The 230686-nt window shown below is 76.1% G+C and carries 192 protein-coding genes and 1 pseudogene (2 of these 193 only partly in view); 118 read left to right on the top strand and 75 right to left on the bottom strand.

What is annotated here, in order from left to right; genetic code table 11:
- Positions 1-103 carry the 3' portion of a cation:proton antiporter gene (locus tag KPL60_RS10995; protein WP_226365732.1) on the top strand. 1208 nt of this gene lie to the left of the window's left edge, so the window shows 103 of its 1311 coding nt (coding positions 1209-1311); its start codon lies beyond the left edge, outside the window; the stop codon is at positions 101-103.
- On the opposite strand, the gene KPL60_RS10990 is transcribed toward KPL60_RS10995, so the two are convergent.
- The gene (locus tag KPL60_RS10990; RefSeq protein ID WP_226365731.1) at positions 95-1324 is read right to left on the bottom strand and encodes a DUF418 domain-containing protein; all 1230 of its coding nucleotides are present in this window, start codon (positions 1322-1324) and stop codon (positions 95-97) included. The two genes, KPL60_RS10995 and KPL60_RS10990, sit on opposite strands and share 9 nt — an antisense overlap.
- On the opposite strand from KPL60_RS10990, the gene KPL60_RS35085 reads away from it, so the two are divergent.
- Together KPL60_RS35085 and KPL60_RS10980 are read left to right on the top strand one after the other, a co-directional pair.
- On the top strand, positions 1323-1718 hold the full coding sequence (locus tag KPL60_RS35085; protein ID WP_226365730.1) for a helix-turn-helix domain-containing protein: 396 nt from the start codon (positions 1323-1325) through the stop codon (positions 1716-1718). The two genes, KPL60_RS10990 and KPL60_RS35085, sit on opposite strands and share 2 nt — an antisense overlap.
- A 247-nt stretch (positions 1719-1965) precedes the next feature.
- Positions 1966-2334 (top strand): hypothetical protein, encoded by a 369-nt coding sequence (locus KPL60_RS10980; RefSeq protein WP_226365729.1) that lies wholly within the window; start codon positions 1966-1968, stop codon positions 2332-2334.
- A gap of 299 nt (positions 2335-2633) precedes the next feature.
- On the opposite strand, the gene KPL60_RS10975 is transcribed toward KPL60_RS10980, so the two are convergent.
- Both KPL60_RS10975 and KPL60_RS10970 read right to left on the bottom strand, forming a co-directional pair.
- Positions 2634-3926 (bottom strand): SLC13 family permease, encoded by a 1293-nt coding sequence (locus KPL60_RS10975; RefSeq protein ID WP_062401750.1) that lies wholly within the window; start codon positions 3924-3926, stop codon positions 2634-2636.
- A gap of 73 nt (positions 3927-3999) precedes the next feature.
- A complete protein-coding gene (locus tag KPL60_RS10970; RefSeq protein ID WP_226365728.1) occupies positions 4000-5100 on the bottom strand; it encodes a PrpF domain-containing protein in 1101 nt (366 codons plus the stop codon).
- Positions 5101-5373: 273 nt separating this feature from the next.
- On the opposite strand from KPL60_RS10970, the gene KPL60_RS10965 reads away from it, so the two are divergent.
- The 6 genes from KPL60_RS10965 to KPL60_RS10940 all read left to right on the top strand — a co-directional run bounded on the left by KPL60_RS10965 (position 5374) and on the right by KPL60_RS10940 (position 13013).
- The gene (locus tag KPL60_RS10965; RefSeq protein WP_062401753.1) at positions 5374-6285 is read left to right on the top strand and encodes a LysR family transcriptional regulator; all 912 of its coding nucleotides are present in this window, start codon (positions 5374-5376) and stop codon (positions 6283-6285) included.
- An 87-nt stretch (positions 6286-6372) separates the two neighbouring features.
- On the top strand, positions 6373-7200 hold the full coding sequence (locus KPL60_RS34625) for a phosphatase PAP2 family protein (protein WP_226364480.1): 828 nt from the start codon (positions 6373-6375) through the stop codon (positions 7198-7200).
- 653 nt (positions 7201-7853) lie between these two features.
- A complete protein-coding gene (locus KPL60_RS10955; protein WP_178375381.1) occupies positions 7854-8273 on the top strand; it encodes a PEP-utilizing enzyme in 420 nt (139 codons plus the stop codon).
- A 61-nt stretch (positions 8274-8334) separates the two neighbouring features.
- Positions 8335-9765: a hypothetical protein gene (locus KPL60_RS10950; protein WP_208825840.1), complete on the top strand. Its 1431-nt coding sequence runs from the start codon at positions 8335-8337 to the stop codon at positions 9763-9765.
- Between the two features lie 105 nt (positions 9766-9870).
- On the top strand, positions 9871-10491 hold the full coding sequence (locus KPL60_RS10945) for a hypothetical protein (protein ID WP_178375379.1): 621 nt from the start codon (positions 9871-9873) through the stop codon (positions 10489-10491).
- A 2-nt stretch (positions 10492-10493) separates the two neighbouring features.
- The gene (locus KPL60_RS10940; protein ID WP_226364481.1) at positions 10494-13013 is read left to right on the top strand and encodes a pyruvate, phosphate dikinase; all 2520 of its coding nucleotides are present in this window, start codon (positions 10494-10496) and stop codon (positions 13011-13013) included.
- An 85-nt stretch (positions 13014-13098) separates the two neighbouring features.
- Here KPL60_RS10940 and KPL60_RS10935 read toward each other — a convergent pair whose 3' ends face one another.
- The 3 genes from KPL60_RS10935 to KPL60_RS10925 are packed head-to-tail and all read right to left on the bottom strand — an operon-like array spanning position 13099 to position 15924.
- On the bottom strand, positions 13099-13836 hold the full coding sequence (locus tag KPL60_RS10935; protein ID WP_208825835.1) for a tyrosine-protein phosphatase: 738 nt from the start codon (positions 13834-13836) through the stop codon (positions 13099-13101).
- On the bottom strand, positions 13833-14915 hold the full coding sequence (locus KPL60_RS10930) for an HAD family hydrolase (RefSeq protein WP_226364482.1): 1083 nt from the start codon (positions 14913-14915) through the stop codon (positions 13833-13835). The genes KPL60_RS10935 and KPL60_RS10930 overlap by 4 nt, the downstream gene beginning before the upstream one ends.
- Before the next feature lie 10 nt (positions 14916-14925).
- The gene (locus KPL60_RS10925; protein ID WP_226364483.1) at positions 14926-15924 is read right to left on the bottom strand and encodes a hypothetical protein; all 999 of its coding nucleotides are present in this window, start codon (positions 15922-15924) and stop codon (positions 14926-14928) included.
- A gap of 229 nt (positions 15925-16153) precedes the next feature.
- Between KPL60_RS10925 and KPL60_RS10920 the strand changes: the two genes are divergently transcribed.
- From KPL60_RS10920 to KPL60_RS10885, 8 genes are all read left to right on the top strand, one after another.
- Positions 16154-16447 (top strand): EutN/CcmL family microcompartment protein, encoded by a 294-nt coding sequence (locus KPL60_RS10920; protein ID WP_226356115.1) that lies wholly within the window; start codon positions 16154-16156, stop codon positions 16445-16447.
- A 53-nt stretch (positions 16448-16500) separates the two neighbouring features.
- Entirely contained in the window at positions 16501-16824 is a 324-nt protein-coding gene (locus tag KPL60_RS10915; RefSeq protein ID WP_208825827.1) for a BMC domain-containing protein, read from the top strand.
- 103 nt (positions 16825-16927) lie between these two features.
- The gene (locus KPL60_RS10910) at positions 16928-18337 is read left to right on the top strand and encodes an aldehyde dehydrogenase family protein (protein ID WP_226356116.1); all 1410 of its coding nucleotides are present in this window, start codon (positions 16928-16930) and stop codon (positions 18335-18337) included.
- 2 nt (positions 18338-18339) lie between these two features.
- Positions 18340-19269, top strand: coding sequence for an ethanolamine utilization protein EutJ (gene eutJ / locus KPL60_RS10905; protein WP_226356117.1), 930 nt, complete (start codon positions 18340-18342; stop codon positions 19267-19269).
- Positions 19266-19901 (top strand): BMC domain-containing protein, encoded by a 636-nt coding sequence (locus KPL60_RS10900; protein ID WP_226356118.1) that lies wholly within the window; start codon positions 19266-19268, stop codon positions 19899-19901. Before eutJ ends, KPL60_RS10900 begins: the two co-directional genes overlap by 4 nt.
- On the top strand, positions 19898-21286 hold the full coding sequence (locus KPL60_RS10895) for a malate dehydrogenase (protein ID WP_226364484.1): 1389 nt from the start codon (positions 19898-19900) through the stop codon (positions 21284-21286). Before KPL60_RS10900 ends, KPL60_RS10895 begins: the two co-directional genes overlap by 4 nt.
- Positions 21287-21299: 13 nt before the next feature.
- The gene (locus KPL60_RS34620; RefSeq protein WP_226356120.1) at positions 21300-22322 is read left to right on the top strand and encodes an alcohol dehydrogenase catalytic domain-containing protein; all 1023 of its coding nucleotides are present in this window, start codon (positions 21300-21302) and stop codon (positions 22320-22322) included.
- A gap of 14 nt (positions 22323-22336) precedes the next feature.
- On the top strand, positions 22337-24505 hold the full coding sequence (locus KPL60_RS10885) for a helix-turn-helix domain-containing protein (protein WP_226364485.1): 2169 nt from the start codon (positions 22337-22339) through the stop codon (positions 24503-24505).
- A 24-nt stretch (positions 24506-24529) separates the two neighbouring features.
- Here KPL60_RS10885 and KPL60_RS10880 read toward each other — a convergent pair whose 3' ends face one another.
- The 3 genes from KPL60_RS10880 to KPL60_RS10870 all read right to left on the bottom strand — a co-directional run bounded on the left by KPL60_RS10880 (position 24530) and on the right by KPL60_RS10870 (position 25477).
- On the bottom strand, positions 24530-24841 hold the full coding sequence (locus KPL60_RS10880; RefSeq protein ID WP_226356122.1) for a BMC domain-containing protein: 312 nt from the start codon (positions 24839-24841) through the stop codon (positions 24530-24532).
- Positions 24842-25003: 162 nt separating this feature from the next.
- The gene (locus tag KPL60_RS10875) at positions 25004-25195 is read right to left on the bottom strand and encodes a CBS domain-containing protein (protein ID WP_226364486.1); all 192 of its coding nucleotides are present in this window, start codon (positions 25193-25195) and stop codon (positions 25004-25006) included.
- Between the two features lie 39 nt (positions 25196-25234).
- Entirely contained in the window at positions 25235-25477 is a 243-nt protein-coding gene (locus tag KPL60_RS10870) for a CBS domain-containing protein (RefSeq protein ID WP_226364487.1), read from the bottom strand.
- Between the two features lie 196 nt (positions 25478-25673).
- Between KPL60_RS10870 and KPL60_RS10865 the strand changes: the two genes are divergently transcribed.
- Genes KPL60_RS10865 through KPL60_RS10855 form a run of 3 tightly spaced genes read left to right on the top strand, consistent with a single transcriptional unit; the run spans position 25674 to position 28532 of the window.
- Positions 25674-26558, top strand: a complete 885-nt coding sequence (locus KPL60_RS10865) for a universal stress protein (protein ID WP_226364488.1) — start codon at positions 25674-25676, stop codon at positions 26556-26558.
- Positions 26559-26580: 22 nt separating this feature from the next.
- Entirely contained in the window at positions 26581-27597 is a 1017-nt protein-coding gene (locus KPL60_RS10860) for an LLM class flavin-dependent oxidoreductase (protein WP_226356125.1), read from the top strand.
- Complete coding sequence (locus KPL60_RS10855) at positions 27594-28532, top strand: NAD(P)/FAD-dependent oxidoreductase (protein WP_226356126.1); 939 nt, start codon at positions 27594-27596, stop codon at positions 28530-28532. The genes KPL60_RS10860 and KPL60_RS10855 overlap by 4 nt, the downstream gene beginning before the upstream one ends.
- Positions 28533-28573: 41 nt before the next feature.
- Here KPL60_RS10855 and KPL60_RS10850 read toward each other — a convergent pair whose 3' ends face one another.
- Complete coding sequence (locus KPL60_RS10850) at positions 28574-29602, bottom strand: saccharopine dehydrogenase NADP-binding domain-containing protein (protein WP_226364489.1); 1029 nt, start codon at positions 29600-29602, stop codon at positions 28574-28576.
- On the bottom strand, positions 29602-31554 hold the full coding sequence (locus KPL60_RS10845; protein WP_226364490.1) for a phosphopantetheine-binding protein: 1953 nt from the start codon (positions 31552-31554) through the stop codon (positions 29602-29604). Before KPL60_RS10845 ends, KPL60_RS10850 begins: the two co-directional genes overlap by 1 nt.
- 131 nt (positions 31555-31685) lie before the next feature.
- On the opposite strand from KPL60_RS10845, the gene KPL60_RS10840 reads away from it, so the two are divergent.
- The 7 genes from KPL60_RS10840 (at position 31686) to KPL60_RS10810 (ending at position 49909) form a co-directional block, all read left to right on the top strand.
- Positions 31686-35708 (top strand): non-ribosomal peptide synthetase, encoded by a 4023-nt coding sequence (locus KPL60_RS10840; protein ID WP_226365727.1) that lies wholly within the window; start codon positions 31686-31688, stop codon positions 35706-35708.
- Complete coding sequence (locus KPL60_RS10835; RefSeq protein WP_226365726.1) at positions 35705-42055, top strand: type I polyketide synthase; 6351 nt, start codon at positions 35705-35707, stop codon at positions 42053-42055. Before KPL60_RS10840 ends, KPL60_RS10835 begins: the two co-directional genes overlap by 4 nt.
- Entirely contained in the window at positions 42052-43554 is a 1503-nt protein-coding gene (locus KPL60_RS10830) for an ABC transporter substrate-binding protein (RefSeq protein ID WP_226365725.1), read from the top strand. The genes KPL60_RS10835 and KPL60_RS10830 overlap by 4 nt, the downstream gene beginning before the upstream one ends.
- Complete coding sequence (locus tag KPL60_RS10825) at positions 43551-44495, top strand: ABC transporter permease subunit (RefSeq protein ID WP_226356131.1); 945 nt, start codon at positions 43551-43553, stop codon at positions 44493-44495. The genes KPL60_RS10830 and KPL60_RS10825 overlap by 4 nt, the downstream gene beginning before the upstream one ends.
- An 8-nt stretch (positions 44496-44503) precedes the next feature.
- A complete protein-coding gene (locus KPL60_RS10820; RefSeq protein ID WP_226365724.1) occupies positions 44504-46717 on the top strand; it encodes an ATP-binding cassette domain-containing protein in 2214 nt (737 codons plus the stop codon).
- Entirely contained in the window at positions 46648-48894 is a 2247-nt protein-coding gene (locus KPL60_RS10815) for a class I SAM-dependent methyltransferase (protein ID WP_226365723.1), read from the top strand. The genes KPL60_RS10820 and KPL60_RS10815 overlap by 70 nt, the downstream gene beginning before the upstream one ends.
- Before the next feature lie 148 nt (positions 48895-49042).
- Positions 49043-49909 (top strand): sugar phosphate isomerase/epimerase, encoded by an 867-nt coding sequence (locus tag KPL60_RS10810; RefSeq protein ID WP_226365722.1) that lies wholly within the window; start codon positions 49043-49045, stop codon positions 49907-49909.
- 218 nt (positions 49910-50127) lie between these two features.
- On the opposite strand, the gene KPL60_RS10805 is transcribed toward KPL60_RS10810, so the two are convergent.
- The 3 genes from KPL60_RS10805 to KPL60_RS10795 all read right to left on the bottom strand — a co-directional run bounded on the left by KPL60_RS10805 (position 50128) and on the right by KPL60_RS10795 (position 52200).
- Positions 50128-50292: an RGCVC family protein gene (locus KPL60_RS10805; RefSeq protein ID WP_226356134.1), complete on the bottom strand. Its 165-nt coding sequence runs from the start codon at positions 50290-50292 to the stop codon at positions 50128-50130.
- A 48-nt stretch (positions 50293-50340) separates the two neighbouring features.
- Positions 50341-51399, bottom strand: coding sequence for an acyl-CoA desaturase (locus KPL60_RS10800; RefSeq protein WP_226365721.1), 1059 nt, complete (start codon positions 51397-51399; stop codon positions 50341-50343).
- Positions 51400-51621: 222 nt separating this feature from the next.
- Complete coding sequence (locus KPL60_RS10795; protein WP_226365720.1) at positions 51622-52200, bottom strand: TetR family transcriptional regulator; 579 nt, start codon at positions 52198-52200, stop codon at positions 51622-51624.
- A 92-nt stretch (positions 52201-52292) separates the two neighbouring features.
- Here KPL60_RS10795 and KPL60_RS10790 point away from each other — a divergent pair, with 92 nt between their 5' ends.
- Positions 52293-53333: an NAD(P)-dependent alcohol dehydrogenase gene (locus tag KPL60_RS10790; protein WP_226365719.1), complete on the top strand. Its 1041-nt coding sequence runs from the start codon at positions 52293-52295 to the stop codon at positions 53331-53333.
- Positions 53334-53345: 12 nt separating this feature from the next.
- Here the strand turns inward: KPL60_RS10790 and KPL60_RS10785 are convergent, their stop codons facing one another.
- A complete protein-coding gene (locus KPL60_RS10785) occupies positions 53346-54071 on the bottom strand; it encodes an SDR family oxidoreductase (RefSeq protein ID WP_226365718.1) in 726 nt (241 codons plus the stop codon).
- Between the two features lie 102 nt (positions 54072-54173).
- On the opposite strand from KPL60_RS10785, the gene KPL60_RS10780 reads away from it, so the two are divergent.
- Positions 54174-54992, top strand: coding sequence for a helix-turn-helix domain-containing protein (locus KPL60_RS10780; protein ID WP_226365717.1), 819 nt, complete (start codon positions 54174-54176; stop codon positions 54990-54992).
- A gap of 21 nt (positions 54993-55013) precedes the next feature.
- Here KPL60_RS10780 and cydB read toward each other — a convergent pair whose 3' ends face one another.
- From cydB to KPL60_RS10765, 3 genes are all read right to left on the bottom strand, one after another.
- Positions 55014-56012, bottom strand: a complete 999-nt coding sequence (gene cydB, locus KPL60_RS10775; RefSeq protein WP_226365716.1) for a cytochrome d ubiquinol oxidase subunit II — start codon at positions 56010-56012, stop codon at positions 55014-55016.
- A 13-nt stretch (positions 56013-56025) separates the two neighbouring features.
- Positions 56026-57426, bottom strand: coding sequence for a cytochrome ubiquinol oxidase subunit I (locus tag KPL60_RS10770; RefSeq protein ID WP_255655365.1), 1401 nt, complete (start codon positions 57424-57426; stop codon positions 56026-56028).
- A 148-nt stretch (positions 57427-57574) separates the two neighbouring features.
- The gene (locus KPL60_RS10765) at positions 57575-58579 is read right to left on the bottom strand and encodes a nitroreductase (protein ID WP_226365714.1); all 1005 of its coding nucleotides are present in this window, start codon (positions 58577-58579) and stop codon (positions 57575-57577) included.
- A gap of 128 nt (positions 58580-58707) precedes the next feature.
- Here KPL60_RS10765 and KPL60_RS10760 point away from each other — a divergent pair, with 128 nt between their 5' ends.
- The gene (locus tag KPL60_RS10760) at positions 58708-60423 is read left to right on the top strand and encodes a GAF domain-containing protein (protein ID WP_226365713.1); all 1716 of its coding nucleotides are present in this window, start codon (positions 58708-58710) and stop codon (positions 60421-60423) included.
- Between the two features lie 5 nt (positions 60424-60428).
- On the opposite strand, the gene KPL60_RS10755 is transcribed toward KPL60_RS10760, so the two are convergent.
- The 3 genes from KPL60_RS10755 to KPL60_RS10745 form a co-directional block, all read right to left on the bottom strand.
- On the bottom strand, positions 60429-61079 hold the full coding sequence (locus KPL60_RS10755; protein ID WP_226365712.1) for a response regulator transcription factor: 651 nt from the start codon (positions 61077-61079) through the stop codon (positions 60429-60431).
- Between the two features lie 132 nt (positions 61080-61211).
- On the bottom strand, positions 61212-62198 hold the full coding sequence (locus KPL60_RS34615; RefSeq protein WP_226356144.1) for a nitroreductase family protein: 987 nt from the start codon (positions 62196-62198) through the stop codon (positions 61212-61214).
- A complete protein-coding gene (locus KPL60_RS10745; RefSeq protein ID WP_226365711.1) occupies positions 62195-62608 on the bottom strand; it encodes a hypothetical protein in 414 nt (137 codons plus the stop codon). The genes KPL60_RS34615 and KPL60_RS10745 overlap by 4 nt, the downstream gene beginning before the upstream one ends.
- Positions 62609-62802: 194 nt before the next feature.
- Between KPL60_RS10745 and KPL60_RS10740 the strand changes: the two genes are divergently transcribed.
- Positions 62803-64293, top strand: a complete 1491-nt coding sequence (locus KPL60_RS10740; RefSeq protein WP_226365710.1) for an alpha/beta hydrolase — start codon at positions 62803-62805, stop codon at positions 64291-64293.
- Between the two features lie 15 nt (positions 64294-64308).
- On the opposite strand, the gene KPL60_RS10735 is transcribed toward KPL60_RS10740, so the two are convergent.
- Positions 64309-65049 (bottom strand): CbtA family protein, encoded by a 741-nt coding sequence (locus KPL60_RS10735; RefSeq protein ID WP_226365709.1) that lies wholly within the window; start codon positions 65047-65049, stop codon positions 64309-64311.
- 13 nt (positions 65050-65062) lie between these two features.
- A complete protein-coding gene (locus KPL60_RS10730; protein ID WP_226356148.1) occupies positions 65063-65278 on the bottom strand; it encodes a CbtB-domain containing protein in 216 nt (71 codons plus the stop codon).
- Between the two features lie 108 nt (positions 65279-65386).
- Between KPL60_RS10730 and KPL60_RS34260 the strand changes: the two genes are divergently transcribed.
- The 6 genes from KPL60_RS34260 to KPL60_RS10700 all read left to right on the top strand — a co-directional run bounded on the left by KPL60_RS34260 (position 65387) and on the right by KPL60_RS10700 (position 71617).
- A complete protein-coding gene (locus KPL60_RS34260) occupies positions 65387-65929 on the top strand; it encodes a histidine phosphatase family protein (protein ID WP_308016727.1) in 543 nt (180 codons plus the stop codon).
- A 146-nt stretch (positions 65930-66075) separates the two neighbouring features.
- Positions 66076-67626: an ABC transporter substrate-binding protein gene (locus KPL60_RS10720; protein WP_226365707.1), complete on the top strand. Its 1551-nt coding sequence runs from the start codon at positions 66076-66078 to the stop codon at positions 67624-67626.
- A 4-nt stretch (positions 67627-67630) separates the two neighbouring features.
- A complete protein-coding gene (locus KPL60_RS10715) occupies positions 67631-68563 on the top strand; it encodes an ABC transporter permease (RefSeq protein ID WP_226356151.1) in 933 nt (310 codons plus the stop codon).
- Positions 68560-69441, top strand: coding sequence for an ABC transporter permease (locus KPL60_RS10710; RefSeq protein ID WP_226365706.1), 882 nt, complete (start codon positions 68560-68562; stop codon positions 69439-69441). The genes KPL60_RS10715 and KPL60_RS10710 overlap by 4 nt, the downstream gene beginning before the upstream one ends.
- Positions 69438-70964: an ABC transporter ATP-binding protein gene (locus KPL60_RS10705; RefSeq protein ID WP_226365705.1), complete on the top strand. Its 1527-nt coding sequence runs from the start codon at positions 69438-69440 to the stop codon at positions 70962-70964. Before KPL60_RS10710 ends, KPL60_RS10705 begins: the two co-directional genes overlap by 4 nt.
- On the top strand, positions 70961-71617 hold the full coding sequence (locus KPL60_RS10700) for a (2Fe-2S) ferredoxin domain-containing protein (protein ID WP_226365704.1): 657 nt from the start codon (positions 70961-70963) through the stop codon (positions 71615-71617). Before KPL60_RS10705 ends, KPL60_RS10700 begins: the two co-directional genes overlap by 4 nt.
- On the opposite strand, the gene KPL60_RS10695 is transcribed toward KPL60_RS10700, so the two are convergent.
- Positions 71601-76622: a SpoIIE family protein phosphatase gene (locus tag KPL60_RS10695; protein WP_226365703.1), complete on the bottom strand. Its 5022-nt coding sequence runs from the start codon at positions 76620-76622 to the stop codon at positions 71601-71603. The genes KPL60_RS10700 and KPL60_RS10695 overlap by 17 nt on opposite strands.
- A 125-nt stretch (positions 76623-76747) precedes the next feature.
- Between KPL60_RS10695 and KPL60_RS10690 the strand changes: the two genes are divergently transcribed.
- The 4 genes from KPL60_RS10690 (at position 76748) to KPL60_RS10670 (ending at position 81545) form a co-directional block, all read left to right on the top strand.
- Positions 76748-77689, top strand: coding sequence for a helix-turn-helix domain-containing protein (locus KPL60_RS10690; RefSeq protein ID WP_226365702.1), 942 nt, complete (start codon positions 76748-76750; stop codon positions 77687-77689).
- 121 nt (positions 77690-77810) lie between these two features.
- A complete protein-coding gene (locus KPL60_RS10685; protein ID WP_264198742.1) occupies positions 77811-78818 on the top strand; it encodes a carbon-nitrogen hydrolase family protein in 1008 nt (335 codons plus the stop codon).
- Position 78819: 1 nt separating this feature from the next.
- Positions 78820-79851 (top strand): phenylacetaldoxime dehydratase family protein, encoded by a 1032-nt coding sequence (locus KPL60_RS10675; RefSeq protein WP_308016726.1) that lies wholly within the window; start codon positions 78820-78822, stop codon positions 79849-79851.
- Between the two features lie 38 nt (positions 79852-79889).
- Positions 79890-81545, top strand: a complete 1656-nt coding sequence (locus tag KPL60_RS10670) for a hypothetical protein (RefSeq protein WP_226366086.1) — start codon at positions 79890-79892, stop codon at positions 81543-81545.
- Positions 81546-81576: 31 nt separating this feature from the next.
- On the opposite strand, the gene KPL60_RS10665 is transcribed toward KPL60_RS10670, so the two are convergent.
- The gene (locus tag KPL60_RS10665) at positions 81577-82524 is read right to left on the bottom strand and encodes a helix-turn-helix transcriptional regulator (RefSeq protein ID WP_226365701.1); all 948 of its coding nucleotides are present in this window, start codon (positions 82522-82524) and stop codon (positions 81577-81579) included.
- 98 nt (positions 82525-82622) lie between these two features.
- On the opposite strand from KPL60_RS10665, the gene KPL60_RS10660 reads away from it, so the two are divergent.
- Positions 82623-84056 (top strand): amidase, encoded by a 1434-nt coding sequence (locus tag KPL60_RS10660; protein ID WP_226365700.1) that lies wholly within the window; start codon positions 82623-82625, stop codon positions 84054-84056.
- Positions 84057-84066: 10 nt separating this feature from the next.
- On the opposite strand, the gene KPL60_RS10655 is transcribed toward KPL60_RS10660, so the two are convergent.
- Positions 84067-84348: a chorismate mutase gene (locus KPL60_RS10655; RefSeq protein WP_226356159.1), complete on the bottom strand. Its 282-nt coding sequence runs from the start codon at positions 84346-84348 to the stop codon at positions 84067-84069.
- Between the two features lie 131 nt (positions 84349-84479).
- Here KPL60_RS10655 and KPL60_RS10650 point away from each other — a divergent pair, with 131 nt between their 5' ends.
- Together KPL60_RS10650 and KPL60_RS10645 are read left to right on the top strand one after the other, a co-directional pair.
- Positions 84480-85928 carry an aromatic amino acid ammonia-lyase gene (locus tag KPL60_RS10650; RefSeq protein WP_226356160.1) on the top strand — a complete coding sequence of 483 codons (1449 nt, stop codon included), beginning with the start codon at positions 84480-84482 and terminating at the stop codon, positions 85926-85928.
- A gap of 72 nt (positions 85929-86000) precedes the next feature.
- Positions 86001-86204: a hypothetical protein gene (locus tag KPL60_RS10645; protein WP_178375331.1), complete on the top strand. Its 204-nt coding sequence runs from the start codon at positions 86001-86003 to the stop codon at positions 86202-86204.
- 8 nt (positions 86205-86212) lie between these two features.
- Here KPL60_RS10645 and KPL60_RS10640 read toward each other — a convergent pair whose 3' ends face one another.
- A complete protein-coding gene (locus KPL60_RS10640; protein WP_226365699.1) occupies positions 86213-90274 on the bottom strand; it encodes a Pls/PosA family non-ribosomal peptide synthetase in 4062 nt (1353 codons plus the stop codon).
- Positions 90275-90634: 360 nt separating this feature from the next.
- The gene (locus KPL60_RS10635; RefSeq protein ID WP_226365698.1) at positions 90635-92665 is read right to left on the bottom strand and encodes a fatty acid desaturase; all 2031 of its coding nucleotides are present in this window, start codon (positions 92663-92665) and stop codon (positions 90635-90637) included.
- Between the two features lie 117 nt (positions 92666-92782).
- Between KPL60_RS10635 and KPL60_RS10630 the strand changes: the two genes are divergently transcribed.
- Entirely contained in the window at positions 92783-93415 is a 633-nt protein-coding gene (locus KPL60_RS10630; RefSeq protein WP_226365697.1) for a TetR family transcriptional regulator, read from the top strand.
- Here KPL60_RS10630 and KPL60_RS10625 read toward each other — a convergent pair.
- The 8 genes from KPL60_RS10625 to KPL60_RS10590 all read right to left on the bottom strand — a co-directional run bounded on the left by KPL60_RS10625 (position 93402) and on the right by KPL60_RS10590 (position 100448).
- On the bottom strand, positions 93402-93836 hold the full coding sequence (locus KPL60_RS10625; protein ID WP_226365696.1) for a hypothetical protein: 435 nt from the start codon (positions 93834-93836) through the stop codon (positions 93402-93404). The two genes, KPL60_RS10630 and KPL60_RS10625, sit on opposite strands and share 14 nt — an antisense overlap.
- A gap of 101 nt (positions 93837-93937) precedes the next feature.
- A complete protein-coding gene (locus KPL60_RS10620) occupies positions 93938-94837 on the bottom strand; it encodes an alpha/beta hydrolase (RefSeq protein ID WP_226365695.1) in 900 nt (299 codons plus the stop codon).
- Positions 94824-95879, bottom strand: a complete 1056-nt coding sequence (locus tag KPL60_RS10615) for a helix-turn-helix domain-containing protein (protein ID WP_226365694.1) — start codon at positions 95877-95879, stop codon at positions 94824-94826. The genes KPL60_RS10620 and KPL60_RS10615 overlap by 14 nt, the downstream gene beginning before the upstream one ends.
- 96 nt (positions 95880-95975) lie before the next feature.
- On the bottom strand, positions 95976-96260 hold the full coding sequence (locus tag KPL60_RS10610; protein ID WP_178375327.1) for a muconolactone Delta-isomerase family protein: 285 nt from the start codon (positions 96258-96260) through the stop codon (positions 95976-95978).
- Complete coding sequence (gene catA / locus KPL60_RS10605) at positions 96260-97099, bottom strand: catechol 1,2-dioxygenase (RefSeq protein ID WP_226365693.1); 840 nt, start codon at positions 97097-97099, stop codon at positions 96260-96262. The genes KPL60_RS10610 and catA overlap by 1 nt, the downstream gene beginning before the upstream one ends.
- A gap of 27 nt (positions 97100-97126) precedes the next feature.
- On the bottom strand, positions 97127-98230 hold the full coding sequence (locus KPL60_RS10600; RefSeq protein ID WP_226356169.1) for a mandelate racemase/muconate lactonizing enzyme family protein: 1104 nt from the start codon (positions 98228-98230) through the stop codon (positions 97127-97129).
- Positions 98227-99147 carry a LysR family transcriptional regulator gene (locus KPL60_RS10595; RefSeq protein ID WP_226365692.1) on the bottom strand — a complete coding sequence of 307 codons (921 nt, stop codon included), beginning with the start codon at positions 99145-99147 and terminating at the stop codon, positions 98227-98229. Before KPL60_RS10595 ends, KPL60_RS10600 begins: the two co-directional genes overlap by 4 nt.
- A gap of 110 nt (positions 99148-99257) precedes the next feature.
- Entirely contained in the window at positions 99258-100448 is a 1191-nt protein-coding gene (locus KPL60_RS10590) for an FAD-dependent monooxygenase (protein ID WP_226365691.1), read from the bottom strand.
- A gap of 166 nt (positions 100449-100614) precedes the next feature.
- Here KPL60_RS10590 and KPL60_RS10585 point away from each other — a divergent pair, with 166 nt between their 5' ends.
- Positions 100615-101331, top strand: a complete 717-nt coding sequence (locus KPL60_RS10585) for an alpha/beta fold hydrolase (protein ID WP_226356172.1) — start codon at positions 100615-100617, stop codon at positions 101329-101331.
- 86 nt (positions 101332-101417) lie between these two features.
- Here KPL60_RS10585 and KPL60_RS10580 read toward each other — a convergent pair whose 3' ends face one another.
- Positions 101418-103934 (bottom strand): hypothetical protein, encoded by a 2517-nt coding sequence (locus KPL60_RS10580; protein WP_226365690.1) that lies wholly within the window; start codon positions 103932-103934, stop codon positions 101418-101420.
- A gap of 214 nt (positions 103935-104148) precedes the next feature.
- Here KPL60_RS10580 and KPL60_RS34610 point away from each other — a divergent pair, with 214 nt between their 5' ends.
- The 4 genes from KPL60_RS34610 to KPL60_RS10560 all read left to right on the top strand — a co-directional run bounded on the left by KPL60_RS34610 (position 104149) and on the right by KPL60_RS10560 (position 109595).
- Positions 104149-105540 (top strand): TetR family transcriptional regulator, encoded by a 1392-nt coding sequence (locus KPL60_RS34610; RefSeq protein ID WP_226365689.1) that lies wholly within the window; start codon positions 104149-104151, stop codon positions 105538-105540.
- A gap of 171 nt (positions 105541-105711) precedes the next feature.
- Positions 105712-106671, top strand: a complete 960-nt coding sequence (locus KPL60_RS10570; RefSeq protein ID WP_226356175.1) for an MBL fold metallo-hydrolase — start codon at positions 105712-105714, stop codon at positions 106669-106671.
- A gap of 25 nt (positions 106672-106696) precedes the next feature.
- Positions 106697-108421, top strand: coding sequence for an FAD-dependent monooxygenase (locus KPL60_RS10565; RefSeq protein ID WP_226365688.1), 1725 nt, complete (start codon positions 106697-106699; stop codon positions 108419-108421).
- Positions 108396-109595, top strand: a complete 1200-nt coding sequence (locus tag KPL60_RS10560) for a homogentisate 1,2-dioxygenase (protein WP_226365687.1) — start codon at positions 108396-108398, stop codon at positions 109593-109595. Before KPL60_RS10565 ends, KPL60_RS10560 begins: the two co-directional genes overlap by 26 nt.
- A gap of 13 nt (positions 109596-109608) precedes the next feature.
- On the opposite strand, the gene KPL60_RS10555 is transcribed toward KPL60_RS10560, so the two are convergent.
- Both KPL60_RS10555 and KPL60_RS10550 read right to left on the bottom strand, forming a co-directional pair.
- Complete coding sequence (locus KPL60_RS10555) at positions 109609-110505, bottom strand: arsenic resistance protein (protein WP_308016746.1); 897 nt, start codon at positions 110503-110505, stop codon at positions 109609-109611.
- Positions 110506-110573: 68 nt separating this feature from the next.
- Positions 110574-111521, bottom strand: coding sequence for a serine protease (locus tag KPL60_RS10550; RefSeq protein WP_226365686.1), 948 nt, complete (start codon positions 111519-111521; stop codon positions 110574-110576).
- Between the two features lie 396 nt (positions 111522-111917).
- Between KPL60_RS10550 and KPL60_RS10545 the strand changes: the two genes are divergently transcribed.
- The 5 genes from KPL60_RS10545 (at position 111918) to KPL60_RS10525 (ending at position 118202) form a co-directional block, all read left to right on the top strand.
- Positions 111918-113333 carry a CARDB domain-containing protein gene (locus KPL60_RS10545; protein ID WP_226365685.1) on the top strand — a complete coding sequence of 472 codons (1416 nt, stop codon included), beginning with the start codon at positions 111918-111920 and terminating at the stop codon, positions 113331-113333.
- Positions 113334-113475: 142 nt separating this feature from the next.
- Entirely contained in the window at positions 113476-115146 is a 1671-nt protein-coding gene (locus tag KPL60_RS10540; RefSeq protein ID WP_226365684.1) for an FAD-binding dehydrogenase, read from the top strand.
- A gap of 54 nt (positions 115147-115200) precedes the next feature.
- Positions 115201-116181: a 2Fe-2S iron-sulfur cluster-binding protein gene (locus KPL60_RS10535; protein WP_374203871.1), complete on the top strand. Its 981-nt coding sequence runs from the start codon at positions 115201-115203 to the stop codon at positions 116179-116181.
- 26 nt (positions 116182-116207) lie between these two features.
- A complete protein-coding gene (locus tag KPL60_RS10530) occupies positions 116208-117413 on the top strand; it encodes a cytochrome P450 (RefSeq protein ID WP_226365683.1) in 1206 nt (401 codons plus the stop codon).
- The gene (locus KPL60_RS10525; protein ID WP_226365682.1) at positions 117414-118202 is read left to right on the top strand and encodes an IclR family transcriptional regulator; all 789 of its coding nucleotides are present in this window, start codon (positions 117414-117416) and stop codon (positions 118200-118202) included.
- 9 nt (positions 118203-118211) lie between these two features.
- Here the strand turns inward: KPL60_RS10525 and KPL60_RS10520 are convergent, their stop codons facing one another.
- Complete coding sequence (locus KPL60_RS10520; RefSeq protein WP_226356187.1) at positions 118212-118844, bottom strand: TetR/AcrR family transcriptional regulator; 633 nt, start codon at positions 118842-118844, stop codon at positions 118212-118214.
- A 154-nt stretch (positions 118845-118998) separates the two neighbouring features.
- Between KPL60_RS10520 and KPL60_RS10515 the strand changes: the two genes are divergently transcribed.
- On the top strand, positions 118999-119793 hold the full coding sequence (locus KPL60_RS10515) for an SDR family NAD(P)-dependent oxidoreductase (RefSeq protein ID WP_062402044.1): 795 nt from the start codon (positions 118999-119001) through the stop codon (positions 119791-119793).
- A gap of 25 nt (positions 119794-119818) precedes the next feature.
- Here the strand turns inward: KPL60_RS10515 and KPL60_RS10510 are convergent, their stop codons facing one another.
- Positions 119819-120631: a YhjD/YihY/BrkB family envelope integrity protein gene (locus tag KPL60_RS10510; protein ID WP_226365681.1), complete on the bottom strand. Its 813-nt coding sequence runs from the start codon at positions 120629-120631 to the stop codon at positions 119819-119821.
- Between the two features lie 36 nt (positions 120632-120667).
- Between KPL60_RS10510 and KPL60_RS10505 the strand changes: the two genes are divergently transcribed.
- Positions 120668-121348: a CDP-alcohol phosphatidyltransferase family protein gene (locus KPL60_RS10505; protein WP_226365680.1), complete on the top strand. Its 681-nt coding sequence runs from the start codon at positions 120668-120670 to the stop codon at positions 121346-121348.
- On the opposite strand, the gene KPL60_RS10500 is transcribed toward KPL60_RS10505, so the two are convergent.
- Complete coding sequence (locus KPL60_RS10500; RefSeq protein WP_226365679.1) at positions 121248-122801, bottom strand: NAD(P)/FAD-dependent oxidoreductase; 1554 nt, start codon at positions 122799-122801, stop codon at positions 121248-121250. The two genes, KPL60_RS10505 and KPL60_RS10500, sit on opposite strands and share 101 nt — an antisense overlap.
- A complete protein-coding gene (locus tag KPL60_RS10495) occupies positions 122798-123937 on the bottom strand; it encodes a glycosyltransferase family 2 protein (protein WP_226356191.1) in 1140 nt (379 codons plus the stop codon). The genes KPL60_RS10500 and KPL60_RS10495 overlap by 4 nt, the downstream gene beginning before the upstream one ends.
- A gap of 127 nt (positions 123938-124064) precedes the next feature.
- Here KPL60_RS10495 and KPL60_RS10490 point away from each other — a divergent pair, with 127 nt between their 5' ends.
- From KPL60_RS10490 to KPL60_RS10480, 3 genes are read left to right on the top strand one after another with little or no spacing between them, the layout of a single operon-like run.
- Positions 124065-124862, top strand: a complete 798-nt coding sequence (locus KPL60_RS10490) for a carotenoid biosynthesis protein (RefSeq protein ID WP_226365678.1) — start codon at positions 124065-124067, stop codon at positions 124860-124862.
- Complete coding sequence (locus KPL60_RS10485; RefSeq protein WP_308016724.1) at positions 124859-126424, top strand: FAD-dependent oxidoreductase; 1566 nt, start codon at positions 124859-124861, stop codon at positions 126422-126424. The genes KPL60_RS10490 and KPL60_RS10485 overlap by 4 nt, the downstream gene beginning before the upstream one ends.
- 8 nt (positions 126425-126432) lie before the next feature.
- Positions 126433-127224 (top strand): endonuclease/exonuclease/phosphatase family protein, encoded by a 792-nt coding sequence (locus KPL60_RS10480; protein ID WP_226365677.1) that lies wholly within the window; start codon positions 126433-126435, stop codon positions 127222-127224.
- A 4-nt stretch (positions 127225-127228) separates the two neighbouring features.
- On the opposite strand, the gene KPL60_RS10475 is transcribed toward KPL60_RS10480, so the two are convergent.
- A complete protein-coding gene (locus tag KPL60_RS10475; RefSeq protein ID WP_226365676.1) occupies positions 127229-127918 on the bottom strand; it encodes a TVP38/TMEM64 family protein in 690 nt (229 codons plus the stop codon).
- A 318-nt stretch (positions 127919-128236) separates the two neighbouring features.
- On the opposite strand from KPL60_RS10475, the gene KPL60_RS10470 reads away from it, so the two are divergent.
- The gene (locus tag KPL60_RS10470; RefSeq protein WP_226356195.1) at positions 128237-128641 is read left to right on the top strand and encodes an STAS domain-containing protein; all 405 of its coding nucleotides are present in this window, start codon (positions 128237-128239) and stop codon (positions 128639-128641) included.
- Positions 128642-128660: 19 nt separating this feature from the next.
- Here KPL60_RS10470 and KPL60_RS34605 read toward each other — a convergent pair whose 3' ends face one another.
- The 13 genes from KPL60_RS34605 to KPL60_RS10405 form a co-directional block, all read right to left on the bottom strand.
- Positions 128661-129218, bottom strand: a complete 558-nt coding sequence (locus tag KPL60_RS34605; RefSeq protein ID WP_308016722.1) for a C40 family peptidase — start codon at positions 129216-129218, stop codon at positions 128661-128663.
- A 167-nt stretch (positions 129219-129385) separates the two neighbouring features.
- On the bottom strand, positions 129386-130261 hold the full coding sequence (locus tag KPL60_RS10460; RefSeq protein ID WP_226365675.1) for an NAD(P)-dependent oxidoreductase: 876 nt from the start codon (positions 130259-130261) through the stop codon (positions 129386-129388).
- A 66-nt stretch (positions 130262-130327) separates the two neighbouring features.
- Positions 130328-131059 (bottom strand): hypothetical protein, encoded by a 732-nt coding sequence (locus KPL60_RS10455; protein ID WP_226365674.1) that lies wholly within the window; start codon positions 131057-131059, stop codon positions 130328-130330.
- Between the two features lie 112 nt (positions 131060-131171).
- Entirely contained in the window at positions 131172-131540 is a 369-nt protein-coding gene (locus KPL60_RS10450; protein ID WP_226356197.1) for a hypothetical protein, read from the bottom strand.
- Positions 131541-131624: 84 nt separating this feature from the next.
- Positions 131625-132920, bottom strand: a complete 1296-nt coding sequence (locus KPL60_RS10445) for a HAMP domain-containing sensor histidine kinase (RefSeq protein WP_226365673.1) — start codon at positions 132918-132920, stop codon at positions 131625-131627.
- Positions 132917-133615, bottom strand: coding sequence for a response regulator transcription factor (locus KPL60_RS10440; RefSeq protein ID WP_374203842.1), 699 nt, complete (start codon positions 133613-133615; stop codon positions 132917-132919). Before KPL60_RS10440 ends, KPL60_RS10445 begins: the two co-directional genes overlap by 4 nt.
- A 47-nt stretch (positions 133616-133662) precedes the next feature.
- Positions 133663-135165, bottom strand: coding sequence for an APC family permease (locus KPL60_RS10435; protein WP_226356200.1), 1503 nt, complete (start codon positions 135163-135165; stop codon positions 133663-133665).
- A 180-nt stretch (positions 135166-135345) separates the two neighbouring features.
- The gene (locus KPL60_RS10430) at positions 135346-135744 is read right to left on the bottom strand and encodes a hypothetical protein (RefSeq protein ID WP_226365672.1); all 399 of its coding nucleotides are present in this window, start codon (positions 135742-135744) and stop codon (positions 135346-135348) included.
- Between the two features lie 193 nt (positions 135745-135937).
- The gene (locus KPL60_RS10425) at positions 135938-136819 is read right to left on the bottom strand and encodes a hypothetical protein (RefSeq protein ID WP_226365671.1); all 882 of its coding nucleotides are present in this window, start codon (positions 136817-136819) and stop codon (positions 135938-135940) included.
- Between the two features lie 132 nt (positions 136820-136951).
- The gene (locus tag KPL60_RS10420; RefSeq protein WP_226365670.1) at positions 136952-139819 is read right to left on the bottom strand and encodes an FAD-binding and (Fe-S)-binding domain-containing protein; all 2868 of its coding nucleotides are present in this window, start codon (positions 139817-139819) and stop codon (positions 136952-136954) included.
- Between the two features lie 53 nt (positions 139820-139872).
- A complete protein-coding gene (locus tag KPL60_RS10415; protein ID WP_226365669.1) occupies positions 139873-140679 on the bottom strand; it encodes an enoyl-CoA hydratase/isomerase family protein in 807 nt (268 codons plus the stop codon).
- A 23-nt stretch (positions 140680-140702) separates the two neighbouring features.
- Entirely contained in the window at positions 140703-141440 is a 738-nt protein-coding gene (locus KPL60_RS10410) for an SDR family NAD(P)-dependent oxidoreductase (RefSeq protein ID WP_062404524.1), read from the bottom strand.
- A 118-nt stretch (positions 141441-141558) separates the two neighbouring features.
- Complete coding sequence (locus tag KPL60_RS10405) at positions 141559-142515, bottom strand: tetratricopeptide repeat protein (protein ID WP_226365668.1); 957 nt, start codon at positions 142513-142515, stop codon at positions 141559-141561.
- A gap of 1341 nt (positions 142516-143856) precedes the next feature.
- On the opposite strand from KPL60_RS10405, the gene KPL60_RS34255 reads away from it, so the two are divergent.
- From KPL60_RS34255 to KPL60_RS10385, 4 genes are all read left to right on the top strand, one after another.
- Positions 143857-144981, top strand: coding sequence for a hypothetical protein (locus KPL60_RS34255; RefSeq protein WP_305080662.1), 1125 nt, complete (start codon positions 143857-143859; stop codon positions 144979-144981).
- Positions 144982-145207: 226 nt separating this feature from the next.
- The gene (locus KPL60_RS10395; RefSeq protein ID WP_226366067.1) at positions 145208-146635 is read left to right on the top strand and encodes a heparan-alpha-glucosaminide N-acetyltransferase domain-containing protein; all 1428 of its coding nucleotides are present in this window, start codon (positions 145208-145210) and stop codon (positions 146633-146635) included.
- A complete protein-coding gene (locus KPL60_RS10390) occupies positions 146632-147936 on the top strand; it encodes a sensor histidine kinase (protein WP_226365667.1) in 1305 nt (434 codons plus the stop codon). The genes KPL60_RS10395 and KPL60_RS10390 overlap by 4 nt, the downstream gene beginning before the upstream one ends.
- A complete protein-coding gene (locus KPL60_RS10385) occupies positions 147933-148610 on the top strand; it encodes a response regulator transcription factor (RefSeq protein WP_226365666.1) in 678 nt (225 codons plus the stop codon). The genes KPL60_RS10390 and KPL60_RS10385 overlap by 4 nt, the downstream gene beginning before the upstream one ends.
- Here the strand turns inward: KPL60_RS10385 and KPL60_RS10380 are convergent.
- Positions 148603-149646 carry an NAD(P)-dependent alcohol dehydrogenase gene (locus KPL60_RS10380; protein WP_226365665.1) on the bottom strand — a complete coding sequence of 348 codons (1044 nt, stop codon included), beginning with the start codon at positions 149644-149646 and terminating at the stop codon, positions 148603-148605. The genes KPL60_RS10385 and KPL60_RS10380 overlap by 8 nt on opposite strands.
- A 74-nt stretch (positions 149647-149720) precedes the next feature.
- On the opposite strand from KPL60_RS10380, the gene KPL60_RS10375 reads away from it, so the two are divergent.
- Positions 149721-150374: a TetR/AcrR family transcriptional regulator C-terminal domain-containing protein gene (locus tag KPL60_RS10375; protein ID WP_226365664.1), complete on the top strand. Its 654-nt coding sequence runs from the start codon at positions 149721-149723 to the stop codon at positions 150372-150374.
- Here KPL60_RS10375 and KPL60_RS10370 read toward each other — a convergent pair.
- Positions 150346-150540 (bottom strand): hypothetical protein, encoded by a 195-nt coding sequence (locus tag KPL60_RS10370; protein ID WP_226366085.1) that lies wholly within the window; start codon positions 150538-150540, stop codon positions 150346-150348. The two genes, KPL60_RS10375 and KPL60_RS10370, sit on opposite strands and share 29 nt — an antisense overlap.
- Before the next feature lie 37 nt (positions 150541-150577).
- Positions 150578-150775, bottom strand: a pseudogene (locus KPL60_RS35080) (hypothetical protein); the annotation flags it as partial.
- A gap of 214 nt (positions 150776-150989) precedes the next feature.
- On the opposite strand from KPL60_RS35080, the gene KPL60_RS10360 reads away from it, so the two are divergent.
- From KPL60_RS10360 to KPL60_RS10350, 3 genes are all read left to right on the top strand, one after another.
- The gene (locus KPL60_RS10360) at positions 150990-151328 is read left to right on the top strand and encodes a hypothetical protein (RefSeq protein ID WP_226365663.1); all 339 of its coding nucleotides are present in this window, start codon (positions 150990-150992) and stop codon (positions 151326-151328) included.
- 82 nt (positions 151329-151410) lie between these two features.
- Positions 151411-152058, top strand: a complete 648-nt coding sequence (locus KPL60_RS10355) for a thioredoxin domain-containing protein (protein WP_062402120.1) — start codon at positions 151411-151413, stop codon at positions 152056-152058.
- Positions 152055-152699, top strand: a complete 645-nt coding sequence (locus KPL60_RS10350; protein ID WP_374228636.1) for a vitamin K epoxide reductase family protein — start codon at positions 152055-152057, stop codon at positions 152697-152699. Before KPL60_RS10355 ends, KPL60_RS10350 begins: the two co-directional genes overlap by 4 nt.
- Before the next feature lie 45 nt (positions 152700-152744).
- Here the strand turns inward: KPL60_RS10350 and tatA are convergent, their stop codons facing one another.
- Complete coding sequence (gene tatA / locus KPL60_RS34250; RefSeq protein WP_226365662.1) at positions 152745-152993, bottom strand: Sec-independent protein translocase subunit TatA; 249 nt, start codon at positions 152991-152993, stop codon at positions 152745-152747.
- A complete protein-coding gene (gene mgtA / locus KPL60_RS10340) occupies positions 152990-155725 on the bottom strand; it encodes a magnesium-translocating P-type ATPase (RefSeq protein ID WP_226365661.1) in 2736 nt (911 codons plus the stop codon). Before mgtA ends, tatA begins: the two co-directional genes overlap by 4 nt.
- 86 nt (positions 155726-155811) lie before the next feature.
- On the opposite strand from mgtA, the gene KPL60_RS10335 reads away from it, so the two are divergent.
- The 4 genes from KPL60_RS10335 to KPL60_RS10320 all read left to right on the top strand — a co-directional run bounded on the left by KPL60_RS10335 (position 155812) and on the right by KPL60_RS10320 (position 159433).
- Positions 155812-156162 carry a helix-turn-helix transcriptional regulator gene (locus tag KPL60_RS10335; RefSeq protein ID WP_226356213.1) on the top strand — a complete coding sequence of 117 codons (351 nt, stop codon included), beginning with the start codon at positions 155812-155814 and terminating at the stop codon, positions 156160-156162.
- 287 nt (positions 156163-156449) lie between these two features.
- On the top strand, positions 156450-157688 hold the full coding sequence (locus tag KPL60_RS10330) for an LCP family protein (protein WP_226365660.1): 1239 nt from the start codon (positions 156450-156452) through the stop codon (positions 157686-157688).
- Positions 157689-157766: 78 nt separating this feature from the next.
- Positions 157767-158387, top strand: coding sequence for a DedA family protein (locus KPL60_RS10325; protein ID WP_226356215.1), 621 nt, complete (start codon positions 157767-157769; stop codon positions 158385-158387).
- Between the two features lie 47 nt (positions 158388-158434).
- Positions 158435-159433 carry an NADPH:quinone reductase gene (locus KPL60_RS10320; RefSeq protein ID WP_226365659.1) on the top strand — a complete coding sequence of 333 codons (999 nt, stop codon included), beginning with the start codon at positions 158435-158437 and terminating at the stop codon, positions 159431-159433.
- A gap of 39 nt (positions 159434-159472) precedes the next feature.
- Here the strand turns inward: KPL60_RS10320 and KPL60_RS10315 are convergent, their stop codons facing one another.
- Both KPL60_RS10315 and KPL60_RS10310 read right to left on the bottom strand, forming a co-directional pair.
- A complete protein-coding gene (locus tag KPL60_RS10315) occupies positions 159473-160153 on the bottom strand; it encodes a DUF3153 domain-containing protein (RefSeq protein ID WP_226356217.1) in 681 nt (226 codons plus the stop codon).
- 37 nt (positions 160154-160190) lie between these two features.
- A complete protein-coding gene (locus KPL60_RS10310) occupies positions 160191-160802 on the bottom strand; it encodes a GNAT family N-acetyltransferase (RefSeq protein ID WP_073574082.1) in 612 nt (203 codons plus the stop codon).
- 326 nt (positions 160803-161128) lie between these two features.
- On the opposite strand from KPL60_RS10310, the gene KPL60_RS10305 reads away from it, so the two are divergent.
- Both KPL60_RS10305 and KPL60_RS10300 read left to right on the top strand, forming a co-directional pair.
- On the top strand, positions 161129-161449 hold the full coding sequence (locus tag KPL60_RS10305) for a hypothetical protein (RefSeq protein ID WP_051050348.1): 321 nt from the start codon (positions 161129-161131) through the stop codon (positions 161447-161449).
- Between the two features lie 42 nt (positions 161450-161491).
- Entirely contained in the window at positions 161492-162325 is an 834-nt protein-coding gene (locus KPL60_RS10300; RefSeq protein WP_226356218.1) for an SAV_6107 family HEPN domain-containing protein, read from the top strand.
- Between the two features lie 96 nt (positions 162326-162421).
- Here KPL60_RS10300 and KPL60_RS10295 read toward each other — a convergent pair whose 3' ends face one another.
- The gene (locus tag KPL60_RS10295) at positions 162422-163252 is read right to left on the bottom strand and encodes a ParA family protein (protein WP_226365658.1); all 831 of its coding nucleotides are present in this window, start codon (positions 163250-163252) and stop codon (positions 162422-162424) included.
- A 128-nt stretch (positions 163253-163380) separates the two neighbouring features.
- Here KPL60_RS10295 and KPL60_RS10290 point away from each other — a divergent pair, with 128 nt between their 5' ends.
- The gene (locus tag KPL60_RS10290) at positions 163381-164139 is read left to right on the top strand and encodes a bifunctional 2-polyprenyl-6-hydroxyphenol methylase/3-demethylubiquinol 3-O-methyltransferase UbiG (RefSeq protein ID WP_224402908.1); all 759 of its coding nucleotides are present in this window, start codon (positions 163381-163383) and stop codon (positions 164137-164139) included.
- A 314-nt stretch (positions 164140-164453) separates the two neighbouring features.
- On the top strand, positions 164454-164864 hold the full coding sequence (locus tag KPL60_RS10285; protein WP_226365657.1) for a DUF3040 domain-containing protein: 411 nt from the start codon (positions 164454-164456) through the stop codon (positions 164862-164864).
- A gap of 345 nt (positions 164865-165209) precedes the next feature.
- On the opposite strand, the gene KPL60_RS10280 is transcribed toward KPL60_RS10285, so the two are convergent.
- From KPL60_RS10280 to KPL60_RS10270, 3 genes are read right to left on the bottom strand one after another with little or no spacing between them, the layout of a single operon-like run.
- Complete coding sequence (locus KPL60_RS10280) at positions 165210-167561, bottom strand: DUF3488 and transglutaminase-like domain-containing protein (protein WP_226365656.1); 2352 nt, start codon at positions 167559-167561, stop codon at positions 165210-165212.
- On the bottom strand, positions 167558-168910 hold the full coding sequence (locus tag KPL60_RS10275) for a DUF58 domain-containing protein (RefSeq protein WP_226356222.1): 1353 nt from the start codon (positions 168908-168910) through the stop codon (positions 167558-167560). Before KPL60_RS10275 ends, KPL60_RS10280 begins: the two co-directional genes overlap by 4 nt.
- A 1-nt stretch (position 168911) precedes the next feature.
- The gene (locus tag KPL60_RS10270) at positions 168912-169865 is read right to left on the bottom strand and encodes a MoxR family ATPase (protein ID WP_226365655.1); all 954 of its coding nucleotides are present in this window, start codon (positions 169863-169865) and stop codon (positions 168912-168914) included.
- A 674-nt stretch (positions 169866-170539) separates the two neighbouring features.
- Here KPL60_RS10270 and mraZ point away from each other — a divergent pair.
- The 20 genes from mraZ (at position 170540) to ileS (ending at position 198581) form a co-directional block, all read left to right on the top strand.
- Positions 170540-170971 carry a division/cell wall cluster transcriptional repressor MraZ gene (mraZ, locus tag KPL60_RS10265; RefSeq protein ID WP_043276508.1) on the top strand — a complete coding sequence of 144 codons (432 nt, stop codon included), beginning with the start codon at positions 170540-170542 and terminating at the stop codon, positions 170969-170971.
- A 392-nt stretch (positions 170972-171363) separates the two neighbouring features.
- Entirely contained in the window at positions 171364-172362 is a 999-nt protein-coding gene (rsmH, locus tag KPL60_RS10260) for a 16S rRNA (cytosine(1402)-N(4))-methyltransferase RsmH (RefSeq protein ID WP_062404542.1), read from the top strand.
- A 64-nt stretch (positions 172363-172426) separates the two neighbouring features.
- On the top strand, positions 172427-173113 hold the full coding sequence (locus tag KPL60_RS10255; protein WP_226365654.1) for a septum formation initiator: 687 nt from the start codon (positions 172427-172429) through the stop codon (positions 173111-173113).
- Positions 173113-174939: a penicillin-binding protein 2 gene (locus tag KPL60_RS10250; protein WP_226365653.1), complete on the top strand. Its 1827-nt coding sequence runs from the start codon at positions 173113-173115 to the stop codon at positions 174937-174939. The genes KPL60_RS10255 and KPL60_RS10250 overlap by 1 nt, the downstream gene beginning before the upstream one ends.
- A gap of 368 nt (positions 174940-175307) precedes the next feature.
- Entirely contained in the window at positions 175308-176918 is a 1611-nt protein-coding gene (locus tag KPL60_RS10245) for a UDP-N-acetylmuramoyl-L-alanyl-D-glutamate--2,6-diaminopimelate ligase (RefSeq protein ID WP_374228664.1), read from the top strand.
- A 94-nt stretch (positions 176919-177012) separates the two neighbouring features.
- Positions 177013-178458, top strand: a complete 1446-nt coding sequence (murF, locus tag KPL60_RS10240) for a UDP-N-acetylmuramoyl-tripeptide--D-alanyl-D-alanine ligase (RefSeq protein ID WP_226365652.1) — start codon at positions 177013-177015, stop codon at positions 178456-178458.
- Positions 178455-179525 carry a phospho-N-acetylmuramoyl-pentapeptide-transferase gene (gene mraY, locus KPL60_RS10235; RefSeq protein WP_062404548.1) on the top strand — a complete coding sequence of 357 codons (1071 nt, stop codon included), beginning with the start codon at positions 178455-178457 and terminating at the stop codon, positions 179523-179525. Before murF ends, mraY begins: the two co-directional genes overlap by 4 nt.
- On the top strand, positions 179522-180940 hold the full coding sequence (gene murD / locus KPL60_RS10230) for a UDP-N-acetylmuramoyl-L-alanine--D-glutamate ligase (protein WP_226365651.1): 1419 nt from the start codon (positions 179522-179524) through the stop codon (positions 180938-180940). Before mraY ends, murD begins: the two co-directional genes overlap by 4 nt.
- Complete coding sequence (gene ftsW, locus KPL60_RS10225; RefSeq protein WP_226356227.1) at positions 180937-182217, top strand: putative lipid II flippase FtsW; 1281 nt, start codon at positions 180937-180939, stop codon at positions 182215-182217. The genes murD and ftsW overlap by 4 nt, the downstream gene beginning before the upstream one ends.
- Positions 182218-184508: 2291 nt before the next feature.
- A complete protein-coding gene (locus KPL60_RS10215) occupies positions 184509-185669 on the top strand; it encodes a glycosyltransferase (protein WP_374228663.1) in 1161 nt (386 codons plus the stop codon).
- A gap of 47 nt (positions 185670-185716) precedes the next feature.
- Positions 185717-187081: a UDP-N-acetylmuramate--L-alanine ligase gene (gene murC / locus KPL60_RS10210; RefSeq protein WP_374228662.1), complete on the top strand. Its 1365-nt coding sequence runs from the start codon at positions 185717-185719 to the stop codon at positions 187079-187081.
- A 34-nt stretch (positions 187082-187115) separates the two neighbouring features.
- Positions 187116-188138 (top strand): cell division protein FtsQ/DivIB, encoded by a 1023-nt coding sequence (locus tag KPL60_RS10205; protein ID WP_226365649.1) that lies wholly within the window; start codon positions 187116-187118, stop codon positions 188136-188138.
- A gap of 224 nt (positions 188139-188362) precedes the next feature.
- Positions 188363-189754 carry a cell division protein FtsZ gene (ftsZ, locus tag KPL60_RS10200; RefSeq protein WP_226365648.1) on the top strand — a complete coding sequence of 464 codons (1392 nt, stop codon included), beginning with the start codon at positions 188363-188365 and terminating at the stop codon, positions 189752-189754.
- A 5-nt stretch (positions 189755-189759) separates the two neighbouring features.
- On the top strand, positions 189760-190542 hold the full coding sequence (pgeF, locus tag KPL60_RS10195) for a peptidoglycan editing factor PgeF (protein ID WP_226365647.1): 783 nt from the start codon (positions 189760-189762) through the stop codon (positions 190540-190542).
- Positions 190543-190606: 64 nt separating this feature from the next.
- On the top strand, positions 190607-191365 hold the full coding sequence (locus KPL60_RS10190; protein WP_374228635.1) for a YggS family pyridoxal phosphate-dependent enzyme: 759 nt from the start codon (positions 190607-190609) through the stop codon (positions 191363-191365).
- A gap of 128 nt (positions 191366-191493) precedes the next feature.
- A complete protein-coding gene (locus tag KPL60_RS10185; RefSeq protein ID WP_226356233.1) occupies positions 191494-192243 on the top strand; it encodes a cell division protein SepF in 750 nt (249 codons plus the stop codon).
- 3 nt (positions 192244-192246) lie between these two features.
- Positions 192247-192543 carry a YggT family protein gene (locus KPL60_RS10180; RefSeq protein ID WP_374228632.1) on the top strand — a complete coding sequence of 99 codons (297 nt, stop codon included), beginning with the start codon at positions 192247-192249 and terminating at the stop codon, positions 192541-192543.
- Between the two features lie 47 nt (positions 192544-192590).
- Positions 192591-193445, top strand: a complete 855-nt coding sequence (locus tag KPL60_RS10175) for a DivIVA domain-containing protein (protein WP_073573917.1) — start codon at positions 192591-192593, stop codon at positions 193443-193445.
- 88 nt (positions 193446-193533) lie between these two features.
- The gene (locus KPL60_RS10170; RefSeq protein ID WP_226365645.1) at positions 193534-195129 is read left to right on the top strand and encodes a hypothetical protein; all 1596 of its coding nucleotides are present in this window, start codon (positions 193534-193536) and stop codon (positions 195127-195129) included.
- Positions 195130-195395: 266 nt separating this feature from the next.
- Positions 195396-198581 carry an isoleucine--tRNA ligase gene (gene ileS / locus KPL60_RS10165; protein WP_226365644.1) on the top strand — a complete coding sequence of 1062 codons (3186 nt, stop codon included), beginning with the start codon at positions 195396-195398 and terminating at the stop codon, positions 198579-198581.
- Positions 198582-198604: 23 nt separating this feature from the next.
- Here the strand turns inward: ileS and KPL60_RS10160 are convergent, their stop codons facing one another.
- Entirely contained in the window at positions 198605-199219 is a 615-nt protein-coding gene (locus KPL60_RS10160) for a hypothetical protein (protein ID WP_226365643.1), read from the bottom strand.
- A gap of 66 nt (positions 199220-199285) precedes the next feature.
- On the opposite strand from KPL60_RS10160, the gene KPL60_RS10155 reads away from it, so the two are divergent.
- From KPL60_RS10155 to KPL60_RS10135, 5 genes are read left to right on the top strand one after another with little or no spacing between them, the layout of a single operon-like run.
- Entirely contained in the window at positions 199286-200095 is an 810-nt protein-coding gene (locus KPL60_RS10155; protein WP_226365642.1) for a bifunctional 2-polyprenyl-6-hydroxyphenol methylase/3-demethylubiquinol 3-O-methyltransferase UbiG, read from the top strand.
- A 13-nt stretch (positions 200096-200108) separates the two neighbouring features.
- Entirely contained in the window at positions 200109-201602 is a 1494-nt protein-coding gene (locus KPL60_RS10150; protein WP_226356238.1) for a potassium/proton antiporter, read from the top strand.
- A gap of 43 nt (positions 201603-201645) precedes the next feature.
- A complete protein-coding gene (gene lspA, locus KPL60_RS10145) occupies positions 201646-202194 on the top strand; it encodes a signal peptidase II (protein WP_226356239.1) in 549 nt (182 codons plus the stop codon).
- Between the two features lie 10 nt (positions 202195-202204).
- Positions 202205-203116, top strand: coding sequence for an RluA family pseudouridine synthase (locus KPL60_RS10140; RefSeq protein ID WP_062404557.1), 912 nt, complete (start codon positions 202205-202207; stop codon positions 203114-203116).
- Positions 203117-203119: 3 nt separating this feature from the next.
- Positions 203120-203842, top strand: a complete 723-nt coding sequence (locus KPL60_RS10135) for a hypothetical protein (RefSeq protein WP_226365641.1) — start codon at positions 203120-203122, stop codon at positions 203840-203842.
- A gap of 696 nt (positions 203843-204538) precedes the next feature.
- On the opposite strand, the gene KPL60_RS10130 is transcribed toward KPL60_RS10135, so the two are convergent.
- Positions 204539-205165 (bottom strand): HAD-IA family hydrolase, encoded by a 627-nt coding sequence (locus tag KPL60_RS10130; protein WP_226356242.1) that lies wholly within the window; start codon positions 205163-205165, stop codon positions 204539-204541.
- A 345-nt stretch (positions 205166-205510) separates the two neighbouring features.
- Here KPL60_RS10130 and dnaE point away from each other — a divergent pair, with 345 nt between their 5' ends.
- The gene (gene dnaE, locus KPL60_RS10125) at positions 205511-209059 is read left to right on the top strand and encodes a DNA polymerase III subunit alpha (RefSeq protein WP_226356243.1); all 3549 of its coding nucleotides are present in this window, start codon (positions 205511-205513) and stop codon (positions 209057-209059) included.
- Positions 209060-209156: 97 nt separating this feature from the next.
- On the opposite strand, the gene KPL60_RS10120 is transcribed toward dnaE, so the two are convergent.
- Positions 209157-210050, bottom strand: coding sequence for a PaaX family transcriptional regulator C-terminal domain-containing protein (locus KPL60_RS10120; protein ID WP_226365640.1), 894 nt, complete (start codon positions 210048-210050; stop codon positions 209157-209159).
- A 41-nt stretch (positions 210051-210091) separates the two neighbouring features.
- On the opposite strand from KPL60_RS10120, the gene KPL60_RS10115 reads away from it, so the two are divergent.
- The 7 genes from KPL60_RS10115 (at position 210092) to KPL60_RS10085 (ending at position 217640) form a co-directional block, all read left to right on the top strand.
- Positions 210092-211441, top strand: a complete 1350-nt coding sequence (locus KPL60_RS10115; protein ID WP_226365639.1) for an adenosylmethionine--8-amino-7-oxononanoate transaminase — start codon at positions 210092-210094, stop codon at positions 211439-211441.
- A 279-nt stretch (positions 211442-211720) separates the two neighbouring features.
- Positions 211721-214021 (top strand): bifunctional SulP family inorganic anion transporter/carbonic anhydrase, encoded by a 2301-nt coding sequence (locus tag KPL60_RS34600; protein ID WP_226365638.1) that lies wholly within the window; start codon positions 211721-211723, stop codon positions 214019-214021.
- 49 nt (positions 214022-214070) lie between these two features.
- On the top strand, positions 214071-214460 hold the full coding sequence (locus KPL60_RS10105; protein ID WP_020623876.1) for a co-chaperone YbbN: 390 nt from the start codon (positions 214071-214073) through the stop codon (positions 214458-214460).
- Between the two features lie 75 nt (positions 214461-214535).
- Positions 214536-215717 carry an 8-amino-7-oxononanoate synthase gene (locus KPL60_RS10100; RefSeq protein WP_226365637.1) on the top strand — a complete coding sequence of 394 codons (1182 nt, stop codon included), beginning with the start codon at positions 214536-214538 and terminating at the stop codon, positions 215715-215717.
- Complete coding sequence (gene bioD / locus KPL60_RS10095) at positions 215714-216418, top strand: dethiobiotin synthase (protein WP_226365636.1); 705 nt, start codon at positions 215714-215716, stop codon at positions 216416-216418. Before KPL60_RS10100 ends, bioD begins: the two co-directional genes overlap by 4 nt.
- Positions 216415-217422 (top strand): biotin synthase BioB, encoded by a 1008-nt coding sequence (gene bioB / locus KPL60_RS10090; protein WP_226365635.1) that lies wholly within the window; start codon positions 216415-216417, stop codon positions 217420-217422. The genes bioD and bioB overlap by 4 nt, the downstream gene beginning before the upstream one ends.
- Positions 217419-217640, top strand: coding sequence for a hypothetical protein (locus KPL60_RS10085; RefSeq protein WP_226365634.1), 222 nt, complete (start codon positions 217419-217421; stop codon positions 217638-217640). Before bioB ends, KPL60_RS10085 begins: the two co-directional genes overlap by 4 nt.
- A gap of 9 nt (positions 217641-217649) precedes the next feature.
- On the opposite strand, the gene KPL60_RS10080 is transcribed toward KPL60_RS10085, so the two are convergent.
- Positions 217650-218687 (bottom strand): zinc-dependent alcohol dehydrogenase family protein, encoded by a 1038-nt coding sequence (locus tag KPL60_RS10080; protein ID WP_226365633.1) that lies wholly within the window; start codon positions 218685-218687, stop codon positions 217650-217652.
- Positions 218688-218768: 81 nt separating this feature from the next.
- Between KPL60_RS10080 and KPL60_RS10075 the strand changes: the two genes are divergently transcribed.
- Complete coding sequence (locus KPL60_RS10075; RefSeq protein WP_226365632.1) at positions 218769-219329, top strand: type II toxin-antitoxin system PemK/MazF family toxin; 561 nt, start codon at positions 218769-218771, stop codon at positions 219327-219329.
- 128 nt (positions 219330-219457) lie between these two features.
- The gene (locus tag KPL60_RS10070; RefSeq protein ID WP_226365631.1) at positions 219458-221086 is read left to right on the top strand and encodes an ABC-F family ATP-binding cassette domain-containing protein; all 1629 of its coding nucleotides are present in this window, start codon (positions 219458-219460) and stop codon (positions 221084-221086) included.
- A 2-nt stretch (positions 221087-221088) separates the two neighbouring features.
- On the opposite strand, the gene KPL60_RS10065 is transcribed toward KPL60_RS10070, so the two are convergent.
- Positions 221089-221760 (bottom strand): LON peptidase substrate-binding domain-containing protein, encoded by a 672-nt coding sequence (locus KPL60_RS10065; protein WP_226356707.1) that lies wholly within the window; start codon positions 221758-221760, stop codon positions 221089-221091.
- Positions 221761-221773: 13 nt separating this feature from the next.
- The gene (locus KPL60_RS10060; RefSeq protein ID WP_374203846.1) at positions 221774-222484 is read right to left on the bottom strand and encodes an NUDIX domain-containing protein; all 711 of its coding nucleotides are present in this window, start codon (positions 222482-222484) and stop codon (positions 221774-221776) included.
- 166 nt (positions 222485-222650) lie between these two features.
- Between KPL60_RS10060 and nadA the strand changes: the two genes are divergently transcribed.
- From nadA to nadC, 3 genes are read left to right on the top strand one after another with little or no spacing between them, the layout of a single operon-like run.
- Entirely contained in the window at positions 222651-223649 is a 999-nt protein-coding gene (nadA, locus tag KPL60_RS10055; RefSeq protein WP_226356254.1) for a quinolinate synthase NadA, read from the top strand.
- 11 nt (positions 223650-223660) lie between these two features.
- On the top strand, positions 223661-225247 hold the full coding sequence (locus KPL60_RS10050) for an L-aspartate oxidase (protein WP_226365630.1): 1587 nt from the start codon (positions 223661-223663) through the stop codon (positions 225245-225247).
- Positions 225244-226131, top strand: coding sequence for a carboxylating nicotinate-nucleotide diphosphorylase (gene nadC, locus KPL60_RS10045; protein ID WP_226365629.1), 888 nt, complete (start codon positions 225244-225246; stop codon positions 226129-226131). The genes KPL60_RS10050 and nadC overlap by 4 nt, the downstream gene beginning before the upstream one ends.
- Positions 226132-226164: 33 nt before the next feature.
- Here nadC and KPL60_RS10040 read toward each other — a convergent pair whose 3' ends face one another.
- Positions 226165-227355 (bottom strand): DNA glycosylase AlkZ-like family protein, encoded by a 1191-nt coding sequence (locus KPL60_RS10040; protein WP_226365628.1) that lies wholly within the window; start codon positions 227353-227355, stop codon positions 226165-226167.
- A gap of 171 nt (positions 227356-227526) precedes the next feature.
- Between KPL60_RS10040 and KPL60_RS10035 the strand changes: the two genes are divergently transcribed.
- The 3 genes in view from KPL60_RS10035 to KPL60_RS10025 are tightly spaced (at most 34 nt apart) and all read left to right on the top strand, a layout consistent with a single transcriptional unit that may run on beyond the window.
- Complete coding sequence (locus tag KPL60_RS10035) at positions 227527-229005, top strand: hypothetical protein (protein WP_226365627.1); 1479 nt, start codon at positions 227527-227529, stop codon at positions 229003-229005.
- Positions 229006-229039: 34 nt separating this feature from the next.
- On the top strand, positions 229040-230368 hold the full coding sequence (gene hisD / locus KPL60_RS10030; protein WP_226365626.1) for a histidinol dehydrogenase: 1329 nt from the start codon (positions 229040-229042) through the stop codon (positions 230366-230368).
- Positions 230365-230686, top strand: partial view of a histidinol-phosphate transaminase gene (locus KPL60_RS10025; RefSeq protein ID WP_226356260.1) — the 5' end (the start) only. It continues 800 nt past the right edge of the window; 322 of the gene's 1122 nt are visible here — the first part of the coding sequence; its start codon is at positions 230365-230367; the stop codon falls past the right edge of the window. The genes hisD and KPL60_RS10025 overlap by 4 nt, the downstream gene beginning before the upstream one ends.

The following is a 230686-nucleotide window of genomic DNA, read 5'->3' as shown; positions in this document are numbered from 1 at the left end:
GCACGGGTTCGGGTCCGGCCCGGCGATCGACCGGCTCACCGCGTCCGGGTCCGCGCGCCGCCGGGCTCGGGCCCGACCGGCGGCCGCGGCCCCGTCACCGTGACCGTCGGCCGGGTTCCTTCTCGTCCCGACGGCCGAGCCTCGCGGCGGGCGCCGTCGCGACGTGCAGCAACTGCTCCAGCGGGCCCCGCCGGAAGAACCTGCTCCAGACCAGCGCGAACGCGATCGCCCCGCCGACGAACATCGGGAGGACGTGCGCGGGCTCGCCCGGACCGGCGCTCAGACCCAGCGCTCCGATCGCGACCACGTGCAGGGTGTACACGGTCAACCCCATCGTGCCGACCGCCGCGACCGGACGCCAGACCCGGGGCCACCGCTCGGTGGCGGCCAGCAGCAACACGACGAGGGTGATGGCGACACCCGTCGAACCGAGGACCTCGAAGGTGGTCCCGGTGTGCTCGGTGGAGCCGAGCAGGCGCAGCGGAGTGTCGGTCTCGACCACTCCGGAGGCACGCCACTGCCCCGACATACCCGGTCCCGAGGGGACAGCGGGCTCGGGTCCGTCCATCGCGGCGTCCGCCGGGCCCCCGGCCGTCAGCTCGGTGATGCCGAGCCACCGGGTCAGGAACCAGGAGCCGCCGTATCCGGCGACGGCTGCCACCGCACCGATCACACCGGTACGGAGACGAGTGCGGGTCCCGGTCAGGTCGACGCGTCCGAGCGCCATCCCCGCGAGAAGGAACGGCATCCAGGTCAGGACGGGGTAACCACCGGTCAGGAAGAGCCGGACCAGCCCCTCCCCGCCGATCACCTCGACCGGGTCGTGGGTGGTCAGGACGTCGAGCCGGTCACCGACCGCACGCCGCACGACGAAGGAGAGGACCGGACCGGCCACGGCGGCCACGGCGGCCGCCGCGGCGAGCGCCGGGGCCCGCAGCCGGGTGAACGGCAGTGCGAGGAGGAAGAACACCCCGTAGTAGGCGAGGATCACGGTGACCGAGGTGCCCGTCATCGTCATCGCGGTCCCGAACACGAACAGCACCGCGCCACGGATCGCGATCCGGCCCGCGGCCCGACTCCACGCCCCACCGGTCAGCGGCCGGGTACGTCCCGACATGATCGCCAGCGACAGCCCGGCCAGCACCGCGAAGAGAGCGGACGCCCGGCCGGAGGCGAGCTCGGTCACCAGTCCGCCGACACCGCTCGAGGAGTCCGGGCCCACATGTGCGGCGAACATCCCGAAGACGGCCAGCCCTCGGGCGACGTCGATACCGACGAGGCGGGCGGTGCCGGGTTCGTTCCGGGTGGAGCATACGACGGTCATGATCCACACGGTCGTCGTCGACATCCGACGCCCGCATCGGAGGACAAGCGGGTCCGACCCCGCCGATCGGGCGGTGCGCGTGTTCGGAGGACGCCATCCGGTGGCCCCTCACCCTTCACATCCGGGCCCCGGCCGCCGCGCCACGGCGGTGCCCCGCCACCTCCGTCGAGGTGGCGGGGCATCGCTCACAGCCGCGGGTCCCGGCTCAGGGCCGCGATGGAGGATGCGGCTCGAGGCCTGTGCCCGGGAGGTGGTCGGCAGCGCCGGGACCCTGACCGCCATCGCGGCGAACTGGGGTTTCAGCGATCTCTCCCACCTGAACCGGGTCTTCCGATCCGAGTTCGGGTGTCGACCGTCGGAGTACCGGGCGGTGCACGGTCGATCCACCTCGTGAACGAACCGACGCCCACGCTCGACACGGCTCCGAGCAGCGTCCCGGTGAGTGCGAGGACGCGTGCACCGGGCATGTGTGGGGAGCCGTCGTCCGGGTAGGCACACGACCACGGGTTGAGGAGACAGCTCGCCGTCCGCCTGCGCGCACCGTGCGCCCGGACCCGCGCTGGGGGCCGATCATGCACACTCGTGGTCCTTCGACCGCCGACGGTCACCACCCACCCCCGCCGCCCGCCGGGCGTCCGTCGGTGGACCGGCCGGTCGACGGCACGACCGTGATCCGTGCCTCGGGTCGTCTCGACGCGGCAGGTGGTGCCCGGTTGCTGCGCCTCCTCGACGCGCAGATCGAGATGGCCCGCGGCGGCCACCGACGGCTCGACGCCGTCGTCGTCGACATCTCGGCGGTGGACACGATCGGCCGAGGTGGGCCCGAGGCGCTCGCGCACGCCCAGTACGCCTGTTCCCGCCGTCGGATCGACTTCGTGATGGGCGGGGCCGTCGATCTGTGGTCCCTGTCTCCCGCCGCGCGACGGCGGCTGGGTGCACTCACCTGGTATCCGACCGTCGATCTGGCCGTCGCCTCCATCGGGGGAGGGTCCGCTGACCACCACGGCTGATGGCGGTGCCGGGACGAGTGCCTCTCCCGAATCGGAGGGTCCGTCCGGATCCGGACCGGCCGACCCGATCGCCCCCGCCGTCCGCGAGGTGATGGCAGAGATCGACATCGACCGGTACCACGCCTTCCCCGAGCCCCTCACCGCCGACCTCGGCGGACCGACCCGGGCCCCCGACCCGGGACGGCCGTGTGCCGGCACCCGCGGGGTGCGGGCACCGGCACACGGAGGTCGGTCGGGGACGCCCCGGTCGCGTGGGTGGGGTCCCGTCCCGACGTCGTCGGGGCTCCTGACCGGCGGGGTCAGAACGCCCCGGGCAGGACCAGGACCGCCCACGCGGCGAGCGGGCCGAGGGCCACGATCCCGCAGGTGTAGGTGATGACCTGGCGGTAGAAGCGGGTGCGGTCGACACCCCGGGCGTTGGCCAGCACCAGGGCACCGTTGGTGGAGAACGGCGACACGTCGACGATCGTGGTCGAGATGGCCATCGCCGCGATCACGCCCGCCGCGGGCAGCGAACCGGTCAGCAGCAGCGGGATCGCCATCGGGATCACCGCGGTCAGGATCGCCGTCGAGGACGCGAAAGCGGAGGTGATGCCGACGACCAGGCACAGGACCAGGGCCACCAGCAGCGGGGCGCCCAGGTGCACGGCGCCCTCGGACACCCACTCGATGGTGCCCGCGTGCTCCAGGACGCCGACGTAGGTGACCATGCCCGCAACCAGCAGGATCGTCGGCCAGCTGATGCCGTCGATCGCCTTGCCGAGGTTGTCGCGGTCCATCAGGGCCAGGACGGCACCGGCGGCCAGGGCCAGGAAGCCGATCTGCAGGTGGAAGGCCAGGGCGCCGACGACGAGGCCGACCAGCGCGACGAGCGTGGCGCGCTGCTGCCAGGTCACGACGCGGGGCTGCGTGCGGACCATCGTCGCCACACCGCCGCCCCCGGTCGGCAGCTCGTCGTCGTCGGCGGTTTCGGGCCGCTCGACGAAGCTCTCCTCGCCACGACGGCGCAGCAGCAGGTAGGTGATGCCGCCGAGCAGGGCGTTGAACGCGAGGCTGGCGAAGAACAGCACGGCCTGGGACACGGCGAGGCCGGAGTCCGCGACGATCCCGAAGACCAGCGCCCCGGAGACGGCCATCGGGGAGAACGCCCCGGCGTGCGCGCCGCAGATGACCATCATGCCGATCATCAGCGGGCTGATGCGGTACCTGAACGCGAAGTTCATGCCGACCGGGACGAGCAGCGCGACGGCGGCCGGGGTGAAGGTGCCGAGCGCGGTGAGCACCGCGGCGACGGCGAACAGCACCCAGGGCACCAGGATCGCGCGGCCCCGCACCAGGCGGATCCCGGCGTCGACGAGCAGATCGATGGTGCCGTTCAGCTTCGCCACGGAGAACAGGTACGTGACGCCGACGACGGTGATGAACAGCGAGACCGGGAAGCCCTCGAAGATCTCCTTCTCGTCGAGGCCGAGGGCGAACGTCCCGACCACGAACGAGGCGACGAAGGCGAGGATCCCGATGTTGATCGGCAGCATCGTCGCGACGACGAACATGCCGGCCAGAACCAGGACGGAGAGGAGTTGGGGTGACATCGTTGTCCTTCGTGACTCGGAGCGGTCCGGGGGTGGGCGGGATCCGGCCGGTGGTGCCGGTCCCGGGGCGGTGTCAGGCGGCGTGCACCGCGGCCGTCGGGACGGTGGCGGCGGTCGTGGGCTCCGGCAGGGCCAGGAGTGCGTCCGCGATCCGGCGCGCGGTGCGGCGGACCGCGACCGCGGGCAGGCCGTCACGGCTGCCGTGCACGGTGGCGATCACACCGGCCGGGGTGTCGATCAGCAGGTCCTCCCGCTCCGTCGCGACGAGGTCGTGCAGGACGGTACCGGCGGTGCGGGCCGCAAGGGTGAGCGCGATGCTGCCGGTCACGGCGAGTGCCGGGTGGGTGCGCCCCATCGACAGCATGCGGACGGCCACGTCGGAGCGGCCCGGCGCGCCCTCCGCGACCAGCGCCAGCTTGGGGACGGCGCGGGCGGCGTCGCGCGGGGTGTCGGCCAGGCCCATGCGGACGGCCGAGGCCCGGCGGAGCACGTCCAGCCGGTCGAGCAGGCCCGGCACGGCGTCGATCTCGGCGGGCGACTCGTGCCCGGTGATCCCGACGGCCGCCGCCGGGACGACGACGACCGGGGCGCCGGCGTCGACGAGGGTGACCGGCACGCCGTGCACGACGTCGGCCGGGTTCCCGCTGGGCAGCAGCGACCCGGTCGTGCGACCGGCCGGGTCGACGAACCACATGCGGATGCCGACGCCGGGGGTCGGGACCCCGGGGATGTGCTCGTGGCCCTCCTCGACGACGCGCCCGCCGGGGGTCGGCACCTCCAGCACGATCAGCTGGCCGGTGTTGGTGTTGTGCACGCGGACCTCGGTGACGTCCCCGGTGGGGACGACCCACCCGCGGCGCAGCGCCCACGGCCCGACGACCGCGGAGCAGTTCCCGCAGTTGCTGGTCCGGTCGACCCGGCCCTCGGCGATGCCGACCTGGGCGAAGGTGTAGTCGACGTCCGCGCCGGGGCGGGGGCTGCGGGAGAGGACGACGGCCTTGCTGGTGGTGGACGTCGCGCCGCCGACGCCGTCGATCTGGCGCGGGTCCGGGCTGCCGTAGAGCCGGAGCAGCACCTCGTCGGCGGTGCGGCCGTCGACCCGGAGGTCGTCGGCGTCGAAGACCCAGCACTTGCTGGTCCCACCGCGCATCCACGTGGCGGAGATGTCTCGCATGGCTGCTCCCGGGGTTGCGGCGCGGCCGCCGGGGGTCGGCGACGTCGTCGACGGTGACGCCGACCGACGTGCAGCACAATCACGAGTTGTGGCACCCTCGTGAAGTCCTGCTTCAGGATCACGAATGCCGAAACGGAGCGAAGGACCGGCACGACCTCGTGATTATGCAGTTCATCAGCGTGAAGCAGAACTGCACGACCCCCAGCAGAACGCTGATTCACAGACTCCTCGTCATCGGTCGCTTCGCGCGGCCGACCGGCCCCCGGAGGCCCCGTGCTCGACGTCCGACGGCTCGCACTGCTCGCCGCGGTGCTCGACTCCGGCTCCATGACCGCGGCCGCCGATCAGCTCGGCTACTCACCGTCGGCGGTGTCCCAGCAGCTGCGCCGGCTGGAGAAGGAGGCCGGCCAGCCGCTGCTGCAGCGCCAGGCCCGCGGGGTGCTTCCCACCGAGGCCGGCGCGGTGCTCGCCGGGCACGCCCGGCACGTGCTGCGCCGCCTCGAGGCCGCCGAGGCGGACCTCGCCGAGCTGGCCGGGCTGCGCCGCGGGACGCTCGCGATCGGTACGTTCCCGACGATCGCGAGCGCGCTGATGCCGCGGGTCGTCAGCCGCTTCCGCCGCCAGTACCCCGACATCCGGCTCGACGTCCGCAGCGCCCGCCACGACGAGCTGATCGCGATGCTGGAGAGCGGCCGGGTCGGGATCTCGCTGCTCTGGGACTACGCCTGGGACCGGGTCGACCCGGCGCAGTTCTCGCTCACCCCGCTGCTCGACGACCCGACCGTCCTCGTCGTCGCCGACGACCACCGCCTCGCCCGCCGCCGCAGCGTCACCATGGCCGAGCTGGCCGACGAGGACTGGATCGTCCGCGCCCACGACCACCCGGTGGCCGAGGTGCTGGAACGCAGCTGCCGGGCCGCCGGGTTCTCCCCGCGCATCGCCTTCGAGGCGAACGACTACCAGGAGGCGCAGGCGATGGTCAGCGTCGGCGTCGGGGTGGCGCTGGCCCCGCGGACGGCGGTCAGCGCACCCCGTCCCGACGTGCGGGTGCTCGGCCTCGGACGGGAGGCGCCGTCGCGGCGGGTGCTGCTGGCGCACCGGCCGGACCGGCTGCGGGCGCCGGCGGAGCTGGCGATGCACCAGATGCTGGTCGACGTCGCGCGGGAGTACCAGACGCAGCCGTGAGCCCGGGACGGTCGCACCGGTGTCCCCGTACCTCCCCGCGCCGGCGCTCTCAGCGCCGCCACAGCACCGGCGCGGGACAGTTGCGCGGTGAACACCGCCGATGCACAGCAGGCCGCGGGACTCGTCCTGACACTCGGATGGCTGCTCGTCGCGGTCGTCCTGTTCGCCCACCGGGCGGGCCTGGTGACGTCGGGCCCGCTGATCGGTCGCGATGTCCGGGTCCCCGGCCCGTTGCTGTGGGGATCGGGTGCGGCGGTGGCGTTCTACACCGGGCAGGCCGTCGTCGTCGACGCGGTGGAGGACGCCCCGAACCGCATCGTCGCCGGTGCCGACCGGCCGGTACTGGACTGGATGATCGCCCACCGCACCCCGGACCTGACGGCGCTGATGGAGGCGGTCAGCCGCTACGGGGGTACGAACGGGACGCTGCTGCTCGCGGCGGCGGCCGTCGCCGTCCTGCTGGTGACGCGTCGCTGGTGGGACGCACTGGCCGTCGCCGTCGCGACCGGCGGTGTGGCGGTGCTGGTGCCGACCTTCAAGGACCTCTACGGCCGCACCCGCCCGCCGGTGGCGACCCAGCTGGTCGTCGAGCCCGACCTGTCGCTGCCCTCCGGCCACGCCCTCGGCGCGATCGTGGTCATCGGGATCATCGCGGTGGTCCTGGGGCGCGCGGTGCGGTCCACCGGGTGGCGGGTCGTGGTCGGCGCCGTCGCCGCCGCCGCGGTCCTCACGATCAGCCTCAGCCGGCTCTACCTGGGGGTGCACTGGGTCACCGACGTCGCGACCAGCTGGACGCTCGGCGGGGCCTGGCTCGCGGTCGTCGTCACGGGTCTGATGTGGGTGACCGGACGAGGCTCGGGTTCCGGCGTACGCGGTCGTCCGGTCCGGCGTCCCGGACCGCTCGTCGGGGGCTGACCAGCTCGGCGCGCAGCACGCGGCCCGGCGCGGGCGACGACCTCGTCCCGCATCGCCGGTCACGGACTCGGAGTGGTCGGGGCGGTACGCGAGGTCGACCGGTCCGGTACCGGCTCGGCCGGGATCCTCGTCTCGAGCACACCGGCCTCGACGGCCTTCGTGGACCTCGCGCACCAGGGCCGATGCCTCGCAGGGGTCCGAGTTCGCACGGATCCGCTCCGCCACCCCGGCCGGGCCCACCGCCCGGACGGCGGTCCCTCGGGCAACCGCCCTATGGATTCGCCTCGGCTCGGCCCGCCCCGAGGCTGCCCACGCGTGCCGCCGTCCCGTCGACGATCTCGGGATCCCGCGGCCCGTCGTCGCGGGTTCCCGTCGCGGGGCCGTCCGGCCGGACGCCGGCAGAGCCCGGCGCGTGGGCGGACCGGTGCGCGGGCCGCACCGGCACGCCACTCGGGCGGAGGTACCGCGCGACGTCCCGTCGCTGCTGATCTGGATCTGTCCCCGCAGGACAAGCTCCCCGTCCAGTTTTGTCCGTCGGTTCCATCGGAGCACGTGGTGATTGGCGGCACTGTGACCCACACGACGCCGAGGTGCCGTGACCGGCCGGCCCCGCGGGACGTCGCCGGTCCACCCGAGTTCAAGGAGGAACTTCCATGGCCGAGGTACTGGCCGAGGGCTACAACGTCTTCGACACCGGCAAGTCCCCCAGCGGAACCATCAAGTACCTGTCGTCCCCGGCCGACGTCATCTCGCTGATCCAGTCGGGGAAGCTGCAGGAACACATCCTCCTGGTGCAGGGCGGCACGACCACCTTCCTGGCTCCCGCGCTCAGCATGGGCGCCATCGGTGTGATCACGATGTCCGGTGCTCCGGAGTCCCACCTGGGGATCCTGTCCCGCGAGTTCCAGACGCCCTGTGTGATGACCGCCCACCTCACCAGCAGCGACTCGCGCTACGTCGTCGGCAGCACCGACCCGTCGCACTTCGACGAGATCGCGACGGCCCTCGACGGCCGCAAGGTCCGCCTGGACTGCACCGACGGGGAGGTCGGCCGCGTCGTCGCCGACGACTGACCCGGTCCCGACAACGACCCCCTTCCACGACGCCGACGAACCGGGACAGGAGCACAGCGCAGTGACCGCAACCGAGGGCAAGAAGGCGACCTACAAGCAGCGATACGAGGAGGGCGACGACGGCCTCCGGTTCCAGGACCTGACCTACACCGGCAACTTCGTCGGCCTCGAGCCCGTCACCGACGGCATCAAGGGCGACAAGATGCTGAAGGAGCGCGCGAAGTCCGGCGTGCTGGAGAAGGTGTCCAAGGAGGACGTCCTCAAGGACCGGTTCAGCATCGACGAGCTGAACGACCTCAACAACTACCTGGCCTGGAACATCTGGGACGTGCTGGTCATGCGCGCCACCGAGGGCGTCAGCGGCATGATCCCCCGCCAGGAGTACGAGATCCTGGCCTTCATGCACGAGTTCTACCGCTGGCCGGAGATCCTGCGCATGACCACCAACGAGGTGGGTGCGCAGGGTGTCATGGACATCGGGGCCAGTGCGCGGCGCGAGATCGGCACCAAGGTCAACTCCGTGCACGACTGGTGCATCGGCGCCGTCGGGTTCGGCATGGGCCGGTGCGGCCTGCTCGCCCTGGAGGCCATCGGCCCGGACGACTACGTCGCCGAGTCCAACGAGATCCTCAAGTTCATGCAGCGCGTGCTGTGGGGCAAGCGCCAGGACGGCTACATCCTCAACTCGCAGGACCGCTACCGCTGCCGGATCCACGAGGAGGACTTCCTGCAGCAGCTCACCTCGCAGATCGAGCCCCTCGACCACGGCAGCCCGAAGCACGCGGCGTTCACCCAGTTCAACGCCGCCACCGAGCTGCTGGCCTTCCTGCACCACTACGACAACCGGCTCGGCCTGGGCGACACCGGGCCCTACGAGCTCCCCGACGGCACCCTGCTGATCCTGCGCGACCTGTTCGTGAACGAGGAGATCTACCACTGGTCGGACGTGAGCGAGGACGCGAAGCTCCCGCACGCGTACACCCTGGCCATGATCATCGACCCGGAGAAGATGGGCCTGGAGGAGATCCGGGTCAACGACATCTCCACGACCTTCACCCGCCCGAAGAACTACATCGAGGCCATCATCGGCGGCGCGGTCTTCGCCCGCGAGAAGTGGGACACCCCGATGGGCGAGGTGTACCCGATCGCCGTCGACGACCTGTCCGACCACCTGGGCCGGGTCCAGCAGGCGACCCTGAAGCTGTACACCAAGACGTCGAAGATGTGCCGCCGCGACCTCATCTGGAACGGGCAGTACGTCTACTACATCGACATGATCCTCCCGCACCTGCGCAAGGCGGGGACCTACGAGAAGGCCTGCCGCGACTACGACCTGTGGGAGATCGACCAGCGGGTCTCGAACTACTACTACGAGATCACCAAGCGCGGCTTCGCCCAGGAGACCGTGCCCAGCAAGATCTTCTCCGGCGCCGGCTACCTGCCGTTCTCCGACAAGGCCGACCTGCGCAGCTCGAAGGGACGCTGGCTCTAGACCCGCCGCACCGGCCCGCCCCGCGGGCCGGCCCGCCGACGAGCCGACCGGACCGGGCGGCGTGGCGCTCCCCGCCACGCCGCCCTGCCACGTGAAGGGACACCCATGTCCGCAGCCGTGCTGGACAAGACGGACTACGACGTCCTCGACGTCGTCGCCCTGAAGAAGATGGCGACCGCCCAGGTCGTCGCGGCGGCCTCCGGCGTCGCCGCCGACCGTGTCGACGCGGTGCTGGAGGATCTGGCCGGGCGGGGCCTCGTCGTGGTCGCCGGGGGTGCGGCGCTGCCGACCGACGAGGCGGAACCGGCGCTGCGGGCCGCCGCCGCGGAGCACTACGCGCGGGTGCGCACCGACGACGACGTCCTCGCGCTCGTCGACCGGTTCGAGACGACGAACACCCAGTTCCTCACCACGATGTCGTCCTGGCAGCAGATCGACGTCGGGGGACGGAAGGTCACCAACGACCACACCGACCCCGACTACGACGACAAGGTCATCGCCCGGCTCGAGAAGCTGGTCGCCCGCCTCACCCCGCTCCTGGAGGCGCTGGCCGCCTTCGACGCCCGCTTCGCGCTGTACGGCCGGCGGTTCGAGGCCGCGATCGGGTCCGTCGACGAGGGACGGCACGAGTTCGTCTCCTCGCCCACGATCGACTCGGTGCACAACATCTGGTTCGAGTTCCACGAGGACCTGCTGCGCACCCTCGGCCGGGAGCGGACGGAGTGACCGTGGCCGAACCGCAGAGCGCCGGGCGCCCGGGCGTACCGGCCACACCGGGCTTCACCCGCACGTTCGCCGAGGCCGATCCCGCCGATGTCGACCGGCTCGGCGGCAAGGGGAGCGGTCTGGCCCGGATGAGCCAGCAGGGGCTCCGCGTCCCGCCGGGGTACGTCATCGGCACCGACGCGTGCCGTCGCTACCTCGCCGAGGGGACGCTCCCGGCCGGGCTGGCCGACGAGGTAGCGGCCCGGCTCGCCGAGCTCGAGCGGGACTCGGGGAAGACCTTCGGCGCCGGTCCGACCCCTCTGCTGCTGTCCGTGCGGTCCGGGGCCCCGGTCTCGATGCCCGGGATGATGGACACCGTCCTGAACCTCGGCATCGGGCGGGAGGCCGCCGTCGCGCTGGGCGCCGTCACCGGGGACGCCCGCTTCGTCGCCGACCTGACCGCCCGGTTCCACGCGATGTACGCCGAGACCGTGCTCGGCGCGCTCGACCCGGGCGAGGGGTGCGACGCGCTCGTCGCCGCCGTCGACCCGGCCGAGGAGGTGGGCGCGGTGTACGACCGCATCTGGTCGGCCTGCGAGGCCGCGCTGGAGGAGTCCGACGGCGAGTCCGTCCCGGCCGACCCCACGGCCCAGCTGTTCGGCGCCGTCGAGGCGGTCTTCCGGTCCTGGAACACCCGCAGGGCCCGGACCTACCGGGAGTTCCACGCCATCCCGCACGACCTGGGCACCGCCGTCGTCGTGCAGTCGATGGTCTTCGGCAACCTCTCCGACGACTCCGGCTCCGGCGTCGTCTTCACCCGGAACCCCGCCTCCGGCGAGCCCGGCCTGTTCGGCGAGTACCTCGCGCACGCCCAGGGCGAGGACGTCGTCGCCGGGACGAGGACCCCGGACCCGGTCGACCGGGCACTCGCCCCCGCCCTGCTCGACGAGCTGCGGCGCACCTGCGCCGACCTGGAGCGGGACCGGGGCGACGTGCTCGACATCGAGTTCACCGTCGAGCGGTCCACGCTCTACTTCCTGCAGGTCCGCAGCGCCAAGCGCACCCCGGAGGCGGCGGTGCGGATCGCCGCGGACTTCCTCGCCGAGGCACGCGTCGCCCCCGCCGTGGCCCTGCGCAACCTCAGCCCCGAACAGGTCCGCCAGGTCCAGCGCCCCGGCTTCGACGACGACGAGGTCGCCCGTGCCCGCGCCGGGGACCGGCTGCTGACCACCGGTATCGGGGCCTGCCCCGGCCAGGTCAGCGGGGTCCTCGTGCTGGACCCGGACCGGGCGAAGGAGCGTGCCGACGCGGGCGAGGACGTCATCCTGGCCCGCGCCGTGACCAGCCCGGCCGACCTGCACGGGATGATCGCGGCGAACGGCATCGTGACCGCCACCGGCGGCTCCACCAGCCACGCGGCGGTCGTCGCGCGGGCGCTCGGCACGTCCTGCGTGGTGGGCGCGTCGGCGATCACCGTCGACGAGGCGGCCCGCACCCTGGTCGTCGGCGGCCGGACCGTCGCCGAGGGCGACGAGGTCTCCCTCGACGGCGCCGGCGGAGAGCTGTTCCTCGGCCGGATCAGCACCGCGACGCCCGCGGCCGCGACCGGGGCGCTGGGCTCGGTGCTCGCCGCCGCGGCCGGGGCCTCGGGCTGCGAGGTGCTGGTGCGGGTGACGCTGCCCGCCGACGTCGCCCGCGCCCGCGAGGCCGGCGCGAGCGGGCTGGTCACCGCCGTCGACGACGTCCTGGCCGCCACCGGCCACCTGGACGGTCTCGTCGAGGAGCTGCTGTCCGACGCCGGGGTGCAGGAGCGCTTCGACCGCGTCGCGGACCTGGTGGAGCAGGAGCTCACGCCGCTGCTGGACGCGGCGGGGGACCTGCCCGTGGGGGTCCGCGCCGTGGACCTCGTCGCCGACGAGGCGCGGGAGCTGCTCCAGCAGACGGCGGTCACCACCCGGCACCCGGAGCTCGCCCTGCCCCTCGGCCGCCCCGCGCTGGTCGAGGCCCAGCTGCGCGGCCTGACCCGGGCGGCCGCCGCCGCGGGCCGCACGGGTGGGGTCCACCTCGCGGTGCGGCACCTGTCCGACCCGGCCGAGGCGGCGGCGCTGCGTGCGCTGGCGACGGAGGTGCCGGGCGCGGTCGCCGTCGGCGCGTACCTGACCAGCCCGCGGGCGGCCGCCGGTGCGCCGGACATCGCGGCGTGCGTCGACGTCCTCTGGGTCGAGGTCCGGGCGCTGCAGTCCGCGGTGTTCGGGATCCCGGCGCGCCAGCTGCTGACCTCCGACCCGTTGGACGACTACCTGCGGCGGGGGCTGCTGTCGGTGGACCCGCGCACCGCGCTCGACCCGGTCGTGCGGTCGCTGCTCGGCACCGTCGCGGCGGCGCAGCGGGCGGACCTGCCGGTCGGCATGCGGCTGTCGGGGGAGGTCCCGGAGGAGGCGGCCGCCCAGCTGTACGGGCTCGGGTTCCGCCGGTTCGCCGTCGACGTCGACGGGGCCCGGCCGCTGGTGCTGGCACTGGGGAAGGCGGCCCTGGGCGACTGAGGCCCGGCGGCCCCTCGCCCGGGGCCGGAGCAGCGCGGCGGCCCTCCCCGGACCGGGGAGGGCCGCCGCGGTGTCCGTGGCACGGTCAGCGGCCGGCGGGCACCAGGAGTCCGTCGCGGAGCTGCCGCGGCACGGACGCGGCGATCCCGCGCCGCCGCGCCCAGCCGTGGGCGCCGCCGTGGTCACGGTCGAGCGCGGCCAGGAACCCGCGGATCGTGTACTCGCGTGCCTCGTAGACCGCGGGCGGGACGACGTCGATGTGGTCGCGGTAGCGCGGCCAGGTGCGGAAGCGCTCGACGATCCGGACCATGTTGGGCCCCGAGCGCAGGTAGTCGGCGACGATCTCGTCGTCGTCGACGCCCAGCAGCCGCAGCAGGAGCGCGGTGACCAGCCCCGTCCGGTCCTTGCCCGCCGCGCAGTGCAGCAGCGTCGGGCGCCCGGCCAGCGCGGCGACCACCCGCACCACCGTCGCCAGCGGCGACGCCGGTGACGACAGGTGCTCCAGGGAGAACGACAGCGACTGCTCGTGGGCGGGCAGGTCCGAGACCGGGAGGTCGAGCAGGGGCGCGTTGAGGTAGCCGACCGGCCGCAGGGCGAGCGGCCCGCGGCCCTCCTCGACGGCCTCGGTCCCGCTCCGCAGGTCGACGACCAGCTCCAGCCCGAGGCCGGACACCAGGTGGTCGACGTCGGCAGGGGAGAGCGCCTGCAGGGTGTCGCTGCGGAACAGGGCACCGGGCCGGACCCGCAGGTCCGGACCGGCACGCAGCCCACCGAGGTCGCGGAAGTTGTAGACGCCGTCCATCCCGCGGGGCGGGGTCGTCATCCGCGCACCACCCGCCGCACGGCGTCGAGCAGCTCCTGCCCGGCGGCCGGGCCCGGCGGCCCGGGAGGCGCCTCAGCCAGGGGAACGGAACCCGAGCCGGGGGCGGTCCCCGCGACACCGGCCGCGGGAGTGAGGCCGGCCGCGGCGGTCCGGCGCCGGTCCCGGCGCACCCGGGCCGCGCTGCTCAGCGGCGCCCGGAGCGGGTCGCCGCCGCAGCCGCACCCGCAGTCCCCGCCCCCGGCCGAGGCGTCCCGCACCGGCGCGCCGGCGTCGTCGGACGGCTCCCGGGCGGAGCCGGTGCGCGGAGGGGTCGCGCAGGCGGGGGCCGTACCGCCGGCCGGGACCGCGCAGGCCCCGCCCGGGGGCAGCGCGGCGGCGTCGCCGAGCAGGTGCGCGGTGATCTCCTGCGGCCACAGCGCGACGAACTCCGCCCCGGCGGCGAGCAGCTCGTCGGGGGAGTGCATCCCCCACGCCACCCCGACCGCGCGGATGCCGACCTCGACGGCGTCGCGGACGTCGCCCGCGGTGTCGGTGACCAGCACCGTGCTGGTGAGGTCGGGGGTCTGCAGGCGGCCGCCCTCGTCGTAGTCGGCGGAGCAGCGGCGCCCGTAGGAGTTCGCGGCGTCGGCGAGGAAGGTGCGCATGGCGGTGCGCTTGTCGGGGGCGACGTCGCCGCCGAACACGTGCGCGAAGCAGTACGCCAGGTCGTTGCCGGTGAGCACCCGTCGCATGACCTGCATCGCGTTGGACGACATCACCGCGAGCGTGCAGTGCCCGGCGAGCCGCCGGACGACGTCGGCGACCCCCGGGACCAGCGGCGGGTCGTACTCCTCGCGCAGCAGGGTGAGGAAGGCGTTCTTCACCTCCGCCGCGTGGGCCTCGTCCCGGCAGAGCTTCGCGATCGAGTCGTAGACGTTGCCGCGGAAGAGGTCGAAGTACTGCTCGGGTCCGTCCACCCCCAGCCCGAACCGGTCGTTGATCGTCGAGAACACCGTCCAGGAGGCGATGCGGGTCTGCACCAGCGTCCCGTCGAGGTCGAACAGCACGGCCTCGACGGGCGGCGGGGGAGTGGGGGTCACGTCCGTGGCCTCATCTCCGGCCGTGGGCCCTGTCGTAGACCGCGCCGAGCTCGCCCATGCCGACGAAGTCCATGCACTCGCCGTAGGCGGTGCGGCCGTCGAGGTCCCAGCGCAGCAGCGCGTTGTGCCCGACGACGCCGGGCTGGGACTGCCACGGGAAGGTGGTCAGGGCCTGGCCCTCGGCGTTCCAGACCCGGTCGGCGGAGTCGGTGACGCTGATCGAGATCCGTTCCGGGTAGAGGTGCGAGCGCTTCGTGACGCCGCCGCCGGCCTTGAGCCCGCGCAGCTCGCCGTTCTCGACGACGTAGCCGTGGGTCAGGCGCAGCGGCGACTCGCCGTCCGGGCCGTTGTCGGTGGAGAAGTCGAACAGGCCGTGCAGCACGAGGTCGGTCCCGGCGTGGGCGTGCATCCAGCTCAGCCGCGAGGTCTGCCGCTCGGCGCGCACCCCCCAGCTGTGGTCCATCGTGGACACGCAGTCGATCGGGGTCGTGACCCCGCGGAGCCGGATCTCGCCCTCGTAGTGCCCGGACTGGTCGAAGTGGCCGGCGTAGGCGTGGCCCCAGGTCTTGGCCATGTCCTTGCCCGCGGCCAGCGGGTCCATGTCCGGGTCGTTGATGTCGTAGGGCTCGTGCAGGGCGGTGTAGCGGAACCGGATCTCCAGGTCCGCGGCCGGGTCGGAGTAGGAGACGTCCCAGATCCGGTGCGGGTCGGTCGCGACGACCTTCAGGCCGTTGGCCAGCTCGTAGTCCAGCAGGTTCGACGGCTGCGGCACGACCAGGTGCTCCCAGGCGTCCCAGTAGTCGGCCTCCCAGGGGGCCCGCACGCGGCGGCTGTTCACCGAGACGGTGGAGCCCACCACGCCCAGCGGCTCGCGGAACAGCCCGTAGAGGCCGATGTTCATCGGCCGGTCGGTGTCCTGGCCCGCGTAGAGGCCGAAGTAGTTGGTCTCGGCCCAGAGCGGGTCGTCGCTGGTCGGCGGGTGGAACTGTGCGTCCTCGGGGCGGATCACCGATGAACCTCCTGGCGCGCGGGGGCCCGGTGCGGCCGGGCCGTGGTCTACGTCCTGCACGCTCCCGCGGTGCTCCCGGTCCGGCCACGGCGCCGAAGGACAACGGCCGCCGGTCACGTTGTCCGGAACGGATAAGGCTGCGGGGATCGTGCCGGTCCTACTGTCCCGGCAACGGTGGTCCGGCTCGCGCCGAGGCCACCCGGCTTCTACCGACGGAGGTGGTCCGGGCATGCAGCTGGCCAAGGTGCTCGGCCAGGTCGTCTCGACGATCAAGGGCCCCGGACTCGAGCGGTTCACCCTCCTGCTGGTGCAGGAGGCCGACTCCGACGACCCGGAGCGCGACGGCGGAGCCGTGTTCGTCGCGGTGGACACCGTCGGTGCCGGGGTCGGCGAGATCGTGCTGGTCTGCGCGGGCGGAGCCGCCCGGGTGGCGGCCGGCCCCGACGTCCCCACCGACCGCGCGGTCGTCGGCATCGCCGACACCGTCGTGCGGGTCGGCAGCGTGACCTACCAGAAGACATGACGACGGTCGCCGATCCGGCACCGTCGGCACCACACCGGCATCAGGAGGAAGACATGGCTCCGACGACTGGAACCCCGGCCGTCCCGGCCCTGCGCGGCGCGCTGGGACTCATCGAGACCAAGGGGCTGGTCGGTGCGATCGAGGCGGCCGACGCGATGGTGAAGGCCGCCAACGTGCAGGTGCTCGGCCACCGCGAGATCGGCGGCGGCCTCGTGACGATCATGGTCCGGGGCGACGTCGGCGCGGTGAAGGCCGCCACCGACGCGGGCGCCGTGGCCGCGGGCAAGGCGGGCGAGGTCGTCTCGGTGCACGTGATCCCGCGGCCGCACGACGAGACCGAGAGCATCCTCGCCGTCCTCACCCGGCCCAAGGGCTGACCGGCCCCACCCCACCCCGGCCGGGCCCGACCCGCACCGGTGCACGCCCGACGTGCAGCGGTGACCGGGCGTGCCCGCCCACGACAGAGACGGAGGTGTGGGGATGACCGCGACAGCGCCCGCCGACCCGCGCGGGCTCGACGCCGACCTGGCCGGACTCGCCGACGTCCGCGCCAAGGCCCGCGCGGCGAGGGCGGCCTTCGACGCGATGGAGGGGACCGACCAGGAGACCCTCGACCGCTACGTCCGGGCGATGGCACGGGCGGGCACGCAGGCCGCCGAGGAGCTGGCCCGGCTCGCCGTCGACGAGACCGGCTACGGCGTCTACGAGCACAAGATCTACAAGAACCGCTACAACACCGGCTTCGTCGCCCGGTGGATGCTGGAGCGCCGCGCCGTCGGCGTGCTCTGGGTCGACGACGAGGCCCGGGTGACCGCGGTCGGCTCCCCGATGGGCGTCATCGCCGGGATCATCCCGGTCACCAATCCCACCTCGACCGCCCTGTTCAAGTGCCTGGCCGCGGTGAAGTCGGGCAACGCGATCGTGCACGCCCCGCACCCCCGTGCCGCCCGCTGCACCCTGCGCGCGGTCGAGATCATGGCCGAGGCCGCCGTCGCGGCCGGCGCCCCGGAGGGCCTGGTCTCCTGCCTGGAGCACCCCACCCTGGCGGCCACCGCGGAGCTCATGCGGCGCGAGGAGATCGCGCTCGTCATGGCCACCGGCGGGCCGGGCATGGTGCGCGCGGCCTACTCCAGCGGCAAGCCGACGATCGCCGTCGGGGCGGGCAACGTCCCCGCCTACGTCGGGGCGAGCGTCGCCGACCCGGCCGAGGCCGCCGAGATGATCATCACCTCGAAGTCGTTCGACAACGGCACGGCGTGCGTCGCCGAGCAGTCCGTCGTCGTTGTCGAGGCGGTGGCGCCGGCCTTCCTGGCCGCGTTCGAGCAGCGTGGCGCCTACTGGATGAACGCCCCCCAGCAGGCCGCGCTGGCCCGGGTGCTGTTCGACGAGCGCGGCGCGATGCGCCCGGCCTCGGTCGGGCAGACCGCGATCCGCCTCGCCGAGACGGCGGGGTTCGCCGTGCCGTCGTCGACCCGGGTGCTCGCCTGCGAGCTCGACACGGTCGGCGTGGACACCCCGCTCTCGCGGGAGATCCTCGGCCCGGTCCTGTCGGTCTACCGCGCCGCCGACCGCGACGCCGGGTGGCGCCGCTGCCGGGAGATCCTGGCGCTCGACGGCGAGGGGCACACGGCCGCCGTGCACGCCTCGGACCCGGAGGAGATCGCCCCGTTCGGTGCGCTGCCCGCGGGCCGGATCGTGATCAACACACCGGCGCTGTTCGGCGGGATGGGCTACTCCACCGACGTCGACCCCTCCTTCCAGCTCGGCACCGGCAGCTGGAGCGGGTCGATCTGCTCGGACAACGTGACCCCCCTGCACCTGATCAACATCAAGCGGATCGCGCACGAGGTGCGTCCGTGGCGCACCGTCTACGACCCGGTGGAGCTGTAGCCGTGGCGACCGCGACCGCGGGTCGCCGCCCGGGACGCCGGCGTCCGGCGCGCGCCGCCGAGACGCGCCGGACGCCGGACCAGCTGCTCACCGCGGCGGCCGCCACCGCCGGGTCGGTGGCCCGCGACGGCGCCCCCGACGGGCCCGCGGCCGCCGCGCTGGCCGCCGCGGCCTCGCTGCGGGCCGGGGTCGACCTCGGGACGGCCAGCTGCGTGCTCGTCGTCCTCGCGGTCGCCCCGGACGGCACCGAGCACCCCGTGTGGATCGACGCGTCCCCGTCGGGTGCGCTGGCCGACGGCGTCGTCGTCGACTTCGCCCGCGCAACCGCGACCGTCCGCCGCCTGCGGGAACGGGCCGAGGCCGGGCTCGGCGTCGGGCTGGGCGCCGGCGTACCGGTCGCGACGGCCCACCCGCCGTGCATCCCGGCCGCCGACGCGAAGGCCTGCAGCTACGTCTGCGAGACCGCCGGGTTCGACCGGGTCGCGCTCGTCGACGAGGTCGCGGCGGCGCAGCGCACGCTCGGGATCCGCGACGGCGTCGTCGTCGACGTCGGGGGCGGCTCGACCGGGGTCGGGGTCTACCGCGACGGCGCACTGGTCGCGCTCGACGACCGCGCCGGCGGCGGCCACCACCTCGACCTGATGCTGGCCGGGGGCCTGGGCATCGCCGTCGAGGAGGCCGAGCCGTACAAGCGGGCCCACCCGGACGAGGCGTTCCCCCTCCTGGTCCCCGGGGTGCAGCGCATCGCGGAGAACGTGCGCGCGCTGACCGTGGGCGCCGAGGACCTGCCGCTGCACATCGCGGGCGGCGCCCTGATGATCGCCGGTGCGCAGCGCGTACTGGCCACGTACCTGGAGCGAACCGTCGTGACCCATCCGCACGCCCTGCTCATCACCCCGATCGGTATCGCCCGTGCGGAGGTGCCCGCATGAGCAACGGGACCCCGACCCTGCGCACCTATGCCTTCGTCGACCGGATGCAGCCCCAGTGCGCGGCGCACATCGCCGCGACCAGCCCCGGCGACGTCCCGCTCGCGGGGATGGCCGAGCTCTACATCGAGATGGCCCCCGGCAACGAGGTGTTCCGGGCCGCCGACATCGCGCTCAAGGCGGCCGGTGTGCGCCCGGCCCTGCAGATCATCGAGCGCGAGTTCGGGCTGCTGGAGATCCACTCCGAGCAGCAGGCCGAGGTGCTCGCCTCCGGCCAGGCGATCCTGGACGAGCTCGGGATGACCGAGGCCGACCGGATCCGGCCGACGATCGCCTCCACCCAGTTCATCACCAACGTGCACCCCTACCAGGCGCAGCTGCTCAACAAGTGGCGCAAGGGCTCCATGCTGATGCCGGGCCAGAGCCTGTTCGTCATGGAGGTCGCGCCCGCCGCCTACATCGCGGTCGCCGCCAACGAGGCGGAGAAGGCCGCGAACATCACCGTCATCGAGCTGCGCGCGGTGGGCCGGTTCGGCCGGATGTTCCTGTCCGGGACCGAGAGCGAGGTGCAGTCGGCCCGCGACGCGGCGGTCGCCGCGCTGGAGGGCGTCCACGGCCGGGAGCTCGCGCGATGAGCGTCATCGGAGCGGCGCAGGTCGACGACGCCGCCGCGGCGAAGGTCCTGCGGGTCACCGCCCGCGACGTCGTCACCCCGCTCGCCCGCGAACGGGCCCGTGAGCTGGGCGTGGAGATCGTGACCGGCCCGGCCTCCGCCGGGACGGCGGGCACGTCCGCCACGCAACCGGCACGACCCCCGGTCGCCGCGGCGGGCCGGCCGGCCGCACCACCGGGGGGCGCGCCCCCGCCGCCCCGCCCGGTCGCCTCGGTACCGCAGCCGGCCGGCCGCCCGGTCACGCCGCCGCCGTCGCCGGTCGGGCCGGTCCCGTCCGCCGCGGCCGTCGCGCACCTCACGGGGGCGGCGCCGCCCCCGGTGCGTCCTCCCTCGGGTGCGCTGTACCGGCGTGGTGCGCCGCTGCCGGACGTCGTACGGCCGGGCGGTGCCGGGTCGCGTCCGGGCGCGGGCCGCTCCGGCCGGGTGGTCGTCGTCGGCGCGGGCAACGTCGGCATGATCGCCGCGATGCGGCTCGCCGACGCCGACGTCTTCGCCGAGGTCGTGCTCGTCGACATCGACGCCGGCCGGGCCGCGGGCGTCGCGCTGGACCTCACCCACACCGCCGCGCTGTCCGGGTTCGACACCCGGGTCCGCGGGGTCGGCACGGTCGAGGAGGCCGGCCCGGCCGACTACGTGGTCATCACCGCGGGCCGGCCGCGCAACCCCGGGATGAGCCGGTCGGACCTGATCAGCACGAACGCCGCCATCGTCGGTGACGTCGCGGCGCGGGTGGCGGTGACCTCGCCGGGAGCGGTGATCGTCGTCGTCACCAACCCGCTCGACGAGATGACCCAGCACGCCTGGAAGGCCTCGGGATTCCCCTCGGAGCGGGTCCTCGGCATGGCCGGGGTGCTCGACACCGCCCGGTTCCAGGCGCTCACCGCGCTGACCGGCGTCGCCCGCGCCGACCGGATCGACGCTTGGGCGCTGGGCAGCCACGGCGAGGAGATGGTCATCCCGCTGTCGCGGGCCACCGCGGACGGGCGGCCCCTGAGCACAGCGATCCCCGCGGCCGACCTCGACGCGATCGTGATGCGGGCCCGGGGTTCGGGCGGCGAGGTGGTCGGGCTGCTGAAGAAGGGCAGTGCCTTCATGGCACCCGGCCTGTCGGCGGCCCGCATGGTGCTGGCGATGGCCGCCGACTCCGGCGAGGTCATGCCCGCCGCGGTGCTCGCCGACGGCAGCTACGGCATCCGTGGGGTCTACGTCGGGCTCCCGGCCCGGCTGGGCCGCGGCGGCCTGACCGGGATCGTGACGATCGACCTGCGGCCCGCCGAGCTGGAGGCGCTGGCCGAGGCCGCGGCCCGGATCCGCGAGCGGCTCGCCGACCTGGCCGAGGCGGCCTGACGCCGTGCGCGCGGTGACCTACGCGGGGGACGGCGCGGTGCGCGTCGCCCCGGTGCCCGACCCCCGGATCGAGCAGCCGACCGACGCGGTCGTCGAGGTCCGCAGATCGGCGGTCTGCGGAACGGACCTGCACCTCCTCGCGCACGACGAGGGGCTGCCCGCCGGCACGGTGCTCGGCCACGAGTTCGTCGGGCAGGTCGTGGAGACCGGCACCGCGGTGCGCGGGCACCGCGTCGGCGACCTCGTCGTCGGCGCCGACTTCGTCGCCTGCGGCACCTGCTGGTGGTGCCGGCGGGGTGACCACTGGGAGTGCGCGGAGCGGCGGTTCTTCGGCACCGGCACCGCGTTCGGCCCGCCGCTGGCCGGCACGCAGGCGGAGCTGGTCCGGGTGCCGCACGCCGACACCGTGCTCCGGACCGTCCCCGACGGGGTGTCCCTCGACGCGGCCGTCTTCCTCGGCGACACCCTCGCGACCGGCTACGCGGCGGTGCGCCGCGCCGACCTGCAGCCCGGCGACACCGTCGCGGTGGTCGGCGGTGGCCCGGTCGGCCAGCTGACGGCGCTGGCCGCGCAGGCCTGCGGCGCCGGAGCGGTGCTGCTCGTCGAGCCGGTCGGGTCCCGCCGCGCGGTCGCGGGCCGGGAGGGCTCGGTCGCCGTCGCCCCGGAGGAAGCGGTCGCGGCGGCACACGGGCTGACCGACGGGCGGGGCGCCGACGTCGTCGTCGACGCGATCGGTGGCCCGCGCGGGCTCGGCACGGCGTTCGAGCTGGTGCGCCGCCGCGGCACCGTCGTGTCGGTCGGCGTGCACGACGGCACCTGGGACCTGCCCGCCGGACGGGCCTTCGCCGACGAGCTCACGCTCCGGTTCGCGATCGGCGACCTGATGCGCGACGGCGACCGGCTCCTCGCCCTCGTCCGTTGCGGCGCAGTCGATCCGACGGTCCTCGTGGAGGACCGGGTGTCCCTGACCGACGCACCGGACGCCTATCAGCGGATGTCACAGCGACGTACGCTGAAGTCGCTGATCGTGTTCTGACGGCTGGGGGTGGGATGACGACACTCGACCGGGTCGGAGCGACGACGGGCGTCGACGCCCTCGGCAGGCTCCTGGGCACCGTCCCGCCGTCCCCGGCCGCCGCCGCCGAGCTGCTCGTCGGCGCGGCGACCCTGCTGGCGGGCACCTCGATGACCGTCGCGGCCTGGCGGGACGGCCGGTGGCAGGTGCTCGCCGGCTCCGGGGTCGGGATGGCGGGTCTCCCGCCGGGCGGCCCGTCGGCGGCCGAGGCCCGGTCCGGCCGGATCGTCGGGCCGGACGGCGCCGCCGCGCTGTGCTGGGACCCCGAGGTCCGGCTCGCCCCGGAGCCCGTCGGGCTCCTCCGGCAGGCCCGGGTGTGGATGTCGTTGCAGCTGGCCGGGGCCCGCGCCGACGACGAGGAGTACGCGGCGACGGTCGAGGCCGACGCCGTCCGCGAGGTGTCGCGGCGGCTGCTGTCGGTCCGCGACCTCGACCAGGTCCTGCTCACGGTCTCCGAGCAGACACTGCGCCTGCTCGAGTCCGACATCTGCGGGGTGATGCTCCGCGAGGGCGACGTCGTGCGCATGCGCGCCTGCGTCGGCAACCGGGCGACGCAGACCGCGCGGCTGACGATGCGCCGCGGTCAGGGCGTCGCCGGGCTGGTGTTCCTCACCGGGGAACCCGCCAGGATCGACTCCTACCTCGACGACGAGACGATCAGCGACGACTTCAACTCCCTGGCAGAACGGGAGGAGACCCGGTCGGCGCTCGCGGTCCCGCTGCAGCTGCAGGGGGAGTTCCTCGGTGTCCTGGAGGTGTGGCGGCGGCGCCGGTCGGTGTTCACCGACCGCGACATGCGCCGGATGGTCACCCTCGCCGACTTCGCGACGATCGCCATCGACAACGCCCGCCTGCACGACGAGCAGGTGGCTGCCGCGGCCGAGCTGAGCCGGGCCCACGAGGCGCTGCAGAACCAGCACACGCTGCTGGACCGGGCGTCGCGGCTGCAGCAGGAGCTGCTGCGCATCGTCGTCGGCGGTGGCGGTCTGCCCGCGGTCACCCGGACCGTCGCGACCGAGCTGGGCTGCGAGGTCGCGGTCTACGGTCCCGACGGTGCGCGGGTGGCGGGCCACCGGGCCCGGGACTTGGTCTCCCGGCTGCCCGCGTCGGTGCCGACCCGCGGCGGGGAGATCGTGCCGACGCCGGAGGACCGGGCCTCGCTGGCGCACCCCGTCTACGCCGACGGCGACCAGGTCGGCCAGGTGCTGTTCGCCCGGTGCGGACCGTCGCAGGACCTCCTGGCGGCCGTCGCCGGGCAGGTGGCGATGGCCTGCTCGCTGGCGCTGATGCGCGAACGGGCGGTGGGCCGGGCCCGGGCCGAGGCCGCCGAGCAGGTGCTCTGGGACCTGCTGCAGGGCTCGGTCGAGCACCGGCTCGCCGCGCGCACCCGCGCCCAGCACCTCGGCATCGCCCTGACCGGGGGCCTGCGGGTGCTGCACGGCCGGATCGAGAACGTCGAGGTCCTCACCGCCCAGCACGGCTGGGACACCTCGCAGGTCGACCGGGTCCGGCGCCGGGTGCTGCGGATCGTCCGCACCCTGCACGGCCGCGGCCTGTCCCTGGCCAGCCTGCGGGGCGACCTGCTCGTGGCCGTCGCCGCCGACCTGGACCGCATCGGCGCGAAGAACCTGGTGAACGCGTTCTCCGGGGCCGTGCACTCCGAGCTCCCGGAGCTGCGCCTGCGGTGGGGGATCAGCCGTGAGTACCACGAGGCCGTCGACCTGCCGAGCGCGTTGAACGAGGCCCGCACCGCGCTGTCGGCCGCCAAGCGCTTCGGCGGGCAGGACGTGTTCCTCTACGAGGAGCTGGGCATCGTGCGGCTGCTGCTCGGCTCGGGCGACGACCCCGACCTGCAGACCTTCGTCGACGAGGTGACGGGCCCGCTGCTGGACTACGACCGCGACAACGACGGCTCGCTGATCCGCACGCTGCGCGCGTTCTTCGACGCCGACTGCTCCCAGAAGCTGGCCGCGGACCGGCTGTTCGTCCACCACAAGACCCTGCGCTACCGGCTGGAGCGGATCCGGAAGCTGACCGGCCTGGACCTGGGTCGCCATGAGGACCGGATGCGCGCGGACTTCGCCTTGCGGCTGCTGCAGGTCACCCGGCACGACGACCCGGAGGACACCGACCCGGGCCGCTGACCCGGGCCGCCGGGGCCCGCCCGCTCAGGTGGTGCGGGTGGGCTGCACGGCCTCGCCGATGACGCCCTCGGTCTCCTCGTGCGGACGCGGGATGACGTGGCTGCTGTACAGCTCGCCGACCCGGGCCGCCGCGGCCGTCCCGGCCGCGACCGCGGCGTTCACGGCGCCGACGTCGCCCCGGACCAGCACCGAGACCTGGCCGTTGCGCAGGGTGCGGTACCCCTCGACCTCCACGTTGGCGGCCTTCACCATCGCGTCCGCCGCCTCGATCGCCCCGACCAGGCCCCTGGTCTCGACCATCCCGAGGGCGCCACCGGCCCGTCGTGCGTCCGACATGGAGCCGTCTCCTCTCGAGCGGGACACCGACGCCTGCGTCGGCCCGACCCACGGTAGGTCCGTGCGGCGGGGGGCACGCTGTCCCGCCCGGACAACGGGACCGGCGGGGGTTGTCCCCGGCGGAGCGGCCGCGCGGCCGCTCCGGGGAGGGACCCAGGTGGGTCAGCCGGCCGGCCGGGGCGTCGTCGGGCCCGCCCGGCGCGCGATCACCCCGACGACGTCGGAGGCGGTGACGATGCCGTCGATCCGGTCCCCGTCGGCGACGAGGACGGCGTCCCGCCCGTCCGCCGCCATCGCCGCGGCGGCCGCCGACAGCGGCGCCGACGACGGCAGCACCGTGACCGGGCCGTGCACCTCGGCGACGGTGAGGACGGACCGGCCCAGCGGCCCCCACTACGCGGCGACGCCGCGGAGCAGGTCGGACTCGGTCACCAGGCCGGTGCACCGCGGGCCCGCGAAGACCGGGAGGTGGTGGACGTCGTGGGCGAGCATCAGGTCGAGCGCGGTCCGGACCGGTGTCTGCGGGGTGACCGCGACCAGGCGCGGCGACACGACCGTCCGCAGCGGCGGGTCGTCGTCGAGGGTCTCGGGCGGGGCGTCGGGCCGGAACCCCGCGCGGCTGTCCTGCTGGCTCATGGTCATCCCTCCGTCGACCGGCGCCGTCAGCCTGCGCCGCGAGGGACCCGGCGGGGACGGGCCGGAGGTCCCGCCGCGACCACCGGCCCGGACCCGGATCCCGGTGACCTCCGGCCCCGGCGCGGCGGGACCTCCGCCCCACGCCACCGGCACCGGCGCCGGGCAGCGTGGGGACTCCGGAGGAGAGGGGCACACCATGACCACATCGAGGGACCTGCCGGACGTCGTGGGCGTCGACGGCTCGGAGGCCGCGCTGGACGCGGTCCGCTGGGCGGTCCGCGACGTCGCGGGCCGGGGACGGCCGCTGCGCCTGGTCGCGGCGGTGCCCGGCACCCCCGTGACGACCGGCGCCCGGGCGCGGGCCTGGGACGACCGGCGCAAGGCCGCCGTGGCCGCCGCGGAGGAGAACCTGCGGGTCGCCGCGGCCGTCGCGACCGACACGCTGCCCCTGGGGGCGGTCGGGACCGCGCTGCGCGAGGGGACCCCCGCGCAGGTGCTGGCCGAGGAGTCGCAGCGGGCGGCGACCGTCGTCGTCGGGCACCGCGGGCGGGGCGGGTTCCGGGGCCTGCTGCTGGGGTCGACCGGGGTCTCGCTGGCCGCGACCGCCGGCTGCCCGCTGGTCGTGGTGCGGGGGAGCGCACCGGCGACCGGTCCGGTCGTGGTGGGCGTCGACGGCTCGGGGGACGCGGCCGCGGCCCTGGACTTCGCGGCCGACGTCGCGGCGCGCCGCGAGGTGCCGCTGGTCGCGGTGCGTGCCTGGTGCGACCCGGCGACGGACCCCGCGGTGGCGCTGCTGCTGGACCCGGAGGCGGTGGAACGGGAGGAGGCCGAGGAACTGGAGCGTGCCGTCGCCCCGCTGTCCGAGGAGTTCCCCACCGTGGAGGTCCGGACCCGGGTCGTGCACGGGTCGCCCTCGGCGGTGCTGACCGGTGCGTCCGACGGCGCCGGGCTGGTCGTCGTGGGGACGCGCGGGCGGGGGCCGCTGTCGGGCCTGGTCCTCGGCTCGGTCGCGCAGGCGGTGCTGCACCACGCCGGGGCGCCCGTGGCCGTCGTGCGGGACGGTGCACCGCCTAATCGATAATGACATCCGGTACTGTCAGGGCGTGGCCCCTCCCTCGTTCGGCGTCATGCTGTTCACCCACCGCTTCCCCGGGCAGAGCGCGACCGAGGTGTTCGCGCTGGCCGCGGACGTCGCGCAGGCGGCCGAGGCGCACGGGTTCGCGTCGGTGTGGACCACCGAGCACCACTTCCTGACCGGCTACGGGATCAACCCCTCCGCGACGACGCTGGCCGCGTTCCTGCTCGGCCGCACCCGGCGGGTGCGGGTCGGCACGGCCGTGACGATCCTGCCGACGCACCCGCCGGTGCACGTCGCGGAGCAGGCGGCGCTGCTCGACCAGCTCTCCGGCGGCCGGTTCGACCTCGGCGTCGGCCGGGCCGGGCCGGTGGTGGACCACGAGGTCCTCGGCACCGGCATCGAGCGGTGGCGCACCGGGCTGCCCGAGGCGCTCGGCCTCGTCCTCGACTCCTTCACCGGGCGGGTGTCCGCCGACTCCGAGCACTACCGGTTCCGCGAGGTCGCACCCGGCCCGGAGCCGTACACGCGTCCGCACCCGCCGGTGCACGTGGCCGCGACCTCGGCCACCGGGGTGGAGCTCGCCGCCCGGCACGGCCTGCCGATGCTTTTCTTCTTCTCCCAGACCGCCGACGAGCAGGCCCGGCTGGTCGCCGACTACGAGCAGCTCACCGCGGCGCGGCCGGTGCACGGCACCGCGGCCCTGGCCCATGTCACCGACTCGGTCGCCGAGGCCGAACGGGTCGTCCACGAGCGGCTGGCGCCGGTGTTCGCCTCCGGCTACGCCGAGTACGTGATGGTCGAGGAGTACGGCGGCCCGCGGCCCACCCCCGACGAGCTGGCCGCGGGCATCCTCGCCCGCCAGCCGATCGGTCCGCCCGAGCTGTGTGTCCGCCGGCTCGTCGACCTGGTCCGGGGGAGCGGGGCCGGACGGGTGCTGCTGCACGTCGAGTCCTCCGGTGAGCGCGACGCGGTGCTCGCCAACGTGGAACGCCTCGCGACCGAGGTGCTGCCCGCCGTCCGGAAGGAACTGGAGAACCCGTGAACGACACCTACGACGTGGTGGTCGTCGGCGGTGGGCCCGCGGGCCTGTCGGCGACCCTCGTGCTCGGCCGCCAGCGGCGTCGCGTCCTGCTCGTCGACGCCGGCGAGCCGCGCAACGCCCCGGCCGCCGAGATGCACATGTACCTCGGCCGCGACGGCGCGGACCCGGCGCAGCTGCTCGCCGACGGCCGCGCCGAGGTCGACGCCTACCCGACGGTGACCCGCCGGGCGGGCCGGGTCACCGGCGTCCGCGGCGCCCTCGACGACTTCACCCTCGACCTCGACGACGGCACCGTCGTACGGGCGCGGCGGCTGCTGCTGGCCGGCGGCCAGGTCGACGAGCCGCTCGACGTGCCCGGGCTGGCGCAGCGGTGGGGCGGCTCGGTGTTCCACTGCCCGTTCTGCCACGGCTACGAGACCACCGGCATGGCGCTCGTGGTGATCGGCAACGGCCTGGCCGGGATGCTCGCCGCCTACGTGCGGGACCGGTTCAGCGACGACGTCGTCCTCGCCACCCACGGCCCCGCCGAGCTGCCCGGCTGGGTCGCGGCGAACCTGGAGGCGCGCGGGGTGCGGGTCGTGGAGTCCCCGATCACGGCGATCGAGGGAGACCTGGGCGCGCTCGAGCTGCGCTTCGCCGACGGCACCACCCTCGCCCGCGACGGCATCTACCACCGCGCCCCGACCCGTCCCGGCACCGTGCTGGCCGGGAGCCTCGGCGCGACCGTGCTCGACGACGGCGCGATCGCCGTCGACGAGTGCGGCCGGACCTCGGTCCCGGGGGTCTCCGCCGCCGGCGACGCGGCCCGGCAGCCCGGGCTGCCCGACGGCGTGACGCTGGTGAGCGTGGGCGCCGGGAACGGCGTCGCCGCGGCGGTGTGGCTGGAGCAGGAGCTGTTCCGGACCGGTCTGCCGGTCGCCCCCGGCCAGGGGTGAGCCCCGCCGGGTGCCCCGGGCGCCGGCCCGGGGCACCCGGGTCAGTACCGCAGCTCGTCCACCGAGGGGTCGGCGGACAGCCGGGCGGCCGTCGTCACCGGGTCGAGCACCTCGGCGGCCCGGCCGACCCCGGGCGGGACCCGGCCCGCCAGCACGTCGGTGACGGCGAGCGCGGTGAACGCGCCGGTCAGGGCGAGCGAGTCGGTGGACCGCAGCAGCACGCGGCGGGCGCCGTCGGCGTAGCGCGCCGAGGCGAGCAGCGTGATGGCGACGCCGTGCGCGGCCACGTCGGCGTCGGCGGCGGCGATGACGGCGTCGACGTGCGCCAGCGGGTCGCCCGACGCCCAGGCCGACGCGAGGGTGTCCGGCAGCCCCGGCCCCGGGAACACCGAGTAGGCCCGCAGCTGCGCCGCACCGGTGTCCGCGGCCAGGCGCTGCGCCTCGGCGGTGAGCAGCGGCACGGCGTGCACCGGACCGTCGAAGCCCGGCAGCGACACCGCGGGCTGCACCGCCAGCGCGGCCTCGACGGGTCCGCCGTCGCGCCACAGCGCCCGGGGCAGCCCGTAACGGGGCGGGACCGACAGCAGCACGTCCGCCGCCGCGGCCGGGGTCAGCCGGTCGGCGCCACCGGCGTAGAGGGCCAGCCGCCGGGCCCCCGGCGGGAGCAGACGCGGCAGGAGCCCCGACAGTCCGGGCACCACCCCCGTACCCAGCACGACCGAGCGGTCGCCGGTCGGGAACGGGTCCAGGTCGCCGGCCGGGTCGACGAGGTGGGCCCCCGCGGCGAGCGCCGCCGCCAGCACGGCCGGGGTGAGCCGCAGCGACGGTCCCGCGCACTGCACGACGACGGCCGCGCCGGCGCAGAACCCGGCCAGGGCGTCGGCGTCGCCCGCGTCGACGCGCACGGCCTCGGCCCCGAGCTCGGCCGCCGGTGCGGCGAGCGCGGCCGCGTCGCGGGCCCCGAGCCGCAGCCGCACCCGGCCCGTCGCGGCCAGCCGTCGCGCCGCGGCCCGCCCGGTCGCCCCCGAGGCGCCCAGCACGGCGACCAGCGGACGGGGGGCCCCGGCCATCAGGACGCCCGTCCGGCCGCCGCGACCCCGGCGACCGTCGGGTCGGCGAGGAAGGCCCGTACCGGCACCGGGTGGTCCAGCTCGGCGGCGAGGCGGGCCAGCACCCGGATCGCGAGCAGCGAGTCGCCGCCCGCGGTGAAGAAGTGCACGGTGCGGTCCAGCACCGGGATCTCCAGGAAGTCCTCGAACACCTCGGCCACCGCCTGCTCCGCGCCGTCCGCGGGCGGGCCGGGAGCGTGCGTGCGACCGGTCCCGGGCAGCGCGCCGATGCGCAGCCCCTCCCCGGGGACGGGGTCGAGGGCCTCGGGCAGCTCCGGCACGGCGTCCCAGCCGGGTCCGTCGGCCAGCGCCGTCGCGAGCTCGACCAGCTCGGCGAACGCGGCCGTCACCTCGTCGTCGACGAACAGCTCCGCGACCAGGGAGAACACCAGGACGAGCTGCTCGTCGATCTCGAAGCAGCGGGTCTCCAGCGCCACCTGCGGGGTGCGCAGGTGGTGGGTGTAGTCCCCGGCGCGCACCCGGCCCAGCGGCCCGGCCTCGCTCGGCAGCGGGCTGCCCATCGCGGCGTCCATCCCGATCGTGGACTGGAACACCACCGGTGCCACCGGGCGGTGGGTGCCGCGCCGGCGCCCGACCTCCCGGGCCACCTCGACGCCCGGGACGAGCGTGTGCGCGGCGTGCTCGGCGAAGGTCCGCTGCACGGACCGGGCCAGCTCGGCGAACGACGCCCCGGTCTCCGGGACGACCGGCAGCAGCATGGTGGTGGCGAAGCCGCCGATCATGCGGTGCACGTCGGGGTGCAGCGGCAGGCGTCCGGTCTGCAGCGAGTTGAGCAGCATCCGCCGGTGTCCCGACCAGCGGGCCAGCACGACGGAGAACGCCGTGAGCAGCGCCGTCGCCGGGGTGACCCGCTGGTCGCGGCAGGCCGCGCGCAGCGCCGCCCAGCGGGCCGGGTCGAGCCGGAACTCGCGGTGCTGCATGACGGTCGGGGTGACCTCCTGCGGGTCGACGACCAGCGGCAGCGCGGGCGGGGCGGGCAGCGCGTCGATCCGCTCCCACCACCAGTCGCGGTCGGCGGTCCGGCCGCGGGTGCCGCGCAGCGCCCCGACCGCCTCGACGTAGTCGCCGGGGTCGATCTCCAGGGGGTCGAGCACCGCGTTCCAGTCCTGGGCGAGTGCCAGCAGCTCGTGGGTGAGCACGCCGGCCGACCAGCCGTCGAAGAGCAGCAGGCTGAACGCGCCGTGCAGCAGACCGGCGTCGCCGGGCAGCAGCGTCAGCCGGATGTCCAGGCCGGGGCCGGACACCGGGTCGGGCCCGCTGACGTTCATCAGGTCCCGCAGCGCGGCGAGCCGGGCGTCGATCTCCTCCGGTGCGGCGTCGCGCAGGTCCAGCACGGTCGGGGCCGGCAGCGCCCCCGGCGCGCCGGTGGGCAGCACGTACTGGCGGCCGTCGGCGTCGACCCGGGCGCGCAGGCCGGGCTGGCGCCGGGCCAGCCGCTCCAGGGCGTCGGTGAGGGCCTCCGCCGCCTCGTCGCCGTCGATGGCGTCGAGGGGGTAGTCGACGTAGTAGTGCGCCGAGGCGTAGGACAGCTCCCAGCCGTCCTGCTGGCCGACGAAGTAGCCCTGCTGCAGCGGCAGCAGCGCGAACGGGGCGTGCGGGTCGGCGCGACGGCGGGTGATCGCGGGCAGTGACCCGGCCGACGGATTGCTCACCCGATCGGTGACGAGTGCGGCGATCTCGCCGACGGTCGTGTCCACCCGGACCTCGGCCAGGCCGAGCGCGACGCCGAGGCGCTGCCGGATCAGCGCCGACATGCGCACCGCCAGCACCGAGTCACCGCCCAGGACGAGGAAGCCCACGTCGTCGGGGATCTCGGCGGGTGGCAGGTCGAGCAGTTCGGACCAGACGGTCGTGATCTCGGCGGTGTGGTCGGCGGTCGGTGGGGCGGTCATACCGGAGACCGTAGACGATATTGACAATCAGACTCAATAAGGCGAGAGTCGCTGCGGCGCCGAGCTCGTCACCCACCCGTGTCACGCGTGCGCCACCGCCCCGAACTCCCGTACCCGGAAGGGACAACCGCATGACGGTCCGGCTCGACGACGTCCTCGCCTGCCTCGCGGAGGTGCTGGACCGGCCCGACCAGCTCCCACCGGACGTGCCGCTGACCGAGCTGGGCCTCGACTCCTTCACCGCCGTACGGCTGCGCCGGCGGCTGCGCGAGGAGACCGGGCTCAGCCTGCCGCTGCCGGACTTCCTCGGTGGCGCGACCGCACGCACGGTGGTCGGGACGGCCGCCGGCGAGCCCGCTCCCGCGGCGGACCCGCCGACCGCCGGGACCGCCGCACCGGCGTCGCCGCCGGACGGCACCCCGTTCCCGCTGACCGCCGTGCAGAGCGCCTACCTGGTCGGCCGGGACCCGGCGTTCCCGCTCGGCGGGGTCGCGACGTTCTGGTACCAGGAGTTCGACCGGGTTCCCGACGGCGACCCGTACGCCGACCTCGACCGCCTCGCGGCCGCCTGGGACGTCCTCGTGCGCCGGCACCCGATGCTGCGGATGGTCGTCGGCGACGACGGCCGCCAGCGCGTGCTCCCCGAGGTCCCCGCGACGCGGATCGCCACGGCCGACCTGCGCACCGACCCCGACCCCGACGCCCGGCTGGGCGCGCTGCGCGAGGAGTGCTCGCACCAGGTGCGCGAGCCGGGGACGTGGCCGCTGCACGACCTGCGGGCCGCGCTGCTCCCGGACGGGCGCACCCGCCTGCACATCGGCATCGACGTGCTCGCGCTCGACCTCACGAGCTGGATGGTGCTGATGCGGGAGTGGGGCGAGGTCGTCGCCGACCCGGACGTCGCGCTTCCGCCGCTGCCGACGACCTTCGCGGCCCTCACCGCGCGGACGACAACCGATCCCGCCGAGCGGGCGCGCCGCGACCGCGACCGCGCCTACTGGGCGGACCGCGCACCGCTGCCCGCCGGACCCGCCCTGCCGTGGACGGGGCTGCCGTGGACCGACCCGCCCGGCGACCCGGCACCCCGGATGACCCGGCACACCGCCGTCCTCGACACCGACGCGTGGAGCCGGCTGCGCGCCGCCGCGGCCCGGCACGGGCTCAGCCCGACCGGCGCGCTGCTCGCCGCGTTCGCGTTCGTGCTCCACCGCTTCGGCGCCGAGGAGCCCTTCGCCCTCAACACCACCCTGTTCGACCGCGACGACGTCGCCGCCGGTGACGACACCCCGGGCCTGGACCGGGTGGTCGGCGACTTCACCAGCACCGTGCTGGTCGCCGTCGAGCCGCCGGACCTGCGCGCCTGGGACGGCTTCGCCGGGTTCGCCGAGCGCGTCAACCGGCGGTTCTGGGCCGACCTGGAGCACCGCTCGGTGCCCGGGGTCGAGGTCACCGCGGGCACCGCCGGGCCGCGCGACCCGCGCACCGGGCTGCCCGCCCCCGCGCACCCGGTGGTGTTCACCAGCGGACTGGGGCTCACCGGGGACGGCCCGGCGGCCACGGACTGGCTGGGGGAGGAGGTCTTCGGGATCTCCCAGACCCCGCAGGTGCTGCTCGACCACATCGTCCACGACGCGGGCGGCGTGCTCCGGGTGCACTGGGACCTGCGGGCGGACACCCTGCCCGCCGGGTTCGTGCCCGGGCTGCGCGACGCCCACCGCACGCTGCTGCGCCGGCTCGCCGACGAGCCCGGCGCCTGGACCGACCCCACCCTGGGGCACGACCCGTCGACGGCCGCGGCCGGGCCGGTCGGACCGAACCCGTTCACCGCGTACGGCCCGCTCCTCGACGACCCCTGGCGCGCCGCGGTCCGGCCGGGCCGCCCGGCGCTGCTCGACGCCCGCGGCTGCGTCGCCGCCGACGTGCTCGCCGCCCGCGCGGACCGCACCGGCGCCGCGCTCGCCGGCCTCGGTGCCGGGCCGGGCGAGCTGGTCGCGGTCTGTGTGGACAAGGGGACCGCGCAGGTCACCGCCCTGCTCGGGGTCCTCGCGAGCGGCGCGGGCTACGTCCCGGTCGAGCCGTCGTGGCCCGCCGCACGGATCGCCTCGGTCTGCGCCCGCTCCGGCCTGCGGCACGCACTCGTCGCGCCGGGGGACACCACCGCATGGCCCGACGGGGTGCGCACCCACGTCCTCGACGCCGACGGGGTCCTCGACGGCGACGCCGCAACCCCGCGCCGTCCCGACCCGGGCGACCTCGCCTACGCGATCTTCACCTCCGGGTCGACCGGCACCCCGAAGGGCGTCGGGATCGCCCACCGCGCGGCCCGCACCACCCTCGACGACCTCGAGGCCCGCTACCCGCTGCGCGCGGACGACCGGGTGCTCGCGCTGTCGGCGTACAGCTTCGACCTGTCGGTCTACGACGTGTTCTCGGTGCTCGGCGCCGGCGGCGGGGTCGTGCTGCCCGACGCCGACCGGCAGCGGGACCCCGGCCACTGGCTGGACCTCATGGCGGCCCACCGCGTGACCGTGTGGAACACCGCGCCCGCGCTGCTGGAGATGCTCGTCGAGTACGCCGAGATCGAGCCCGACGCGACGCGGCGCGCGCTGGCGTCGCTGCGCCAGGTCTTCCTGTCCGCCGACTGGATCCCGGTGACCCTGCCCGACCGGCTGCGCGCACTCGCCCCGCAGGCACGGGTGGTCGGTCTCGGCGGCGCCACCGAGGCGTCGATCTGGTCGATCTCCTACCCGGTCGACGAGGTCGACCCGGCCTGGCCGAGCATCCCCTACGGCCGCGCACTGGGCGGCCAGAGCTTCCACGTCCTCGACCCCGACGACGGCAGGCCCTGCCCGGTGGGCCGGCCCGGGGAGCTGTTCATCGGCGGCGACGGGCTCGCCGAGGGCTACGTCGGCGACCCCGACCAGACCGCGGCCCGCTTCGCCGTGCACCCGACCACCGGCACCCGCGTCTACCGGACCGGTGACCTCGGACGGTGGCGCCCGGACGGCACCATCGAGTTCCTCGGCCGCACCGACCGGCAGGTGAAGATCCGCGGTCACCGGATCGAGCTGGGGGAGCTGGAGGCGACCCTGGACCGGCTGCCCGCGGTCCGCCACGCCGTCGCCCAGGCGGTCCGCGGCCCGGACGACCGGCCCCGGCTCGTCGCGTTCGTGGTGCCCGCGGACCCGGCGACCCCGCCCGGCGACGGCGAGCTGGCCGCCGCGCTGCGCGCGGCGCTGCCGCCGTACATGGTGCCCAACCGCTTCGTCGTGCTGGCGGAGCTGCCGATCACCGCCAACGGCAAGGTCGACCACGGGGCCCTGCCGAACCCGTTCGCGGCCCGGTCCGGGCCGGCCGCCCCGGTGCCCCCGGCCGCTCCGGTGCCCCCGGCCGCGGCGGCCACCCCCGCCACCCCCGTCACCGGGGTGCCGGCCCCCGCGCCCGCGGTCGCGTCGACCGGGGCGGAACCGGCCGTGGTCACCGCGGCGGGCGGTCGGGCGCACGCGGCCCCCGGATGGCCCGTGATCCCGCCGCAGGGCATCGAGCTGCGGCTGACCGTCGGGTGCGACGGCATCGGTCCCGTCGACGCGCTCGCCGTCGCCGCGCCGTGGGTCCAGTGGCTGCGCGCCGAGCTCCACACCCACGGCGCGACCGTCGCCGAACGGACACCCGCCGAGGGGCTCGTCGAGCTCGTGGTGACGGCCCCGGCCCTGTCCACCGCCCCGACCCCGGCGACCCCGACCCCGACGCCGGCGACCCCGGCCGCGCCTCCCGCACCGGCCTCCCCGCCCGCGGCCACGGGAGCCCCGGACCCGCTCGTCGAGCGGACCGTCGCGCGGGTGTTCAGCGACCTGCTCGGCGGACCGGTCGAGGTGGGCACCCCGTTCTTCCAGCTCGGTGCGTCCTCGCTGACCCTGGTCCTGGCCCACCGGAGGCTGGTCGAGCTGGACCCGCAGCTCACCGTCGTCGACCTGTTCGCCCACCCCACCGTCCGCGACCTCGCCCGGCACCTCACCGCGACCCCGACCCCGACGGCGCCGACCGGGGCCGGCGCAGCCCCACCGGTGCCGGACCCACCGGCCCCGGAGCCCGGCGGCGGCCGCGCCGCCGGACGCCGCGCCGCCCGCGCCCGCGCCGTGGCGGTGGCCGGATGAGCGACACGCACGAGCCCGTCGCCGTCGTCGGCATGGCGTGCCGGTTCTCCGGGGCCGACGACCTCGACGCCTTCTGGCAGCTGCTCGTCGACGGCCGCGAGGGCCTCACCCGGGTCGACCCGGGCGGGGTGCCGCGCGCCCTGCGCGAGCGGCCCGGCTACGTCCCCGTCGCCGGGATCCTCACCGACCAGGACCGCTTCGACCCGGCCCCGTTCGGGCTGACCGGTGCCGAGGCCGACCTGCTCGACCCCCAGCAGCGCCTGTTCCTCCAGACCGCCTGGCACGCCCTGGACCACGCCGGGCACGGCGGCGCCCGGGACGCCGGAGCGGTCGGGGTGTTCGCCGGGTCGATGCAGTCGAGCTACCTGGCCTCCAACCTCGCCGACCGGTGGGACCCCACCGGCGCGGGCCCGGACCCGCTCGGGAGCCTCGCCACCGCCATGGCGACCCAGCCGGACTACCTGCCGTTGCAGACGGCCTTCCGGCTCGGACTGTCCGGGCCGGCCGTGGCGGTGTCGACGAGCTGCTCGACCTCGCTGGTCGCGGTGCACCTGGCCGTGCAGTCGCTGCTGAGCGGGGAGTCCGACACCGCGCTCGCCGGTGGGGTGTCGCTGATCGTGCCGCAGGGCCGCGGCTACGTGCACGTGCCCGGCGGGATCTTCTCCGCCGACGGGCACGTGCGGCCCTTCGGCGCCGCGGGCAGCGGGATCGTCTACACCCAGGGCGTCGGCGTCGTGGTGCTGCGCAGGCTGTCCGACGCGCTCGCCTCCGGCGACGTGGTCCACGCCGTCGTGCACGGCACCGCGGTCAACAACGACGGCGCCGACAAGGCCGGGTTCACCGCCCCGTCGGTACGCGGCCAGGCCCGGGTCGTCGCCGAGGCGCTCGCCGTCGCCGGGCTCGGCCCCGCCGACATCGGACTGGTCGAGGCGCACGGCACCGCGACACCGCTCGGCGACCCGGTCGAGGTCACCGCGCTGCGCCGGGTGCTCGGCGACGCCGGTGAGCCGTGCGCGCTCGGCTCGGTGAAGGGCAACATCGGCCACACCAACTCCGCGGCGGGCGTCGCGTCGCTGATCAAGGCCGTGCTGGCGGTGGCGCACCGGAGGGTCCCCGCCACGCTGCACGCGGAACCGGCGAACCCGGCGCTGCGCCTGGACGGATCCCGGTTCCGGCTCCCCGCGGTCTCCGCGCCGTGGACCGGACCCGTGCACGCCGGTGTCAGCTCGTTCGGCATCGGCGGCACCAACGCCCACGTCGTCCTCGGTCCGGCCCCGCAGCGGGCCTCGGCCGCCGACGACTCCCGGCCGCAGCTGCTGTGCGTGTCCGCCGCAACCGCCGAGGCCGCCCGGGCGACCGCCGCGCGGGTGGCCGCCGTCCTGACCCCGGGCACGTCCGGGGTGGGGGCCGCCGACGCCGCGCACACCCTCGCCCGCGGGCGGCTCGCGCTGCCCCACCGGGTCACCGCCGTCGGGCCCGCCGCGCTGGCCGCGGCCGCACCGGTCCACGCCGGCACCCCCCGCCTGGTGTTCGCCCTCCCCGGCGCCGGCAGCCCCCGGCCGGGGATGGCGGCCGGGCTGCACCGCGACGAACCGGTCTTCGCCGCCGCGTTCGACGAGGTCGCCGTGCTGCTCGCCCCGCACCTGGGTGCCGACGTCACCGACGCGCTGGACCCGGACGGGCCCGCCGACCGGGTCGCCGACCCCGCGTTCGGGCTGCCCGCGCTGTTCGCGGTGTCGGTCGGTGCGGCCCGGCTGCTGCAGAGCTGGGGTGCCCACCCGGACGCGCTGGTCGGGCACAGCCTCGGCGAGTGCGTCGCCGCCACCGTCGGCGGCGCGCTCGCGCTGCCCGACGCCGCCCGGCTCGTCGCGGCCCGCTGCCTCGCCGCGTCCCGCGCCGCGGGCGGCGGAGCGATGCTCGCGGTCGGCCTGTCCGAGGACGCGCTCGTGGCCCGGCTGCCCCGTGCACTGGACCTCGCCGTGGTCAACGGCCCGTCGGCGTGCGTGGTGTCCGGCCCCGCCGCGGACGTGGCCGCGTTCGCCGCCGACCTCGCCGCCGACGGCGTCGCCCACGCCCCGCTCGCCGTGGCCGCCGCCATGCACTCCCGGGCGATGGACGCCGAGCAGGCCGGACTGGAGGCCGCGCTCGCCGGACTGGCCGGCACCGCGCCGCGGATCCCGGTCGCGAGCACCGTCACCGGCCGGCTCGCGGGTGCCGAGCTGGGCACCGCACGGCACTGGGCCGAGCAGCTGCGCCGCCCGGTGCGGTTCGCCGACGCCCTGGCGGCCGCCGTCGGGGAGGGGCCCGCCGTCGTCGTCGAGGTGGGGCCGGGCACCGCGCTGTCCCGGCTCGCCGCCGGGGCGGCGGGGGTCGTCGCGACCGTGCCGCTGCTCGACGCCGGGCCGGGCGACACCGGGCCGGACGACACCGCCGCGGCCCGCGCCGCGCTGGGACGGCTGTGGGCACACGGCGTCCCGGTCGACCCGGGCGCCCCGGCCGGGTCCGGACGCCACCGCGTCGTGTTGCCCGGCTACGCCTTCACCCGGTCCCGGCACTGGATCGACCCGCCCGAGCCGGCCACCGGCACCGCCCCCGACGAACCGCTGCAGATCCTCACCTGGGAGCCGGTCGCCCCGGTGACCGGCCGGCCGGACGGCGGATGGACCGTGCTCGGGGACGGCCCGCTCGCCGACACCCTGCGGGAGCGGCTCATCCCCGGCCCGGACGTCATCGTCGTCGGCCCGGACCCGGGCGCCGATCCCGCGACGGCCGTGGCCGGGTTCGGGGCCCGCGCCGCCGACCTGTCCGACGACGACGCGCCGCGGCTGCTGCTGGTGACCCGCGGCGGCGCCCGGATCGCCGCCGACGGCCCGGCCGACCCCGCCGCGGCCGCACTGCGCGCGCTGCCGCGGGTGCTCGGGCAGGAACGGCCCGGCCTGGTCTGGGCCACCACCGACCTCGGCGCGCAGCCCGACCCCGACACCGGACCGGGGTCCGGGACCGACCGGGAGGCCGGGCTCGTCCTGGCCGAGGCCGCCGCCCTGGCCGCCGGTGGCACCGGTGCGGTGACCGCCTGGCGCGGCGGCACCCGCTGGCGGCTCGCCCTGCGCGGCTGGGACGCCGAACCGGACCCCACGGCCGCCCCCGCACCGGGGACGGCGGTCGTCCTCGGCGGCGCGGGCGCGGTCGGGCAGGTCGTCGCCCGCCGCCTCGCCGCGGCCGGGCACCGCGTGGTCGTCACCTCCCGCACCGGGCGGGACGGCAGCCGCGCCGTCGACGCCACCGACCCCGCCGCGACGACGGCCCTGCTCACCGAGCTGGCCGGCGACGGGCCGCTGTCGGTCGTCGTCCACGCGGCCGGGGTGCTCGCCGGTGCCGAGCTGGACCCGCTCCGCGAGCTCGACGCCGGCCGGGTCCGCGCCCACCTCGACGCCAAGCTCGGCGGGGCACTGGCCCTGCACCGGGCGGTCACGGCGCTGCCCGCCGACCGGCGCCCGTCCCGCGTGCTGCTGATGTCCTCGGTCGCGACGCTGCTCGGCGGCGTCGGCACCGGGGCCTACGCCGCGGCCAACGCCGCGCTGGCCGCCGTCGCCGGGCCGGGATGGCAGGCCGTGCACTGGGACGGCTGGAGCGTCGGGACGGGCGCGACCGCGTCGGCCGCGCTCGACGCGACCACCGGCGGCGACGCGCTCGACCGGGTAGTCGCCCTGCCCGCCGTCGACGAGCTGGCGGTGACCGCCTCGCCCCTGGCTCCCCGGATCGCCGCGGCCGGTCGGCCCCGGGCCGCGTCCGCACCCACGGGCCCCGCCCTCGACGGGGTCGAGGGGGAGGTCGCGGCCCTGTGGGGCGAGCTGTTCGGCACCCCGGTCACCGACCCACAGGACGACTTCTTCGCCCTCGGCGGGCACTCGCTGCTCGCGACGCGGATGCTCGCGGCCCTGCACGACCGCCACGGCGTCGCGCTCGCCCTGCGCGACCTGCTCGCCGCCCCCACCGTCGCCGGGCTGGCGGCCCTGCTGACCGGGGGAGCGGCCGCCCCCGCGGCCCCCGGCCCGGTCGCGGCGGAGCCGGACGGTGTCGCCGCCGACGGGACGTTCCCGATGACCCGGGTCCAGCACGCCTACCGGGTCGGCCGCGACGGCGGCTACGACGACGGCGGCGTGCCCTGCTACTTCTACCTGGAGTACGACGCGGACGGGCTCGACCTGCCCCGGCTGGAGGCCGCCTGGAACGTCGTCGTCGCCCGGCACCCCATGCTGCGCGCGGTCGCCACCGCCGACGGCCGCTTCCGCGTCCTCGACGACGTCCCGCACTACCGGATCCGCGTGCACGACCTCACCGGCGCCGACCCCGAGCGGCGGGAGTCGCGGCTCGCGTCGCTGCGCGAGCGGATCTCGACCCGGCCCGGCCCGCCGGACCGCTGGCCCCTGGTGACGATCCAGGCGGCCCTGCTCCCCGCGGGCCGGGTACGGGTCCTGATCGGCGTCGACGTGCTGGTGTGCGACGCCGCGTCCTGGTGGATCGTGGAGGACGAGTGGCGGGCCGCCTACGCCGACGCCGCCGACCCGCAGGCGCCGCCGTCGCTGCCCCCGCCGCCGGGTACCCACCCGGCGGCGTGCACCGCCGCGCTGGCCGCGCGCACCGCCGGGCCGGAGGGCCGTGCCGCCGCGGACTGGTGGCGTGGACGGCCGGTCCCCGGCCCGCCCGCGCTCCCGGTCCGGACACCGGCGTCACCGGGCGGACGGCCGCCGCGGTTCCGCCGCCGGGTCCACCGGATCGCCCCGGCGGACCATGCGGCGCTGCGCGCGCAGGCCGCCCGCCACCGCGTCACCCCGACCGCGGTGCTGCTCACCGCGTTCACCGACGTGCTCGCCGAGTGGGCGGGTGCGGGCGGGTTCGGCGTGCTCCTCACGCTCTTCGACCGCCCGCCGGGCACCGCGGGCGTCGTCGGGGACTTCACCTCGCTGGTCCTGCACAGCACGCCGGAGACCCCGCACCCGGTGTTCGCCGAGCGCGCCGCCGCCACCCAGGCCCGGCTGTTCGACGAGCTCGACCACCGCGCGGCCTCCGCGCTCGACGTGCTGGCCGAACGCTCCGCCCGCACCGGCGCGGTGCACCGGGTGCCCGTGGTGTTCACCAGCGCGCTCGGCCTCGACGACGACCGGTCCCTGGAGTGGATCGGCGAGCAGGTCGCCGCGCTGTCCTCCACCCCGCAGGTGTGGCTGGACCACCAGGTCGTCGAGGTCGCGGGCGAGCTGCGGCTGCAGTGGGACGGCCCCGAGGGCGTCCTGCCCGACGACGAGCTGGACGCCGTCACCGCCCGGCACGCCGAGCGGGTACGCCTGCTGGCCACCGACCCGGCGGCCTGGGGACCGGCCGCCGACCCCGACCCGGCGGCCCCGGCCCCTTCCCAGGCTCCGGTGGCTCCGGCGACGGTGCGTGCGGACGTGGCGGACGCGGTGATCCCGCTGCGCGGCGGGGACGACCCGGACCGGCCCGCGCTCGTGCTCGTCCACCCCTCCGGCGGGGACGTGCTCTGCTACGTCGAGCTGTCCCGGATGATCGACCGCCGGTTCGACGTGCTCGCCGTCGCCGACCCGCACCTGTCGCTCCCGGCGCCGCACGCCGACGCGCCGGAGACGGTGCCCGCCCTCGCGGCCGCCCACCTGGCCGCGCTGCGCGCCGCCGGACGGCGCGGGCCGTGGCTGCTGGGCGGCTGGTCGATGGGCGGCACGCTCGCCCAGGAGATGGCCGTCCAGCTGACGGCGGCGGGGGAGTCCGTCCCGCTCCTGGTCATGGTCGACTCCAACGACCCGGCGCACATCCGGCCGGTCCCCGGCACCGGGGCCGAGCTCGACCGCGCCGTCGCCGTCCGGCACCTGCGGGCGCTGGAGGCCTTCCTCGGGGCGGACCTCGACGCCGACGGCCTCACCGGCCCCGGCGCCCCGCCCGACCTCGTCGCGGCCGTCGCGGACCGGCTGCGCGACCACGGCCTGCTGGGCCGGGCCGAACCGGACGCGGCCGTCGTCGGGCGGCTCGCGGTGACGGCCCGGCACCTGCGGGCGCTGGCCGCCCACCGGGCGCAGCGACTCGACGCCACCGGCACCGCGACCGTCCTGGTCCGCGCCGACCGGCGGGCGCCCCGCAACTCCGGCATCGGCATGGGCGTCGACGACACCCCACCCGCCGCCGGGCCCGACCTCGGCTGGTCGGCGCACCTCGCCGGCCCGCTGCACACCGTCGGCGTCGACGCCCACCACTACGGCGTGCTGCACCGGCCCGCCCTCCCCGACGTCGGCGCCGCGATCGACGCGGCGCTGCTCGCACTCCTGGAACGGATCGCATGAGACGACTGCTCACCGCGGGCCTGCTGGCCTGCGCCGTCCTCGCCGGCTGCGCGGCCCCGGCACCCACCCCCGCCGGTCCGGCGGACACGATCCGCTACGTGGCACCCGGCTCCGGCGGGGCGGCCGTGGACGACCCGCACGGGATGCTGCCCGCCGAGAGCGACATCGTGCGGATGGCACTGACCTACGACGTGCTCACCGTCCCCGGCGACGACGGCTCCCCGCAGCCCCGGCTGGCGACGTCGTGGACCCCGGACCCCACCCTGACCCGCTGGACCGTCCGCCTGCGCGACGACGCCGTGTTCACGACCGGCGCGAAGGTCCGGGCCGCGGACGCGCTGTTCTCGCTGCGGCGGATGGCGTCGAAGTCGGCGGAGAACTTCGGCCGGACGGCGATGTTCGACCTCGCCGCGTCGCGCGCCACCGACGACACCACCCTCACGCTGGTCACCCGCGCGCCCTACGCCGAGGTCGGGACCGCGTTGATGGGCGCCACCTTCGTGGTGCCCGAGGGCAGCACCGACTTCACCTCCGGCCTCGTCCCGGGCTCCGGACCGTTCCGGCCGGTCCGCTCCGACGCCCAGACCACCGTGTTCGAACGCAACGACGCCTGGTGGGGGCCGCGCCCGCCGAGCCGGGTGATCGAGGTCCGGGCGCTGGCCGACCCGCAGGCCCGCGCCCAGGCCGTGCTGTCCGGAGAGGCCGACCTCGCCGGCAGCGTCCCGCCCACGGCCGCCGACCAGGGGGCCGCCGCCGGGCTGACGGTCGTCCGCAAGCCCGGCGCGACGATGTACCCGCTGGTCATGCGCACCGACACCGCGCCCTTCTCCGACCCCCGGGTCCGCGAGGCGATCCGGCTCGGCGTCGACCGGCGCCAGCTGCTCGACGCCGTGTTCGGCGGCAAGGGCCAGCTGGGCAACGACCTGATCACCCCCACCGACCCGAGCAGCCCGCGCGACCTCCCGCAGATCGAGCGCGACGTGCCCCGCGCCCGCGCGCTGATGGCGCAGGCCGGGCTGGTCGGCGGCGTCGACGTCACGCTGCACACCACCACCGCCTACCCGGGCATGGACACCGCGGCGACCCTGCTGTCCCAGCAGCTCGCCGAGATCGGGGTGCGGGCACGCATCGAGGTCGGCCCGCCGGACACCTACTTCAGCACCGTCTACGGCGCCGAGCCGTTCTACGTCAGCTTCCTCGGCGGCATCCCCTTCCTCGACGTCGTGCGGGTGGCGCTGACCCCCGGCTCGCCGACCAACGAGACCGCCTGGGCGGACCCGTCGTGGAACGCCCAGCTCGCCACCGCGCTGGCCGAGCCGGACACCGAGCGGCGCCGCGCCGGGCTCGGTGCCCTGCAGACCCGCCTGCGCGACGAGGGCGGCTACCTCGTGTGGGGCGTCGGTGACCGGCTCGACCTCGCCGCGCCCGGGGTGACCGGGGTGTCCCCGGCGATCGGGTTCGGCGCCGGTTTCCTCGACCGGGTGCACCGCGACCGATGACCGACGTCCGACCCGGCCGGGCGCCGGACCGCAGGCGGGCGGTGACCCGTGCGGCGGCCCGCGCCGTCCTTCGGGCCGCCGGGCTGCTCGCCGGGTCCGCGGTGGTGGTCTCCGCCGCCACCGCGGTCCTGCCCGCCGACGCCGTGACGGTCCGGGCGGGCGGCCGGGTCGACCCGGCCGCGCTCGCGGAGCTGCGCGCCGCGGCGGGCCTGGACCGGCCGTGGCCCGCCCGGTTCCTGACCTGGGGCGCCGGCCTGCTCACCGGGGACCCCGGACGGTCGCTGGTCAGCGGCCGTCCGGTCGCCGACCTCGTCGCCGGACGGGCCGGGACCACCGCCGTGCTGGTGGTCGCGGCCCTGGTCGTGGCCGTGCCGCTCGCCGCGCTGCTCGCCCGCCGGCGCGGCGCCGCCGTCGCCGCGGTCGGCTCCGCGGTGCCCCCGGTCGTGGTCGCGGTCGGGCTCGCGACGCTGCTGTCCGGCGTCCTGGGCTGGGTCCCGCCGGTGTCGCTGCTGCCGCCCGGTGAGCCCGCATGGGCCCGGCCCGACCTGCTCGTCCTGCCCGTCCTCGCGCTCGCGCTGCCGTCGGGCGCGTTCGCCGCGGGCCAGCTGCGCGGGGTCGTCGAGGACGTCGCAGCCCGGCCGTTCGTGCGCGACGCCGTGCTGCGCGGGGTCCCCGCGCCGGTCGTGGCCCTGCGCTACGCGGGCCCCTTCGTCGCGGCCCCCGCCCTGCGCGTGCTCGCGGTGACCGCGGGCTCGCTGGTCGCGGGCAGCACCGTCGTCGAGACGCTGTTCGGGGTCGCCGGGCTCGGGGAGCTGCTCGTGGGCGCCGTCGCCACCCGTGACCTGCCGGTGGTCTCGGCGGTGGCGCTGCTCGCCGCGTCCGTGGTGGTCGCGGGGATGCTGGTCGCCGACCTCGTCGCCGCCGCGGTGGGCCGCCCGTGAGGCGCGCCGTGCTCCTGCCCGGAGGGTTGCTGCTCGGCCTGCTGGTCGCGCTGCCCGTCGCGGGTCCGCTCGCCGGTGGCGACCCGCTGCGGGTCGTCGCCGCGCCGTGGTCCCCGCCGCGGCCCGGCCTGCCGTGGGGCGCCGACGTCCTGGGCCGCGACGTGCTCGCCCGGGTGCTCGACGGCGGCACCGGACCGGTCACGACGGCGGTGGCCGCCGCCCTGCTCGCCACGGCGATCGGCACCGCGGGAGGGCTGTGGGTGGGGTGGACCGGCGGGCGCCGCGCGCGCGCCGTCACCGCGCTGAGCGACCTGCTGGTCGCGGTGCCGCTGCTGCTGCTCGTCCTGGTCGCCGCGGTGACGCTGCCCGGGCCGGCCGCGGTGGTCGTCGGCACCGTCGTCGGCGGCGCGCCGCTCACCGTCCGGGTCGTCGCCGACGCCACCGCCCGGGCCCGCACCGCGGGCCACGTCGAGGCCGCACTCGTCCACGGCGAACGCCCGGTCGCGGTGCTGGTCCGCGAGGTGCTGCCCGCGCACGCACCCCTGGTGGCCGCCGACCTCGCCGGCCGCGCCGTGCTCGCGCTGCAGCTGGCCGCGGCCACCTCGGTGCTCGGGTTCGGCCCGCCGCCGCCGGCCCCGGACTGGGCGGTGATGCTGCGGGAGAACCTGCCCGGGCTGACGGTGAACCCGGCCGCGGTGCTCGCCCCGGCCGTCGCGCTCGGTGCCGTCGCGACGGTGCTGGCCGTGGTGTCGCTGCGGCTCGTGCCCGCACACGCCGGTACGACGCGGGTCCCCGGCGGCCCGGTGCCGCCCGGCCCCGGGCTCACCGTGCGCGGGCTGCGCGTCCTCGACCCCGACGGGCGCGTCGTCCTCGACGGCCCCGACCTCGACGCGCACCCCGGGGAGGTCGTCGCCGTCGTCGGCTCGTCGGGGAGCGGCAAGACCACGCTGCTGCACGCGGTCCTGGGCACCCTGCCGGGGGGACTGCGCGCCGTCTCGGGCGGTGTCGGCTGGGACGGCGTTGCGCTGCCCCGGAGGCGCGCCTGGCGACGACGCACACTCGGGCTGCTGGGGCAGGACCCGGCGCTGCACCCGCTGCGCGACGCCCGGGCCCAGCTGCCCGTCCCCGACCCGGACGCGGCGCTGCGTGCGGTCGGCCTCGACCCGGCGGCCGTCGGGGGGCTGCGGCCCGACCGGCTCTCCGGGGGCCAGGCCCGCCGGGTCGCGCTCGCCAGGGCGCTGGCCGGCGACCCCGCCCTGCTCGTGCTCGACGAGCCCACCGCGGGCCTCGACCCCGCCGCGACCGCCGTCGTCGTCGCGCTGCTGCGCGCCCGCGGCGGCGTCACCCTCGTCGTCACCCACGACCCGGCCGTCGCCACGGTCGCCGACCGGGTCGTGCGGGTGGGCGCCCCCGCGCCGCCGTCGTCCCCGGCCGGTCCGCCGCCGTCCGGGGCCGGAACACCGCCGTCTCCCACCGCGGCGCCGGTCCTCGACGCGCGGCACGTCACCACGGCCGTCCCCGGCGCCGCCGCGGACGTGGACGTGCCCGTGCGGCCCGGCGGGCTGACCGTGGTCACCGGGCCGTCCGGCTGCGGCAAGACCACCCTGCTCCGGGCACTGGCCGGGGTGCGGCCGGTCACCGGGGGCACCCTCGCACTGGCCGGTGCCGCCACACCGTGGCCGGTACGCGGCCGCACCCCGGGCGTCGTCGCGCTGGTCGGGCAGCACCCCGTCCACGAGCTCAACCCGGCCCGCACCGCGGGGGCCGCCGTCGCCCGCCCGCTGCGCCGGCTCCACGGCCTGTCCGCCGCCGGCGCCCGCGCCGAGGCGGTCCGGCTGCTGGGCGACCTCGGCCTGCCGCCCGAGGTCGCCGGACGGCGGCCCGCGGCACTGTCGGGCGGGCAGCGGCAACGGGTCGCGCTGGCCCGGGCGCTGGCCGTGCGCCCCGCGGTACTGCTCGCCGACGAGCCCACCTCCGCACTGGACGCGGCGACCACGGCCGCCGTCCTGGACCTGCTCGACGCCGCCCGCGCCGACGGCCTCGCCGTGCTCGCCACCACCCACGACCGCGCGCTCGCCGAGCGCGCCGACCACGTCGTCGACCTCACCCCCACCCACCCCGACCCCGCCACAGGACCGAGAGGAACCGCCCGGTGCGCACCGAACCCACCGCCGACCCGACCCACCCCTGGATCGCGCGCATCACCCGGGGCGAGGACCTGACCCGGGTCGTCGTCGACCCGGACGCGCTCGTCCCGCCGGACGGCGCCCTCGTCGTCGAGCACCGCGAGCACTGGACCGAGGTCTACGACTGGACCTACTCCGACCCGTCGCCGCTGGCCGGCTGGCGGGCCTCGGGGACCGGCGCGCCGCTGCCCGCCGCGCACATGGGGGAGTGGGCCGACCGCACGGCCGAGCTCGTGCTCGCCGCGCGCCCGCGCCGGGTGCTGGAGCTGGGCTGCGGCACGGGGATGCTGCTGGAGCGGATCGCCCCGCACGTCGACGCCTACGTCGGCACCGACATCGCGGGCGACGTCGTCGACCGGCACCGCGCCACCGCCGCGCCCGGGGTGAGGGTCGTGCGGGCCGCCGCGCACGAGGCCCGCTCGGCCGCCGTGCGGGAGGCGCTCGGCGGGCGGGCACCGGACTGCGTGGTGATCAACTCGGTGACGCAGTGCTTCCCCGACCTCGCCTACCTGACCGAGGTGCTCCGCACCGCGACCGCGGTCGTCGCGGCCGGGGGGACGGTCGTCGTCGGCGACGTGCGGCACGCGGGCCTGCACCTGCGGCACTGGCGGGAGACCGTCACCGCCACCGAGCCCGACCTCGACGACGACACCCTGGCGCGCACCGTCGCCGACCGCGCCGCGGCGGACCGCGAGCTGCTGGTCGACCCGGCCGCCCTCGCCACCGCGGCCCTCGCGGGCGGGCGCCGGATCGCCGTCGCCGTGCACGCCAAGACCCTCACCGACGACACCGAGCTGTCGCGCCACCGGTTCGACGCCGTCCTGCACGTCGACGCGGGCCCCGATCCGGTCCCGGAGGTCCTGGACTGGACCGGCGACCCGCTGGCCGGGACGGAGCCGGTCGTGATCCGCGGCATCCCCAACGCGCTGCTGCGTCCCGGCCCGCACGCGGTCACCGCGGCCCGGCTGCGCACCGACCTCGCCGGTCACGACGCCGCCGTCCTGCTCGACCCGGACGACCCCGAGCTGCTGGCGGTCGCCCGGCCCGCCGCCGCGGCCGCCCGACCCGCCGCCGGGCTGGCCGGCCCGGGCCGGGCCCACGAGCCGTTCCCCGCGTTCGTGCGGAGCCGGGTCGGGCCGCTCGCGCGGCGTCTCACCGGTACCGACGCGACGGCCCTGCTGCCCGTCGTCGGGTCGGACGACATCGCCGCGGCCGACGCCGCGGGCCGGGCCGCGCTGCCCGGCGGCGCACCGGCCGGCGACGCGGGCCCCGCCGACGCGGTCGCCCGGCTCGACGCCGTCGCGCTGCGTGCCATGGCCTCGGTGCTCGACGCGGGTGACCCGGAGGTCGCCCCGCGGCACGCGTGGCTGGTGCGGCGGTGGCGGGCCGAGCTCGCCGCGCACGGCGACCCCGGACCGCAGCCGGACGGCGCGCTGCACGCGGCCTGCACCGACCTGGGCTACCCGCCCGCGATGGTCGAGTTCTTCGCCGCCGCCATGGCCCACCTGCCCGAGCTGCTGCGCGACGAGGTGCCGCTGCAGGCGCTGCTGTTCCCCGACGGCGAGATCGCCACCGCCCTGGCGAGCTACCAGGACAACACGATCAACACCTACCTCAACGGAGCGCTGGCCCACCTCGCCGCGAGCACCGCACGGACCCGGGCGGAGCCGCTGCGCGTCCTGGAGCTGGGCGGCGGCGTCGGCGGCAGCACCCGCGCCGTCCTCGACGGCCTGGGGGAGACGCCGGTCGACTACCTGTTCACCGACGTCTCCCGGTTCTTCCTCGACCTGGCCGCGACCCGGTTCCCCGGGGTGCGGACCGCGCTGCTCGACGTCACCACCGACCTGGCCGCCCACGACGGCCGCCACGACCTCGTCGTCGCGGCGAACGTCCTGCACAACGCCGTCGACGTCCGCGCGACGCTCGCCGCCGTCCGCGGGGTGCTGGCCCCCGGCGGGGTGCTCGCCCTGGTCGAGTCGACCCGCGAGCACCTCCCGGCGCTGGTGTCGATGCAGTTCCTCATGTCCGCGCGTCCGGGCGCGGCCGCCGCCGGCAGCGGGGACCTGCGCGCCGGCACCGACCGGATCTTCCTGACCGAGCGGCAGTGGTGGGCCGAGCTCGCCGCCGCCGGTCTGCGGCCGGTCGCGGCGCTGCCCCACGGCACGGACGACCTGCGGGTGCTGGGGCAGCAGCTGCTCCTGGCGACGCCGTGAGCCCGCCGCCCGGCCCGGCGTGCCGGGCGGCGGACGACGCGGAGCGGGACGGGGGCTGGACATCGGGTCCGACGGCGCGTTGCCTGGGGCACGGTCGTCCTCCGGCGCACGCCCGCGCGCCGGCACGGGTACCGGGGAAGGTGGGCCCGTGTTCGGCGAACCCCTGATGGCGACGTGCTGGACCTCGGCGGGCGACGCCGCGTCCGACCGGGCGGACCTGCGCAGCCCGGTGCCCCTGCGGACCCGGGTCGAGGCGGCCGCCGCGGCGCGGTTCCGCGGGTTCGGCCTGCTGTCGGCCGACCTGCCGGCGGCGATGCGCGCCCACGGCGGGTTCGACGGGGTCCGCGCGCTGTTCGAGGAGAACGGCATCACCCACGTCGAGCTGGAGGACGTCCCGGCCTGGTGGTCCGACGACGGGCCGCAGCGGGAGACCGCGGACGCGGTCCGCGACCTGCTGCTGGCCGCCGCGCCGGCGCTGGGAGCCCGCCACATCAAGGTCACCCCGGACGGGACGGGCGCACCCTGGGACCCGGCGCGGTGGGCGGCGCGGTTCGGTGACCTCGCGGCCCGGGCCGCGGACAGCGGTGTCCGGCTGGGCATCGAGTTCTTCCCCTGGTCGAACATCGCGACGCTGGCCGACGGTCTCCGGCTGGTCGAGGCGGCCGGCCACGACAACGCCGGGGTGATCATCGACGTCTGGCACACCGAGCGCGGCGGGACACCGGTCGCCGACCTCGCCGCCGTGCCGGTCGAGCGGATCATCGGGGTCGAGCTGAACGACGCCGACCGCACGGTGGTCGGCACGCTGTTCGAGGACACCGTGCACCGCCGGCGGTACTGCGGCGACGGCGACTTCGACCTCACCGGTGCGATCGCGTCGCTGCGCCGGGCCGGGTGGCGGGGACCGTGGGGCGTGGAGATCCTCTCCGACGAGCACCGTGCCCTCGACGTCGCGACGGCCTGCCGGAGGGCGTTCGACACCGCCGACGCGGTCCTGACCGCGGCGGCGGGCTGACCCCGGGCGGCGCCCCGGCGCGCGGTGATCCGCTCGGCGCGCGCTGGTCCGCCTGACACGCGGTGATCCACCCGGCGCGCGCTGGTCCGCCCGGCGCGCGCTGATCCGCCCGGCGCGCACGTCCGGACACACGCGCCGAGCGGATCACCGCGCGTCCGGCCGGGGGCGGCCCACCCCGCTGCGCGCGAGCAGCGCGACGACGTGGATCCGGCGGGCCGTCAGCTCTTGGCGCAGACGCACCCCTGCGAGGACCCGCCCGCGATCTTCGCCGAGCAGAACCTCCGGTCGATGGCGTCGTGGTCCGCCCAGCGGTGCGGGCAGACCGGGCAGAGGTCGTCCGGGTCGGTGTCGTCGGTGTCGGGTGCGGGCTGCCGGTCGTCCATGGTGGTGGTGCTCCTTCGGGGGTCGCCCCGAGCGGACCCGGGGACGGGTCAGGGGGCCGGTGGCCCGGTGGGGCGGCGTAGCGGGGCGCCGACCGCGTGCAGGTGACGCAGGACCTCGGCGTAGGAACGCAGGGGCCCGGTCCGGGTGTAGGGCAGGCCGTGGGCGGTGCAGAACGCCTGCACCACCGGTTGGGCGCGACGCAGGTGCGGGCGCGGCATCCGCGGGAACAGGTGGTGCTCGACCTGGTAGTTCAGGCCGCCCATCGCGAGGTCGAGCACCCGGCCGCCGAGCACGTTGCGCGAGGTCAGCACCTGCTTGTGCAGGTGGTCCAGCCGCTGCCCCGCCGGGATGACGGGCATGCCCTTGTGGTTCGGCGCGAACGCCAGCCCCATGTACACGCCCCACAGCCCCTGGTGGACGACGACGAAGACGACCGCCTGCAGCGGGTCGAGCACCCAGAACACCGCACCGAGGTAGCCGACGGCATGGGCGACGAGCAGCGCCCCCTCCAGCCACGGGCGCGGGACCTCGCGGCGCAGCACGCTCCGGACGGCGGTGACGTGCAGGCTCCACCCCTCCAGGAACAGCAGCGGCAGGAACAGGTACGCCTGGTGGCCGATCATCCACCGGACCGGTCCGCGAGCGGCGGCGGCCTGCTCGGGGCTGAAGGCGAGCACCGGGATGTCGATGTCCGGGTCGTCGTCGGCGTGGTTGGGGTGGGCGTGGTGGGCGGTGTGCTGGGTGACCCAGGTGCCGTAGCTCAGCCCGACCAGCCCGCCGTGCAGGTAGCCGACGACGTCGTTGACGCGCCGGCCGGCGAAGATCTGACGGTGGCCCGCGTCGTGGCCGATGAAGGCCAGCTGCGTGGTCACGACCGCGAAGAACACTGCGAGCAGCAGCTGCCACCAGGACGGGCCGAGCCACACGAACACGGTGAGGCCGCCGGCGAGCAGGACCCCGTTCGCCGCGAACAGGAGCAGGTAGGCCCGGCGGGCCTGCTGCAGCAGACCCGCCCCGGACACCAGGGCGGCCAGCTCGCCGAACCCGCCCGCCGTCGTCGGACGGGTACCGCGGGTGGACGGGACGGTGGGTGGGGGCGTCGTCATGCGTGCTCTCCGGTCGACCCTCGGGACACGGGACGAGCGGTCCTCACGACCGCACGGCTCACGCGTCGGAACGAGCCGCCGGGGACAGCGACACGCGACCCGGGCCTGTGCGGGAACGGTCGGAACCGCACCACGGGACGGCACGGTCACGCCTCCGTAATGTGGCACACGGGTCGCCGGGCTGCACACCCGCGCTCGGTCGCGGCCCGGGCGGGAGCTTCCTCAGGAGCCGGGTCGGAAGGCGCGGCGGGCCGCCGCCGACAGGGCCGCCCTGCGGCGCTCGTGCACCGCGGCGGCGTCGGCCGGGTCGGCGGTGATCGTCGGGGAGGCGGGGGACCAGGCCAGCGACAGGCCGATGACCAGGGGGGAGACGTCCCGCGCGTCGAGATCGGGGTCGACCAGGCCGTCGGCCTGGGCCGCGCGCACCGCGTCGATCTTGGCCTCGACGTCGTCGGCGACCACCGTCATCAGGTCACCGGTGGGGGTGCGTTCCAGGCGTGCCCAGATCGCCAGCCGCACGACCTCCGGGCGCCGGACGTAGGCGTCGTAGAGGCGGGCGACGTACCCCGGCAGGTCGCGGGGCTCGAACGGGACCATCTCCAGGATCAGCGCGAGGTGCTCGGCGAACACCGCGTCGAACAGCCCGTCCTTGGAGGAGAACCAGGCGTAGATCTGGGCCTTGTTCGCCCCGGCGGCGGTCGCGATCCGGTCCACCCGCGCCCCCGCGATGCCGTGGGTGGAGAACTCGGCGGCCGCGGCGTCGAGCAGACGGCGGCGGGTGGCGGATCCGTCCCGGGGCACGTCGCCACCATAACCAACCGTTCAGTTGCGATCCAGCCGGCGGGGTCGTAGCGTCGTTCGTAACCAACTGGTTTGTCACGAAAGGCGTCGTCATGATCGAGACCACCGGAATCGCCGTGCACCGCCCCGGGAGTGCCCCGGAGCGCTGGACCTTCGAGCGGCGCGACCCGCTGCCCGGCGACGTCGTGGTGCGGGTGACCCACTGTGGCGTCTGCGCCACCGACCTGCACGCCCTGCGGGGCGCCGACCCGTCGGCGTTCCCGCTGGTGGCGGGACACGAGATGACCGGAGTCGTCGAGGCCGTCGGGACGGCGGTGACCGACCTCGCGCCGGGGGACCGGGTCGCCGTCGGCAACATCGTCGGGTCCTGCGGACGGTGTCCCGCCTGCCGCGCGGGCCGGGAGAACGACTGCGCGGAGTTCCCGACGCTCACCTACGGCGGTCCCGACCCGCACCTCGGCGGCACCACCCGCGGCGGGTTCTCCTCGCACATCGTCGTCGACCGGCACTTCGTTCACGCCCTGCCCGACGGGCTCGACCCGGCCGCCGCCGCGCCGCTGCTGTGCGCGGGGGTCACCACGTTCGCGCCGCTGCGCCGCTTCGGCGCCGGCCCCGGGACGACGGTCGGGGTCGTCGGCATCGGCGGGCTCGGCCACCTGGCGGTGAAGTACGCCACCGCCCTCGGCGCGCGGGTCGTCGCCTTCACGACCAGTGCCGGAAAGCGCGACGCCGCCCTGGCCCTCGGCGCCGACGACGTCGTGCTCACCCGCGACCCCGATGCGATGGCGGCCGCGTTCCGCACCGTCGACCTGCTGCTGGACACCACCGGCGTCGCCCTCGACCTGGACCCCTACCTGCGGACGCTGACCGTCGACGGCACCTACGTGCTGGTCGGCATCCCGCCGGAGCCGCTCACGGTCGACCCGCTGAGCCTCGTGGTGGGGGAGAAGCGGATCGCCGGCACCGGGTCGGGCGGGGTGCCGGTCACCCGCGAGATGCTCGACTTCTCCGCCGAGCACGGCATCGTCGCCGACGTCGAGGTGGTCGGCCCGGACCAGTTCACCGAGGCGCTGGACCGGCTCGCCCGCGGGGACGTGCGGTTCCGCTTCGTCGTCGACGTCACCGGGCTCTGACCGGCCCGGCGCTCAGCGCTGCCGGACCGGCCGGACGAGGATCTCGTTGACGTCGACCTCGGGGGAGGTGCCGACCGCGTAGGCGACGGCGTCGGCGACGGCCTCCGGTGCGATCGCGTGCCTGCGGTAGACGGCCATGGCGTCGCGGGCGGTCGGGTCGGTGATGCTGTCGGCGAGCTCGGAGGTCACGACACCGGGGGACACCGTGGTGACCCGGATGCCCGGCGACGACTCCAGCCGCAGGCCCTCGGTGATCGCCCACGCCGCGTGCTTGGTCCCGGCGTAGACCGCCGCCGTCGCGTCCACCTCGTGCGCGCCGACCGAGGCCGTCGTCACGAAGTGGCCCCGGTCCGCGGAGGTGAAGTGCCCCAGGACGGCGTGGATCGTGTGGAGGAGCCCCCGGACGTTCACGTCGACCATGCGGTCCCACTCCCGCACCAGGCCGGCGTCGAGGCGCGACAGCGGCATCACCCCGGCGTTGGCGACGGCGACGTCGATCCGCCCGTGCCGGGCGACGACGTCGTCGACGAGCGCGACGAGGGCGTCGCGGTCCACGACGTCGACCGGGTGCGGCTCGATACCGGGCGTCTGCGCGGCGAGGTCGGCGAGCCGGTCGGCCCGCCGGGCGGTGGCGATCACGTGGTGGCCGTCGTGGGCGAGCCGGGTGGCGATCGCGCGGCCGATACCGCTGCTCGCGCCGGTCACCAGGGCCACGGGGGTGGGGTTCGTGTCGTTCATGCCCTCCTTCCTACGAGCCGCGGCGACGGCGCGGCAGGGCGCGACGGTCGTGGGAGTGCCACACCCACCCGGGCCGGCGCGGGGTCGCCTAGGGTCGCGTCCATGGTGGCCACACCGCTCGGCGAGTACCTGCGGACCCGGCGCGCACAGGTGACCCCCGACGCCGTCGGCCTGGTCTCGGCGGGGGTCCGTCGTGTCCCGGGGCTGCGTCGTGAGGAGGTCGCGCTGCTGGCCGGGATGAGCGCCGACTACTACGTGCGGTTGGAGCAGGGCCGCGAGCGCAACCCGTCGGCGCAGGTGCTGGAGGCGCTCGCGGCCGTCCTGCGGCTCGACGACGACGCCCGGATGCACCTGTTCCGGCTGGCGGGGGCGGCACCGCGGCCCCGGGCCCCGATCGCGGACGAGCGGCTCGACCCGCAGCTGGCGGCCCTGCTGGACAGCTGGCCGGGCCGGCCCGCGATCGTCCTCGGCCGCGCCTACGACGTGCTGGGCGCCAACCGGCTCGGGGCGGCGCTCGGGTTCGTCCCCGGGACCAACCTCGTCGAGAAGGTCTTCGAGGACCCGGCCTCCCGCACCTTCTACGCCGACCGGACCGCGGCGGCGGCGGCGAACACCGTCGCCGGGTTCCGGGTGCTGCACGGCCAGGCCCCCGACGACCCCCGTGTCCGGCAGGTCCTCACGGCGATGCTGGACCGCAGCCGCGAGTTCGCCGAGCACTGGGCCCGGCACGACGCGCGGGGCAAGGATGCCGAGCACAAGCGGCTGGTGCACCCCGACGTCGGCGCGCTGGACCTGCACCTGCAGTCGTTCGACGTCCGGTCGGCGCCGGGACAGCAGCTCGTCGTCTACGGGTGCGAGCCGGGGTCGGAGACGGCGGACCGGCTGGAGCTGCTGGGGATCGCCGCCGCGTCCCGCGCCTGACACCGTCCCCGGCCCGGGGTCTCAGTGCGCCGCGTCCACCACGTCCTCGCGGGTCAGCCGCCGCCGGAACACCCAGAAAGTCCAGGCCTGGTAGGCGAGCACGACCGGCGTGACGACCGCGGCCACCCAGGTCATGATCGTCAGCGTGTACGGCGTCGACGCCGCGTTCACCACGGTCAGCGAGAAGGCCGGGTCGGTCGTCGACGGCAGCACGTCCGGGTACAGCGACCCGAACAGCGTCACCGCGACGGCGACGATCGCGACCGTGGTCGCGATGAACGACCAGCCTGACCGGCCCCGGACGGCGGCGAGGGTCCCGCCGCCCAGCCCGAGGGCCGCGACCAGGACCGGGGCGACGACCCACACCGGGGCGCCGTCGAGCAGCGTCCAGACCAGGAACGCCGCACCCGCCGGGATCGCGCACAGCCCGGCCGTCACCGCGACGGTGGTGGAGCGCTCGCGCACCGGGCCGTCGGTCTTCAGCGCGAGGAAGGCCGCCCCGTGCAGGGCGAAGACCAGCACCGTGGTGACGCCGCCGAGGAGTGCGTAGGGGTGGAGCAGGGTGAGCAGCGTGCCGGTGAACTCGTGGTCGGCGTCGAGCGGGACACCGTGGACGATGTTCGCCAGCGCCACCCCGAGCAGCAGCGCCGCGGCGAGCGACGAGCCGGTCAGCACGCGGTCCAGCACCGGGGCCCAGCGCGGCTCCTTGCCCCGGTACTCCAGCGCGATCCCGCGCAGGATCAGCGCGACGAGCAGCAGCAGGAACGCCAGGTAGAAGCCGGAGAACAGGCTCGCATACCACTCCGGGAACGCGGCGAAGGTCGCGCCGCCCGCGACGATCAGCCACACCTCGTTGCCGTCCCACACCGGGCCGATCGTGCCGAGCGCGACGCGCCGGTCGGGCTCGTCGCGGGCGACGACGGGCAGCAGCATCCCCACCCCGAAGTCGAAGCCCTCCAGGCAGAGGTAACCGGTCCACAGGACCGCGATCAGGACGAACCAGACGTCGACGAGTGCCATGTCGGTCCCCTCCTCAGTAGGTCGGTACGGGGGCGGTGGTCCCGGCCGGCTCCGGGTCGGCGACGCCCGCGGGCGGCGGCGGACCGGCGCGCACGGCCCGGACGAGCAGGACGACCTCGACGACGGCCAGCGCGCCGTAGAGCAGCGTGAACACGACCAGCGAGGTGAGCACCGACGCCCAGCCGACGCTCGGCGAGACGCCGTCGGCGGTGCGCAGCACGCCGTAGACGACCCAGGGCTGGCGGCCCGCCTCGGTGAAGATCCAGCCCGCGGAGTTCGCGAGCAGCGGCGCGGCCAGACCCAGGCCGGCCGCCGGGCCGAACCAGCGCGGCAGCCGCCGCGTCGCCCGGGAACGCCGGGTCAGCCACAGCCCGACGACGGCGAGCAGCGCCGCCAGCAGCCCGAAGCCGATCATCAGCCGGAACATCCAGTAGCTGAGCGGGATGTCCGGTGTGTACAGACCCGGCCCGAACGCGGCGACGGCCCTGTCCTGCAGCTGGTGGACGCCCTCCACCTCGCCGTCCCAGGTGCCGGTGGCCAGGAACGACAGCAGCCGCGGCACCCGCAGGCTCCACAGCTCGCGGGTGCCGTCGAGCGAGCCGATGGTGAACACCGAGAACGACGCCGGCGCGACGGTGTCGTAGAGCGCCTCGGCCGCGGCCATCTTCATCGGCTGCTGCTCGGTCATCAGCCGGGCCTGCAGGTCCCCGGTGAGCACGACGCCCAGGCTCCCGGCCAGGGTCGTCCACAGCCCGACCCGGATCGAGGGGCGGAAGACCTCGGGGTGACGGTCCCGCACCAGGTTCCACGCGCTGATCGCGACCAGGAACATCCCGGCCGTCACCAGGCAGGCGGTCAGGGTGTGGGAGAACGCCCCGACGGCGGTGGAGTTGGTCAGCAGCGCACCGAAGTCGGTCAGCTCCGCCCGGCCGGTCGCGGCGTTCACGGTGGAGCCGACCGGGTGCTGCATCCAGGAGTTCGCGGCGAGGATGAAGTAGGCGCTCAGCACCGTCCCGATCGCGGCCAGCCAGATGCAGGCGAGGTGCACGCCCTTCGACAGCCGGTCCCAGCCGAAGATCCACAGACCGAGGAAGGTCGACTCCAGGAAGAAGGCGAGCAGGCCCTCGATCGCCAGCGGGGCGCCGAAGATGTCGCCGACGAAGCGGCTGTAGTCGCTCCAGTTCATCCCGAACTGGAACTCCTGCACGATGCCGGTGACGACGCCCATCGCGAAGTTGATCAGGAAGAGCTTTCCCCAGAACTGCGTCGCGCGCAGCCAGCGGTCGTCGGCGGTGACGAACCAGGTGGTCTGCAGGCCCGCGACGAGCAGGGACAGACCGATCGTCAGCGGGACGAACAGGAAGTGGTAGACGGTGGTGATCGCGAACTGCCACCGCGCGAGATCGAGGTTCATCACGCCCCTCCGGAGCCGGCGGGTCCCGTGTGGACCCGTCACCCGATCGTCGTCCGGACCGGGCGGGCGGGGCTCCGGGCGAAGGTCGGTCCGCGGCGTACCGGACGGCCCGCCCGGTCCGGGACGAAGGTCCCGGACCGGTGCCGGGTCAGCCCGGGTCGACCAGGTCGGCGGCCGGGCGTCGCGGCGTCGCCGGGACGGGGACCCCGTGGCCCAGGCGCAGGACGACCTGCGGGGGCCGGTCCCGGGCGAGCGAGCGGCGCACCCGCTCGCGCACGTCGGGGACCTCCACCAGCTGGGACACCGGCGACGCCGACAGGCCCTCGGCGGTCGCGGTCAGCAGCACCCGGGCCAGGGCCTCGCCGGCGCGCAGGTCGTCGCGGGGGCCGTCGAGGTGCGAGGTCAGCACCGCGATCAGCGGGGCCGACTCGAACGCGGCCGGCGCGGGCCGCGGGTGGGCGGGCCCGCCGAAGTCCCGGGTCACCCACGGCTGGTTCGGGGCCGGCAGCGGTCCGCCCGCCGAGGCGGGGACGCCGTCGTCGAGGCCGCTGTGCCGGCCGGTCCAGGCCGCCATCTCCGCGACGAACGCGGGGTCGGCGGACTGGCGGGCGTGCGCCTCGCGGGCGAGGCCGCCCAGCACCGCGAGGTCCTCCGGGTCGGTCACCAGCTGCAGCCAGGCGCCCTCCTCGAACGCGGCGCGGGTGAGCGCGAAGCGGGTCGGGTTCGGCACCGGGACGTCGGAGAACGGACGCCGGTTCGTGTGCCGGCGCGGCACCGCCTCCAGCAGCCGTCGCTGCTCGGGGGTGGCCGGCATCGCCGCGCCGCGCCGGACCACCGCGAGCAGCTCCGGGTCCGACGGGTCGGGGAGGCGGGTGACGAGCGGGCGGATCCCGGCCCCGGCCAGTGCGAGACGCAGCCCGTAGAGCGCCGCCCCGCAGCCGATCCGCAGCTCGCGGTCGGTCGGGTCGGCGACCGGCAGCCGTCGCGCGGGGTCGGCCCGCAGCTCGAGGTGGTCGGACCCGACCCGGAACCGCCACGGCTGGGCGTTGTGCAGCGACGGCGCCAGGCCCGCCGTCGCCAGCACCCGGGCGGTCGCCGCGGCGTCGAGTCCGAGGATCGGGGTGACCGGCGCGGCCGTGCCGACGGTGTCCATGATGTGCGTCCCTCCCGGCGACCGGGCGTTCACCGGTGCCTCCGTGGCGATGGTGGGCGCCGCCGGTGCCGGTGGGACAGGTACGAAGGTCCCGGCCCGTGCCGGACGCCGGCCGTATCGTCGGCCCGGTGACGACGACGGACGAGGGACACGGTCGCGGGGACGGTGACGGGCAGGGCGAGATCTCCGGTCTGCTGGCGGGCCTGCGCCTGGACCAGTTGATCGGCGAGGTGCAGGACCGCCTCGCCGAGATCGCGTCCACCCGGCGGCGGACGCAGCGGCTGCTCGACGCGGTGCTCGGGGTCGCGGCCGGTCTGGAGCTGGACACCACATTGCAGCGGATCGTGCAGTCCGCGGTGGACCTGGTCGACGCCCGCTACGGCGCGCTGGGCGTGCTCGCCCCGGACGGCAGCATCGCCCGCTTCGTCGACGTCGGCCTGGACGAGGCGACCCGCACCGCGCTGGGACGCCCGCCCGAGGGCCGCGGCCTGCTCGGCCAGCTGATCGCCGACCCGCGTCCGCTGCGCCTGCACGACCTGTCGGCGCACCCGTCCTCGGTCGGCTTCCCGCCGAACCACCCGCCGATGCGCAGCTTCATCGGCGTCCCCGTACGGGTCAGCGACGCCGTCTACGGCAACCTCTACCTCACCGAGAAGCGCACCGGCACCGAGTTCACCGCCGACGACGAGCTGATCCTCATGGCGCTCGCCGCCGCGGCCGGGATCGCCGTGCAGAACGCCGACCTGTTCGAGCAGGGCCTGCTCCGCCAGCAGTGGCTGGAGGCGCTCGCCGAGATCCGCGGCGAGGTGCTGGCCGGCACCGGCGAGGCCGACACGCTCGCGCTCGTCGCCCGGCGCAGCCTGGAGCTGTCCCGGGCCGACGGGACCCTGATCGCCCTGGGCCCCGACGACGACGGCGGCTTCCGGGAGGGCGCGACCGCGGGCCGTCCGCGGCTGGCCGGCGGCCCCGACGACGCGCTCCTGCGCCGGGCCGTCGAGCTCCGCCAGCCGGTCCTGGCCGACGTCACCGAGGCCGCGGTCAGCGTCGACGGCGCCCGCGGGCCGGTCGTCGCGGTGCCGATGCGGGCCGTGACCCGGGTCAGCGGGGTCCTGGTCGCCCGCCGCGCCCCCGGCGACCCGCCGTTCCGGCCGTCGGAGGTGCCGCTGCTGGTGTCCTTCGCCGACCAGGCGGCGCTGGCCCTGGAGCTGGGGGAGAAGCAGCGCACCCAGCGCGAGCTCGCGGTGCTCGCCGACCGCGACCGCATCGCCCGCGACCTGCACGACCACGTCATCCAGCGGCTGTTCGCGGTCGGCCTCACCCTGCAGGGCACGTTGCGCCGCGCCGGCGACGACGCCGCGGGCGCCGCCGTGCGCGAGCAGGTCGGGCAGGCCGTCGACGAGCTGGACCGCACGGTCCGCGAGATCCGCACCTCGATCTTCGACCTGCACACCGCGGACCAGGGCGGCGGCGGTCTGCGACGGCGGCTGCTCGACACCGTCGCGCAGGTGACGGCCGCGTCCGGGATCGACGCGACCGTCGACACCGCGGGACCGGTCGACACCGTCGTGCCCGCGCACGTCGCCGTGCACCTGCTGGCCGTGGTGCGCGAGGCCACGTCGAACGCGGTCCGCCACTCCGGTGCGGCCCGCCTGCACGTGCGGGTCGACGCCGGGGAGGAGCTGACCGCGGAGGTCGTCGACGACGGCTGCGGCATCGGCCCCACCGGCCGGCGCAGCGGGCTGCGCAACATCGCCGACCGCGCGGCCGAGCTCGGCGGCACCTCGGTCGTCGAGCGCGTCGCGACCGGGGGCACCCGGCTGCGGTGGACGGTCCCGCTGGGCTGAGCGGGTCAGCGCCCGTGGCGGCGCTCGACGGCGTAGACGGCGGCCTCGGTGCGCCGGGAGAACCCGAGCTTGTGCAGGATCGAGGACACGTAGTTCTTCACGGTCTTCTCGGCCAGGTGCAGCGTGGCGCCGATCTGGCGGTTGGTGAGCCCGTCGGCGACGAGCCCGAGGATCCGCTGCTCCTGCGGGCTGAGGGTGTCGTAGCGGGGGTCGGCCTCGGGGTCGGAGCCGCCGGTGCGCAGCCGCGCCAGCACCGCGGCGGTCGCCCGCGGGTCGAGCAGCGAGCCGCCGGCGGCGACCGTGCGCACGGCACCGACCAGGTCGACGCCCGCGACCTGCTTGAGCAGGTACCCGGCTGCCCCGGCCATGATCGCGCCGAACAGCGCCTCGTCGTCGGAGTACGAGGTCAGCATCAGGCAGGCCGGCGGCGGGACGACCGCCGAGCGCAGGTCGCGGCACACCGAGACGCCGTCGCCGTCGGGCAGCCGGACGTCGAGCAGCGCGACGTCCGGGCGCAGGGCGGGGATCCGGGCGAGGCCCTGCGCCGCGGTCCCGGCCTCGCCGACGATCTCGATGTCGTCCTCCATGCCGAGCAGCTGGGCCAGCCCGCGGCGCACGATCTCGTGGTCGTCGAGCAGGAACACCGAGATCGTCATCGTCGTCCTCCGGGGCCGGGTCGTCGTCGGGCCGAGGCTAACGGGCGTTCCGGGCACACCGGGCGGGCCGAAGGTCCCGGCGCCCGGGTGCTCCCGGTCACGGGGACATCGGTGCGGCAGCCGGTGCGGCGGTCAGTGCAGCAGGACGTCGGCGGGCCTGCGGCGCGGTGTCTCCGGGAGCTCGGCGTCGTCCTGGGGGCGGCCGACGCGCAGCAGCAGCTGCGGGTGGTCGGCGGTGCGCAGGACCTGCCGGGCCAGGTCCGCCCGGGTCCGGGACGCCTCCAGCACCCGCGAGAGCGGGCAGGTCGCGAGACCGAGCGCGGTGGCGGCGAGCAGCACGACCCCGGCCGCCTCCCCGGCGGCGAGCCGGGCCGGGTCGTCGTCGGCGCGGGTGGTCAGCACCATGATCGTGGCCTCGTCGCGGACGGCGGCCCGGGCCGGCAGCGAGCCGCCCGGGAAGCGCACGCCCAGGTCGGGGCCCGGCCGCCACGGTGCGCCGCGGGGGAGCGACCCGGCCGGGACCCCGTCGTGCGAGCCCGGGTAGCGGTGGGTCCAGACCAGCAGCTCGGCGGCCTGGCCGGGCCGGGCGCGGGCCTCCCGCGCCGCCGTGTCCTCCAGCGCCGCGAGGTGCTCGCGGGCGACCGCGTCGGTCACGGTGTGCAGGGTGGCGCCGTACCGCGCCGCGTGCTCGCCGAGGACCGCGCGTGCGTGCCGCGAGTCCACACCCTCGCGGAAGGGCCGCCGGTCGGTGCGCCGGCGCGGGATCGCCCGGGCCAGCGCCGCCACGGTGTGGTCGGCGGGGTCCGGGGGAGCCCCGGTGAGCCGGACCGTCGCCAGGTGGTTCCGGTCCCCGGTCGGGAGCCGGGTGACCTCGTGGCCCGCCCCGAGCGCGGCGAGCGCGACGTGCAGGAAGCCCAGCGCGGACCCGCAGCTGACCAGCTGGTCGCGCCGGTCGGGGTCGGTGAAGGGCAGCCGCCGGTCGGGGTCGGCGTGCAGCTCCAGCCGGTCGGTCGCGACCCGCCAGCGCCACGGCTGGGTGTTGTGCACCGAGGGGGCGCGCACCGCCGCCGTGAGCGCGCGGCGCAGCACCTCCGGCCCGGACGGCGACGCCGCCGTCACCGCGACACCGCCGCGGCGGCGAGCCCGGCCGTCCACTCCCGCCCGCCGGGTGTCCCGGCCGTGTGCAGCCGCACCGGGAGCTCCAGGTCCGGCGCCGGCACCGGGTGCGGACGGCCGTCCCCGGCGGGCGCGGCGTCGACCATCCACAGCGGTCGGACCCGCAGCACCGCCGCGTGCCGGTGCAGGAACCGGCTCGCGGCGACGCGGGCCCACGGCCTGCCCCACGCCCCGACGAGCACGACGCCGGCGACCCCGGCGAGCGTGCGGGCGTCGCCCGCCCGGACGACGAGCGGGCGCAGCCCCTGCCCGGCCAGCTCGGCCCCGATCGCGGCCGCGGTGTCCAGCGACCGCCGCCGGTCGGCACCGGCCAGCGCGACCATCACCGTGAGCTCCCCGCGCACCTCGACCATGGTGACCTCCTCCGTCGTCCCGGTACCGATGCTCCTCCGGGAACGACGGTCGGGGCAGGGCCGGGCGGCACGCCCGGCCCGGGCCGAAGGTCCCGCACTACGACTTCGGTCGGAGGCCGTCGCCGTTCGATCGATGTGCGGAGCCGGGCGGCGTTCCTAGCGTCCGCCCCGACCGCGACGAGGGGACGGGAACGATGCGAGGACGACGGAACCTGATACGGGCGACGGTGCTGGCGCTGCTGGCCGGGCTGACCGGTGCGGCGGTCGCGGCTCCCGCGGGGGCGGCGGAACCCGCGGCAGGGCCGGAGTGGGGCCCCTGCCCCGCGGACGTGGTGGCGCCGCTGGTGGCGCTGCAGTGCACGCAGATCCCGGTGCCGCTGGACCACGGCAGCCCCGACGGCGAACAGATCACGATCACGGTGTCGCGGCTGGCGAGCACGAAGCCGGAGAAGCGCCGCGGGATCCTGATCCTGAACCCCGGGGGTCCGGGCGGGTCCGGGCTGGCGTTCGCGAACGACCTGGTGAAGCGCGGTCTGCCCGCGAGCGTGCAGGAGAGCTACGACATCATCGGGTTCGACACCCGCGGGGTCGGCCACTCGGACCCGGTGAGCTGCGGGTTCACCACCGACCAGGACTACATCGGCAACATCCCGCCGTACGCCGCCGACGACGCGGCGGTCCTGCGGACGGCCGAGGTCGCGCGGGAGGTGGCGCAGCGGTGCGCGGCGAACGACCGCAACGGGCACCTGCGGCACGTCACGACCGCCAACGTCGCCCGGGACATGGACCGCATCCGGGCCGCGCTCGGCGAGGAGAAGGCCAGCTTCCTCGGCTTCTCCTACGGCTCGGCGCTCGGGGCGGCCTACGCCTCCCTGTTCCCCGACCGCTCCGACCGCGTCGTGCTCGACAGCAACGTCGGTGACACCCACCTCGACCCCGACGGCATCCGCCGCTACGCACTCGGCGCCGAGGAGACCTTCGGGGACTTCGCCCGCTGGGCCGCCGACCGGCACGGCACCTACGGGCTGGGCGCCACACCGGAGGAGGTGCGGCAAACCTACCTCCGGCTCGCCGCGCGGCTCGACGACCGGCCGTCGGGCGGGGTCGACGGGCGGGTGTTCCGGGCGGCCACCTTCGTCGGCCTGTACGGCCCGACCCTCTACGGCAGCACCGCCGCGGCCTGGCAGTCGCTGCTGTCCGGCGACGCCCCGGCCGCCCCGGCGCCGCCCGCCCCCGCGCCGCCCCCGGGCCCGTCGCCGCAGGACAACGGGTACACGGCGTTCCTGGCCACCACCTGCAACGACGTCGCCTGGCCGCGGGACGTCGCGGTCTACCAGCGGGCGGTGGCGCAGGACCGCGAGCGGTTCCCGGTGTACGGCGCGGCGAGCGCGAACGTGCTGCCCTGCGCCTTCTGGCCGTACGAGCCGGCCGAGCCGCCGGTCCGGGTGCTCGACGAGGGCCCGGCGAACGTGCTGATCGTGCAGAACCGCCACGACCCGGTCACCCCGCTGCGCGGCGGTGAGCTCCTCCGGGAGAAGTTCGGCGACCGGGCCCGGCTCGTCGTCGAGAACGGGAGCGGCCACGGCGTCTACGCGGGCGTCGGGGACACCCCGTGCGCGCTGGGGGTCACGACGTCGTACCTGGTGGACGGGACGCTCCCGCCCGACGACGTGATCTGCCGCTGACCCGCCCGCGGCGGCTCAGCCGACGGCGGCGCGCCGGGCCGTCCCCGTGGCCGGGCTGCGCTCGTGCACGAGTGCGCCGAACACGAGCGCGAACACGCCCCAGACGACGACCTGCGCGCCCAGTGCGGCGGCACGGAAGTCGTAGAGCACCGTCGCCGGGAAGTCGGCGGGCGTCTCGGCGACGGCGGGCAGCAGCGACCCGACGACGAGGGTCACCACGAGGTAGCCGACCCCGGCGGCGACGACGGCGTTCCACCGGCCCAGCCGCGGCGTCAGCCGCTCGGACGCGACCACGGCGACGACCATCAGCGCGATCGAGACGACCACCATGAGCAGGAACAGCCCGGTGCGCGAGCCGATGGTGTCGTCGGCGGTGGAGGCGGGCGGGTTCGCCGGGTACTTCACCAGCGGCACCAGCACCGCCGAGACGAACCCGAGCAGCGTGACGACCACCGCGGTCGACCGCGAGCCCAGCGGCGCCAGCCGTCCGCGCGCGACGGCGAACACGAGGGCGAGGATGCCGCCGATCGCGATGCCGTATACGACGTAGGCGACACCGAGCCCGACGTTCGCCTGGACGGCGCGGCTGACCAGCTCCTCGTGGGCGTGCTCGTCGGAGGCCGCGGCCATGGCGTCCTCGAAGGCGATCCCGCCGTCCAGCGGGGGCTCGCCGAAGAACCGGGCGAACAGGTAGGCCACGACACCCGCGGCCAGGCCCGCGATCATGCCGCGGACCAGCAGAGCTCTCACGATCACGTCCGGCTCCGCGTCAGTGGCAGGGGAAGCCGAGCAGGTGCCGGCCGTCGTGGACGAACTCGTGGATCATCGCGCCGGGGACCAGCGAGGTGACGCCCTGGTCGATGCCGACCAGGTACAGCAGCACGAGCATGACGACGCCGGCGAAGATCGCCCACGGTGCGATCTCGCGCAGCGGGATGGGAGCCGGTACGGCTCCGGTGAGCGGTGCGGGGACGGCGTGGGTCATCGGTCGCTCCGGGGTTCGGGGGTGTACATCTGAACAGATGCACGGAGAAATGGTGCGCGCGGCGTCAGGGGTCGTCAAGTGACCAGGGGGACCTGTCGGCTCACACTGGTGACGCATGCCGCCACGAACGGGACGCGGGGCGCACACTTCCCGGCCGACGAGCCCGTCGGGCCGGGTGCGGAGGCCCACCTGCGCGCCCTGCCCCGGCTCCGGGCCGACCGGTTCCGGCACGCGCCGGACCCCGCGTCGGTGGCGACGTGCGCCGCACTGGGCGGCCCGGGGGAGGCCGATCCGGCGCTGCGGTCCTGGGACGCGGGCGCCTGGGCGGGCCGCCCGCTCGACGTCGTCGCCGCCGAGGACCCGGACGGGGTGGCGGCCTGGCTCGCCGACCCGGCGGCGGCGCCGCACGGCGGGGAGTCGCTGCACGACCTGCTCGACCGGGTCCGGGGCGTGCTGGCCGGCGTCGGGGGCGGGCACACGGTCGCGGTGTGCGGGCCGGCCGTGGTCCGGGCCGCCGTCGTGCTGGTCCTGGGGGCACCCGCCACGGCGTTCTGGCGGGTCGACGCGGGCCCGCTGACCGGCACCGACCTGCGCGGCGGACCGGACCGGTGGACGGTGCGCGCCACGGGTGCGCCGCAGACCCGGGACTGAGCGACCACCGTCACTACGTCTGTACATCGGTTCAGGTGTTCACGTATGAGTAAGCCGATCGTGACGATCATCCGAATTGTCGTGTCGGCGTCGTGGCCGCGGGGTCCGCCGTCGGGGGAGGGACACCCATGCCTGCGAGACGGATCATGAGTGCCATCGCGGCGGCGACGGCCGTCCTGCTGCTCACCGCCGGGTGCGTGCAGACGACCGGCGGCACCGGCGGAGGCGCGGACGACCGCACCCTGACCTTCGCCACGAGCTTCGCGATCGACGACCTGGACCCGGCCGAGAACGCGATCTGGGGCGTCGAGTTCGGCTACGCGGAGCTGCTCATGCGCCCGGACCGCGCCGGCGACCCGACCCCGTGGGTGCTCGAGGAGCTGACCTCGACCGGCCCGCTGACCTGGCGGATGACCCTGCCGTCCGACGCCTCGTTCGTGAACGGCCGCCCGCTCGACGCCGCCGCGCTCGCCGAGCTGATCACCTTCCAGCTGGCCGACAACGCCTCGTTCGCCGCGGCCCTCCCGGGGGCCACGGCGGCGGCGACCGGACCGCACGAGGTCGTGCTCACCACCGGGCGCCCGGCGCCGAACGTGCCCGCGCTGCTCGCCGACGAGTCGATCCTGCCCGTCTACGACAGCGCCGCGTACCGCGCGCACCGCGACTCCGGCGCGCCCGCGTCCGCCCTGGTCGACGCCGGCATCTACACCGGCCCCTACGTGGTGGAGTCCCTGGACTCCTCGGCCGCCCGGCTGGCCCCGCGGGCCGACCACTGGGACGGTCCGCCCGCGCTGGAGGCGGTGACCGTGCGCTTCGTCCCCGAGGCGGCGGCACGGATCCAGGCCGTCCAGGCCGGGGAGGCCGACATCGCGCTCTACCCCTCGCGCGCGACGCTGCCCACGCTGGCGGGCCGCGACGACGTCGCGGTGGTGACCGACGAGCCCACCGGCCCGTCGCTGCCGCTGTTCCTCAACCAGCGCGAGGCCCCCTTCGACGACGACCGCGTCCGCCGGGCCGTCTACGCCGCGGTCGACTACGACGCGATCGCGAACGAGGTCATGCAGGGCCAGTTCCTGCCGGCCACCGGCCTGTACGTGCCGAGCCGGCCGTGGGCGGAGACGACCCAGCGCACCGACGTGGCGGCCGCGGAGCGGCTGCTCGACGAGGCGGGCTGGGTGCGGACCGGCGACGGTCCCCGCACCCGCGACGGCCGCCCGCTGCGCTTCTCGATGCTGACCTACCCCGAGCAGCCCGACTCCGACGCCGTCGCCCTCGCGCTGCAGGCCCAGCTCGCGGAGCTGGGCGTCGGCGTCGACATCCGCCAGGTGCCCGACATCGACTCCGTCCTCAAGACCGGCACCGGCTGGAACTCCGGGATCAGCTCCCGCGGCTTCATCTCCTTCGGCGGGGACTACGTCCTGCCGCTGCAGACCATGGTCCGCAGCGACGGGGAGGCCAACTTCAGCGGCATCGCCGACCCGGAGCTGGACGCGCTCGTCGACCGGGTGGGCGTCGAGCTCGACCCGGCCGCCCGCGACGACCTGCTCCGCCGGGTCCAGCAGCGCATCGCCGAGCGCGGGCACCTCGCCTACGTCGGGCTGCGCAGGCCCGCCGTCGTCACCTCGCCCGCGTGGAGCGGCTACGCGATCGAGGGTTCCAACCTGTGGGTCGCCCACGACACGGCGCCGACGGGCTGAGCAGGTGCGCACCGTCCTCCGGCGGCTCGGTCAGGCCCTGCTCACCCTGGCCGGTGCGGCCGTGCTCGTCTTCGGGATGCTCGCGGTCACCCCGGGCGACCCGGCCCAACGGGTCCTGCAGGCGCGCGGGGTCCTGGAACCCGCCCCGGCCGCGGTGGCCGCGGTCCGCGCCGAGCTGCGGCTCGACGACCCGCTGCCGGTCCGGTTCGGACGGTGGGCCGGCGACGCCGTGCGCGGCGACCTCGGTGTCTCCTGGCGGACCGGACGGCCGGTGGCCGCCGAGTTCGCGCAGCGGCTGCCCGCGACGCTGCGGCTGACCGTCGCCGCGCTCGGGATCGCCGTCGTCGCCGCGCTGGCGCTCGGGACGACGGCGGCACTGGGTGCCGGGCGCTGGCCGGACACGGTGTCGCGGGTCGTGGCGCTCGTCCTGCTGGTGGTCCCCGGGTTCGTCCTCGGGGTGGTGCTGCTCGACCTGGTCGTGGTCCGGGCCGGGCTCGGCCGGGTCATCGCCGACGGCGGCTGGGGCACGGTGCTGCTGCCCGCGCTCGTCCTCGCCGCCGGGTCGGTGCCCGTGTGGTCGCGGGTGCTGCGCACGAGCCTGGTGGAGGCAGGCGGTGCCGGGCACGTGACGGTCGCGCGGGCCCGCGGCGCCGGTCCGCTGCGCGTCCTGCTGGTGCACCGGCTGCCGCACGCGCTCGCCCCGTTCCTGACCATGGTCGGGCTGGGCACGGCGGCGCTGATCGGCGGCGCCTCGATCGTCGAGAGCGTGTTCACCTGGCCGGGCGTCGGGCGGTTCACCGTCGAGGCGATCACGGCCCGGGACATGCCGGTGATTGTCGGGTTCACCCTGCTGGCCGTCGTCGCCTACGTGGTGGCGAGCCTGGTCCTCGACCTCGTCTGCGCCGTGATCGACCCCCGCCTGCGCGGTGCGCGGTGACCGGGGCCGGGATCCTCACCCCCGCGGCACCGCCCGTCCCGCGCGGTCTCGACGGGCGGACCACTCGCGCCCTGCTCGCGAGCCCGGCGGCCCGCGCCGGGCTCGCCATGGCGGCGGTCCTGCTGGTCGCGGCGGTCGTCGGGCCGTGGGTGCTCCCGGACCCCGACCTGCCCGACTACACCCGCCAGCTCGCGCCGCCGTCGCCGGGCAACCTGCTCGGCACCGACCACGCCGGGCGGGACCTGCTGGCCCGCAGCGTCGCCGGGGCCCGCAGCTCGCTGGGCGCCGCGGTGGCGGTGATGGTCCTGTCCGCGGTCGTGGGGATCGTCGTCGGGACGCTGGCCGGTGCGGTGGGCGGCGCCCTCGACACCGTGCTCACCCGCGCCACCGACGTCATGCTCGGGCTGCCGACGCTCGTGCTGACCCTCGCCGTGGTCGGTGTGCTCGGACCCGGGCACCTCAACCTGGTGCTGGCGATGGTGGTGACGAGCTGGGCCTCGCTCGCCCGGCTCGCCCGCAGCGTCGCGCAGGGCGCCCGGCACCGGCCGGACGTCGTCGCGGCGCGGATGGCGGGGGTCGGACCGGTGCGCGCGGTCCTGACCCACGTCGTCCCCGGGGTCACCGCCCAGGTGTCGGTGGCGGCGACCCTGGGGCTCGGCGACGCCGTGCTGCTCCTGGCCGGGCTGTCCTTCCTCGGGCTGGGCGCCCAGCCGCCCACCGCCGAGTGGGGCACCATGCTCGCGGCCGGGCGGGAGACCTTCGCCTTCGCGCCGTGGCAGCTGATCGGGCCCGGGGCCGGGCTGGTCCTCGCCGTCGCCGCGGCGACCCTGGTGAGCGACGCGCTGCGCGACGTGACCGACCCGCGGGGGCACCGGTGAGCGTGCTGGAGGTCCGCGGCCTGACCGTCACCTACCCGGACGGCCACCGGGCCCTCGACGACGTCGACCTGCGCATCGACGACGGCGAGCGCTGGGCCGTCGTCGGCCGCTCCGGCAGCGGGAAGTCCACCCTGGTCCGCACCGTGCTGGGCCTGCTCCCGGCCGGGACGACGGTGACCGGCAGCGTCCGGGTGGCCGGTCGCGAGGTCCTCGGTCTGCCCGAGGTCGCGCTGCGCGCGCTGCGCGGCCCGGTGATCGGGTACGTGCCGCAGGACCCGTTCGCGGCCTGCGACCCGCTGCGCACCGTCGGGCACCACGTCGCCTCGGCGTGGCGGGCGCACCGCGCAACCCCGCCGGCGGGCCGGGTCGACGCCGACCTCGCCGCGGTCGGCATCGAGGACCCGGCCGGCAGCGCCGCGCGGCACCCGCACACCTGGTCCGGCGGCATGCTGCAGCGGGCGACGATCGTGGCGGGCGCCGCGCACTCGCCGCCGCTGACCCTGGCCGACGAACCGACCAGCGCGCTCGACGCGGAGCTCGCCGACGAGGTGCTGGCGCTGGTCCGGGAGCGCAGCGGCGCACTGCTGATGGTCAGCCACGACCTGGCCCTGGTCGCCCGGCACGCGCAGCAGGTCGTGGTGCTCGACGGGGGCCGGGTCGTCGAGCGCGGCCCGGCGGCCCGGCTGCTCGCGGCCCCCGCGGCGCCCGCGACCCGCACGCTGGTCGCCGCCGCGGTGCCCGCCACCCGGCCCGCGCCGCCCGCGGGTCCCGGCGGCCCCGACGACGGCGGCCCCGGCGACGGCGGCCCCGATGACGGCGGATCCGGCGGTGTCGGATCCGGCGGTGGCGGCTCCGACGTCGTGGTCCGCGCGGACCGGGTCCGCCGCCGCTACGGCACCGTCACCGCGGTGGACGAGGTCTCGCTGACGCTGCGGGCCGGTGAGGTGCTCGGTCTGGTCGGGCGGTCCGGCTCGGGGAAGTCCACGCTGGCCCGCCTCGTCGCGGGCCTGGAACGGCCCGACGCCGGCACGGTCGTCCACGGCGCAGGGTCCGCCCGCCCCGGCTGGGTGATGCCGGTGTTCCAGGACCCGGTCGCCTCGCTCGACCGGCGCTGGCCGCTGTGGCGCACCCTGGTCGAACCCGTCCGGGCCCGCGACGGCCGGCTGTCCCGGGCCGCGGCGCGCCGGCGGGCGGCGTCGATGCTGGACCGGGTCGGCCTGGGCGAGGTCGACCCCGACCGCAGACCCGCGACGCTGTCGGTCGGGCAGGCCCAGCGGGTGGCGATCGCGCGGGCGCTGGCCGCGGAGCCCGCGCTGCTCGTCGCCGACGAGCCGACCGCGAGCCTCGACGTCGCGACCGCCGCCGAGGTCACCGCGCTGCTCGCCGGGGTGGCCCGGGCCGGGACCGCGGTCCTGGTCGTCAGCCACGACCGGGACCGGCTGGCAACCTGGGCCGACCGCATCGTGACGATGCGGTCCGGTCGCCTCGACCCCTCACCCCGGACGCAGGGAGCACACCGATGACGACGACCGACCGCGCACTCCTGCTGGTCGCGCGCCCCACCCCGGCCGGGGTGGACGCCCGCTCGCTCGCCGGGCTGGTCCGGGCGGTCGCGGAACGCGTCCCCGGCCCCGTCCGCCACGCCCACCTCGACCAGGAGACCCCGTCGGTCCCCGCCGCCCTCGACGCGCTGGCCGCGGACGGGGTCGCCTCGGTCCTCGTCGTGCCGCTCGCGGTCCCGGCCGACCGCTACCTGACGACCTGGATCGCCCGCGCGGTCGCGCACCGCGGCGCGGCGTCGGGCGACGGGCCGCAGGTGCGGATCGCGCCGGGGCTGACCGAGGTCGTCGCGGACGCCGTCGGCGCGCTGGCCGCGTCCGAGGGCGAGCCGGTCACCGCGTCTCCGGGAGGGTTCGCGAGCCCGGCGTTCTCCGAGCTGGAGGTCCCGGACCGGCACCTGTTCGTCTGCCGCGGCCCGCGGTGCCTGGTGTACGGGGCGGGGGAGACCCACCGTGCCCTCGCCGCGGCCGCGCGGGGCACCACGACCCAGGTGACCCCGTGCGGCTGCCTGGGGCCGTGCAACCTCGGGCCGCTCGTCGTCGACGGTCCCACCTGGCACCGGGCCGTCACCGCGGACGACGCGGCCGCCCTGGTGGCCCTCACCCCAGGAGCGTGAGCAGCCCGGAGAGCTCCAGCGCGTGCCGCGCCGGGCCCGGCGGCACCTCGACCCGCAGCCGGTGCCCGCGGGCGCCCGCCCGGTCGGCGGCCTCGGCGAGCAGGGCGGAGCCGTTGCTCGCGACGTAGGTCGGCCCGTCGAGCACGAGGAGCACCGGCCCGGCGGCGACCAGCTCCAGGAGCCGGTCGCGGATCTCGGCGGCCCCGGCGAGGTCGAGGTCGCCGGCCAGGGTGAGGCGGCGGGCGTCGCCGCTGCGGCCGTCGTCGTGCAGCTCGGTGCGCCGGCGCCCGGGGGAGGGCCGTACGGGCGGCGCGGGCTGCTGCGCCACGGCGGGCGTGTGCGGGTCCGGGGTGATCCGCATGCGCACCACGGTGCCCCGGCCCGCCGTGTCGATCTCGGCGGTGGTGGCGATGGCGCGGATCATCTGCAGGCCGCGCCCGCGGTAGCCGGGGTCGGGCGGCGGCGGCCGCCAGCGGCCGGTGTCGGCGACCTGGGCCCGGACGCCGTCGTGCGGGGTGTACCCGAGACGCAGGCGCACCTCACCGGGCGGGTCGAACTCGGCGTAGCCGTGCTCGACGCTGTTGGCGGCGGCCTCGTCGATCGCGCGGACCAGGTCGTCGCCGAGGTCCTCGCCCAGACCCACGTGGCCGGCCCAGCGCCGGACCCGGCGGCGCATCCCCGGCAGCTCCCGGGCGGACCCGGGGACGGTGAGGTCGATGTCGGGCGGGAGGACGCGGACGCAGACCAGCGCGGCGTCGTCGGTGTGGGCGGCCCCGGCCAGGGCCCGGTCGACGATCTGGTCGGCGAACTGCTCGGGCGGCAGCCCCGCCACCTCGGCGGCGATCCGGGCCAGCCGGTCCAGCCCCTCGTCGACGACCTCGCCCCGGCGCTCGACGAGCCCGTCGGTGTAGAGCACCAGCGTCTGCCCGGCCGCGATCGGGGCGACGCCCTCGCCGAAGGGCGGCCGGCCGCGGATCCCCAGGACGGGGTTGTGGCCGCCCGCGAGGTAGCGGCTGCCGTTCTCGTCGACGACCAGCACGGGCAGGTGCCCGGCCCGCGCCCAGCGCAGCTCCCCGCGGCCGGGGTCGACGACCACGCAGGCCGCCGTCGAGTAGCGGGCGCCGGGGATCCAGGTCGCGAACTCGTCGAGCAGCTCCAGCGCGGACGCGGGGTCGCGGCCCTGCCGGACGGCCCCGGAGAGCACAGTGCGCAGCTGGGCCATCACCGCGGCCGCCGCGACGCCCTGCCCGACGACGTCGCCCACCGACAGCCCGACCCGCCCGCCGCCGAGGTCGACGACGTCGTACCAGTCGCCGCCGGCCTCGGTGCCCGCGGCGCCGGCCTGGTAGCGCACCGCGATCTCCACGGTGTCGAGGTCGGGCAGGCGGGTGGGCAGCAGCGTGCGCTGCAGGGTGTGGGCGACCTCCCGCTCGGCGCGGTAGAGCCGGGCGCGTTCGAGCGCCTGCGCGGCCGGGTCGGTCAGGGCGAGCAGGGTGGCGCGCTCGCTCGGGGTGAGCGGGCGCGGCGTCCCGAACGCGACCGCGATGACGCCGACGGTGCGCGCGGCGGTGACCAGCGGGAGGGTGAAGACGGTCGCGTGGCCGAGGCCGTCGAGCAGGGTGGCCAGCTCCGGGTGGCGCTCACGCCAGTCGGTGCCCGGTTCCAGCCACAGCGCGCGGGCCTGGCGGGCGGTCACCGCCGCCGGGGCCGGCGAGCTCAGCGGCACCTCGCGCCACGCCTGCGGGTCGGCGACGTCGTGCAGGGCCAGCGCCCGCAGCTGCTGCCCGGCCGGGTCGAGCTCGTAGACCGCGATCCGGCAGGTGCCGAGCAGCGCCCTCAGGTGGGTGACGACGGTCCGGGCCACCTCGGTCGGGTCGGCGGCGGCGGACAGCTGCGCGGTGGCCCGCTGCAGCAGCGCCAGCCGGTCGGCGTTGGCCCGCTCGTCGGCGAGCAGAAGCGCGTTGTCGAGCGCGAGCGCGGCGCGGTCGGCCAGCTCGGTGACGAGCTCGATGTCGTCGGGGGCGTACGGCGTCGTCCGCGGGCCCCGGACCAGCACCAGGACGGCCAGCGCCCGGCCGCGCGCGGACAGCGGCACCCCGACCGCGGAGCGCGCGGGGATCGGGGAGCCGGGGACCATCGCGCCGGGCGCGGTGTCGTCCCACAGGACGGCGGCGCCGGCGTCGAGGACCTGGAGGCCGAACGAGGTCTCGGCGGGGCGCTCGTCGAGCACCTCCTCGGTCGCGGCGTCCGGACCGCACCGGGCGACCCGGACGAGCTGCCCGGCGTCGTCGACGCGGCGGACCGTGCACACGTCGGCCAGCCGGGTCTCGACGAGCAGCGCGGTCAGCCGCCGCAGCCGGTTGTCGACGCCGTCGGAGCTGTCCAGCTCCCGGCTGAGCCGGGCGAGCAGCGTCTGGCGTTCGGACTCGCGGTAGCGGACGTTGATGTCGGTGCCGCTGCCCACCCAGCCGGTGACCGTCCCGTCGGTGCCGGTGTGGAGCGGGACGGCGTGCTCGAGGATCCAGCGGAAGGCGCCGTCGGCGCGGCGGAGCCGGTACTCGATCTGCCAGCCCGTCCCGGACGCGAGCGCCGGGGCCACGCGGTCGCGGTAGCGCTGCCGGTCCTGGGGGTGCAGCCCGTCGGTCCAGCCGTCGCCGAGGTCCGCGGGGACCTCCCGGCCGGTGAACTCCTGCCAGCCGGAGTTGACGTAGGTCCGCGCGCCGTCCGGGTCCGCGACCCAGATCAGGGCCGGGGCCAGGTCGGCCATGGCGGTGAACCGGGCCTCGGCGTCGCGACGGCCCCGCCCCAGCTTCAGGTGGGCGTTCACCCGGGCGACGAGCTCGGCCGCGGAGAAGGGCTTGACCAGGTAGTCGTCCGCGCCGGCGCCGAGGCCCTCGATCGCGGCCTCCTCACCGGCCCGGGCGGAGAGCAGCAGGACGGGCACCCCGGCGGTACGACGGTCGCCGCGCAGCGCCGCGAGCAGCTCCATGCCGTCGAGCACCGGCATCATGATGTCGGTGACGACCAGGTCCGGCGGGCGCTCCCGGGCCGCGGTCAGCGCGGACTTCCCGTCCTCGACGAGCTGGACCTCGTAGCGGTCGGCCAGCAGCCGCTGCAGGTACTCGCGCATGTCGGCGTTGTCGTCGGCGACGAGGATCCGGCCCGCGGAGGCCGGCGCACCCGGCCCCGCCCCGTCCCCGACGACGGGCGCCGGTGCCGGACCGGGCAGCCAGCGCAGCGCCTCGCCGACGAACGCCTCCGAGGTCGCGGTCGGTGCGCCGCCCGACGCCGTGTCGGCGACGCGGTCCGGGTCGAGGTGGGCGGTGCCGGTCGGGATCCGGACGGTGAACGTGGTGCCCGCGCCCGCGGTGCTCGCCGCGGTGATCGTCCCCCCGTGCAGGGTGACCAGCTCGCGGGTCATGGCGAGCCCGATGCCCGACCCCTCGGTCGAGCGGGCGCGGGCACCGGCGATGCGATGGAACCGCTCGAACAGCCGGGGCAGCTCCTCGGCGGGGATCCCGGCCCCGGTGTCGGCGACGGTCAGCTCGACCGCGTCGTCGCCGTCGGCGCGCAGGGCGACCGCGACGCGGCCGTCCAGGGTGAACTTCAGCGCGTTGGACAGCAGGTTGAGGACGACCTTCTCCCAGGACTCCCGATCCACGTGGACCGGCCCGGGCAGCGGCGGGCAGTCCACCGTGTAGTCCAGCCCAGCGCGCTCCATCGCCGACCGGAACAGGCTGGTCAGCTCGGTGGTGAAGGCGGCGAGGTCGGTCGGCTCGAACGTCGCGCGCAGCCGTCCGGCCTGCAGCCGGGAGAAGTCGAGCAGCGTGGTGACCAGCCGCCCGAGGCGCAGCGCGTTGCGGTGCACGACGTCGAGCTCCGCGGCGAGCCGGTCGGGCCCCGGCGGGTCGTCGCGCAGCTGCTCGACCGGTCCCATGATCAGCGTCAGGGGCGTGCGGAACTCGTGGCTGACGTTGGAGAAGAAGTCGGTCTTGGCGCGGTCGAGCTCGGCGAGCGCCTCGGCCCGCTCCCGCTCGGCCTCGTAGGCGCCCGCGGCGACCAGCGCGGCCCCGACCTGGCCCGCCAGGAGGTCGACGAAGGCCCGGTAGCGCTCGTCGAAGGTCCGGAACGGGTTCAGCCCGACGACCAGCGCCCCCCGGATCCGGGTCTCGCCCTGCGCCCCGGCCAGCGGGACCAGCACGGCGTGCGACGGCGGCCGGTCCCAGGCGCCGTGGGGCAGCCCCGGCAGGCGGGCGGCGAGGTCGTCGACGACCGCCGTGCCGCCCTCGCGCACCGGGTCGAGCGGCCAGCCGGCCGGGTCGGCACCGGGCGCGTCGGGCGCGATGCCCGCGGAGCCGGCGAGCCGGGTCCCGCCGTCCTCGGTGAACTCGTAGACCAGCCCGAACGGCACGTCCTGCGGGTTACCGGCCAGCGCGCGCCCGACCGCGGCGTACACCTGCGCCCCGGTGCGGGTCGGCCCCAGGTCGGCGGCGAGGTCGCGCAGCGTCTGCATGCGGCGTTCGCTGAGCACACGGTCGGTGTTCTCGGTGACCACGCACAGCATCCCGGCGACGGCGCCGTCCTCGTGCAGCGGGCTGTAGGAGAAGGTGTGGTAGGTCTCCTCGGGGTAGCCACTGCGTTCGAGGAACAGCAGCAGGTCCTCGTCCCAGGTGGCCCCACCGCCGGCGAGCACCGACCCGATCAGCGGGCTGACGTCGTCCCAGACCTCGGCCCACACCTCGCGCGCCGAGCGGCCCAGCGCCCACGGGTGCTTGTCGCGCAGCGTGTCGCGCCGGTAGGCGTCGTTGTAGAACATCGTGAGGTCCGGGCCCCACGCCATCCACATCGAGAACCGGGAGTCGAGCAGCATCCGGACGACGCTGCGCAGGTCCGGTGACCAGCGTTCGGGCGGGCCGAGCGGGTGGGAGGACCAGTCGTGGGCCGCCATCGCGGCGTGGACGAGGTCGGACTGCGTGCTCTCGACCGCGTCGTCGTCGCCGCGCATGAACCACCTCCTCGGCCCCGTCGGACGGCCGTGGAAAATCTAGCCGACCCCGTCCGGACGTGCGCCACTCATCTACGCGGGCGGTGCTGGACAGGCCCCGGAGTGGCGGGGTTCACTCCTCGGGTATGGGGACATTCGCTCCGGGGACGAACGCGGAGTGGTCGACGGCGACGGTCGGGACCGAGGACGCGTTCGACTACTGGCGCGACATCATCTGCGACACCTTCGTCCAGCTCGCGGCCCGGCCGAGGTCCGCGGAGCCGTTCGGCGGCAGCATCCGCAGGCGGGAGCTGACCGGGCTGGACATGTCGCTGGTCGACGCCGGCCCGCAGGACGTCGACCGCACCCGCTCGCTCATCGCCCGCTCGGGGGAGGAGTGCGTCCTGGCGAGCATCCAGCTCACCGGTGCCGGTGCGGTGCGCCAGGACGGCCGCGAGGCCCGGCTCGCCCCCGGTGCGATGGCCTTCTACGACAGCACCCGGCCGTACACGTTGAGCTTCGACCGGCCGTTCCGGCAGCTCGTGATCCAGGTGCCCAAGGCCTCGCTGGCCGGGGCGACCGCCCGGTACGCGACGGCGGTGCCGCTGCCCGCCCACGGGCCGGGGCGGCTGGTGTCGGAGTTCTTCCTGGGGCTCGCGCGGGAGCCGGCGACCGCGGAGCAGGGCCGCACCCTGGTCCCGCACGCGCTCGGGCTGCTGGACTTCGCGCTCGGTCTCGCGGCGGACTCGGTGCCCGCCGGCGGCCGGTCGGCCGCGGTGCTGCAGCGGGTGCGGCGCGCCGTCGCGGGCGGTGCGGCCGACCCGCAGCTCGACGCCGACGGCGTCGCCGCGGCCTGCGGCGTCTCCCGGCGCACCCTGTTCCGGGCGCTCGCCGAGGACGGCACGACGTTCACCGCCCTGCTCCGCGCGGAACGGGTGCGACGGGCGTCGGAGCTGCTGCGGGCCCGGCCGGACCTGTGCCTGCCGGTGGTCGCGGCGCGCAGCGGATTCCCGGGGGAGGCCCAGCTGCACCGGGCGTTCCGCCGGGAGCTGGACACGACGCCGGGGGCGTTCCGCCGGACGGTCTGACCGGGCCCGGACCGTCATGTGCGTGGCACGGACCGTCACGGGCGGCGCCGGGAGTGACGCCAGTCTCGTCGGGCAGCGGCGGTCGACGAGCGACCGTCGAGCCGTCGACCAGGAGATGACCATGGCGCAGACCGTCCGGGTGGCAGCCGTCCAGGCCGAGCCCCGCTGGCTGGACCTCGACGCGGGCGTCGAGCAGATGATCGGGATCATCGAGGACGCGGCGGCCCGCGGGGCGCAGCTGGTCGGCTTCCCGGAGACCTTCCTGCCCGGCTACCCGTGGTGGATCTGGCTCGACGCCCCCGCGGCCGGGATGGCGTTCGTCCCGCGCTACGCCGAGAACTCCATGACCCGCGACGGCGAGCACATCCACCGGCTCGCCGCGGCCGCCGGGCGGAACCGGATCCACGTGGTGTTCGGCTTCAGCGAGATCTCGCGCGGCTCGCTGTACATGGCGCAGGGGTTCCTGTCCGACACCGGCGAGATCCTCGGCGTGCGGCGCAAGCTCAAGCCGACCCACGTCGAGCGGTCGGTCTTCGGCGAGGGCGACGGCAGCGACCTGCAGGTCCACCCGACCCCGATCGGCCGGGTCGGCGCCCTCAACTGCTGGGAGCACATCCAGCCGCTCACCAAGTACGCGATGTACAGCCAGGACGAGCAGATCCACGTGGGGGCGTGGCCGAGCTTCTCGGTCTACCGCGGCGGCGCGCGGGCGCTGGGCCCGGAGGTGAACGTCGCCGCCAGCATGATCTACGCCGTCGAGGGGCAGACGTTCGTCGTCTCGCCGTGCGCCACGGTCGGGCAGGCTGCGCACGACCTGTTCTGCGACACCGAGGTCAAGAAGCAGCTGCTGCTGCAGGGGGGCGGGTTCGCCCGGATCTTCGGCCCGGAGGGGTCCCCGCTCGGTGAGGACCTGCCCGAGGACGTCGAGGGGCTCGTCGTCGCCGACCTCGACTTCTCGCTCATCGCGATCGCCAAGTCCGCGGCCGACCCGGTCGGGCACTACTCCCGCCCGGACGTCCTGCGCCTGCTGGTCGACCGGTCGCCGCACCCGGCGACGGTCGAGCGTGCGGTACCGGCACCCGCCTTCGCCGACGCCGACGAGCCCGTCGCCGCGGCCGACCGGGGCTGACGTGGAGTCCTCGATCGCGCCCCACCTGCGGCGCCCGCGCACGGTCCCGACCCGCACGGGGCCGGACTTCCGGCCGCCCTACCCGTCGTTCAGCGCCCGGTTCCCGCAGCACACCCGGGAGGTCGTCATGGCCTACCTGGGCGTGCAGTGGCCCGACCGCGACGGCGTCCCGACCGCGGTCACCGAGGCGGTCGCCGCACTGCGGGCCTCCCTCGTCGCGGGTGGCGCCGGGCACGTCGACCTCGCCGAGTACGTCGACGAGGCCGGTTTCCGCACTCGCGTCGTCATCGCCTACTGGACCGACCCGGACGCGTACCGGCGCTGGCGGGCCGCCGACGACTGGACCGCCCCCGAGCACGCCGGAGCGGGGCTCGGTCGGTTCCGCGAGGTCGTCGTCCCGACGGTCGACCGGTTCGAGACCCTGTTCTCGAGCGACCGGCTCGACGGGGTCGCCCGGCTCGCCGACGGGCTCAGCGGCGAGATCCGCGAGCACGCCTACTGGGGCGGCGCCCGCGACCGCCTCCCGATCGCCCAGGACGGCGAGATCGCCCCCGAGGGACGGGTGCGGGTCACCGTGGACGGGCCGGTCCGGACGGTGCGGCCGGGCCGCAACGTCTGCCTGATCCGCTCCGGGCAGGAGTGGACCGAGACCGCGGGCGAGGAACGGCGGATGTACCTCGAGGACGTCGAACCGCACCTGCGCGCGGGCATGGAGTACCTGCGCGACGAGGGGCTCGCCGTGGGCTGCCACGTCAACCGGTACATGACCGTCCTCGACGACGACGGCGCCCCGACCGACCGCACCTTCGGCCTGAGCTGGTGGCGCAGCATGGCCGAGCTGGACACCTGGGCCGAGTCGCACCCGACCCATCTGGCGATCTTCCGGGCGGCGATGCGGTACCTGTCGACGATGGGGCCGGCCGCCAACCTGCGGCTCCACCACGAGGTGACCGTGGCGGAGGGGGACGACACCGAGTTCGTCTACGTCGGGTGTCACGACCGGACGGGGTTGTTGCGGGCGGTGGGGGCGTAGGCCGTGGACACACCGTCCGATGTGGAAGGGTCCGTGACGTGGTGGTGGACGACGGGCCCGGGTACGAGGACACGCTGGCCGAGGTCGCGACGGCCGTCGCCGAGCAGGCGGCCCGGGCCGCCGTGGCGCTGGCGGACCGGGTGCCCGACGGCGCGGCGGAGCCCCTCGGCCGGCTCGGTGCCCGCCGTGTCCGGCGGCACGACGACGCGCCGGTGACCGACCCGGGCCCCGCCGGCGGACCGATGCGGATGACACCCGCGCCGCAGGCGGCGGGCCCGTCCGTTCCCGGAGGCGTCGCATCGACCCTGGCACACCGCCTGCTCGGTGCCGTGGAGACGGTGCTGCCCGACGTCGCGTTCGCCGACCCGGTGGCCGGCGAGCTGTTGCGGCTCGCCACCGCCGACGGGGCGCCGGGCGGTGTCGTCGCGACCGTCGGGTTCCTGGACGGCCACGACGCGTTCGCGCGGCCGCTCCCGACGGCCCGCATGCTGTCGCCGAACGCACGGCCGCTGACCACGGACCTGCTGCGTGAGCTGTCCGGGCGGGCGCCGGTCGCGGGCTCGCTCGTCGTCGCCGCGACGGAGCCCGCCTCGGCGGTCGCGGCCGAGCACGGCCGCCGATGGTTCGCCCTCGGGGTGGTCACCGCGGCCGTCGTCGTCCGGGCCACGCGGTCCACCCGGGCCTGGCCCTCCGCCGACGACTCGGCCCTGGTCGTCGGCTGGGCGCTCGACGCGGTCGCCGAGCTCCTGCCCGAGGTGCCGATGCCGACGGCGTGGCCCGCGGCACTGGCCGCGGAACAGCGCGCGCAGTTCCTGCTGCCACGGGCGTCCTCGGCCACCGTGTACCCGCAGGACGGCCGGTTCGCCCTGCTCCCGGCCGAGGAGACCGCGTGGCCCGTGGTGGAGGTCCCCGCGAACGGGCTGGTGTCGCCGGTGCCCGGGGGCATCGTGGTGCATGTCGGCGCCGGTGCGGGCCCGGTGCAGGTGGTCGTGGAGTGCACCGCCCACGGGCCCGAGCTCGACACCGAGCCGTCGATCCACGGCGACCACTGGGAGCAGATCGTCGAGGTCGGCTACGACAACACCGGCCTGTGCCGGATCATCGGCCGGCCCCACACGGTCTGGCCGGACCAGCACGACCTCGCCTTCCCCTGGACGACGTCGGTCCGCGCCCGGGTGCACGCCTCCGGCCGTGGCAGCGGAGGGGAGGAGCAGTACGTCGTACGACTCTGGGAGGCGCCGCCCGCGCCCGACGTCGTCCTGCGCGACGACCCGGTGTCACGGTCGCTGCCCGGGGTGTCCGGGACCCCGTTGATCCGTACCGACTTCCGCGACGACGCGGCCTGGGCCGCGGCGCTGCTGCGCATGACGACGCCCAACAGCTCGGGGTTCGCCGCGGCGCTCGGTGTCGTCGAGGACACCGCCCACGACTCCGCAACGGTGGAGGACCTGCTCGTCCTCGCGACGCCGGCGTGGTCGCGGCACCGGCAGTGCCTGTTCGTCGTCGACGCCACGACGTCGGCCTCGGAGGAACTTCCGGTGCTGGTCGTGGGGCTGTCGGGGGAGGACCGCGGTCGCACCTTCCGGGTCGTGGCCGAGGAGCTGTGGAGCGTCGAGAACAACCTGTCGCTGGCGAACATGGACTTCCACGAGTTCGCCGGTGCGGCCGAGGACGGGGTGTTCCGGGGGTTCTGAGGAGCGTCGGGAGGAGTGGACGGTCCCGCCCTCAGACGAGCAGCCCCCACCCCGCCGCCGTCGCCGCCGCGGCGGCCCGGTTGCGGCATCCGGTCTTCGCGAGCACGTGCTCGACGTGCGTCGCGACGGTCCGCGGCCCGATGCCCAGCACCGTCCCGATCTCGCCGTTGCTCAGTCCCTCGGCCACCCGGGCGAGCACCTCCAGCTCCCGCACCGTCAGCCCGGCGGGCGCCGCGACCTCGCGGTGGACGACCACCACACCGGTCTCGGCGCGGTGGAGACCGATGTCGTGCACGGTGCCGCCGTGCACCACCAGGTGGTGGGCCGGTCCGCCGTGCAGGTTCCGGGCGGCCCCGTGCAGCGGTGCCGGCGGCTCCAGGAGACCCACCCGGGCCCGCGAGGTCAGCGCGACGACGCGACCGTCGGGTCGGAGCAGCAGGCCCTCCCGGTCGTCGTCGCCGAGACCCGCGGTGGAGGGCAGCAGCCGCGGCACCGGGTCCAGGGAGGCGGCGAGGTCGGAGCCGAGCAGCGTGAGCAGGGCGACGGCGTCGTCGTCGGGGTGGCGGGTGCCGAGCGTGCTGGCGTTCACCATTCCCACGTAGCGGCCGTCCGCGGCGAACAGGCACTGCGTGATGCCGTCGCGGAACCCGCTCGGGCTGATGACCGTGTCGAAGATCCGTCCACGCCGTCGGGCCACGGGCAGGTCGCGGACCCGGACCGGGACCCGGTCGCGACGGACCGTCACGAACAGCGGGTCGGTGTGCATGGCGTGGTCGAGAAAGCCGGTCAGGGCGGACGGGTAGGTCGAGGCCAGGGCACGGTGGCGGCCCAGCACCGGGTCCCACACCGACAGCGCGGCGCAGTCCGACGACACCACCGTCGCCAGCCCCTCGAGCACGAACGCGGCCGAGCCCGGGGTCCGGCCACCGTTGCGGCGGAGGAAGGCGCCCAGCTCGCGTGCCGTGGCCAGCGCGGTCATGCCCCAGCACGCTAACGGGCACGCGGGATCCGTCAATCGACCGATTCCCGCAGCCGGTCGCCCGCCTACGGTTCGCCCACCCCACGGCAGGAGGAACCATGGAACCCCGCGAGTACGCCGACCTCGACGCCACCGCCCTCGCAGCGCTGATCCGCGACGGCGAGGTGACCGCCGAGGAGGTCGCACGGACCGCGACCGAGGCACTCGCCGCGGTCCAGCCCGCGGTGAACGGGCTCGTCGAGGGGCCGTTCGACAGCCCGCTCGACCACGCCGCGGACGGGCCGTTTGCCGGCGTCCCCTTCGGCCTGAAGGACCTGATCGCGCACGCGGCCGGCGTCCCGACCCGGTCCGGCACCCGGTTGCTCGGCGACGGTGTCCCGATGCCGACCGACACCCACCTCATGGCGCGCTTCCGCCGCGCCGGGTTCGCCACGCTCGGGCTCACCGCGACCCCGGAGCTCGGCTTCAACGCCAACACCGAGGCCGTCGCCACCGGCTCGGTCCGCAACCCGTGGGACCTGTCCCGCAGCCCCGGCGGGTCGAGCGGCGGTTCGGCGGCACTCGTCGCCGCCCGCGCCCTGCCGGTCGCGCACGCCAACGACGGTGGTGGCTCGATCCGGATCCCCGCCGCCGCGTGCGGACTGGTCGGGCTCAAGCCCAGCCAGGGCCGCACGTCACCCGGCCCGGACTACGCCGACCCGCTCCTCGGAATGGGGGTCGAGTTCGTCCTGACCCGGACCGTGCGCGACTGCGCCGCCGTGCTCGACGCCGTCCACGGCCACGAGCCGGGCGACCGTTACGCGTTGCCCGACCCCGTCCGCCCCTACGCCGACGAGGTCCGCGCCGGCAGCCGCCCGCTGCGGATCGCGCTGCACACCGCGCCCTTCTCCGGCGACGGGCCGGTGGACGCGAGCTGCGTCGAGGCGACCGAGGCCGCCGGCCGGGTGCTGGAGGAGCTGGGCCACCACGTCGAACGGGCGGCGCCGCAGCTCGACGGTGCGGTGTTCGACGACGCCAACTTCATCGCCTGGACCGCGTTCCTCGCCGACGGCGTCGACGGTCTCGCCGAGGCGCTCGGCCTCACGCCCGGCCCGGAGCACCTGGAGGCCACGACGCTCGCCTGCGTCGAGCACGGCCGCACGCTGCGCGCCGCGGACCTCTTCGCCGCCGACCGGGTCTTCAACGCCACCCGCCGGACCGTCGCCGAGTTCCACCGCACCTACGACCTGATCCTGACGCCGACCATGAACGTCCCCAACACCGCGGCCGGGTACCTCGACGCCGACGACGCGTCCCTCGGTGCCCGCGGCTGGTACGACCGGATCTTCAGCACCGCCGGGTTCACCGCCCTGTCGAACATGACGGGGAACCCGGCGATCTCGCTGCCGCTGGGGACCTCGGCGGAGGGCTGGCCGGTCGGCGTCCAGCTCGTCGCGCCCTACACGGGCGAGGCGACGCTGCTCGCGCTGGCCGCCGACCTGGAGCGGGCGCTGCCCTGGGCGGACCGCCGCCCCGGGACCGTCGTCGGCTGACCGGGGCGGGTCAGGTCGGCCGGTCGAGTCCCGCGGCGCGGAGTTCGAGCGCCACGAACCCGTCGATCATCGCGCGGTAGACCGCCTCGGCGATGTCGGGCGCCAGGCCGGAACGGGCGGCGTTCGCCCGGGCCCGCTCGATCACCCGGGCCTGGCGGTCGACGGCCCGCACGGCCCGCTCGTCGGACTTGTGCGCGGCCGCGGCGGTGACCAGGGCCTGGCGCTCGGCCAGCAGGCGGACGATGTCGGCGTCGAGCCGGTCGATGTCGGCGCGGATCTGTTCCAGGGACACGACCGGATCGTCGCACCACGGTGCCCCGCCCCCGTCCGGACCACCGCCGGCGCCCGCCCACGACCACCTCGGCAGGATCGCCTCCGACACCCCCGCGTCCCTCGCCGCGGGAAGGAACCGGAGGAGGCCCGATGACCGACCCGCTCGTCCTGGACGGCGGCTCCCTGACCTGCGACGACGTCCTCCGCGTGGCCCGCGGCGACCGAGCGGTCGTGGTCGCGCCCGCCGCGGCGGAGATCGTCCGGGCGTCGCACGACACGGCGCTGTCGGCGAGCTCGACCCGGCCGGTGTACGGGCGGACCACGGGCGTCGGTGCCAACCGCGACACGGTCGTCGGCGGCGACGACGCCCGTGCGCACGACCTGCGGCTGCTGCTCAGCCACGCGGCCGGGGTGGGGGAGCCGCTGGACGCCGACGTCGTCCGGGCGGCGATGCTGGTCCGGCTCAACCAGCTCGCCGCCGGCGGCAGCGGGATCCACCCGCGTCTCGTCACGGCGCTGGAGACGGCGCTGCGGACCGGTGCGCTGCCCGTCGTCCACGACGGAGGCACGATCGGCACCGGGGACCTGTCCCCGCTCGCCGAGATCGCGCTCGCCCTGACCGGCCACGTCCCGTGGGCCGACGGCGCCGTCGAGCCGGTCGGGCTCGCCCCGGGCGACGCGCTGGCGTTCATGTCCTCCAGCGCGGTGACGCTGGCCCGGGCGGTGCTCGCCGTCGACGAGCTGGGCCGGCTGCTCGACGCCGCGCACCCGGTGGCGGCCCTGTCCTACTGCGCGCTCGCCGGGTCGCCGGAGGCGTTCGCCGAGGCGGTGCACGCCCGCCGTCCGCACCCCGGGTCGGTGCGTGCGGCCGCGCGGATGCGGGAGCTGCTGTGGCACGAGGGCGACCTGAGCCCCGGCCGGCGGATCCAGGACCCGTTCGGTCTGCGGGCGTTCCCCCAGGTCCACGGCCCGGCGCTGGACAGCGTCGACCAGCTCCGCCGGATCCTGGAGATCGAGGTCAACGCCGCCGCGGAGAACCCGCTGGTCGACGTCGCCACCGGCGCGGTGTTCCACCACGGCCAGTTCTCCACCGCCTACCCGGCGCTGGCGCTGGACCAGCTGCGGGCCGCGGTGCACCACGTCGCCGAGCTGTCCGCGGCGCGCCTCGGTGACCTCGTCGAACCCGACTTCACCGGGCTGCCCGCCTTCCTGGCCGGGGGCCCGCACGGCAGCTCGGGTCTGATGATCCTGGAGTACGTCGCGCACGACGCGCTGGGCAGACTGCGGCACTCCGCGGGCCCGGTGACCATGGGGACCTCGGTGATCTCCCGCGGCGTGGAGGACCACGCGAGCTTCGCCCCGCACGCCGCCCGCAGCGCGGCGTCGGCGGCGGCCAGCTTCCGTGTGCTGCTGGCCTGCGAGCTCGTCGCCGCGGTCCGCGCGCTGCGTCTCGCCGACACCGCACCGCACGGGCGGCTGCTCGCCTCGATCTTCCACGACGTCGACGCCGAGCTCCCCGACGAGCGGGCCGACCACCGCGTGGGGCACGAGGTCGCGCTCGCCGGGACGCTGCTGGACCGGCTCGTGGGCCGGCGCTGACGCCGGTGCCGCTCCCGCGTGTCGGACCGGCCGCGCCGGGGGCGGGCGGGCGCCCTCGGTAGGCTCGCGGTCATGTCCGGAGCGACCGTGAACGACCCCCTCGCCGAGCTCATCGCGTGCCGGGACTGCGGCCAGGACTGCCTCCTGCAGGTCGCGGACCTCTGCGCAGACTGCATCGCCCGGATCGGGACCGCCGCCGACGACGCCGACTACCGCGCCTGGCGCACGGAGAACGAGCGCCGCGTGGTCACCGGGGAGCTGACCGGCGCGATCTGACCGGCCGGTCAGCGGGCGGCGCTCACCCCCTGGCCGGGTGTCGCGGTCACCGGCGCCGCCGGGTTCCCGGCCCAGACCCCGCCCGCGCCGACGCGCTCGCCCTTCATGAGGAACGAGTCCGGGGCCAGCACGGCACCGTCGCCGACGACCGTGTCGTAGTGGACGAACACCCCGGCGCCGAGCACACAGCCGTCGCCGATCCGGATGTGGTCGGCCTTGAAGACGCCGTCCTCCATCGAGTGCGCCTGCAGGATCACCCCGGCGCCGAGCACGGTGTCGTCGCCGATCGCGACCAGGGTCTTCTCGCTGATCGCGGCGCCGTCGTCGAACACGCGGCGGCCGACCCGGACCCCGAGCAGCCGCCAGACCAGCGGCTTGAGCGGGGTGCCGTTGAGCAGCGACGGCTGGATGCTCAGCTTCCAGAAGCGCTCGTGCCACCAGAAGTAGCGGTCGTAGATCGAGCAGTACTGCGGCCGCAGCCGCCGGAACCCGGTCACCGCCCGTTCGACGAGCACGGTGAGGGCCAGGTCGGCGAGCCCGCCGGCCAGGACACCACCGACGATCGCGAGCGGGCCCGCGGTCGCCAGGAGGCCCGCCGCCACCAGCCCGACGGTCAGCAGCACGTGCAGCCGTACCCAGGTGACCAGCAGGAACAGCGCCATCGTGGCGAGGTTGTGCCGGTCCTTCGCGGCGAGCCTGCGGCGCAGCCGCGCCCCGGTGACGGCGAGGCGCGGGTCCTCGGGACGGGCCCGGGGGATCTCGAACGCGGGGGACCCGAGCAGGCCGACGTCGCGTCGCGGCGGTCCGTCGGTGGGGATCATCGTCTTGGTGCCGACCAGGCAGCCGTCGCCGATCCGGTCGCCCGCCGGGACGGTCAGGACGTTGCCGAGGAAGCAGTCCGCGCCGAGGGTGACCGGCACGGTCCGGAACGAGGTGCTGGTGAACTCGGCGGTCCGCAGGAACACCCCGTCGGAGAGCATCGTGTTCGGGCCGATCGCGACCAGGTTCGGCACCTCGTGGGCGATGTCGGCGCCGACGTTCGACCCGGTCTGGCCGCCACGGGCGATCCGGTAGCCGATCCGGCGCAGGTAGCCGACGATGAACGAGCTGTCCCCGAACAGCTGCACGAACAGCGGCACGTTGCTCAGCCGCGCGACCGTGCGGTGGCACCAGTACGCGGCGCCGTAGAGCCGGTGCACCCGGCCGGGACGCAGCAGCGGCCACAGCAGCCGCGGCACCAGGGTGACCACCAGCAGCCCGGTGACCAGCGCGGCGGCAGCCACGCCCAGCGACAGCCCGAGTCCGAGTGGGGACACCGCCAGGGCGAGCAGCTCGCCGGGGCCGCGCCCGTCGACCAGGGCGGTGACCCGCGGCCCGTCGCCCAGCACGGCGACGGCCAGGGTCACCACGGCGGGTCCGACCAGGAACAGGTTGAGCAGCTGGACGGTCGCGAACAGCGCCCGGCGGGCGGTCGAGCAGCGGGCCGGCTCCGGGCCGCGGAAGTCCGACGTCGTCGCGACGGCCGGTGAGCCGTGCGCCCGGGTCCCGTCGGGGATCCGGGCACCCCGCGGCAGCGACGACGCGTGCCCCAGCTGGGCGTCGTCGCCGACGACGGTGTCGATGTCGAGGACCGTCGCGTCGGACACGACCGCGCCGCGGCCGATCGTCACCGGCCCGGTGACGATCCGGCCGCGCTCCACCCGGTAGCCGGTGAACGAGCTGCGCGACCGGACGACCGCGCCGTCGCCGATGGAGAGCAGGTCGGTGCAGACCGGGACGGTCCGGGAGAACACGACGGCCCCGCGCCCCACCCGGGCGCCGAGCGCGCGCAGGTGCAGCAGGTAGAGCGGGGACCCGGCGAACAGCACCATCGGGCTGGTCCGCACCAGCGTGGCGACGACCCAGAACCGCAGGTGCGCCGCGCTCCACAGCGGGATCTCCCCGGCCCGCCAGCGGCCGACCAGCAGCCACTTCGCCAGCACCGGCACGACCGCGAGCAGCAGGAACGTCGCGACGAGCGCGGTGCCGGACCGCTCGAACAGGTCGAGCAGGCCGGTCGCGAGGTCCATCCACTCGATGTCGGCCCAGGCGACCACGGCGCCCGCGGCGAGGCCGAGCAGCAGCAGGACCAGCTGCACGGTCCCGCACACCAGGTGCCGTGCCCGGCCCACCGGCGGCGGCGCGGCGGGGGCGACGACGGCCGTCGTCGCGGCGACGGTGCCGGGCCCGGACCCGTCGAGCAGCGTGGCGAGCGAGCGCACCGTCGGGTGCTGGTAGAGCACCCGCATCCCGACCGGGCAGGACGGCCCGCGCCGGTCGCGGACCAGCGCCGCGAACTGGGCGAGCGCGAGGGAGTCGGCGCGCAGATCGTCGACCAGGTGGCTCTCGACGGACACCTCGGTGAGCCCGAGGGACTCCCCGAGCAGCGCCGCGAGCTCGGCCTCGGTCGGCGTCGCCGGTGCGACGACCGGCGCCGACGACGCCGTGCCCCGGCCGCTCGGCGCGGGCAGCGCCTTCCGGTCGACCTTGCCGCTGGTCGTGGTGGGCAGGGCGGGCAGGTGTTCGTAGAAGGCGGGGACCATGTGCGCGGGCAGCCGCGACCGCAGCCCGGCGGCCACCTCGTGGTCGTCGATGCGCAGGCCGGGGCCGGTGCAGTAGTAGGCGACCAGCTCGGGCACCGAGGGCCGCACCTCGTGCACGGTCACCGCGGCGGCGGCGATGCCGGGCAGGTCGGCGAGCACCGACTCGATCTCGGAGAGCTCGACGCGGAACCCGCGGATCTTGACCTGGCCGTCGGCTCGGCCGACGAAGCTCAGGCCCTCGGGGTCGGCCCGCACGAGGTCGCCGCTGCGGTAGGCCCGCTGCGGGCCGAGCGCGGGGACGGGGGAGAACCTGTCGCGGTCCTTGTCGCGGTCCAGGTAGCGGGCGGTGCCGACGCCGGCGATCAGCAGCTCGCCGACCTCACCGGACCCGACCGGCACGCCCGTCGCCGGGTCGACGACCGCGAGCTGCCACCCCGCGAGCGGCAGCCCGATGCGGACGGGTCCGTCCTCGGTCAGCCGGGCGGCGCAGGACACGACGGTGGCCTCGGTGGGGCCGTAGGTGTTCCAGACCTCCGGGCAGGCCCGGGCCAGCCGGTGCGCCAGCGGCTCGGGGCAGGCCTCCCCGCCGAGGATCAGCAGCCGGATCGCGCGGAGCTGCTCGGCGGTCCACAGCGCCGCCAGCGTCGGCACGGTCGAGACGACGGTGATCCCCAGCTCGACCAGCCGGTCCCCGAACTCGGCGCCGGAGCGCACGAGCGCGCGCGGCGCCGGGACCAGGCAGGCACCGTGCCGCCAGGCCAGCCACATCTCCTCGCAGGAGGCGTCGAAGGCGACCGACAGCCCGGCGAGGACCCGGTCGCCCGGGCCGAGCGGACGGCCCCGGGCGAACAGGCGCGCCTCGGCGTCGACGAACGCGGCGGCGCTGCGGTGGCTGACCGCGACGCCCTTGGGCGCGCCGGTGGAGCCGGAGGTGAAGATGACCCAGGCGTCGTCGCGGACGTCCGGGCCGCGCGAGGGGATGCGGCGCGCGTGCACCGGCCCGGGCACGATCCGCCCGCCGGCCTCGACCACGGCGCACACCGCGGCCTCGGTGAACACGGTGCGGGCGCGCTCGTGCGGGTCGTCGGCGTCGACCGGGACGTAGGCGGCGCCGCGGCGCAGGACCGCGAGGATCGCCACGTACAGGTCCGGGGTGCCCGACGGCACCCGGATCCCGACCCGGTCGCCGCGGCCGACCCCGCAGGCGGCGAGCCGGGCAGCGGTCCGCTCGACCGCCGCCCGCAGCCCGGCGTAGTCGAGCCGGACCCCGCCGGTGTCCAGGGCCGGGGTGTGCGGGTGGTCGGCGACGGTGCGGGTGAAGACGTCCCACAGCGTGCGGGGCGGGGCCGGCGGGGCGCCGGTCAGGACGCTCCCGTGGACCGCGTGCCGCCCCGGCGCCGCGGGTGTACGGACGGTGACCCCGCCGAACGGGTCCCGCGGCGGGGAGCCCGGACGCAGGGGAATCGTGCCGGGACCGAACTGCGACACCGAGGCCCTCCAGAAACGTCGTCGAACGGCCGGAGACTAACCGGTGGAATGAACACCCCCGACCCGGGTGTGTCCTTTCCCGCTCGACGACGTGTGGAGGGTCATGCATTCTTCAACCGATGTCCACCGGACCGGAAGGCCCGGCGTTTTACCTGTTCGTTGCCGGTCCTTGGGGGAGTTCCGGACCGCTGCGGCCGCTGTGCCGCAGCGGTTCACGGCACCATTCCTGCGGTTCTCCGTTCGCCGGTCGACGAACGCGTCGTCCCGTACGGTGAACGTGGGTACCGTTCGGCGCGACCGGGAACGGTGTCGCCCCGTTCCGGTAAAGGAATGGTCAGGAATCGGCCGGAATGCGCGTGGTCACCGGTCGTAGTCGATGGTCACCTCGTCGGTGGTGGGCCGGGACTGGCAGGTGAGGATCGCGCCGCAGGCCACCTCGTCGTCGGTGAGGGCGTAGTTCTGCTGCATGTGCACCGTGCCGGTGACGACCTGCGCGCGGCAGGTGCCGCAGATGCCGCCGGCGCACAGGTACGGGGCATCGACCCCGGCCTCGAGCGCGGTCTCCAGCAGCGACGCGGTGCCCCGGCTCCGGGTGACGGTCTCCTGTCCGCCGCGGCGCACGGTGACCACCGCCGGACGGGTCGGCACGTCGTCGGTGTCGTCGCCGGTGGGGGCGACGAAGAACTCCCGGTGGACCCGGTCCGGGGTGACGCCGTGGGCGTCGAGGACGCCGACGAGCTCGTCGAGCATCGGCGGCGGCCCGCAGAGGAACCAGTCCGCGTCGTCCACCGGCAGCGTGGTGAGGTGCTCGGTGAACCGGTCCGCGCCGAGGCGGCCCGGGACGACGGTGCGCGTCGTGCCGTCCGGTGCGGACCCGTCGGCGCCGGACCGCGAGTGGTGGTGCACGACGGTGAGCCGGCCCCCGGAGCTGCGGACGAGTTCGTCGAGCTCGGCGGCGAACATCGTGTGCTCGGTGTCGCGGTTGGCGTAGAGCAGCACGGCGCGGCGGTCGGGGTCCTCGTCGAGGGCGGCGGTGAGGATCGTGATGACCGGGGTGATGCCGCTGCCCGCGGCGACCGCGGCGACGGTGCGGCCCCCGCGGGGGCCGGCGGGCAGGACGAACTGCCCCGAGGGCGGCGTGACCTCGAGGGTGTCGCCGACGGCGAGCGCGGAGCCCACCCACGTCGAGAACCGTCCGCCGTCGACGCGGCGCACGGCGATGCGCAGCGCCGACCCGTCGGTGGAGCAGATCGAGTAGCTGCGCCGCACGAGCTCGCCGTCGATCCGCGCGCCCACGGTGACGTGGCGGCCGGGGCGGTGGGCGAACACGTCGCGCAGCTCGCCGGGCACCTCCAGGGTGACCGCGACCGCGTCCGGGGTGAGCCGGTCCACCGCGGTCACGCGCAGCGGGTGCGGGCGGGTCGGGAGGTCGGCGTCGCGGTCGGTGTGGGAGGTCAGCCGTCGCCACGCCCGGTACTCGGCGGGGGACAGGTCCGAGCCGAGGACCGTCGTGATCGGGACCGGGCGGTCGAGCCAGTCCGACATCGCCCGGCGCCACACGTCCTGGTAGCGGTAGAACGGGACGGTCGGGTGGATGTGGTGGACCAGGTGGTAGTTCTGGCCGAGCATCAGCGGGGTGACCAGGCGCTCCCAGCCGACCCGCATGCGGGTCGCGGCGAACCGGTCGGACTGCGCGGTCTCGCCGAGGCCGTGGTGGGGCAGCCAGTCGAACCACCAGGCGAGCAGCGCGATGCCCAGCCGCTGCGGGATCAGGTAGATCATCAGCAGCTCCCAGCCGTGGCCGGTCACCGCCGTCGCGACGAACGCGGAGACCACGACGAGGAACACCACGGCCTGCTCGACGACCTCGGCCCGCGGCCTGCTCGGGATCCGGGGCAGGTAGAAGCGCACGTACCAGAGGTCGATGGTCATCCAGCGCAGCGGCCAGCTCCACGCCGGGCCCGACTCGGTCCACGCGTCGGGGTCGCGGGAGGTGTCCTCGTTGGTGTTGCGGTGGTGCTCGATGTGCAGGTAGCGCAGCATCGGGAACGCGGCCCAGGCCACCACGAACAGCATCGACAGCCGGCCGAGCACCTCGTTGACCCACCGCAGGCGTCCGCCCGCGAGGTGGACGGTCTCGTGCAGCACCGTGAACATCGCGAACGTGACCAGGGCGTGCACCGGCACCGTGACCAGGTAGCGCCACGGGTCGGTCCCGGTCAGGACCAGGGCGGTCGCCCCCACCCAGGCCGCGAGCGAGCCCAGGAACAACGCCAGGGTCGGCAGTGCGACGACGGGGAGCGTGATTCCCGGGGTGGGTACGGGCCGCCCGGGGTCCGCGGGCCGGTCGCCGCCGGCTCCCTCGCGTGTGGTTCCCGCCGCCGTGCTCATGGCTGCCTCCTGATCGGACGGAGCGCGGTCGTCGTCGACCGCCCGCAGGAATAGTTGACAATCATGGGTAATCTGTCAACAGATCAGTCACTGGTGGGCGCTCTGTACAGTGCAGGCGTGGCGGGCTCGGGTGCGTTCCGGCGGGAGAGACGGGAGGTCCTCCGCACGCGGCTCCTCGACGCCGCGCGGGACATCACGACGGAGTCGGGGTGGTCGTCGCTGACGATGAGCGCCGTCGCCGGGCGTGCGGGGATCAGCCGCCAGCACCTCTACAACGAGATCGGCACCAAGGCGGAGCTGGGCAGCGCACTGGTCGGCCGCGAGACCGACGGGTTCGTCGCGGTGATGTGCGAGCAGATGCGTGCCCACCCCGCGGACGCCGTCGCCGGCGTGGTGGCCGCGGTCCGCGACGTGCTGGAGTACGGGGCGCGCAACGCGCTCCTGACGTCGATCCTCACCGTCGACGAGGGCGCGGGGGAGAGCCTCCTCCCGCTGGTGACGGCCCGGCCCGACGTGGTGCGCGACCGGGCGGCGACGGCGCTGCTGCGCGAGATCTCCGCGCTCCACCCGGCCCTGGCCGGAGCCGCGGACCTGCCCCGGCTCGTCGACGGGGTGGTGCGGCTGGTGGTCAGCCACGCCACGTCACCGGGGGAGTCCACCGAGCCGGCGGTCGCGCAGGCCGGGTGGCTGCTCCGCGGCTTCCTCGACGGTGCCGCCGGGCCGGGCGGGGCCGGGGTCAGCCCCGGCTGAGGACGTCGAACCCGGTCGTGACGACGCCGTCGCCGACGCAGCGCTGGATGTGCGGCCGCGCGACGCCGATCGCGGCGACCCCGGGCACCGAGCCGCCCGCACCGAGCAGTGCCCGCCCGGCGGCCCGCAGGACCGCCGCCCCCCGGCACCGGTGCCCGTCGCGGGACGGGACCACCGACAGGCACACCCGCTGGCACACCGTGCCGTCGGCCGCGGCGCGCGGCGGCGACCAGGTCAGGGCCAGCACGTCCTCGGTCGCGCGGGTGGGCACGGCGTACGACCCGCCGATCCCCGGCAGCGCGACGACGGTCGCGAAGGTGACACCGAGCCGGGTGAGGGCCGGGTCGCCGGCGAGCAGCAGCAGGGTCTGGTCGCGGGCGAACTCGGCGGGTCCGACGAGCTGCAGATCCGGCTGGATCATCGGGCCTCCGGGGACGGTCGTCGCTGTGTCCCCGACGCTAGGTCGCCCCACCTCAGCCCGCGGACAGCCCTGGGAAAGCCGACGGTAAAAACCGGCTGGGCTCAGCCGAGCAGGTGCTCGCCGAACCAGTCCCGGGCCGGGTGCCCGGAGGCGGTGAAGCCGTCGACGTAGGCGTCGAAGTGGCCGCCGGGGAGGATCTCCAGGCGCTTGGGCTCACGGGCCCGCTCGTAGGCGTCGATCGCCAGGCGGGTCGGGGTGAGGACGTCGTTGCGGGCCGGGAGCAGCAGCAGCGGGGTCGGGCTGATCTGCGCGATGTAGTCGACCGGGTTGTACTCGGCGAGCATCTCGACGCTGCGCAGCGTCACCTCGTTGCGCCAGTTCGGGGCGCGCAGCTCGTGGGTCCGGGTGAACCAGGTCCACGAGTCCGGGGTGGGCAGCGCCGACGGGGCCAGCGGGTCCTCGGCGACGACCGGCACCATCGCCGGGTCCTTGCCGTGGAAGCGGTCGAGGCGGTCGGCGTCGAACTGGGCGCGGAACCCGTCGAGGAAGTCCGCGCGGACCAGCGCCCGCAGGTTGTCGTAGCCGCTGACCAGCGGCACCTGGGCGACGACGGCCTTCACCCTGCGGTCGATCGCGGCGACGACGAGCACGTGCCCGCCCGAGTAGCTCGACCCCCACACCCCGATCCGGTCGGCGTCGGTCTCCGGCAGGGTGGTGGCGTAGGTGATGGCGTGCCGGTAGTCGCGGACCTGCGCCCACGGGTCGATCTCCTGGCGGGGCGTGCCGTCGCTGTCGCCGAAGTTGCGGTTGTCGTAGACCAGCGCGTTGAGGCCCGCCGCGGCGAACAGCTCGGCGTAGCGGTCGAGGTACATCTCCTTGACCGCGGAGTAGCCGTGGGCCATGACGACCGTCGGCGCCGGACCGCCCGCGCCCTCGGCCTCCTGGAACCAGCCGCGCAGCGTCACGCCCTCGGCGTCGAACTCCACATCACGACGGGCCATGGTGCCCTCCTCGGGGTCGGTGCGGCCCCGGGGCCGCGGTGGCCCCAGTCTCGTCGCCGGCGTCGCCGGGGCCTTGAACCGTCGCGACAGGTCCTTGGACCTGCGTGTCACGGGCCCGCTCGCGCCAGGCGCTGGGGGAGGTGCCGTAGGCGGCCTTGAACGAGCGGCTGAAGTGGCTGGTGTCGGAGAAGCCCCAGCGGTGCGCGATCGCCGAGACCGGCCGGTCGGTGTCGGCGAGCTCGGTCCGGGCCCGGGCCAGCCGCCGCACCCGGACCACCTCGCCCACGGAGCGGCCGTCGGCGCTGTAGACCCGGTGGACGGTGCGGACCGACACCCCGTGCGCCGCCGCGATCTCCTGCGGCGAGACCCCGGCGGTCAGGTGGCGGTCGATCCAGCGGTCCATCCGGGCCCGCAGCGCCGGACGGACCGCGTCGGTCCCGGGGAGCCCGGTGTCCGACCGCAGCGCGCCCGCGACCAGCTCCAGCGTCGCGTTCCGCGCGGCCCGGACCGCGCCGCGGTCCAGCTCGGCCACGGTGTCGGCGAGTGTGCCCAGGTAGGAGACCAGCAGCCGCGTCGCGGGCCGGGACCCGTCGAGCACGGCCGCGCCCCGGGACAGCGAGCGGCCGCCGACCTCCTCCAGCGCGGCGCGCGGGATCACCAGGCTGCGTTTCACGAGCCGCTCCCACACGGTGAACGTCGCGGGACGGGTGCTGTCCCAGGTGACGGCGTCCCCCGGCCGCAGGCAGCGCTCCGTCGCGTCCTGGCCGACCGTCTCGCGCCCGGCGAGGGTCATCAGCACGACGACGAACTCGCCGTCGGTCCCGGCGATCTGCCGCCGGGAGCGGCGGCCCGAGCAGGGGCTGCAGGTGCAGTCGACCAGCGCGAGGTCGTCGATCCAGGCCCGGCGGGCGGTCGCCCGGAACCCCCGCGCCGGCGGCGCGACCGACCAGGGCAGGTGCGTCGCGGACAGCATCCGCTCCCAGGCCCCGGTGGTGTCCGGGTCCGCCGGGGAGGTCGAGAACAGCTCGTGGTCCTGCGGCACCGGCCCGCCCCCGTCCGATCGCGTCCTCGCGTCGAGCGGGGTCAGCGTAGGACCGCCGGGGCGTCCGTCACCAGGTCCGGACGCCCCGGCGGGGGCTCAGGCGTGGATGTCCGACGGGTGCGTGGCCAGCGGGGTCACCTGCATCGTCATGTACGGGAACAGCGGCAGGCCCCAGAGGATCTCGTGGAGCTGCTCGTTGTCGCGCACCTCGAAGATCGACAGGTTGGCGTACTCGCCGACGCAGCGCCAGATGCTCACCCACTCACCCGAGCGCTGCCACTGCTGCGACCAGGCCTTCTCCCGCGCCAGCAGGTCGGCCCGGGCGTCGGCGTCCATGTCGGCGGGGAGGTCGACCTCCATCCGGACGGCGAACCGGGCCATCAGGCGGGGTCCAGGGCGAAGTCGTAGGTGACCTCGTTGCCGGTGCCGTCGGCGGCCGGGCCGGGGCGCAGGATCAGCTCCGGCTTGACGGCCTGGGCGACGTCGTCGGTGACGTAGTCGCCGCCGTCGAAGTACAGCTGGGTGGTGACGAGCTGCTTGCCGGGCGCGGACACCTTGAGGTGCAGGTGCGCGGGCCGCCACGGGTGCCAGCCCGCCGCGTCGACGAACGCGCCGGTCGAGCCGTCGGTCGGGATCTGGTACGGCGCGGGCTGCATGGTGTGGAACGCGAAGTGCCCGTCGGCGCCGGTGTGGATGACCGCGCGCAGGTTCCACTCGGGGATGCCGGGGGCGAACTGGGAGTAGTAGCCCTCGTCGTCGGCGTGCCAGAGGTCGACCGTCGCGCCGGCGACCGGGGCGCCGTCGAGGTCGGTGACGGTGCCCTGGAACAGCAGCGGGGTGCCCTTCTCCCCGGCCCGCATCGGCATGGTGGCCTCGGACTCGAACTCGGGGGCGCCGGGCACGTAGTAGGGGCCCTCGATGGTGCCGACGGCGCCGCGGCGGTCGGCGTTGGCGACCTCCTCCACGACGTGCTCGACGAACACGTCGAGGAACAGCGGCCACTCGCCGTCGGCGCCGACCTGGATCAGCCACGCCTTGAGCGCGTCGTACTCGGCGTAGGTCACCTGGTGCTTGCGGATGACCTCGTGCAGGGCGTGCAGGGTGTCGGTGGCGATGGCGGACACCCGGGCCGGGTCGGCGGCGGCGCCGCTGCGCTCCTTCTTCGCGAAGGTGGCGGTGGCGTTCGCGCCGGAGCCGGCGGCGGTGGCGGTCTCGGACATGTCCTACTCCTGGTGGTGGGTCGGTGCTCAGGTGTCGGTGCGGTAGTGGGCGAGCTTGTCCGGGTCGATCTCGATCCCGAGGCCGGGCCCGGAGGGGACGCGCAGCTCGCCGCCGCTGATCCGCAGCGGCTCGGTGAGCAGGTCGTCGCTCATGTCGAGGTAGTTCGACAGCTCCCCGGCGCGGGCGCTGGTGTGGCGGTGCGCCGCGCCGAAGGCGACCGTGCAGGCGGTGCCGAGCTGACCGTCGATCTGGTTGCCCATGACCACCTCGGTGCCGAGTCCCTCGCACAGGTGCAGCACCCGCTGCGAGCCGGTGAACCCGGTCCGCGCCGTCTTGATGCTGATCATGGTGGCGGCGCCGTCGAGCAGCTCGCGGGTCACCTCGCCGGGGCGGGTGGCGGACTCGTCGGCGACGGTCGGGACGGTGGTGCGGGCGGTGAGCCAGCGTCGTCCGAGCACCTGGTCGGCGGGCATGAGCTCCTCGGACAGGGTCAGGCCGAGGTCGGCCATCTCGTCCAGGGCCCGCGCGGCCTCCGACGCGGTCCAGCCGCGGTTGCCGTCGACGTAGAGCTCCACGTCGGGGCCCAGCGCCTCGCGCAGCGCCCGGCAGGCGCCGGTGTCCAGCGCGACGGGGCGGCGGCCGACCTTGACCTTGAAGGTGGTGACGCCGTGCTCGTCGCGCATCCGCCGCGCCTCGGCGACCATCACGTCGTCGGGGGCGAAGCCGACCATGTGCGAGACCCGCATCCGGTCGGTGTACCCGCCGAGCAGCTCGGAGACGCCGACGCCGAGCCGGCGCCCGATGACGTCCCAGACGGCCATGTCGATCGCGGCCTTCGCGGTGGGGTTGCCGATCGTGCGGTCCAGGACGGCGTGGATCCGCTCCCGCTCGAACACGCTCAGGCCCACGATCTCCGGGGCGAACACGGTGTCGACCACCGCGCGGATGGAGGCCTGGGTCTCGCCGTAGGTGTAGGGGCGGGGCGGGGCCTCGGCGACGCCGACGACGCCGTCCTCGGCGTGCACCCGCACCAGCACGTGGTCGGCGGTGTGCACCTCGCCGGAGGCGAACCGCAGCGGTTTGCGGTAGGGCACGGCGAACGGGATCGCCTCGACGGCCACGATCTTCACTGCGGTCCTCCGGGGACGGTGGCGGGGCGGGGGTCCAGCTCGTGGGCGCGCTCGGCGAGCACGTCGAGCAGCCGGACGAGGGCGGGGGAGTCGTCGTCGGTGCGCCAGGCCAGGGCCAGGTCGACGCGCAGCTCGCGGTCCAGGTCGGCGTAGACGACGCCCTCGGTGCCCAGGGCGCGCACCGACTCGGGCAGCAACGCGACCCCGGCACCGGCGGCGACGTGGGTGAGCAGGATGGGGGTGTCGCGGGCCTCGGTGCGGCGCCGCGGGAGGAACCCGGAGTCCAGGCAGCCCTGGGTGGCGACCGAGTCGACCACCGACCCGGGGGCGCCGTAGGCGACGAAGTCGTCGCCGCGCAGCTCGGCCAGCGCGACCGTCCCGGCCCCGGCGAGCCGGTGCGTGGCCGGCAGCGCCGCGATCAGCCGTTCCTGCGCGATCGGGCGGACCGACATCTCCGGGCGCACCACCGGCGGGCGCAGTACGGCGAGGTCGATGCGGCGCTCGTCGAGCGCGTCCTCCTGGGCCGCGGTGAGTAGCCCGGGCAGGAACCGCAGCGCCACACCGGGCATCCGGCGGGCGGCGACCCGGGCCAGCCGCGGCAGCAGCCGGTAGGCGGCGAGGTCGGTGGCACCGACGGTCACCACGCCCTCGGTGCCCGCGGCGACCTGCTCGACGCGGCGCCGGGCGTCCTCGACGCCGGCCAGGATCCGCCGCGCGTCCTCCAGCAGCGACGCCCCCGCCGGGGTCAGGTCGACCCGGCGGGTGGTGCGCTCGAACAGGGTGGCGCCGACCTGGCTCTCCAGCTGGCGGATGGCCTGGGAGAGCGGGGACTGGGCCATGTGCAGCCGCTCGGCGGCGCGGCCGAAGTGCCGCGTCTCCGCGACCGCCACGAAGTAGCGGAGCTGCCGCAGATCCATTCCCGTCACCTCCCTCGCACCCGGCGCGTCACCTGACGGTAGGCGTGCGACTCTGTAGACACAAAGACCGGAAAAGGCCCGATCCAGAGGTGGAGTAGCTGAATCGCGGGTCAGGCCGGTACGGGCCGGGTGTCGGCCCGCGCGTCGACGCCGTGGATCCAGGTGAGCCACGGGTCCAGCCCGGTCAGCCCCGCGTTGCGGGCCTCGGCCGCCGGGCCGTCGGGCAGGTGCAGCAGCCTGCTGGTGACCAGCGAGCTGCGCTGGATCGACCGGGTCCGCGCCCGGCGCAGTCGCTGGTAGCGGTCGAACACCGCGGTGTGGCCGCCGTCGAGCGCACCGGGGGCGGCGAGCAGGTCGGCGAGCACCGCCGCGTCCTCGATGGACTGGTTCGCGCCCTGACCGTGGTGCGGCAGCATCGTGTGCACGGCGTCGCCGAGCAGGACGATGCGGCCGCGGGACCACCGCGTCATCGGGGGCAGCGTGTACAGCGGCCAGCGCGGGGACTGCGGCACCGCCGTCAGCATCTGCACGACGCCCGGGGACCAGCCGTCGAAGGCCCGCGCCAGGGTGCCGGGGTCGGTGTCGGTCGGCCCGGCCTCGCCGGTCCAGGGGTCGGGGCCCTCCAGCACCGCGAAGAAGTTGATCTGCTCGGCGTGGGGGCCGATCGCGTAGTGCAGCACGTGAGCGTCCGGGCCCATCCAGAACTGGATCGCGCCGGGGTCGGGCAGCAGCGGGGCGTCGGCGACGTCGACGATCCCGCGGAAGGCCGACGTCCCGGTGTAGCGGGGGTGGGCCGCGGGGTCGACGACCGAGCGCACCCGGGAGTGCACCCCGTCCGCACCGACGACGACCGAGCCCCGGACGCGCTCCCCGGAGGCGAGCGTGACCGTCCCGTCCGGGTCGACCGCGGTCACCTCGCAGCCGAGCCGCACCATCCCGCCGGGGCAGGCGCCGGCGAGGACCCGCTGGAACTCGGCGCGGTGGATGCCCAGGTAGGGGGCGCCGAAGCGGCGCCGGTAGCTGCCGTCGGAGCCGACCGGGAAGGCGGTCACCCGCTCGTCGTCGCGCCAGCCGCGGTGGATGAGCTCGGTCGGCTGGGCGGACACCTTCTCCAGCTCGCCCAGCAGGCCGAGCTCGTCCAGCGGGCGCAGCCCGTTCGCCGACAGCGCGACGGCCGCGCCGACCTCGCGCAGCTCGGCCGCCCGCTCGAGCACGGTGACCCGGACGCCGCGGGCGTGCAGCGAGAGGGCCAGCGAGAGGCCCCCGATCCCGGCACCGACGATCACCACTGATTCGTCCATGACTCTGATCCTGACACGGATACCGAGGGGGTATTCCTCCACGGATCGTCTCAGTCGGGACCCCTTTCGGCACGACCCGCACGGCCCCTTCTCCGGGACCCGCCGGTCCGCCAGGCTCACCCGCCGGGGGCCGTTGCCCCGTTCCGACCTCGACGAGGAGTGAGCGATGTCCGAGACGTTCGTGCTGGTGACCGGTGCCTGGCACGGGGGCTGGGCCTGGCGCCCGGTCGCCGAGCGGCTGCGTGCGGCGGGACACCGCGTGCTGACCCCCACCCTGCCGGGGCTGCACGACGGTGACGACCCGACCCGCTACCGGCTGTCCGACACCGTGGACGCGGTCGTCGACCTGATCGAGTCGCACGACCTGACCGACGTGACGCTCGTCGGGCACAGCTGGGGCGGCTACGTGATCACCGGTGCCGCGCACCGGGTCTCCTCCCGGCTGCGCAAGCTCGTCTACTGGAGCGCGTTCGTGCCCGCCGCGGGCCGCTCGCTCAACGACGAGGTGCCCCCGCAGTACCGGGAGCTGTTCGAGGGCCAGGCCGCCGCCTCGGGCAACAACTCCGTGGCGCTGCCGTTCGAGGTGTGGCAGGGCGCGTTCATGAACGACGCCGACGAGCCGGTCCAGCGCCTGGTGCACGAGCTCCTGGTGCCGCAGCCGCTGCAGTACTTCACCGAGACCGTGGAGCCGATCGACCCGGCGACGCTCGGGGTGCCGGTGGCCTACGTGCTCTCGACCGAGGACGTCGCGCTGCCGCCCGGCGAGTACGGCTGGGACCGCTTCCCGCAGCGGCTCGGGGTCACCCCGGTCACCGTGCCGGGCAGCCACGAGGGCTGCTTCACCCGCCCCGACGCTCTGGCCGAGGCCCTGCTGAAGGCCTGAGCCGCGCCCCGACCCACCGGAGCGGGCCCCCGGGTGTCCCGGCGGCCCGCTCCCGTGTTCGTGCGGACGGTGCTCAGTCGGTCCGGTCAGCCGGTCGGGGACTCCTGCGTGCCGTCACCGGGCGCCGGGTCCTGGCCGAGCTGGTTCGGCGGGAACCGCAGGGGCGGGAGCTCCTGCAGCGGCGCCTGCGGGGCGTTGCCCACCTCCGGCGGGAGCGGCGTGCCCTGCGCCGGGTTGCCGAGCGGCGCCAGCGGGTCGGCCGGCGCGAACGTCGCCGGCTTCGCCAGGCCACCGGAGTCGCTGCCGTCGAAGGACTCGGTCCGACCGCAGCCGTCGAGCATGACGGTCAGCGGGCCGTCGGTGTGCACGTCGAGGCGGGCGTCGCAGCCGACGCCGGCGCGCTCCGGGTCGACGGTCACGGTGCCGACCCCGGCCGAGCGGATCTCCAGCACGTCCTCGGCGTCGGCGTCGACCGGCGCGTCGAGGTGGCGGAACTCCCGCAGGTACGGGTTGACCGGCGAGAACGTCCCCTCGACCTGACCGACCTCCTGCCCGGCCGCCGGGACCGGCGCGTCGGCGCGGCCCTGCCCCCGGGTGACCACGTCGATCGCGCCCAGCTCGTGCGGGTCGCGGCTCTGGATGCCCGACAGCCAGTAGGCGTGGTCACCGACGAGACCGGCCTCCGGGTCGTCCATCAGCGGGTTGCGCACGTAGGTGACGTGCGGCGGGTCGACCGCGCGCGGCTCGTCGCCCATCCAGCGGGCGGCCAGGTCCCACATGCCGTTCTTGCACATCACCAGGTGCTCGGCGGCGAGGCCGACGTGGCTGACGAACTCGTAGTCGTAGTCCCCGGCGCGGTAGAGGTCGGCGCGCTCGCGGGTGATCGGGTAGGGGATGAAGTCGTCGTTGACCCCCGCCCACTCCATCACCGGCTGGTTGCGGCGGCTGGGCAGCAGCTCGGAGATCTTCGAGCCGGGCTCGTGCTTCGTGACGGTGTCGACCCCGGCGGTCTCGGCGACCTCGTCGGCCACCCCGTTCACCCCCGGCAGCGACGGCGCCACGTTCAGCCCGTCGCAGATGAACGCCCTGCTGAACACGTCGGGGAAGGTCAGCGACAGCTTGTTCGCGGTGTCGGCGCCGGAGGAGAACCCGCCCATCGCGGTGCGCTCGCGGTCGAGGTCGTAGTGGCGACGGGCGTCGGCCAGCGCCTCGAAGACGATCGCGCCGCCCTCGCCGTAGCCCCAGTTGTCGGCGCCGCGGAAGTCGACGTCGATCACCATCGTGGGGTCGCCCGGCCGGTCGGCGAACTGCCGGTAGAGGTCACGGTCGCCGGCGACGTCGTCGCCGGGACGCAGCGCGTAGCCCTGGGTCCAGACCATCGAGGCGTAGCCGTGCGACGGCGCGGGGGCCTCGGGGACGTAGACCGTGTAGCGCTGCATCCGGCCCGGCAGGTCGGGGACGCAGTCGTCGCGGCAGGGGTAGCCGAACGACAGGCTCGGCCGCTGGTCGCCCGAGCCCTCGCCGGAGCCGGTGGCGATGCCGCCCTGCTGCAGGCCGGTGCCCGGCGCCGGTCCGCCCGGGTCCGACGGGAGCCGCCGGCCCTGCGCCTTCTCCGAGTGCGAGGCGAAGACCCGGGTCACGTAGCCGGAGGTGGGGACACCGGACTCGTCGTCGGTGCCGGCGCGGAGCTTCCCGAAGTCGACGTCGGCGAAGAACCCGGAGAGGTCGCCGTCCGCGATCGCGCGCTTCTGGTCGTTGTTCCGGTAGGGCGCCTCGAAGGGCTCGTGGAAGCGGAACGCCGCGTCGAAGAACGCCGACGGCGTCGGGTCGCCGACGACGGCGCCGCCGGGGTGCGTCGCGTCCGCGGTGACCTGCGGGACGAGGTAGGCGTCGGCGTCGCGGTCCCACAGCCCGGCCGCGGCGGCGAGGCGCTGCGTCCCGTCGGCGGGGTCCCACGCGGAGTGCGGCACGCGGATCTCGACCTGGCGCCGCTCGACGTCGACGTGCACCTGCGGTGCGTCCGGCAGGGTCCGCCCGGTGGCCGCGTCGACGATGTCCCCCTCGCTGCCGTGCACCGTCACGAACAGCTGGGCCGGCATGACGGTGTTCGCGCCGTGCGGGGCCTCGCGCGGGGTGTCCGAGCCGCCGAGCGCGAGGGTCAGGCCGAGCAGCCCGGGGTCGGTCATCGTGTTCATCGTGACCCGGAACGCGGTCGCGTCGTCCTGGGGCTTCGCGCGGACCTCGAGGATGTCCGCGGCGTTGCGCCGGTAGGCGGCGTCCTCGGGGTAGGTGTAGTTGCGCAGCAGGGTGTCGTTGGGCCAGCGGTACTGGTTGCCGCCGCCCTCGTCGTCGTAGACGCAGCCCTGGTGCACGTACTCGCCGTGCCGGTAGGCGCTGGTCATGCAGACGCCGATCGGGTCGGCGGACCAGATGCCGGTGTTCTGCAGCTGGGGCGCGTCGACGGCGGGGGCACGCAGCAGGTCGGGACCCGCCGTGTCCGCCCGCCCGTCGGGCGCCGCGAGCGCCGACCCGGCGCCGACCGCCGCACCGGCGAGCAGGCCGGCGACGACGAGCGCCACACCGGCTCGCTTCGTCTTCTTCATCGGGGAGCCTTCCACCGGCGCCGCCCGGTCGCGCCTCACTGCGCGACGGGGTGCGAGCGGCCCCGTTGCCCGCCTCAACTGATCCACCACGACCCCGGTGACGTGCGACGACGACTTATCGTTAGCCCGAATGGACTAGGACCGCCCGGATCTGGATGCGGCCACCATGGTTCTCCTGGTGTAGAAAAACCGGGAGCAACCACGAGGAGCGGTCGTGCCGAAGCGGGTGGACCACGAGCAGCGCCGGGGCGAGATCGCCGACGCCGCCTGGCGGCTGATCGCCGAGCACGGTCCGGACGCGGTCACGCTGCGGGACGTCAGCGCGGCACTGGGGGTCGCGCACGGGGCGCCGGCGCACTACTTCGCCGGCCGCGCCGCGATCGTGGAGTGCGCGTTCCGGCGGGCCCTCGACGACCTCGACGCCCGGGTGGCGCGGCGCGCGGCCGGGCTGTCCGGGGTGGCGGCGCTGCACGTGTTCTGCGAGGAGGTCACCGCGCACACCGGGACGCCCTTCGCCCGGGTCGCGGCGTCCGGGCCCGGGCCGGCCGCGGTCCTCGCCGGGGTGACCGCGCGGTGGCGGACCCGGCTGGCGGCCCGGTTCGACGAGGGCCGGCGGGCGGGCGAGGTCGTCGCCCCGGCTCCGGACGGGGTGCTCGTGGAGCAGCTGCTGGCCCTGCTCCACGGGGTGCAGGCACTGGCCGGGCCGGGGTCCGGCGGAGCGGGGACGTCGCCGGAGCCGGGCGGAGCGGGGGCGGCGCCGGGGTCCGGCGGAACGGGGACGTCACCGGAGTCGGCCGGAGCGGGGGCGGCGCCGGGGTCGACCGGGGTGGGGGCGGCGCCGGGCGAGGTGGTCGCCGCGTTCCTCGCGGGGCTCGGCGGCGGCCCGGCCGACGCCGGAGTCGTGGGCTGGACCCCGCCTCGGACCGTCGGGCGCGGTGCGGGCCTCGTTGCAGGAGGCGCGGACGGCTCCGCCGGTGACGGCCCGACGGAGGACGGTCCGACGGAGGACGGCTCCGCGGCGTGCCGCGCGGGCGGCGCCGCGTCGGGGCGTGCGACCGGTGCCGCGGCGGCCGGTGCCCCGCGGGGAGAGGCGGACGGCTTCCTCGCCTTCACCGACGTCGCGCTCGCCCGCACCGACGAGCGGCTCCCCGGCACCGACCGCGCGGCCATGGCGCTGGTGCTGAACCTGCACCGGATCGCCAGCTCGCTGGTCTACGACCTCGAGTCGACCGTGCACCGCCCCGCCGGATGGAGCTGGTCGGCGTTCCGGCTGCTGTTCACGCTGTGGGTCGCGGGCGGGCAGGAGGCGGGCCGGGCGGCGGAGCTGTGCGGGATGAGCCGGGCCGCGGTGTCCAGCCTGGCCAACACCCTCGCCGCCGGTGAGCTGGTCCGGCGCACACCCGCCGCCGGGGACCGGCGGACCGTGCACCTGTCGCTGACCGACGCGGGGACCGACCGGCTGGTCGCCGCGTTCGGCACCCACAACCGTCGCGAGTCGGAGTGGGCGGCGCTGCTCGGTGCCGACGACCTCGCCGCCCTGAACACCCTGCTCGTCCGCCTCGCCCGGGCGGCGCACCGGGCGGACTGGATCAACCGGCGGACCTGAACCGCTCGGCGCGCGCCGCCGGATCGGCCCTGGCGCCGGGCGGCGCGGCCCTCTACGGTCCTGCACAAGTGATTCAACCTTTGATCGTCGGGCGTGCCCGGCCGGTCGGAGGTCCCGACGACGGGTCGCCGCGGTCGCCGCCCGTCTCCCGGCTCCGAGAGGACACCCGCCGTGGCCAAGCCCTTCGCCTCCTCCGCCGACACCGCCGCCAAGGAGCAGACCCTCGAGGTGCTCGCGGACGGCGTCTACGCCCTCACCGCCGAGGGCGACCCGAACATCGGCGCGATCGAGGGGGAGGACTTCGTCGTCTGCTTCGAGGCCCTCGCCACCCCGGTCGCCGCGCGCAAGTGGCTCGCGATGCTGCGCGAGCACACCGACAAGCCGGTCCGGTACCTCGTGCTGTCGCACTACCACGCGGTCCGGGTGCTGGGCGCGAGCGCGTTCGACGCGCAGACCGTCGTCGCGCACGAGACGACCGCGGCCCTGATCGCCGAGCGCGGCATGGAGGACTGGGCCTCGGAGTTCGCGCGGATGCCACGGCTGGCCGAGGCCGCCGACTCCGTACCCGGACTCACCTGGCCGACGCTCACCTTCGCCGACCGCCTCACCCTCGACCTGGGCGGTGACCGCGGCGAGCTGGTGCTGCAGTTCCACGGCCGCGGCCACACCGAGGGCGACATCACCGCCTGGCTGCCGCGGCACCGGATCCTGTTCGCCGGTGACCTCGTCGAGGCCCGGGCCGCGCTCTACACCGGCGACGCGTTCCACCGCGACTGGGCGGGCGACACCCTCGACCGGCTCGCCGCGCTCGGCGCCGAGCAGCTCGTCGGCGGGCGCGGCGCGGTCAGCCGCGGCCGCGCCGAGGTCGACGCGGCGATCGCCCAGACCCGCGGGTTCCTGCAGGTCATGATCCGGGAGGTCGGCGCGGTGCAGGAGCGCGGCGGCACGCTGAAGGAGGCGTTCGAGGCGACCCACGCCGCACTCGTCGACGACTACGGACACTGGCCGATCTTCGAGCACTGCCTGCCGTTCGACGTCTCACGGCTGTGGGACGAGCTGTCCGGCGTGGAGCGTCCGGTGATCTGGACCGCGGAACGCGACCAGGAGGTCTGGGCCCGGCTGCAGGGCTGAGGCACCGGCGAGGGGAGGGGAACCCATGTCGACGTCCGCCGCGCCGGCCTGGCCGTCGCCGCCCGTCCTGGTGCTCGGCGCCGGGCCGGTCGGGCAGACCACCGCGCTGCTGCTGGCCCGCCACGGCGTCCCGACGGTCGTGCTGGACCGCCGCCCGGAGCGGGACCGGGTCGGGTCGAAGGCGATCTGCCAGCAGCGCGACGTCCTCGACGTCTGGGAGTCCGTCGGTGCCGGGCGCCGGATCGCCGACGAGGGCGTCACCTGGACCACCGCGCGCACCTTCCACCGCGACACCGAGCTGTTCGCCCACACCTTCGCCGAGCCGGGGCGGCCCGCGTTCCCGCCGTTCGTGAACCTCTCGCAGGCCAGGACCGAGCAGATCCTCGACGAGCGGATCGCCGACGAGGCCCTGGTGGACCTGCGCTGGGGGCACGACGTCGTCGGCGTCGAGCAGACCGCCGACGGCGTCACGGTGACCGTCGACGGCGGTGGGCGGATCGCGGGGAGCTTCCTGGTCGTCTGTGCCGGTGCCCGCGGCGACGCGCTGCGTGAGTTGCTCGGGGTCACCTTCGAGGGCACCAGCTTCGACGACCGCTTCCTGATCTGCGACGTCCGCGCCGACCTCCCGGGGTGGGCCACCGAGCGCCGCTTCCACTTCGACCCGGCCGCGAACCCGGGCCGCCAGGTGCTGGTCCACCCCTGCCCGGACTCGACGTTCCGGATCGACTGGCAGGTCCCGGCCGGGTACGACCTCGACGCCGAGACCGCGTCCGGCGCGCTGGACGCCCGGATCCGCGCGGTCATCGGCGACGTCGACCACGAGGTGGTCTGGTCCTCGGTCTACCGGTTCCACTCGCGCGTGGTGGACCGGATGCGGTGCGGCCGGGTCCTGCTGGCGGGCGACGCGGCGCACCTGGTGTCCCCGTTCGGTGCCCGCGGGCTGAACTCCGGCGTCGCCGACGCGGAGAACGCCGCCTGGAAGATCGCCTGGGTCGGCCGCGGCTGGGCGCCGGAGGAGCTCCTGGAGAGCTACCACGCCGAGCGGCACGTGGCCGCCCGGGAGAACGTCGCCGTCACCACCGCGACGATGGACTTCCTGGTCCCGCGCGACGCGGAGCGGGTGCGGGCCCGCGCCGAGGTCCTCGCCGCGGCGGCGACCGACCCCGCGGCCCGGGCGCGGGTCGACTCGGGCCGGCTGGCCGAGCCGTTCTGGTACGTCGACTCCGCCCTGACCACCGCCGACGCGCGTCGCCCGTTCGCCGGGCGTCCCGCCCGCGGCGAGGTCCCGCCCGCGGGACCGGGGGTGCTCGTCCCGGACGCCCCGGTGCGCACCCAGGCCGGTCCGGGACGGCTGCGCGCGCTGGCCCGCGACGGGTTCCTGCTGCTCACCGGCCCGCTGGCCGACGCGGACGCGGTCGCCGCAGCGGCGGCCGGTGCGCCCGGCCCGGTCCGGGTGCTCGCCCTCGCGGAACTGGACGGCCGCACGGGCACCGGAGCCGGAGCCCTCGGCGGAGCCGGAGACGGGGAGACGGTGACGGCCACCCTGGCCGCCCGGCCCGACGAGGTGTGGCTGCTCCGCCCGGACGCCCACGTCGCCGCCGTGCTCGCCGCCCCGTCCCGCGACGACGTCGCGGCCGCCCTCGCCCGCGCGACCGCCCGCGGCACGACGGCGCCACCGCCACGGACACAGGCACAGGCACAGAACGGACCGGAGGAGGGCCACGATGGCGTACTACAGGCGAGCCGGTGACGTCCCGCCGAAGCGGCACACCCAGCACCGACGCCCCGACGGGACGCTCTACTACGAGGAGCTGATGGGGGAGGAGGGCTTCTCCTCGGACTCCTCGCTGCTCTACCACGCGGGCGTCCCGTCGGCGATCGTCGACGCCACCCCCTGGGACCCGGGCGACCAGTCGCTCACCGACAACCGGCCGCTGCTCCCGCGCCACCTGCGGCTGCACGACCTCGGCACCCCGGACTGGAAGTCGGTCGACGTCGTGACCGGACGCCGGCTGGTGCTCGGCAACGCCGACGTGCGGATCTCCTACGTCGTCGCGGGGGAGACCAGCCCGCTCTACCGCAACGCCGTCGGCGACGAGGTCGTCTACCTGGAGTCCGGGTCGGCGATCGTCGAGACCGTGTTCGGCGCGCTGGACGTGGTCCAGGGCGACTACGTCGTCCTCCCGCGGGCGACGACCCACCGCTGGGTCCCCACCGGGTCCGAGCCGCTGCGCGCCTACGCGATCGAGGCGTCGTCGCACATCGCCCCGCCCAAGCGGTACCTGTCGCGCTACGGCCAGCTGCTCGAACTCGCCCCGTACTGCGAGCGCGACCTGCACGGACCGGGGGCGCCGCTGCTCGTCGAACAGGCCGACGTCGAGGTGCTGGTGAAGCACCGCGGCGGGCCCGACGGGATCACCGGCACCCGCTACGTGGTGCCCACGCACCCGTTCGACGTCGTCGGCTGGGACGGCTGCCTGTACCCGTACACGTTCAACGTCGCCGACTTCGAGCCGATCACCGGCCGCGTGCACCAGCCGCCGCCGGTGCACCAGGTCTTCGAGGGCTCCGGCTTCGTGATCTGCAACTTCGTGCCGCGCAAGGTCGACTACCACCCGCTCGCCGTGCCGGTGCCCTACTACCACGCCAATGTGGACTCCGACGAGGTCATGTTCTACTGCGGCGGCGACTACGAGGCCCGCAAGGGCTCCGGGATCGGGCAGGGGTCGATCTCGCTGCACCCGGGCGGGCACAGCCACGGCCCGCAGCCCGGCGCGGTCGAGCGAGCGCTCGGCGCGGAGTCCTTCGACGAGCTCGCGGTCATGGTCGACACGTTCCGGCCGCTGGCCCTCGGTGAGGGCGGACGGGCGTGTGAGGACCCGTCGTACGCGTGGAGCTGGGCGGGGCGCGGCCCGGCCCGGTGACCGGGTCGCCCGCTCATCGGGCGGGGACGAGCACCGGCACCAGCCGCACCAGCACGACCAGGGCGACGAGCTCGACCAGGGTCTGGGTGACGACGGCGAGCGGGGCGAGGGCTAGCGCGCCGGGCAGCGCCAGCGCGAGCGGCAGCACCACCAGCGAGTTGCGGGTCGTCACCGAGAACACCACCGCCCGGGTGGCCGGCACGTCCAGGCGGGCCACCCGGGCGGTGAGCAGACCGATCACCACCGCCGCGACGACGAACGCCGCGTAGAGCGGCACCAGCCGCACCAGGGTGAGCGCCTGCGCCCCGACGGCGGCGATCTGCGAGCCCACGACCGCGGCCAGGGTCGCCACCATCAGCGGCACCATCGCCCCGGCGACGGCGCCCTCGACACGGGCCGCGCGGCCGGCCGGGCGCCGTCGTCGCAGGCCCTGGACCAGGGCCGCCGCGGCCAGCGGGGCCAGGACCAGCACCAGGAACGCGTGCAGGAACGGCCCGGCCTCGACCACGGCGAGGACCTCCGGTCCGGCCGCGAGCCACAGGTAGCCGGGCAGCAGGAGCATCTGCGCGACCATCAGCAGCGGCGTCGCCGCGAGCATCTGCGCGCGGGCGCCGCCGGCGAGCCCGGTGAACACGACGACGTAGTCGATGCACGGCGTCAGCAGCACCAGCAGGACGCCCACGAGTAGACCGCGGTCGTCGGCGACCCATCGCGACAGTCCGATCGCGACCGGCGGGACCACCACGGCGTTCGCCACCAGCACGACGACCGGGAAACGGGTGCCGGTCAGGGCCCGCGCGACGTCGACGAGCGGGACCGCGAGGAAGGTCGCGAACAGCAGCAGCGCGAGCAGCGGGGTGACCGACGCGGCGAGCGCGGGAGCGACCCGCGGGGCGAGGAGACCGAGCAGCGCCCCGGCGAGGATCGCGGCCAGGTACAGCGGGACCTGGTGGCGGTCCCACCAGGCGACGAGCCGGCTCAGTCGGTGCCCCCGGCCGAGCGGTACGCCGACTGCGCGGCCGGGCCGAGGTCGGCGCCGTAGGAGACGTCGGGGGAGTCCCCGCCCTGCTGGTAGCCACCGGTGACGGCCAGGATCTCCGAGTCGTCCGGGCCGGTCAGCCACGGGCCGCCGCTGGAACCCTGGTCGAGGCCGGGCTGGTCGAGCTGCCACTGGTCCTCGTCGAGCGTCCCGGCGGTGCCGGACACCGTCGTCGCGTCCGCGTCGCCGTCGTTGTAGCCGACCGCGGTCACCGGGGTGTCGTCGCCGCCGGCGCCGGACGTGCCGAAGGCGAGCCGGTAGGCGCCGGTGACCTGCTGGATCGGCGGGGCGTCGGGCCGGGAGACGGTCAGGAACGCGACGTCGGAGTCGGGGTCGCCGCTCTCCAGCCAGCCCGGGGGGACCGCGGCGGCGGTGACGGTCCAGTAGCCGAAGGGGGCGGTGCCGTCGTCGTAGCCGGGGGCGAAGCTCATGCCCGTCCGGGCCGGGGTGCCGTCGCCGTCGGAGACGCAGTGCGCGGCGGTCACGACGAGGTCGCCGGTGGCGGACTCGACCACCGAGGCGGAGCAGAAGTGGTCACCGGGGGCCTCGGCCGGTCCGTCGAACAGGGCGCCGGTCGCGGGGCGCGCGACCGGCGTGCCCTCGGGGGCCGTGACGGCCGGGAGGGACAGTCCTGTGGTGACGGGGACGACCGCCGCCGGGTCGGCCGGGTCGGCGGCGCCGGTCGTGGCCGTGGCCGATGCCGGGGCCGGAGCGGCGCCGGCCGCCGTGGCCGCCGCCGCGGTCGTCACCTGCGGTGGTGTCGTGGGCGTCCACGACGGAACCGCGAGCGCGACGGCGACGGACGCCGCGAGCGCGGCGCCCAGCAGCCCGGGGACGTGCCACCGCGGGCGGGAGGGGCCGTTGCCGGGCCGGGTGTCGGTCCGCACGTCCACCTCCCACGCTCGTCCCACTGACCGGATCAACGGTAGAGGGCACTCCTGTGATCCGTCGGACGGACCGCTGTGGACGCGCTGTGAATCCCGGTCCGGTCGGTGGTCGGCCCCGCCCGCGGGCGGACCGGTGGCCGGTGCCCGACGACCGGTCCGGCGTGTCCGACGGCGTGTCGTCGTGGCGTCGACGGTGGGAGCCGACCGTGCCCCGACCGGCTCACCTGGTGATGCTCCGAGCGGCTCATCAGCTCTGATGAGGTCGTGTAGCGACCGTGACCGCCGCCACGACACACGGGCCGTCGGGAGCACAGAGGCCCCGGCGACGACGGCCCGGGGACGGGCGGAGCGGTGGAGGCAGTCATGGCGCGTCGGGTCGGGGAGCACGGAGCACGGGTGGGCGGACGACGCCTGCTGGCGGCCGCGCTGGTGGCGGCGGTCGGGTGCGTCCCGCTCGTCGCCGGGACCGCCACCGCCGCCGACGGGGTCCGGGTCGGCAACGACCAGATCCCGGCGTGTGGCGCGACGGTGAGCCCGACCGGGTACTGCACGGCGGTCCGCAACGCCGGCACCGCCGCCGTCGTCGACGACGCCCGGGCCCGCACCGGACGCGGCTACCTGCGCCTGGACACCCCCGGCGGCAACGACAAGGTCACCGTGTACGCCCAGGCCTTCAACGGGCGCAAGCTCTCGGAGATCACCGACCTCGAGTACCAGACCCTCGTCGAGCAGGTGGGCGGCCCGCAGCAGGCACCCGCCCTGAACATCCCGGTCAACCCGATGAAGGACGGCTCGACCTTCACGACCCTGGTGTTCGAGCCGGTCTACACCGGAACCAACCCGGTGCAGACCGGGGCGTGGCAGACGTGGCCCGCGTCGAGCACCCCCGCGGGCAGCGGCGGCTGGTGGGCCAGCGGCACCATCACCAGCACCGGCACGCCCAACCGGTACGGCTTCGACACCTACACCGCCGACTTCGCCGCGGTGAAGGCTGCGCTGCCCGACGCCGTCATCGTCGGCGGGATCGCGGTCAACCAGGGCAGCGGCAACCCGGGGCTGCGCTCGGGCGTCGACAACCTGCGGATCAACGGCACCACGGTCGACTTCGACAACCCGGTCGTCCCGACCGCGCTGGCCGCGACCGGCGGCAACGGGCAGAGCGCCCAGGTCCGCACCGCCTTCGCCCAGCCGCTGTCGGCCACCCTCACCGGAGCGGGCAACGCCCCGGTGGCGGGCCAGGACGTCACCTTCACCGTGACCGGCGGCAGCGCCGCCTTCCCCGGCGGGGCCACCGCCACCGCCACCACCGGCGCCGACGGCGTCGCCACCAGCCCGGCGCTGTCCGCCGGTGACACCGCGGGCCCGGTGACGGTCACCGCCACCGCCGGCACGCTGAGCACCACGTTCGCCCTCACCGTGACCCCCGCGCCGGTGATCCCGCGCGAGGCCGACCTGTCGGTCGCGCTCGGGGTGCCCGCCACGCTGAAGGCGGGCACCACCACCCCCGTCACCGTGACCCTCCGCAACGCCGGCCCGGCCGCGGCGACCCGGGTCACCGGTGCCGTCACCCTGCCGCAGGGCCTCAAGGTCACCGCCGCCCCGGGCGGGATCGTCGGCGGCAACGGCCGCTCGGTCGCCTACTTGGTCCCGAACATCGCCGCGGGCACCGCGTCGACCTTCACGATCACCGTGACCGCCGACCGCACGGTGACCGGGCCGCGGACCCTCGAGGGAGCCGTCGCCCCCTCCCAGGTCCGTGACCCGAAGCTCACGAACAACGCGACCCGGGTGACCACGACGGTCGTGCGCTGACCCCGGGGTCCCCGGCGGGCGGGTCGCGGCGCGGGAGCGCCGCGGCCTGCCCGTCACCCGTTCCCGGGCCCGGATCTGATACGTCTGTGCGTACCGGCCGCCCCTGCCGGGGTGCGGTGGGCCGGCGACGAACGGGAGTGGCATGGACGCGGACGTGATCGTCGTCGGGGCCGGGCTGGCCGGTCTGGTCGCGACCCACGAGCTGACCCGGCGGGGCCGCCGGGTCGCCGTCGTCGACCAGGAGGGGCCGGTCGACCTCGGCGGGCAGGCGTGGTGGTCCTTCGGCGGCATCTTCCTCGTCGACAGCCCCGAGCAGCGCCGCATGCGGGTGCACGACTCGGTCGAGCTGGCCTGGAGCGACTGGCAGGGCAGCGCCGGGTTCGACCGCCTCGACGACGAGGACGTCCACGCCGCGCGCTGGGCCCGCGCCTACGTCGAGTTCGCCGCCGGGGAGAAGCGCTCCTACCTCACGGAGCTGGGCATCTCCTTCCTCCCCACGGTCGGCTGGGCCGAGCGTGGCGACCTCACCGCGACCGGCCACGGCAACTCCGTGCCCCGCTTCCACGTGAGCTGGGGGACCGGCACCGGCGTCGTGCGCCCGTTCGTCGACTCCGCGCTGCGCGCCGCGGAGGCCGGGCTCGTGACCTTCCACCACCGGCACCGCGTCGACGGGCTGGTCCGCACCGACGGCGCCGTCACCGGTGTCCGCGGCGCCGTCCTCGCCCCGGACGACTCACCGCGCGGCGCCCCCAGCAACCGCGACGTGACCGGGGAGTTCACCCTCTCCGCGACCGCGGTCGTCCTGGCCACCGGCGGGATCGGCGCGAACCACGAGATGGTCCGCCGGTACTGGCCCGAGCGGATGGGCACCCCGCCGTCGTCGATGATCACCGGGGTGCCGGCCTACGTGGACGGGCGGATGCTCGACATCGCCGCCGACGCGGGTGTGCGGCTGGTCAACCGCGACCGCATGTGGCACTACACCGAGGGCGTCGTGAACTGGGACCCGGTCTGGCCCGGCCACGCCATCCGCATCCTGCCCGGGCCGTCCTCGATGTGGTTCGACGCGCTCGGGCGGCGGCTGCCCGCGCCGTACCTGCCCGGCTACGACACCCTCGGCACCCTGCGCCACCTGCGCACCACCCCGGACATCGCGCCCTACGACCACTCCTGGTTCGTGCTCACCCAGAAGATCGTCGAGAAGGAGTTCGCGCTGTCGGGCTCCGAGCAGAACCCCGACATCACCTCCGGGCGCCGCAGCGCTTTCCTCCGCGAACGGCTGCTCAGCCGGGGCGCGCCCGGCCCGGTCGAGGCGTTCACGACCCACGGGGAGGACTTCGTCGTCGCCGACACCCTCGACGAGCTCGTCGCGGGGATGAACGCCCTCACCGACGCCCCGCCGCTCGACCCGGCCCTGATCCGCGGCCAGATCGAGGCCCGCGACCGGCAGCTGGCCCACCCCTACAGCAAGGACGCCCAGGTCCAGGGCATCCACAACGCCCGCCGCTCGCTCGGTGACCGGATCGGGCGGGTCGCGGCGCCGCACCGGATCCTCGACCCCGCCGCCGGTCCGCTGATCGGGGTGAAGCTGCACGTGCTGACCCGCAAGACCCTCGGCGGGATCCAGACCGACCTCGACTCCCGCGCCCTCGACGCCCACGGCGAACCGATCCCCGGGCTCTACGCGGCGGGGGAGGCCGCCGGGTTCGGCGGGGGCGGGGTGCACGGGTACAACGCGCTGGAGGGCACGTTCCTCGGTGGCTGCATCTTCTCCGGCCGGGCCGCCGGGCGGAGCCTCGCGGGAACCCTCTGAACCCGGCCTCTCACTGAGCGAGAGTCGCCTTCCCGGGCGGTGGCCGCGCGGCGGATGCTCGGCTCCTCGACGACGAGGGGAGCGACGGTGACCGGTGCCGGGAACCGCACGGTCCGGGTGGCGGGCCGCCACCGGGAGTCCGACGGCGTGGTGTCGCTGGAGCTGGTCGCCGCCGACGGCGGGCGGCTGCCGGACTGGACCCCCGGCGCGCACGTCGACCTCGTCCTGCCCGGCGGGCACACCCGCCAGTACTCGCTGTGCGGGGACCGGTGGGACGCCCACCGCTACCGCGTCGCCGTGCTGCGCGAACCCGCCGGCCGCGGCGGCTCGGCCTGGGTCCACGACCGTCTCGCGGTCGGCGACGAGATCGGGCTCGGCGGGCCGCGCAGCAACTTCCCGCTGGTCCCGGCCCCGCACTACCTGTTCGTCGCGGGCGGCATCGGGATCACCCCGATCCTGCCGATGATCACCACGGCGGACCTGCTCGGCGCGGACTGGGCGCTGCTGTACGGCGGCCGGACCCGGGCGTCGATGGCGTTCACCGCGGAGCTCGCGGCCCACGGGGACCGGGTCCGCACCGTCGCGCAGGACGAGGAGGGACTGCTCGACCTCCCCGGCTTCCTGGGACGGCCCGCACCGGGCACCCGGGTCTACGGCTGCGGACCCGCCCCGCTGCTCGCGGCGCTGGCCGAGGCCACGGCCGGGTGGCCGGCGCACACGGTGCGGACCGAGCGCTTCGTCCCGCGCGCGACCGGCCCGGTCCGCGACACCGCGTTCGCGGTCCACCTCGCCCGCCGCGGGACCGACGTGACCGTGCCACCCGGGCGGAGCGTCCTCGACGCGGTCGCCGACGCCGGCGTCGATGTCCTGTCCTCGTGCCGGCAGGGCACCTGCGGGACCTGCGAGACGACCGTGCTGGCCGGCGACCCGGACCACCGCGACTCCGTCCTCGACGACGACGAGCGCGCCGCCGCCGACCGCATGCTGGTCTGCGTCTCGCGCTCGCGCGGACCGCGTCTGGTCCTCGATCTCTGACCCGACCCGACCGGAAGGCAGCGCCCATGACGGCCGCGCTCGACCACGTGCCCACCACCGACGTCGACCCGTTCGACCCCGGGGTCCTCACCGACCCGCTCGGGTTCCACGAGCAGCTGCGCGCGGCCGGCCCGCTGGTCCGGCTCACCCGCCACGACGTGCTCGCCCTCGGCCGCTACGCCGACGTCCGGGCCGCGCTCGTCGACTGGCAGTCCTTCCGGTCCGGGGCCGGGGTGGGGCTCGCAAACTTCCACACCGAGGCGCCGTGGCGGCCGCCGTCGCTGCTGCTGGAGGCCGACCCGCCGCACCACGACGCGCCCTGCCGGGTGCTCGGGACGGTCCTCGGGCCCCGTGCGCTGCGCACGCTGCGGGACCGCTGGGCCGCCGACGCCGAGGCCCTCGTCGACGAGGTGCTGGCGGGCGGGCACGAGTTCGACGCCGTCCCCGCGATCGCCGAGGCGTTCCCGCTGCGCGTGTTCCCCGACGCCGTCGGGCTGCCCGAGGCGGGCCGGGAGAACCTGCTGCCCTACGGCGACCTGCTGTTCAACGCGTTCGGTCCGCGCAACGCGCTGCTGGAGGAGAAGCTGCCGCGCCTCGGGGAGCTCTCGGCCTGGGTGAACGCGCAGTGCGCCCGCGAGGCACTGGCCGCCGACGGCTTCGGCGCCGACATCTGGGCCGCCGCCGACCGCGGTGACATCACCCCCGAGCAGGCCCCGCTCGTCGTGCGGTCGCTGCTGTCGGCCGGGGTCGACACCACCGTCACCGGGCTCGCGGCGGTGCTGCACGCCGTCGCCACGCACCCGGAGCAGTGGGCGCGGCTGCGCGCCGACCCGGGGCTCGCCCGCGTCGCGTTCGACGAGGCCGTGCGCTGGGAGTCACCGGTGCAGACCTTCTTCCGCACGACGGCGACCGACACCGAGCTCGCCGGCGTCCGCGTCCCGGCCGGGCGCAAGGTGCTGCTGTTCCTGGGGTCGGCGAACCGGGACCCGCGGCACTGGGGGCCCGGCGCGGGCGCGTTCGACCTGGACCGCGACCCGTCCGGGCACGTCGGGTTCGGGATGGGCCTGCACCAGTGCGTCGGCCAGCACGTCGCCCGGCTGGAGGCCGAGTCGGTGCTGCGGGCGCTCGCCGCGCGGGTCGCGACGATCGAGCCCGCCGGTCCGCCGCGCCGGCGGCCGAACAACACCATGCGGGCCTGGGCGTCGATGCCGCTGCGGGTCACGCCCGCCTAGGTGCAGACTCCACCCGTGGTCGCGGGCGAACCGGTACTGGCCCGGGCGGTGCGGATCCTGTCGGTGTTCGAGCCCGGGCGGGCCGAGCTGGGCGTCGCCGAGATCGCCCGCGCCTCGGGGCTGCACGTCGCGACCGCGTCGCGACTGGTCGGGCAGCTCGTCGAGCAGGGGCTACTCACCCGCACCGGCTCCGGGCGGCTGCGGATCGGGATGCGGCTGTGGGAGCTGGGGCAGCGGGCGTCGCCGACGCTGACCCTGCGGGCCGCGGCGCTGCCGTTCCTCGGGGACCTGCACGCCGTCGTCGGGCACCACGTGCAGCTGGGTGTCCTCGACGGCGACGAGGTCATCTTCCTCGAACGCCTCTCCGCACCCGGGGCGGTGGTCAACCTGACCCGGATCGCCGGGCGGCTGCCGCTGCACGTCTCGTCCTCAGGGCTGGTGCTGCTCGCCCACGCGTCGCCCGAGCAGCAGGAACGCGTGCTCGCGGCGCCCCTGGAACGACGGACCCCCGCCACGGTGACCGACCCGGCCCGGCTGCGGGTCCTGCTCGCCCGCGTCCGGCGCGACGGCCACGTCGTCACCGACGGCCACGTGCACCCCGACGCGACCGGCGTCGCGGTCCCGGTGCGCGGCCGGGACGGGGCCGTCGTCGCGGCGCTGTCGACGGTGCAGCCGCACGACGGCCGGGCCCGCACCCTCGTCCCGGCGCTGCGCGCCGCGGCCCACGGCATCGCCCGCGCCCACGGCATCGCCCGGGCCCACGGCGCGGAAGACCCCGCGCCGGGCTGAGCGCCGGCCTCAGGCCCCGGTGCCCGCCCCGACCGGCACCGGGCGCAGGGTCAGCGGCAGCAGGTCGCGGACCTCGGCGCGCAGGGTGTCCAGCGCGTGCGGGTCGTCGCCGGTGAGGAACCCCAGCAGGGCCTGCTGGAACACGCCGTCGACCATCCCGTAGGCGGCGTGCGGGCTCAGCGCGACCGCGGTGCCGGTGAGGTCGGCGTAGCGGGTGACGACCCGCCACACCATGTCCTCCAGGGTGCGGTCGATCTGCCCGACGGCCTCGCGCAGGTTCGGCTCGAACATGCTCTGGGCGCGCAGGTCGTACCAGAGGCGGTGCATCGGGGCCTCGTCGACGATCGTCTCGCACAGCTTGTCCGCGAACGCGGTGACCAGGCCGTCGGCCGTCGTCGCGTCGGCGACGGCGCCGTCGTAGCGGGTCACGCACACCGCCTTGTACTGCCGCACGCAGTAGACGATCAGCTCCAGCTTGTCGGCGAAGTAGTAGTGCACGACGCCGTGGCTGTACGGGGAGTTCTGCGCGATCTCGCGCAGCGACGCCCGGGCGTAGCCGAGCTCGCCGAGGGTCTGCAGGGCCGAGTCCGCCAGCGCGCGGCGGCGCGCGTCGTGCTTGTCGACCGGGTTCGCCCGTGCCACGCGGCCCCCTCCCGTCGTCCGCCCGGCAGCCACTGTAACCGACCGTTGCGCCCCCGACGCCGTTGTTCTGGACGCCCGCCCGACGATATCTTGACAACTGGTCAGAGATCGCGGCAGGGTGTGGCCCACATCACCGATCGACACTGGAGTCGCCGTGACGCAGATCGACCTGACCGGACGCACCGTGCTCGTGACCGGGGGCGCGCAGGGACTGGGCGAGGGAATGGCCCGCGCGCTGGCCGACTCGGGCGGCCGGGTCGTCGTCGCCGACCTGCAGGACGAGGCGGGCGGCACGCTCGCGAAGTCCCTGGGGGAGCAGCACGGGTTCGTGCACCTGGACGTCACCGACGACGCCTCGTGGACCGCCGCGGTCGCCGAGACCGTGGAGCGGTTCGGCGGCCTCGACGTCGTCGTCAACAACGCGGGCGTCGAGGTCACCCAGCTGCTCGTCGACACCGAGCCCGACGACGTCCGCCGGATGCTCGAGGTCAACCTGCTCGGCACGATGCTCGGCATCAAGCACGCCTTCCGCGCCATGCGCCCGGGTGGCGCGGCGGGCCGCGGCGGAGCCGTGATCAACGTGGCCTCGGTCGCCGCGACCATCGCGTTCCCCTCCATCGGCGGCTACTCCGCGACCAAGTCCGGCGTCGACCGGCTCACCCGGGTCGCGGCGATGGAGTCGGGCAAGCTCGGCTACGGGGTGCGGGTCAACTGCGTCTACCCCGGGCTCGTCCCGACCGCGATGGGGCAGAAGCTCGCCGTCGAGACCGCCGGGCTCGGGCTGTTCGAGAGCCCGGAGGCCGCGGTCGGCGCGGTGGTCGAGCTGACCCCGTCGGGCCGGCTCGGCGAGGTCGCCGACATCGCCGACGCGGTCGCCTTCCTGGCCTCCGACGCCGCCCGGTTCGTCAACGGCGCCGGCCTGCCGGTCGACGGCGGCATGGGCATGTGACCCGCCGGGTCCCCGCCGCCCGGGATCACCGGTCCCGGGCGGCGAGGACCTCGTCGAGCACCACGGTGGCGCGGAACCCGCACAGCACCAGGATGTGCAGCAGGTAGAGCCACAGCGCCAGCGCCGACACCGTCCCGACCACGGGCAGCCCGGCGAACGGCGCCGACCACTCGATCGGGATGGCCAGGAACAGCAGGAAGCCCTGCAGGAACCCGGCCAGCACCGACCCGGTGCCGAACGCGCCGAGCACCAGCGCGCGCCGGCCCAGCCGCCCCGGCCCGACCAGCCCGAACACCGCGAGCAGCGCGGTCGACAGCGTCACCCACACCACGTGGAACGCCACGACGACGCCCCACACCAGCGACCAGCCACCCGCGGCGTAGAGCGGACCGACGTAGGGAGCCGCGCCCAGCACGACCAGCACGAGGAACGGCGCGACCGCCGCGACCCCGAGCAGCCCGGCGCGGCCGCGCCAGCCGGTGAGCCGGTCCCGCGTCGCGGACATCTGGACGAACGCGCGGCGCAGCCCCTCGCCGTAGAGGCTGGCCGGGAACAGCACGACCAGCGCCTGCCACCAGGCCATCGACAGCGACACCGCGGCCAGCGTGCGCAGCGCCTCCGGCGTGCCGTGCCCGCCGGGGAGCCCGCCGATCGCCGCCTCCATCGCCGTGGTCACCGTCTCCGGCCCGGCCAGCGCGCCGACGCCCCACAGCGCGACCATCGCCAGCGGCACCAGCCCGATCACCCCGAAGTAGGTCGCACCGGCGGCCCACAGCGCGATGTCGCTGCCGGGGAAGGTGTTCCCGAGCCGGCGGGCGAGAGTGCGGGCCCGGTTCACGGCGCGCCCCCGCTGCGGCGCTGGCACGCTGGTCCGATGACGACCGGGGACGACGACGGCTGGTCGGCCCTGCACGGCGGCATCCGGCCCTCCCCGGTGGTGCGCGGCTGGCTCCGGATGGTGCGGGTCCTCTCCGCGGGCCCGGTGGCCCGGGTCCCGCCGGACGTGCTGTCGCTGTCCGGCGTGGTCGTGCTGGCCGGGGCGTGGGCGGTCGCGCTCGCCGGGGCGCCGTGGACGGCGGTGACGGCCCTGCTCGTCGTCGCGGCGGGGGTGCTCGACGGCCTCGACGGCGCCGTCGCGCTGCGCACCGGGCGGGCCCGGCCGCTGGGCGCGGTGGTCGACGCCGTCGCCGACCGCCTCGGGGACCTGCTGCTCGGGGCGGTGCTGGTCGCGCTCGGCGCCCCGCCCGGCTGGGTCCTCGCGGCGCTCGCGCTGGTGTTCGTGCACGAGTTCCTGCGGGCCCGCGCGCAGTCGGTCGGCATGCCGGGGGTGGGGGCGGTGACCGTCGCCGAGCGGCCGACCCGGCTGGTCGTGGTCGCCCTGCCCGCACTCGGTGCGGCGGTGCTCCCGGCCGGCCCGCCGCTGGTCGGGGTGTCGTGGGGGACCGTCTTCGCCCTCACCTGGACGGTCCTGGGTGCGATCGGGCTGGTGCAGCTCGCGGTGGGCGTGGTCCGGACGACGCCGCCGCGGTTCCCGGAGTCCCCGCCGGGCCGATGAGCCCGGCGACGATCTCGGCCGACATCAGCACCAGCGGGATGCCGCCGCCCGGGTGCGCGGACCCGCCGACCAGGTAGAGGCCCGGCACCGGGCCGCGGTTGGCGGGCCGGCGCAGCGCGGCCCGGGGGCCGTGCGAGGCGGTGCCGTAGATCGCGCCGCCCGGCGAGCCGGTGCGCCGCTCCAGCTCGGCCGGGGTCAGGACCTCGGCGAACCGCAGGCGGTCGTGCACGTCGGCGCCGCGGGCGGCGAGCACGCCGAGCACCCGGTCCCGGTAGCGCTCCGCGAGCCCCGGAGCGTCCCAGTCGACACCGCGCCCCGGGTCGTGCCGGGGCGCGTTGACCAGCACGAACCAGCCCTCGGAGGCGTCGTCGGGGCGCAGCGCGGGGTCGTCGGGGGCGTGCACGTACACCGTCGGGTCGGGCACCGGGCGCGGCTCGCGCCCGAAGATCGCGTCGAACTCGGCGTGCTGGTCGCGCGGGAACCAGACCCGGTGCGCCGGCCCGGGCTCCCGGCCGGACAGCCCGAGCAGCAGCACGAACCCGGCCGTCGACCGGGGGATGCGGCGCAGCCGCCTGCGGGCCCGGCGCGCGACGTCGCGGGGGAGCAGCCGCTCGTGCAGCACGTGCGCGTCGACCCCGGAGACGACGACGTCGGCGCGCACCTCGCGGCCCCCGGCCCGGACCCCGGCGGCCCGGCCGCGCTCCACGAGGACCTCGTCGACGGCCGTGCCCGGGTGCAGCGTGACGCCGAGGGCGACGCAGCGGTCCACGACCGCGTCGACGATGCGGCGCAGCCCGCCCGGCACCCACCACGCGCCGAACTCCTGCTCGACGAAGGCGGTCACCGCCAGCACCGCCGGTGTGCGACGCGGGTCGGAACCGGAGTAGGTGGCGTAGCGGTTCAGCCAGGTCCGCAGCCGCGGGTCGGGCAGCAGCCGCCCGCCCAGCCCGTCGAGGGTCCGCCACGGTGCGACCGCGCGCAGGTCGGCCGGCCGCGCGCTCATCCGGGCGAGCGCGGCCGTGGTGATCGGGCGGCGCAGGACGGGCTCCCCGACTAGGTCCCACAGCCGTCGCGAGTGCTCGTGCAGCGCCGTCCAGGAGGCGCCGGCGCCGTCGCCCAGGGCGGCGTCGAGGGCGGCCGGGACCGCGGCCGCGGCGTGCGGGAGGTCCAGCCGGGTGCCGTCGGCGAAGACGTAGCCGCAGGCCGGGTCGACCGGCGTGACCGGCAGGTCCGCGGGGCCGCCGGTCGCGGCGAACAGGTCGGCGAGCAGGTCCGGCATCGTGAGCAGCGACGGGCCGGTGTCGAAGGTGAACCCGTCCCGGGTGACGACGCCGAGCTTCCCGCCCGGGGTGTCGGCCCGCTCGAACACGGTGACCGTGTGCCCGGCGGCGGCCAGCCGCGCCGCCGCCGCGAGCCCGCCCAGCCCGGCGCCGGCCACTACGACCCGGCTCACAGCGCACGCCCCTTCCAGCTCAGCGTGCCGCGCAGCCGGCCCGCCCACGACGACGCGAGCAGCCCGAGCAGGGCCAGCACCGACACCGGGTGGGCGAGCGCGTCGACCGTGCCGCCGCCGCCCGAGGGCCCGACGACCCACCGCGCGGCGGGCACCCGCCCGGCGACGGCGGCGGCGTACCCGAGCAGCCCGGCCCGTGACCCGGTTAGCGCGGCGAGCGCGGGCAGCACGTAGACCAGCACCAGCCCGGCGCCGACCGCGACCGCCCCGGCGGGCGAGCCGAACGCCGCCCACAGCGATTTGCGGTAGCCCGCCCGCAGCTCCGCGCCGGTCGCGTACATCCGGCAGGACGCGACCTGCGACCCGTCGGCGATGCCGGTCCGGCCCCCGGCGGCGCGGACCGCCCGGGCCAGCCCGATGTCGTCGAGCACGGCGCCCGACACCGCGTCCCAGCCGCCCGCCCGGGCCAGCACGGACGCCTCGACCAGCAGGAACTGTCCGTTCGCGACGGCCATCGACCCCCGTCCGGACCGTTCCGCGACGGCCAGCGGCAGCGTCGTCAGCCAGGACCAGGCCAGCAGCGGCTGCACCAGCCGGCCGAGCGGGCCGGAGGCGACCTGCCGCGGCCACGGGCACAGCAGGTCCAGCGGCCGGTCCCGGTCGCGCAGCAGCGCCACCGCGGCGGCGACGGCGTGCGGGACGAGGACGACGTCGGCGTCGACGAACACGAGGATCTCGCCGCGGGCGGCCGCGGCCAGCGCGGCACAGGCGTGCGGCTTGCCCAGCACCCCCGGCGGGGGCGGGGTGCCGGTGAGCACCCGCAGCCGGGGGTCGCCGCCGGCCGCGGCACGGACGACGTCGGCGGTCCCGTCGGTGGAGCCGTCGTCGAGGACGAGGATCTCGACGTCGGCCAGCCCGCGCTGCCCGGTCAGCGCCCGCACCGTCGGCGCGATCCGGTGTGCCTCGTCGCGGGCCGGGACCAGCACCGACACCGGCACGGCCACCGTCGGCGGCGCGGCGGGCGGGCGGCGCAGCCCGGCCCGGTTCACCCAGGCCTGCACCGTCCCGGCCGCGGCGAGGACGGACCCGGCGGCCACGAGCGGACGGACGGCGCGCAGCGGCCGGCGGAGGAGCACGCAGGCGACCCTACGGAGGGGGCGGCCCGGCCGCGCGACGTCGCCGCGGCCGCGGACGACGCGCGGGCGTGCCCGGGTGGTGGCACCGTGGGACCATCCCCCGACCGGACCGTGTGGAGGTTCCCGCGTGGCGTTGGCCGCTGCCCCCCGGGCACTGCGCACGACCCTGCCCGCCTGGGTGCTGGTCGCCGGAGCGGTGACCGTGCAGATCCTCTACCCGCTCACCCCCGCCCCGCTGCGGACGTCGGTGACGGTGCTGAGCGTGGCGGTGTTCTTCCTGGCCGCGGTCGCCGACGTCGTCCGGGTGCACGGCACCCGGGGCGGGCTGGTGCTGCTCGGCGTCGCGGGCGGCGGGGGACTGGTCGCGGAGTCCGTCGGGCTGGCCACGGGGTGGCCGTTCGGCGCCTACGCCTACACCGGGACCCTCGGCGCCGAGGTGGCCGGTGTCCCGCTGGTCGTGCCGATGGCCTGGGCGATGATGGCGTGGCCCGCGCTCGTCGTGGGCAGGGCGCTGGCCCGGCGCGGGGCGGGGACCGTCGCCGTCGGTGCGTTCGCGCTGGCCGCCTGGGACGTGTTCCTCGACCCGCAGATGGTCGACGCGGGCCACTGGGTCTGGGCGCGCCCCGACCCGGGCCTCCCGCTGGTGCCCGGCATCCCGCTGACCAACTACGCCGGCTGGCTGGTCGTCTCGCTGCTGATCGTCGGGACGCTGCACCGCGCGCTGCCCGACGGCCCACGGCGCTCGGGCCCCGCGGCCGCGCTGTACCTGTGGGTCTACGCCTCCTCGGTGCTCGCCCACCTGGTGTTCTTCGGCCTGCCCGGTTCGGCCCTGGTCGGCGGGGTGCTGATGGGGCTGGTCGCGGTCCCGTACGCGCTCGTCCTGCGCCGCGACCGCGCCGCCCACCGTCCCGGAGGGACCCCGTGACCGATCCGCTGCGCCACCGCGCCGCGCCCCTGCGCATGCGCCGGCGGCGACTCGTGACCCCCGACCCGCTGCTGCCCCGCGAGGTGCCCGCCGGGTCGGAGGCGGTCGTCGTCGGGGGCGGGATCGCCGGGGTGTCCGCGGCGGTGGTGCTGGCCGAACGCGGGGTGCGGGTCACCCTGCTCGAGGCGGCCGACCACCTCGGCGGACGGCTCGGGGCCTGGCCGCGCACCCTGCCCGACGGCACCGTCCAGCAGGTCGAGCACGGCTTCCACGCCTTCTTCCGGCAGTACTACACCTGGCGGTCGATCCTGCGCCGCGCCGACCCGCAGCTGTCGTTCCTGCGCCCGGTCGGGCACTACCCGGTGATCTCCGCGCGGTGGCCCGACGAGGACCTGTCGGGGCTGCCCGCCGCGCCGCCGTTCAACCTGCTCGCGCTGGCGCTGCGCAGCAGGAGCCTGTCGCGCCGCGAGCTCACCTCCGCCGACCCCGACGCCGGACGCGCCCTGCTCGCCTACGACCGGGCCACCACCACCGCCGAGCTCGACGGCGTCGACGCCGCGTCCTTCCTCGACCGGCTCGGGATGACCGAGCGCACCCGCAGCATGCTGTTCGAGGCGTTCGCCCGGTCGTTCTTCTGCAACCAGGGCGACCTGTCCGCCGCCGAGCTCGTCGCGATGTTCCACTACTACTTCCTCGGCAACCCCGAGGGCATCGCGTTCGACGCCCCGCGCACCGACCACGCCACCGCCGTGTGGCAGCCGCTGTGGCGGTACCTGACCTCCCTCGGCGCGCAGGTCCGCACCGGGGCGCGGGTCACCGCGGTGCACCCCGACGGCGCCGGCTGGCGGGTCGAAGGCCCCGGGGCGACCACCACCCGGCACCTCGTGCTCGCCCTCGACCCGGGTGCGCTGCGCGCGGTGGTCACCGGCTCACCCGGGCTGGCGACGACGGCGCCGCGGCTGCACGCGCAGTGCGCGGCCCTGCACGTCGCGCCCCCGTTCGCGGTCAGCAGGCTGTGGCTGGACCGCGACGTCGACCCGGGACGGGCGGTGTTCAGCGCCGTCAGCGGGCAGCCGACCCTGGACTCGGTCACCGTCTACTCCCGGCTGGAGGAGCCCTCGGCCCGGTGGGCCGCCGCGACCGGCGGATCGGTGGTGGAGCTGCACTCCTACTCCTGCGCCGAGCCCGACGCGGCGTCCGCCGCGGCCGCACTGCGCGCCGAGCTGGCCGTCCTGTGGCCCGAGACCGCGGACGCGACCGTCCTCGACCGGCACGACCGGCTGGAGGCCACCGCGCCCGCGTTCCCGCCCGGGACGGCGGGCACCCGGCCGGGGGTGCGGACCGACGCGCGCGGCCTGCGGGTGGCCGGTGACTTCGTGGAGACGCCCTACCTCGCCGGGCTGATGGAGCGCTCGTCGATGTCGGGGGTGCTCGCCGCGAACGACGTGCTCGCCGAGCTGGGGGCGGCCGCCGAACCGGTCGACGGGATCCCGCAGCGCGGGCTGCTCGCCGGTGTCCCGGCGCTGCGCGGGGCCCGCGGACGCCACGCCGCGGCCCGCTGACCGCCGCCGTGCGGGTCGCGTCGCTGAACCTCGCCTCCGGACGTGGGGCGGGCGGGCGGTACCTGACCGGCCCCGAGCTCCGGGCGGCCGTCGCCGGGGTGGGCGCCGACGTCGTCGCGGTGCAGGAGGTCGACACCGGGCAGCCCCGCTCGGACGGTGACGACCAGCCGTCGCTGCTCGCGGCCGGGCTCGGTGCCGGGGACTGGCGCACCGCCGCGACCATGCACGGCGAGCCGCGCCCGGACCCGCTGCCGTCGTGGACCCCGCTCCACCCCCCGGTCCTGCGTGGTCCCGGCGACCCCGCGCCCGGGCCGCGCTACGGCGTCGCGCTGTTCTCCAAGCTGCCGGTGCGCCGCTGGCACGTGCTGGGCCTCGGGTCCGGACGGGCCCGGCTGCCGGTGCCGGTGCCCGCCCCCGGCGGGGGGACCCGGCTCGCCTGGTTCCCCGACGAGCCGCGCGCCGCCGTCGCCGCGGAGCTGGGGACGCTGACGGTGGTGGCGACCCACCTGTCCTTCGCCCCGCCGACGGCGGTCCGCCAGCTCCGGGCGCTGCGGCGCTGGGCGGCGGGGCTGCCCGGGCCGGTGGTCGTCGCCGGGGACCTGAACCTGCCCGGCTCGCTCCCCGCGATGGTGACCGGCGGCCGGCGGCTCGTCGACGGGCAGACGTTCCCGGCGGCGACGCCGCGCGCCCAGCTCGACCACCTGATCGCGCTCGGCGCCCTGACCGGGCGGGACCCGGCCGTGCTGCAGCTCGACGTCGGTGACCACCGCGCCGTCGCCGCGACGGTCGAGCCCGGCTGAGCCCTCAGCCGTCCGCGGGTGGGTCGGCGCGCGAGCGGGCCAGCCGGCGCCGGGCCAGGACGAGCCCGGTCAGCACGACGACCGCGAGCCCGGCGACCGACACCAGGAACGGCAGCGACCCGGGGTCGGTGCCGAACGCGCCGACCGCGACCAGCGCCGTCGTGCCCGGGGTGACCCCCAGGACGGTGCCGAGGAGGTAGTGCCGGAACCGGACCGCGGTCAGCCCCCACAGCAGGTTCAGCACCGAGTACGGCAGGACCGGCGCGAGCCGGACCCCCACCACGGCCAGGAGGCCGCGCCGGCGCACCAGGTCGTCGACCACCGCCATCCGCTCCGCGCCCCGGCCCGAGCGGTCGACCAGCCGCAGCACCGTGTCCCGGCCCAGCCGCCGCGCCAGGGCGAACCCGACCGCCGCGCCGACGAACTTCCCGGCCAGCGTGGCGGGCAGCCCCTCGCCGAACCCGAACAGCACCCCGCCGAGCACGGCGAGCAGGCTGACCGGCACCGGGGTGAGCGACAGCCCGGCGTACAGCGCCGCCCACAGCAGCGGTCCCGCCCACCCGGTCCCGGCCAGGCCGTCGCGGAGCTGCTCCACCGAGGGCACCCCGACGGCGACCGCGACGACGACCGCGACGCCCACCAGCGCCACGAGCAGGACGGGACGCCAGAGGCGGGCGACGACGGGCCCGGTCACCGGGCTCCGGCGGGCGGTCGGGCCCCGGAGGCCCGGGGGAACTCCGGTGCTGTCGGCATCGTCGCGAGTATCCCCGCCGGGACGCCGGCCCGCCGGGGAGCGGGCCGCGCCCTGGACACCCGGCGCCGGTGGCGGCTACGGTGACGGACCCGGGTCCTGCCGACGCAGGCGCTCCCGGTCCATCGACACTCGTCTTCACGGGTGGCGCGCCGCAGGGCCGTCACCGTTCGGCCGTCCGGTACAGCTCAGTGCTCCGACGGCGCCACGGGCCGATCGTCCCCGGCCGGGACCGGCCCCACCCTCTCCTCTGGCGGACCCATGACCGCGCCCTCGCCATCCCCTCGTCCCCGTCCCGTCCCGGCCGCCGACACCGCCGTCGCCGAGCCGCAGGTCCACGTCGGACACGGCAGCGCCGCGACCGTCGTCATCGGCGTGTCCGGCGAGCTCGACCTCGCGACCGGCCCCTCGGTCGAGGCACGGGTCCTCGCCGCGGTCGACACCGCCGCCGGTGGCCGCGTCGTCCTGGACCTGAACGCGGTGGGCTTCCTGGGGCTGCGCGGCGTGGCGATGCTGCGCGCGGCCGCGGACCGCGCCCGGGCCACCGGCGCCTCCCTGGTGGTGGTGCTGGACCCGACCGCGCCGGCGGCACGCGCGCTGCGGCTGGTCCGGGGGCCCGGCCTCACGGTGGTCGCGGTCGACGCGCCGGTCGCCGACGCGTCCTGACCCGCCCCCGGCCGGGCACTCAGCGGGGCAGCGGCGGCGCGGCGGGCGCGTCGAACCAGGGCTCGTCCGGGATCGACGGGTCCGGCGTCTCCCGGACCGCCGGGTCCGGGACACCGTCGGTGACCTGCGACGGTCGGGTCGCGCCGAGGTAGTCGTCGCCGCGCCACCGGTACCAGGAGGTCTGCACCGGCAGCCCGAACGTCGGGGCGTTCACCATCCGGTCCTGCCCGACGAACAGGCCGACGTGGTGGACCTTGTCGACGGTGCCGTAGAAGACCAGGTCACCCGGACGCAACGGGGCCCCGGCGGGGACCCGCGGGCCGCGGCGGTACTGGGCGTGCGCGGTCCGCGGCAGGACGACGCCGGCCTTGCCGTAGGCGAACGCGGTCAGCCCGGAGCAGTCGAAGCCGCGGTCGCCGTTCTCCGGCCCGTTGCCGCCCCACACGAACGGCAGCCCGATCTGGCGCAGTGCGACCTCGACCGCGGTGGCCGCCCGCTGCTCGGGCGTCGTCACCGGCCCGGCCGCGGCCTCGCCGCCGGTGACGAGCAGCAGGACCACGGCGACGAGTGTCGTCACGAACGGGGACCGAAGCGGCACGGCGTCCCTCCCGGTCGTCCGCGGTCGGCGGGTGCGACGGGGCCACCGGGCGGTGACCTGCGCCGAACCTAGGGATCCGACCGCGGCGACCGGAAGCGGAAGCGATCGAGCGGGTGAACGGGGCGACCCGGTCGGTACCGCCGCGGTCAGCGGGCGGCGAGACCGGCGCGCGGTTCCCAGCCGAACAGCCGCCGGGCCTTCGCGATGCTCAGCGCTCCGGCGTCGGGGCGCTCCAGCTCACCGATCGGGGGTGCGTCGTCGCCGTAGGCCGCGGCCACCAGGTCGGCGAGGGGCTCGCCGAGGACGTTGTCCGGCTGGGCGGCGTACACGACCTCGTGGCCCGGGGTGTCGGCGGTGGCGGCGCGCACCACGAGATCGCCGAGGTCGTCGGCGTCGACGAAGGTCCACTGGTTGAACGAGGGCTCGACCGGGCCCTCGCGCAGGCGGCGGACGTAGCCCTCGTAGACCTCGGGGGTGGTGACCAGCGACGGCCGGATCGACACCGCGGTCACCGGCGTCGCGTTGTCGGTGCGCCGTACCAGCGCGTCGACCATCTGCTCGCCGAGCACCTTGGTCAGGGCGTACGCCTCCCGCGGGCGCAGGGGGTGCTCCTCGTCGACGGGCAGGCGGTCGGGCAGCTGCACCGGGTCACCGGTCATGTAGCCCGGTGCCGTCTCGCTCGACATCACGACCAGCCGCGGCACACCGACCGTGCGGACGGCCTCGATGACGTGGAACAGGGCCCCGTCGTTGGTCTCGAACACCGCGACCTCGGTGTCCTGGAACGGTTCCGGGATGCCCGCGGTGTGTACGACCGCGTCGGGCCGGACCCGGCCGACCAGGTCGACCGTCCGTCCGAGGTCGGTCAGGTCGGCGCGCACGTAGGGCGCCGCGTCCGGGTCCGTGGGGCCGTAGGACGGCGGCGCCTGGTCCGACGCGGTGACCTCGTGGCCCGCCGCTCTCGCGGCGGCGACGGTCGCCGCGCCGACCTTTCCGAGTGCTCCGGTGACGAGAATCCTCATGATCGGCGACTTCCCGCGGGGGAGCGCGGGAAACCGCCGCCGATCACGGCCGGGGGACCGGGTGGGTCAGCCGCCCAGGCCCGGGATGCCCGGCATCTGCGGGAGCACCGGCGTCGAGGCGAACAGGTCGAGGTACATGCCGCCGGAGACCAGCAGCCCCAGGACGCCGAGCACCAGGCCGCCGAGGGCGACCGGCCGGACCCAGGCGCCCGCGGCGGGCCGGGCGGCCGGGCCGAGGACCAGGACGAGCCCGACGAGGACCGCGACCAGCGCGACGACGCCGTTGACCACGGCGGCGACGTCCCAGGGCGCGCCGTAGAAGGACTTGATGGTGTCGCCCGGGCTGCCGGTCGCGGCCTGGATCTGCCCGACGAGCGACTCGCGCTCGCGCAGCATGTCGCCGACCGAGGTGCCGGTCAGCGAGGCGAGACCGAGCCCCGCGGCGACGACGGCGCCCGCTCCGGCGAGGCCGCCGCCGGAGGTCGTGGCGGAGGCCGGGGTGGAGGTCGTGTCGGCCGCGGTGCCGGACCCGGTCCGTACGGGGGCGGCCGCGGCGCCGCCCGTGGTCGTGCCGGTGCCGGTCGTCGCGGTGCCGGTCGTCGCGCTGTCGGCCGGGGTCGCGGTGGTGTCGGCGGCGGGGGTGTCAGGGGTGTCGGTGGTGGCGGAGTCGGTTCCGGTGGAGCCGGTCGTGGTCGCCCGGTCCGTCGCGACGGAGCCGGCCGCGTCGTCGGTCTCCGGGGTACCGGTCGCCGTGCTGCCCGTGCTGCCGTCCGTGGGCCTGCTCGTGTCGGAAGCCATGGGCCGCACCGTACGCGAAGTCAAGATCGCCGTGACGGCCCCCCACCAGGGCGGATACGCCGTCGTGTCCGTTCCGCCGGGCCCGTCACCGGATGGGGGCGGTGACCGGTCGCTACCCGACGGTCGCGCCGGCCGCGGTCCGGCCGGCGGGCTCGCCGGTGCCGGCGAGCACGGTGACACCGTCCGCGGGGGACCCGGCCCCGACCCGTCGCACGGGGCCGTCGCGCAGCCCGGACAGCACGACCTCGACCCGGGCCAGCACCGCCGTGCGGGTGCGTCCGTCGACGCCGACGACGTCGACGACCACCGTGCCGAGCGCCGCCGAACCCGACGCCGCCCACTGCCCCGACCAGCCGAGCACGATGCCCGGCCCGGCGGGTGGGGGCGCGGACCCGACGCTTCGGTGGTCGAACCCGAGGGTCCGCAGGACCGGGTCGGCGGTGAGCGCGTCGCGGATCTGCTGGTCGGGCGTCGTGGTCATGCGGGCCTCCCGGTACCGGCCGTCGTCGATCACGTCCGGTACCGACGGTAGGGAGCCCGTGTGTCACGGGGGATGAGGTGGAGGTTAGGAGGAGGTAATCGATCGGCCGTTCCGGACCGGTTCCAGCGGCAGCAGCAGGGTGACCACCGACGGCGACCGGCGTGCGGTGAGCCGTCCTCCCTCGGCCTCGGCGAGGCGCCGGGCGAGCGCGACCCCGAGGCCGCGCCGGCCGTCGCTGCCCGACAGGTCCTCCTCGGCCACCCCGGGCCCCTCGTCGGCGACGTCGACGGCCACGGCGTCCGGCCCGGACTCCCGGGCGGTCAGCGTGACCGCGCCGGCCCCGTGCTGGACGGCGTTGTCGAGCAGCGCGGCGACGATCTGGCGGACCGCCGCGGCGGAGGCGGGCGGGTCGGGCAGGGCGCCGTCGCGGGACACCGAGAACGACCGCCCGGCGCGGGACAGCCGGTCGCCCCACTCGGCCTGCGCCTCGTCGAACAGCCGGGCGAGGTCGACCGGTACGGCGTCACGGCTGCGTTCGCGAGCGAGCAGCAGCAGCTCGTCGATGGTGCGTTCCAGCCGGTCGACCGAGGCCAGCCCGTCCTCGACGGTCGCGGGCCGCAGCAGCGCCGGGTCGTCGAGCGCGGACTCCAGCCGCAGCCGCAGCCCGGTCAGCGGCGTCCGCAGCTGGTGCGAGGCCTCCGCGGAGAACGCCCGCTCGCGGGCCAGCAGGTCGTCGAGCCGGCCCGCGGTGTGGCCGAGCGCGGACCCGACGCGGTCGAGCTCCCCGATGCCGGTGGGCGCGGGCCGGACCCCGAAGTCGCCCTCGCCGAGCCGGGCCGCGTCGCGGGCCATCGACTCCAGCGGCGCCGACAGGTGCGCGGCCAGGCGCATCGCGAGCGCCCACACCGCGACCAGCACCAGCCCGGCCAGCGCGACCATGCCGAGGTACAGGGGCACGAGCGAGGACCACACCGCCGAGGTCGGGCGGGCCGCGCGCACCACCCCGATGACGTCGTCGCCGTCGGTCACCGGGGACACCGCGACGAGCTGCCCCGGCGGGGAGGAGGACAGTCCCCGGTCCAGGACCCGGTCGACGCCCTCGTCGCCCTCCGGCGGGCCGTCGCCGGTGGTGAGGTCGCCGTCCTCGTCGTAGAGCGCGACGGCGGTGTCGTCGTCGCGGCCGTCGGGCAGCCGGGCCGGGACCCGGTCGTGGACGACGTCGTCGTAGACCGAGCGGGCGGCGAAGTCCGCGATGCGCTGCAGCGACTCGCGCTGCTGGGTGACGGTGTAGCGCTCCAGCCCGGCGGCCAGCGGGACCCCGAACAGCACCAGCGTCACCCCGACCGCGACGAGGGTGAGGCGCACGATGCGGCGTCTCACCGGACGTCCCCGGGCAGCTCCAGGCGGTACCCGTGCCCGCGCAGCGTGGTGATCACCGGGACCCGGGGGCCGTCGTGCGCGGCGAGGTGGCGGCGCACCGCGGCCACGTGCACGTCGAGGGTCTTGGTGGAGCCGAACCAGTGCGCGTCCCACACGTCGGTCATCAGCACCTCGCGGCTCAGTGCGGAGCCCGGGTCGGTCGCGAGCCGGGCGAGCAGGTCGAACTCGCGGGTGCGCAGGCCCAGCTCCCGCCCGGCGACGGTGGCGCGGCGCGCCCCGGTGTCGACGCGCAGGTCCCCGACCTCCAGCACGTCCTCGGTGCGGTCGCCGCCGGCGCGCCGCAGGTGCGCCCGGATCCGGGCGAGCAGCTCGGCCAGGCGCACCGGCTTGGTCAGGTAGTCGTCGGCGCCGGCCTCCAGGCCCAGCACCACGTCCATCTCCGCGGTCCGGGCGGTCAGCACGACCAGCACCGCGTCGGGGCGCAGCGTGCGCAGCCGCCGGCACACCTCGACGCCGTCGAGGTCGGGCAGCCCGAGGTCGAGCAGGACCAGGTCGAACGGGGTGTGCCCGGCCGCGGCGAGCGCCGGGCCGCCCGCCTGCTCCCACCGGACGTCGTAGCCGTGCCCGGTCAGGCTGCCGCGCAGGACGTCACCGATCGTGCGGTCGTCCTCGACGAGCAGGATGCGGGCGTTCACCGGCCCGATCATCGTCCCTCCGGCCGGGCCGCCGCACCCCGTGCGGCCTAGGAACCGCCGTAGGGCGGCTCACCCGTCTCCGGGACGAGCACCGGGGTGTCCTCGTCGAGGGTCTCGCCGCGGAAGAACGGCCGCAGCCGCACCGCGCAGGCCAGCATCAGCGGCACCCCGAGCGCGATCATGCCGACGCCGATCACGAACACCCCGCCGACCGGACCGAAGGAGGTCTCGCCGTAGGCGGGGTCGAGCATGTCGACCGAGCTCTGCACGAACGCCCACACCATCACCACCCCGCCGAGCAGCGGCAGCAGACCGCGCAGCAGCAGGTCACGCGGCGAGCGGAGCAGGGTGCGCCGGAAGTACCAGACGCAGGCGAAGGCGGTGATGCCGTAGTAGAACGCCACCGCCAGGCCGAGCGAGGCGACGGTGTCGAGCAGCGCGTCGGAGCTGACCAGCCCCAGCACCAGGTAGAACACCACCGCGGACAGCCCCATGACGACGGTGGCGAACCCGGGCGTCGCGTAGCGGGGGTGGACGCTGCCGAAGCGGCGCGGGACCGCCCCGTAGACGGCCATCGCCAGCGCGCCGCGCGCGGTGGGCAGGATCGTGGTCTGGGTCGACGACGCCGCCGACACCGCGACGGTCAGCAGCAGCACCGCGGTGAGCGCCGTGCCGCCCATCGGGGCGCCGAGCAGGGTGAGCACGTCCTCGGAGTGCTCGGGGTTCGCCAGCCCGATCCCGGTCGCGCCGAACCCGGCGTAGGACTGCAGCGCGACGGCGACGACGACGTAGATCGCCAGCAGGATCACCGTGGCCAGCAGCGCGGCCCGGCCGGGGGTGCTCGTCGAGCCGCGGGTCTCCTCGCCGACGGCCAGGCAGGCGTCCCAGCCCCAGTAGACGAAGATGCAGAGGATCAGCGCCTGCGCGGCGGCGGAGCCGGAGATCCCGGTCGGGTCGAACCAGCTCCAGCTCGGCAGCACGGCCTGCGGGCCGGCGTCGCCGGAGTACACGAGCCACAGCGCCCCGGCGGCCAGCACGGCGAGCACCACGATCTGGAAGACGATCAGCGCGTTCTGGAACCGCTCGGACAGCACGATCCCGCGGTGGCTGACCCAGGTCATGACCAGGATGAACAGCACCCCGACGCCGACCTTGACCAGCGTGTTCTCCGCGGCGGTGACGAACCCGAGCGCGCGCAGGGTGTACACGGCGGCGATCTCGGCGACGTTGGCCAGCACGATGATCGCCGACACCGCGACGCCCCAGCCGCCCATCCACCCGACCCACGGCCCGAAGGCCTTGGTGCCCCAGGTGAACGTCGTCCCGCAGTCGGGCACCGCGCGGTTCAGCTCGCGGTAGGCGACGGCGACGAACAGCATCGGCACGAACGCGACGAGGAACATCGCGGGCGCCTTCTCGCCGACGGCGAGGACGACGTAGCCGAGCGTCGCGGCCAGGCTGTAGGCGGGCGCGGTGGCGCCGAGCCCGATGACGGTGTTGCCCCACAGGCCCAGCGCTCCGGTGCGGAGCCCCTTCGGGCCGGCCTCCACGAGGGGAGGCGGTGCGGCGGCGGTCAACCGCCGTTCTCGGCGGTGAGGATGGTCAGCACGGTGGTCGTTCCCCGTCTCGTCGGCTCCCGCCCGGGCCGGCGGCGGCACACAGGATGCGGCACGGACGCGCCCGAACGGAAACAGCGGTGTCGCGTCTCACGCCGCGACCCCGCCGCGGCGTCAGACCTGCCGGTGCGGCGTGCCCCGCACGCTGAACCAGTAGGCGCCCGCCTCGGCGCCGGAGATCCCGGTGCGGACCTCGGCGGTGGCCGGACGGCCGAAACGGCGCCGGATCGCCTTGCGGACTGTCTTCTCGATGCGGGCGGCGAGCCGCTCCGGCTCGGAGCACCCGGACATGGTCAGCACCGCGACGAAGGCGTACCGGGCCGGTCCGCGCCGCGGCCAGGGGCCGGTGCCGTCGGCCAGGGACAGCTCGACGGTCATCGGACGCTTGCGGTGCGTGTACAGGGCGCGGGTCAGCTCGGCCTCCACGACATCCGCCTCGACGCCAGCGGGTGCCTCGACCCGGACGATCGCCATCACGGCGTTCGCCGCGGACCCACCTGTCACCACGGTCACGGTCATGGACTCCTTCCGGGTGCGCGCCACCCCCGACGGAACGCGCATCACGGACATTCATCCCCGGTCCCGGGGGGGGCTAAACAAGGACTTGACCGAAAAAGACGCGTCAGGATCACGAAAATCGCTCATATTCGTCACCCGTACGGGACGTTGCGTCGCGCCATCCTCGTCACTGTCGGTCGCGTCGGCCCTACCCGGCGGCCCGGCACGCCGCGACGAGCTCGTCCACCATCGTCGAGCCGTCCCCGGCCAGCGTCGCCAGCCGCGACAGGTCACCGCGCGACGCTGCGGACGCGATCCGCTCGTACTGCGCGGTCAGGTCCCGTGCCGCCGCGGCGATCCGCGCGTCGTCCGCCATCGGTGGCACCTCCGACATCCCCTCCGTCGCCCTCCGTGTCGCCGACGCCAGCTCCGGCAGGTCCGTGGTCCCCGTCGCGATGCCCTCCGCCACCGGGGTCCAGTCACCCATGACCTCCCCGGCGCGCCGGCAGGCCGCCAGGTCGTCCGGGTGGGCACCGGCCCGCGTCGCCGCCGGAGCGGCCGCCGGCGCCGGGGCGGCCGTCGCCGCGCCGGGGTCGTCCGGGGCCGGGTCCGCGCCGCCCCCGAACACGCTGCCGACACCGATCAGCGCGAACAGCGCCACGACCGCGATCCCGAGCCGCCGCAGGCGGGACCTCCCGGTGGGCGGGCCGTCACCCGGGCCGGTCGTGCCGGGGTCCGGCGCCCCGCCGGACCGACCGGCCGGGACGGCCCGCTGCGGCGTCGGGGGTCCGTGTGCGGCCGGTCCACCGCCGGACGGGACGCGCGGGAGCCGGAGGGTGGGCGCGTCCGCCGGGTGCACGCCGGCCGGGGGCGGCCCCGGCGGCGGCCCGGCGCCGCGCGCGGGTCCCGGCCGCGGCGCGGTCGGCGCAGGTGCCGGGGCCTTCGCCCGGCGGTAGGACTCGGCGTCCCGCCGCTGTCCGGCCGCCTTCGCGAGGAGCTTCTGCCGCTTCCCGGGGTCCCGGGTGGTCGCGGCGCGCTCCTCCAGCTGCCGGGCCGTGGAGTCGGCCATCTTCGCGAGCATCTCGGACACGGGTCCTCCCACTGCGGGGCACGGCGGGCGCCGTGCGGGCGTCGGTGGGAGGACGTCGCCGATGTCTCTGCGGTGCAGCGGTTCCGGGGATCGTCAGACAGCCGCAAGATCCCCGGACGCCGTACCCGCCGGTCAGGCGGGACCCGGGACCCGGGTGAGGCGTTCGAGCACCTCCAGGACGTGCTCGTAGTCGCGGCCGGTGGCCCGGCTCATGCCGAGCTCGCAGGTCCGGTTGCAGGAGGCGTGGGCGTCGGCGTCGACCCCGGCGAGCTCCCACGCCTGCGGGGCGGTGGCCGCCGCGGTCAGCTCCGGGTGCAGCATCCCGCGGTCCCCGGCGAACCCGCAGCAGCTCCACGAGTCGGGGACGACGACGTCGTCGGCGACGGCCCCGGCCAGGCGTCGCAGCGGGTCGAGCAGGCCCAGCTGGGTGGCCGAGCAGGTCGGGTGCAGCACGAGCCGGGCCAGCCGGGCGGGCACGGTGAGCGCGGGCAGGATCCGGTCGGCGGTGAACTCGACGGCGTCGAGGACCCGCAGGCCGCGGTAGCGCTCGGGGCCGGACGCGACCATCACCCGCAGCCCCTCGGTGCACGACGACGCGTCGGACACCACCGGGACCGCCCCGGCGCGGGTCGTCGTCCACAGTGCGGGCAGGACCCGCTCGGCCATCGCGGCGGCGCCGTCGGCGAGCCCCTTGGACTTCCACGGCGTGCCGCAGCACAGCGACCCCAGGCCGGCGGGCGCGCTCGCCTGCAGGCCCGCCCGTGCGCAGAGCCGGGAGAAGGCCTCGCCCGCGCCGGGACCCGCCGAGCCGAACATGGCGCTGGTGCAGGAGGAGAACAGGACGAGGTCGGCGTCGGTGGACACCAGCCCGCCGGGGACCCGGTGCCCGCCGCCGCGGGGCAGGTCGGGGCTCCACTGCGGGACCTGCTCGGGGTCGGCGACCCGGCGCAGCGCCGCCGAGACGGGTGCGGCGCCGGGCACGGCCCGCGCGAGGGTGAGGGCCAGCCCGGCGGCCCGGGTGGTGGCGCCCCAGTGCTTGGCCGCGAGGGTCCAGCCCGCGCCCGCGGCGCCGTGGTCGCGTTCGCCGCGCAGCCGTCGCACCAGGTCACCGGTGTTGATCAGGACCGGGCAGGCGGTGCCGCACATGCCGTCGACGGCGCAGGTGTCGACGCCGTCGTAGGCGTAGTCGGCCTCCAGCTCGGCGAGCAGGGCCTCGTCGCCCGCGGCCCGGGCGGCGGCCATCTCGCGGCGCAGCACGATCCGCTGGCGCGGGGTGGTGGTCAGGTCGCGGCTGGGGCAGACCGGCTCGCAGAACCCGCACTCCACGCAGCGGTCCACCTCGGACTCGACGGCCGGGGCGGACTTGAGGCCGGCCAGGTGCGCGGTCGGGTCGTCGTCGAGGACGACGCCGGGGGAGAGGATCCGCTGCGGGTCGCAGAGCCGCTTGATCTCCTGCATGACCTCGTAGAGCTCGTCGCCGTACTGGCGGCGGACGAACGGCGACATCATCCGGCCGGTGCCGTGCTCGGCCTTGAGCGTCCCGCCGTGGGCCAGCACGAGGTCGACCATGTCGTCGGTGAACCGGCCGAAGCGGTCCCGGCCGCCCGCCGTGCCCGAGTCGTCGAGGTCCTCGGTGAGCATGAAGTGGACGTTGCCGTCCTTGGCGTGCCCGAAGATCACGGCGTGGTCGTAGTCGTGCTTCGCGAACAGCGCGATCAGGCCCTCGCAGGTCGCGAGCAGGTCCGGGACGGGTACGGCGACGTCCTCCAGCAGCGCCGCGGTGCCCGGCGGGCGGGCGCCCGCGACCTTGGCGTAGAGCGCCTTGCGCAGCTTCCACAGCCCGGCCTTCGCGACCGGGTCCGCGGACAACTCCCGCGGGCCCCGCAGCGGCAGCCCGGAGATCAGCCCGGAGGCGTCCCCGGCGAGCTGGGTGACCTCGTCGACGGTGTGCCCGCGGTACTCCACGAGGAACGCGGCGTGCTCGTCGACGGTCAGCGCCCGCAGTCGCGGGTCGGCGTCGGCATCGCCCTGTCCGACCCGCAGCGACGTCGCGTCCAGCAGCTCGATCGTCGCCGCGCCCGAGTCCACCAGGCCGGGCAGCGCGCGGTTGGCGGCGGCGAGGTCGTCGAACACCAGCAGCCCGGTGCGGGTGTGGGCCAGCACCGGGACGGTGCGCATGGTGATCGAGGCGAGGAACGCCAGCGTCCCCTCCGAGCCGACGAGCAGCCGGGCCAGGATCTGCACCGGGTCGTGGTGGTCGAGGAAGGAGTTCAGGCCGTAGCCCATGGTGTTCTTCAGCGAGAACTGGCGCTCGATCTCGGTGCGCAGCGCCGCGTCGCCGCGGAGCCGGTCGCGCAGCCGCGCCAGGCCCGCCCACAGCCGGGGCTCGCGGGCGCGCAGCTCGTCGTCGGCGCCGGGGGCACCGGTGTCCAGCGTGGTGCCCGAGGGCAGGACGAGCTCGACGGAGTCCAGCAGCGCGTAGCTGTTCGCGGCGGTGCCGCAGGCCATGCCCGAGGAGTTGTTCGCGACGACCCCGCCGAGGGTGCAGGCGACCTCGCTGGCCGGGTCCGGGCCGAGCATCCGGCCGTACCGGGCCAGGCGGGTGTTGACCGAGCGCACCGTCGCGCCCGGCCCGACCCGCACCCGGGCGCCGTCGCCCTCGATCTCGATGCCGCGGAAGTGGCGGCGGACGTCGACGAGGATGCCGTCGGTGACGGCCTGGCCGGACAGGCTCGTCCCGCCGGAGCGGAAGGTCACCGGCACCCCGCCCGCGGCGCGGAACAGCGCGGCGACCTCGGCGGCACCCGACGCAGTCACCACCGCGGCCGGGGTGCGGGCGAAGTGCGACGCGTCGTGCGCCATCCGGAGCCGGTCGATCGCCCGGGTGGCGACGGCGGCGGGCCGGACCGCGGCGGCGAGCCGGTCGTGCAGGGCGTGCAGGGCCGGGCGGCCTGCCGGGTCGGTGGGCGGTGTCTCCGCGGGCGATCCGGTGAGGGTCACGGTGGTGCTCCTGGCGTGTGGTGGGACGCGCGTGCACCCACCCTGCCCCAGGGTCAGCCCCGTGCCGAGGGGAAGTTCGGGGGACGCTTCTCGCGCAGCGCGGCGGCGCCCTCCACCACGTCGGGCCCCATGAAGGTCAACATCTCGTAGGCGGCGGACTGCTCGAAGGTCGGTCCGGCGCTGCGCAGCCACGAGTTCAGCGCCCGCTTGGTGAGCCGGATGGCCTGCTGGGAGCCGGTGCCCAGGGCGTGCGCGACCCGCAGCGCCTCGTCGAGGACCTGCTCGCGCGGCACCGCCTTGGCGACCATCCCGAGCCGCTCGGCCTCGGCGCCGGTGACCATCTCGCCGGTCAGCAGGTAGTAGCGGGCCTTCGCCATCCCGGCCAGCAGCGGCCAGATGATCGCGGCGTGGTCCCCGGCGGCGACGCCGAGCTTCACGTGGCCGTCGCCCAGCTTCGCGTCCTCGGCGGCGATCGCGATGTCGGCGAGCAGCGCGACGACCACCCCGGCCCCGACGGCGACCCCGTTGATCGCCGACACGACCGGCTTCTCGCAGTCGATGATGTTCCAGACCAGGTCGGACATCTCCCGGAGCATGTGTGCGACGCGCTCGTGGTCGCCGGCCATCCGCTCGACCATGCCGAGGTCCCCGCCCGCGGAGAACGCCTTCCCGGCCCCGGTGATCACCGCGACCCGGGTGGCGGCGTCGGACGACACGTCCCGCCAGACCCGCGCGAGCTCGCCGTGCAGGACCTCGTCGGCGGCGTTGTACTTCGCCGGGTTGTCGATGGTGATGAGCAGGACGCCGTCGTCGCGGCGCTCGAACCGCAGCTGGGTGTAGGTGCTCGGGTCGAGGGTCATGGGGGTCCTCCCGGGGGCTGGGGTCAGAGCATGGACAGGCCGCCGCTGACGCTGACGGTCTGCCCGGTGAGGTAGTCGGCGTCGGGGGAGGCGAGGAAGGCGACGGTGGCGGCGACGTCCTCGGGGCGAGCCAGGCGGCGGAACGGGATCGCCTTCACCAGGGCGTCGCGCAGCCGGTCGTTCCCCTCGACGACGTCGGCGAACAGCGCGGTGTCGGTGGGCCCGGGGCACACGCAGTTGACGTTGACGCCGTGCCGGGCGACCTCGCGGGCGAGGGTCTTGGTGAACGCGATGACCCCGCCCTTGGCGGCGGAGTAGACCGCCTCGCCGCTGGACCCGACGCGGCCCGCCTCGGAGGCGAGGTTCACCACCGTCCCGGAGCCCTGCGCGATCAGGTGCGGGACGACGGCGTGCGCGGTGTGCAGCACCCCGAACAGGTTGATCCGCACGATCCGGTCCCAGTCGGCCGGGTCGGAGTCGACGAACGCGCCGACCTTGTCCCAGCCGGCGTTGTTGACCAGCACGTCGATCCGGCCGAGGTCGCCGCGGACCCGCTCGACGGTGTCGCGCACGGCGTCGGGGTCGGCGACGTCGAGGGCGTACGCGGTCCCGGCCCCGCCCAGCTCCGCGGCGGTCGCGGCGGCGGTGTCGCCGTCGAGGTCGGTCACCGCGACCCGGGCGCCCTCCCCGGCGAGCCGCAGCGCGGTGGCACGGCCGATGCCGCGCCCGGCCCCGGTGACGAGCACCGTCCGGTCGTCCATCCTGCCCACGGGCCGGTCCACCTCCTGGTCGCCGACACCGGTGTCGGACCCCGCCCACGATGACGACACCGGCCCCCATGGTCAATCTCCGCCGGCGGGTCCGTGACGCCGGGCCGGGTCAGCGCACCACGGGCAGCGGGCCGGAGGGCCGGTCGAAGAACAGCGGGAGGGTCTCCTCGCGGGGGTCGGGGGTCCGGGGGAGGACCCCGGTCGTGGGCTCGGCGTCCCGGGGCGGGCGGCGCATCTGCGGGAGGACGCCGGTCGGGGGCTCGGGCTCCCCGGACGGCGGGCGCATCCGCGGCAGGACGCCCGTGGGCGGCTCGGGCCCGTCGGCGGGTTCCCCGTCGGGCCGCCCGGCGATGGGCTGCGCGTCCGGTCGCACGCCGGGCTCATCGGTGGGCGCCGTGGCGTCGGCTGTGGCGTCGGCGGCGGCGCGGCAGTCGGTGAGCAGCTCCCGCACGTCGTCGGTCACCGCGTGCCCGGTGCCGAGCACCCGCTCGGCGACCTCGAGCGTCGCGGCGAGCAGCCCGGCCGCGCCGCGCAGGTCGCCGGTGTCGGCACGGGCGAGCGCCAGCGCGGCCCGGGACGCGATCGTGCAGGGATGGGTCCCGCCGAGCACCCGCGCACGCCGGGTGATCACGTCCTCGTGCCGGCGGACCGCCTCCTCGGCGTCGCCGGTCACCCGGTGGGCCGCGGCCAGGGCGTCGGCGGCCGCGAGCGACGCCGGGTGGTCCGGGCCCAGCAGCGTCTCGCGGGCGGCGAGGTTGCGGGCGGCGATCTCCAGCCCGCCGGTGCGGTCGTAGCCCAGCAGCAGCGCGACGGCGAGGCTCCCCTCGGCGACGAGCGTGTCGGCGTCGTCCGAGCCGAGGTCGCGACGGGCGGTGGTGAGGACCTGCTGGACGCGACGGGTCGCGTCCAGCAGCGCGGGCATGTCGCCGCTGCGTCCCGCGGCGCGCACGTCGGTCGCGGCGCGGTCGTGACGGGAGCGCAGGGCCTCGCGCAGGGGGTCGGCGGTCGTCGTCGACCGCTCCGCACCGTGGTGCGGGACGGTCACTCTCCGGTCGGCCACGGACACCCGACCTCCCCTCCTCACCGCGACGAACAGCCCGGACTCACCCGGACGGCCCACTGAATCGTGACCGAACGTACCTGTAACCGGCGGTATCGCGCGCCCCGGACGAGCATCCGAGGCGAAGGCCACCCTTACCGATCACCGTGCGTCGCAGGAGGTGCACCGACGGTCCGAGGCCGGCGGGCCCGTCCAGACGGAGTCACCCGGCCGTGCGGTCCACGCCCTCGGACGGGTGCACGTCCGTCGCGGTGCCTGGAGTGCGGTGTCCGGGGGCTCGACAATCGCGCGCACGCCGTGCGGAGAGGGGGCCTCGTGTCGAGGCAGGGGGACGCCGACCACACCGATGGTGAGGTCGCGGACGACGCAGGGGCGGTGAGGCGTCCAGACACCGGCGCCGACCCCGCCACCGGTGACCGAGTGGGACGGCCGGCGCGCCGACCGTCCCGGCCGCCGCCTCCGCGGCCCCCGCTGCGGCCGACGTCGCCGTTCCTGGGGGTGGCCCCACCCGTCGCATCGCCCGCGGACGAGCCCGGTCCTCCGGGCATCGAGGCCTTCGGGGCGGGAGGGACGCTGCGCCGGGCGGTGCCCGGGGCTCCGATGTCCGGCGGTCCGCCCCCTGCCGACCCGGTGTCCGCTGTCCCGGGCGCCGCAACCCCGGCCCCGGTACCTCCGGCCCCGGACACCTTCGCCCCGGCAAGCCCGGCTCGGGCAACTCCGGTCCGGGCAACCCTGGGCTCCGAGGGACCGGGGTCCGCGGCGTCGGACGCCGCGACGTCGGACGCCGCTGCGCCGGGGGTCGCGGCCTCGGCCGCCGCAGATCAGGGGGGCACCGCACCGGAGGTCGCCTCGTCGGGCGCCGCAGCTCTGGGCGCGGTCCCGCCGCACGCCGGCCCGCCGCACCGCGCGGCGCCGCATCCCGCAGCGCCGGACGCCGCATCGCCGGACGCCCTCGCATCGGACGTCGCCGCATCGGACGTCGCCGCATCCGACGCCGCCGACCCGGCGACCGCGCGTCCGGCGCCCGCCGTCCAGATGTCCGCCGTCCAGATGCCCGCCGTCCAGATGCCCGCCGCCCCGATGTCCGCCGTGCCGGCGCCGGCCCACCCGGCTGTCGCGCCGGGGTCCGCCGACCCGGACCCGCAGGCGCCGGATCCGGGCGCGGAGCACCCGGGTGCCCCACCGTCCGGCGCCGTCGTGCCGGACGGTGCGCCCCCGGGCGTCGCGAGGCCGGAACTCCCGGTGCCGGACAGCGGTTCCACCGGATCGGACAGCGGTTCCGCGGGACCGGACAGCGGTTCTGCGGGACCGGATAGCGGTTCTGCGGGACCGGACAGCGGGACGACGGTGCCCTCCGACCCGGACCTGATCCCGTCGACCGGGAGCGAGGCACCCGCGGCCGCCGCGCCGGGCAGCACCGGGACGGGCGCGACCGGAGCCACGGCCGTCCCAGCCCCCGACGCGGTCCCGCCCCGGCCACCCACGACCGGCCCCGACCCGACCCTGCACGGTGTCCCCGCGGTCACGCCGCGCCCGATCCCCCGGCTCACGGCCGTGGTGCTGGTCGGGTCGCTGCTCGCGGCCGCCGGTGCGGCCGCGGGCGCGGTCGCGCTGGCCTCCCAGCAGAGCGACGGCGCGGGCTGGCCCGGCGCGACCGACCCGACGGCGGTGACCCGCCCGGACGGGGTGACCGCCGGCCTCCCGGGGGCCCCGGCTCCTCTCGTCCCCGTGCCCGACGGCTCCTCCGGGGCCGGGGAGCGCGACCGGGCCGTGTCGCCGGAGCGGCGCCGGTCCGACCCGGACACCGACCGCGCGTCCCGCCCGGACCCGTCCGCGGGCCCGGGGGAGCGGCGGGCCGATCCCACGGCACCGCGCCCGGCGCCGGGCGCCGGCCGTGCCCCGGCGGCACCCGCCGCTCCGCCGGCACCGGGTGCACCGGCCCCGGGCGGCCCTGCGGCACCGGGCGGCCCGGGTAGCCCGGCCGCACCGGCGCCCGGCGGTTCCGGGACCGCCCCGGCCGGGGGTACGACCCCGGGGACGCCCGGCACCCCACCGGGCGGCACGGGCCCGGCCGGGCCCGGCACACCCGGTGCGGGCACGACCCCGTCGGACCCCGGCGGTTCCGGCGCGGGTCAGCCCTCCGACGGCGGCGCCGGACCCGGCACCGCGCCGGGTCCCGAGCCCACGGCGGGATCCGGCCCCACCCCGGGACCGGGCACCGCACCGGGATCGGGATCGGGGTCGGGATCCGGCACGGGCACCGGGAACGGTGCCCCGGACGCGACCGGCACCGGACCGGACGGCGGCGCGGGCACCGGCGGCCCGTCGACCGGCACCCCGCAGGCGGGCAGCGCCGACAGTCGCGGCAGGGACGGCGGCAGCAGGGACGGCGACACCGGAACCGGCGGCGGCGCCGACAGCCGCAGCACCGGCGGCCGCGGCACCACGACCCCATCCGGATCCGGGTCCTGACCCCGGAGGACCGGCGGACGTGCGGCGGCGGGCGACCCGGCCCGTCGAGGACGCCGGCGACCGACGTCCGGTACCTCTCGACGATCGCGGTCGGCCGGGCGCACTCGTCGTCGACCGTCACGGAGGACGCGACGCCCACGACGGCGGCCCTACGACCGTGGTCGGACGGCGCAGATCGTTCCCCGCTCCGACGCGCCCGGGCCGCCCCGGCCCGCACCGTTGCGGCATGACTACGACAGACCGGGCCCCCGGCCCATCGTCGGCGCCACCCGCCGGACCGGACAGCGGGTCGTGGCCGCGCGGCCGGCACCGTCCCGGCCGGCACCGTCCCGGGCGCGCCCGGGTGGCCGGTATCGACGCCGCCCGCGGCCTCGCCGTGCTCGGCATGATCGTCGCGCACGTCGCCGTCGCCGCGGGGTCGTCCTGGCTGGTCCAGGCGGTGAACGGGCGCGCGGCGGTGCTGTTCGCGGTGCTCGGCGGGGTGTCGCTGGCCCTGATGGCCGCGCCCGTCCTCGCCGCGCCGACCGCGCGGAACCGGGTGTGGCTGCGCCGCCGGATCGCGGTCCGGGGGCTGCTGCTGGTGGTCCTCGGGCTGCTCTTGGCCGAGATCAGCAGCGGGCCGATGGTCATCCTCGTCGTCTACGGGGTGCTGTTCTGGCTGCTCCTGCCGGTGCTGTTCGCCCCGGCCCGGGCGCTGGCGGTCGCCGCCGCGGTCTGGGCGGTCGCCGGGCCGCTGCTGTCCTGGGTGCTGCGCGCCCGGTTCGGGTCCACCACCGACGCCGACGGGCAGACGGTGCTCGGCGCGACCGTGCACCTGTCCGACCTCACCTCGCCCGCCGGGCTCGCACACGCGCTCGACACGGTGCTGCTCAGCGGCGCCTACCCGGTCCTGACCTGGATGCCGTTCCTGCTGCTCGGGATGGCGGTCGGCCGGCTCGACCTGCGTACGGCGGGCACCCGGCTGGTCGCCGGCGGGGCCGCCGGTGCGGTGCTCGGCTACGGCGGGTCCTGGCTGGCGCTGGACGTCCTGGGCGGCCGCGACGCGCTCCTCGCGTCGGTCGCGCCCGTCGCCGACCGGCTCGGTGTCCCCGCCGAGCTCGCGCTGCAGCTGCTCGGCGGCAGCTCTCTGGGCACGGTCGCCACCACCACACCCGCCTGGCTGCTCGCCGCGACCCCGCGCAGCGGCAGCCCGTTCGACGTCGTCGGGGCGGCCGGGGTCGCCGTCGCCGTGCTCGGCCTGTGCCTGCTCGCCGCCCGGTACGGGGGTCGGCTGCTCGCCCCGCTCACCGCGACCGGCGCGCTCGCGCTGACCCTCTACGCCGGGCACATCGCGCTGCTCGCCGCGCTCGGCGAGTGGCCGCAGACCGCGCCGTGGGCGGCGACGGCGCTGGTCGCGGGCCTGGCCGTGGCCTGCGCGTGGGCCTGGCGCGGGCTCGTCGGGCGCGGTCCGCTGGAAGCGCTGGTGCACAGCGTCTCCGTGCGCGCGGCCGGTTCTCCGCCCACGGTCGGAGACCGGGGATCGGACCCCGCTCCGATGCCCGGCGGGGCCACCCCGCGCGAGGCTGGGGACATGGACAGCACGACGACGGGCCGGGCGGCCGACACGATCGGGTACCGGGGATCATCGGGGCCGGAGCGGGGGGAGGCGCGATGAGCATCACGACACGGGTGCGGGACTCCCTGCGCAGCCTGCCCGCCCTGCGCTCCACCCCGTCGGAGGCCCCGACCCTCGTCGAACGCGCGGTGGCGCTCGGCCGCCGCAACCCGGTCGTCGTCGACGCCGTGCTGGCCGCCCTGCTCATCTGGGTCGCGGTCAGCTGGACCCTCGACGGCAAGGTCCGGTCGGACGTGCGGATCCTGGCCCTCGTCGTGGCCGTGCTCGCGGCCCTGCCCGTCCCGCTGCGCCGGGTCGTCCCGATGCCGGCCGCGTTCGCCACGGCCGCGGTCGCCCTCGTCTGCACCGTCGTCGAGCCGGCCGTCCACCCCGCGTACCTGCTGCCGTCGCTGGTCATGGGCTACTCGGCCGTCGCCTACGGGCCCCGCTGGGCCGGGTGGCTGGCGCTGGTCGTGCTGACTCTGGGGATGTTCGGGCCGTTCCTGCTGCGTCCGCCGATGTCGATACTGCAGCTCCCCGGGGCCACTCCGCTCACCGTGCTGGCACTGGCCGGGGTGATGGCGATGGTCCCCGTGCTGGTGTGGCTGCTGGGGTCGCTGCGCCGCGCCGCGCACCGCCGCACCCTGGACCTGCGCGAACGCAACCGGCTGCTGGAGGAGAGCCGCCGCCAGGAGGTCCGCCTCGAGCTGCTGGCCGAGCGGTCGCGGATCTCCCGCGAGGTGCACGACGTCGTCGCCCACTCGTTGTCCGGGATCATCGCCCAGGCCGACGGCGGCCAGTTCGCCGCGCAGCGCGACCCGGCGAAGGCCGTCGAGGTGCTCTCCGGCATCGCGACCACCGGCCGCTCCGCGCTGTCCGACGTCCGCGGCCTGCTGTCGATGCTGCGCGGCACCGGTCCGGACGACGACAGCGACACCGACCCGGCGCGTCCGCAGCCCGGCGCCTGCGACGTCCCCGCACTCGTCGAGCAGGTCCGCACCGGCGGGCTGCCGGTCGACCTGCGGACCATCGGCACCCCGCGGGAGCTCCCGACCGGCCCCGGCCTGACCGTCTACCGGATCGTGCAGGAGTCGCTGACCAACGTCATCAAGCACGCCGGGCCCGGCGTGCCGACCCACGTCGACCTGCGGTGGACCACCGACGAGCTGACCGTGCGCGTCCACGACGAGGGCGCCCGCGGCCCCGTCCCCACCCCACCGCGCGGCGGTCACGGCCTGACCGGCATGCGGGAGCGCGCCGCCCTGCACGGCGGCTCGGTCGAGGCCGGCCCGCACGCCGACGGCGGCTGGACGGTCCGGCTCCGGCTGCCCCTCACACCCCCGGCCCGAGGAGAACGGTGAACCCCGTACGACTGATGCTCGTCGACGACCAGGAGCTGGTCCGCACCGGCTTCGCGATGGTGCTCGACTCCTGCGACGACCTCGCCGTCGTCGCCCAGGCCGGTGACGGCGAGGCCGCGCTCGCCGAGCTGGACCGCACCGAGGTCGACGTCGTGCTGATGGACGTGCGGATGCCCCGCCTCGACGGCATCGCCGCCACCCGCCGGGTCGTCGCCGAGCACCCGGGGGTGCGGGTCCTGGTGCTCACCACCTTCGACCTCGACGAGTCCGTCACCGAGGCCATCGCCGCCGGTGCCAGCGGCTTCCTGCTCAAGGACGTGTCCCCGCAGGACCTCATCGAGGCCGTCCGCACCGTGCACCGCGGCGACTCGGTCGTCGACCCCGTCTCCACCCGGCGGCTGCTGCGCGCCACCCGGCCGCTGCTCACCGCGCCCGAGCCGGCCGCCGCGGAGCCGTCGGTGGACGCCGTCGCCGCGCTCGCCGACCTGACCCCGCGCGAGCGGGAGGTGCTCCTCCTCGTCGGCAACGGCCGGTCCAACGCCGAGATCCGGGCCGACCTCGTCGTCTCCGAGGCGACGGTGAAGACCCACATCGGGCACCTGCTCGCCAAGACGCAGTCGCGTGACCGGGTGCAGCTCGTCGCGCTGGCGTTCCGGGCGGGCCTGGTCAGCTGACCCCGGGCCGCCCTGACGCCCCGGTGCCCGCTGTGTCCGGGGCGGACGGCCCGGCCACCCGCACCACGATCTTGCCCCGCACCCGGCCCGCGGCCAGCCGTTCGATCGCCGCGTCCGCGTCGTCGAGGCCGACGGTCCGGTCGACCACCGGCGTCAGCTCCCCGGCCTCGACGAGCCCGCGCAGGGCGGCGAGGTCGGCGGCGTTCTCGTCGGCCACCAGCACGGCGAGCCGCCGCCCGCGCAGGAACGGGGAGAGCGCGGCCGCGCGCAGCAGCCGGCCGTAGCCGCCGGTCAGCCGTGCGTCCGGGCGCTCGCCGCCGACGAGTACCGCCGTCCCGCCGGGCGCCAGCACCGAGCACAGCCGGGCCGCGGACGGGGTGCCGCCGATGTCGAGGACGACGTCGAACCGGCGGCCCAGGCCGAACACGTCGGTCGTGGTCCGGTCGACGACGTCGGTTGCACCCAGGGACCGGACGAGTCCGACCGACCCGGTGCGACACACCGCGGTCACCGTCGCGCCGGCGGCCCGGGCGATCTGCACGGCGAACGTCCCCACTCCGCCGGACGCGCCCAGCACCAGCACCGACGAGGCCTGCGTGACCCGGCCGACCCGATGCACCGCCTGCCAGGCGGTCTGCCCCGACACCGGCACGGCCGCGGCGAGCTCCGGGCCGCACCCGTCCGGGGCGTGCGCGAGCCGGTCGGCCGGGGCGACGGCGTACTCGGCGAGGCTGCCGCTGGGGGTGGTCCCGAACACGCGGTCACCGGGGCCGAACCCGTCGACGCCGGGACCGACCGCCACGACGTCACCCGCCAGGTCGCGGCCGGGGACCCGGACCCGGGGTGCCCGCAGGCCGACGGCCGGGCGCACCGCGAGCGGCAGCCCAGCCATGAGGTGCCACGTGCCGCGGTCCAGTGCCGCCGCGGCGACCCGCACCAGAACCTCCCCCGGCCCCGGCCCCGGCTCCGGCACGGGCAGCTCCCCGACGCGCCAGACCCCGCCCGTGCCGTACCGCTCCTGCACCACAGCCCGCATCGCGCACTCCTGTACTTAGTACGAAACGTACGTTGTACGGTACGGAGACCGGGACAGACGCACAAGGAGTCGACGTGACGCGGCGACAGCTCAGCAGGGAACGGGTGCTCGCCGCCGCGGCCGAGGTCGCCGACGCCGACGGCATCGCGGCGCTCACCATCCGCGCCGTAGCCGGGCGGCTGGGCAGCGCACCGATGGCCGTCTACCACCACGTGGCGAACAAGGACGAGATCCTCGACGGGCTCGTCGACACGGTCTTCGGCGAGATCGACCCGCCGGTGCCGGGTCGGCCGTGGCGGCCCGAGCTGGCCCGCCGCTGCCGATCGGCGCGGACGGCGCTGGCCCGCCACCCCTGGGTCACGCCCCTGCTGGACAGCCGTCGCCGCCCCGGCCCGGCGACGCTCGCACATCACGACGCCGTGCTCGGCACGCTGTTGCGCGACGGCTACGACACCCGTGCCGCAGGGCACGCGTTCGCGCTGGTCGACGCGTTCGTGTACGGGTTCGCCCTGCAAGAGGCCGCGATCCCGTTCGCCGGCGACGCCCTGGCCGACGGCGCCCGGCAGATCCTCGACAGGGTCGCCGAGGGCGCCTACCCGCACCTCGCGCGGTTCGCCGCGGAGCGGATCGGACCGGACTACGACTTCGGCGACGAGTTCGACGTCGGCCTGGACCTGGTGCTCGACGCCGTCGGCACCCTCAGAAGCCGGGGTGGTCGCGCAGGTTGACCTGGTCGCAGGTCAGCGCGAACGCGTCGACCTCCTCCGCCGACGGCGGCGTCGCCCGCGCCGCGAACTCCGCCAGCCCCCGGAAGTAGCGCTCCCGCGGTGCGCCGGGCACGAACAGGATGAGGAGCCGCGCGTCGCTGTCCGGGCCGGTGCGGAACGCGTGCACCCCCCCGGTGCGGGACGTGCACCAGGTCGCCCGGCCCGGCCTCGGTCCAGGTGTCGCCGGTCATGATCCGCAGCGCGCCGTCGAGGACGTAGAAGCTCTCGGTGAACCCGGTGTGCAGGTGCGGCAGCGCGCCGGGGGAGTCCGCCGGGATCCACGACTCGAACAGCCCGAACCCGCCACCGACCTCCGCGCCGGGCGCGGCGAACCGGGTCCACGAGCCGGTCGGGGAGGTCACGGCGCGTTCGGTGGTCGCGGCGGGGCGCCACACCGCGCCGGGCTCGGGGAAGCTCACGCACCGAACGTAGCGGCCCGGCGACCGGGCGTCCCGACGCGGCGGCCGGTCACCACCCGCGCAGGGCCGTGGGGGAGCACCGGGGCGGCGAGGGCCCCTCGGTATCGTCGTGGGCGCTGCCGGAGGCGTCCGGCCGTGGTCGGAGCGGAGAGGTGGGGTGAGGCACGTGCGCGTCCTCGCCCCGCTGACGTTGCTGGTCCTGGCCCTGGTGCTGTGCGCGGGCCCCGCCGTCGCGTCCGCCCCGGGCGCCCACGGCGCCACCCCGGCGGTCGTCGTCGGCTCGGACTGCTCGCAGCACCCGCTCACGCTGATGCACGCGGGGGACTGCGAGCAGGCCCCCCGCCGCGACGACGACGTGCCCGTCCCGTCGCTGCTGCCGGTCGCCGTGGTCGCCGTCCTGGCGGCCGGGCACACCGGCACCGCGCCGCCCGCCGCACCGGAACGGACGCTGTGCGCGCCGTCGCCGGTGGAGCACCTCTGCGTGGACCGCAACTGAGGCGTGCGGTCACCCCGCCACCGCGTCCCCGCACCCGTTCCGACCCGGCCACCGCGCCGGGCCCCGTGGAGGAAGACTCCCGATGACCCGCAACGTCAAGATCTCCCTGGCCGTCGTCGGCGCGTTCGCGCTGATCGTGGCCGCGCTGCTGTTCGCGACGCGACCCGGCACCCCGGAGACCGGCGCCGCCGCCGGTGCGCCCGACAGCCTCGTCACCGCCGACGCCGCCCGCCTCAACGACGCCCCGAACGCCTCGGCCACCCTGGTCGAGTTCGCCGACTTCCAGTGCCCCGCCTGCGGCCAGGTCCAGCCGATCATGGACCAGCTGGTGCAGCAGTACGGCGACCGCGTGCAGTTCGTGTTCCGCAACTTCCCGCTGCCGATGCACCAGAACGCCGAGGCCGCCGCGCTCGCCGGTGAGGCCGCCCGCGCCCAGGGCGCGTTCCACCCGATGTACGAGCGCCTGTTCCAGACCCAGCGCGACTGGTCCGAGTCCCCGGACGCGGCGACGGTGTTCCGCGGCTACGCCCAGGACCTCGGCCTCGACCTGAACGCCTACGACGCCGCGGTCGCCGACCCGGCGACCGCCGCGAAGATCCAGGCCGACAAGGACGCCGGGCTCGCCGCCGGCGTCGAGGGCACCCCGACGATCTTCGTCAACGGTGAGAAGGTGCAGCTCCGCTCGGTGCAGGACATCACCGACGCCCTCGACGCCGCGGTGAACCGGTGAGCGTCCCCTCCGCGGCGCGGACCGAGGAGTTCTCCCGCGTCACCACCGGCGCCCCGGCCGTGCCGGGGCCGGTGCCGCGGTTCCTGCCGTGGCTGCTCGTCGTCGGCGGCGTGCTGGGACTGGTCTCGGCGTTCACGCTGACCGTCGAGCGCATCGAGCTGCTGATCGACCCGGCCTACACGCCGTCGTGCAGCATCAACCCGGTGCTGTCCTGCGGGTCGGTCATGACGACCCCGCAGGCGGCGTTCTTCGGTTTCCCGAACCCGCTGCTCGGGATCGGGGCGTTCGCCGTCGTGGTGACGACGGGCGCGGCCCTGCTGGCCGGGGCCCGTTTCCCGCGCTGGTGGTGGGTGGGGCTGACGGCCGGGTCCGCGCTCGGCGTCGTCTTCGTGCACTACCTGATCATCCAGAGCCTGTACCGGATCGGCGCGCTCTGCCCGTACTGCATGGTCGTGTGGGCCGTGACGATCCCGATCTTCTGGTACACGCTGCTCGCGACCCTGGACGCCCTCGGCGGCGGCGCGCGTGCGCTGCACGCCCGGATCGCCGGCTACCACGCGGTGCCGGTGGTGCTGTGGTTCCTGGTGGTCGTCGGGCTGATCCTGCAGCGTTTCTGGACCTACTGGTCCTCGCTGCTCTGAACCGGCCTGCGGGGCCGGGGACGTGCGTCCCCGGCCCCGCGACGGTCAGCGCTCGCCGGTGGTCCGCTCCTCCGCGACCCGCTCCCGGGCCGTCGGCTCCCCGGCGGGCCGCTCCTCGAGGGCCCGGTCCTCGGAGCGGGCCGCGCCGTCGTCGCGGGTCTCGCTCAGCTCGGACTTCAGGATGCGGGTGGACCGGCCCACCGAGCGGGCCAGGTCGGGCAGCTTCTTCGCGCCGAACAGCAGCACGACGACCAGCAGGACGACGAGCAGCTGGGTCGGTCCGGGTGGGGTCATCGGATCCTCTCCTTCTCCTGCCGGGGGTCCGCGGCGCGGATCCCCAGCACGTGACGCAGGTACAGCGGCCGCGTCGCGGCCACACACAACAGGAACGGCAGCACGACGGCCGCCAGCAGCGGCCACACCGCGGGCGGTGGCGCCGCCATCCCGAACAGGGGGGCGAGCGGGGTGAACGGCACCGCCAGCCCGGCCAGGACCACGGCCGTCACCGTCGCCACCACCGGCCGCGCGGCGCGCCCGGCCCGGGTCCGCAGCAGGAGCAGCACCAGGACCTGGGACAGCACCCCCTCCATGAACCAGACGGCCTGGAACACCGCCTGCTCCTGCGGGGTGTCCAGGCCCAGGAAGCGCCACACCGCCCAGAACGTGACCAGGTCGAACGCCGAGGCCAGCGGCCCGAGGACCGCCATGAACCACAGCATCCCGCGGGTGTCCCAGCGCCGGGGCCGCGCCGTCCAGCCCGGCTCGACCCGGTCGAACGACAGCGACAGCGCGGCCACCCCGAACAGCACGCCCTGCAGCAGCAGCTGCGCGGGCAGCAGCGGCAGGAACGGCAGCACCGCCGAGGCGACCAGCACCGACAGGGCGTTGCCGACGTTCAGCGCCGCGGTCACGGTCAGGTAGCGGGTGGCGCGGCCCAGGGTCCGCCTGCCCTCCTCGACCGCGGAGACGACGACGTCGGGGCTGCGGTCGGCCAGCACGATGTCCGCGGCCGCCCGGGCGGCGGGCACCGCCCCGTCGACGCCGATCCCGACGTCGGCGATCCGCAGCGCGCCGACGTCGTTGAGGCCGTCGCCGAGGAACCCGACGGTGTGCCCGCGGGCCTGCAGCGCGGCGACGACCCGCTCCTTCTGCAGCGGCCCGAGCCGGGTGAACAGGGTGGTGCGCTGCACCGCGCGGGCCAGCGCGACGTCGTTGAGCGCGTCGAGCGCGGCGCCGTCGAGCACCCCGGTGACGGCGATCCCGGCCCGCGCGCACACCTGCTCGGCGACGGCGGTGTCGTCGCCGGTCAGGACCTTCACCGCGACGCCCTGCTCGGCGAAGCGCTCCACCGCGCGGGCCGCGGACTCCCGCACCGGGTCGACCATCCCGACGAAGCCCAGCAGCAGCAGGTCGCGCTCGGGGTCGTCGTCGTCACCGGCGCCGAGCGGGCGCAGCAGCGGTGTCCGGCGGGTGGCGACGGCGACGACCCGCAGCCCGGTGGCGCGGTGCCCGGCCGCGGCGTCGGCGACCGCGGCCCGCAGCGACGCGGTCAGCTCCACGGGCCCGCCGTCGCGGGCCACCCGGGTGCAGCGGGGGAGCACGGTGTCCGGGTCGCCCCGCACGATCACCAGCTCACCGGGGTCGTGGGCGTCGCGCAGCACCATCGCCGAGCGCCGCCGGGTGTGGTCGAACGGCAGCTCCTCGACCCGGGTGAGCAGGCCGTGGGCCAGCAGCGCCGACCCGTCCCGGTCGGCGGCGGACACGGCGTCGTCGAGGCCGTCGCGCGGGGTGGTCTGGAAGCGCACCGCGACCGCGGCCGCGTCGGCCGGGGCGGGGTCGGGACGGCCGTCGACGTCGACGGAGTGGGTGAACACCACCCGGTCCTCGGTGAGCGTGCCGGTCTTGTCCAGGCAGGCGACGTCGATCGAGCCGAGGTCGTGGATGGCCTCCGGGCGGGTCACCAGCACCCCGGACTCGCGCAGCCGGGCCGTGCCGCGCAGCAGCGTGGTCCCGACGATCAGCGGCAGCAGCTCCGGGGCCAGCCCGACCGTCACGACGACGGCGAACAGCAGCGCCTGCGGCACGTCGCCGGACACCTCGACGTTCACCAGCAGCACCAGCGGCGCAGCGAGCAGCATGCAGCGCACCAGCGCCCGGCGCACCGACCGCAGTCCCCGGTCCACCTCGGACTCCGGACGGGGACGGCGGCCGCGCCCGGCCAGCTCCTCGGTGTGGGTGTGCGCCCCGGTGGCCAGCACGACCGCCGTCGCGGTGCCGCGCACCACGGTGCTCCCGGCGAACAGCAGCGCCGGGTGGGCGGTGACCGGGCCGTCGTCGGTCCCGGCCCGCGACGGCCGTCGCCGCGGCGCCGGGCGCGGCTCCCGCGACGATGGCGGCGCCTTCGCCACCGGCAGCAGCTCCCCGGACAGCGACGACTGGTCGACCAGCAGGTCCCGGGCGTGCAGCAGCCGCGCGTCGGCCGGGACGGGGTCGCCCGCGCCGAGCAGCACGACGTCGCCGGGCACCAGGTCCTCCGGCGGCACCTCGCTGTCCCGCGGTGCGGTCCCGGGGGCCGGGCGGCGGCGGACCGTCACGGTGGTCGCGGCGTGCGCGCGCAGCTCCCGCGACAGCCGGTCGCTGCGGGCGGCGTGCCACAGGCGCAGCCCCACGCCGAGCGCGGCGACGACGAGCACCAGCGTCGCGCTGCCGGGACTGCCCGCGACGGCGAGCAGCACCCCGAGCACGGTCATCAGGCCGGAGAACGGGCCGGCGAGCGCGCGGCGGGCCCACACGGCCGCGCCCGGGCGCCGGACGGCGTCGGTGGCGTTGTCGCCGTGGGCGTGCAGGCGCAGTGCGGCGGTGTCCTCGCACAGTCCGCGGCGCGAGGACTCCAGGCCCCGGAGCAGCGCGAACGCGTCGGCGCCTGCCCAGTGCCGCAGTGCGGGCTCGCCGGGCGTGGCGGGCGGACCGGCGGGCGGGGGCGGCGGTCGCGCCGCGGCACCGTCGCGCCCGATCGTCCGGTCCAACGGTGCCCCTCCGGTCCCCGGCACCGCGTCCGGCGCCGCCCGGTACGGTAACAGTTGCGTAAGTGACGCAACTGTCTGGAGGCCCGGTGGAGACCGCCCCCGAGGGCCCGCAGCCCCTCGACCCCGAGCTGCTGGCCGACGCGGCCGCGGCGTTCGGGATGCTCGCCGCGACCTCGCGGCTGCAGATCGTCTGGCTGCTCGCCGACGGCCCGCGCGACGTCGGCACCCTCGCGACGACCCTCGGCCAGCCGGTGGCGACGGTGAGCCAGCACCTGGCGAAGCTCAAGCTCGCCGGGCTGGTCCGCGCCCGCCGCGAGGGCCGCCACCAGATCTACGTCATCGCCGACGCCGGCATGGTCGAGGTGGTCCGGACCGTCGTGGCCGCGCAGGACCGCAGGCGTGAGCCGGACGCCGTCCGCGGGCGGGGGATCGCGTGACGCCGCCGCCGGGTCCGGTGCCCCCCGACCGTCCGCGTCCCGGCCGGACCGGCGCACCCCGCGTCCCCGGCGTCCCGCCGGCTCCGGGCGCGCCGCGGACCGGGACCCGGGGTGCCGCGCCGCGGGACACCCGGTCGCCGGGCGCCTGGCCCCGCTCCGGCGCCCCCGCCGGTCCCCGTCCCCCGCGCGCGGTCCCCGGTGCTCCGTCGGGCCGGCCCGCCGACCGCCCCGCGTCGGCCGGCCCGCGGTCCCGGCCCGCCGACCCCGGCGCCCGCCCCACCACCCCGATGCGCCCGGTCGCCCCCTGGCCGCGCGCCGAGCAGCGCGCCCCCGCCCCGCGGCGGCACCGCGTCCGCGGCCTCGTCGCGGCACTGTCGGTCGCGGTCTTCCTCGCCACCGGCGCCGGCTGGGCGATGGTCGGCGGCACCAGTGGTCTGACCACCGCGGACGTCACCGGACCGCACGTCGCCGACGGCGCGACCGACATCCTGCTGGTCGGCAGCGACTCCCGGGTCGACGCCCGCGGCAACCCGCTGCCCCGCGAGGTCCTCGACGCCCTGGACGCGGGCGACGCCGACGGCCAGGACAACACCGACACCCTGATGCTGGTCCGCATCCCGGACGACCCCGACCTCGGCGCGTCCGCGGTGTCGATCCCGCGCGACTCCTGGGTCGACGTCCCCGGCCTCGGCAAACACAAGATCAACTCTGCGCTGGCGCGCGGTGCGGCGATCGCCCGGCCGGACCTGATCCGGCAGGGGCTGAGCGGGCCGGACCTGGAGCGGGAGGCCAACGCCGCGGGCAGCAGGCTGCTCGTGCGCACCGTCGAGGAGCTCACCGGCGTCTCGATCGACCACTACGCCCAGGTCAACCTGGCCGGGTTCGCCGAGATCACCCGCGCGCTCGGCGGCGTCCCGGTGTGCCTCAAGGCCCCGGTGCGCGACAGCTACTCCGGCGCCGACTTCGCCGCGGGCCCGCAGACCGTGCAGGGCGCCCAGGCCCTGCAGTTCGTCCGTCAGCGGCACGGCCTGCCCGAGGGGGACCTCGACCGGGTCCGCCGCCAGCAGGCGTTCCTCGCGGGACTGACCCACCGGCTCCTCTCGGCGGGCACCCTCACCGACCCGACGGCCGTCGCCGACCTGATGCAGGCGGTCAACGGTGCCGTCGTGCTCGACCAGGGCTGGGACCTCACCTCGCTGCTCGCCCACGCCGCGCAGCTGCGCGGTGACCGGGTCACCTTCCGCACCATCCCCACCGGCCGGGCCGACTACCGGACCGGCAGCGAGGGCGTGGCGGTGAAGGTCGACCCGGCGCAGGTCACGGCGTTCTTCGCCGGGCTGACCGCGCCCGGGGCGCCGGCCGATCCCGGGGACGGCGACGACGCGGGCTCCGCCGCGCCGGCGACACCGGCCCCGGCCACGACGGACAGCGGAGCCGGACGGGCCGCGGCGCCCCGGGGTGACCCGACCCCGGATGCCGACCCCCAGCCCGAGCTGACCGCCGACGGGGTGCCCTGCGTCGACTGACGCGGCCCCGTCACCCCGGCCGAGGAGCCTCCCATCACCGAGATCATCGACTTCCTGACCTCCGTCCCGTTGTGGGTGGTGGTGCTCGTCGCGGGGCTGGTCACCCTCGGCGAGACCACGATCGGCGTCGGGCTGGTCCTGCCCGGCGAGACCGTGCTCATCGCCGCCGCGATGGCCGTCCCGGACGTACCGGCCGCGGTGCTGGTCACCGGGGTGGTCGCGGTCGCCGCCGCCTGCGGCGACTCGATCGGCTACGCGATCGGCCGCCGTTTCGGCCCGCGGCTGCGCGAGTCGCGGATCATCGGCCGGATGGGCCGCGACGCCTGGGACGACGCCGCCCGCACCCTGCGCCGCTGGGGTCCGTGGGCGGTGCTCGGCGCCCGGTTCCTGCCGGTGGTGCGCACGATGACCCCGGCCGCGGCGGGGGCGTCCGGGCTGCCGCTGCGGCGGTTCCTGCCCGCCGTCGTCGTCGGGGCGACGGTCTGGTCGGCCGTGCACGTGACCGCCGGGTTCCTGCTGCGCGAGGCCGCCGAGCAGTTCGAGAAGGCCTTCGGGATCGCCGGCTGGGTGGTCCTGGCGGTCGTGGTCGTCGCCGGCGTCGTCGGGTGGCGGGTGCGGCGTCGTCGCGCCGAGGCCCGCCGGGCCGCCGCCCGCGAGACCGTCGCCGCCCTGCCCGAGGAGCGCCGCGACGCCGCCTGATTCCGGTCGTCCCGCACCGGGTGCGGGCCCGGACCGGCGACGGCAGGATGGCCGGGGTGAAGGCAGTGAGCTACTCCCGTGAGGGCGCCGCCCGCGACGTCCTGACCGTCGGTGAGATCGACACCCCCGAGCCCGGTCCGGGCCAGGTCCGGGTCCGTGTCCGCACCTCGGCGGTCAACCCGACCGACACCAAGACCCGCGACGGCACCACGTCACGGCCCTTCGACGGCGTCCGCGTCCCGCACCAGGACGGCGTCGGGGAGATCGACGCCGTGGGGGAGGGGGTCGACCCGTCGCGGGTCGGGCAGCGGGTCTGGACCTGGCTCGCGTCGCCGGGCGGCGACGGCGGCGCCGCGCTCGCCGAGTGGGGCACCTGCGCGCAGTACACGGTGCTGCCGGCCGAGCAGGCCACCGTGCTGCCCGACGGCGCCCCGGACGACCTCGGCGCCTGCCTGGGCGTCCCGGCGATGACCGCCTACCACTGCCTGTTCGCCGACGGCCCCGTCGCCGGACGGACGGTGCTGGTCACCGGCGGTGCGGGCGCGGTCGGGCACTACGGCATCCAGCTCGCCCGCTGGGCCGGGGCGACCGTGGTGACCACCGTGTCCGGTCCGGAGAAGGCCGAGCTGGCCCGGGCCGCCGGCGCGCACCACGTCGTGAACTACCGCGACGACGACCCCGGCGCCGCGATCCTCGACGCCGCCGGACCGGTCGACCGGATCGTCGAGGTCTCGCTCGCCCAGAACCTGGCCCAGGACCTCGCGGTGCTGCGCAACGGGGGCGCGGTCGTCTCCTACGCGGCCACCCCGCAGGACCCGTCGATCCCGGTCCGCGCGCTGATGGGGGCGAACGCGGTTCTGCGGTTCGCGCTGCTCTACACCGTGCCCCGCCCGGTGCTGGCCGACGCGGCCCGCGGGCTGGGCGTCGCGGCCGCGCACGGAGCGCTGACCCCGCTGCCGGTCACCCGGTTCGGGATCGACGACGTCGTCGCCGCACACGAGGCCGTCGAGGCGGGGACGACGGGCAAGGTCGTGGTCGACCTCTGACCGGTTCCGGTCGGCCACCCCCGCCGGTCCGGCGCGCCCTCAGCGCCGGATCGGCGGGTTCCGGTCGCGCCGGGCCAGCAGCACGGCGGCCCCCGCCGCGACGACGACGAGCCCGGCCAGTAGCAGCGACCAGCCCAGGATCGACGGCGCGTTCGGATCGGTCGAGATCACCGAGGCGTTGATCTGCGAGACCTCGCCGGGGACGAACTCCCAGGTGACGGTGCCGCCGTCGGTCTCGCCGTCGGACTCGACGACCTCGCCGGGGAAGCTCATCGCGAGCCGCACGTCGGCCCGGTCCACCGGCATCGTGGTCAGGTCGGCCCGGCCCTGCACGGCGATCCGCTCCCCGACCCGGCGCAGCTCCAGGTTCGCCCGTCCCGACGCGTTCCCGCCGAGCAGGTTCAGCTGCGAGATCTGGGCGAAGGTCAGGTTCTCGAAGGCCGCACGGGTGCCGACGAAGCCGTCCTGGTCGTACGGCGACAGCTCGACCTCGCCCGCGAGGTCGGCCGGGACCTCCAGCTGCGGGCCGCGGCCGTCCGGTGCGCCCTCGGGCGTCGCGACGACGATCGTGCCGTCGACGGTGTCGTCCGGCTGCACGGCGAGGGCCACCTGGACCCGGGTGCAGCCGGTCAGCGCGAGGAGGGCCAGCACCGCGAGCAGCACGAGCGCACGCGTCCGGGATCGACGGCGTGCGGGTGGCGCGGTGCGGTGCGGCGGCATGGCGTCATCGTGCCACCCGGGTACGACGGTCCCGGCGTCACTCGGGGGCGTGTGTCGGGTGATCCGTGGGAAGCAGCGGCAGCTCGCGCCCGAGCACGGCGAACGGGCGCGGGTCCCCGGTGAACAGGTGCTCGCGCAGCACGTCGACGAACCCGGCACGACGGTAGAGCCGCCACGCCCGGCCGGGCGTGGCGCGGCCGTACTCGGGGGTGGACAGCAGCATCCGGGCCCGGGCGGCGTCGCGGGCCAGCGCCCGCAGCAGCGACTCGCCGATGCCCGAGCCCTGGGCCTGCGGGTGGACGTGCAGCTCGGTCAGCTCGAAGTAGTCGGTCAGCCAGTCGGCGCTCACGGCGCCGGGCTCCCCGCGGCGGGCGCGCAGCCCGCGGCGGACCTCCTCGAACCACCACTGCCCGGGGCCGCCCCAGTAGCCGTAGCCGATGCCGGTGAGCCGGTCCTGCTCGTCGAGCCAGCCGACCGAGCGCCAGCCCGGCCGGTAGGAGTGCTCGAGCCACAGCGAGCGGCGCTGGCGTGCGGTCGACCGCGGGTAGCCCATCGCGGTGACGTAGACGTCGATCGCCTCGCCCAGCCGGTCGGCGAACTCGCTGCGGCCGAGGCCGACCAGGCGTGCACGCGACGGTGCGGCGGTCACCGCGAGCACCGGCCCCGGTGGGGACCGCACGCCCGCGCCGGGGCGGGGTCGGTGTCCGGGTACATGTCCCCATCACACCACGCCCGGCCGGTCCCGGCGGGTCCGGACCGGGCACCCCGCCACGGTGCCGGTGGGTGAGTGGTGCCACCCGGCCACCCGACTTGACGCGGCGATCGAACACGCGTTCTACTGGCGTATGTCGAACGCGCGTTCGACGCCGGGGCGTCCGGTGGGCGGAGTGGGGGAAGCACCCCGTCGCCGGGCGTCCCGGAGACCGATTCCGGTGGTGGGAACCGAGGCCCGGCCACCGGGTGGAGGGCGTGGTGATGCCAGTGGGCGGCTTCTCGCGTTTGTTCCGGTCCCGCCAGCCGGCGGCGATCGACGTGCGCTGGCAGAACGGTGAGCCGGTCGAGTTCTCGCGGCGTCCGTCGCGCCGCGGAGAACATTTCCTGGTCACCGGGGTTCGAGACCAGTGGATCGAGGAGTCCCCGTGGCCGTTCCCGTCGCCGATGCCGGTGGGCGGGGACCGGCTGAGCTGCTGGCGGGTGCTCGCCCGGTCGGTGCAGGACCCGCAGGAGCCGCCGCGTGAGGTGGTGCTGCGGATGCGGTCCGGTCCGGGCGTGTGGGACCTGGTGAAGGTCGACTGAGAGGTGCGGGAGATGCGGGAGGTGCGCGTGCGGAGCAGGACGATGGAACTGGACCTGGCGCTGCCGTCGCCGCGGTCCGCCGGGGCGCGACGGCCGGGCGACGCCCCGGTGGGCGCCGCGCGGCCGGAGCGGCCGTCCGGACGGGTGCGGCCCGTCGCCGACGGGTTGTGGCCGCTGGACTGCGGCGCGGCCCGGGGCGCGGGACGGGGCGCCGCCGACCGTACGGGGTCCGCCGCCGGGTCGGCGCCGTCCCGGCGGGGGAGCGGCCGGACCGGTGCGGACCCGGCCGGGACCGGGTGCACCGGCCGGCCGGGTCGGGCCGGGGAGACCGGTGCCGCCGGCCGGTCGGGGCAGATGATCCCCCTGCCGGGCGCATCCGTGCCGGCGGGCGGGGGCGCGGCTCGGCCGTCCGGGGGCGCGGTCCGGTCGGACGGGGGTGCTGCCCGGCCGGCCGCGGAGACCGCACGGCCTGCCGGGCCGGCGCCCCTCCGGTCGCCCGCGCCCGCCCCGCCGTCGCGGGACGCGCTCGGGCTGCTGCGCCAGGCCGCCGAGCAGCTCGCCGAGGCGCACCGGGAGACCGAGCCGCTGCGTCGCTACCCGGCCGCCTACCTCGCCGCCTTGCGTGCCGGGGCGGCGGTGCTGGCGATGCGGGCCCGGCCCCGGACCCGCCGGGGCGCCCCGCGCGACGTCTGGCGGCTCCTCGCCGAGGTCGCTCCGGAGCTGGAGGAGTGGGCGGCGTTCTTCGCCGGGTGCTCGCGGCTGCGGATCGAGGCCGAGGCCGGGATCGCGCGGCACGTCGACCGGCGCGCCGCCGACGACCTGCTGCGCCAGGCCGAGCAGTTCGTGACCCGGGTGCAGCTGCTGCTGCCCCGGTGAGGTCCGTCCGCCGGGCGGCGCGCCGCACCGGGGGAGCGGATCGGCGGACGGGAGGAGAGCGGGAGCGAGCGGGGAACGGACCGGGAGGGGGCCTGGTCAGGCCGAGGCGGCCGGGCGCGAGGCGCTGCGCAGCACCCGGCCCAGCAGCGCGGTGAACACCGTGGAGATCTCCCGGGCGCCCGGGGTGTCCCAGGCCTGGATCGGCAGGCAGGCTCCCTGGGCCTGCTGGACCGCCGAGCGGTCGGGCAGGACGCTGTTGAACACCAGGGGGCCGAACAGCTCGCGCAGCTCCGAGATCCGGAACTCGTGCTCGGTGTTGCGCGGGCGCACCCGGTTGACCAGCACGCCCAGCGGCTGCAGGCGGTCGTTGGACCGCTCGCGCTCGGTCTGGACCGCGTCGAACGCGCGCTGCACGCCGGACACCGAGAACATCGTCGGGTCGGTCACCAGGATCGCCCGGTCCGCGGCGGACAGCGCGCTGCGGGTCAGCTGCCCCAGCGACGGCGGGCAGTCCACGATCACCAGCCGGTAGCGCTCCTCGGTGTGTTCGGAGCCGCCGGAGTCGTCGGTGATCAGCTCGCCGGCCAGCCGCTGCAGGGCGCGGTCCAGCCGGTACAGCTGCGCCGCCCCCGGGTCGGGGTGGTTGTGCCGCTCGGTCTGCTCCGCGCCGACCAGCACGTCGAGGCCCTCGCCCCACGCCGACGGTGCGATGGCCCGCTCGACGACCGCGCGGCGCGGCTCGTCCAGCACGTCGGCGACGGTCGCCGTGGTGGGCTCCGGGTCGAGCGCGGTGGTGGCGTTGGCCTGCGGGTCGAGATCCACCACGAGGGTGGAGACGCCGTGCCGCTGCGCCGCGCCGGCCAGACCCAGTGCGACCGTGGTCTTGCCGACGCCACCCTTGAGACTGAGCGTGGCGACGACCTGCACCCATCCAACCTACCGTGCGGTCCGGCACGGTCGCCGAGCGGAGTGCAGGTGATCGTCGGGCGCCCGGTCGTGGGCGTCCCGGCGGGCGGGCGGGCCGGGCTCCGGCGGGGGCCACTAGTCTCGGCGCCGTGGGATCGCCGACACGCGAGCAGGCCGGAGCAGCGCGCGGGGCTGCCGTGTTCCGGGTGCTGGACAGGGAGATCGACCGTGTCCGCCGGGACACCGGGGCCGCGCCCCGGGTGCTCGACGTCGGCGGGGGCAGCGGCACCTGGGCGGTGCCGCTGGCGATCGCCGGCTGCGCGGTGACCGTCGTCGACACCAGTCCCAACGCGCTGGCGACGCTGGCCCGGCGCGCCGGTGAGGCCGGCGTGACCGACCGGATCACCCCGGTGAACGGCGACGTCGACACCCTCGCCGAGGTCGCCCCGGCCGACGGCGCCGACCTCGTGCTGGGCCACGGGCTGCTCGAGGTCGTCGACGGCCCGGGCCGGGTGCTCGCCGCGCTCGCCGCGGCCGCCGCCCCGGGCGGGGCGGTGTCGGTGCTGACGGTGGGGCGCTACGGCGCGTTCATCGGGCGACTGGCCACCGGCCGGCTCGCCGAGGCCCGTGCCCTGCTCACCGACCCCGAGGGTCGCACCGGTACCGACGACCGGCTGCTGCGCCGGTTCGACGCGCACCGGCTGCAGGAGCTCACCGCCGAGACCGGACGGCTGCGGACCGAGATCCTGCAGGGTGACGGCACCCTCGAGGCGTGGCTGCCCGGTCCCGGCCAGGAGGGCGAGGCGGCGGGCCGCGACGAGCGTGACGAGCTGGACGCGCTCGCGTCGCAGGTCGGCGCCCTCGCGGAGGTCGCCCCGCGGTTGCATCTGCTCGCCCGGCGGTACTGACACCCGTCCCCGCCGCCGGTGTCCGACGGTCGCCGTCCGGCTGCCGTCGGTGACCGGTCGTCCGGCGTTCACCCGGCTGCCCACTCCCGTCCGGGTGGGTCTGCGACAGTCCGGGTGAGCGACGACACGCCGCGCCACGCCGTCCGCTCGACGATCAGCCGAGCGGGTTGGACGGTCCGGGTGGTCGCGGCACGATTCGCCTCGTACTCTGGACATCAGACGCCCAGGTTGGGGCGCCCGTCGTACCGGCCGGGGCGAGGAGGCCCGGGCCGAATGCGGCCTACCGTCCGATTACGTGTGCCGGAGGTGAAGGCATGCCGCTCTCCGAGCACGAGCAGCGCCTGCTCGAACAGATCGAACGCGCCCTCTACCAGGAGGACCCCAAGTTCGCGTCCTCGGTCAGCGGTAGCCGGCGGAGCAAGCCCGCCCGGCGCCGCCGCATCCAGGGCGCCGTCCTGTTCGTGGTGGGCCTCGTGCTGCTCGTCGCCGGGATCCCCTTCCGGGCTCTCTGGCTCGGCGACCTGCCGATCCTGAGCATCGTCGGCTTCCTCGCCATGCTCGGCGGCGCGCTGCTGGCGGTCACCTCGATCGGCGCCCGTCGCGGCGGCGAGGAGACGACCGGTCAGGGCGGGTCCGCCCCGAAGGACAGGCAGTCCGGCGAGAGCGGCGGTGGCTTCACCGGCCGTATGGAGGAGCGCTTCCGGCGCCGCTTCGAGCAGGAGTGACACCGGGCGGCCCACGCGGCCGCCCGTACGACGCCCGGCGGGGCGGGACACCGACTCGGTGACCCGCCCCGCCGTCGTGTGTCCGGCACCGGCCGCCCGGTGTGCCGGCCGTCGGCACCAGCGGTGCCCCGGTGGACGGGAGCCGCCGATCGGGACGGACCGGCGCCGTCCGACCGCCGCCGGCCGGATGACGCCGCCGACCGGACACCGGGCGTTGATCCGGGGCGCTGCGGGCTGCGAGCCCCGTGCCCGCGCGGAGATCCGCGGCCCGCGCGCGTCCGGACGCACGCGCGGAGCGGATCATCGCGCGGACGGTGGGTGGGTCAGCCGTGCTCTCCGGGCGGGTCAGCCGCGCTCGGCGGGCTCCCCGGCCGTGTCGGTGTCGGCGGCGCCGTCGTCGGCCGTCGGGTCGTCGTCGGACGGGCGGCGCCCGCGCCGGACCGCCTCCGGCACCACCGAGGCCGGCAGCACCCGGGCCCGCAACGACGTCCCACCGGCCGCGATCGCCGTCCGCACCTCGTCCACCAGACCGTCGAGCGTGCCGGGCTCGGGCAGCATCCCGCCGTACCAGCTCGCCTCGACCCGGCCCGCCAGCTCCCGCAGCGCCTCGGCGGGGCGCCCGGACAGGCCGTGCCGCTCGGTGATGCGGTCGGCGGCCGCGCGGACGGTGTCCCCGGGCGGCACCGGGACTCCGTGGTCGCGGGAGGCGGCCAGGACCTCGTCCCACGCCGCCGCCGCGGCGCCGTCGCCGCCGGCCCGGGCCAGCCCGGCCCGGCGGGAGTACTGGTGCCGGCGCCACAGGCCCGGGGTCAGCACGACTGCGAGCACCGCGGCCGCCAGCAGCAGCGCCACGACCAGCGGCCACCAGGAGCCGGTCGCGGCCAGCGGCTGGTCGGCCGCCTGCTCCTCGGTGGGCGGGGGTTCCGGGGTGGGGCCACCGGCCTCGGGGGGCGGCGGCGTCGCGGACGGCTCGGGCTGCGGGGTCTGCTCGGCGGCGGGCGTGCCGCCGTCCTGCTCCCGGGCCTGCTGGACGTAGGCCGGGTCGATGGTGCGGCCGTCGGCGAGCGGGGTCGGGTCGAAGGTCATCCAGCCGTAGCCGGGGAACCACGCCTCGACCCAGGCGTGCGCGTCCTCGGTGGTGATCGTGCGGGCCCCGGAGCCGTCGGCGTCGCCCGCGGTGAAACCGACCGCCACCCGGGCCGGGACGTCGACGGCGCGCAGCATGACCGCCATCGCCGAGGCGTACTGCTCGCAGTAGCCGGTCCGGCCGCGGGTCAGGAAGTCGACCAGGGCGTCGCCGTTGCCGCCCGGCGCGGTCGCCAGGCTGTAGGTGAACGGGGAGCCGGGCCCGGTGAAGTGGTCCTCCAGCGCCATCGCCCGGTCGAACGGCGTCGTGGCCCCGGCGGTCACCTCCCGGGCGATCGCGGTGACCCGCGGGTCGACGCCGTCGGTGTCGAGATAGGCCCGGTCGACCGTGGTCGGCCCGGACGCCGCGCGCAGCTGGTCGGCCGACGGCTCCGGCAGCCGCATCGACTGGGTCCAGCCGTCCTCGGACTGCGCGCGCTCGCTGTAGACGATGCCGCCGTCGGCGTCGTAGGCCCAGCTCGGTGAGTTCACCGCGATCCGGGTCGGGTCGCCGAACACCGGCAGCCAGTAGTCGCGGAAGCCCAGGTTCTCGACCTGCACGTCCTGCGACGCGGCCGGCCCGGACGTCGACGGGGGCAGCGGCCCGGTCAGCGGCACACCCGGCAGCGGGCGCCCCGCCGTCCAGCCCTCCTGCGGCACGTAGGTCTGCAGGGTGAGCGCACGCAGGTAGGTCGGGGTCTGCAGACCCCGGACGCTGAACAGCGGCCGCGGCTCGCTGCGGGTCAGCTGCCCGCGCAGCGAGGTGAACGGGTTCAGCCCGATCGAACCGTCGGCGTCGCCCCCGGTCCCGCCGGTGGCGTCGAAGCGACCCGAGGTCCCCACCGACGACGCCAGCAGCCCCGCCAGCAGCGAGCCCACGACGGCGACCGCGACGACCGCGGCCCCGGCCGGGATCTGCCGCAGCCGGTCCGGGCGCAGGAGCAGCAGCACGCCGTAGCCGAGCGTCGCCGCGACCACGGTCCACCAGGGCAGCAGGTCCGGCTGCAGCGCCGTCGGCACCGCGAACACCACCAGCAGCGGCACCCCGGCCGCGGCCGGGGCGGCCACGGTCACCGCGAGCCCGAACACCGCGATCGCGATCGTGCCGAACCCGAGGGTGACCAGCAGCAGGATCTCCGGGCTCGCCGCGACCGGCGGCAGGCCGCTGTCGATCTGCTGCCCGGCCCCGCCGAGCAGGCCCGACAGCTCGCCGAACGCCGACGGCCCGGGGAGCACCCCGAGCACGCCGCTCCCGGTGAACCACGCGGTCACCAGCAGGACCAGGGCCAGCAGCTGCCCGGGCGCGACCAGCCAGGCCCGCAGCGGCAGCAGCAGGCCGCCGACCAGCGCGACCAGCACGACCGCGACGGCGGCGTGGACGAACCAGGCCGCGCCCTGCACGACCGAGCTCATCGCCGTCCCGGCGAGCAGCACCGCGACGACCGTCGCGACCGGTCCCAGCACGACCGTCCAGGCCGGGGCACCCGGCGTCCGGCCCGCGGGTGCGGCCTCGGCGACGGGCGCGGCGGGCGGCGGCGCGGGCCGGACGGGGGGCCGGGTCGGTGCGCTCATCCGGTCGCCCCCGCGATGCCGGGCGAGCCGCAGGCGTCGGCCCAGGCCCGCTGGACGGTCATGTCGGAGGTGACGACGGTGGCGTGCCACCCGGCGCGGCGCAGCGCGGCCGCCGCGACCGACGCCGGGCGGGACCGCGTCGCGGCCGACCAGGTGTCGACGTCGAGGACGACGGCGTGCCCGCCGCGCGGCCAGGCCGAGACCAGCGCGGTGACGTCCTGCGGCGCGGTCCCGCCGAGCACCGCGAGGACACCCTCCGGGTGCCCGGGCCCGGGGCCGGGCGCGGTGAACCCGGTGCTCGCCGAGGGCCGCAGCACCGCGAGCGACTCCAGCCGCGGGGGGACGGCGTCCGCACCGGTCACGCCGGGCGGCACGTCGCCGACGGCCTCGCCGGACTCGTCGACGAGCGCGACGGCCTCCCCGCGCTGCAGCAGGTGCACCGCGACGCTGGCGGTGAACGCCACCGCCCACTCCAGGCTGGAGGCGGGCCCGTGTCCGCGGTGGGCGCTGTCGCGCCGGTCGATCAGCAGGGTCACGCCGGAGGGGTCGGGACGGTCGTCGAGGCGGACCATCAGCTCGTCGCGCCGGGCGCTGGAGCGCCAGTGCACGCGGCGCAGCTCGTCGCCCTGGCGGTAGGGGCGGATCAGCACGTCCGGGGTGCCGGGGCCGGGACGGCTGCCGCCCTCGGCGCCGCGCCCGGCGGCGGTGGAGGTCAGGGCCGGGCGCCCGGTCAGCGGGGTGACCCGGGGGAGGACCAGCAGCCGGTCGGCGGGGAGCAGGTCGTGGCGGAACTCGGCGAGGCCGAGCGCGTCGGTGCCGCGACCGCGCAGCGGACCGATCCGGTACGCGCCGCGGACCGCGGGCCGCACCGGGTAGCCGACCCGGGCGCCGCGCCGGCCGAGCCGGTGCACGGTGAACCGCGGCGGGTAGCGGTCGGCGGGACCGGCGGCGTCGGGCACGTGGTCGGCGATCCGCAGCGCGCCCAGCAGGGCGCCGCCGGCGATCCGCAGCAGGACCGTGCCGCCGCTGCCCGCCTCCAGCCGCGCCGGCTCCAGGGTGCGCCCGACCTGCAGCGAGCGGCGCGACCGCAGCGCGACGAGGAGTGCCAGCAGCGGCAGGAGCAGGACGAACGCCCCGATCCGGACGAGGTCGCGCTCGTCGAGCACGATCGCCGAGACGACCATCGCGGCGCCGCCGGCGAGCAGGCAGCGCCCGCGCACGGTCAGCCCGGCCCGCCGTTCCCGGCGCGGTGCGCCGCCCGCCGCGAGCGGCGCCGACGACCCGGGTGCCGCCGGGGCACCGGGCTCGGTGGGAGCCGGTGTCCCGGACGGCGGCGCGGTCGGCGCCATCTCAGCCCCGCGGCGGGGACGGCACCGCGACCCGCGCGACGGCGGCCCGCACCAGGTCCGCCGGTGTCCGGCGGGCCGCGACCCCCTCGGGTCCCAGCACCAGCCGGTGCGCGAGGACGGGGACGGCGACGGCCTGGACGTCGTCGGGCACGACGTAGCCGCGCCCGGCGGTCGCCGCCCAGGCGCGGGCGGCCCGCAGCAGGTGCAGGGTCGCGCGCGGCGACGCACCGAGGCGGACCTCGGGCAGCCGTCGCGTCGCGCCGACGACCTCGACGCAGTAGCGGCGCACCTCCGCCGCGGTGTGCAGGCCGCGGACCCCGGTGATCATCGACCGCAGCGTGCGCAGGTCGGTCACCGGCCGCAGCCGCTCCAGCGGGTCGGTCGAGCCGTGCTCCTCGAGCATCGCCAGCTCGGCGGCCGGGTCGGGGTAGCCGACCGAGACGCGGATCGTGAACCGGTCCTGCTGGGCCTCGGGCAGCGGGTAGGTGCCGTCCATCTCCACCGGGTTCTGGGTGGCGACGACCATGAACGGGTCACCCAGCGGGTAGGTGCCGCCGTCGACGGTGACCTGGTGCTCGGCCATGCACTCCAGCAGCGCCGACTGGGTCTTGGGCGAGGCCCGGTTGATCTCGTCGGCGATCACGACGTTGGCGAACACCGGGCCGGGCCGGAACTCGAACTCCGAGGTCTGCCGGTTGTAGACCGACGAGCCGGTGATGTCGCCGGGCAGCAGGTCCGGGGTGAACTGCACCCGGCTCACCGCCCCGTCGACGGCCCGGGCGAGTGCCTTGGCCAGCGTGGTCTTGCCGACGCCCGGCACGTCCTCGACGAGCAGGTGCCCCTCGGCGAGCATCGCGACCAGGGCCAGCCGGATGGTGTCGGGCTTGCCGACGATGATCCGGGCCATCGCGGCGGCGATCCGGCCCGCCGCGTCGGCGACGGCGACGGCGTCCATCGGCTCGGGCGCGTAACCGGGGTGCGCACCGCTGGCCTCGGCCCGGCGGAGGGGACCACCGGACGGCGACGGGACGGGTGGCACGGAGGGCGCGGACGGCGCGCTCGACGACAACGGGCCTCCTCAGGAGACGGCTCGGGTGACCCCAGTCTGTCAAACGTCCCCCGATCGGGACCGGGCGCCGCCACCCGCCTCCCGCCGCTGCTCCGTACGGCCGAACGCGACGCGCTCCGGGGGCCCGCCCGGCTGCCCCGGCGGGGCGTCCCCCACGCCGCCTCCCCGCGGCGCCCCACGGTGGTTCCCCACGCCGCCCCACCGCGCGTCCGCCGGTCCCCCCACCGCCCCCCACCCGGGCTCCCCACGGTCCCCCCACCGGCTCCCCACCCGTCCCCACCCCGGACGACCCGATCGGCCCGGGAACCGTCCCTGACCAGGGACGACGCCGGTGGGGGAGCGGTGGGGCGCAGGTGCGGCCGGAGCGGCCGGAAACGGCCTCCGGGCGTCGCGCGACCGGGTGGCGCGTCGCGCGCCCCCACCGTCCCCCACCGTCTCTGACCTGCGAAAACATCGGATGAACGGTCGAAGATCCACCCGTCTCGGGTTGACGGTGGGTGAGTGTGGGGTAGTGTGGTGATCGCTGGGGCGAACAGGGGTCCCAGGTGGAGGTGGGGTCGGTGTTCCTCGGCACCTACACCCCGAAGCTGGACGACAAGGGGCGGCTCACGCTGCCCGCAAAATTCCGCGACGAGTTGCGAGGCGGCTGCATGATCACGAAAGGGCAGGACCACTGCCTCTACGTGTTCACCCGTGACGCCTTCACCGAGATGGCGCGCAAGATCGCCGCGGCCCCGCTGACGAACGAGTCGGCGCGGGTGTTCCAGCGGAACCTCTTCTCGGGCACCGACGAGCAGAACCCCGACGGCCAGGGCCGGATCGCGATCCAGTCCGAGCTGCGCCGGTACGCCGGACTGTCCAAGGACTGCGTGGTGATCGGCGCGTTCACGCGCGCCGAGATCTGGGACGCGCAGGCCTGGCAGGAGTACCAGGAGCGGCACGAGGACGAGTTCGCCAAGGCCCAGGAGGAGGTTCTGCCCGGGCTGTTCTGAGTTCCGCTGGCGGGCGGGACGACGGACGGCGGCAGTACCTGAGCAGGACAGCACGACCGACAGCGGACGACACCACCGTCGTCGCCCCGACCCGGGTGCCGTGATCGCCCGGCCCTGGCACACCTTCCCCGGTGCCAGGTCCGGTCGGCACGGCCCCCGGGTGGGGACGGCGCCGGCGCCCACCCCGACTGGGGAGTTCGGGTGGCGAGGTGGAGCCCGCGCGTCTTCGGGCGTGGAGCGGACCGGTTGTGGGAGCCGGCACGCCACACCCACGGACATCGACCCTCCCGGTCCCGGCCCCCGTGGCCGGGACCGGGGACGGCCGCCGGACGGGCGGCCCGCACGACACGCACGCACCACACGGGGACGGACGGCGCACCGGGGGGTGGGACGTGGACGGTACTTCCGGCGACGGCGCCACCCCGCGCGACGAGCGCGCGCCCGGTGACCGGCACACCCCGGTCCTGCTGGAGCGCGTCTCCGAGCTGCTCGACCCCGCCCTGCGCGACCGCGACGCCGTCTACGTGGACGCCACCCTCGGCATGGGCGGCCACGCGGCGGCGCTGCTGGCCGCGCACCCCCGGCTGACCGTCGTCGGCATGGACCGCGACCCGCAGGCCCTCGAGCTCGCGGGCCGCAGGCTCACCGCCTACGCCGACCGGCTGCACCGGGTGCACACCGTCTACGACGACGTCGCCGGCGCGCTGGAGCAGGCGGGCGTGCCCGCCGCCGACGGCATCCTGTTCGACCTGGGCGTGTCCTCGCTCCAGCTCGACGAGGACGCCCGTGGCTTCTCCTACTCCCGCGACGCCGACCTCGACATGCGGATGGACCCGACCACCGGGCCGACCGCCGCCGACGTCCTGAACTCCTACACCGCCGGCGAGCTGCGCCGGATCCTGCGGGAGTACGGCGAGGAGCGGTTCGCCGGACCGATCGCCAACGCGATCGTCCGGACCCGGGAGAAGCGCCCGTTCACCCGCAGCACCGAGCTCGTCGAGCTGCTCTACGGCGTGGTCCCGGCCGCGTCCCGGCGCACCGGCGGGCACCCGGCGAAGCGGACCTTCCAGGCCCTGCGCATCGAGGTGAACCGCGAGCTCGAGGTGCTGCGCGACGCGCTGCCCGCGGCGCTGGACGCGCTCGCCCCGGGCGGGCGGATCGTCGTCCTGTCCTACCACTCGCTGGAGGACCGGATCACCAAGCGCGTGCTCGCCGAGCGCGTCCGCTCGCGGACCCCGGTGGACCTGCCGGTGGAGCTTCCCGGACACGGACCGGAGTTCCGGCTGCTCAGCCGGGGCTCCGAGCAGGCGTCCGACTCCGAGATCGCCCGCAACCCGCGGGCCGCCCCGGTGCGGCTGCGCGCGGCGGAACGCGTGGAGGACGGGCCGTGAGCACCCGTGGCACGGACCCGAGCACGCAGGCAGTACCGGCACGGCGGAGAGGCAGGAACCCCCGATGAGCACACCCGTCATCGAGCGCCCGGGCACCCCGGGCGGTGGCCGGGCGCGGCCCGACACCCGCCAGAGCCGTCGTACCGCGGCACCCCCGCGGATCCCGGCCCAGCGCGGCCCCGGCGACGCCCGACGGGTGGCCGACCAGCGCCGCCGCAGCGCGGCCAGGGAGAACACCGGCCGCGCGAAGTTCGTGCTGGTCGTGATGGTCCTGTTGGTCTCGGGCCTGATCGCGACGCTGTGGCTGTCGACCGCCGCGGCGGCCGACTCCTACTCGCTGCAGGCGGCCCGGGAGCGGACCGCGTCGCTCACCGAGCAGTCCGAGGCGCTCCGCAAGGAGGTCACGGTGCTGCAGAGCCCCGGCTCGCTCGCCGACCGCGCCGCGGCCCAGGGCATGGTCCGGGTGACCGACCCGGCACGCCTGGTCGTCGCACCGGACGGACGCGTCGACGTCGTCGGGGAGCCGAGTGCCGCCGTCGCCGCGGCGCCGCCCGCCCCGCCCGCCGCCGACACACCGGCCCCGCAGGCCCCGCCCGCGCCGCAGGCGCAGCAGCCGGGCGCGGCCACCACCGACCCGGCCGCCGAGGGCGGTGACGCCGCTCCGGGCGCCGCCGCGGGTGGCGCCGCCGGTGCCGGTGAGGGCACCGAGCACGAGGTCCCGGCCGACACCCGGGCGGCGGGCGGGAACTGATGGTCTACGCGCCGCCGCGCCCCCGGCCGCGGGGGCAGGGTCCGCGGGGCGGTCGGCGCCGGTCCCCGGCCGACGACCCGCGGTTCCGGCTGCGCCTGGCCTGGGTGGCACTGGCCGCCCTGCTGCTGGTGTCCGGGGCGAAGCTCGTGGTCGTCCAGACGGTGCAGGCGGGCACGCTGACCGCGGACGCGGAGAAGCAGCGCGCCAGCCGGATCGTCATCCCGGCCGAGCGCGGCGCGATCAGTGACCGCAACGGCGCGGTGCTGGCGTTCTCCACCGAGTCCAAGGCGCTCGTCACCAACCCGCGCCTGATCAACTCCACCAAGGGCGCGGACGCGGTCGCCTACAAGAACCGGATGGCCGACGCCGTCGCCGCGGTGACCCACGGGGACCCCGAGGAGCTGAAGCGGGCGCTGAACAGCGACCGCGGCTACGTCGTGATGGCCACCGCGGTCGACCCCGGGCCCGCCCGCGACCTGCGCACGCAGTTCCCGGAGATCGCCGAGGAGAGCCGCGAGGCGCGCCAGTACCCCAACGGGACGCTGGCCTCGAACATCATCGGCGCCGCGACCTGGAGCGCCGACGCGCAGAAGCTGATCGGCCGGATCGGTCTGGAGTCCTCCGACGACGGGCTGCTCGCCGGTCGCGACGGCTTCCAGATCGCCGACACCGCCGAGGGCAGCGGCACCGTCATCCCCGGCAGCGTGCGCTCCGAGCAGGCCGCGGTGTCCGGCTCCGACGTGCAGCTGACGATCGACTCCGACCTGCAGTTCCAGGTGCAGCGGATGCTGGCCGACTACGCGGGGCGCTCCGGCGCGCGCAGCGGCTCGGCCGTCGTCCTCGACCGGGCCACCGGGCAGGTGCTCGCGCTCGCCGACAACACCTCGTTCGACCCGGCCCAGCTGCTGTCCGCGGACCCGAACTCGCTGGGCAACAAGGGCGTCACCACGCCGTTCGAGCCCGGCTCGGTCAACAAGGTCGTCACCATGGCCGCCGCGCTGGAGGCCGGCGTCGCCAAGCCCGACGACGTGCTGGACGTGCCCGGCAGCATCGAGGTCGCCGACCGCACGATCAAGGACGCCTGGGAGCACGGCGTCGACCAGTACACGCTGACCGGTGTGCTGGCGAAGTCCTCCAACGTCGGCACCCTGATGACCGCGCAGAAGGTCGGCGAGGACCGCTTCTCGGACATGCTCGCGAAGATGGGCATCGGGCAGAAGACCGGTGTCGGGCTGCCCGGCGAGAGCGGCGGGCGGGTCCCGGCCCGCGCGACCTGGTCCGGCTCCACCTTCGGCAACCTGCCGATCGGGCAGGGCCTGTCGATGACCGTGCTGCAGATGGCCGGGATGTACCAGGCCATCGCCAACGACGGCGTCCGCGTCCCGCCGCGGATCATCGCCGCGACGACCGGCCCGGACGGCGTCCGGGTGCCGACCGAGGCCCCCCAGCCGGTGCAGGTGATGTCGCCGCAGACCGCACAGACGCTGCGGACGATGCTCACCGCCGTCACCCAGAAGGCGCACGGCCAGTCCGGCACCGGGCCCGCCGCCGCGGTGCCCGGCTACGAGGTGGCGGGCAAGACCGGCACCGCCCAGCAGGTGGACCCGGCGACCGGGGCCTACTCGCGCTCCCAGTACTGGATCACCTTCGCCGGGATGCTCCCGGCCCAGGACCCGCGGTTCGTGATCGGGATCATGCTCGACGCCCCGAAGGGCGGGACGAGCGCGGCGCCGCTGTTCCACGACATCGCCTCCTACCTGGCCCAGCGCGACGCCGTGCCGGTCCAGACCGTGCCGCAGCCGGTGCAGACCCTGCAGATCAGGTGACGGCGCGGCCGGGTGCGGTCCGGCTGCGTCGGACGGTCCCGGCCGCTGCTCACCCGTACGGGTGCCGGCCGGGCCGCCGTGCACCCCGCCCGACGAGCCGCCCACCGGCCCGGAACCTGCGCCGGATGGCCGTATCCGGCTCGTCGGACGGCCGTGTGCCGGTCGACGTTCCGCCGCCCGCCGCGACCGCCTCCGCGAGCGGTCGCGGGCGCCTGACCGGGACGAGGGGCGGCCCGCGCCGGTCGGTAACCTCCGGCCCTGTGCCCGACCTCCACACCGCAGCCACCGCCCGCTCCCGGAGCACCGGCGGGTCCGCGCTCGGCGGCGGGCCGGGTGGTGTGCAGGGCGACCGGACGGGGACGGGTGACGTGGCGGGATCCCTCGAGTCGCTGCCGGACCGCCCGTCGCAGGTGCGCCCGGTCGACGTCGCCCTGCTCGGGCGGCTCGCCGGCGCCGAGCTGAACCCGCGCACCGCGGGCAGCGGGCCCGGCCCGCTGCTCGACCCCGCGGCCGGACCGCACACCGTCACCGGCGCCACCCTGCGGGCGGGCTCGGTGCGCCCCGGCGACCTGTTCGCGGCGCTGCCCGGCGCCCGCGCCCACGGCGCCGACTTCGCCGCGCAGGCCATCGCCGCCGGCGCCGGCGCGATCCTCACCGACGCCGCGGGCGCGGACCGCGCCGAGATCCGGCACTCCCGGCTCCCGGTGCTGGTGCACCCGAACCCGCGCGAGGTCCTCGGCCCGGTCTCGGCCGCCGTCTACGGCGAGCCCACCGCCCGCCTGCGGGTGCTCGGGGTGACCGGCACCTCGGGCAAGACCACCGTCGCGCACCTGCTGGAGGCGGGCCTGACCGCCGCCGGGCGGGCCACCGGACTGCTCGGCACCGTGCGGACCCGGGTCCAGGTCCCCGGCCACCCGGCCCGGGCGCTGCCCAGCGCGTTCACCACCCCCGAGGCGCCGGACCTGCAGGCGCTGTTCGCGGTCATGGTCGAGGCCGGCGTGACCGACGTGGCCATGGAGGTGTCCAGCCACGCGCTCGCGCTCGGCCGGGTCGGCGGGTCCCGGTTCACCGCCGGGGCCTTCACCAACCTGTCCCAGGACCACCTGGACTTCCACCCCACGATGACCGACTACTTCGAGGCCAAGGCCCGGTTGTTCGGCGGCGGCGGGGCGGGCGTGGAGGCCGCGCGGCACGGCGTCGTCTGCGTCGACGACGAGTGGGGCCGCCGGCTGGCGGCCCGCCACCGGGACGCGGTCACCGTCTCCTCCGACCCGCGCGGCGCGCACGCCACCTGGACGGTCCGTGACCTCACCGCGCACCCCGACGGCACCCAGACCTTCACCGCGGTCGGCCCCGGCGGGCTCGCGGTGCCGGTCACGCTGAGCCTGCCCGGCCGCTACAACGTCGCGAACGCGCTCGTCGCGCTGGCCGTGCTCGACTCCGACGGGATCGACCCCGAGGTGGCCGCGGCCGGGTTCGCCCGGGCGTCGGTGCCGGGCCGGATGCAGCGCGTCGACGCCGGTCAGCCCTGGCTGGGCGTGGTCGACTACGCGCACAAGCCGGCCGCCGTCGCCGCGCTGCTGGACGCGCTGCGCCGCCAGGTCCGCCCGCACGCACGGGTGATCACCGTGCTCGGCTGCGGCGGGGACCGCGACACCGGCAAGCGCCCGCTGATGGGCGCCGCCGCCGCGATCCGGTCCGACGTGCTCGTCGTGACCGACGACAACCCCCGCAGCGAAGAGCCCGGCGCGATCCGCCGCGCGATGCTCGACGGCGCGTTCGGCGAGCCCGCCCGCGGTGACGTCATCGAGATCGGCGACCGGCGCAGCGCGATCGTCTACGCGGTCCGCTCGGCCCGCCCGGGCGACGCGGTGGTGGTCGCCGGCAAGGGCCACGAGGCCGGCCAGGAGATCAACGGCGTCAAGTACCCGTTCGACGACACCGACGAGCTGGTGGCGGCGATCCGGGCGGCGACGTGACGCGCCGCGGGGCGACGGGGCAGGGCGTGCCGGCACCCGGCACGGACCGCGCACGGGCAGGAGGACAGATCGGACCGGTGGAGGCGAGCGGGCGATGATCGAGATGACGCCGGCGGAGATCGCGGCCGTGACCGGCGGCCGCTTGCACCGCATCGACGAGGAGACCGCCGCCGCGCCGGTCACCGCCGTCGAGTTCGACTCCCGGCGGATCGGGCCGGGCGGGCTGTTCCTCGCGCTGCCGGGGGAGCGGGCCGACGGCCACGACTTCGCCGCGCAGGCCGTCACCCGCGGTGCGACCGCGGTGCTGGCGGGCCGCGAGGTCGACGCCCCCGCGGTCGTCGTGCCGCCGGTCGAGGTCCGCGACAGCCACACCTACCTCGGCGCGGTCGACCCCGACGGGACCGGCGCCGCCGTCCTGGCCGGGCTGGGCCGCCTCGCCCGGCACGTGCTGGGGGCCCTGCCGGGGCTCGCCGTCGTCGGCGTGACCGGGTCGGCGGGCAAGACCTCCACCAAGGACCTGCTGGCCGCGGTGCTGTCCCCGCTGGGGCCGACCGTCGCGCCGCCGGAGTCGTTCAACAACGAGCTCGGCACGCCGTACACCGCGCTGCGCGCCGACGCCGGCACCCGCAACCTCGTGCTGGAGTTCTCCGCCCGCGGGATCGGCCACATCGCCGCGCTGTGCGCGGTCGCGCCGCCGCGGATCGGGGTCGTGCTCAACGTCGGCTCCGCCCACCTCGGCGAGTTCGGGTCCCGCGCCGCGATCGCCACGGCCAAGGGCGAGCTCGTCGAGGCGCTGCCGCCGGGTGACCTGCCCGGCGGCCGGGGCGGCGTCGCCGTCCTCAACGCCGACGACGAGCTGGTCGCCGCCATGGCGACCCGCACCCCCGCCCGGGTCGTCACCTTCGGCCGCGCGGCGGACGCGCACGTGCGGGCCACCGACGTCGCCCTGACCGCGGGCCGGGCGTCGTTCCGGCTGGTCACCCCGGCCGGGTCGGCCGACGTCGCGCTGCGGCTGGTGGGGGAGCACCAGGTCTCCAACGCCCTCGCCGCCGCCGCGGTCGCCCTCGAGCTGGGCGGCACCCCGGACGGGATCGCGGCGGCGCTGTCCGCCGCGACGCCGGCGTCGCGCTGGCGGATGGAGGTCACCGACCGCGCCGACGGGGTGACCGTCGTCAACGACGCCTACAACGCCAACCCCGAGTCCGTCCGCGCCGCGATCGCCGCGCTCGGGCAGATCGCCGGTCCGGAACGCCGGGCCTGGGCGGTGCTCGGCCCGATGGCCGAGATCGGGGACGGCGCGGCCGCCGAGCACGCCGCGGCCGCGGAGAACGCCCGCGCCGCCGGGGCCCGGGTGGTCGCCGTCGGCGCACCCGACTACGGGCCCGGCGCCGAGCACGTCGCCGACGTGCCCGCCGCCCTGACCCTGCTGCGGGAGCGGACCCGGACCGGCGACGTCGTGCTGGTCAAGGCCTCCCGCAGCGCCGGGCTGGAGCGGCTCGCCGCCGGCCTGCTGACGACCGAAGGACTGGTGTGCCGGTGAGGGGCCTGTTCCTGGCCGCGGGTCTCGCGCTCGCGGTGTCGATCCTGCTCACCCCGTACCTGATCCGTTTCTTCGCGCGGCAGGGCTTCGGGCAGGAGATCCGCGAGGAGGGCCCGCAGAGCCACCAGTCCAAGCGCGGTACGCCGACGATGGGCGGCGTCGCGATCCTGCTCGCCATCTGGGTGGGCTACCTGGGCTCGCACGCGTTCACCCGGGAGCCGATCACGGCCTCGGCGCTGCTGGTGCTGTTCCTGACCACCGCGCTGGGCGTCGTCGGGTTCCTCGACGATTTCCTCAAGATCCGCCGCCAGCGCAACCTCGGCCTGAACAAGACCTCCAAGATCGTCGGCCAGGTCCTGACCGCGACGATCTTCGGTGTGCTCGCGGTGCGCTTCGTGAACGAGCGCAACCTCGCGCCCGCCTCGGAGAGCCTGTCGTTCGTCCGCGACATCACGGTGCTGAGCTTCGGCGTCGTCGGGTTCGTGCTGCTGTGCAACCTGATCGTCGCCGCCTGGTCGAACGCGGTGAACCTCACCGACGGCCTCGACGGCCTGGCCGCCGGTACCGCCGCGATGGTGCTCGGCACCTACGTGATCATCGCGTTCTGGCAGTTCCGCAACAACTGCGCGATCGCCGCGACCGCGGGCTGCTACGAGGTCCGCGACCCGCTCGACGTCGGCCTGGTCGCCGCCGCCGCGATGGGCGGCTGCATCGGGTTCCTCTGGTGGAACGCCGCCCCGGCCCGCATCTTCATGGGCGACACCGGGTCCCTCGCGCTGGGCGGCCTGCTCGCCGGGCTGTCCATGGTGACCCGCACCGAGCTGCTGCTCGTCGTCATCGGCGGCGTGTTCGTCGTCGAGGCGCTGTCGGTGTCGCTGCAGATCATCGTGTTCCGCACCTCGCGTCGCCGGCTGTTCCGGATGGCGCCGTTCCACCACCACTTCGAGCTCGCCGGATGGGCCGAGACGACCGTCATCATCCGGTTCTGGCTGCTCGCCGCGATCTGCGCGGCGATGGGGCTGGGCATCTTCTACTCCGAGTGGCTGTCCATGTCGGGTTCCGGGTGAGCGGCCCGTTCGGCGGGGACCCCGTCCTGGTCGCGGGGGCCGGCGTCTCCGGTCTCGCGGCCGCGACGGCCCTGGTGGACGCGGGGGCCCGGGTGCTCCTGTCCGACGACCGCGCCGACGCGCTGTCCGCGCTGCCCGACGGCGTCGAGCCGTGGCGTGGCGGCGGGATCCCCGAGGGGGTCCGCACCGTCGTCACCTCGCCGGGGCGCCGGCCGGACCACCCGCTGGTCGCCGAGGCCGCCGGGCTCGGCGTCGAGGTCATCGGGGAGCCCGAGCTCGCCTGGCGGCTCGGCGTGCTGCGCGACACGCCGCCGTCGTGGCTGGTCGTGACCGGCACCAACGGCAAGACCACCACCACCGAGATGCTCGCCGCGATCCTCGCGCGCGCCGGGGTGGACGCCGTCGCCTGCGGCAACATCGGCCACCCGGTGGTCACCGCGGTCGCGGCGGGCCACGCGGTGCTCGCGGTCGAGCTGTCGAGCTTCCAGCTGCACTGGTCGCCGTCGGTGCGCCCGGCCGCGGGCGTGGTGCTCAACGTCGCCGAGGACCACCTGGACTGGCACGGCGGGATGGACGCCTACGCCGCGGCCAAGGCGCGCGCGCTGCTGGGCGACGTCGCGGTCGGCGGGATCGACGACCCGGTGGCCGCACGGCTGCTCGGGGAGTCCCCGGCACCGCGACGCGTGGGGGTCACCCTCGGCCCGCCCGGACCGGACCAGCTCGGCGTCGCCGACGGGGTGCTGACCGACCGCGCGTTCGGCGGCGGGGCACTGCTCGCGGCCGACGCCGTCGTCCCCCCGGGGCCGCCCGGGGTCACCGACGCGCTCGCCGCCGCCGCGCTGGCCCGCGCGCACGGTGTCGACCCGGAGGACATCGGCGCAGCCCTGGCGGCGTTCACCCCCGGCCCGCACCGCAGCGCCCCGGCCGGCGAGCACGCCGGTGTCACCTACCTCGACGACTCCAAGGCGACCAACCCGCACGCCGCCGGGGCCGCGCTGGCCGCCGTCGCGGCGCGGCGGCCCGGTGCCCGCGCCGTCTGGGTGGTCGGCGGGCTACTCAAGGGCGTCGACCCGGCCGAGCTCGGCCTGCTCGCCGCCGCGCACGCCGACCGGCTGGCGGGGATCGTCGTGATCGGGACGGACCGGACACCGATCGTCGAGGCGCTGACGCGACACGCGCCCGGCCTCCCGGTCGAGGAGGTCGCGCCGGGACACGATGGTCCGATGGCGCCCTCCGACCTGCAGGACCCGATGCCGGCCGCGGTCCGCCGCGCGTCCGGCCTGGCCCGCCCCGGCGACGTCGTGCTGCTCGCCCCGGCCGCCGCCTCGATGGACCAGTTCCGCGACTACGCCCACCGCGGCGACGCGTTCGCCGCCGCCGTCGCCGGCCTGGCCGCCGCCGGGGTGTCCCGGTGAGCCCGGCCGCGCCGGACCGCACGCTCGGCCAGGCCGCCGTCACCGGCACCCGCGGGGCCGTGCGGCGGCTGCGGCGCTGGCTGCGCCGCCCGCTGACCTCGCTGCACCTGATCCTCGGCGTCTTCGGGCTGCTGACGCTGTTCGGGCTGGTGATGGTGCTGTCGGCGTCGTCGGTCGGCGACGGCTCGTCGTACTCGGTGTTCACCCGGCAGCTGATGTTCTGCGCGGTCGGGCTGGTGTTGTTCTACGTGGGCCTGCGGGTCCCCCCGCGCCGCCTGCGCGCCGCGGCACCGGTGCTGCTGATCATCGGCCTGGTCGCGCTGGTCCTGGTGCTGATCCCGGGGATCGGCGCGCTGCGCGGCGGCGCCCGGTCCTGGTTCGCGTTCGGCCCGGTCTCGCTGCAGCCGTCGGAGGGCGTGAAGATCGCGCTGACGCTGTGGGGCGCCCACGTGCTCGCCGCCCGCCGCGCGGTGATGCACCGCTGGAAGCACGCCCTCAACCCGGTCGTCCCGGTGACGCTGGTGATCTTCACGCTGCTCGTGCTGGAGCCCGACCTCGGCATGACGATCTCGGTCGGGATCATCATGTTCGCGCTGCTGTACTTCGGCGGCGCCCCGGTGAAGCTGCTCGCGCTGATCGCGGGCGGCGGCCTGGCCGGCGCGGTGATCCTCGGGCTGACCGCCGGGTACCGGGCCAGCCGGATCACGGCGTTCCTGTCGTCGTCGGCGGACCCGCTGGGCCCCGCCTACCAGGCGACTCAGGCGCTCTACGCGCTCGCCGACGGCGGCCTGTTCGGCGTCGGCCTCGGCCAGGGCCGGGCGAAGTGGGACTACCTGCCCAACGCCCACAACGACTTCATCTTCGCGATCATCGGCGAGGAGCTGGGCCTGGTCGGGGCGGGTGCGGTACTCGCGCTCTTCGCGACGCTGGCCTACACCGGCATGCGGATCGCCGCCCGCAACACCGACCCGTGGCTGCGGATCGTCGTCGCGACGTCGACGGCGGGCCTGGTCGTGCAGGCGTCGATCAACATCGGGTACGTCGTGGGACTGCTGCCGGTGACCGGGCTGCAGCTCCCGCTGATCTCCTCCGGCGGTACCTCGCTGGTGGTGACCATGTTCCTGTTCGGGCTGCTCACGAACGCGGCCCGGCACGAGCCGGAGGCGGTCGCCGCGCTCCGGAAGGACGGGCAGGGGCGGCTGGCGAAGCTGCTGCGCCTGCCGTTGCCGCAGCCCTACCGCGCACCGGCACCGGTGTCGCGGTGGGCGGCGCGTTAGGGCGCTCCCACCGGAGTGGGAGCGGACACGACGGACGACGCAAGGGGCACGAGAGCGTGACGGGTACGGATCAGACCGGCGGGAACGACGGCACCGGCTCGGGCCGGGAGCCCGGCCGGCGTCCGACCATGGGCGGCCGCGCTCCCGGGCCCCACGAGGTCCGGCCGGACGGTGTGGTCTTCGGCGGCCCGGACGGGGCGGGTGGCACGGGCGGTCGCCCGGCCTGGCCCACTGAGTCCCCGTCGGGTGCCGACCTGTTCGGCGCCTCCGCTGCTCCGGAGTCCCCGTCGGCGCAGGTCCCCGCGTCGCAGCCCTCCGCGGAGCCGGGTCCGCGTGGTCCGCAGCGGCTGCCCGGTACCGGGTGGGACCCGCACGCGCAGTCCCGCCGCCCGGGCGCCGCCCCGCGCAGCGGGGACGGGCCGCAGGGGACGAACGGCGTCGCGCACGGCGACCGCGGCGCGGCCCGGCCGGCGAACGGCGCCGCGCACGAGGACCTCGGGCCCGACGGCGCCGACCGTCACGACGGCCCGCGCACCGACGTCCCGCGGAACCGCGTCGCGCGCAACGGTGCCGACCGCCACGACGCCCCGCACAACGGTGTCCCGCGCAACGGGACCCCGCAGAACGGCGCCCCCCAGAACGGCGCCCCGCACAACGGTGTCCCGCACAACGGTGTCCCGCGCGGCGCCGCCGAGGGCGGGGACCAGGGCGTTCCGCAGGGCCCGAACGGCGTGTCCCACGGCCCGGACGGCGTCGTCCCCGACGGTGGGCCGCGCGGCCTGAACGGCGCACCGCGCTCCGCCGACGACGCCGGACAGCAGCCGGGCGGCCTGCCGCGCCGCCGGCCCGGGGGACCGGTGCCGCCCGGAGCGATGCCGTCGCGTCCCGGCGCGGCCGACGACCTGTTCACCCCCCGCGGGAGCGCCGCACGCAGCGGCCCGGCGCCCGCGGACCACGGCTCGACCGGCGCCCCGATGAACGGCGTGCCGCGCACCGGCCCGGGGGAGGACGGCCCCGCACCCGCCGGTCCGGGGCCGCACGTCCCCGGCGCGCCGACGACGGACACCGGACCCACCGTCGCCACGCCGCACACCACCGGACCGCACGCGGCGGCCCCGCACGGCGCCGGCGTGAACGGTGCTGCGCCCTCCGGCGCCGGTACCGACGGCACCCGGGCCCCCGGCGGCCGCAGCGACGCCGCCACCGGCCCGGACCCGGTCGACACGACCGGACCGGACGCCGGGACCGGCCCGCAGCCCGTCGCCGACGGCCGGGGCACCGCAGCGGCCGAGGACCCCACGGCGACCGACCCCGGTCGGGCCACCCCGCAGCAGCCCGGCCCGCAGGAGCCCCGGCGGCCCGGCCCGGCGACCCTGGGTCCGGAGTCCACCGGATCCACCCCGGCCCGCCGCGAGCAGGCGGCCGGCGAGCCGCCGACCGTCGCGCACCCCGCGGGCGACGCCGCCGGGCTCCCGGCCGCCGCCTCGGCGGACGGGCCGTCGGGCACCGGGTGGCAGCAGGCCCGGCCCCCGTCGGCCCAGCAGCGCCCGGCGCAGCCCGGCGAGCGTGAGCACGCCGGCGTCACCGCCACCGGTCCGCAGAGCGGGCCCGAGCCGGGCGCGCTGTCGGCGACCGGCCCCCGTGGCCCGGTCCCGCCGCACGGCAGGTTCGCCCCCGGTCCGTACGCGCCCGGACGTCCCGGCGCCGGTCCGCACGGCCCCGGCCCGCTCCCCGGTGGTCCCGGCCCGCAGCAGTTCGGGCGTCCCGGCCCGGCGGGCCCGAACGCCCTGACCGGCACCGGCCCGCACCACCCCGCCGCCCCCGGGCAGCAGGGCCTCGGACAGCAGGGCCCCGGAGCGCAGGGCCCCGGACAGCAGGGCCCCGGTACCGCCGGCCCGGGTCCGCAGGGTCCCGGTCCGCAGGCGCCGGGTCAGCAGGGCCCCGCACGTCAGGGGCCCGGGTACGCGGGCCCCGGCCGCCCGGGTCCCGCGGGAACCGGCCCGTTCCGCCCGGTCGGCCCGGGCGGGTTCGGTCCGGCCGCCCCCGGCACCCCCGGGCCGTACGGCCCCGGCGGCCCCGGTGCACCCGGCCGGCAGGGCCCCGGTGGCCCGGTCGCACCCGGACCGCAGGGCCCGGGTGACCCCCAGGGCCCCGGCGGCCCGCAGCCCCACGGCCTCCAGGGACCCGGCCCTCAGGGACCCGGCCCCCAGGGACCCGACCCCCAGCCGAACGGCCCGCAGCAGAACCCGCAGGGCGACGGCGTGCCCGGTCCCGGCGTGCCCGGTACCGGCGTGCCCGGACCCACGGGCCCCGACGCGACCCGCACCTTCGGCCCCGCCACCACGCGACCCGCGGGGGAGCAGGCGCCGGCGCCGGCGCGGGGCGGCCTGTCGGTCGTCGTCGCCGGGGGCGGGTCGGCCGGGCACATCGAGCCCGCGCTGGCCGTCGCCGACGCGATCCGGCGGCTCGTCCCGGGCGCCCGGGTCACCGCGCTCGGTACCGAGAAGGGCCTCGACACCCAGCTGATCCCGGCGCGCGGCTACCCGCTCGAGCTGATCCCGCCGGTGCCGCTGCCCCGCAAGCCCACCGCCGACCTGTTCAAGCTCCCCGGCAACGTCCGGGGCGCGGTGAAGCGGGTCCGGGAGGTGCTCGAGGCGGCCGAGGCCGACGTCGTCGTCGGGTTCGGCGGGTTCGTCTCGCTGCCCGCCTACCTCGGCGCCCGCGGCCGGGTGCCGATCGTCGTGCACGAGGCCAACGCCCGCGCCGGGCTCGCGAACAAGGTCGGTGCGCGGTTCGCCTCCGCCGTCTGCGTCGCGGTGCCCGGCACCGGGCTCGCGAACGAGGAGGTGGTCGGGATGCCGCTGCGCCGCTCGATCACCACCCTGGACCGGGCGTCGCTGCGGCCGGAGGCCCGGACGTACTTCAACCTGCCGCCGCACGGCCCGGTGCTGCTGGTCTTCGGCGGCTCCCAGGGCGCCCGGACCCTGAACGACGCGGTCGCCGAGTCCCTGCCCGCCTTCACCGAGCGGGGCATCTCGGTCCTGCACGCGTACGGGAAGAACGGCACCCCCGCCGATCCGCGGCCCGGCTACGTGCCGGTGCCCTACATCGAGCGGATGGACCTCGCCTACGCCGCCGCGGACGTCGTCCTCGGCCGGTCGGGCATGACCACCGTCGCGGAGCTCACCGCCGTCGGGCTGCCCGCGGTGTACGTGCCGCTGCCGCACGGCAACGGTGAGCAGGCGCTCAACGCCCGCCCGGTCGTCGAGGCCGGGGGCGGCAAGCTCGTGCAGGACGAGGACATGAACGGTGAACGCGCGATCGACGAACTGATGCCGATGCTCACCGACCCCGACCTGGCCCTCGCGATGGGCCGCCGCGCCCGCGCCGCCGGGCACGGCGAGGCCGACGAGAAGATCGCCCGCATCGTCATGGAGGTGGCGGGCCGGTGAGCGTGCTCTCCGACCACGTCCACCTCATCGGGATCGGCGGCGCCGGGATGAGCGGGATCGCGCGGATCCTGCTCGCCCGCGGGGCCACCGTCTCCGGGTCCGACGCGCGGGACTCCCGCACGGTCACCGCGCTGCGTGCGCTCGGCGCCCGCGTCGAGACCGGGCACGACGCCGGCCACCTGCGCCACGACGGCGAGACCCCGCCGACCGTGGTCGTCTCGACCGCGATCCGGGAGACCAACCCGGAGCTGGCCGCCGCCCGCGAGCGCGGCTACGACGTCGTCCACCGGGCGGTCGCACTGGCCGCGCTCACCGACGGACGGCGGCTGGTCGCCGTCGCCGGGACGCACGGCAAGACCTCGACGACGTCGATGGTCACCGTCGCCCTGCAGCACGCCGGGGCCGACCCGTCGTTCGCCATCGGCGGCGACCTGTCGGTGTCCGGGTCGGGCGCCCACCACGGCAGCGGCGACGTGTTCGTCGTCGAGGCCGACGAGAGCGACGGCTCGTTCACCGCGTTCGCCCCGTCGGTCGCGATCGTCACCAACGTCGAGCCCGACCACCTCGACCACCACGGCGACGAGGCCGCCTACCGGGCGGTGTTCGAGCGGTTCCTGGAACGGCTCGTCCCCGGCGCCACCCTCGTCGCCTGCGCCGACGACCCGGGGTCCGCCGAGGTCGCGGTACGGGCGGAGGAGTCGGGCGTCACCGTGCTGCGCTACGGCCGCACCGCGACCGGCCCGCACGACGCCCGGCTGCTCGAGTTCACCCCGGACGGCACCGGCTGCCGCGCACGGTTCCGCACCGGCGACGCCGAGCACGTGCTCACCCTCGGTGTCCCGGGCGAGCACATGGTCCTCAACGCGCTCGGCGCGTTCCTCGCCGGCGTCGCCGTCGGGACCGACCCGGCCGTGCTGCTGGAGGGTCTCGCCGGGTTCGGCGGAGTGCAGCGCCGGTTCGAGTTCAAGGGCCGCGCCCGCGGCGTGTCGGTCTACGACGACTACGCCCACCACCCCACCGAGGTCGCCGCCACCCTGCGCGCCGCCCGCGAGGCCGCGCCGGTCCGCGACGGGCGACGCGGCCGCGTCCTGGTCGCGTTCCAGCCGCACCTGTACTCGCGCACCCGGCTGTTCGCCGCCGAGTTCGGCGCGTCGCTGTCGCTGGCGGACGAGGTGATGGTGCTCGACGTCTACGGTGCCCGGGAGGATCCCGAACCCGGCGTCGGTCCGGCGCTCATCACCGACGCGGTGACGTTGCCGGCCGGGCGGGTGCACCGAGCCCCCTCGTGGGAGCGGACACCCGCGGCGATCGCCGCGCTCGCGACCGACGGCGACGTCGTGATCACCATGGGCGCCGGTGACGTCACCGCGCTCGGGCCGGAGATCCTGCGGGAGCTCGCCGGCGAGGGGTGAGCGCGCGACACGGCGGCGGCACAGCGGGGGCACGATGAGCAGCGACGAGCAGGACACCGGCGACGACCGGGCCCGGGACGGTGCCCGTTCGCCGGGCCGCCGTGACCCCGAGCAGGAGCGGCGCGCCGCCGAGCGCGCCCGTCGCATCCGGGAGCGCCGCGCCGCCGAACGCCGTGCCGCCGCCGGGACCCCCGCCGCCGACGGCCACGACGAGCCCGACGACCCCGAGGACGCCGACGACCGGGCCGCCGACACCGGCGAGGCGGCCGAACCGGCGGGCCGGGGGAGCGGACGCGGCGCGGCCGCCGCGGTCCGGGAGCGCACGGCGGCCCGCGCGGCCGAACGGTCCCGCAGCCGCGACCCGCGCTACCGGCGCCGTCGCCTCGTCGCCCTGCTGGCCACCGCCGCCGTCGTGCTCCTCGGGGTGTCCGCGGCCGGCTGGTGGGCGCTGGGCCGGTACGGCCCCCCGGTGGCCACCGTGCGGGTCGACGGCACCCGCCAGATCCCCGTCCGCGACGTCGAGGACGCCGCGGGCGACCAGACCGGTGTGCCGCTCGCCGCGGTCGACACCGACGGCGTCGCCGCCCGCGTGTCGGCCATCCCGGGCGTCGCCGCGGTGGAGGTCGACCGGTCCTGGCCGGACACCCTGGTGGTGGCCGTGACCGAACGCACCCCGGCCGCGCTGCTCGACACCCCGGACGGACCGAAGCTCGTCGACGTCACCGGGTTCGTCTACCGCGACGCCCCGCCCGACGTCCGGCTGCCCCGGCTCCAGCTGCCGCGCGTCGCCCCGGACGACCCCGCCACCCTCGCCGCGGTCGGCGTCCTGCAGGCACTGCCGGTCCCGGTCCGCGACCAGGTGCAGACGCTGTCCCTCGGCGGGGGCGGATCCACCTTCGAGCTGGGGCTCACCGAGGACCGGCGCGTCCTGTGGGGCCCGTGGTCGGACACCGACCAGGCCGCCGCCCGGGCCCGGGTCCTCGGGCCGGTGCTGCAGCGCGAGGGCGCCGTCTACGACGTCTCCAGCCCGTCGCTGGTCACCGTCCGGCAGCGCTGACCCGCCGCACCCGGCCCGATGGTTGCGGGGGGTGACCGTCCGACGACCGTGCGGGTTTCCACCGGCGGCGAGGTCGAACCACCCGGGCGGGGTGTTGTCGTCGTGCGGCGCGCCTGCTGGACCCGGGCACCGCAATCCACTTAGCGTGCGCACCCGAAGGCCCGGGGCACCCGGAGCTTGACCCACCCGAACCCCGGACCCCGAGCGACTGGAAGGTGCCGCGCATGACGCCCCCGCACAACTACCTGGCAGTGATCAAGGTGGTCGGCATCGGTGGCGGCGGCGTCAACGCCGTCAACCGGATGATCGAGGTCGGCCTCAAGGGCGTCGAGTTCATCGCGGTGAACACCGACGCCCAGGCCCTCCTCATGTCCGACGCCGACGTGAAGCTCGACATCGGTCGTGAGCTGACCCGCGGCCTCGGTGCCGGCGCCAACCCCGAGGTCGGGGGCAAGGCCGCCGAGGACCACGCCGAGGAGATCGAGGAGGTCCTCAAGGGGGCCGACATGGTCTTCGTCACCGCGGGCGAGGGCGGCGGCACCGGCACCGGCGGCGCACCCGTCGTCGCGTCGATCGCCCGCAAGCTCGGCGCGCTGACCATCGGTGTCGTCACCCGCCCGTTCACCTTCGAGGGGCGCCGTCGCGCGGGGCAGGCCGAGGAGGGCATCCAGGCGCTCCGCAACGAGTGCGACACCCTCATCGTCATCCCGAACGACCGGCTGCTGCAGCTCGGCGACGTCGGCGTCTCGCTGATGGACGCCTTCCGCTCCGCCGACGAGGTACTCCTCTCCGGTGTCCAGGGCATCACCAACCTGATCACCACGCCCGGCCTGATCAACCTCGACTTCGCCGACGTCAAGTCGGTCATGTCCGGGGCCGGGTCGGCGCTGATGGGAATAGGGTCCGCACGCGGCGAGGGCCGCGCCGTGCAGGCCGCCGAGAAGGCGATCAACTCGCCGCTGCTCGAGGCGTCGATGGACGGCGCGCAGGGCGTGCTGCTGTCGATCGCGGGCGGCTCGGACCTCGGCCTGTTCGAGATCCACGAGGCGGCGTCGCTGGTCCAGGAGGCCGCGCACCCCGAGGCGAACATCATCTTCGGCACCGTGATCGACGACTCGCTCGGTGACGAGGTGCGGGTCACCGTGATAGCGGCCGGTTTCGAGGGCGGCACGCCGACCCACAAGAAGCTCGAGCCGTCGGTGTTCAACCGCCCCACCCAGAAGGCCGCCGAGCCCGCACCGCAGGCCGCGCCGCCGCAGCAGGTCGAGCAGACCCAGCCGCACCAGCAGCAGGCCGGTGGGCAGGCCCCGCAGGGGCAGGCCCGCTGGGCGGCGACCACGGCCACCACGCCGTCGACGCCGCACCTGCCCGCCACGGCGCACGCCCCGGAGCGGACCGGGATGCTGCCGCCCGCGCAGCCCACCGCCCCGGCCCCGCGCCAGGGCGACACCCAGCACGGCGGCGACGGCGCGTCCGTCCCGAGCGGTCCGATGTCCGCGCCGGCCTCGCCGACGTCGGCCCCGGCCCAGCACGGGACCGTCGGCGGGAACCCCGCGGCGCGTCCGGCCGAGCCGGTCGAGGACGAGGTGGACGTCCCGCCGTTCATGCGGCGCTGACCCGCGTGCCGGACTCACCGACACCGGCCACGGCGGCCCGCGCGGGCGGCACCCGCCGCGCGCGGATCCGCCGGGTCACCACCACCCGGGCCGGCGGCCGGTCCGAAGGCCCGTTCACCTCGTTCAACCTGTCGTCGGGAGTCGGTGACGACCCGGACGCGGTGACCGGGAACCGGGCCCGCGTCGTGCGTGAGCTCGGCCTGTCCGGGCTGGTGTTCCTGAACCAGGTCCACGGCCGCGACGTCGCCGTGCTGCGCGAGCCCCCGCGGGCCCGCCCCGGCACCGGTGGCGTCGCCCCGGACATCGCCGACGTCGACGCCGTCGTCACCGACGTGCCGCTGCTCGGGGTCGCGGTGCTCGCGGCCGACTGCGTGCCGGTGCTGCTCGGCGACCCGGTCGCCGGCGTCGTCGGGGCGGCCCACGCGGGCCGCGTCGGCGCGGCGGCGGGCGTCGTCGACGCCGTCGTGACCGAGATGACCGCACTGGGCGCGCAGCCCGCCCGGCTGGAGGTCCTGCTCGGGCCGTCGGTCTGCGGCCGCTGCTACGAGGTCCCCCCGGCCATGCGCGCCGAGGTCGACGCCGCACTGCCGGGCAGCGCGTCCACCACCCGCACCGGCACCGCCGGCCTGGACCTGCGCGCCGGGCTCACCCGCCGCCTCGCCGACCTCGGCGTCACGAAGGTCGCGACCGACCCGCGCTGCACCGTCGAGGACCCGGACCTGTTCAGCCACCGGCGCGACGGCCGCTGCGGCCGCCAGGCCGCCCTCACCTGGCTCGACCCGCGCTGATCGGCACCCCGGTCCGGCGATCCACGCCACGCGGGGCTCGCGGGCGCCCCCGCGGGCGGGAACGATGGACGCCGTGTCCGATCCCCGCACCCCCACCGCCGACCGTGTCGGCGAACTGACCGACCGACTGGCCGCCGTCCGCGAGCGGGTGGCCGACGCCTGCCGCGCCGCCGGCCGCGACCCCTCCGAGGTCGGGCTGCTCGCCGTCACCAAGACGATCCCGGCCGCCGACGTGGCCGCGCTGGTCGACCTCGGGCTGGATGCCTTCGCCGAGAACCGCGCGCAGGAGGCGGCGTCCAAGGTGGACGAGGTCCGGGCGCTGCGCCCGGACGCCGTGCCGGACTGGTTCTTCGTCGGCGGGCTGCAGCGGAACAAGGTACGGACGGTGCTCCCGTGGGTGACACGGATCGACTCCGTCGACTCGCCCCGGCTGGCCCGCGCGATCGACAAGGAGGTCGCGAAGGCCCGCGACGCGGGGGAGCGCGGCGGCCCGCTGCCGGTGCTCGTGCAGTACAGCGTCGACGGCGACGCCGACCGCGGCGGCGTCGCCCCGGAGGGGCTCGTCGAGCTGACGGACCTGGTCACGGAGCTGCCGGGGCTGGAACTGGCCGGGCTGATGGCCGTCGCGCCGCTGGGCTGGGAGCCCGATGCGGCGTTCGAGCGGATCGCCGAGGCGCACCGGGAGACCGTCGGGCGGCACCCCGGGGCGACGGTCCTGTCGGCCGGGATGAGCGGGGACCTGGAGTCGGCGATCGGTCACGGATCGACGGTGGTGCGTGTCGGTACGGCCCTTGTGGGGGATCGGCGGATAGCCTCCGAGTAATCGCTGGTGGGTGTGGGTACTGAGCAGGTGGCGGACACCGCACCGTCGGCGAGACCGTCGCCAGAACGCGGGGTGCGCGTGCGGTTGGGACGCGTACGGAGTCGAGCAGTACTGCGAGGGGACAGCGGATGAGCGCGATGTACCGGCTGAAGGCGTACTTCGGCATGGTCCCGGCCGACGAGATGGACTATGTGGACGAACCGGATCACTACCGGGGCGGCCACGAGCACCACGCCGGCCCGCGCGGTGACCGTTGGTCCGCCGGGGCCGGTCGGTTCGCCGACCAGGCGTCCTACGACGACGACCGCTACGAGACCGCGGTCCGCTACGAGGACGGATGGGGCGCCCGCCCGGCGCGGGAGACCCTCCGTCCGGCGCGCGCCGTGCGGCAGGATCCACGCGGCGAGCGGGAGACGCTCGGGCTGGTCCCGGAGCGCGGGAGCCTTCCCACCCCCCTCGGAGGGGGCGCCGGAGCGGCCGTCCGCGGGGCGCTGGCGATGGACCCGGAGACCCTCCGGGGCCCGGCACGCGAGGAGCGGAGCGAGCCCGTCGTGGCCCCCGCGCCGGTGCCGGAGCAGCGCGACCGGGCCGCCGCGGGACCGGCGTCGATCACGACGCTGCACCCCCGCAGCTACAACGAGGCCCGCACCATCGGCGAGCGCTACCGCGACGGTGTGCCCGTCATCATGAACCTCACGGATCTGGACGGCGCCGCCGCGAAACGCCTGGTGGACTTCGCCGCGGGCCTGGCGTTCGCCCTGCGCGGGAGCATCGACAAGGTCACCGACCGGGTGTTCCTTCTCACCCCGGCCGACGTCGAGGTCTCCGCGGACGACGCGCGGAGGCTCGCCGAGCGCGGAGCTTTCCGACAGGATTGAGTCGTGGCCGACCCGATCCTGACGCTGATCTACTACATCCTGTTCCTCTTCTGGCTGCTGCTCGCGGCCCGCATCGTCGTCGAGATGGTCCGGTCGTTCGCGCGCCAGTGGCGACCCGCCGGAGCGCCCGCCGTGGCGCTCGAGGTCGTCTTCACCGTGACCGACCCTCCGGTCAAGTTGCTGCGGAGAGTGATCCCCGTGGTCCGTATCGGAGGCGTAGGACTGGACCTGTCGATTATGGTTCTGTTGCTGGTGGTGTTCATCTCGATGAGCGCCGTCAGATCACAGCTCCTGGGATGAGCCCCAGTCACCCGGGAGTGCCGCCGAGGACCGCATGAGGTGATCCGATGCCGCTGACGCCCGCCGACGTTCATAACGTCGCGTTCAGCAAACCCCCGATCGGGAAGCGGGGTTACAACGAGGACGAGGTCGACGCCTTCCTCGATCTGGTCGAGGCCGAACTGGCCCGGCTGATCGGGGAGAACGACGACCTGCGCGACCAGGTCGCGCAGCTGGAGCAGCGTCTCGGCGATGCCGAGGCCGACCTGGAGGAGGCACGGAGCCAGCCGGCTCCGGCGCAGACCCAGGCCCTGGCCGCCTCCCCGTCGCCGATGGGCCGTGGTGCGGGTGCTCCCGCTCCGCAGCTGGCCGGTGCCGGCCCCGCCGATGCCGACGGCGGTGACCACCACGTGCAGGCCGCCAAGGTCCTGGGCCTCGCCCAGGAGATGGCGGACCGCCTGACCGCGGAGGCCAAGAACGAGGCCGACACGATGCTGTCGGACGCCCGGAACAAGTCCGAGCAGCTCCTGTCGGACGCCCGGACGAAGGCCGACGGCCTGGTCAACGACGCGCGCTCGCGTGCCGAGACCATGCTCAACGACGCCCGCACGCGGGCCGAGACGCTCGAGCGCCAGTCGCGCGAGAAGGCGTCCGGCCTGGTCAGTGAGGCCGAGCGCAAGCAGAACGAGATCATGGGCGCCATCCAGCGCGACAAGTCCGTTCTGGAGAAGAAGATCGACGAGCTCCGGACCTTCGAGCGGGAGTACCGCACCCGCCTGAAGACCTACCTGGAGTCGCAGCTGCGTGACCTGGAGGGTCGCGGTTCCGCTGCCCCGTCGGACGGCACCGGTGCCACCAGGTCGGGCTCGAACGGCGGGTACGCCGCCTCCGGGTACGGCCAGCGGGCCGACACCGGGAGCTGACCGCCCCACGGCGCCGCCGAGGCGCCGGGGACGACCGACGACGACCGGGTAGCGGACAGGTGCCGCTGCCGACCGACGGAGTTCGCCGATGCTGGTGCTGGTCCTGATCCTCGTGGTCATCGCGCTGGTGCTGCTGCTCGCAGGATGGTTCCTGCACGTGGTGGCACTGGCGTGGACATCGGCGGTCATCAGCCTGATCGCGGGCCTGGTGCTCGCCTACGACTGGTGGCAGACCCGTGCCGCGGTGAAGGCCGGTGACCGGGCGGAGGCCGACGCCTCCGGTCGTGGCACCGGTGCCCCCGCGGCGCCGGACCGGGCCGACCGGGCCGACATGGAGGCGCGCTACGGCGCCGACATGGAGCCCGCGACGCAGGTCCTGCCGGTCGTCCGGCCGGACAGCGGCGCGGCCTCGGGTACGCCCGAGGCGGCGCAGAACGCGACCGACCAGACCATCCAGATGCCGGTTGTCAGGCCGTCCGGCTCTGCGGAGGGACCGCCCGGCGCATCTCGATCGGGTGGACTTTCGTCACGCACGGTGACCGATTCCGGGGCCGAGGACGCGGCCGACCCGAGCGGGGTGGCCGCGTCGCACGCGGGCGCCCCGGCGGGACCGGACGCGTCGGCGGGACCGGACGGGGAGGGCGGTGCGGGTCGTGGCGGCGACCCGGCACGGTCCGGCCCCGCCGAACCCGGCACCGCGGAGCCGCTCGCCGAGGCGACGACGCGGGCGACCGACTCGCGGCCGACCGGAACCGGCGCCGCCGGCACGACGTCGGCCGTGACGGCGGCAGCCGCAGGCGCGGTCGCCGCCGGGGCGGCCGGTGCCGTGGCAGCCGGACGCGACGGCGGGTCGGGCGCCGACCCGGCAGCACGCTCCGGTGCCCACGACGGTGCCGACGACCCGGGCTTCGGCTCGGGGTCGGGTACCGGCTCGGGCGCCGACGGCACGGGAGGCACCGGCACGGGCACCCCGCCCGCCGCCGGATCCGACCGGCCGGACATCCCGGAGGGCCGGTCCGGCCCCTCCGACACGACCACCGCGACCCGTACCCCGGGAGCGGCGGACGCGACCACCGCGAACGGCGCTCCGGGAGCGGCGGACGCGACCACGGCGGACCACGTCCCGGGAGCGGCGGACGCGACCACCGCGACCCGCACGCCCGGAGCGGCGGACGCCACCACGGCGACCCGCACCCCCGGAGCGGCCGACGCCACCACGGCGACCCGCGCCGCGGGCGCACCCGGTGGTCCGGGCGGGGGCAGCCCGTCCGGTGCGGGCCTTCCCGACGCCGCCGTGCCCGCGGGCGCCGCGGCCGCGGGCTCCGGGGCCCCGGCCGACGACACCCGGGCCGGGACACCCGCGGGCACGCCCGCCGGATCCGGCGCGGACACGAACGGCACCCCGGCCGACACCGCCGGGGCCGACGCGCCCACCGGGACGGACGGCGACTCCCCGGAGGAGCCGCGCGACCCGACCCTCGCTGCACTCGCCGCGCGCCTGCCCGACGAGGTGCTCGTCATCGACGAACACCCCCGCTACCACGTGCAGACCTGCCGCGCGCTCACCGGACGCCCGGTGATCCCGCTGCCCGTCAGCGAGGCCGTCGAGCTCGGGTTCACCCCGTGCGGCTGGTGCGCACCGAACCGGACCCTCGGCGAGCGCCACCCCGCCCAGGCCCGCTGACCAGCGGCGCGGCGCGCCCCACGGAATAACGGGGCGCGGCTGCGCGCTACCCTGGTTCCACAGGCACCGATCCGGCCATCACCGGGGAGCCTCCGGAAGAAACGGCCCCCGGCCGGAGTAGAACCGGACGGGTGCGGCCCGTCATCGCCGTCGAACGAGAGGCCCGTGCACCCGTGCACGGGCAAGCGGGGTGGTACCGCGGCACGGCTCTCCAGAGCCGTCGTCGTCCCCGTGCGAAGCGAGAGCACGCACGAGGAGCGACACACGTGAGCGGCTATCCCGACGTCCCGGCGCACCCGTCGTTCCCGACGCTCGAGCAGGACGTGCTCGCGTCGTGGGACACCGACGACACCTTCCGCGCCTCCGTCGACCGGCGCCCCGCCGGCGAGAACGGGGCCGACGAGTACGTCTTCTACGACGGCCCGCCCTTCGCCAACGGTCTGCCGCACTACGGCCACCTGCTGACCGGCTACGTCAAGGATGTCGTCCCGCGGTACCGCACCATGCGCGGCCACCGGGTCGAGCGCCGCTTCGGCTGGGACACCCACGGCCTGCCCGCCGAGGTCGAGACCGAGAACCAGCTCGGCATCAAGCACAAGTCCGAGATCGATGAGATGGGCGTCGCCGCGTTCAACGAGGCGTGCCGCACCTCCGTGCTGCGCTACACCGGCGAGTGGCGCGACTACGTGACCCGCCAGGCCCGCTGGGTCGACTTCGACAACGACTACAAGACCCTGGACCTGGACTACATGGAGTCCGTCCTCTGGGCGTTCAAGTCGTTGTGGGACAAGGGGCTCGTCTACTCCGGCTTCCGGGTGCTCTGGTACTGCTGGCGCTGCGAGACGCCGCTGAGCGCCACCGAGACCAAGATGGACGACGTCTACCTGGACCGGCAGGACCCGGCCGTCACCGTCGGGCTGCGCCTGTCGACGCCGGACCGCCCGGAGACCGACGGCGTCCTCGCCCTGGTCTGGACGACGACCCCGTGGACCCTGCCGTCGAACCTCGCCATGGCCGTGCACCCCGACGTCGACTACGTGGTGGTGGAGGCGGACTCCGAGCGCTGGCTGCTCGCGGAGGCCCGGGTCGCCGCGTACGCCCGCGAGCTGGGGGAGGAGCCGCCGGTCCTGGCGCGGGTGAAGGGGGCCGACCTGCTCGGCGCGGGCTACACCCCGCCGTTCGACTTCTTCACCGGCCGCGAGAACGCCCACCGCGTGCTGGCCGCGGACTACGTCACCACCGAGGACGGCACCGGCCTGGTCCACATCGCCCCCGCCTTCGGTGAGGAGGACAAGGAGGTCACCGACGCGGCCGGCATCGAGGTCGTCAACCCGGTCGACTCCCGCGGCGAGTTCACCACCGAGGTCCCGCCGTACGCCGGCATGCAGGTGTTCGACGCGAACCCGCAGGTCATCCGCGACCTCAAGGACGGCAACGCGCACGCGCAGGGCGTCCTGCTGCGCCACGAGACCTACGACCACCCGTACCCGCACTGCTGGCGCTGCGGCAACGCGCTGATCCAGCGCGCCGTCGACTCCTGGTTCGTGCGCGTCACCCGGTTCCGGGACCGGATGGTCGAGCTCAACCAGGAGATCGACTGGACGCCCGCGCACGTGCGCGACGGCCAGTTCGGCAAGTGGCTGGAGGGCGCCCGCGACTGGGGCATCTCCCGCAACCGCTACTGGGGCAGCCCGATCCCGGTGTGGCAGTCCGACGACCCGCGCTACCCGCGCACCGACGTCTACGGCTCGCTCGACGAGATCGAGCGCGACTTCGGCGTGCGCCCGACCGACCTGCACCGGCCCTACGTCGACCAGCTGACCCGGCCCAACCCGGACGACCCCACCGGCAGCTCGACCATGCGCCGGGTGCCGGAGGTGCTCGACTGCTGGTTCGAGTCCGGCTCGATGCCGTTCGCGCAGGTCCACTACCCGTTCGAGAACCGCGACTGGTTCGAGCACCACTACCCGGGCGACTTCATCGTCGAGTACAACGGCCAGACCCGCGGCTGGTTCTACACGCTGCACGTGCTGGCCACCGCCCTGTTCGACCGGCCCGCGTTCCGCAACTGCGTCGCGCACGGCATCGTCCTGGGCGACGACGGCGCGAAGATGTCCAAGTCGCGCAAGAACTACCCCGACGTCAACGAGGTCTTCGACCGCGACGGCAGCGACGCCATGCGGTGGTTCCTCATGGCGAGCCCGATCCTGCGCGGCGGCAACCTCGTCGTCACCGAGCAGGGCATCCGCGAGGGCGTCCGCCAGGCGATCCTGCCGCTGTGGAACACCTGGTACTTCCTGTCGCTCTACGCCGGCGGGGAGCGCGGCACGTTCCGCACCGACAGCCCGCACGTACTCGACCGGTACGTGCTGGCCAAGACCGCCGACCTCGTCGACGGCGTCACCGCGGCCATGGACGCCTACGACATCGCCGGGGCCTGCGACCGGATCCGCGACCACGCCGAGACCCTCACCAACTGGTACGTGCGCCGGTCCCGCGAGCGGTTCTGGTCGAGCGACGACGCGGTGCGCCGCGACGCCGTCGACACCCTGCACACCGTGCTGGAGGTGACCTGCCGGGTCGCGGCGCCGCTGCTGCCGCTGACCACCGAGGCCGTCTGGCGCGGTCTCACGGGGGAGCGGTCGGTGCACCTCACCGACTGGCCCGCCGGGTCCGACCCGTCGGTCTCGCACCGCGAGGCCGGAGCCGGGCTGCCCCACGACGCCGACCTCGTCGCCGGGATGGACCGGATCCGGCAGGTCGCGAGCGCGGCGCTGTCGCTGCGCAAGTCCGCGAAGGTGCGGGTGCGCCAGCCGCTGCCCGCGCTCACCGTCGCCGCGACCGACGCCAAGGCGCTGGAGGACTTCACCGGGCTGCTCGCCGACGAGGTCAACGTCCGCTCGGTCGAGCTGACCGACGACGTCGCCACGCACGGCCGGTTCGAGATCGCCGTCAACGCCCGGGTCGCCGGACCGCGCCTGGGCAAGGACGTCCAGACCTGCATCCGCGCGGTCAAGGCGGGGGAGTGGACCCAGGAGGGCGACACCGTCGTCGCCGCGGGGATCGCGCTGCAGCCGGGCGAGTTCACCGAGAAGCTCGTCGCCGCCGACCCGGAGCGGACCCAGGCCCTGCCCGGGAACGCGGGGCTCGTCGTCCTCGACACCACGGTGACGCCGGAGCTGGCCGCGGAGGGCACCGCCCGCGACGTCGTGCGCGTCGTGCAGCAGGCCCGCCGCGACGCGGGCCTGGACGTGTCCGACCGGATCGCGCTGACCCTCGACGGGCCCGACGCGGTGCTCGACGCCGTCCGGACCCACGAGGCGTTCGTCGCCGGTGAGGTGCTGGCGACCTCGGTCGCCTACGGCGCCGCCGGCGACGGCGCGTCGAGCGGGCAGGTCGTCGGCCCCGACGGCGCGTCGGTCACGCTGTCGGCCGCGGTCGCCCGCGCCTGACCGGTACCGGCGCCGACCACCGCTCAGGGGCGGGGTGTCACCGTGAGACGGACGCGGTGGTCGGCGCCGGAGACCCGGGTGACCTCGACGGTCGCCGGGACCCCGTCGACCCGGCACGCGACCGTCGCGCCCTCGGGCACCGGCGGGCAGCGCGGGGTCAGGAGCACCGCGTCGTGGCCCGCGGCGCGCAGCGGGTCGCGCACGGCGAACATCAGGACCCCGGCCAGCGTGTCGGTCCCGGTCGGGCCGGGGCCGACGCCGGGGACGACCACGTCCAGCTCCGCGACGCCGTCGGCGGACACCGGGACGTCCCAGCGGGTCCGCACGACGTCCTGCGGGGTGCGCCCGCGGGAGCCCTCCACCCACGTCTCGTCGACGCGCACGGTGCCCCAGCCGTGGCGGCCCTCGTCGTCGCGCATCCGGCAGCCGAGGACCGGGTCGTCACCGTCCAGGACCCGGCAGTCGGCGGTGACGCCGGAGTGCTCCCGGCCCGTCGCCGCCTCGACCAGCAGCGCCGCGCCCTCGGCCGGTGACGGCAGCGGCTCGTGCTGCGACCACAGCACCAGCGCGGTGGGGACGACCGCGACGGCGACGACGAGCGGCAGCCACCACCGGGGCGGACGGGATCGATCGGGCACGGGGGCAGTCTGGCCGACCGGGACCGGCCGGGACTCCGCAGAACCACCGGGCCCTATCCTCACCCCATGGGTGACGCGGCGGAACGGTGGTGGGAACGCCAGACCGGCCGCGGGATCCCCGACCGCGTCCTCCGCCACGCCCCCGCCGACCCGTGGACCCACGACCCCGCCGACTTCACCCCGCCGGCGGAGCCGGCCGTCACGCCGTCGCACCGGGTCGCGCGGGCGATCGCCGAGCGTGCCGCCGCGTGGACCTGCGCCGGGGCGTCGGTGCTCGACGTCGGCTGCGGGGGCGGGGACGCCGCGTTCGGCGCGGCGTGGCCCGAGCCGTCGCCGGTGGCGCGGGTGGTCGGCGTCGACCGGCAGGCCGACATGCTGGCGGTGTTCACCGCGGCGGCCCGCGCCCGGGACCTGCCCCACGGCACCGTGCACGGCAGCTGGCCCGATGCGGCCGCCGACGCCGGGCGGCACGACGTCGTCGTCTGCCACCACGTGCTGCACAACGTCGTCGACCTGCCCCCGTTCCTCGCCGCGCTGACAGGCGCCGTCCGCACCCGGGGCGGGATCGGCGGCGTCGTGGTCGAGATGCTGACCGAGCACCCGCTGGCCTGGCTGGACCCGCTGTGGGTGCGCTTCCACGACGTGGTCCGGCCGCCGTCGGCGACCCACGACGACGCCGTCGCGGTGCTGCGCGAACAGCAGGGCGTCGACCCGGAGGTCCTGACCTGGACCCGGGCGGCCCGCCTGCCGCACGACGCCGCCTGGGTCACCCGCCGGCTCTGCCTGCCCGCCGACCGCGTCGGGGAGGTCGCCGCCGCGCTGGTGGACCTCCCGCCGCGGCGCACCGACGCCGTCACCCTGACCTGGTCGCCCTGAGCAGGGGGCCCCGGTGAGTCTGGAACTGCTGCTCGGCATCTCCGCGGGGGTGCTGCTGCTCGGCGTGCTCGCGGTGCGCGTCTCGGTGCGGCTCGGCCTGCCGTCGCTGCTGCTCTACCTGGGCATCGGCGTGCTGCTCGGCGAGTCCGTGCTGGGCATCCCGTTCGACGACACCGGCCTCACCGAGTCCCTCGGCCTCACCGCGCTCGTGCTGATCCTCACCGAGGGCGGGCTCACCACCCGCTGGTCGGCGGTGCGGCCCGCGCTCGGGCTCGGGCTGCTGCTGTCGACGCTGTCGGTGCTGGTGTCGATCGCCGTCGCGGGCGGGCTGCTGCACCTGCTGCTCGACCTGGAGTGGCGCACCGCGCTGCTGTGGGGCGCGGTGCTGTCCTCCACCGACGCCGCCGCGGTGTTCTCCGTGCTGCGCGGGGTCGCCGTTCCGCAACGCCTCGCCGGGACCCTGGAGCTCGAGTCCGGGATGAACGACGCGCCGGTGGTGATCGCCGTCGTCGTCCTGGCCGGGACCGAGGCCATCAGCTGGACGACGCCGCTGCTGATCGTCTACGAGCTCGTCGCGGGCGCCGTCGTCGGCGTGCTGCTCGGGCTGGGCTCGGCGTGGACGCTGCGCCGCGCCGCGCTGCCGTCGACCGGTCTGTACCCGCTCGCGGCGATCGCGTCCTGCCTGCTGGCCTTCGCCGCCGGGCAGGGCGTGCACGCCTCGGGGCTGCTCGCCACCTACTGCGCCGCGCTGGTGCTGGGCAACGCCCGCCTGCCGCACCGCAGCGGCGTCGTCTCCTTCGCCGAGGGCACCGGGTGGATCGCCCAGATCGGGCTGTTCGTGCTGCTCGGCCTGTACGCGGTGCCCGAGCGGCTGCCCGCGGCCGTGGTGCCCGCGCTGATCTGCGCCGCGGTCGTCCTGCTCGCCGCGCGGCCGCTGTCGGTGGCCGCCGCCGCACTGCCGTTCCGGGTGCCCTGGCGCGAGCAGGCGTTCCTGTCCTGGGCGGGGCTGCGCGGAGCCGTGCCGATCGTGCTCGCCCTCGTCGCGGTCACCGAGGGCGGCGGGCAGAACGAACGGCTGGTCGACGTCGTGTTCGTGCTGGTCGTGCTGCTCACCCTGGTCCAGGGCACCAGCCTGCCGTGGGTGGCACGGCTGCTCGGGGTGGTCTCGCGCACCGACACCCGCGGCGTCGAGGTCGACGCCGCACCGCTCGACGAGGTCGACGCCGAGCTCCTGCAGGTGAAGGTGCCCCCCGGGTCCCGGCTGCACGGGGTCTACCTGCGCGAGCTGCGGCTGCCCCGCGGGGCCACGGTCAGCCTGGTCGTGCGCGACGCCGAGGCGTTCTCCCCGGGCGGGGACACCCGGCTGCGCGAGGGTGACCAGTTCCTCGTCGTCAGCACCCGGGACAACCGGGAGGACACCGAGCAGCGGATCCGCGACGTCGACCGTGGCGGCAAGCTGGTCCGCTGGCACGAGGGCAGGGGCCGGCCGAGCGGGCGGGGCGGCTGACCGGCCGGTCGGCGGTGTCGGGGCGACCCGCATAATCAGGGGTGTGAGTGCCGACCCCCCACCCCCCACCGCGCCGATCGACCCCGCCGTACGACGGCGCGGTGTGGCGCTGCTGGCGGGCATCGCCACGGTGTGGCTGGCGCTCGACCTCGTCACCAAGATCGCCGCCGTCGCCACGCTCGAGGGGCAGCGGCCGGTCACCGTGATCGACGGGTTCTTCTACCTCACGCTGCTGCGCAACCCGGGCGCCGCCTGGTCCATGGCCACCGGCTACACCTGGGTGCTGACGATCGTCGCCGTGGTCGTCGTCGGCGTGATCATCCGGATCGCGCGGCGGCTCGCCTCGACCGGCTGGGCGATCGGGCTCGGCCTGGTCCTCGGCGGTGCGCTGGGCAACCTGGTCGACCGGTTCTTCCGCGCACCCGGACCGATGCGCGGGCACGTCGTGGACATGCTGGCCTTCTTCTCCCCGGACGGGAGCGTCTTCCCCGTGTTCAACATCGCCGACACCGGCATCGTGTGCGGCGGCATCCTGCTGGTGCTGATGGCCGTGCGCGGCATCGAGATCGACGGGAGTCGCGAACGTGGGTGAGGTACGCAGCATGCCGGTGCCCGACGGGCTGGACGGCATGCGGATCGACGCCGGGCTGTCCCGGCTGCTGGGCCTGTCCCGGACCGTCGTCGCCACCCTGGCCGAGTCCGGCCGGATCTCGGTCGACGGCCGCGAGGCCGGCAAGTCCGACCGGCTGCCCGGCGGGTCCTGGCTGGAGGTCGAGCTGCCCGACGCCCCCGCGCCGGCGGTCATCGAGGGCCCGGCGGAGGTCGTCGCGGGCCTGACGGTGCTGCACTCCGACGACGACATCGTCGTCGTCGACAAGCCGGTCGGGGTGGCCGCGCACGCCTCCCCGGGCTGGACCGGGCCGACCGTGACCGGCGGGCTCGCCGCGCTCGGGTTCCGGCTGTCCACCTCCGGCGCCGCCGAGCGGCAGGGCATCGTGCACCGGCTCGACGTCGGCACCACCGGGGTGATGGTCGTCGCCACCTCCGAGCACGCCTACACCGAGCTCAAGCGGGCCTTCAAGGAACGCACCGTCGACAAGCGCTACCACGCCGTCGTGCAGGGGCACCCGGACCCGTCGTCGGGCACGATCGACGCCCCGATCGACCGGCACCCGCGCCACGACTACCGGTTCGCGGTGATGCAGAGCGGCAAGCCCAGCGTCACCCACTACGACACCATCGAGGCGTTCCGCTCGGCGAGCCTGCTCGACGTGCACCTGGAGACCGGGCGCACCCACCAGATCCGGGTGCACTTCTCCGCGCTGCGCCACCCCTGCGTCGGCGACATCACCTACGGCGCCGACCCGACGCTGGCCAAGCGGGTCGGGCTGTCCCGGCAGTGGCTGCACGCCCGCACACTCGGGTTCGCCCACCCTGCCGACGGGCGGCACGTCGAGTTCACCAGCCCCTACCCGGCCGACCTCGACGCGGCGCTGGACGTCCTGCGGGACTGACACGTGACCGGTCTGAGCACCCGGGCCTGGGCGTGGATCGCCGCGGCGATGGCGGTGGTGTTCCTCGGTGCGGTCTGGGCCGCCGGGTCCGGGCCGTCGGCCGGGCCCCCGGCGGCGACGGGGTCGGTGCGGCTGGGTCCCGACCCCGGCCAGGACGTCGCCGGCTACCTCGCCGGGCTGCCCGCGACGCTGCCCGCACCGGGGGTGTCCGTGCCCGCGCTCGTGCAGTTCACCCGCCCGCTGACCCCGTCCGACGCCGCGGCCGCGGGCTCCGGGACGCAGACCACGACCGCGGTGTTCCGCGTGCCCTTCGACCGGGTGCAGACCGCGCTGCGGTTCGAGCCGGTCACCGGCACCGGGGACCCGGCGGCCGCGCTCGGCGTCGCCCGGGAGCGGGCCGCCTACGCCGCCGAGGCCGACGCCGACCGCGCCGCCCGCGACGGCGGGGGAGCGGCCACCCCGGTGGCCCGCGCGGCACTGACCCGGCGGGCCGCCGTCGGCGCCGCCGAGCGACGCGCGCTCGCCGGCCCGGGCTGCGCCTGCGTCATCGCGCTGGTCGTGACCGCCGACCGGGCCGGGCTCGAGGCGCTCGCCGCGCGCCCGGGGGTGCGCGGTGTGCAGGCCGCGCCGGCCGGGACCGGCGCACCGGAGCTGGCGCTGTCGCCGCTGCTGCCGGAGCAGACCACCACCGCGAGCCCGCCGCCCGACGACGGCCCCGTCCCCTGAGCTGCGCTCGTCCCCGGGCCGAGCGCGTCCCTGAGCCGCGTTCCCTGCCCTGGCCCCTCGTTCGACCTGGCCTCTGTCCGGCCGCGGACCTCATCCGGCCTCGCGGTCTCTGGCCGACCCTGGCTTCTGCCCGCCTGTGCCCGGCCCCGTCCGGCCGCGCGGCCCTGGCCACCCCGGCAGCCTGGCCATGATCACCGTTACGGAAGCGATCGGTGCCGGCCGCGGCACCGTTCACTGCACAGACGTCGATCATGGGGGTCGGCCGGTGCCGGCCCACCCGCGCCCGTCCGGCCCGGCTGCGCGCGAACCTCGTGCCGGTTCCGACGGTCATGATCGCCGCGACGGATGTGATCGGTGCCGGATGCGGCACCGATCGCTGCGCATGCGCCGATCTCGGGTACCGCGTCTCCGGTGGTACCGGTTTTCCCGGCCGCCTGGCCATGATCACCACGACCGAGCCGATCGGTGCCGGATGTGGCACCGATCGCTGCACAGACGTCGATCATGGGGTCGCCCGGTCGCGGCTCCGGCCCCGGCCGCCCGGCCCCGAGCCCGGCCATGATCGCCGTGATGGAAGCGATCGGTGCCACATCCGGCACCGATCACTGCATGTGTGCCGATCATGAGCCGACGGTGCCTGCGGTCGACGGACCCACGGGGCCGCACCGTCGCTGGCGGAGGGTCCCGGGGGACCGGTCAGCCCAGCACCCCGCGCTCGCGCAGCACCCGCACGGCCCGGGCGGCGCCCTCCCAGCGGTGGGCGTCCCAGCCGTGCGCGGACGCGGCGCGGACGTTGTCGACGCGGTCGTCGAAGAACAGCACCTGCTCCGGCGCGGTGCCGAACTCGACGTCGGCGCGCCGGAAGATGTCCTGCGACGGTTTCGCGGCGCCCACGTCGGCGGAGAACAGCAACCGGTCGAACGGGCTGCTCCAGGCCGCGGCACGCACCGCGGAGGCCAGCCCGCGCGGCGCGTTGGACAGCACGGCGAGGCGCACCCGGGCCCGCGCGAGGTCGGCGATCAGCATCGACGACGACGGCGGCAGGGTCGACCGATGCGTCACGTCCACCTTCTCCGCGGCGTCGATCCGGGCGCGCCCGGGTGCCAGGCCCAGGTCGGTGCAGACGGCGGTCCAGTAGCGGTCCGGCGGGTCGCCCAGGTCGTGCCGGGCGCGGTGGCGCCAGTACGCCTCGCGCAGCGCGGGCTCGGGCACGGCGAACACCCCGGCCAGCCGGCGCTCCAGGCCCGCGGACGGCACCAGCACCTCGCCGAGGTCGAACACCACCGTGCTCGGCGGCGTCGTCGGCTCGGGGGTGGTGGGCATCGTGGCCCGACCCTAACCCGCCGTCCGGGCCGTCCGCGACACGCCGTCGTCCGGGGTGGACAGGGGGTGAGCAGGCCCGACACGCGGACCCCGATCGTGCCCGGCCGCCGTCGCCGGAACCGTCGGACCCCACCGTTACGCTGGGGCCCTCACCGATCCGTTCGGTCCGGACCCGCAGGGTCCACCGGCTTCGGGGAGCGGGCCCCGCCAGGCCCGCGCACCGGCGCCGTCGTCCCTGCCCGTCCGGGCCACCGGCCCGGTGTCGGCACGTCCGCCCCGACGGGCGTGCGCACCAGTGGAGGTCCGCGCCGTCCCAGCGGCGCGGGAGAGGAGCGCGGGACACACATGGGCAGTGCCGGATCCGGGAACCGCTCCTTCGTCCATCTGCACACGCACACCGAGTTCTCGATGCTGGACGGCGCCGCCCGGCTCGACGACCTGTTCTCCGAGGCCGCCAAGCACGAGATGCCGGCCATCGCGATGACCGACCACGGCAACGTGTACGGCGCCTTCGAGTTCTGGCGCAAGGCGAAGGCGCACGACGTCAAGCCGATCATCGGCATGGAGGGCTACCTCGCGCCCGGGTCGCGGCACGAGCGCAAGCGCACCGCGCTGGGCAACGGCAGCGAGAACAACCCCGACCTCATGTACACCCACATGACGCTGCTCGCGGAGAACACGGAGGGGATGCACAACCTCTTCCGGCTCTCCTCGCTGGCCAGCCTCGAGGGGTACTACTACAAGCCGCGTATGGACCGCGAGCTGCTGGAGAAGTACGGCAAGGGCCTGATCGCGACGACGGGCTGCCCGTCCGGCGAGGTCGCGCGCCTGCTCCAGCAGAACGACTTCGACGCCGCCTGCCAGGCCGCGAGCGACTACCGGGACATCTTCGGGAAGGACAACTTCTTCCTGGAGCTGATGGACCACGGCATCGGGATCGAGAAGCAGGTCCAGGAGGAGCTGTTCCGGCTCAAGGACAAGCTCGACCTGCCCGGCCTCGCGACGAACGACCTGCACTACACCTACCCGGACGACACGAAGGCGCACGAGGTGCTCCTGTGCGTCCAGACCGGCAAGACCCTCGCGGACCCGAACCGGTTCAAGTTCGACGCGCAGGACTTCTACCTCAAGTCCGCCGCCGAGATGCGCCAGCTCTGGGACCCGATCCACCCCGAGGCCTGCGACAACACGCTCCTCGTCGCCGAGCGCTGCAACATCGACTTCACCACCGGCCAGGACCTCCAGCCCAAGGCGCCCGTCCCCGAGGGGGAGACCGAGGAGTCCTGGCTGATCAAGGAGGTCGAGCGGGGACTGCACATGCGGTTCCCCGACGGCGTCACCGAGAAGTACCGCCAGCAGGCCAACTACGAGGTCGGCGTCATCATCAAGATGGGCTACCCCGGCTACTTCCTGGTGACCGCGGACCTCATCCAGCACGCCAAGTCGGTCGGCATCCGCTGCGGCCCCGGCCGTGGCTCGGCGGCGGGCTCGCTGGTCGCCTACGTCCTGGGCATCACCGACCTCGACCCGATCCGGCACAAGCTGATCTTCGAGCGGTTCCTGAACCCGGACCGTGTGTCGATGCCCGACATCGACATGGACTTCGACGAGCGCCGGCGCGGCGAGATGATCCGCTACGTCACCGAGAAGTACGGCGAGGACCGGATCGCGCAGATCATCACCTACTCCACGATCAAGGCGAAGGCCGCGATCAAGGACTCGGCGCGGGTGCTCTTCGGCCAGCCCGGCTACTCCGTCGCCGACCGCATCTCCAAGGCCATGCCGCCCGCGGTGATGGGCAAGGACATCCCGCTGTCGGGCATCTTCGACCCGTCGCACAAGCGGTACTCCGAGGCGACCGAGGTCCGTGCCCTCTACGAGGCGGACCCGCAGGTCAAGGAGATCGTCGACACTGCGCGGGGCCTCGAGGGACTGAAGCGGCAGTGGGGTGTGCACGCCGCGGGCGTGATCATGTCCTCGACACCGCTGATCGACGTCATCCCGATCCAGCGCCGCGAGTCCGACGGCGCGATCATCACGCAGTTCGACATGGGCGTCTGCGAGACCATCGGTCTCCTGAAGATGGACTTCCTGGGGCTGCGGAACCTCACCATCCTCGACGACGCCCTGGAGAACATCGAGCTCAACGGCAAGCCCGCCGTCGACCTGGACAAGGTCGAGCTCGACGACCGCCCGACCTACGAGCTGCTCTCCCGCGGTGACACCCTCGGCGTGTTCCAGCTCGACGGCGGTCCGATGCGGGACCTGCTGCGCCGCATGGCACCCAGCGAGTTCGAGCACATCTCCGCGGTCGGCGCGCTGTACCGCCCGGGCCCGATGGGCGCGAACGCGCACAACGACTACGCCGACCGCAAGAACGGCCGGCAGGAGATCACGCCGATCCACCCGGAGCTGGCCGAGCCGCTCAAGGACGTCCTCGGTGAGACCTTCGGCCTGATCGTGTACCAGGAACAGGTCATGTCCATCGCGCAGGTGCTGGCGGGCTACACGCTCGGCCAGGCGGACCTGCTCCGCCGCGCGATGGGCAAGAAGAAGAAGGAGATCCTGGACAAGGAGTACGCCGGCTTCGCCCAGGGCATGAAGGACAACGGCTACTCCGCGGCCGCGGTCAAGACGCTCTGGGACATCCTGCTCCCGTTCTCCGACTACGCCTTCAACCGCGCCCACTCCGCCGCCTACGGCGTGGTGTCCTACTGGACGGCCTACCTCAAGGCGAACTACCCGGCCGAGTACATGGCCGGCGTGCTCACCTCGGTGCGCGACGACAAGGACAAGGCCGCGGTCTACCTGGCGGAGTGCCGCCGGATGGGCATCACGGTCCTCCCGCCCGACGTCAACGACTCGGTGCGCAACTTCGCCCCGGTCGGCGACGACATCCGCTTCGGCCTCGGCGGCATCCGCAACGTCGGGCACAACGTCGTCGACGCGATCGTCGCCGCGCGGCGGGAGAAGGGGAACTTCGTCGACTTCTCCGACTTCCTGCGCAAGGTCGACGCGGTCGTCTGCAACAAGAAGGTCGTCGAGTCGCTGATCAAGGCGGGCGCGTTCGACTCGCTCGGCCACTCCCGCAAGGGCCTGCTGCTCGTGCACGCCGACGCCATCGACGCGGTGATGAGCACCAAGAAGGCCGCCTCGATGGGCCAGTTCGACCTGTTCGGGTCGCTGGACGGCCCGGGCGAGGGCGACGACGGCGGCCTCGGCGGCATCTTCGACGTGAAGGTGCCCGACGAGGAGTGGGACACCAAGCACAAGCTCGCCGTCGAGCGGGAGATGCTCGGTCTCTACGTGTCCGGGCACCCGTTGCAGGGCCTCGAGCAGGCGCTCGCCGCGAAGTCCGACACGTCGATCGCCGACATCGTCGAGGGCTCGGTCGCCGAGGGTGCGCAGGTCACGGTCGGCGGCATCCTCGCCAACGTCAACCGCCGGGTGAACAAGAACGGCGAGCCGTGGGCGTCGGCGCAGATCGAGGACCTCGCCGGCGGCATCGAGGTGCTGTTCTTCCCGCGGGCATACCAGGTGGTCGGCGTCGACGTCGCCGAGGACGCGATCGTGCTGGTCAAGGCGCGGGTCAACAAGCGCGACGACCGCGTCTCGCTGATCGCGAACGACCTCGCGGTGCCCGAGCTGGCCACCGGCGAGGCCGGGCTGCCGATCCGGGTCAGCCTGCGCACCGACCAGTGCACCCCCGAGCGCGTCGCGAAGCTCAAGGAGGTGCTGACCCACCACCCCGGTACCTCCGAGGTGCACCTGACCCTGGTCTACGGCACCAAGATGACGGCCCTGCGGCTGGACGACTCGCTCAAGGTCATGCACACCTCGGCGCTGATGGGGGACCTGAAGGCTCTGCTCGGCCCCGGCTGCCTCGGCGGCTGACCAGCCACACCCCTCGCCGGGTGTCCACACCCGTTGCCACGGGTGTGGGTGCCCGGGACGGGGTGTGGCTGTGGCACCGACCGGTCCGGCGCGGCGCTCAGGCTCGGCGGGCCAGGTCGACCCAGGCGGCGCGGGCGGGGGCGTCCCAGCGCTCGTGCAGCGTGGTGAACAGCTCCGCCGCGCGGGACCCGGCCCACTGCTCGGGCAGCAGCTCGGCGGGCAGCTCGGGGTCCAGGAACGGGAACCGTCGCCAGGCGTGGACCAGGCGGACCTGGCGGGCGAGGACGTCGCAGCCGTCGTCGGCGGCGGACGCGTCGGAGTCCGGGTCGAGGTGCGGGCCGAACTCGTCGAGGAACTCCGAGTAGGCCCGTTCCACGACGTCGAGGTCCCAGGCCTGGGCGACGATGTCGTCGGCGCGGCCGATGCCGCCATAGTGCCCGACGAAGGAGTACCCGGACCCGGCGAGGTCGAGCTCGTCGAGCACCGCCGCGACCCGGGCCTCCTTGCCGGGGTCGGGGCTGACCCACACCCCGGGGGCGGGGGAGCCCAGCCCGGCCCAGGCCAGCCGGGTGCGCAGCCGGTGGCGCAGGCGTCGGCGCGACTCCGGGACCGAGGCGAGCAGGACCAGCCAGCGGCCGTCCCAGCCGGTCGTCGGACGGCCGAAGCCGTAGATGCGGGCGGCGCCGTCGGACAGCAGCTGCGACCCGGCGGGGGTGAGTGACCAGCGGACCCGGCGGCCGTCGCGGTCGGAGGTCAGCAGGCCCTCGCCCGCGGTGCGGGCCAGCGCCTGGCGGGCCGACTTGGCCTCCACCCCGAGCGCGCCCAGCACGTCGAGCAGGGCCCGGGTCCAGACCGGTTCCCCGGCTGGGAGGACGAACTCGCCCAGCACGGTGAGCAGCAACGATCGGGCGGAGGTCTGCCCGAGCTCGCGACGGCGCAGGGCCGACCCGTCGGGCCCCTCCGGCTCGTACACGGAGTCGGGCGTGGCCATGGTCGGGCCAGCGTAGAGGGTCGGCACTAGCGTGGGCGTCCGTGACCACCGCAGGCCCCGGGCGTGTCCCGGACCCGACCCTCTCCGGATCCCCGCTCGACACGGGGGCACTGCTCGCCACCGACCGGGACCACGTCTGGCACCCCTACGCGCCGATGCCGGCGACCCGGGCGCCGATCGTCGTGGAGTCCGCGCAGGGGGTGCGGCTGAGGCTGCCCGACGGCCGTGAGCTCGTCGACGGGATGTCGTCGTGGTGGTCGGCCATCCACGGCTACCGCCACCCGCGGCTCGATGCGGCGGTGCGCGACCAGCTCGGCCGGATGAGCCACGTGATGTTCGGCGGCCTGACCCACGGCCCGGCCGTCGACCTGGCCCGGCTGCTCGTGGACGTCAGCCCGGAGGGGCTGGAGCACGTGTTCCTGGCCGACTCCGGCTCGGTGTCGGTCGAGGTCGCCATCAAGATGTGCCTGCAGTACTGGCGGTCCCGCGGCCGCCCCGGCAAGCACCGGCTGATGACGTGGCGGCGCGGCTACCACGGCGGCACCTTCGGCGCGATGAGCGTCTGCGACCCCGACGGCGGCATGCACTCGCTCTGGTCCGACGTCCTCCCGCAGCAGGTGTTCGCCGACGCCCCGCCCGAGGACTTCACCCACGACTACGTCGCCCACCTCGCCGAGCTCGTCGAGACCCACGCCGACGAGCTGGCCGCGGTCGTCGTCGAGCCGGTGGTGCAGGGCGCCGGGGGGATGCGCTTCCACGACCCCCGCTACCTGCACGTGCTGCGCGAGCTGTGCCACGCCCACGACGTGCTGCTCGTGTTCGACGAGATCGCCACCGGCTTCGGCCGCACCGGCGAGCTGTTCGCCGCCGACCACGCCGCCGTCGCCCCGGACGTCATGTGCGTCGGCAAGGCGCTGACCGGCGGCTACCTGACGATGGCCGCGACCCTGTGCAGCAGCCGGGTGGCCCGCGGCATCACCGACGGCGAGGCCGGCGTGCTCATGCACGGGCCGACGTTCATGGGCAACCCGCTCGCCGCCGCCGTCGCCCACGCCTCGGTGTCGCTGCTGCTCGAACGCGACTGGCGGCGCGAGGTGAAGGACGTCGCCGCCGGGCTGCGCGCCGGGCTGGCCCCCGCCCGGTCGCTGCCGGGGGTGCGGGAGGTCCGGATCCTGGGCGCGATCGGTGTCGTCGAGATGGCCGAGGAGGTCGACGTCGCCGCCGCGACCGCCGCCGCGGTGCTCGCCGGGGTCTGGCTGCGGCCCTTCCGCAACCTCGTCTACGCGATGCCGCCGTTCGTCAGCACCCGTGACGACGTCGCGCTGATCACCGCCGGGATGCGGGCCGCAGCCCTTGCGGGGCAGCGGGAACCGCACCGCGATCAGCACTGAGACCGTGATCCGGGCCACCGATCCGGTGGACTTCGGTGTGTTCCACCTCACGTTACGCAGAGGTGTACGGCGCTGACCGGGCGTTTCGTCGTGGGCGTCCGAAACGATGAGAAGCGCTCTCATCATGATCCGTTTCCGTGGTCGGAGTGAAACGGTGTCGGCCGATCGCATTCGTCCGGTCGGCCGCACCCGCACCGCCGGTCGCGCACCGCGCGACCCGCCCCAGTCGACCGCACCGTCGCGGTCCGGCGCCCCCCACGGACCGATACGGAGGATCCGGTGGCCACGCACAGTCACTCCAGCACCACCAGTAACACCGAACACCGCGTGCAGGACCACGAGCACGCCCCGGCCGAGTCCGGCCGCGGTGAGCACTCGCCGCCGGGCGGCTCCTGGTTCGGCCGCACGTTCCCGCACGCCCGGGCGGACCTCTCCGCCTCGATCGTCGTGTTCCTCGTGGCGGTGCCCCTCTCGCTGGGCATCGCCGTCGCCTCCGGCGCCCCGATCCTGGCCGGCCTCATCGCCGCCGTCGTCGGTGCCGTCGTCGCCGGTCTGCTCGGCGGCTCGAAGCTCCAGGTCTCCGGCCCCGCCGCCGGTCTGACCGTCATCGTCGCCGAGCTGGTCAACACCTTCGGCTGGCAGGTCACCACGCTGATCACCGCGGGCGCCGGTGTCCTGCAGATCGTCTTCGGGCTGACCCGGCTGTCCCGGTTCGCCCAGGCCATCCCGCCCGCCGTCGTCCACGGCATGCTCGCGGGCATCGGCGCCACCATCGCCCTCGGCCAGCTGAACGTCGTGTTCGGTGGCCAGGCGCAGACCGGCGGCGTCAACTCGATCGCCGCGCTGCCCGGCGCGATCGCGAACCTGTCCTGGCCCGCGCTGCTCCTCGGCGGCATCGTCATCGCGATCATGCTGACCTGGAACCGGCTGCCCGCGACGCTGACCGTCGTCCCGGCCGCGCTGGTCGCGATCGTCACGGCCACCGTCGTCTCCCTCGCCTTCGCCGACGTCGTCCGGGTGCAGCTGGGGGGCTCGCTCCTGGACGCGCTGTCGCTGCCCGCGCTGCCGGAGTCGAACTGGGGCGGCGTGCTGTTCGGCATGCTGACCATCGCGCTGATCGCGAGCGTCGAGTCGCTGCTGTCCGCCGTCGCGGTGGAGCGCATGAAGCCCGGCACCCGCACCGACACCGACCGTGAGCTGCTCGGCCAGGGTGCCGCCAACACCGTCTCCGGCATGATCGGCGGCCTGCCCATCACCGGGGTGATCGTCCGGTCCGCCGCGAACGTCAAGGCCGGCGCCGAGACCCGCGCGTCGGCGGTGCTGCACGGCGTCTGGATCGCGCTGTTCGCGATCGTCCTGATCGGCGTCATCGAGCTCATCCCGATGGCCGCACTGGCCGGTCTGCTGGTCATGATGGGTGTCGGCCTGGTCAAGCCGGCCGAGATCCGCACCGCCCGCCAGCACGGTGAGCTGGCCATCTACGCCGCCACCCTGCTCGGCGTCGTGTTCCTGAACCTGCTCGAGGGCGTCGTCATCGGGCTGGTCCTGGCCGGGCTGATGCTGCTCTGGCGCGCCGTCCGGTCCCGCCCGCACCTGGAGCAGGCCGACGACGGCAGCTGCGAGCTCGTCGTCGAGGGCTCGCTGAGCTTCCTGGCCGTGCCGCGGCTGTCCCGCGAGCTGAACTCCGTCCCGCGCGGCTGCGACGTCACCGTGCGGCTGGTCACCGACTACCTCGACCACGCCGCCTACGACCACCTGCTCGCCTGGAAGGCCCGCCACGAGGGCACCGGCGCCACCGTGACCGTGATCGAGCCCGAGCAGGCCCGCCGCGCCACCGCGCCCGGCGCCGGCTTCCTGACCTGGGGCGAGTGGCAGGGCAGGGAGACCGAGGGGCACGCGTCGGGGACGCTGATGGCCGGCGTCGCCGCGTACCACGACAACACCTCCGAGGCGATCCTCCCGACCATGACCGGGCTCGCCGACGGGCAGTCCCCGTCCGCGATGATGATCACCTGCGCGGACTCCCGGGTGCTGCCGCACGTCATCACCCACAGCGGCCCGGGCGACGTGTTCACCGTGCAGAACGTCGGCAACCTCGTCGTCGGGCCCGGCACCGCGGCCGCCGTCGAGTTCGCCACCGGCACCCTCGACGTCCCGATCGTCGCCGTCTGCGGCCACTCCGGCTGCGGCGCGATGCAGGGGCTGCTCGCCGGCGGCGCGAGCGGGGACTCCGCGCTCGGCCAGTGGCTGCGCGAGGCACGGCCGGTGCTGCGCGCCTACGAGAACGGTCACCCGGTCGCCGTCGCCGCCGCACGGGACGGGTTCGGCGAGGCCGACCAGCTGGCGATGGTGAACGTCACGATGCAGCTGGAGATGCTGCGGGCGCAGGACTCCGGCGCCGAAGTCCTGGGCCTGTTCTACGACATCCGCAGCGCCCGTGTGCTCGTCCTCGACGAGGCCGCGGGCCGGTTCGTCGAGCCCCGCGCCGACGTCGGCACCGGGGGCTCGGACCTCGACCGGATCGCCGCCGGACACGGTCACGGGGCCACCGCCGCCGCCCGCCGGCTGCTGAAGGTCTGAGCCCGCGCATCCGGGAACAATCCGCACCCACGACGTCGTTGGGGACCGTATGGCCACCGTGGAACTGACCACCGACAACTTCGACGACGTCGTGGGCGCGCCCGGGACGACCGTGCTCATCGACTTCTGGGCGTCCTGGTGCGGGCCGTGCACCCAGTTCGCCCCCGTCTACGACGCCGCCTCCGAGAAGCACCAGGACGTGACCTTCGGCAAGGTCGACACCGAGGCCCAGCAGGCGCTGGCCGGCGCGTTCGGGATCTCCTCGATCCCGACCGTGATGGCCGTCCGCGACGGCGTGGTGCTCTACTCCGAGCCGGGCGCGCTGCCCGCCGAGGCCCTCGAGGACCTCATCGGCCAGGTGAAGGCGGTCGACATGGACGAGGTCCGTGCCGCCGTCGCCGAGCAGGAGAAGCAGCAGGGCGAGGCGCCGCAGGCCTGACCCGGCGTCCGCACGACCCACGGAGCCCCGTACACCTCAGGGTGGGCGGGGCTCCGTCGTGCCTAGGGTGTGGGCGTGACCGGCCCCGACCCGACGCCGCCCGGACCCCGCCCGCTGGCCTGGCTCGACACCCACGCCCGCGCCCGAACCGAGGCCGGTCTGCGCCGCAGGCTGTCCCCGCGTCCGGCCGACCCCGCGGGCGGGCCCGCACTCGACCTCGCCGGCAACGACTATCTCGGGCTCTCGGCCGACCCGCGGGTCGTCGCCGGGGCGACCGCGGCGCTGCGCACCTGGGGTGCGGGCGCCACCGGGTCGCGGCTGGTCACCGGCTCGACCGCGCTGCACGCCGAGCTGGAGGCCGAGCTCGCCGCGTTCTGCGGCCACGACGACGCCCTGGTGTTCTCCTCCGGCTACACCGCCAACCTCGGGGTGGTCACCGCGCTCACCGGCCCCGGCGCGCTGATCGTGTCCGACGCCGCCGCGCACGCCTCCCTGGTCGACGCCTGCCGGCTGTCCCGGGCCCGGGTGGTCGTCGTGCCGCACGCCGACGTCGACGCCGTCGACGCCGCGCTGGCCGCCCGCACCGAGACCCGCGCGCTCGTCGTCACCGACTCGGTCGGGTCCGCCGACGGCGACCTCGCCCCGCTCGCCGCGCTGCACCGGGTCTGCCGGGCCCGCGGCGCGGTGCTGCTCGCCGACGAGGCCCACGGTCTCGGGGTCCGCGGCCCGGGCGGGCGCGGCCTGCTCGCCGAGACCGGGCTGGCCGGGGCGGACGACGTCGTCGCCACCGTGACCCTGTCCAAGGCGCTGGGCAGCCAGGGCGGTGCGGTGCTCGGCCCGGCCGCGGTCACCGCGCACCTGGTCGACTCCGCGCGCTCGTTCATCTTCGACACCGGCCTCGCCCCCGCCGCGACGGGTGCGGCGCTGGCCGCGCTGCGGGTGCTCGCCTCCGAGCCCGAGCGGGCCGCGGACGTGCTGCGGGTCGCCGGTGCGCTCGCCGCCGCCTGCGACGCGGCGGTGCCGGTGTCCGCGGTCGTCCCGGTGGTGCTGGGCGAGCCCGGCCCCGCGGTCGCCGCGGCCGCCGCCTGCCTGCGGCGCGGGCTGCGGGTGGGCTGCTTCCGGCCGCCGTCGGTCCCGCCGGGCACCTCCCGGCTGCGGCTCACCGCCCGCGCCGGGCTGACCGGGGCGCAGCTGTCGTTCGCGACCGGCGTGCTCGCCGAGGTGCTCGCCGACGCCCGGACGGGGGCCCCGGCGTGACCGGGCGGTTCGTGGTCGTCACCGGTACCGGCACCGGTGTCGGCAAGACCGTCGCCACCGCCGCGCTGGCCGCCGTCGCGGTCGCGGCGGGGGAGCGGGTGGCGGTGCTCAAGCCCGCCCAGACCGGGATCGGCCCGGACGACCCCGGCGACGTCGACGAGGTCGCCCGCCTCGTCCCCGGGGTCACCACCCGGGAGCTGGCCCGCTACCCCGACCCGCTGGCCCCGGCGACCGCGGCCCGGCGCTGCGGGGCACGCCCGGTGACCCCGGAGCAGGCCGCGGTGACCGCGCGGACGCTGGCCGACCACCACGACCTCGTCCTCGTCGAGGGTGCGGGTGGGCTGCTCGTCCGGTTCACCGACGAGGGCGGCACCCTCGCCGACGTCGCCCGGCTGCTCGACGCCCCGGTCGTGGTGGTCGCGGCGGCCGGGCTCGGCACGCTCAACCACACCGCCCTCACCGTCGAGGCGCTCCGGGCGCGCGGCCTGACCTGCGCGGGGATCGTGATCGGGTCCTGGCCCGCGGCGCCCGACCTGGCCGAGCGCTGCAACCTCGAGGACCTGCCGATGATCACCCGGGTGCTGGTCCGCGGCCTGCTGCCCGAGGGGCTCGGACGGGTGACACCGGACCGTTTCACCGCGGTGGCCCGGGACACACTGGGTCCGATCCAGCTGGGGGACTGGCAAGATCCACGGGCATGACGACCGCCCGGACCGACGTCCTCACCGTCGCGCGCGACCAGGTCCTCGAGCAGGGCCGCGGCCTCACCGTCACCCAGGTGCGCGAGGTGCTCGACCTGCCCGACGACCGTCTCGACGACCTGCTCGAGCTCGCCCACGAGGTGCGGATGCGCTGGTGCGGGCCGGACGTCGAGGTCGAGGGGATCATCTCGCTCAAGACCGGCGGGTGCCCGGAGGACTGTCACTTCTGCTCCCAGTCGGGCCTGTTCGCCTCGCCGGTGCGCTCGGCCTGGCTGGACATCCCGATGCTCGTCGAGGCCGCCAAGCAGACCGCGAAGACCGGGGCCACCGAGTTCTGCATCGTCGCCGCCGTCCGCGGGCCCGACGCGCGGCTCATGGCCCAGGTCGCCGCCGGCATCGCGGCGATCCGGGACGAGGTCGACATCAACATCGCCTGCTCGCTGGGGATGCTCACGGCCGAGCAGGTCGACGAGCTCGCCGCGATGGGCGTGCACCGCTACAACCACAACCTCGAGACCGCCCGCAGCCACTTCCCGAACGTGGTCACCACCCACACCTGGGAGGAGCGCTGGGACACCCTGCGCATGGTCCGCGAGGCCGGCATGGAGGTGTGCTGCGGCGGCATCGTCGGGATGGGGGAGACCCTGGACCAGCGCGCCGAGTTCGCCGGGCAGCTCGCCGAGCTGGAGCCCGACGAGGTGCCGCTGAACTTCCTGAACCCGCGCCCGGGCACCCCGTTCGGGGACCTGGAGCCGATGTCCGGGCCGGACGCGCTGCGCACCGTCGCCGCGTTCCGCCTGGCGCTGCCGCGCACGATCCTGCGCTTCGCCGGTGGCCGCGAGATCACCCTCGGCGACCTCGGCGCCCGCAAGGGCCTGCTCGGCGGGATCAACGCGGTGATCGTCGGGAACTACCTGACGACGCTGGGGCGCCCGGCCGAGTCCGACATCGACCTGCTCGGCGAGCTGGAGATGCCGATCAAGGCCCTCAACGAGACGCTGTGACGGCGCCGGTGCAGGCGTCCACCCGCGAGGACGGCGGCCCGTTCTGCGACCAGTGCGGGCACCCCGACGCGTCGGCGGGCCACGACCGGTGCTCCGCGCGGCGGGAGCTGGAGCCCCCGCGGTTCTGCCCGGACTGCGCGCGGCGGATGGTCGTGCAGGTCGACCCGGTGGGCTGGACCGCCCGGTGCAGCAGGCACGGCGAGCGGTCCAGCCGGTAGCGGGTCCGGTCAGGGCTTGATCAGGACCTTGAGGGCCTCGCGGTCGTTCATGGCGCGGTAGCCGTCGGGGACCTCGTCGAGGCCGATCGTGCGGTCGAAGACCTTCCCCGGCTGGATGGTGCCCTCCAGCACGTCGGGCAGCAGCTCCTCGATGTAGGCGCGCGCGGGCGCCACGCCCCCGTGCACGCCGACGTTGCGCATGAACGCGCCGACGCCCAGCGGGACGTCGGTGTACTGGGACACCCCGACCCGGCCGACGAGCCGCCCGTCCTTGGTGATCTCGATGGCGGTGCGGACGGCCTCGCTGTAGCCGACGCACTCCAGCGCCGCGTCGACGCCGTCGCCGCCGGTGAGCTCGCGGACCTTCTCGATGCCCTCGTCGCCGCGCTCGGGGACGACGTCGGTGGCGCCGAACTCCCGGCCCAGGTCGGTGCGGTCGGTGTGGCGGCCCAGCAGGATGATGCGCTCGGCGCCGAGGCGCCTGGCGGCCAGCACCGCGGACAGCCCGACCGCGCCGTCACCGATGACGGCGACGGTGTCGCCGCGCCGCACCCGCGCCGAGACGGCGGCGTGGTGGCCGGTGGGGAACACGTCGGACAGGGTCAGCATCGAGGCGAGCAGCGCGTCGTCCGGCTCGCCGGGCATCGGGACCAGGGTGCCGTCGGCGAACGGGACGCGGACGGCCTCGCCCTGCCCGCCGTCGGTGCCGTCGGAGCCCCAGCCGCCGCCGTGCCGGCAGGAGGTCTGCAGGCCCTGGGCGCAGAAGTCGCAGGTGTTGTCGGCCCACACGAACGGTGCGACGACGAGCTGGCCCTTCCTGCGGTTCCGGACGCCGGACCCGACCTCCTCGACGACGCCGAGGAACTCGTGGCCGATGCGTTTGCCCTCGGTGGAGTCCTCCGCCGCGTTGTACGGCCACAGGTCGCTGCCGCAGATGCAGGAGCGCAGCACCCGCACGATCGCGTCGGTGTCGTCGCGGAGCCTCGGGTCGGGGACGTCCGACGACACCCGGACGTCGTGCTTCCCGTGGATCAGAGTCGCCTTCATGCCTGGCGGATGCCCGCATGCGGAACCGTTCATGCGCGCCCGGTCGCGGTGACGCGCCGCACATGCGGCAGGCTGGCGGGCATGGCGATCAACTGGGGCTCGGTCCTGCGCAGGGCCGCGGACGTGGCGATGCAGTTCCTGAAGGACTCGCAGAAGGAGTCGCGGCAGACCCCGCAGCAGAGCCCGCGGCAGGGCCAGCAGGGTGGTCACGGCGGGCCGCGACCGGGTCCGCCGCCGACGGCCGGGCGGGTGCGGACCGCGCCGACCGGCGACCGCGCCCGGGAGGTCGCCTACGCCCCCGAGCCCGACGGCGCCGCGGACCCCGGCGAGATCGTCTGGACCTGGGTGCCCTACGAGGAGGACGCGAGCCAGGGCAAGGACCGGCCGCTGCTCGTCGTCGGGCGCTCGGGTGACGAGCTGCTCGGGCTGATGCTGTCCAGCCAGGACAAGCGGGCCCACGACCCGGACTGGGTCGGGATCGGCTCCGGCGCCTGGGACCGCGAGGGCCGCGACTCCTACATCCGGCTCGACCGGGTGCTGGAGGTCGAGGAGCACGGCATCCGCCGGGAGGGTGCGGTGCTGGACCGGGCGCGGTTCGACCGGGTCGCGGACGAGCTGCGGTCGCGCTACGGCTGGCGCTGAAACCCGGGTGCGCCCGTGCGGGCGCACCCGGTAGGGTCGCCGTCATCATGAGGCACTGACGACCCCCTCGACCGCGGACGCGGCACACGCCCCTGCGGTCCTCCCCCGTCTCCACCGGAGTCGTCGTCATGTCATCGACCGAGCAGGTCCACGCCGTCACCGCCCGCGGGCTGGTCCGTTCCCACGCCGCCCGCGCCGGCCGTCCGCCGGTGCTCGACGGCATCGACCTCGTCGCCGCGCCGGGCACCCGGGTCGGCCTGATCGGGGAGAACGGCTCGGGCAAGTCCACGCTGCTGCGGCTGCTCGCCGGCGTCGACACCCCGGACGGCGGGACGCTCACGGTGCCCGCGGACCGGGTGTACCTGCCGCAGGAACCCGACCTGGGCGACGGGGGGACCGTCGGCGACCTGCTCGACGCCGCGCTGCGCCCGCTGCACGACGCCGTCGCCGAGCTGGAGCGCCTGGCCGCCGACCTGGCCGACGGCACCGGTGCCGCCGCCTACGACCGGGTGCTGGCCTGGGCGATCGCCCACGACGCGTGGGACGCCGACCGGCGCGCGGAGGTCACCGCGGGCACGCTCGGCGTCGCCGACCTGGAGCGGGACCGGCCGGTCGCGACCCTGTCCGGGGGTGAGCGCACCCGGCTCGCGATGGCCGCCGCCCTGGTCCGCCGCCCCGCGGTGCTGCTGCTCGACGAACCCACCAACCACCTCGACGACGCCGCCCTGGAGCTGCTGGAACGCTCGCTGGTGGAGCTGCCGGGCGTCGTCGTCGCGGCGAGCCACGACCGCACCTTCCTCGACCGGGTCTGCACCGAGCTGCTCGACCTCGACGCCGGCGAGCTCGGCACCGACGGGTACGGCGGACGCCGGTTCGGCGGCTCGTTCACCGAGTACCTCGACGCCGCCGCGGCGAGCCGCCGCCGCTGGGAGGAGCGCTTCGCCGCGGAGCAGGAGGAGATCGCCGCGCTGCGGGAGAAGTCGCGGGCCGGGCTGTCGACGATCGCCCCCGGGCGCGGCCCGCGCGACAACGACAAGTTCGTCCACGCCTTCAAGGGGGCGGGCGTCGAACGCACCCGGGCCCGCCGCGTCCACGACGCGCAGCGCCGCCTGGAGACCGCCGAGCGCGAGGCGGTCCGCAAGCCGCCCCGGCCGCTGGAGTTCGCCGGGCACCTCACCGGCGACGCCCCGGCCGGCGGGCTCGCCGTGAGCATCCGGGACCTGCGGGTCGACGGCCGGCTGCGGCTCGACCTGCTCGACCTGGCCGTGGGGGAGAAGCTTCTGGTCACCGGCCCGAACGGGGCCGGGAAGTCGACCCTGCTGGCGGTCCTGCACGCCGACCTCGCACCGGACGCGGGCACCGTGGACGTGCGGGCGCGCCGGGTCGGACTGCTGGCCCAGGACCCCGACGTCGGCCCGCCCGACCGCAGCGCCGCGGCCGCCTACGCCGACGCCGTCGGCGTGGAGCGGGCCGAGACCGTCCCGCTGCGCGAGCTGGGGCTGCTGCATCCGCGTGAGCACGGCACCGCGGTCGGGGAGCTCAGCCTCGGCCAGCGACGGCGGCTTGCCCTGGCCGTCGCCGTCGCCGACGCCCCGGACCTGCTGCTGCTCGACGAGCCGACCAACCACGTCTCGCTGCGGCTGGCCGGAGAGCTGGAGGCGGCGCTCGGGACCGCGCCGGGGACCGTCGTCGTCACCTCGCACGACCGGTGGCTGCGCCGGCGCTGGGACGGGCCGCACCTCGCCGTCGGCGGGTGAGCTCAGTTCGGGCTGTGCTCGTCGGGGAACGACCCGAGCGGCGCGGGCACCGCCCGCAGGGTCTCCAGCAGGCCGCGCTCGCGGGCGAGCAGCCTGCGGATCTCCCGGAGCCGCTGCACCGCGCTGGTCTGCTCCAGCAGGAGCTGGCGGTCGCCCAGGGGCAGCAGGCAGTCCCCGGCCAGCAGGTGCGCGAGGTCGGCGGTGGGGGTGTCGTCGGCGGGCTCGGACCAGTCGCCGGTCCGCCACGCGGTGTCGCAGTACTCGCGGTGCGCCGCGCGGGCGGAACGCTCCAGCATCGCCACCAGCCGCGGGTCGGCCTCGTCGCCGGTGTCGTCGGGCAGGAACTCGACCTCGCCGCAGAGGTAGGAGTGCGAGCCCGCGTCGAGGTCGAGCAGGCGGAAGCGGCGGGCCCCGCGGGTGACGACGTCGTAGCGGCCGTCGGGCAGCCGGCGGGCGTCGATGAGTACCGCCGTGCAGCCGACGGCGTGCATCCCGGCGGCCCCGGAGCGGTCCGGCGAATGGCCCTCGCGCACCGCGACGACACCGAACTCGCGGTCGGGGACGGCACCGGTGAGCAGGTCGACGGTGAGCTGGCGGTAGCGGGGCTCGAAGATGTGGAGGGGAAGCGCCGCACCCGGCATCAGCACCGTCCCCAACGGGAACAGCGGAAGCATGGCGGACACCGGCTCACGGTAGTACGCCGTCGCGGGGCCCGCCGGGTCGCGCAGGTGGCCGGAGCACGGCGAACGCGTCGGTGACCCGCATCCCGCGGTCGGTGAACCGGAACACCGCGGCCGGGCGGCCGCCGGAACGGCCCGACGGGACGACCTCCCCGGTGGGCTCCAGCAGGCCGCGACGGGTGAGGACGCGTTGCAGGTTCGTCGCCGACACCTCGTGGCCCAGCGCGGCGACGTAGTGCTCGCGCAGCGCCGAGATCGTGAACTCCGCGGGGGCGAGCGCGAACCCGAGGTTGGTGTAGGAGAGCTTGGCGCGCAGGCGGTCCCGCGCCGCCGCGACGATCGCGGCGTGGTCGAACGCGGTCGCGGGCAGGTCCTCGACCTCGTGCCACGCGGTGTCCTCGGGCAGCTCCGGGTCCGCGTCGGAGGGGACCAGGCCGAGGAACGCGGTGGCGATGCGGCGCTTGCCGGGTGAACGGGCCGGGTCGGAGAACACCGACAGCTGCTCGACGTGGGCGACCTCGCGGACGTCGACCTTCTCGGCCAGCTGGCGGCGCACGGAGGTCTCGACGTCCTCGTCGGGGCCCAGGGTGCCGCCGGGCAGTGCCCAGCGTCCGGCGTCCGGGTCCAGGGCGCGCTGCCAGAGCAGGGCGCCCGCCCGGCCCTCCCGGATCCTGAGCACGACGGCGAGGACCTCGTGCAGGGCGGGTGGCGGTGTCACGGGCCCAGCCTAGGGCGGACCGGCCGCGGCACCGGGACGTGACGGCGGGGTGTCCGTCAGGTGAGGTCCCGGTCACGACGGAGGTGCCGGTGGCGCACGACCGGTGCTACTATCCGACCAGTTTCCGCCCGCTAGGCGAAAACCCGACACGGCCCGGGAGGGCGCAATGACCGGAACGCTGACGGCACCCGGCGGCACGGGGACCGACCCCGGCTGGGCCGACGAGGTGCGTGCGCTGGCCCGCGAGCGGGACGCGGTCCTGCTGGCGCACAACTACCAGCTGCCCGAGATCCAGGACGTCGCCGACCACGTGGGGGACTCGCTCGCGCTGTCCCGGATCGCGGCCGAGTCGCAGGCGTCGACGATCGTGTTCTGCGGCGTGCACTTCATGGCCGAGACCGCCAAGATCCTCAGCCCGGACAAGACCGTGCTGATCCCCGACGCGCGGGCCGGCTGCTCGCTGGCCGACTCGATCACCGCCGACCAGCTGCGGGAGTGGAAGGCCGAGCACCCGGGCGCCGTCGTCGTCTCCTACGTCAACACCACCGCCGCGGTGAAGGCGGAGACCGACATCTGCTGCACCTCCTCCAACGCCGTCGAGGTCGTCGACTCGATCCCGCGCGACCGCGAGGTGCTGTTCCTGCCCGACCAGTTCCTCGGCGCGCACGTCCGGCGCACCCTGGAGCGGGAGAACATGCACGTCTGGGCCGGGGAGTGCCACGTGCACGCCGGCATCAACGGCAAGCAGCTCACCGACCGGGCCGCGGCCCACCCCGGCGCCGACCTGTTCGTGCACCCCGAGTGCGGCTGCGCGACCTCCGCGCTCTACCTGGCGGGCACCGGCGCGGTGCCCGCCGAGCAGGTCAGGATCCTCTCCACCGGCGGCATGATCGACGCCGCCCGCGCCACCGGCGCGACGGAGGTGCTCGTCGCGACCGAGGTCGGGATGCTGCACCAGCTGCGCCTGGCCGCCCCGGAGATCGAGTTCCGCGCGGTGAACGAGAACGCGTCCTGCCCCTACATGAAGATGATCACCGCCGAGGCGCTGCTGCGGTCGGTCCGCGAGGGCACCGACGAGGTCCACGTCGACCCCGACCTCGCCGCGCGCGGCCGCGCCGCCGTGCAGCGGATGATCGAGATCGGTCAGCCCGGAGGCGGGGAGTGACGGCGCGGGGGGTGAGCTGGGAGGCCGGCGCCGACCTGGTCGTCGTCGGGTCCGGGGTGGCCGGGTTGACCGCCGCGCTCGACGCGGCCGCGGCCGGGCTGCGCGTCGTGGTCGTCACCAAGGACGGCATCGGCGAGGGCTCCACCCGCTGGGCGCAGGGCGGGGTGGCCGTCGTGCTCGGCGACATCGCCGGGGACACGCTCGACTCCCACGTCGCCGACACCGTCGCCGCGGGCGGCGGGCTGAACGACGTCGCCGCGGTCGGGACGATCGTGCGCGCCGGGCCGGACGCGGTGCGCAGGCTGCGCGAACGCGGTGCGCTGTTCGACGCCCGCGGCAGCCGGCTGGACCGCACGCGCGAGGGCGGCCACTCGGCGTACCGGGTGGTCCACGCCGGGGGCGACGCGACCGGCGCGGAGATCGAGCGCGCCCTGGTCGCCGCCACCCGCTCGGCGCAGCTCACCGTGCTCGACGGGCACGTCGCCGCCGACGTGCTGCGCGACGCAGGCCGGGTCGCCGGCCTCACGGTGCTCGACGCCCACGGCCGCGCCGGGGTGCTGTCCGCGCCCGCGGTGCTGCTCGCGACCGGCGGCTACGGCCAGCTCTACGCCTCCACCACCAACCCGGGCACCTCCACCGGCGACGGCGTCGCGCTCGCCCTGCGCGCCGGTGCGGTCGCCGCGGACCTGGAGTTCGTGCAGTTCCACCCGACCGTGCTGTGGACCGGCCCCGGCAGCGGCACCGCCGGGCGTCGCCCGCTGGTGACCGAGGCCGTCCGCGGTGAGGGCGCGGTCCTGCGCGACCGGGCCGGCACCGCGTTCATGGCCGGGGTCCACCCGCGGGCCGACCTCGCCCCGCGCGACGTCGTCGCCGCGGCGATCACCCGCCGGATGGCCGAGACCGGCAGCGAGTGCGCCTGGCTCGACGCCACCGCGCTCGACGGGTTCGCCGCACGGTTCCCGACCGTGTACGCGTCCTGCCGGGCCGCCGGGATCGACCCGCTGACCGAGCCGATCCCGGTGACCCCCGCCGCGCACTACGCCTGCGGCGGCGTCGTCACCGACACGTCCGGCCGGACCGGGGTGCCCGGCCTCTACGCCGCGGGCGAGGTCGCCCGGACGGGGCTGCACGGGGCGAACCGGCTGGCGTCGAACTCGCTGCTGGAGGGGCTGGTCGTGGGGGAGCGGGTGGTCCGCGCGGTGCTCGCCGACGCCGGTCCGACCGGGGTGCCGACCCCGGCCGCGACGGTCCCGGCGCTGCCGGTGGCCGACCGCACCGTGGTGCAGCGGGCCATGTCGGTGAGCGCCGGGATCGGCCGCGACGCCGCCGGGCTCGCCGGGGCGTCGGACGCGATCGAGGCCGTCACCGCCACCGCGGTCCCGGCCGGCCGCGCCGGAGTCGAGGACGCCGCGCTCACCCTGATCGCCCAGGCCGTGCTGGCCGCGGCCGGCACCCGCCGGGAGACCCGCGGCTGCCACGTGCGCACCGACTTCCCGGACCGCGACGACACGTACCAGCGCTCGTCGCTGCGGGTGCGGGTCGACGCCACGGGACGGCCGGTCGTCGTGGCCGGCGAGGCGCTGGCGGGTGTCGCATGAGCGCCGTCGCCGCCGGGGTCGGCGGGGTCACCGAGGTCGGTGTCCCCGACCCCGACGACCTGCTGCGCGTCGTGCGCACCGCGCTGGAGGAGGACCTGCGCTACGGCCCGGACGCGACGACGGCGGCGACCGTGCCCGCCGGGGCCGTGGCGACCGCGTCGTTCACCCCGCGGGCCGACGGGGTGCTCGCCGGGCTCCCGGCCGCCCGCGCCGTGCTCGACGAGGTGCTGGGCGCGGGCGGCTACACGGTGCTCGCCGGGGCCGCCGACGGTGACCGGCTCACCGCCGGGACCCCGGCGCTCACGGTGCGGGCCCCGGTCCGCGGGCTGCTCACCGCCGAGCGCACGGCGCTGAACCTGCTCACGCACCTGTCCGGGATCGCGACGGCCACCCGCGCCTGGGTGGACGCCGTCGACGGCACCGGGGCCCGGATCCGGGACACCCGCAAGTCGCTGCCGGGACTGCGGTTGCTGGAGAAGTACGCCGTGCGGTGCGGCGGCGGGGTGAACCACCGGCTCGGGCTCGGCGACGCGGTGCTGATCAAGGACAACCACGTCGCGGCGGCCGGGTCGGTGTCCGCGGCGCTGGCCGCGGCCCGCGCGCTCGCCCCGGACCTGCCGTGCGAGGTGGAGGTCGACTCGCTCGACCAGCTCGACGAGGTCCTGGAGCTCGCCGCCGAGCTGGTGCTGCTGGACAACTTCACCGTCGCGGAGACGGCCGAGGCGGTGCGGCGGCGCGGGGACCGGGCGACGCTGCTGGAGTCCTCCGGCGGGCTGGCCCTGGGCAGCGCCCGGGACTACGCGGCCACCGGCGTCGACTTCCTCGCCGTCGGCGGGCTGACCCACTCGGTCACCGCGCTGGACCTGGGGCTCGACCTGGAGTGAGCCCTGCCGGACGGCACCCCGGGAGGGGTGCCGTCAGGCGAGCAGCCGGGGCTGGGCGGGGGCGGGGAAGCGGGCGGAGACCCGGGCGTCGCCCAGGAGCTCGCGCAGCCGTCGCGCGGCGGCCGCCACCTCCGCCCGCGCCCGGGCCGCGACCGGCGTGAGCAGCAGGGTCGCGATCTCGCCGTCCGGGCGCTGCGCCCAGATCCCGACGATGCGACCGTCCACCCAGACCGCCGCGCCGCCGTTGCCGTTGCGGTCGAACAGCTCCGGTGCCACCTCGGCGGGCAGGTACCAGTCGCGGGCCTTCCAGCCCATCGTCGACGGGTCGAGGCACGGCAGCAGCGCCACCGACGGCCCGGGATCGGGGACCGGGTCGAGGTCGTCGGGGAGCAGGAACCCGGTGCCCCCGCCGTCGAGGGTCACCTCGACCGCGCCGACGTCGGCCAGCGCCGTGGTGGTGGTGGCGACGGTCCAGCCCGCCCACCACTTCAGGTCGTCGCGGCGGACCGGCCCGAACGCCCGCAGCTGGGCGCGGGCCAGCCCGGCCGCGGCGGCGCGACGGGTGCCGCCGTCCGGGCCGGGCGCGGGGCCGATCCCGCCGGGGACCCAGTCGTCGGCGGCGGCCCAGTGGTACTGACCGTTGACCCACGTCCCGATCGGCCGGGTCCGCAGCACCCGGCCCTCGAACCCGAGCACCAGCAGCACCCGGGTGTGGGCGGGCTGCGGGCCCCCGCCGGGCAGGACGAGCCGCTGCGCGGCGAGGTCGGGCAGTGCGCGGGCGACGTCGCGGGCGGCGGTCGGGCCCCGCTCGGCGAGCACCTCCAGGACCCGGTCGGCGGCCTCTGCGTACCAGGCCTCGGGGTCGGCGTGGCCGGCCGCGGCGGCCTGACGCAGCAGGTCACGGCGCTGGACGGCGGCGACGTCGACAGTGGCGGCGTGGTGGGCGAGCGCGGCGTGGGCGTGGCCGAACACCCAGAGCGTGCGGCGCATCGCGTGGTGGCGCAGCAGGGTGCGGTCGGTGTGCAGCGCGGTGTCGACCGGGTCGAGCGACGGGGCCGCCATCCGCGCGGCCGCCGACAGGTACACCGTGCCCGGGTCGGTGGAGTGCAGCGCGACCAGGTCGTCGCTGATCGCGACGACGTCGTCGGTGCGGGTGTGCGGGGCCAGCCGGTGGCGGGTCACCAGCCGGGCGCGGCGCTCGTCGTCGGTCACGTGCCGGGTCACGCGCGCAGACTGTCACGTCCGGCCGGACCGCCACCTCACCCGGCGGAGTGACGTGTCCGCGTCCGGGGCACCGCGCCCACCTGCCATTCTCGGTCCGTGCTCGCCGCGGTCCGCCCGGGACGGTCGGCTCCGGAGCCCCACCCGTGGGAGACGCGCCGGGGCCGCCACCGCGTGCCCGCGCCACCCGCGCCGCGCTGGTCCGCCGCGGTGCTGCCCGCCGCGGCCGCCCTGCTCGCGGCGGCCGCGTTCGCCCTGGTCCGCGGGGCCCTGATCGACGACGCCTACATCACCCTCGCCTACGTCCGCACTCTGGCGCTGCACGGGGAATGGGGTGTCTCGCCCGGCCTCCCCGCGAACACCGCGACCTCCCCGCTGAACGTGCTGCTGCTGGCGGCGGTGACGCTCGTCGTCCGCGACGCCGTGCTCGCCGCCGGGATCGTGCTCGCCGGGCTGATGGCGCTGCTCACCCACTGGACCGCGACGACCGCCCGGTCGCTCGGGCTGCCCGGCTGGACGGCCGCGCTCCCGGCGCCGCTGCTGCTGGCGAACCCGCTGCTGCTGTCCACCGTGGGGCTCGAGACGTACCTGGCGGTCACCCTGCTCGCCGGGCTCGCGCACGCCGCGGTCACCGGCCGGGCGCGCACCGCGGGCGTACTGTGTGCACTGCTCGTGCTCACCCGGCCGGACATGGTCGTCGTCGCCGTCCTCGCGGCCGTCGGGGTCCCGGCACTGCGCCGGCGGTGGCGGGCGGTCGGCGCGGCGGCGTTCCTGGTCGCCGCGCCCTGGTACCTGTTCTCGTGGGTCGTGCTGGGCTCGTTCGTGCCGGACACGCTGCTGTGGAAGGTCGGCGACAGCTGGGGCCGCGACCACGTCACGTTCGCGAACGGCCTGACGGTCTACGCCAGGGTGTTCCCGGTGGCGACGGTGCTCGCGCTGCTCCCGGCCGTCGCCGGGGTGGTGGGCGGCCTCGCCTGGGTGGCGGTGCGACGCCGGGGCCGGGCGGCGGTGACGGTCCTGGGGCTGGGCGCGGCGGTGCACGCGGCGGCGTTCGTCGTGATCGGGACGGCGCCCTACCACTGGTACTACGGCCCCGCGGCCGGTGCGCTGACCGTGCTGGCCGCGTGGTCGGCCGGGGCGCTCGTCCGGCCCGTCCGGCGCGGGGTTCCGGTGCCGCGGGCGGTCGCGACCCTGTCCGTGGCGACGTCGACGCTGCTCACCGCCGTGCTGGCCGTCCTCGCGGTGTCGTCCACCGCGTCCGACGTCGGGCACGGGGTGCCGTGGCGGCTCGCGCCGATCTCGACCAACCACGCCACCGCCGCCGAGTACGCGCGGGTCGCGGCCGGGCTGCACGGGACCGTGGTCAGCGCGGGGGAGCTGGGCGCGCTGGCGTACTTCTGCGACGAGCGCTGCACGATCGACGACCCGCTGTCCGAACGCGCCCCGATGCTCACCCGGATCGCGGCCCGCCGTGCCGGGGCGGGCCCGGTCGCCTCGGTGCTCTACGACGTCAACTACCTGTTCCTGCGGCCCGCCCCGTACGAGCGGGGGACCACCCGGCTGGTGCACCGGCGCGGGCACCACCCGGACGGCGTCGACGTCGGGACGCCGTGGGCGGGTGCGGGGAACCTGGTCGTGGTCCCGGTGGGCTGAGGGGCCGTCGGGGCACCGCCGTACCCTGGGAGCCATGCTCCGCCGCCTCGACCTGCGAGCCGAACCGCTGCCCCGTCCGGCCACCCTGCGCGGCATGATGCCGCGCGCCGAGCTGGACATCGACGCCGCTCTGGAGCGTGCCCGCCCGCTGGTGGAGGACGTGCGCGACCGCGGCGCCGCCGCCGCGCTGGACGCCACCGAGCGCTTCGACCGGGTCCGCCCGGAGACCGTGCGCGTCCCGACCGAGGCGATCTCCGGTGCCCTGCGCGACCTCGACCCGGACGTGCGCGCGGCCCTGGAGACCTCGATCGAGCGCGCCCGGATCGTGCACGCCGAGCAGCGCAGGCCCGACGTGGTCATCCAGGTCGTCCCCGGCGGCACCGTCACCGAGCGGTTCGTCCCGGTCCGCCGGGTCGGGCTCTACGCCCCGGGCGGGCTGGCGGTCTACCCGTCGAGCGTGGTCATGAACGTGGTCCCGGCGCAGGCGGCGGGCGTGGAGTCGTTGGTCGTCGCCTCCCCGGCGCAGGCGGAGTTCGGCGGACGCCCGCACCCGACGATCCTGGCGGCGGCCGCGCTGCTCGGCGTCGACGAGGTGTGGGCCGTCGGCGGCGCCCAGTGCGTCGCCCTGCTGGCCTACGGCGGCACCGACACCGACGGCGCCGAGCTGGAGCCGGTCGACATGGTCACCGGCCCCGGCAACGTCTACGTCACCGCCGCCAAGCGGATGCTGCGCGGCCTGGTCGGGATCGACGCCGAGGCCGGCACCACCGAGATCGCGATCCTCGCCGACGACACCGCGGACGCCGCGCACGTCGCCGCGGACCTCATCTCGCAGGCCGAGCACGACCCGAACGCCGCATCGGTGCTGGTCACGACCTCCGACGCGCTGGTGGAGCGGGTCGAGGCCGAGCTGGAGACCCGGGTCGGCGCGACCAAGCACACCGAGCGGGTGCGCACCGCGCTGACCGGGCCGCAGTCCGGGGTCATCCTGGTGTCCTCGACCGCCGACGGGGTCGCCGTCGTCGACGCCTACGCCGCCGAGCACCTGGAGATCCAGACCGCCGACTCCGCGGGCGACGCGGCGAAGGTCCGCAACGCCGGCGCGATCTTCGTCGGGTCCTGGTCGCCGGTGTCGCTGGGCGACTACTGCGCCGGGTCGAACCACGTGCTCCCGACCGGTGGCTGCGCGCGGCACTCCGGCGGGCTGTCGACGGCGACGTTCCTGCGCGGCATCCACGTCGTCGACTACGGCCGCGTGGCGCTGGCCGAGGTCGCCGACCGGGTCGTGACCCTGGCGAACGCCGAGGACCTGCCCGCCCACGGCGAGGCCGTGACCGCCCGGTTCGAGGGGGCCGGGGCGTGACCGCCGGTTCGTCGGTCCGGCTCGCGGACCTGCCGCTGCGCGAGGACCTGCGCGGCAAGAGCCCGTACGGCGCACCGCAGCTCGACGTCGCGGTGCGGCTCAACACCAACGAGAACCCGTACCCGCCGCCGCCCGAGCTGGTCGCCGACGTCGCCGCCTCGGTGGAGGAGGCGGCCCGTGAGCTGCACCGGTACCCCGACCGCGACCTCGTCGCGCTGCGGGGCGACCTCGCCGCCTACCTGTCCCGGCAGACCGGGGTCGAGCTGACCACGGCGAACCTGTGGGCCGCGAACGGGTCCAACGAGATCCTCCAGCAGA

Source organism: Pseudonocardia sp. ICBG162, assembly GCF_020496225.1.
Classification (GTDB): Bacteria; Actinomycetota; Actinomycetes; order Mycobacteriales; family Pseudonocardiaceae; genus Pseudonocardia; species Pseudonocardia alni.
This window is presented reverse-complemented; position numbering and strand designations above follow the sequence as displayed.

What these genes read in the sequence shown, in the direction of transcription:
- KPL60_RS10685 (WP_264198742.1), top strand. Translation starts at nt 77,811, where the DNA reads ATGGCGCAGACCGTCCGGGTGGCAGCCGTCCAGGCCGAGCCCCGCTGG.
- murF (WP_226365652.1), top strand. Translation starts at nt 177,013, where the DNA reads ATGATCGAGATGACGCCGGCGGAGATCGCGGCCGTGACCGGCGGCCGC.
- KPL60_RS10865 (WP_226364488.1), top strand. Translation starts at nt 25,674, where the DNA reads ATGACCACATCGAGGGACCTGCCGGACGTCGTGGGCGTCGACGGCTCG.
- KPL60_RS10155 (WP_226365642.1), top strand. Translation starts at nt 199,286, where the DNA reads ATGGGTGACGCGGCGGAACGGTGGTGGGAACGCCAGACCGGCCGCGGG.
- KPL60_RS10850 (WP_226364489.1), bottom strand. Translation starts at nt 29,602, where the DNA reads ATGGCCGGGGCCCCCCGTCCGCTGGTCGCCGTGCTGGGCGCCTCGGGG.
- KPL60_RS10845 (WP_226364490.1), bottom strand. Translation starts at nt 31,554, where the DNA reads ATGACCGCCCCACCGACCGCCGACCACACCGCCGAGATCACGACCGTC.
- KPL60_RS10610 (WP_178375327.1), bottom strand. Translation starts at nt 96,260, where the DNA reads ATGGCCCGGTTCGCCGTCCGGATGGAGGTCGACCTCCCCGCCGACATG.
- KPL60_RS10770 (WP_255655365.1), bottom strand. Translation starts at nt 57,426, where the DNA reads ATGAACCTCGATCTCGCGCGGTGGCAGTTCGCGATCACCACCGTCTAC.
- KPL60_RS10560 (WP_226365687.1), top strand. Translation starts at nt 108,396, where the DNA reads ATGGCGTACTACAGGCGAGCCGGTGACGTCCCGCCGAAGCGGCACACC.
- KPL60_RS10955 (WP_178375381.1), top strand. Translation starts at nt 7,854, where the DNA reads ATGGCCGAGGTACTGGCCGAGGGCTACAACGTCTTCGACACCGGCAAG.
- nadC (WP_226365629.1), top strand. Translation starts at nt 225,244, where the DNA reads ATGAGCGCCGTCGCCGCCGGGGTCGGCGGGGTCACCGAGGTCGGTGTC.
- KPL60_RS10620 (WP_226365695.1), bottom strand. Translation starts at nt 94,837, where the DNA reads ATGGCCCGTCGTGATGTGGAGTTCGACGCCGAGGGCGTGACGCTGCGC.
- hisD (WP_226365626.1), top strand. Translation starts at nt 229,040, where the DNA reads ATGCTCCGCCGCCTCGACCTGCGAGCCGAACCGCTGCCCCGTCCGGCC.
- KPL60_RS10395 (WP_226366067.1), top strand. Translation starts at nt 145,208, where the DNA reads ATGACTACGACAGACCGGGCCCCCGGCCCATCGTCGGCGCCACCCGCC.
- KPL60_RS10460 (WP_226365675.1), bottom strand. Translation starts at nt 130,261, where the DNA reads ATGAGGATTCTCGTCACCGGAGCACTCGGAAAGGTCGGCGCGGCGACC.
- KPL60_RS10880 (WP_226356122.1), bottom strand. Translation starts at nt 24,841, where the DNA reads ATGTCGGACGCACGACGGGCCGGTGGCGCCCTCGGGATGGTCGAGACC.
- KPL60_RS10590 (WP_226365691.1), bottom strand. Translation starts at nt 100,448, where the DNA reads ATGGACGAATCAGTGGTGATCGTCGGTGCCGGGATCGGGGGCCTCTCG.
- KPL60_RS10765 (WP_226365714.1), bottom strand. Translation starts at nt 58,579, where the DNA reads ATGGACACCGTCGGCACGGCCGCGCCGGTCACCCCGATCCTCGGACTC.
- KPL60_RS10530 (WP_226365683.1), top strand. Translation starts at nt 116,208, where the DNA reads ATGACGGCCGCGCTCGACCACGTGCCCACCACCGACGTCGACCCGTTC.
- KPL60_RS10785 (WP_226365718.1), bottom strand. Translation starts at nt 54,071, where the DNA reads ATGAACGACACGAACCCCACCCCCGTGGCCCTGGTGACCGGCGCGAGC.
- KPL60_RS10900 (WP_226356118.1), top strand. Translation starts at nt 19,266, where the DNA reads ATGAGCAACGGGACCCCGACCCTGCGCACCTATGCCTTCGTCGACCGG.
- KPL60_RS10140 (WP_062404557.1), top strand. Translation starts at nt 202,205, where the DNA reads ATGCCGGTGCCCGACGGGCTGGACGGCATGCGGATCGACGCCGGGCTG.
- KPL60_RS10835 (WP_226365726.1), top strand. Translation starts at nt 35,705, where the DNA reads ATGAGCGACACGCACGAGCCCGTCGCCGTCGTCGGCATGGCGTGCCGG.
- KPL60_RS10190 (WP_374228635.1), top strand. Translation starts at nt 190,607, where the DNA reads ATGGACGCCGTGTCCGATCCCCGCACCCCCACCGCCGACCGTGTCGGC.
- KPL60_RS10870 (WP_226364487.1), bottom strand. Translation starts at nt 25,477, where the DNA reads ATGAGCCAGCAGGACAGCCGCGCGGGGTTCCGGCCCGACGCCCCGCCC.
- KPL60_RS35085 (WP_226365730.1), top strand. Translation starts at nt 1,323, where the DNA reads ATGATCCACACGGTCGTCGTCGACATCCGACGCCCGCATCGGAGGACA.
- KPL60_RS10355 (WP_062402120.1), top strand. Translation starts at nt 151,411, where the DNA reads ATGACCCGCAACGTCAAGATCTCCCTGGCCGTCGTCGGCGCGTTCGCG.
- KPL60_RS10415 (WP_226365669.1), bottom strand. Translation starts at nt 140,679, where the DNA reads ATGACCCTCGACCCGAGCACCTACACCCAGCTGCGGTTCGAGCGCCGC.
- KPL60_RS10805 (WP_226356134.1), bottom strand. Translation starts at nt 50,292, where the DNA reads ATGGACGACCGGCAGCCCGCACCCGACACCGACGACACCGACCCGGAC.
- KPL60_RS10650 (WP_226356160.1), top strand. Translation starts at nt 84,480, where the DNA reads ATGACCGACCCGCTCGTCCTGGACGGCGGCTCCCTGACCTGCGACGAC.
- KPL60_RS10280 (WP_226365656.1), bottom strand. Translation starts at nt 167,561, where the DNA reads ATGAGCGCACCGACCCGGCCCCCCGTCCGGCCCGCGCCGCCGCCCGCC.
- KPL60_RS10690 (WP_226365702.1), top strand. Translation starts at nt 76,748, where the DNA reads ATGGGGACATTCGCTCCGGGGACGAACGCGGAGTGGTCGACGGCGACG.
- KPL60_RS10170 (WP_226365645.1), top strand. Translation starts at nt 193,534, where the DNA reads ATGCTGGTGCTGGTCCTGATCCTCGTGGTCATCGCGCTGGTGCTGCTG.
- KPL60_RS10910 (WP_226356116.1), top strand. Translation starts at nt 16,928, where the DNA reads ATGACCGCGACAGCGCCCGCCGACCCGCGCGGGCTCGACGCCGACCTG.
- KPL60_RS10720 (WP_226365707.1), top strand. Translation starts at nt 66,076, where the DNA reads ATGAGTGCCATCGCGGCGGCGACGGCCGTCCTGCTGCTCACCGCCGGG.
- tatA (WP_226365662.1), bottom strand. Translation starts at nt 152,993, where the DNA reads ATGACCCCACCCGGACCGACCCAGCTGCTCGTCGTCCTGCTGGTCGTC.
- KPL60_RS10970 (WP_226365728.1), bottom strand. Translation starts at nt 5,100, where the DNA reads ATGCGAGACATCTCCGCCACGTGGATGCGCGGTGGGACCAGCAAGTGC.
- KPL60_RS10455 (WP_226365674.1), bottom strand. Translation starts at nt 131,059, where the DNA reads ATGGCTTCCGACACGAGCAGGCCCACGGACGGCAGCACGGGCAGCACG.
- KPL60_RS10330 (WP_226365660.1), top strand. Translation starts at nt 156,450, where the DNA reads ATGCGCCCGGTCGCCCCCTGGCCGCGCGCCGAGCAGCGCGCCCCCGCC.
- KPL60_RS10975 (WP_062401750.1), bottom strand. Translation starts at nt 3,926, where the DNA reads ATGTCACCCCAACTCCTCTCCGTCCTGGTTCTGGCCGGCATGTTCGTC.
- murC (WP_374228662.1), top strand. Translation starts at nt 185,717, where the DNA reads ATGAGCGGGATCGCGCGGATCCTGCTCGCCCGCGGGGCCACCGTCTCC.
- KPL60_RS10755 (WP_226365712.1), bottom strand. Translation starts at nt 61,079, where the DNA reads ATGACGATCTCGGTGTTCCTGCTCGACGACCACGAGATCGTGCGCCGC.
- KPL60_RS10315 (WP_226356217.1), bottom strand. Translation starts at nt 160,153, where the DNA reads ATGCCGCCGCACCGCACCGCGCCACCCGCACGCCGTCGATCCCGGACG.
- KPL60_RS10105 (WP_020623876.1), top strand. Translation starts at nt 214,071, where the DNA reads ATGGCCACCGTGGAACTGACCACCGACAACTTCGACGACGTCGTGGGC.
- KPL60_RS10065 (WP_226356707.1), bottom strand. Translation starts at nt 221,760, where the DNA reads ATGCTTCCGCTGTTCCCGTTGGGGACGGTGCTGATGCCGGGTGCGGCG.
- KPL60_RS10915 (WP_208825827.1), top strand. Translation starts at nt 16,501, where the DNA reads ATGGCTCCGACGACTGGAACCCCGGCCGTCCCGGCCCTGCGCGGCGCG.
- KPL60_RS10840 (WP_226365727.1), top strand. Translation starts at nt 31,686, where the DNA reads ATGACGGTCCGGCTCGACGACGTCCTCGCCTGCCTCGCGGAGGTGCTG.
- KPL60_RS10255 (WP_226365654.1), top strand. Translation starts at nt 172,427, where the DNA reads ATGAGCACACCCGTCATCGAGCGCCCGGGCACCCCGGGCGGTGGCCGG.
- KPL60_RS10645 (WP_178375331.1), top strand. Translation starts at nt 86,001, where the DNA reads ATGTCCGGAGCGACCGTGAACGACCCCCTCGCCGAGCTCATCGCGTGC.
- KPL60_RS10120 (WP_226365640.1), bottom strand. Translation starts at nt 210,050, where the DNA reads ATGGCCACGCCCGACTCCGTGTACGAGCCGGAGGGGCCCGACGGGTCG.
- ftsZ (WP_226365648.1), top strand. Translation starts at nt 188,363, where the DNA reads ATGACGCCCCCGCACAACTACCTGGCAGTGATCAAGGTGGTCGGCATC.
- KPL60_RS10945 (WP_178375379.1), top strand. Translation starts at nt 9,871, where the DNA reads ATGTCCGCAGCCGTGCTGGACAAGACGGACTACGACGTCCTCGACGTC.
- KPL60_RS10410 (WP_062404524.1), bottom strand. Translation starts at nt 141,440, where the DNA reads ATGGACGACCGGACGGTGCTCGTCACCGGGGCCGGGCGCGGCATCGGC.
- KPL60_RS10695 (WP_226365703.1), bottom strand. Translation starts at nt 76,622, where the DNA reads ATGCGCGGCGACGACGACGCGGTCGAGAGCACGCAGTCCGACCTCGTC.
- KPL60_RS10565 (WP_226365688.1), top strand. Translation starts at nt 106,697, where the DNA reads ATGTCGACGTCCGCCGCGCCGGCCTGGCCGTCGCCGCCCGTCCTGGTG.
- KPL60_RS10540 (WP_226365684.1), top strand. Translation starts at nt 113,476, where the DNA reads ATGGACGCGGACGTGATCGTCGTCGGGGCCGGGCTGGCCGGTCTGGTC.
- KPL60_RS10075 (WP_226365632.1), top strand. Translation starts at nt 218,769, where the DNA reads ATGGCGATCAACTGGGGCTCGGTCCTGCGCAGGGCCGCGGACGTGGCG.
- KPL60_RS10800 (WP_226365721.1), bottom strand. Translation starts at nt 51,399, where the DNA reads ATGACGACGCCCCCACCCACCGTCCCGTCCACCCGCGGTACCCGTCCG.
- KPL60_RS10595 (WP_226365692.1), bottom strand. Translation starts at nt 99,147, where the DNA reads ATGGATCTGCGGCAGCTCCGCTACTTCGTGGCGGTCGCGGAGACGCGG.
- KPL60_RS10390 (WP_226365667.1), top strand. Translation starts at nt 146,632, where the DNA reads ATGAGCATCACGACACGGGTGCGGGACTCCCTGCGCAGCCTGCCCGCC.
- KPL60_RS10745 (WP_226365711.1), bottom strand. Translation starts at nt 62,608, where the DNA reads ATGGTCGAGGTGCGCGGGGAGCTCACGGTGATGGTCGCGCTGGCCGGT.
- KPL60_RS10990 (WP_226365731.1), bottom strand. Translation starts at nt 1,324, where the DNA reads ATGACCGTCGTATGCTCCACCCGGAACGAACCCGGCACCGCCCGCCTC.
- KPL60_RS10070 (WP_226365631.1), top strand. Translation starts at nt 219,458, where the DNA reads ATGTCATCGACCGAGCAGGTCCACGCCGTCACCGCCCGCGGGCTGGTC.
- KPL60_RS10080 (WP_226365633.1), bottom strand. Translation starts at nt 218,687, where the DNA reads ATGAAGGCGACTCTGATCCACGGGAAGCACGACGTCCGGGTGTCGTCG.
- KPL60_RS10895 (WP_226364484.1), top strand. Translation starts at nt 19,898, where the DNA reads ATGAGCGTCATCGGAGCGGCGCAGGTCGACGACGCCGCCGCGGCGAAG.
- KPL60_RS10625 (WP_226365696.1), bottom strand. Translation starts at nt 93,836, where the DNA reads ATGATCCAGCCGGATCTGCAGCTCGTCGGACCCGCCGAGTTCGCCCGC.
- KPL60_RS10700 (WP_226365704.1), top strand. Translation starts at nt 70,961, where the DNA reads ATGACGACGACCGACCGCGCACTCCTGCTGGTCGCGCGCCCCACCCCG.
- cydB (WP_226365716.1), bottom strand. Translation starts at nt 56,012, where the DNA reads ATGGCACTCGTCGACGTCTGGTTCGTCCTGATCGCGGTCCTGTGGACC.
- catA (WP_226365693.1), bottom strand. Translation starts at nt 97,099, where the DNA reads ATGTCCGAGACCGCCACCGCCGCCGGCTCCGGCGCGAACGCCACCGCC.
- KPL60_RS10300 (WP_226356218.1), top strand. Translation starts at nt 161,492, where the DNA reads ATGGAACTGGACCTGGCGCTGCCGTCGCCGCGGTCCGCCGGGGCGCGA.
- KPL60_RS10580 (WP_226365690.1), bottom strand. Translation starts at nt 103,934, where the DNA reads ATGAAGAAGACGAAGCGAGCCGGTGTGGCGCTCGTCGTCGCCGGCCTG.
- KPL60_RS10935 (WP_208825835.1), bottom strand. Translation starts at nt 13,836, where the DNA reads ATGACGACCCCGCCCCGCGGGATGGACGGCGTCTACAACTTCCGCGAC.
- KPL60_RS10320 (WP_226365659.1), top strand. Translation starts at nt 158,435, where the DNA reads ATGGCCGGGGTGAAGGCAGTGAGCTACTCCCGTGAGGGCGCCGCCCGC.
- KPL60_RS10535 (WP_374203871.1), top strand. Translation starts at nt 115,201, where the DNA reads ATGCTCGGCTCCTCGACGACGAGGGGAGCGACGGTGACCGGTGCCGGG.
- KPL60_RS10585 (WP_226356172.1), top strand. Translation starts at nt 100,615, where the DNA reads ATGTCCGAGACGTTCGTGCTGGTGACCGGTGCCTGGCACGGGGGCTGG.
- KPL60_RS10740 (WP_226365710.1), top strand. Translation starts at nt 62,803, where the DNA reads ATGCGAGGACGACGGAACCTGATACGGGCGACGGTGCTGGCGCTGCTG.
- KPL60_RS10730 (WP_226356148.1), bottom strand. Translation starts at nt 65,278, where the DNA reads ATGACCCACGCCGTCCCCGCACCGCTCACCGGAGCCGTACCGGCTCCC.
- KPL60_RS10205 (WP_226365649.1), top strand. Translation starts at nt 187,116, where the DNA reads ATGAGCAGCGACGAGCAGGACACCGGCGACGACCGGGCCCGGGACGGT.
- KPL60_RS10660 (WP_226365700.1), top strand. Translation starts at nt 82,623, where the DNA reads ATGGAACCCCGCGAGTACGCCGACCTCGACGCCACCGCCCTCGCAGCG.
- dnaE (WP_226356243.1), top strand. Translation starts at nt 205,511, where the DNA reads ATGGGCAGTGCCGGATCCGGGAACCGCTCCTTCGTCCATCTGCACACG.
- KPL60_RS10505 (WP_226365680.1), top strand. Translation starts at nt 120,668, where the DNA reads ATGACGACCGGGGACGACGACGGCTGGTCGGCCCTGCACGGCGGCATC.
- KPL60_RS10790 (WP_226365719.1), top strand. Translation starts at nt 52,293, where the DNA reads ATGATCGAGACCACCGGAATCGCCGTGCACCGCCCCGGGAGTGCCCCG.
- KPL60_RS10250 (WP_226365653.1), top strand. Translation starts at nt 173,113, where the DNA reads ATGGTCTACGCGCCGCCGCGCCCCCGGCCGCGGGGGCAGGGTCCGCGG.
- bioB (WP_226365635.1), top strand. Translation starts at nt 216,415, where the DNA reads ATGACGACCGCCCGGACCGACGTCCTCACCGTCGCGCGCGACCAGGTC.
- KPL60_RS10665 (WP_226365701.1), bottom strand. Translation starts at nt 82,524, where the DNA reads ATGACCGCGCTGGCCACGGCACGCGAGCTGGGCGCCTTCCTCCGCCGC.
- KPL60_RS10470 (WP_226356195.1), top strand. Translation starts at nt 128,237, where the DNA reads ATGACCGCGCCCTCGCCATCCCCTCGTCCCCGTCCCGTCCCGGCCGCC.
- KPL60_RS10305 (WP_051050348.1), top strand. Translation starts at nt 161,129, where the DNA reads ATGCCAGTGGGCGGCTTCTCGCGTTTGTTCCGGTCCCGCCAGCCGGCG.
- KPL60_RS10130 (WP_226356242.1), bottom strand. Translation starts at nt 205,165, where the DNA reads ATGCCCACCACCCCCGAGCCGACGACGCCGCCGAGCACGGTGGTGTTC.
- KPL60_RS10285 (WP_226365657.1), top strand. Translation starts at nt 164,454, where the DNA reads ATGCCGCTCTCCGAGCACGAGCAGCGCCTGCTCGAACAGATCGAACGC.
- KPL60_RS10830 (WP_226365725.1), top strand. Translation starts at nt 42,052, where the DNA reads ATGAGACGACTGCTCACCGCGGGCCTGCTGGCCTGCGCCGTCCTCGCC.
- KPL60_RS10270 (WP_226365655.1), bottom strand. Translation starts at nt 169,865, where the DNA reads ATGGACGCCGTCGCCGTCGCCGACGCGGCGGGCCGGATCGCCGCCGCG.
- KPL60_RS10185 (WP_226356233.1), top strand. Translation starts at nt 191,494, where the DNA reads ATGAGCGCGATGTACCGGCTGAAGGCGTACTTCGGCATGGTCCCGGCC.
- KPL60_RS10920 (WP_226356115.1), top strand. Translation starts at nt 16,154, where the DNA reads ATGCAGCTGGCCAAGGTGCTCGGCCAGGTCGTCTCGACGATCAAGGGC.
- KPL60_RS10175 (WP_073573917.1), top strand. Translation starts at nt 192,591, where the DNA reads ATGCCGCTGACGCCCGCCGACGTTCATAACGTCGCGTTCAGCAAACCC.
- KPL60_RS10885 (WP_226364485.1), top strand. Translation starts at nt 22,337, where the DNA reads ATGACGACACTCGACCGGGTCGGAGCGACGACGGGCGTCGACGCCCTC.
- nadA (WP_226356254.1), top strand. Translation starts at nt 222,651, where the DNA reads ATGACCGGAACGCTGACGGCACCCGGCGGCACGGGGACCGACCCCGGC.
- KPL60_RS10635 (WP_226365698.1), bottom strand. Translation starts at nt 92,665, where the DNA reads ATGAGCACGGCGGCGGGAACCACACGCGAGGGAGCCGGCGGCGACCGG.
- KPL60_RS10275 (WP_226356222.1), bottom strand. Translation starts at nt 168,910, where the DNA reads ATGGCGCCGACCGCGCCGCCGTCCGGGACACCGGCTCCCACCGAGCCC.
- KPL60_RS10780 (WP_226365717.1), top strand. Translation starts at nt 54,174, where the DNA reads ATGGTGGCCACACCGCTCGGCGAGTACCTGCGGACCCGGCGCGCACAG.
- KPL60_RS10380 (WP_226365665.1), bottom strand. Translation starts at nt 149,646, where the DNA reads ATGCGGGCTGTGGTGCAGGAGCGGTACGGCACGGGCGGGGTCTGGCGC.
- KPL60_RS10450 (WP_226356197.1), bottom strand. Translation starts at nt 131,540, where the DNA reads ATGACCACGACGCCCGACCAGCAGATCCGCGACGCGCTCACCGCCGAC.
- KPL60_RS10825 (WP_226356131.1), top strand. Translation starts at nt 43,551, where the DNA reads ATGACCGACGTCCGACCCGGCCGGGCGCCGGACCGCAGGCGGGCGGTG.